The sequence below is a fragment of the Mesorhizobium sp. M4B.F.Ca.ET.214.01.1.1 genome (assembly GCF_004791545.1).
In the GTDB taxonomy this organism is placed as follows: Bacteria; Pseudomonadota; Alphaproteobacteria; order Rhizobiales; family Rhizobiaceae; genus Mesorhizobium; species Mesorhizobium abyssinicae.
The window spans coordinates 1-226,574 of sequence record NZ_SRUX01000003.1 but is presented as its reverse complement, the minus strand read 5'-3'; the positions used below and the strand labels follow the sequence as shown (position 1 = coordinate 226,574).

The window sequence follows — 226,574 nt, the reverse complement described above, 5'->3', positions numbered from 1 at the left end:
AAGCCATCGCCGTTTACGGCAAGGTCGGATACCGAGGTGGTGTATTGCAGCACGCCTTGCGAGCTGATGGCGGAGCGGATCGTCGTCGTGACGCCGCCCGAATTGTAGGCGCCGCCGGTGCCCGGCATGATCAGCGTCGAGAATTCGGCGGAGGAGCGCTTGTAGCCCGTGGTGTCGGAGTTGGCGATGTTGTCGGCGACCGTGGACAGGCGATTGGCCTGCGCGTTCATGCCGGAGACGCCGGTCCGCATCATTCCGTAGAGGCTCATCGAAACGTCTCCTCAATACCCACGACGGTGGGGCCCATGACAGTGGCCGCGAGCCTATGCCGCTTGTCTTGCGCGAGGCTGGCGCGGATTTCGGCCATCAGAACACCAGCCGGTAGCCGAGGAAGCGCTTGGAATCGATCGGATCATGGCCGAGCTTTTCGCGCAGCTTCTTGCGCAGCTTGCTGATGTGGCTTTCCACCACGTTCTCCTCGACCTCCTCGTCGAAGATGCCGTAGATGGCGTTGAAGACCTGGGTCTTGGTGACCCGTCGGCCGCGGTTGCTGGCCAGATATTCGAGGATGCGGCGCTCGCGGCGCGGCAGAGGCAGCGGCTCGCCGTCGATCTCGGGATCGCGGCCGTCCATGAAGATGCGCATCGAACCGACTTCGGTATAGGTCACGTCCTCATGCGCGCGGCGGCGGATGGCGGTGATGCGCGCCAGGATCTCGCGGATGTGAACCGGCTTGCGGATGACGTCGTCGACGCCGCTCTCGAACAGCCGCAGCGTGTTTTCCAGCGAGTGCTGTTCGCTGAGCGCGATGACCGGCGCGCCGGTGCGGTCGCGGATCTGGCGCGGCGAGATCGCGCCCTCGCGGCAGTCGCCGATGAGGAAGGCCCTGACAGAGCGCAGATCGGTGTCGGCCGCGGAGCTCACCCATTCGCCGAACTCGCTGGGCGCGAAGCCCGCGCTGGCCACTCCCTCGCGATCGAAAAGTGAGCTGTAGCCTTCAGTTACGAGCTCACGCTCGTCAACGATCACGATCATCGGCCCGCCCTCCGAATCATCTCATTTGCCCCGTGGAAGGAGGCGTAACCGGTGGCGAGAATCCTGAACAACCGTCATTTCTTGTAGCTATTTTCTTGGGAGTTTTTTGGGGACCCGAAAATAAGCGCAGTCGCATGGGGTGTACCGGAGTGCATTGGCGCGCGCCGCGCAGAACGATGCGGCAGGCGCCGGAGAGGCCGGAAAGCCCCTGTGCGCCTTGGAACATGGGTGCATCTATGGGTTGCAGAATGAGCGAGCGTTGGGCGTCCATTTGCCGAAGCCGGTAGCGACCATGTTGGCGATGACGCGACAGACATAGACCTTCTGCGCGGGGTCGTTGCCGGGGCCGGCATGATAGCGGGCCACCGCCATCGACCAGGTCATGTGACGGGCATGCAGGCTGACCAGGAAGCGCGCCGCGTAGTCGACATTCTGGCGCGGGTCGAGCATGTCTTCGACACTGCGAAAGTGCGACGCGTGGTAATGATGATTGATCTGCATGCAGCCAAGATCGATCAGCGTCTTGCCCTCGCGCCGGGCGCCCTCGAACGTCGCCAGGGCCTCGGCCCGGCTTCGCGGGAAGATTGCTTTTCCCTCTATATTCATGGCGTTAGGTTGAAGGCTGCCCTTCTTGCCGGTCTCCGTCAGGCCAACGGCATAGAGGATGCCGGCCGGCACGCCGTAGCGGTCGGCGGCGCGCAGGATCTCGGGTTCGCAAGGGTTGGTGGCGGCGCTCGCGGCGCTGATGGCGGCGCTAGATAAACATGCCGTCGCCAGTGCGCTCGCGAGCAGGCGAAGCAGCGCGGCCGCTGTCCGGTGTGTCATTGCTGTTGTTCCTTCCCGGCTGCTGACCGCCGGAGCCGGCATTGTTGCCGCTCGAGTTGCCGGGCTGAAAGGCGGATTGCTCGCGGCCTGGCGACATCGGCAGCGAGCTGTTGGCGTCGACGCGCGCGGCTGCTGGCGTTGCTATCGAAGGTTGCAGTACCGTGACCTTGTCGACGTCGAAGCCGAGCCCGCGCAGGGACTTGACGATCGCCTCGCTGTCGGCCGCGAGACGACGATGCGCGTCATGGGTTTCGGGCTTCAGCTCGATCGAAAGTTGCTCTCCGGAAAGCCGCAAGCTGGCCGTGACCATGCCAAGCTCGGCCGGGTGAAGCTCGATCTTCAATATATGTGTCGGAACGGCAACAGAACCGGGCGGTTGGGAACCCGCGGAGGGGGTCGAAAAGGCCTGCGGCAAGCCATTGTCCGACGCCAGCGCGTCGACCAGCGCCGGAGCCGTCTGGTTTAGCGGGTTCTGCGCCGGGGCCGGGAAGCTCTGCTCGGCGACGATGTCGATGCGCGCAGCCGACGACGCCTGTTTTCCTTGCTCCGACGGCGTCGCCGACCGTATTGCTTCAAGGGTTTTCGATGGCGATGCCGGTCGCTTAGCCGGCGCTGCCGATACGTCCGCAGGCGTCTGATCCTCAGGCGGCGCCGTGGCGCCGCCATCCCGGCGCGGCAGGTCCTTGAAGACGGCGCTGATGGCTTCCGGCTGCCGGAGCTTACCGGGAAAGGCCTCGGCGTTCGAGGCACGTTCGGACCGGGAGAAGGCACCGGCATCTTTGGAGTCGGGATCCGAGGTCTGATCGGGTTCTTTCAGGGTAGAAAGCAATCGCCGCGACGATTGCGGCTGGCCGTCCAGCGCCGGCTCCGGCCCGCTGGGCGCGGCATCGTCGCCGTCCGCTCTGGCCGATGGCTGGAAACGGCCGATGTCGCTCAACGCCATCAGCAATGGCAGGCTGTCCTTGAGCGGGCCGGCGTTCGCGGTCTGCGCGGCCGGGTCGGCATCCGCCGAGGCCTTGTCCGCATCGGTATCGGCCTCGTCCTTCACGGCCTTGCCGAGCGCTGACTTTGGCGCGGCGGCTCTGGCCGGAGCATCGCCTTCGGGCTGCGTCTTGCCGGGACTGGCCAGTGCGCGTCTGTTCCATCGCGCATCGGCGGATGCGGTTTCAGCCGGTTGCCCGTTTTCCTGCGCGGGCTGTTTTTCGGCGCCGCGCAGCAGATCGCCGAAGCTCGTGTCCTCGCCCTTCGCGGCCGGCGCGGCCGACCTGGACGCGGCGTGCGTGGGGACAAGTCCCGGGAGGGCCTGGCCGAGGCTGGTGGTCATTTCGGGGCGGCTCCAAGCAGTTGGTCGATCTTGTTGAGTTGGCGGCGCGTCTGCATCATCGCGGCGTCGGTGGCGTCGGACGGATCGGGACCGGGGGAAGGTTCCGGCGTCGATGCGGGCTGAACCGCCGCCGCCTCGGCCGATGCCGAAGCCACCGCCGGCGCATCGGTTGGAGCCGGAGCCTGCGCAGTCGGCGCGGCCACTGCCGGGATAGAAGCCGGCGCATCCGGGGATGGCGATGCCAGGGCTTGCCTCTCCGCCGGCTTCGCGACCGGGCCGGATGTCTCGACCGCCGGCTGCTCGGACATCGCGCCTTCGACCGGCGGCAGGTCGGCGTCTTCCTGTCTCTCAGCCGCCGCGATCTCGGCTGCGGGCTTCCCGGCTGCGGACTTCTCGGCGTCCGCGTCATGCTTTTCCACGGCGGGGACTGCCGGTCGCGCGACCACTTCGCCGGCGACGGCCTGCGCGGCATCGAGCAAGGCCCGGTCGCTTTCGGAGAGCTTGGCGCGGTCGATCTTCTCCAGCTTGGCGCGCACATCCTCGATGGTGCTCGACGTCACCGTCGACAGGCTGGAATAGAGCTGAGCGCGCGGGTCGTCCTCATTGCCGTTGCCGTCGCGGCCTTGCTCAGCCCTGGCCGAGGCGAAGCTGGAAAGCTCGGTCAGGCCGTCGATCGCCGCCCGGCGGGCGATGCGCAGATAGATCACCTTCTCGCGCTCGGGATCCATCATCGAGGTGATGTCGGCGAGCTTGTCGTGACTGATCGCCATGTGCAGCGAAATGACGCCGGAGACGAAGGAATCCGCGAATTGGCTGGCATAGGGCGAGTGGAGGTAGTTCGACACATATTGGGTGGAAGCCAGCGCGAAGCGGGCCGCGTCGCCTTGCTGCGCGGCGATGCCGACCGAGCGGCGAAGCGCTGCTTCCTCGACCAGCGTGCCTGGGCTGAGCAGCCGGGCGTCGTCGAGCAAAGCGAGGGCCGCGGCCGGCTGGTCGGTGGCGAGCAGCGAGCCCTTGACCAGCGCCAGGAAGGCGCCGAGGTCGGCGGGCAGCGCCATCGGGTCGATCGGCCTCAGCGTTTCGATCGCCTCGGCCGGGCGGCCGTTCAGGTAGCTGATGATGCCCTTGGCGACGGCCAGGCTCCGCGGGTCGGTCTCGGCGCGCGAGGCGGCTGCCTCGACGGTCACGGGATTGCCGCCGCTCATGCCGTAGACGAGCAGGGCGCGAAAGTTCCTCGGTTCCTTGAAATCCCCGGCATCGGCGGCGCGCAGGCGCGCATCGGTCATTTCGAGCAGCTTGGCCTGCATCGGCAGCGCCGCGTGGTCGCCGGCGGCGATGCGGTCCTGCACGAGCTGCAGCGAGCGCACCAGCTGATAGGGCTGCAGCGCCTCGTCGGCAAAGCTCGCCGACGGCGCTGCGGCGCTCAGCAGCAGGCCGACGGCGCGGCCGATGACGGTCGCAGCTTTCATCCGCCCGTCGCCATCAGAATCTCGATGCGCCGGTTGGCGGCCGCCAGCGGATCGGCAGGATCCTTCGGCTGCCGGTCGGCGAAGCCCGCGACCTCGGTGATGCGGCGCTCGTCGACGCCGCCGCGCACCAGCATGTAGTAGGCCGAATGGGCGCGCGCGGTGGACAGGCGCCAATTGTCGTAGGTGTCGCTTCGGAACGGCCGTGAATCAGTATGGCCGTTGATGCTGATCGTGCCCTTCTGGCTGTTGACGATATGGCCGATCTTCTCCATCGCCAGCACCAGCTCGCGGCGCGGCAAGGCCGAGCCGATCTCGAACATGCCGAAATCCAACTGGTCGGTGATCGAGATGACGACGCCCTTGTCGGTCGCCTCGACCGAGACGCCGTCATGCAGCTTGTCGCCCGGCTTGAAAGCTTCGGCCAGCTGCTGCTTGACCTCGGCCGCGGCCTTGACCGTGGCGGCGCTCGGCGCCTTTTCGCCGACATCGGGTTTTGCCGCCGCTTCGGCCTTCGCGGCTTCCGGCGTTGCGGTCTCGGCCTTCTCGCCGTTGGCGGTTTCGCTTGTCGCGGTTTCGCTTTTTGCAGCTTCGCGCTTGGCGGCCTCAGCCTTGGCGGCTTCGCCTTTTGCAGCCTCGCCCTTGGCGGCTTCGACTTTCGCGGTTTCGGCCTTTGCCGTCTCCGGCTTGGCATCCGCCTTGTCGGGCGCCGTCTTCGCCAGGGGCTCGAGCGGCGCGTCGATGACCGGCGGCGCCGGCGGCACGGCCTTGACCTTCGGCACCTGGGTCTCGGCGACTTTCTCGCCGGGCTTTGCCGGATCGCCCTCGATCTTGGCGCGCTCGGCGCTTTCCTCGGCGCCGGGCGCGGCCACCTGCTGCGACCAGAAATCCGGCGCGAAGGGATCGCGGTAGGACTCGCCGCCGGAGGCGCCGGTAGCCGGGCCGGCATTCTGCGCGCCGCCTTCGCCCTTTGCGCTGACATTCTGCATCACCCCGGTGTCGGTCGCGATCTCCGACAGCACCGCATAGGGATCGGCAAACAGATGCTCGTCGGAAAGGTCGGAGTTCTGCGAGGCTTCCTTGGTCTGCCTGCGGTCAGAGGAGCCGGCGCCGCCCTTGCCGTCCTCACCGGCCTTGCTGGCGCCGTCCTGCGGATTGTCGGCCGTCAGCCCGACCTTGCTCGGACCGTCGCCGAGATCCTCCAGGCCCTTGCGGCTGGAATTGCGATCGATCAGCTCGACCGGGTTGAAGTAGCTGGCGACGGCCGCCTTGGTCTGCTCGTTGGCGGCGTTGATCAGCCACATCACCAGGAAGAAGCACATCATGGCGGTCATGAAGTCGGCGAAGGCGATCTTCCAGACGCCGCCATGATGACCGTCGTCGTGGCCGTCATGGTTGCGCTTGACGATGATGATCTCGTGCCTGTCCTCTCCGGCGTCCACCGCGCTCATGACAGAACCTCGGACAGCGAGGCCGACCATTCGGCGATGCGCGTCTCGAACACCGCCTCGTCGATGACGACGGTGAGGTCGAGGCCCTGGGCCTCGACGAAGTCGAGCTGGGCGGCGCGCGGACCGAGCGAGGCCGCCAACGTTTCGAACAGCGACAGCGGGCCGCGCACGGCGATGCGCACCGCCTCGGAGTCGGCGATGGCCTCGCCGATCGTGCGCGCGAGCGCGTCCAGCGAGCGCTTCTGCAGGTCGTCGCTGACCATGCCGCCAATGATGCGGGCAAGGGTGGCGCCGACGAGGTCGGTCACGCGCAGCTCCATGGCATCGATGTGCCTGGCGACGGCCTGGCCGACATCGCCGCCGAAGCTTTCAAGGAAAGCTTTTGCCTCGTCGGCATTGGCCTGGCGCTCGGCGTCGAGCGCGGCCTGATGGGCGACCGCAAGGCGCGCCTCGAGCGCCGTTTCCGCATCGGCGACGGCTTCGGCGATCAAAGTGCCGATGTCGGCCTGCGGCGGTGCTTCGTCGGGCTTGCGTTCGGGCTCGGCGGCGGCCTGCGGCTGGCCGGCACGCGGGCTGCGCGTTCCGAAATCCGGGAGAAGGTCGAAGAGGGCGACTGAGGGCATGGTCTATCCGGCGACTTCCTGGGCGGCCCATTTGCGCAGGATTTGCGCGGTGCGTTCCTCGTTGAGGTCGACCATGCGGGCAAGCCGTTCCTGCGGCGCCGGCCGGATCTTCTGGCGAAGGTCGTCGAGCGGCGTGGAGCCGGGGCGCGCGCCCGGCAAGGCGCCGACGGGAGCGGCCGTCGCGTCGGAACCGATCGCCGCCACCGCGGGCTCGGGCGTCGGCAGCGAGCGCTGGACATCGTCGAAGCTCGGGCCGGCGATGGCCGGCTTGGCCGGAGCCGTCAGCGCCGCCGCCATCGGTCTCAGGCCGAAGAAGGCGACCAGGAACACCACGACGATGAAGGCGCCGGCATTGATCAACGTGCCGGTATAGGTCCCGATCGAGGCCAGGATGCCCGGCTGCTCGATCGGCTCGCCGTCGAGCCCGTCGATGAACTCGACCGCCGAGACGTCGATGACGTCGCCGCGCTTCTCGTCGAAGCCGGTGGCGGAGGCCACCATCTTCTGGATGTCGGCGACGCGCTTGGCGATCTGCTCCGGCGTGGCGTCCTTGCCGAGAATGGTGGCCAGGCGCTGCTGGTTGACGACCACGGCGACCGACATCTTGGTGACCGAATAGCCGTTGGAGACGGTAGCGATCTTCTTGGAGTTGATTTCGTAGTTGGTGATCTCCTCCTTGCGGTCGTTCTGCGAGGTGGATTGCGGTCCCTCGGTGCTGGCCGCCTGGGTCTCGGGCAGGTTCTGCTCGACGCTGGTCGGGGTCGAGGCCTGCTTCTGATTGCTGTTCTCGTTGGTGCGCACCGACTGCACGGAGCGCTCGACGCGGGACTCCGGATCGAAGATCGTCTCTTCGGTCTGGCGGGTATCGGTGTTGACGTCGGCCTTGACGCTGGCGCGGAAATTGTCGGGGCCGAGATAGGGGGTGAGCGCGCGGCGGATGTTGTCGCCGATCTGCGCCTCGACCGTCTGCTCGACGCCCAGCGTGCGGGCAGCGCTGGTGTTGGACGGGTCGTCGCCGGCGGCCAAAAGGTTGCCGTTGGAATCGAGCACCGTCACCTTGTCGGCCGCCAGGCCGGGGACGGCGGCGGCAACCAGGTGGCGGATCGACATGGCGCTCTTTTCGGCATCGATGCCGGCATAGCGGATGACCACCGAGGCCGAGGGCTGCTGCTCGTCGCGGCGGAAATTGGCACGCTCGGACATGACGATGTGGACGCGCGCCGCCTTGATGCCGGCGATCGACTGGATGGTGCGCGCGATCTCGCCCTCCAGCGCCCGCACCCTTGTGATCTGCTGCATGAAGGATGTCAGGCCGAGCGAGCCGACATTGTCGAACAGCTCGTAGCCGGCATTGGCGCTGGTCGGCAGGCCCTTCTCGGCGAGCATCATGCGAGCCTGCGCGGTGGTGCCGGCGGGCACCAGCACGGAGGTGCCGTCGGCGCCGACGTCGAAGCCGATGCCGGCCTCGCCCAGCACCAGGCCGATCTGGTTCACGTCGGAGCGCTCGAGCCCGACATAGAGCGTCTCGTAGGCGGGACGGTTGAGATAGATCGAGGCGACGCCGATGACGGTCATGACGAGCGCCGCGATGCCGCCCAGCATGACGAGGCGCTTGACGCCAAATGCCCTGAGATTCGAGATGATGCTCTGGATCTGTTCCGGCACGTTCCAACGGCTCCCAGCACGACTGTCCGTCGGAACACTAGACCGCGAAGCTTGTGCGAGGATGATAGGCGGAATGCAAAAGGCCGCGCTTGCGGCGCGGCCTTCGATGCAGTGGAAAGATCAGCCGGGATGTCAGCTCTTGAACAGGGCCAGGATCGACTGCGAGTTGCCGTTGGCGATCGACAGCGACTGGATGCCGAGCTGCTGCTGCACCTGCAGCGCCTGCAGGCGGGTCGATTCCTTGTTCATGTCGGCGTCGACCAGGGCGCCAACGCCCTTGTCGATCGAGTCCGAGAGGTTCGACAGGAAGCTCTTCTGGGTGTCGATGCGCGACTTGGCGGCACCGAGATAGGCCGCGCCCGTCGAGAGCTTGGCAAGCGCCGTTTCAACGCTGCCCAGCGCCGTGTCGATGGCGGTGTCGGTGACGGCAGCGGCGCTTGGGTCGAAGAAGGTCGTGGCGAGCAGGCCGCCGACGATGCCGCCCGTGCCGGCAATATCGAGAACCTGCGTGTCGGCGGCCGCGACATTGATGGTGTCGATGGCGACGGTGGTGCCGGTGCGGTTGTAGGAAGCAACGATCTGCAGGTCGGAGGCGACGAGGCCGTCGTTCTGCAGCAGGTTCGAGCCGGCATAGCTGGCATTGGTGACCGACGACTTGATCTGCTCCTGGATGGCCTTGATTTCGGTCGCGATCTTCTGCTGGTTATCCTGGCTGGCGCCGCGGGCGGTGACCAGCTTGGCCTTGATCGCGTCGACCTGGTCCTTGATGTCGGTGATGGCGGTGTAGGCGGTGTCGACCTTGCCGGCGCCGAGGCCGAGCGCGTCCTGCACCGCCGACAGCGCCTTGTTGTCGGAACGCATGCTGGTGGCGATCGACCAGTAGGCGGCGTTGTCGGAAGCGGTGGCGACGCGGTAGCCAGTCGAGATGCGGGCCTGCGTCGTTTCAAGCGCCTTGTTGGTGGCGTTGAGGCTCTGCAGCGCGGTCAGCGCCGCGGCGTTCGTCATGATACTTGCCAAGGTACACCCCTTCTCAAAGCAGGCATGCCTTACGCATGCCGGTCAACCCGTTTGGCGGGGGCGTCATGCCTGTCGACCAACTGGTCTGCCCGTCATAAGTGAATGGTTAACCATAACTAGCGCGACATCGTTAATGGCGCGTTAAAGCCATGCTTTGGCGAGGGAAAATGACAAGGGTTTCACAAATGAAAATCGGGCCGCGCTGATGGCGCGGCCCGATGCAGATGACTGGAGTTCAGGAGGCGATCAGCCGCGGAAGAGCGACAGGATCGACTGCGAATTGCCGTTGGCGATCGACAGCGCCTGGATGCCGAGCTGCTGCTGGACCTGGAGGGCCTGCAGGCGGGTCGATTCCTTGTTCATGTCGGCATCGACCAGCGAGCCGACGCCCTTGTCGATCGAGTCCGAGAGGTTCGACAGGAAGCTCTTCTGGGTGTCGATGCGCGACTTGGCGGCGCCGAGCGAAGCGGCACCGGTGGACAGCTTGCCAAGCGCCGTTTCAACGCTGCCGAGCGCGGTGTCGATGGCAGTGTCGGCGACAGCGGCAGAGCTCGGATCGAAGAAGGCCGTGGCGAGCAGGCCGCCGACGATGCCGCCCGTGCCGGCGACGTCGAGGACCTGCGTGTCGGCAGCCTTGACGTCGATGGTGTCGATGGTGACGGTCGCGCCGGTGCGGTTGTAGGAAGCGACGATCTTAAGGTCGGACGCGGCGAGGCCGTCGTTCTGCAGCAGGTTCGAGCCGGCGAAGTTGGCGTTGGTGACCGACGACTTGATCTGCGCCTGGATGGCGTTGATTTCGGTCGCGATCTTCTGCTGGTCTTCCTGGCTGGCGCCGCGGGCGGTGACCAGCTTGGACTTGATCAGGTCGACCTGGTCCTTGACGTCGTTGATGGCGGTATAGGCGGTGTCGACCTTGCCGGCGCCGAGGCCGAGCGAGTCCTGCACGGCCGAGAGCGCCTTGTTGTCCGACTTCATCGAGGTGGCGATCGACCAGTAGGCGGCGTTGTCGGAGGCGGTGGCGACGCGGTAACCAGTCGAAATACGCGACTGGGTGGTCTCGAGCTGCTTGTTGGTGTTGTTCAAGCTCTGCAGCGCGGTCAGCGCCGAGGAATTGGTCATGATACTGGACATGGCTACTCGTACCTTGATTTTACACGTGTTTTTTTGACATACCGGCTTTTCCGGTATGACGGTGCGGCATCATGCCAATGATCGTTGATTGAGATCACCCGCCATCTGGGGGGACTATGCTGGCAAGTCCCTACCAAAGGCCTAAACGCGACGGTTAACCGAAAATATATTGCAGGAAATCTCGGCCCGGCGGCGCGGCGGCGCGGCGAAGTCACGCAAGGCTGGCGATCAATATCGACAGGTCAGGTGAAGGACCGCACCAGGCTGCCGACAAGCAGGTTCCAGCCGTCGATCAGCACGAAGAACAGGATCTTGAACGGCAGCGACACCACGGTCGGCGGCAGCATCATCATGCCCATGGCCATGGTGATCGTGGCGACGATCAGGTCGATGACCAGGAACGGCAGCACGATCAGGAAGCCGATCTCGAAACCGCGCCGGATTTCGGAGATCATGAAGGCGGGCACCAGGATGCGCAGGTCGACGGTGTCGCGCGAGACGGTCTGGCCGCGTTCGCGGGCAAGGTCGGCGAAGAGGTCGAAATCCTTGTCGCGCACATTGTGCAACATGAAGGTGCGGAACGGGTCCGAGATCTTCTCGAACGCTTCCGCCTGCGTGATCTGGTTGTCCATCAGCGGCTTGACGCCGGTGTTCCAGGCCTGATCGAAGGTCGGCGCCATGACGTAGAAAGTCATGAACAGCGACAGCGAGATCAGGATCAGGTTGGCCGGCGTCGACTGCAGGCCGATGCCGGCGCGCAGGATCGAGAAGGCGATGACGAACCGGGTGAAGCTCGTCACCATGATCAAAAGCCCCGGCGCCACCGACAGCACGGTGAGCAGGCCGAACATCTGGATCAGATAGCCGACGGTCGTGCCGTCGGCCTTGCCGATGGCACCGAGATCCAGCTGCTGGGCCGCGGCGACGGAGGTGGCAAGGACCAGGAGCGTGGCGGCGAGAAGGTATTTTCTCATTCGAGCAGCAATGTCCTGATCAGAATCTGTTTGGCATGGCCGCCGCTGCGGATGGCGGCGCGGTCCTCGAGGTCGGCCTTCAGATGCTGGTAGCCGCTGGCGCCCTCGATCTGATGCATCTTCAGCGTGCGCACCAGCGCCAGCAGGTCCTGGTGGATCTGCTCGGTCATTTCCGCGGGTTGCGGCGTGTCGTAGAACACCGATGCCTCAAGCCTTATCCAGACCTCGGCCGGCGACGCCAGGTTTGTGGTTATCGGCGCTAGCTGGACAAGCGTCGGTCCTGCAACCTCCTTGCCGGGCTCGGCGGGCTTCTCGCTGCTGCCTTCGTTTTCCGGAGCGACCGGCACCGAGGCCGGGGCATCGGTGCCCTTCAGATAGCCGCCGGACAGCCAGCCCATGCCGACGGCGGCGACCGTCACCGCCAGGAGCATGGCGAATTGGACGACCAGCGATGGTCCCTTCTTCTGCTCGACTTGCTCGACATTGGCCATGGTGTGATTTTCCGAGCCAGTCCGTCCTAGAAGGGGAGAACCTGATCGAGGATCTGCTGGCCATAGGCCGGCTGCTGAACCTCGCTGACGCGGCCGCGGCCGCCATAGGAGATACGCGCCTCGGCGATGCGCTCGTAGGGGATGGTGTTCTCGGCGCCGATGTCGGACGGACGCACCATGCCGGCGATGGTCAGCACCCTGAGCTCGTAGTTGACGCGCACTTCCTGCGAGCCCCTGATCATCAGATTGCCGTTGGGCAGCACTTCGGTGACGACGGCGGCGACGTTGAGCTCGAGGTTTTCGGAACGCTTGATCTCGCCGTCGGCATTGGTTTCGGTGCTGGAGCTCAGGCCGGCATCGCCCTTGCCGCTGGTGCTGTTGCCCTCCCATCCGAGGGTGATGTCATAGCCGAGCTTGCGCGCCGCGGTGCGGCTCCTGTCGTTCTGGTTCTTGAAGTTGGCCTTGTCGTTGAGCTTGATGTTGACGGTCAGGATGTCGCCTTCGCGCAACGCCCTGGGGTCGGTGAACAGCCGGCTCTGGCGATCGTCCCACAGCGAGAATTTCTTGACCGGTGCTGCCGGCGGCTCGGGGTAGCTGTAGGGGGCGTTGACGCTGCCTGTGATGCCGGAGCCGACCGGAGACAGTGAAGGCTCCCTGCCGACCTCCTTGAGATCGGTGCCGCAGCCGGACAGCGCCGCGACCGCGACCAGGATGAGCATCTTGCACTTCATGACGGATCAACCCTTCGCGCCGCGCTGGCCATGATGCCGGTGAGCGCTGCCGCCGCCTTCTGGTCCATTTCGTTGAGGATGACGCCGGCCTTGCGCGAATCCAGCTTCATCAGGATGGCGGCGGCCAATTCGACATTGACCATCGCCAGGCGTTCGGCCGCGGCGTCGGGCTTCATGCCGGCATAAATCTTGACGACGCTGTCCTCGGCGCGCGCCAGGAACACTTCGCGCCGCTTCAGCCATTGCTCGTATTCGGCGCGTTTGTCCTCCAGCGCCTTCATGCGCTGGTCGATGCCGGCCTGCAGCTCCTTCAGCTCCTGCGCCTGCAAGGCATAGCGACGGTCGCGGGCGGCGTCGGCGATGTTGGAGCAGAAGCGCTGGATCTCGCTTTCGTCCGGCGCCTTCTCCCGCTTCAGCTGCTGCGGCGTCGCCGGCGCCTGCCCGCCGGGCAGCACCTGGCGCACCGCTTCCTCGGTGCGGGCCTGGCCGCCGGCGAGAAGCAGGATCACGGCAAGGGTCGAGGCGACCATCGCCGGCCTGGCGTTGCGGATGGGTTGGCGGGGAGCGATCATCGGCATGGCCTATTGGAGGACCAGATCGGCCTGCAGGGCGCCGGCCGATTTGATGCCCTGCAGGATGGCGATGATGCCGTCCGGCTTGACGCCGAGACGGTTGAGGCCGGAAACCAGCGTTTCGAGATTTGGTCCGTCGAGCACGGCGACGCGCGCGTCGGGCCGCGTGGCCTCGATGGCGGTGAAGGGCTCGACGGCGGTCACGCCCTTGGAAAAGGGCTCGGGCTGGACGACTTTCGGCGCCTCCGTGATGCGCACCGTGAGCGTGCCATGGCTGATCGCCACGCGCGCGATCTTGACGTTGTTGCCGATGACGATGGTGCCGGTGCGCTCGTCGATGACGACGCGGGCCGGCGTGTCCGATTCCACGACCAGATTCTCGATCTCGGCATAGAAGCGAGCCGCCGAGACGTTCTTCGGCCGCCTGATCTGGACGGTGCGGGCATCGCGCTCGGCCGCGACGCGCATGCCGAAACGCTGCGCGGTGTAATCGTTGATGGCATCGGCGATGCGAATGGCGGTCGAGAAGTCGGGGTTGCGCAATTGCAGCGTCAGCACGCCCTGATCGTCGAATTCGGCCGGCACCGCGCGCTCGACGATGGCACCGTTGGGGACGCGGCCCGCCGTCGGCACGCCTTGCGTCAATTGCTCGGCCTGGCCCTGGGCGGTGAAGCCGCCGACGATCACCGAGCCCTGGCCGACGGCATAGATTTCGCCATCGGCCGCCTTCAGCGGCGTCATCACCAGCGTGCCGCCGGCAAGCGAGGTGGCGTCGCCCATCGAGGAAACGTCGATGTCGATGCGGGCTCCCGACTGCACGAAGGGCGGCATGTTGGCGGTGACGATGACGGCTGCGACGTTCTTGGCGCGCGCGCTGCCGCCTTCGGTGGCGATGCCGAGATTCTCCAGCATGGCGCGGATCGACTGTTCGGTAAAAGGCGAATTGCGCAGGCTGTCGCCGGTTCCCGCCAGGCCGATGACCAGGCCGTAGCCGACGAGCTGGTTGTCGCGCGCGCTCTGCAGCTGGGCGATGTCCTTGATGCGCGCCGCGACCTGGCCGGGCGGCAGCGTGCTTGGCCCGGTCGAAACACGGAACATCCGCGTGGTGGTGGCGGGATCGTATTCCGGGTCGTTGAAGGCGCCGCCATTCTTCGCGGCAAGCTCGCGCTTCGCCTTCGGGGTCAGCCCGTCGGCCAGTGCCGGCTGCAGCCCAAGCGCAGCCGCCAGAAGCAAGGCAAGTCCGCGCATCATGAGGCGCCGACCATGATGGTGCCGTCGCCCATCACCGTGCCGGATATGATCTTGCCGCTGTCGACATTGCGGACCTTGACCAGGTCGCCGGCGGCGCCCGGCTGCAAGGTGACGCCGGAAGCCGAAATGGTCAGGGCGCCGGCGGTGAAATAGATCTGCACCGCCGCGCCCTGTTCGACCAGCCAGGCGTCGCGGATGGCGGCGGTCGGGATATAGCGGCCGGGCAGCAGCGTGCGCTTGGCAACCTTGCCCTGGAGTTCCTGCGCGAGGGTGGCGACGGCGTCGGGCTTGTGCTTGCCGGGAACGAGCGTCACCTGCTTCAGCGCGGCAAGCTCGATCGTCTCGCCAGGATAGATGACCCGGTTGGGGATCAGCACGACCTCGCCGCTCTGCCTGGCATTCTGGGCGGCGAGCTGATTGGCGCTCTGGTTGCCGGCCTGATTGTCGCCGGCGTCCTGGGCAAACGCCGGCACGCCGCCGGCCACCAGCGCGAAGGCCAGCGCGGCGCGGCGGAGCAGGGAGCGGTGGGCCGGCGCAATCATGATCCGCTACCTGATGTTCTTGGACACGACCGAGGCCATGTCGTCGGCGGCCTGGATGACCTTCGAGTTCATCTCATAGGCGCGCTGCGCCGAGATCAGTTCGGTGATCTCCTTGACGGGATCGACGTTGGACGATTCCAGATAGCCCTGTTCGATCGTGGCGAAGCCGGGGTCGCCGGGCACGCCGACATTGGCCGGGCCGGAAGCCGCCGTCTCCTGGAACAGGTTGTCGCCGAGCGGCGCCAGGCCCGCCTCGTTGGCGAAATTGGCGAGCTGCAGCTGGCCGAGAAGCTGGAGATCGGTCTGGCCTTCGATGCGGGCGAAGACCTGGCCGGTCTTGTTGACGATGACCTCGACCGCGTCCGTCGGCACGGTAATGGCAGGGACGACATTGGCGCCATCGACCGTCACCAGCTGCCCCGTGGCGTTGGTGTTGAAGGCGCCGGCGCGGCTGTAGAGCGTGCCGCCGTCGGCGCCTTCGATCTGGAACCAGCCCCGGCCGGTCAGCGCGAGGTCGAAGCTGTTGCCGGTGCTGGTCAGCTCGCCCTGGGTATGGACGTTGCGCACGGCCGTCGTCTTGACGCCGAGGCCGATCGAGACGCCTTCCGGCACCAGCGAGGTGTTGGAACGGTTGGGCACGCCCTGCGTGCGGTCGACCTGATAGAGCAGGTCGGAGAATTCGGCGCGGGCGCGCTTGTAGCCGGTGGTGTTGATGTTGGCGATGTTGTTGGCGATGACTTCCAGGTTGGTCTGCTGGGCGTTCATGCCGGTGGCGGCGATAGCGAGTGCTTTCATGACGCGGTCCTAGATACTCATGCGGCTGATTTCGAGGTAGGCGGAGACGACCTTGTCGCGGATGGCGATGGTCGTCTGCAGGGCCTGCTGGGCGCTCATCACCGCGTCGACCACCTGGCGTGTGTCGGCGTCGCCCCGCAGCGCCTGGATCGATACCTGTTCGGCATTCTGCAAGGTGTTGACGGTCTTCGACGCCGCCTGGCTCAGCGCCTCTGCGAAGGAGGTGCCGACGGTGTCGGTCGCGGCCTGCGGCGAAACGATGCCCTGCAAGGCGCCGGTCGCCGCGTCGGCGCCGTCGGTTGCCGGCTTGAGCTGGAGCGCGCCAATGTTGCCGATGCCGCTGATCATTGCTGGTTCCTCATCAGGTCGATGGTCATGGAAATCAGGTCGCGCGCCTGCTTGATGACCTGCAGATTGGCCTCATAGGAGCGGTTGGCCTCGGTCATGTCGGCCATTTCGATCAGCACGTTGACGTTGGGCATCTTGACGTAGCCCTTCTCGTCGGCGGCTTCGTTGCCGGGCTGGAACTCGATGGGAAAATCGGAGGGATCGCGCGCCACCGAGCTGACCTCCACGAGCTGGCCGCCGGTCGAGCGGTCGAGTTCGGAAGCGAAGCTGATGGTTTTGCGGCGATAGGGGTCTGCGCCCGGCGCCGTGCCGGTCGATTGCGCGTTGGCAAGGTTTTCCGACACCACGCGCAGGCGCTCGGACTGGGCGCCCAGGCCGGACGCGGCGACTTTGAGAGCTGCGGTCAGCGCGTCCATGGTCAGCTCTTCACCGCCATCATCATCATGGAGTGGAAGGCTTTGACGATCGCGGTGTTGAGCTCGAAGGAGCGGCGGACCTCACCGGCCTTCATCAACTCGTCTTCCACCACCACGCTGTTCTTCGACGGCATGATCGAGCCGGTGCTTTCCTCCGGCTTGATGCTGAAACCAGCATTCGTCGCCTCGCCGCCGAGATGCCCGGCCTGGGTGGCCTGCAGCGACACCGCGGTGCGGTCGAGGACCTTCTCGAACGGCTCGACATCGCCCGCCGTGTAGCCCGGCGTGTTGGCGTTGGCGATGTTGGACGCAATGGCCGACTGGCGCACGGCCAGCCACTGCGACTGCTTCGTGGCGAGATCGAAAAGGTTGACGGGCTCCATGGGAATCTCCGGACGGGGTTCCCAGAGACTAGGCCGCCAGTCTTGCGCGGACCTTGCGCGGGGCCGGCATGGCGCAGCGCCGCGCGACCGGCCCGCGCGCCGCTATCTGGAGAGGTCGATCACCTGGTCGGTGCTGGTGACCATGACCCATTTGCCGCCGCGTTGCTCAATCGACGAGACGATGCTGGAATCCGGCAGCTTTGAGCCGCGCTGGACGATCCACAGGCCGGCGTCGTCCTCGATCATGGCGCGGCCGTTGGCAACATGCACCATGCGGAACTTGGGATCGGCCGGAAAGGGCTGCTGGTCGACGCCCGGCGCCTCAGCGGGATCCTCGGGGTCCTGCAGCGTGCCGGTGGCGAACAGGTCGACATCGGGAACATCCTTGGCCGTCAGCGGCTGGCCGGGATTTTCCATTTGTGAGCCACCGCTGACGCGTCCGGCATTGCTGCCGCTGCCGCCGAACTTGATGGCCTGCACGCCGAACTGTTCCTGGTTGAAGAAGATGTACCAGGGAAACAGCGCGCAGATCAGGCCGAGCGTGACGCCGAGCGCCGCGACGACGAAATCGCTGCGCCGGTCGGGCTTCTTGCCCAGCCGCGGGAATTCCGCCTTCGGCGGCGTGGGCCATTCCGTGCGCGGGAACAGGTCATCGATCAGCGAATCGCGGCTGGCCTGTATCGTCTCGGCGGCCGCAACCTGGGCAGCCGCGGGCAAATCATCCCCGGCGGTCCTGGCAGGCCCGGCGGTCCTCGGAAGGGCGGGCTTCGCCGCCTTGGCCAGGACAGCCCCGGTCTTGGCCGCGACCTTGGCGGCCATGGCGCGCGCGGCCTTTGCTGTGGCGGATCGTGCTTCCTCGGCCAAGGCGTCTTCCTTGGCCCTGGCGTCGTCGATCATCTCGCGCAGCAGGCGCTCGGTATATTGGCGCTCACTCTCCTGCATCGCCATTCTGCTTTCCCTTCAGGTAGCGGGCGAGGTCGGCGAACGGATCGACGGACGCGCGGTCCTTCGGCGACTGCGTCAGCGCCTCGTAGATCAGCGGCACCTGGCGCACGGCGATGTCGAGCTCGGCGTCGGCGCCGCCCTGGTAGGCGCCGAGCAAGCGGATGTCGCGCGTGTCCTCGAAGCGCGAGATCATCGACTTCAGCCTGGTCACCAGCATCCGCTGCTCGGCGCTCCAGGCCTTGTCGGCCAGGCGCGAGATCGACGACAGCGGGTTGACCGGCGGATAGCGGCCCTGTTCGGCGATCGCGCGATCGAGCACGACATGGCCATCGAGGATGCCGCGCACGGAATCGGCGACCGGATCGTTGTGGTCGTCGCCGTCGACCAGCACCGAAATGATGGCCGTGATCGACCCCTTGCCTTTGACTCCGGGGCCCTCGGCGCCAGGTCCGGCGCGCTCGAGCAGCTTGGGCAGGTCGGTGAACACGGAAGCCGGATAGCCGCGCGCGACCGGCGGCTCGCCGGTTCCGGTCGCCACCTCGCGCAGCGCGTGGGCAAAGCGCGTGATCGAATCGAGCACCAGGAGCACGCGGTGGCCCTGGTCGCGGAAATGCTCGGCGACGCGCATGGCGGTGTCCGGCGCGCGCCGACGCATCATGGCGCTTTCGTCGCTGGTCGCAATCACGGCCACGGTCTTGGCCATGCTTTCGGCGCCGATCGTGTCCTCGAGGAACTCGCGCACCTCGCGGCCGCGCTCGCCGATCAGGGCGACGACGACCGTATCGAAGGCATCGGCGCCGGCCAGCATGGCGAGCAGCGTCGACTTGCCGACGCCGGAGCCGGCAAAGATGCCGAGACGCTGGCCGAAACAGAGCGGCGTGAAGATGTCGATGACCCTGACCCCGGTCATGAAGGCGGTGCCGACGCGCTGCCGCGCCATGGCGCCCGGGGTCGTGGCATCCTCGCCCGGCGTGGATGCGGGCCTGACCAGCGGCGGGCCGCCGTCGATGGCGCGTGTCAGCGCGTCGATGGCGCGCCCGCGCCACGAGGCATGCGGCGTCACGGCCAGCGGTCCGCGGCGAAACACGGCGTCGCCCATGCCGGCGTCGGCACTGCGCTCGAAGGGGGCCACAACCACCTCGTCGCGGCCGATCCTGACGATTTCGCCGCGACGCGTGCCGGCAAGGCCGCGCTGCTCGACGATATCGCCCAGCCTGGCGATGTCGGAAAGGCCGCGCACCTTGTAGTGGGTCGGCGAGATCTCGGCGACGCGACCGCCGCGCCGGAGAAGGGACTCGGCGCGGTCGAAGCGGCGCAGGACGCGTTCCAGGGCGGCAAGCCGGTCGGCAGGTGCTGCTTCCGGCTGCTTTTCCAGAGCGCGCAGCGAGGGTGGGCTGGTCGACATGCCTTTACTTGGAGCCGAGCGTCTTGATCGCGTCGTCGGTCGTCGAATCGGTCTGGCGCATCAGCGCCGCCGTGTTCTCGAAGGCGCGCTGGACCATGATCAGCCGGGTCATTTCCTGCACCGGATTGACGTTGGATTCCTCGAGGAAACCCTGCGCCACGCCGACGTCGGAGCGATCGGTCACAGGTTCAGGCGTCCGCGCGGGCACGATGCCGGAATTGCCGTAGCGGACGAAATTCTGCCCTGGGTCGAAATTGTAGAGGCCGATGGCGCCGACCAGCTGGTCGTTCTGCCTGAGCGAGCCGTCGGCGCCGGCCTTGGGCGGTCCGTTGCGAGGGTCGAGCTGGATCGGCGCGCCGCCGCCGTCGAGCACCGGATAGCCTTCGATCGACATAAGCTCGCCGTTCTCGTTCATCGAGAAGCGGCCGTCGCGGGTCATCACCGTGCCGCCCGGCGTCTCGATGGCGAACCAGGCATCGCCCTGGATGGCGAAGTCGAAAGGATTGCCGGTCTCGGTCATCGAGCCGTGCGCCGTCGAAAGATAGGTGTTGCCCGAGGAGGCGAAGGAGACCGACTTCGGCCCGGTGCCGGAGACGACATCCTCGAATTTCACGCCGGTGGCGCGAAAGCCGATGGTCGAGGCATTGGCGACATTGTCGGCGATGGTGTCGAGCCGGCGCTCGAGCGCGATCTGCGAGGAGAGGGCGACGTAAAGGCTGTCCTGCATGGTGTTCTCAGAATTTCAGTTTCTGCATGGCCATCATCAGATCGGTCGAGATGCCGACCGTGGTCGGCTGGGAAAAGAGCACGCTGACCGATGTCGTTGCCGTCGAGGTCGGGTTGTTGATCTCCCACAGGCTGGTGAAGCGGGTCAGGAACTTGTTCAGCTTGTCGGTGTCCTTGAAGTCGGCGATGTCGAGCTTCTGCTCGAACAGCTGCGCCTGCTTGTCGATGTCGGCCGAGGCGAAGGAATCGGGCAGGCCGAGGGCGGTGCGCACCACGCTGGCAAGCGCAGTGTCGGCCAGCACGTCGTACCAGTTGGTGATGTCGGGCGCCTTGCGCTGGAAGTAGAGCGCAAGCCGCACGCCTTGATTGGTCTCGCCGGCGTTCTCCTCCAGGGTCTGGCGCATGTATTTGTCGACCGCGCCTTGCTGGGCGGAGGGAAAGAGCGTGGCGGTCGAGCCGTAGGCGGCAAAGTTGAACGCCTTGACGAAGGCGGCATAGCGCTTGTCGCTCAACTTGTTGGCGAAGCTGTCCGAATCCGAGACGCCTTCCTTGAGCGCCTTGACCATGAAAGCCTTGGCATAGGCCATGTCGCCCAGGCCGTATGCCTTCATGGCATAGGTGAACAGGCGGGTGTCCTTGACGAAGTCGTCGATGGTTTTGATGTTGCCGATATTGGCGAGATAGTAGTCGGTATCGCGCTTGACGACGGGCTGCGCCTCAACCTGGTCGATCGCCTTGGGTATGTCCTTGGCGATAAGTTGGTAGCTCGTATAAGTGTTCAACACGCTGTGCGCCTCCGGCCGAAGCTATCCCAGGAAAATACAGTCACTTCCTTGCGCGAAGCTGAATCGGCCCCGCAACCCGCGATCCGGACCTCGCGGGGTTGAAGCCTCGTCGATTCAAGCCTCACACAAGGCACGGGGATTATCGGTTGGGACCTGCGGTGACATGCGGAAGGATCTTGCGTGGGCATTCTGATCGGACTGGTGGTGACGCTCGGCTGCGTCCTCGGCGGCTTCATGGCCATGGGCGGCCATCTGCACGTGCTGATGCAGCCCTGGGAAGCGGTGGTCATCTGCGGCGCGGCGCTCGGCACCTTCCTCGTCGCCAACCCGATGAAGACCGTCAAGGACACCGGCAAGGGCATTCTCGAAGCGTTTAAGCAGGCGGTGCCGAAGGAACGGGATTATCTGGAGACGCTCGGCGTGCTGCACAGCCTGATGCGCGAATTGCGCTCCAAGTCGCGCAGCGAGGTCGAGGCGCATATCGACAATCCGGAAGAGTCGGCGATCTTCCAGGCCTTCCCGACGGTACTGAAGAACCACGACCTGACGCATTTCATCTGCGACTACTGCCGCATCATCATCATCGGCAATGCGCGCTCGCATGAGATCGAGGCGCTGATGGACGAGGAGATCCAGACCATCAGGACCGACAAGTTGAAGGCCTACCACGCGATGGTGGCGGTGGGCGACGGCCTGCCGGCGCTCGGCATCGTCGCCGCGGTGCTCGGCGTGGTCAAGGCGATGGGCGCGCTCGACCAGTCACCGGAAATCCTCGGCGGCCTGATCGGCGCCGCACTCGTCGGCACCTTCCTCGGCATCTTCCTGTCCTATGCCGTCGTCGGCCCGGTCGCCACCAAGATCAAGACCGTGCGCGAGAAGAAGAACCGCCTCTACATCATCGTCAAGCAGACGCTGCTCGCCTACATGAACGGCGCGCTGCCGCAGGTCGCGATCGAATTCGGCCGCAAGACCATCTCGTCCTACGAGCGGCCGACCATCGATGCGGTCGAGCAAAGCACGATGAACACCGGCTCGGGCGAAAAGAAAGCGGCCTGAGCATGCGTGAAGACAGACAAGGCCGCTCGCCATCATGACCAGTCCGGGCAGTCCGTCGCAGACCCGTTCCCTGATCATCGAACGTCTCGTCGGCGACAGCGGCGAGGCCGATCATGTCATCGGCGCCGGCCGGGGGATGGCCGAACGCGCCGTGCCGCTGCTGCAGAAGAGCCTTATCGGCGAACTCGGCGCACCGGTCACCGTCGATCTGCGCGCGGTCGCGGTCAGCCGTGTTCCCGAGGCGCGCAGCGATGCCGGCGACACATTCGCCATGACCATCGTCGCCTCGCCGACCTCCTCCGATGCCATGACCCTGGTGCTCGACGCGCCGGGCATCGCGGTGATGGTTTGCGCGTTGTTCGGCGGCGACCCGGACGTGCCGGTCTCGCCGATCGAGCGCGAGCTGTCGCAGATCGAAACCGACGTGGCGACGACGGTGTTCCAGCTGGTCGCGCAGGCGCTCAATGGATCGGGCAAACGCTCGCTCGAATTGCGGCTGCCGGTGCAGAGGGCGATGTCCGGCATGGAGGCGAAGCGGCGCGTGCTGCGTGACGGGGCGTCGGTCCGCATGGTGTTCGGCATCTCGACGCCGACCGACAGCGGCACTGTCACGGTGATGATCCCGCAGCGCGTCCTGCTGGCTACTCGCGGCGGCGCTGCCGGCGCCCACGAGGACGATCACGCGGCCGGCTCCGACTGGCGCGCGCGCTTCTCCGAAGAAGTAATGCGCTCGGCGGTGATGCTGGAAGCGACGATGCCGCTTGCGCGGCTGACGCTCGGCGACCTCGCCAGCCTCGAAGTCGGGCAGATCATCGAATTCGAGGAGACGGCGCAATCGCAAGCGCGGCTCAGCGCGCGCGACAAGACGTTGTTCGTCTGCGATTTCGGCAAGCTCGGCCAGAACTACACCGTCCGCGTCCGGCAACCCTACGATGCCGGGCAGGATTTCATCGACGGGCTGATGCCGGGCTGACGCCGGGCTGGCCCGATTTTTTGGAGACGACGTATGGCAAAGACCAAGGTGGAAGCCGACCCCGACCAGCCGGACGAGCAACTCGACCGCGCCATCGAGGAACTGCGCGGCGTCCTCAAGGAAGAGGAGCGGCGGCCGGACGCGGCCCTGCGGGCGGCATCAGGCGCCAATTCCAGCATCATCATGGCCATTCCGGTCGACGTGCAGATCATCCTCGGCAGCACCGAGATGGCGGTGTCCGACCTGATGGCGCTGCAGAAGGGCTCGACGGTGGCGCTCAACCGGCGCATCGGCGAACCTGTCGACGTCGTGGTCAATGGCCGCAAGATCGCCCGCGGCGAGATCACCGTGCTTGAAAGCGATCCGTCGCGCTTCGGCATCAGGCTGACCGAAATCATCGCCGCCACCAAGAGCGCATAGGCAATGGCCGGCGCGCCCATCGATCGCCTGCAAGGACAGACAGCATGACGACGCTGACCACGCTGACGCGCCCGCAGAAGGCAGCCGCCATCCTGGTGGCGATGGGCAAGCCCTCGGCCAGCCGGCTCTTGAAATTTTTCAAGCAGGAGGAGCTGAAGGCACTGATCGAAGGGGCGCGCCTGCTGCGCACCATCCCGCAGAACGATCTCGAGCGCATCGTCGCCGAGTTCGAAGCCGAATTCACCGAGGGGGCGGGACTGCTCGATTCCGCTGACCGGATGGACACCATCCTCAACGAATCGCTGTCGCCCGAGGAAATGAGCGCCATCATGGGCGACAAGAGGTTCGAGGTGGCGCCCGAGGGGCCGCCGCCGATCTGGCCCGACCTCGAAAAGCTGGAGGCCGGCCGCCTCGGCGCCTTCCTGTCCGGCGAGCATCCGCAGACCTCGGCCTTGGTGCTGTCGAAACTTTCCTCGCAGACGGCGGCCAATGTGCTGCTGACGATGGAAAAGCCCATCCGCAGCCAGATCATCAAACGCATGGTCACATTGGCCGCGGTCCCTGACGCGGCGGCCAAGATCGTCGAAAGCCAATTGCGCAGCAGTCTGCTGTCACAGGCGGCGGCGAAGGACATCTCGGTCGGACAGGCGCGTGTCGCCAGCGTGCTCAACGAAATGGACAAGCCTCAGCTCGAAGAGGTGATGCACGACCTGGAGGAGGCCGGCACGCCTGATCTCGACGGCGTCAGGTCGCGGCTGTTCGCCTTCGACGATTTGCCGCTGCTGACCCAGAAGGCGCGGGTGCTGCTGTTCGACGGGCTGTCGACAGAACTGGTCACGCTGGCGCTGCGCGGCGCGCCGCCGGCGCTCACCGAATCGGTGCTGTCGGCGATCGGCGCAAGGTCGCGACGCATGATCGAATCCGAGCTCGGCCAGGGATCCGAAGGCGTCGCGCTGGCCGACATCCTGGGAGCCCGCAAGACGATCGCGGTGGCCACGATCCGGCTGTCGCGCGATGGGGCGTTCGAACTCCCCTCATCGGCACAGAGCGAAGCGGCATGATGGCGACGGCTCGGTTGACGCGCCATGGCTGAAGCGGTCGACAAGGACTCCAAAACCGAGGAAGCAACAGAAAAGAAGATCCGCGACACCGTCGAACAGGGCAAGCTGCCCCATTCGCGTGAAGCGGCGATCTTCACCTCCTTCGTCGCCATACTGGTGTTCACGGTGTTTTATGCCAAGGACGCCATCGTCGATCTCGGCATGTTCCTGTCGATGTTCCTGGAAAAGCCGGAAGCCTGGCCGATGGACACCGAAAACGACGTCATCGCGCTCTACCAGTCCGTCATTTTCGAGATCGGCCGCGCCGTCGTCAGCCTGCTGGTGCTGCTGGTGGTGGCCGGCGTCGGCGCGTCGGTGTGCCAGAACATGCCGCAATTCGTCGGCGACCGGATCAGGCCGCAGCTGTCGCGCATTTCCATCACCAAGGGCTGGAGCCGGATGTTCGGCGTGCAGGGCTTCGTCGAGTTCCTGAAATCACTGGGCAAGCTCGGCTTTGCCGTCGTCGTGCTTGGCTTCACGCTGTCAGAGGATCACCGCAGGCTGCTTGCCGGCATGATCACCAATCCGGTCGCCTTCGGCCTTGTCATCCGCAGCATCGCCGTCGACATACTGGTTGCGATCGTCTTCGTCATGGGGCTGATCGCGGCGGTCGACCTCGTCTGGTCCCGCTTCAACTGGCGGCGCGACCTGCGCATGAGCAAGCAGGAAGTCAAGGACGAGATGAAGCAGTCGGAAGGCGACCCGATCGTCAAGTCGCGGCTGCGGTCGCTGGCGCGCGACCGGGCGCGCCGCCGCATGATGACGGCGGTGCCGCGCGCCACCCTGATCATTGCCAATCCGACGCACTTTTCCATTGCGCTCAAATATGTCCGCGAGGAGGATTCCGCGCCCCTGGTGCTGGCCAAGGGTCAGGATCTGGTGGCGCTGAAGATCCGCGAGATCGCCAGGGAGCACAACATCCCGATCTTCGAAGACGTGGCGCTTGCGCGCTCCATGTACAAGCAAGTTTCGGTTGATAGCGTGATCCCGTCGCAATTCTATCAGGCCGTCGCCGAGCTGGTGCGGATCGTCTACTCGAAAAAGGCTGAGCGCAGACTGACCTCATGAACCGGCAAGCTTATGCAAAATCCCGCGAAATCATCGTCGCCAGCGCCATCGAGCAGGTGATCGCCGAACTCAGGCTGATCGATGTCGCCGACTATATCGCTTTCATACGGCTGGAGCATTTCGCTTGCCTGTCGGACCTGGTGGATTCGGCGGCCGAACTGTTCTTCATGCCGGGTACGCTCAGGCTCGGTCACGGCGGCGAAGCCCATGTCGACTGGAGCGGCAGCCCGCGCATCGTGCTCGACCTCGAGCTCAGGCCGCCCGGCGTCACCGTCTATTTCCAGCTGACGCTGAGCGAAGACAAGGACCATGTCGTGGTCAACTACGTCTCGTTCGAAAAGCCGGGCGAGAATCCGGAGCACAACACCGCTTTGCTGGAAGCGGTGATCGAGCAGGCCCGCATCCGCAGGACCGAGCCGCTCGCCTACTGAAAATCCGCCTTTGATGAAAGCAAGGCGCGGCGGTCGATCGACCACCGCGCCTGGCATGCCGTTGCCTCGAACCGGCGCGCGCTTTTGGCCCGGTCCGAGTGTAGAGAGTTCGCGGGTCGATCTATTCGATGAGGCCGAGCCGAAGCGCCTTGGCCACCGCCTGGTTGCGGTTGACGGCGTTGAGCTTCTGCGTCGACTGGGTCAGGTACTGGTTGGCGGTGTGCACCGACAATTTCAGCAGCTTGGCGATCTCCTCGCTGGTGTTGCCGTTGGCGGTCAGCTTCAGGCATTCGAGCTCGCGCTTGGAGATCGAGCGCATCCGGCTGGTGTCGGTCGGACGGATGCGGGCAACCGCGGCAAAGAGCGAGAAGCAGCGGGCGTGGATCTCGTAGAGCACGTCCTGCGGCAAGGCGATTTCCGATCCGAGGAAAATGACCAGGCCGCATTGGCCGCGGTCGGCATGGACGGGAAAGGCGATGCCGTTGGTGCCGGGCGCGAGCGGCGCGGTTCTTTCGGCCCAGGCAAGGTCCTGGAAGGCCTGCTGGGAGCTGGCGATGCCGTCGTCCGCCCACCAGCGCGGCGCCGTGGAGATGCGGGTGTGGCGCACCATTTCCTCGCCATTGGCGCCGGAGATGAATTTGGTGGCCACGGAGGTGCCGGGGTAGTCCGAATCGAAGCTTGGCACGAGGCGGGCCCGTTCCAGCGAAGGGCTGACGAAGAACAGGCCGAAAGCCCCGGCATTGATGTCGACGGCGATCCAGCGGCAGCGGCGCACGGCGTCCGGAATGGTGACGGCGTGGTGCGTTTCGGAGCCGAGCGAGAAGGCGCCGAAGGGGCTGCGCTGCTCGTTGAAGAGGGCCTCGGCTGCCTCCTTGACCTGTGCCTGTTTCAAATGATGCCGCTCCTGATCGCCGTCGCGATGGCCATCGCGCGGTTGCTGGCCGCGAATTTCTGGATCGCGTGGGTGATGTAGCTGTTGACGGTGTTCGACGAGACGCCGAGGATCAGCGCGACCTCGTCGGTGGTCTTGCCCTCCGACACCCAGAACAGGCATTCGCGCTCGCGGTCGGACAGCGGGTCCTGCATGGCAGCGGCGGCGATCAGCTGCGGGATGTTGGACAGCGCGTAGCAACACTTCAGCTGGGCCTTCATCAGCCCCGGCTGGTCGATCTTGCCGGCCTGGGCGGCCGAGAACAGCACGAACAGGCGCTGGCGGCCGACATTCAGCCGCAGCGAGTAGATTTCGGCATGGCCGAGCACATCGAGCAGGCGGGCCTCCTCGCCGCTCAGCAGCGCGCCGGCATCGGGCGCCTGGGCGGCCACCAGCGGCCTCGGGCGGTTGCCGGGCGACGCGGTCAGCGGTCCCTGGGCGAGGCCGGCTATCAGCCGTTTGCCGATGAGTTCGATGGCGTCGAATATCCAGTTGGAGGACACGATGCGGGCATCGCTGCGATCCTGGTCGTGGATGATGGCGACAAGCATGTAGCTGTCGGCGCCGATCTCGGCGGCAAGCTGCATGAAAAAGCTGGTGAGGTCGCCGCGAGACGCCAGGCGCGATGGTTCGGATTGGAGAAGCGCGGCGGGACTGCTCATCTTATGCTTTGGCCGGAATCGATCCATGTGCCCGGTGCTGGTGTCGCCAGCGGCCGAACCCGAAATACGCGTCACTGTCACGAAGACACACTCAAGGCGCGGTCAGCGCCCAACCAGGTCGGAATCCCTACAGGGAACGCGAAGCCGTCCGCGTCTGGTGCCGGCCGAGTGCCGGAACTTGAGACTTTGGGTGGTCGCCGCGCCCCCCGAGGACCGGCTGATTCGGGTCTAATCTACCCGTAGATGAATCCGACATCAAACGCGATTTGACAAAATCGAATCCGGTGGACTCGGATCGCGACTCAGGGGCCGTTTCGCGCTGCTTTCAACAGGTCTCTTCGATGGAAAAGCGAGGGCGGTGCCGGGCCGCCATATCGGGGCGCGGCCGATTCGGCTAGGATTCGTATGGCGGCAATGGATGGGCGTCCGTTGCCGGTGGTCTTGCGGGGGAAACGATGAGCGATTCATTCCAGGAAGTGACGTCCGTCTCGTGGTTCGGACGGATCAAGCGCGCGGTCGGCGGGGTGGTCTTCGGCCTGATCCTGATCGTGCTGATGGTGATCGGTCTGTTCTGGAACGAAGGCCGCGCGGTGCAGACGGCGCGCTCGCTGGCGGAAGGCGCCGGCGCCGTCGTCTCGGTCGGCGTCGACAGCGTCGACGCCGGCAATGACGGCAGGCTGGTGCATGTGACTGGACCGGTGACGGCCGATAACGGTCTTGCCGATCCGGATTTCGGCATTCAGGCCGAGGGGCTGCGCCTGTCGCGCAGCGTCGAGATGTACCAGTGGAAGGAAGACTCCAAGTCGGAGACGACGAAGAAGCTGGGCGGCGGCGAGGAGACGGTGACGACCTACAGCTATTCGAAGGTGTGGGACGACAGCCAGATCGACTCATCCGACTTCAAGAAGCCCGATGGCCACCAGAATCCGCCGATGGCGATCCACAGCAGGAGCTTCCAGATTGCGGAGGGCAAACTCGGCGCCTTCACGCTCGACAGGCCGGTGCTCGACCGCATCGGGGGCGACAAGGAATTTTCGCTCTCGTCCAGCCAGTCGGCTGCGATCGAGGCTGCCTATACCGGTGCAAAGCCGATCAACATCGTCGACGGCAGGATCTATCTCGGCGCCGATACGACGTCGCCGGCGCTGGGCGACTATCGCATCGACTACGAGCTGGCGCCGCTCGGCACCGTCAGCATCGTCGCGCGCCAGGGCGGCGACCGGTTCGAGCCCTACCAGACGGCGGCCGGCGATGCGTTGCTGATGGTGGATACGGACGACGTGCCGGCCGACAGGATGTTCGCCGAGGCGGTCAGCGCGAACACGCTGATAACCTGGCTGCTGCGCGCCGGCGGCCTGATCCTGCTGACGATAGGCTTTGCGCTGCTGCTCGGCCCGATCGGGGTGATCTTCGACGTCATACCCTTCCTCGGCAGCCTGGCTCGTTTGGGCACCGGCATCATCGCCTTCGTCCTGGCGATCCTGGTCGGGACGACGACGATCGCCATCGCCTGGTTCTGGTATCGGCCGGTGCTGGCGGCCGCCATCCTGGCCGCGGGCGTCATTGCTGCGGTGGCGGTGTACATGCTTGGCCGTTCCCGCAAACCGGCCGTGCCGTCCGCGGCGCCGAGCCCCGGCGCTGCCGCCTAGCGTAGAGTTCCAAAGGGCGGCTGCGGGCGCCCTTTGGCTTCCTACCTGTCCTCGAAGCTGGTCAGCACGCCGACGGCGTTGATGCCGATCTCTTCCACAGCATAGCCGCCTTCCATGACGAACAGCGTCGGCAGGCCGAGCCTGGCGATGCGGCGGCCGATCTTGGGATAGTCGGCGCTCTTCAGCTTGAACTGGCTGATCGGGTCCTTCTCGAACGTGTCGACGCCGAGCGACACCACGACGACATCGGGGGCGTAAGCGGCAAGCTTGGCGCAGGCATCCTCCAGGGAGGCGTTCCAGCCGTCCCAGTCGGTGCCGAACGGCATCGGGTAGTTGAGGTTGAAGCCTTCGCCTTCGCCGATCCCGTGCTCGTCGGCATGGCCGAGGAAGAACGGATATTCGGTCATCGGATCGCCGTGCAGGTTGATCACCTGGACGTCGCCGCGGCCGTAGAAGATCTCCTGCGTCCCGTTGCCGTGATGGTAGTCGACATCGAGGATCGAGACGCGCCTGGCGCCCTGGTCGAGGAACCACTGCGCGGCGACGGCGGCGTTGTTGATGAAGCAATAGCCGCCCATGAAGGCGGCGCCCGCATGATGGCCGGGCGGGCGGCAGAGCGCGAAGGCGGCCGGCTCGCCGGCCTTGACCAGTTCCGCCGCCGTCAGCGCCACTTCATAGGACGACTTGATCGCCGTCCAGGTGCCTTCGACGAAGGTGGCGCCGGCGTCGAAGGAATAATAGCCGAGCAGGCCGTCGATGCGCTGCGGCGGCATGTCGCCGCGCAAACCGCGCGTCGGCCAGGTGAACGCCATGGCCGAGCCCTTGTGCCCCTCAGCCGTCCATCGCGGCCAGACGGTCGGCAGGAAGTCGATGTAGTCGGCACTGTGCACGCGCTTGGCGGCGGCGAGATCATGCTCGACCGGCCCGATGATCGGCCCCAACTTCTCGCTCTCGACGCGCGCCCTGATGAATTCCGCCCGCGACGGCTTTTCGAAACCCGGCACGATCGCCGACGTGACCAGTTCCATCTGGCCTGCATGGCCGGCGTGAAGCGGCGAGTAGACAGTCTTCATGAAATTCCTCTCGAAGTGCGAAATCAGTCAAGATTGAGATAGGGGTTCACCAAGGCGAGCCACATCACTTCCACATCGTCCTCGATAAGGTCGTATGTCTTGCGATCCCTTTTCAGCCCCACAAGCCGGCATGCGTGCCCGACCTCCATCATCAGCAAGCCGAGGCGGCTCGCGACCTTGTCTTCAAGAGCCGGGTTCACATGCTGCAGCCATGCGGCGTAGAGGGCGACGATCTGGTCGTCATATTCGTTCTGGATCGGCCTCAGGTCGGCATTTCCCGATATGGCCTCGATCACCGGCATCAGGCTGGCGTTGTCGAGATAGAGCTTCGAGGTGTCGATGAAGAGCTTGCGCACTTCCTGGCGAAACTCTTCGCGGTTGGTGGGCGGGGCGACCTCGATGCGCCTTGCGATCACCTCCGGAAACGACGACAGCCAGCGCCGGGCGAGGTCGAGAAGAATGGCCTCCTTGTTTGGAAAATACTGGTAGACCGAACCGACCGACAGGCCGGCATGCTGGGCGATGGCGAGCGTCGTCGGCGCCTTGGTTCCTTGCTCCCGTGTCAAGGTCAGCGCCGCGTCGAGAATCCTGTCGACCACCTTGCTCGAACGTTGCTGGCGCGGCTGCTTGCGCGGTTCGAGCGCTATCCTGGTTTCGCGGCTGAGGCTGCGCTTCACGGCTCTAGGTCCCCGTTCCCCGCCCGGTCTCAAGACAGGCGCTGGGTGCTGTCCACAATTCATTCGAAATTCGGAGCGTTGACAAACGCGAATAATTAGTCGCATTCTTTATCCACGCTGTCTGCCGGGATAACAAGGGGAATTTCGAAGACAGCGCGCTGGCATCATTCTTGTCCCATGGCGCGCCGCTCCGGCGGAGTGGAACGCCGTTGGTCAAGGGTTGCCGGTCACGGCCAGTCGTCAAAAGCGCGGAGTCGCGATGTCTGTCACGGGTGCGGATCACAATGCGGATCTGATCGTCGTCAACGGTCGTGTGCTGACCATGGATGCCGACAATCCCGCCGCCGAAGCCATTGCCGTCAAGGACGGCGCCATCATCGCCATCGGCAGCCGTGCCTCGATAGAAGGCTACACGGGAGCAGCCACCAGGATCGTCGACGCCGGGGGCGGCTCGGTGATCCCCGGCTTCATCGAAGCCCACATGCATCTGTTTTCGGGCGCAGCCGAGCTTGCGCATCTGCAACTGTCGGGCGTCCACGGCTTCGAGGCGCTGCAAGCAGCGATCCGCGATTATGCATCGGCATGGCCCGACGCCAAGATGCTGGTCGCGCAAGGCGTCGACTATACCGTGCTTGGCGACGAGCGGGTGACGCGCCACCATCTCGACGCGATCCTGCCGGACCGGCCTTTCGTCATGGCCGCTCCCGACCACCACACGATGTGGGCCAACACCAAGGCGCTTGAACTGGCAGGCATCCTGCACGGACGCACGCTTGGTCCGGGCAACGAAATCGTCATGGGCGAGGATGGCCTGGCCGCGGGCGAGCTGCGCGAGGGCGAAGCGTTCGGTCCGGTGCTCGATCTTGCCGGCGAAGGCCGGGTGCGGCTCGGGTTGGCGACCGGCGGCGAGCCGGATCCGACGCCGACCGCTGCCGAGCGCGCCGCCGACCGCGACATCATGCGGCGTGGGCTCGCCTGGTGCGCGCGCCACGGCATCACCTCGATCCACAACATGGACGGCAATCTCTACCAACTCGAGCTGCTGGCCGAGATCGAGGCCGAGGAGGGCTTGCCCTGCCGCGCGCAGATACCGTTTCACTACAAGAATTTCATGACGCTCGACATGCTCGACAAGGCGTCCGTCATGGCCGAACGCTACAAGGGCGAGTGGTTGTCGTCGGGGATGGTGAAGGTCTTCTACGACGGTGTGCTCGATTCCTGGACGGCGGTGATGGTCGAGCCTTATGCCGACCGGCCGGACTGGGTGGGCGAGCCGCTGTTCACGCCGCCGCAGTTCGCCGAGCTTGCGGTCGTCGTCGACAAGCTCGGGCTGCAGATGGCGGTGCATTCGATCGGCGACGGGGCGGTGCGCGCCGTGCTCGACGGCTACGAGGCGGCCGCCAAGGCCAACGGCAAGCGCGACAGCCGGCATCGTGTCGAGCATATCGAGGTCATCACCGACGACGATGTGCCGCGCTTCGAAAAGCTTGGCGTCATCGCCTCCATGCAGCCGCCGCATCCACCCGGCGCGATGGATTTTCCGCTGGAACCGACGGTGTCGCGCATCGGGCAGGCCCGCTGGCCGCTAAGCTATGCATGGCGGACCCTGAAGAATGCCGGCGCGCGCGTCGTCTTCGCCTCCGACTGGCCGGTAGCGCCGATCGATCCGATCCTGGGCATCCAGGCGGCAGTGTTGCGCAAACCATGGGCAAGCACCGACCCCGATCAGAGATTCTCGCTGCACGAGGCGATTGCCGGCTATACGGTGGAAGGGGCCTATGCCGAGTTCATGGAGAACCGCAAGGGCCGCCTGAAGCCGGGCTATCTGGCCGACCTGGTGGTGCTCTCGGCCGATATCGAGGCGACCGCGCCGGAAGACCTGCACAAGGTGCGGCCGGTCACCACGGTTTGCGGCGGAAAGGTCACCTATCAAGCCTGACGGTGGCACGGGAATTGCTTTTTAGTCCAGTCCAAGCTCCGCAGTTGCCAAGCCGATTGGCTTATGGTGACAATCAAACAGGAACAAAACCTGCCGCCAAGAGCAGGCCATCTCAATGGGGTAATCGTGCCGGAACAACCGGATAAGAATGCGATCGAGGTTCGTGGCGTCCGCAAGGTATTTGGCAGCGGTGAAAACCAGGTTGCCGCTCTCGACACGGTTTCCGTGTCGATCCGCGAAAACGAGTTCTTCACGCTGCTGGGCCCTTCCGGCTGCGGCAAGACAACGCTTCTGAGGCTGATCGCCGGCTTCGACTTTCCAACCGCCGGCGAGATCCTGCTGTACGGCCAGGACATCGCGCCGCTGCCGCCGTTCAAGCGGCCGGTCAACACCGTGTTCCAGTCCTACGCGCTGTTTCCGCACATGACGGTGGCCGAGAACATCGGCTTCGGGCTGGAAATGCTCGGCAAGTCCAAGGCCGAGATCAAGGCGCGCGTCGGCGAGATGCTGAAGCTGGTCAAGATGGAGGCGCTTGCAGGCCGCCGCACCAGCCAGATCTCAGGCGGCCAGCAGCAGCGCGTGGCGCTCGCCCGGGCCCTGGCGCCGCAGCCGAAGGTGCTGCTGCTCGACGAGCCGCTGTCGGCGCTCGACTACAAGCTGCGCAAGGAGATGCAGATCGAGCTGAAGCGGCTGCAGCACGAGACCGGCATCACCTTCATCTTCGTCACCCACGACCAGGAAGAGGCGCTGACGATGTCGGACCGCATCGCGGTGATGTCGTCGGGCAAGATCCTGCAGGTCGGCACGCCCTGGGACATCTACGACAAGCCGGCGGAACGCTTCGTCGCCGACTTCATCGGCGAGACCAACTTCCTCACCGCCGCCATATCGGGCATGGGCGGCGGCAAGGCGCGGGCGACGCTCAAATCCGGCGCGACCATCGAGGCGACGGTGGCCGAAGGCTTCCAGCCGAAGGACAACGCCACCGTGGTGGTGCGGCCGGAGCATGCCAAGCTGACCAGCGGCAAGGGCGATCTGTCGGGCACGGTCGAGAACATCGTCTATTTCGGCACCGACACGCATATCCATGTCCAGCTGGACAGCGGCGAGGCCTTCACCGTGCGTCAGCAGAACACGCGCAGCGCCGGCTGCGGCTTCGAGCGCGGCGACAAGGTCGGCATCCAGATCGGCAACGACGCCGCGCAAGTGCTGAGGGACTGATGGCCACCGCGGAACAAGTCGCCAAGGAAGCGGAACGGCGCGACGTCCGCACGCGCTGGCTGCTGTCGGCGCCGGCGCTCATCATCATCTTTCTGGCGGCGACCGGCCCGCTGCTGATCGTGCTGGTCTATTCGCTGCTGACGCCCGGCGCGTACGGCGACGTGAAATGGCAATTCTCGCCGGAGGCCTGGCTGTCGGTGTTCATGGAGCGTGACATTTTCGACGACACGCTTTCGCTTGCCGCCGCTCACGTCACCATCTTCTGGCGCTCCATCAAGCTGGCGATCGTGACGACGATCGCCACCCTGGCGCTGGGTTTCCCGACCGCCTATTTCATGGCGACGCGCAGTGAAAAGACGCGCGACATCTGGCTGTTCCTGATCACCATACCGTTCTGGACGAACCTGCTCATCCGCACCTTCGCGGTGCTGCAGATCATCCGCAACGAGGGCATCATCAACACCATCCTGATCAAGCTCGGCATCGTCTCGGCGCCGGTCCAAATCCTGTTCACCGATACGGCGATCCTGATCGGCATGGCCTATGTCTACCTGCCGCTGATGGTGCTGCCGATCTATGCCAGCATGGAGAAGCTCGACTTCCGGCTGGTCGAGGCCGGCTACGATCTCTACGCCAGCCGGTTCCAGGTGCTGCGGCGCATCATCTTCCCGCTGGTCAGGCCGGGCGTCATCGCCGGCTCGATCCTGGTCTTCATTCCGGCGATCGGCGCCTATGTCACGCCCAGCGTGCTCGGCGGCGGCAAGAACATGATGCTGTCCAACCTGATCGAGCTGCAGTTCGGGCAGGGCCGCAACTGGCCGCTCGGCTCGGCGCTGTCGATCACGGTGATGATCATCGTTATGGTGGCGCTGCTGGCCTATGTGCGCAATGCCGGACGGGCGGAGGTGCGCCATGGCTAATTTCTCGATCAAGCACCAGCCGGGCTTCACCGCGATCGCGGCGACCTGCTTCGTCGTCCTCTATCTGCCGATCATCGTCCTGGTGTTCTACGCCTTCAACGCCGCGACATCGACCTCGGAATGGGGCGGCTTCTCGCTGAAATGGTTCCAGTCGGCATGGCAGAACACGCAGGTCATCGATGCCACCGTGCGATCGTTCCAGATCGGCTCGGTTGCCGCGGTGCTGGCGACCATCGCCGCAACCATGGCGGCGCTGGCGACGACCCGGACAGCGGCCTATCCCGGGCTGACCTTCAAATACGCGGCGATCAACCAGCCGCTAATGGTGCCGGAGATCGTCACCGGCGTGGCGCTGCTCATCTTCTTCTCGCGCATCAAGATTTTCACCGGCTATTCCGGCCTCGGCTATCTGATCGCCGCGCATACGGCGTTCTGCATCCCCTTCGCCTACCTGCCGATCCGGGCGCGGCTGGAGAACATGGACCTGACGCTGGAACGTGCCGCCGCCGATCTTTACGCGACGCCGTGGCGGACGTTCCGCCGCATCACGCTGCCGCTGCTGTGGCCCGGCATCCTGGCCGGGCTGATGCTGGCCTTCGTCATCTCGCTCGACGACGTCGTCATTACCGAGTTCGTCAAGTCGGGCGGCCAGGACACGCTGCCGACCTACATGCTCGGCCAGATCCGTCGGGGGATAACACCCGAGATAAACGCGATATCGACCGTATTCCTGCTCTTGTCGGTCGCCATCGTGACGTTGTTTTTCTTCATCAGCAGGAAACGCGATTAGACATCAGAAATGGGAGCACAACCATGAACTGGAAGATCACGGCGACCGCCATCGGGTTGGCGCTGCTCGCGTCGACAGGCGCGGCCTTCGCCGATGGCGAGTTGAACATCTACAATTGGGGCAACTATACCAGCCCCGACGTCATCAAGAAGTTCGAACAGAAATACAACGTCAAGGTGACGATCACCGACTACGATTCGAACGACACGGCGCTGGCCAAGGTGCGCCAGGGCGGCACCGGCTTCGACATCGCGGTGCCCTCGCAGACCTACGTTCCGATCTGGATCAAGGAAGGTCTTCTGCTCGAGACCGATCCTGGAAAGATGGAGAACTTCAAGAATGTGGCACCGGAATGGGCCAATCCCGATTTCGATCCAGGCCGCAAATACACTGTGCCATGGGCCTGGGGCACGATCGGTGTGGTCGTCAACACCGATGCCTACAAGGGGCCGGCCAACACTTGGGGGATCGTCTTCAATACGCCGGACGAATTGAAGGGCAAGGTCAACGTCGTCCCCGAGATGGGCGACGTCATGTTCGCGGCCACCAAATATGTCGGGGGCCAGCAGTGCACGGACGACAAGGCGGTGCTGAAGAAGGTGCGCGACCTGCTCGTTGCCGCCAAGCCCAACTGGATCGCCATGGAATACAACACCATCGAGAAGATGGGCGCCGGCGACTTCAAGGCGACCAGTGACTGGAACGGCTCGGCGCTGCGCCAGCGGCTGGCGAATCCCGCCATCCACTACAACTATCCGAAGGAAGGCTTTGGACTGTGGAGCGACAATGTCGCCGTTCTCAAGGAAGCGAAGAACGTCGAGAACGCCAAGCTGTTCCAGAACTTCATCATGGACCCGGAAAATGCCGCCGGGCTGTCGGCATTCCACCGCTACGCCAATGCCATCACCGGTTCGGACAAATACATGCCGGCCGACATGAAGGACGCGCCCGAAGTGGTCATTCCCGAGGCAGACAAGGCGCATGCCGAACTGCAGGTGATGTGCCCGCCCGAGGTCCAGGAACTCTACACCAAGATCTGGACCGAACTGCAGAAGTAGCCGCATAGCGACGGACCCGGCGGCAGGCGCCGCCGGGTCCGTTTTCATGTCGTCGGGACATTGATCATGGACTCCTACCGCAACTCTGATCCGCGGCCGCCGATCATGCAGGGCTCGCCGCCGAAGCTGGTCCCACCGAAGCTCGATTGGGACAGAGGGCCATGGAACCGCTGGGCATTCCAGAATATCCGTGAGGTCCTGCCGACCGTCGAGGTCTGGCGTGGCAATGGTCATCGCCGCCGTTTCGAGCGCGTCGAGGTCGATCTCGACGACCTGCCGGTGGTGGACAGCACGGGATCTGCGACGACGCTCGCCGGGCTGCTCGACGAGACTTACACGGACGGCTTTCTCGTGCTCAAGGACGGCAAGATAGCCTATGAGCGCTATTTCAACGGTATGGACGAGCGCTCGCTGCATCTGTCGCAGTCGATGGCGAAGTCGGTCACCGGCTCGGTGTTCGGCATCCTCGCCGGGCGCGGCCTGATCGATCCGGCAAAGCCGGTGACCAGCTACCTTCCGGAACTCGGCGAGACCGCCTGGGCAGGCGCCAGCGTGCAGCAGGTGCTCGATATGACGACGGGCGTACGCTTCTCCGAGGAGTACACCAACCCCTATTCGGAGATCGGCCAGGTCGACGTCGCCAGCGGCTGGAAACCGGTGCCGCCTAGCAGCGACCCCGCCTTCCAGTGGCCGGCGCACATGTTCGAGCTGATCCTGCGGCTGAAGGACAAGGTCCGGCCGCATGGCGAGGCGTTCGAATACCGCTCGATCGAGACCGACGTGCTCGCCTTCATCATGGAGCGGGTGACCGGCAAGCGCCTGGCGCAACTGGTTTCCGAGGAACTCTGGCAAAAGCTTGGCGCCGATGAGAGCGCCTGCTTCAGCGTCGACAGCGCCGGCTATGCGCTGGCCGAGGGCGGCTTCAATGCGACGCTGCGCGATTATGGCCGCTTCGGCCAGCTGATCCTCGACAATGGCGGTGGCGTGGTGCCGGCCGACTGGATCGAAGCGACACGCAATGGCAGGCACGGTCCCGGCTTCAATCCCAGCCTGCCGGAAGGTAGCTATCGCAACCAGTTCTGGATCGAGGATCCGCGCTCGCGCGCGCTGATGTGCCGGGGCGTGTTCGGGCAGCTGATCCATATCGGCTGGGACAACCGGATGGTCGTGGTGAAGCTGTCGACCTACCCGGATTTCGCCAACATTGCCTATTCGGTGGCGACGCTGAAGGCCGTGCACGCCATTGCCGCGGCGCTGGGCTGACCCACAACAAGCAGAAGAGATCGTCATGACCGGCAGGACCGCGTTCGAGACACAGTATGGCTTTGCCCGCAATGCGGTGCTGCTCTCCAACTGGCGCGAAAGCCCATTCAATCGCTGGTCGTTCCAGAATGTCGGCGAACTGGTGCCGAGCACGCCCTTCGCGGCGTCGGGCGGCGCAGAGGCGCCGGCGCAGGCGCTTGGCGGGCTGCTCGACGAAAAGGTCGCCCTGGCGGCCGAGCCGGAAACGGTCGCGGCTTTTCTCAAGCGCTCTGACACCGATGCGCTGACGGTCCTGAAGGGCGGCAGGCTGGTCGGCGACTGGTTCGCGCCGCATATGGAGTTCGGCGCGCGCCACATCATCTTCTCGATCAGCAAGTCCTTCACCGCCATCCTTGCCGGCATACTGGAAGGCGAGAGGGTATTCGACCCGGACGCGCCGGTCGTCAGCTATATCCCCGAAGCCGAGGGTTCGGCCTATGGCGATGCGAGCTGCCGGCATGTGCTCGACATGAGCGTCAGCCTCGATTTCGAGGAGGCCTATCTCGATCCCGAAAGCGCGTTTGCCCGCTACCGCCGCGCCACGCTGTGGAATCCGGGTGGCGGGTCCGAAAGCCTCAAGGCGTTCATCCTGACGTTGCAGCGTCTCGGCGAGCCGCACGGGCGCACCTATCGCTACCGCTCGCCCAATTCCGATCTGCTCGGCATGCTGCTGGAGCGGGCGTCCGGACATCGCATCGGCGATCTCCTGCGCGCGAAATTGTGGCAGCCGCTCGGCGCGATGGGCGAGGGTTCGATCGCCGTCGACATGGAAGGCACGGCGCGCACGGCCGGCGGCATTTCGGTGACGCCGCGCGACCTGGCGCGGGTCGGCGAGATGATGCGGCAGGGCGGCATGGCCAATGGCCGCCGCATCGTGCCGGATGCCTGGGTGCGCGACACGGTTTCAACCGGCGGCAGCTTCGAGGCCTGGCAGCGCGGCACGATGGCCTTTCTCTTTCCCAAGGGCCGCTACCGCAACAAATGGTATCAGACCGGCGCCGACAGCGGCGCCTTCTGCGGCATCGGCATCCACGGCCAATGGCTCTACGTCAACCCGAAGGCCGAAGTGGTGATCGCCAAGATGTCGTCGCAGCCGGAGCCGGTCGATGACCGGCTCGATGTCGAGCTGGTCGCCTTCTTCGAGGCGCTGAGCCGCATGGTCTGAGCCGCCTCGGCGGGGCGGTTTCGCAGCCGTTTTTCTGTGGAACCTCGCTACGGGGCCCGAACAGCGCGGTTGGCGAGGACGGCATCCAGGCCTATGGTCGCCGCTCTTTTCGACAGGGACCGGCATGGCATCCGACATCAAACGCATTGCAGCAATCATCGCGGCCGAGATCGGCGCGCGGCCCGAGCAGGCGGCGGCGGCGATCGGCCTCCTGGACGAGGGCGCGACGGTGCCCTTCGTGGCCCGCTACCGCAAGGAGGTCACCGGCGGGCTCGACGACACGCAATTGCGCGATTTGGCCGAGCGGCTCGCCTATCTGCGCGAGCTCGACGCGCGCCGCGAGACGATCCTCGGTTCCATCCGTGAGCAGGGCAAGCTGACCGAGGAATTGGAGGCCAAGATCATTGCTGCCGCCACCAAGGCCGAGCTGGAAGACATCTACCTGCCCTACAAGCCGAAGCGGCGCACCAAGGCGGAGATCGCCAGGGAACGTGGGCTCGGGCCGCTGGCCGAGGCGATCCTTGCCGACCGCGCGGCGGTGCCCGCCGATCTCGCGCTCGCCTACATCACCGAAGAAGTGGCAGACGCAAAGGCCGCGCTCGAGGGCGCGCGCGACATTCTGTCGGAACAGTTCGCCGAGAATGCCGATCTGGTCGGCAAGCTGCGCGCCTATATGAAGGAGCGTGCCTTCCTGCGCGCCAGGGTCGTCGATGGCAAGCAGGAGGCGGGCGCGAAATTCTCCGACTATTTCGACCATGTCGAACGCTGGGCGAACGCACCCAGCCACCGGGCGCTGGCCATGCTGCGCGGTCGCAACGAGGAGGTGCTGTCGCTCGACATCGAGGTCGATGCCGACGATCAATCGCCGGTGAAGCCGGTCGAGCGCATGATTGCCAATGCCTATGCGATCGGCGGCAGCTTGCCGGGCGACCGTTGGCTGATGGAGGTCGCCGGCTGGACCTGGCGCATCAAGCTGTCCTTGCATCTGACGCTCGACCTGATGCGCGACCTGCGCGAGCGGGCGGAGGAGGAGGCGATCCACGTCTTCGCGCGCAACTTGAAGGACCTGCTGCTCGCCGCGCCCGCCGGCTCGCGGCCGACGATGGGGCTCGATCCGGGCATCCGCACCGGCGTCAAGGTGGCGGTGGTCGATGGCACCGGCAAGCTGGTGGCGACGACGACGGTCTATCCGTTCCCGCCCAGGAACGACGTGCGCGGGGCGCAGGCCGAGCTCGCCGCGCTCATCCGCCAGCACAAGGTCGAGCTGATCTCGATCGGCAACGGCACCGGCAGCCGTGAGACCGAGAAACTGGTCGCTGACATGCTGTCGGACCTGCCAGCCGGTTCCGGCCCGAAGCCGCTCAAGGTGATCGTCAGCGAGGCGGGCGCTTCGGTCTATTCGGCCTCGGCGACGGCAGCGGCGGAATTCCCCGGCCTCGACGTGTCACTGCGCGGCGCCGTGTCGATCGCTCGCCGCTTGCAGGATCCGCTTGCCGAACTGGTCAAGATCGAGCCGAAGTCGATCGGCGTCGGCCAGTACCAGCACGATGTCGATCAGTACCGTCTTGGCCGTTCTCTGGAAGCAGTGGTCGAGGATGCTGTCAACGCCGTCGGCGTCGATCTCAACACGGCGTCGGCGCCGCTCTTGGCGCGGGTTTCGGGGCTTGGGCCGTCGCTTGCCGAAGCAATCGTTGCGCATCGCGATGCGACCGGGCCGTTTGCCAGCCGCAAGGACCTGCTCAAAGTGGCGCGGCTCGGACCGCGTGCCTTCGAACAGTCCGCCGGCTTTTTGCGCATTGCCAATGGCGCCGAGCCGCTCGATGCTTCCTCGGTGCATCCCGAAGCCTATGGCGTGGCGAAGAAGATCGTCGCCGCCTGCGGCCGCGACGTGCGCGCGTTGATGGGCGACAGTGCCGCGCTCAAGGCGCTCGATCCGCGTGTCTTCGTCGACGAGCGCTTCGGCCTGCCGACGGTGCGCGACATCCTGGCGGAGCTGGAAAAGCCCGGCCGCGATCCGCGTCCTGGTTTCAAGACGGCGACCTTTGCCGAGGGGGTTGACGACATCAAGGACCTGAAGCCGGGCATGCAGCTCGAAGGCACCGTCACCAATGTCGCTGCTTTCGGCGCCTTCGTCGACATCGGCGTGCATCAGGACGGGCTGGTCCACGTCTCGCAGCTGGCCGACCGCTTCATCAAGGATGCGCATGAGGTGGTGAAGGCGGGCGACGTGGTGAAGGTGCGCGTCGTCGACGTCGACATCAAGCGCAAGCGTATCGGCCTGTCGATGCGCAAGGATGGCGGCGAAGGTGGAGCGGCGCGCAGCGGCCAGCGTGACGATGGCGGCAAGCCGGCGCCGCGCTCGCCAGCACCGCAACGCCAGCCGGAGCGGCCATCTCAGGGTGCGTTCGGCGCGGCGCTCGCCGAGGCGATGAAGCGCAAGTAGTTACCAGGCCAGGAAAGCCGGCTCCTTTTCAACCTGGCCCAGCAGCCAGTCGCGAAAACTGGCAACCGGTGGATGGCCGCGCTTGTCGTGGGGCACGACCAGATAGTAGGCGCTGCGGCTCTGCATCGGCTGGCCGGGGGCCGGCAGCAACTGGCCGCGCTGCAGTTCTCCGGCAATCAGGATTTCCGGCAGCAGCGCCACGCCGAGCCCCGCCATGCAGGCCTGGGCGACTGTGCCGAACTGCTCGAACTGCATGCCCGGCCCAGTCGGTGCGCTGAGACCCTGCTCCTCGAACCATTCGCTCCAGGCGCCAGGACGCGTCGCCATGTGCAGCAGCGGCAGGCGGCTGATATCGGCCGGCGTGGCGACGTCGCGGCTGGCCAGGAATTCGGGCGAAACCACCGGCATCACGGTTTCGCGCATCAGCAGCGTGCAGTCGGCATCCGGCCAGTCGGGCATGCCGTGATGGATTGCGGCATCCAGCCTCTCGCGGGCGAAGTCGAAGCGGCCGATGCGGGTGGCGAAGTTGATGGTGATGTCGGGGTGGCGGGCGACGAAATCCGGGATCAGTGGCATCAGCCAGCGTGTGCCGAAGGTTGGCAGGATTGCCAGGTTCAGCGCGCCGCTATGTCGATTGCTCATCAATCCGAGAGCGGCGTCGCGCAATTGACCAAGTGCTGAGCGCACCGCTTCGGCATAGATATCGCCCGCCGTCGACAGCCGGACATTGCGGCTGTCGCGCTCGAACAGCCGGCGTCCGAACTGCTCTTCCAAGAGGCTGATTTGCCGGCTGACGGCGCCTTGCGTGAGGTCGAGTTCGCGGGCGGCGGCGGTGAACGAGCCTAGCCGCGCCACCGCCTCGAAGGCGGCGAGGGCGGCTGTGGTGGGCAGGAGGCGGCGCTGGACGTTCATAATCCATTACTAACGCTCATTGATCTGTGATGCAATTTTGTTTGATTTTTTCCGTGCGGAGGTCGATAAGCCGGGCAATTCAAGATTTTGCCGGGAGAGTGAGGCCATGGCCGCCGAGAAGAATTCCTTCGTCTGGAACGATCCCTTCCTGATCGAGGGCCAGCTTTCCGAGGATGAGCGCATGGTGCGCGACGGCGCGGCGGCCTTCGCGGCCGACAAGCTCGCGCCGCGCATCGAGGAGGCCTATCTCGACGAGCAGACCGATCCCTCGATCTTCCGTGAGATGGGCGAGGCGGGCCTGCTCGGCATCACCATTCCCGAGGAGTATGGCGGTCTCGGCGCCAATTACGTGACCTACGGCTTGGTGGCGCGCGAGGTGGAGCGCATCGATTCCGGCTACCGCTCGATGATGAGCGTGCAGTCGTCACTGGTGATGTATCCGATCCACGCCTATGGCTCGGAAGAACAGCGCAAGAAGTACCTGCCGAAACTGGCCTCCGGCGAATGGATCGGCTGCTTCGGCCTCACCGAACCGGATGCCGGCTCCGACCCCGGCGGCATGAAGACGCGCGCCGAGAAAACGGCGAACGGCTACAGGCTTTCCGGCTCCAAGATGTGGATCTCCAACGCCCCGATCGCCGATGTCTTCGTCGTCTGGGCGAAATCGGCGGCGCACGACAACCAGATCCGCGGCTTCGTGCTGGAAAAGGGCATGAAGGGCCTGTCGGCGCCGAAGATCGGCGGCAAGCTGTCGCTGCGCGCGTCGATCACCGGCGAGGTGGTGATGGAAGGCGTCGAGGTCGGCGAGGAGGCGCTGCTGCCCAATGTTTCTGGCCTGAAGGGGCCGTTCGGCTGTCTCAACCGGGCGCGCTACGGCATCTCCTGGGGCGCGATGGGCGCGGCCGAGGATTGCTGGCACCGGGCGCGGCAGTACGGCCTCGACCGCAAGCAGTTCGGCAAGCCGCTCGCCGGCACGCAGCTCTTCCAGAAGAAGCTCGCCGACATGCAGACCGAGATCGCGCTCGGCCTGCAGGGCTCATTGCGCGTCGGGCGGCTGATGGACGAGGGCAAGATGGCGCCGGAGATGATCTCGATCGTCAAGCGCAACAATTGCGGCAAGGCCCTCGACATCGCCCGCCAGGCCCGCGACATGCATGGCGGCAACGGCATCCAGATCGGCTACCACGTCATGCGCCATGCGCAGAACCTGGAGACGGTCAATACCTATGAGGGCACGCATGACGTGCATGCGCTGATCCTCGGACGGGCGCAGACAAGCATCCAGGCGTTTTTCTAAGGTGTGTCGATATTCAGGTGATGCCGGCCTGCAAACGCCGATTTCCTGCGCTTCCGGTGCTCGCGTACTTCAAGTACGCTCCGCTCCGGTTCTCGGAAGTCGCCATTTTCGGCTCGGCCTAACCTGAATCTCGACACACCTTAGCCGGCAACGCTGCTTAAATTAGGTGCAGCGCAACATCTCTGCTTGGAGAATGGCCTGCATTTGTGTCAGGGTTCGGCGAATTGAAACGCCGAACTCAGGGGCCCCATGGCAATTCTGGCAGCCGTCCACCACCTGACCCACTACAGATACGACCGTCCGGTGGTTCTCGGGCCCCAGGTCATCCGGCTGCAGCCGGCGCCGCATTCGCGCACCAAGGTGCTCAGCCACTCGCTGAAGGTCGAGCCGAAGAACCATTTCGTCAACCTGCAGCAGGACCCCTACGGCAACTTCCTTGCGCGCTTCGTCTTCCCGGAGCCGGTGACCGAACTCAAGATCGAGGTCGATCTCGTCGCCGACATGACGGTCTACAATCCATTCGATTTCTTCGTCGAGGAATCGGCCGAGACTTTCCCGTTCGAGTATCCGGAAGAGATCAGGGAAGACCTCGCCATCTACCGGACGCCGGAGCCGGCCGGACCGCTGCTCTCGGCTTTCCTGGAGACCATCGACCGCGGCTCCAGGAACACCGTCAATTTCCTCGTCGACATCAATGCGCGGCTGCAGCGCGAGATCGCCTATATCGTGCGCATGGAGACGGGCGTCTTCTCGCCGGAGGAGACGCTCGCCGCCGCCAAGGGGTCGTGCCGGGATTCGAGCTGGCTGCTGGTGCAGATCCTGCGCAATCTCGGCATCGCCGCGCGCTTCGTCTCCGGCTACCTGATCCAGCTCAAGCCCGATCTGGTCTCGCTCGACGGGCCACCCGGCACCGCGGTCGACTTCACCGACCTGCACGCCTGGTGCGAGGTCTATATTCCCGGCGCCGGCTGGATCGGTTTCGATCCGACCTCGGGCCTGCTCACCGGCGAAAGCCACGTGCCGCTCGCCGCCACCCCGCATTTCCGCAATGCCGCGCCGATTTCCGGCATGGCGAGCTTCGCCAATGTCGATTTCGGCTTCGACATGCGGGTCGACCGCATCGCCGAGCATCCGCGCATCACCAAGCCGTTCTCCGACGAAAGCTGGCAGGCGCTCGACGCGCTGGGAAACAAGGTGGACGCGGCGCTGAAGGAAGGCGACGTGCGGCTCACCATGGGCGGCGAGCCGACCTTCGTGTCGATCGACGATTTCGAATCCGCCGAGTGGAACACCGCCGCCGTAGGTCCGACCAAACGCGGCAAGGCGGACGAGTTGATCCGCCGCCTGCGCGAGCGTTTCGCTCCGGGCGGTTTTCTCCATTATGGCCAAGGCAAATGGTATCCGGGCGAGAGCCTGCCGCGCTGGACCTTCTCGCTGTATTGGCGCACCGATGGCCAGCCGGTGTGGAGCGACCCGTCGCTGATCGCGCGCGAAAAGAGCAGCGTCGCGGTGGGTCCCGAACAGGCGGAAAGCCTGCTGACGGCGATCGCCGGCGAGCTCGGCATCGACGAGGCGATGGTCAGCGAGGCCTATGAGGACCCGGCCGAGTGGCTGCTCAAGGAAGGCAAGCTGCCGGACAATGTCGATCCCTCCAATTCCAAGCTCGAGGATCCGGAAGAGCGCAGCCGCATGGCGCGCGTGTTCGAGCGCGGGCTGACCAAGCCGTCGGGTTATGTGCTGCCGGTCCAGCGCTGGAACAGCCAGGCTGCCGGCCAGCGCTGGCGCTCGGAGAAATGGAAGACCAGGCGCGGCCGGCTGTTCCTGGTTCCCGGCGATTCACCGGTCGGCTATCGGTTGCCGCTCGGCACTCTGCCCTATGTGCCGCCGGCGCAATTCCCCTACATTGTCCCGGTCGATCCGTCGCTGCCGCGCGGCCCGCTGCCGGCGCGCGAGGCCATCCTGCCGGGAGCCGCTCCGGCGGAGCTTGAAGGCGCCGACGAAATGGCGCGCCGCCAGCAGGCGGTGTCCTTCACCGCGGTAGCCGGCCAGCAGGACCGTGTCGAGCAGGAGATCACCGAGATCGGCGGTGCGGTGCGCACCGCGCTCACCGTCGAGCCGCGCGACGGCAGGCTTTGCGTGTTCATGCCGCCGGTCGAGGCGCTGGAAGACTATCTCGAACTGGTGGCGGCGGCCGAAAATGCGGCAAAGACCATCGGCCTGCCGGTGCATATCGAGGGCTACGGCCCGCCGCACGATCCGCGCCTTAACGTCATCCGCGTCGCGCCCGATCCCGGCGTCATCGAGGTCAATATCCATCCCGCCGCCAACTGGCAGGAATGCGTCGCGACGACGACGGCGATCTACGAGGAGGCGCGGCAGTCGCGGCTCGGCACCGACAAGTTCATGATCGACGGCCGCCACACAGGCACCGGCGGCGGCAACCATGTCGTGGTCGGCGGCGCCACGCCCAACGACAGTCCGTTCCTGCGCCGGCCGGATCTTTTGAAAAGCCTGGTCCTGCAATGGCAGCGGCACCCGTCGCTGTCCTATCTGTTCTCCGGCCTGTTCATCGGACCGACCAGCCAGGCGCCGCGCTTCGACGAGGCACGCCACGATTCGCTCTATGAGCTCGAGATCGCGATGGCGCAGGTGCCGCATCCGGACAAGGGCGAGGCGCCCTTGCCGTGGCTTGTCGACCGGCTGTTCCGCAACCTGCTCACCGACGTGACCGGCAACACCCACCGTTCGGAAATCTGCATCGACAAATTGTTCTCGCCCGACGGCCCCACCGGCCGGCTCGGCCTGGTCGAGTTCCGCGGCTTCGAGATGCCGCCCAATGCGCGCATGAGCCTGGCGCAGCAATTGCTCGTGCGCGCCATCATCGCCCGTGCATGGAAGAACCCGCTCGACGGCCGCTTCGTGCGCTGGGGCACCTCGCTGCATGACCGCTTCATGCTGCCGCACCATGTCTGGGCGGATTTCCTCGACGTGCTGGAGGACCTCAAGCTCAACGGCTTCGAATTCCGTCCCGAATGGTTCGCCGCGCAGCTCGAATTCCGTTTCCCTTATTGCGGCGAGGTCGAGCATGCGGGGGTCAAGCTGGAACTCAGGCAGGCGCTGGAGCCGTGGCATGTGATGGGCGAGCAGGGCGCGATCGGCGGCACCGTGCGCTTCGTCGATTCCTCCGTCGAGCGGCTGCAGGTGAAGACCGAGGGCCTCAATCCGGAGCGTCACGCCATCGTCTGCAACGGTCGCGTCGTGCCGATGAAGGTGACGGACAACCGCGAGGTCGCGGTCGCGGGCGTGCGCTTCAAGGCCTGGCAGCCGGCTTCCGGCCTGCATCCGGCGCTGCCGGTCAACACACCTCTGGTCTTCGACATCTACGACCGCTGGTCGGGCCGGGCGGTGGGCGGCTGCGTCTACCATGTCGCCCATCCCGGCGGGCGCAACTACGACACCTTTCCGGTCAATGGCAACGAGGCGGAGGCGCGGCGGCTTGCCCGCTTCGAGCCGCGCGGCCATACACCGTCCGGCTATGTGCTGCACAATGAAGAAGCCTCTGAAGATTTCCCGATGACCCTTGACCTCAGGCGGCCCCCGAGACTCTGATCGGCGATGGCGAAGGGGAATCAGAAGAAGATAGGCGGCAAGCCGCTGACGCACAGTCTGCTGGAGCACTACCAGCCGATCGACGGTGTCGTCGACGAGATGGTCGACGCCTCGGGCAATCCGCGCCCGGCCTGGCGCGCCTTCCTCGAGGCGCTGGAGGATCTCGGTCCTGAAAAGCTGGCCCGGCGCTTTGCCCGCGCCGACCAGTATCTGCGCGACGCCGGCGTCTACTACCGGGTCTACGACAAGGCCGGCGCCAATGAGCGCGAATGGCCGCTGGCGCATGTCCCGCTGCTGATCGAGGAACAGGAATGGGCGGCGATCAGCGCCGGCCTCGTGCAGCGAGCCGACCTGTTCGAGGAGACGCTGGCCGACATTTACGGACCGAACCGGCTGATCGAGAAGGGCATCCTGCCGGCCGGCCTGATCGCCGCCAGCCCAGAATATTTGCGGCCCGTCGTCGGCACGAAACCGGCCAGCGGCCATTTCCTCCACATGCTCGCCTTCGAGCTCGGCCGCGGGCCCGACGGCCGCTGGTGGGTGCTGGGCGACCGCACGCAGGCGCCGTCAGGCGCAGGCTTCGCCCTGGAGAACCGCGTCGCCACCACGCGCGCGCTGTCCGACATCTATGGCGAAATGCATGTGCATCGGCTGGCCGGCTTCTTCCGCCGCTTCCGCGACGCGCTGATCGGCATGGCCAACGACACTGGCGGCCGCGTCGCCATCCTGACGCCGGGGCCGCTCAACGAGACCTATTACGAGCACGCCTATATCGCGCGCTATCTCGGCATCATGCTGCTCGAAGGCGAGGACCTGACCGTCTCGGGCGGCAAGCTGATGGTGCGCACCGTTTCGGGGCTGAAGCCTGTCGGCGTGCTGTGGCGGCGGCTGGATGCCGCCTTCGCCGATCCGCTGGAGCTGAGGCCGGATTCGCAGATCGGCACGCCCGGCCTGGTCGAGGCTATCCGCCGGGGCACGGTCTCGGCCGTCAATGCGCTCGGCTCGGGGCTGATGGAAACGCGGGCGCTGCTTTCCTTCTTGCCGAGGATCTCGCGGGAATTGCGGGGCGAGGAATTGCTGTTGCCGAGCGTCGCCACCTGGTGGTGCGGGCAGGACAGCGAGCGCGAGCACGTGCTTGCCAACCTCGACCGCATGGTTGTCGGTCCGGCGCTGTCGACACGGCTTGCCTTCGAGGACGACGATGCGACCAGGCTCGGCTCGACGCTGTCCGATGCCGAACGGGCCGAACTGGTGGCGCGGATCAAGGACGGCGGCGGCGACTTCGTCGGCCAGGAAGCGGTGACGCTTTCGACCACGCCCGTCTATATCGGTGGCTGGCTGGAGCCGCGGCCGGCAAGCCTGCGCGTCTATCTGGCGCGCACGCCGGATGGCTGGACGGTGATGCCCGGCGGTTTTGCACGGGTCGGCTTCTCGCAAGACGCGACGGCCATCGCCATGCAGCGCGGCGGCCAAGCGGCGGATGTGTGGGTGGTCAGCGACCGGCCGGTGGAGCGCGAGACGCTGCTGCCGCAGGAGCACGACAGCTTCACCCGCTCGATGCCTGGCAGCCTGCCCAGCCGCGCCGCGGAGAACCTGACTTGGCTCGGCCGCTACATCGAGCGCTCGGAAGACACGGCGCGGGTGCTGCGCGCCTATCATGTGCGGCTGGCGGAGACCTCCGACCCCGAAACGCCGCTGCTCGCCGACATCAGGGACTATCTCGAACCGTTCGGCATCGACGTCGAAACGGCGATCCCGCTCGGGCTGATCAGCACGCTGGACAGCGCCGTCTATAGCGCCGGGCAGATCCGCGACCGTTTCTCGCCCGACGGCTGGCTGGCGCTGAAGGATCTGTCGAAGACCATCCATCAATTCGCCAAAACCGTCGCGCCGGGCGACGACGCGACGCGGGCGATGACGGTGATCCTGCGCAAGCTTGCCGGGTTCTCCGGCCTGCTGCATGAGAACATGTACCGCTTCACCGGCTGGCGCTTCCTCGAAATCGGCCGGCGGCTCGAGCGCGGCATCCAGATCGCCCGCATGCTCGCCCGGCTGACCAGGAAAGGCGCGCCGGACGGCGCGCTCGACATGATGCTGGAGATCGGCGACAGCGTCATGACCCATCGCCGGCAATATCCGGTGCAGGCCGGGCGGCGCACGGTGATCGATCTGCTGGCGCTCGACCCGCTCAACCCGCGCTCGATCCTGTTCCAGCTCGAACGATTGAAGGCGGAGATCGGCATGCTGCCTTCCGTTGGCGCCGAAGGACATATGTCGCCGGCGGCTAAGGAAATCCTGCAGCTCAACACGGCGATCGCCGTCATGGAGCCGTCGGACATGACGGCGCAAGTCATCGACGATCTCGCCAACGAGATCGGCGGCCTCTACAACAGCCTCGCCAAGGCCTATTTCGGATAGGGCATGCTCTACGACATCAGGCTTCATCTGAGCTACGACTATGACGCCGCGGCCGGTGGCGGCCGGCATCAGGTGCGCGTGCTGCCGCCGACGATCGCGGGCGTGCAGCGGGTGGTCGCCGCCTCGCTGTCCTTCACGCCAGCGCCGGGCGAGCGCTCTGATTTCACCGACTTCTTCGGCAACAACGTCACTTCGTTAGCCTTTCGCGACGCCCATGACGCGCTCGACATCAGGATGAGCGCGCGCGTGTCGGTTTCGCGCCCCGAGCCCGGGCTCGACGTTTCGCCCAACCTGCAGCGGCTGCGGGAGGAACTCGGCAGCGTGCGGTCGCTGGCGCCGGATTCGCCGCATCACTTCCTCGCCGCCAGCGATCATGCCGGCATCGATGCCGCGATCACCGCCTATGCGAAAGACAGCGTCGCAGGGTCGACGGTCGCCACGGTCATGGATCTGTGCAACCGCATCCAGCGCGACTTCACCTATGACGGCAAGGCAACCACCGTGCAGACCCGCGCCAGCGACGCTTTCGGCCTGAAACGCGGCGTCTGCCAGGATTTCTCGCACATCATGATCGCCGGCCTGCGCGGCCTCGGCATTCCCGCCGGCTATGTCAGCGGCTTCCTGCGCACCATACCGCCGAAGGGCAAGCCCCGGCTCGAGGGCGCCGATGCCATGCATGCCTGGGTCAAGGCGTGGTGCGGGCGCGACGCCGGCTGGCAGGAATTCGACCCGACGAACGGCATGCGGGCGAGCAATGACCACATCACCGTCGGCTACGGGCGCGACTATTCCGACGTGGCGCCGATCGTCGGCGTCCTGAAAACAACGGGCGGCCAGGCGGCCGAGCAAGCGGTCGACGTCATCCCGGTCATGCTCGAGAAGGTTTGAGATGCAAGCCTTTCCGGGGTTCCCGGGGCGTAAAGACTGCTTCTCAAATCCGGACGCTGCCGTTATCTTGCGCTTCGGGGCGGTAGGGCCGGATGCGCAACATGCACCGGCGGAGTTTCCATTTGAGAGCGGTCAGCGTCATCATTCCGGCACACAATGCGGCGGCGACCATAGCGAGGACGCTGGCATCGCTGCGTCCAGAGGCTGACGTCATCGGTGAAGTGCTGCTGGTCGATGATTCTTCGTCGGACGACACAGCAAGCGTTGCCGAGCATGCCGCTTCGCGGTGCGCGTTGCCGTTGCGCGTGATCCAGTCCAATTGCAGGGACGCGGGCGGAGCCCGCAATCTCGCTTTGGCGCAGGCGAACTACCCCTGGATCTACATGATCGATGCCGACGATCTGCATCTGGACGGCGGGCTGCGGTCATTGCTTTCCCGGACCGATATGCAGACGAGGGCCGATATGGTGGTCGGCGCCTTTCGCAGACGAACCGACGGCGTCGACCGGCAGATCAAGTTGCCTGTAGGTTATACGGCCGCCAGCACCGCCAATGCCTCGGCCTATATCCAGGGGCATGTACGCTCGATTGCCGTCGGAAGCGCGCTGGTGTCCCGGCGCGCGATCGATGAGACGCGATTCCCGACCGGGCTCGCCTATGACGAGGACACGTTGTTCTGGGCCAAGGTGCTCAGCACCGCCCGGCTTGCCGTCATCACGCAACCCGTCATGACCTATTTCGTTTCGGCGGAACGCTCCGACGATCGCTTCACCGTCAAGCCGGCGAAGCGCTTCCTCGAATGGCGGCAGGCGTTGCACGGGCTCGCCGATTGCGGGATCGCGAAGTCGGCGCTGAAGGTCAGGGAAGGCCTCGTCGCCCTGAAGATTGCGCGTGTCCACTATGCGCGCGGTGATCTGGATACGGCGGCCCGGTTCCTGGCCGTGGCCAGGGCGGCGCCGAAGGTGCCGTCGGACACCTGGCGTTGCATGCGCTACCAGTTCAAGCTTGCGGCGCGGCGCCGCTTTTCCGTGCCGCGCATCCAGTTGCAAAGCGCTTGATGGCCGGGAGACCGGAACTCGCAGTCGTGGTGATTGGTTTGCGGGCGCCCGCCGAACTGGTCGCCGCGGTGCGGTCGGTGCTCGATCAGAACATCCCGCTCGAGATCGTCATCGTGAATTCGGGCGGTGGCAATGCCCAGGCACTTGTCGACAATGCCGGTCTCAACGTGAGGGTCGTCGAGGTCGAGCAGCGACTGTTTGCCGGCGGCGCGCGAAATCTAGGCATCGCGGCGACGCAGGCCCCGTTCGTCGCCTTCCTCGCCGGTGATTGTCTGGCCTGCCCGCGCTGGGCTGAAGTGCGCCTGCACCATCACCGGCAAGGGGCCGCGACCGTGGCAAGCGCCATCCTCAACAGCCATCCGCGCAATCTGGTGGCGTGCGCGGCGCACCTCGTGACGTACATGCGGCGTTTGCCCGGCCTCCCCGCCGAGAAGGCACTGCGCTACGGCGTCTCCTTCGACCGAAAGCTGTTCGATCTGTACGGGCTGTTCGACGAGCGCATGGCGTTGGGGGAAGACACCGATTTCATGGCCAGGCTGCCCGAGGCGATGCAGCCGGTCTGGGATCCGCAGGTCCTCACCATCCATCGCAACGAGACAAGCCTGTTCCGCCTGCTTGCCGACCAGTACCGCCGCGGCCGCCGCCTTGGCGGCTATTTGAGGACCGTCGAAGGCGAGAAGCCCCTGAGGCCATTTCGAAGGATTTTCCGGGACCGCCGCAACGTGAGCAAGCTGGCCAAGGAAGGGCTGTCCGGAAGGGACAGGACTTTTGCGATGCTTTCGCTGCCAATCGTGTGGCTGGCGCTGTTCGCCAAATCGCTGGGGTCTGCCATCGGCGCCAGATATGGCGAGAAGGGCCGGCGCCAATGATCACGGTCGAGATAAGGCCGCCACGCCGACGGCGCGGTCGATGGTTCGGGTCGCGACGGAAGGTCGTCGCGGTGTTCAGCTATCGTTACGATGCGCATCTGGTGCCGGGCCTGATCGCGAACATCGACCCGATCGTTGACGGCTGGATTGCATATGACGATCGTGGTTCGGACGACATGTTCAGCAGCGAGCCGACGAGGCGGCGTGCCCTGCTGGCTGCGGCCCTCGAGGCCGGCGCCGATTGGATCCTGGCAATGGACCCCGACGAGAGGTTGGAAAACGCGGTCGCCGATCAAATTGGCCAACTGACCAGCCGGTCGCGGCGCATCGCCTGGGGATTCCGGACGCTGGAAATGTACACGCCGGACAGCTACCGCGTCGACGGGCCCTGGGGGCAGAAGATGCAGCACAGGCTGTTCAGCGCCTACCATCCGGATCGCTATCGGTCGACGGATTTGCATGGCGCCTGGTTCCCCGAAGACCTCCGCCTCAAACTCAGGGACAGCGGTCTCAACCTTTATCATCTGAAGATGATCGAGCCGAAGCGGCGCGCGGCACGGCGCGACCTCTACAATCATCTCGATCCGGATCGCAGGCTGCAGGACATCGGCTATGACTATCTGGCGGATGACTCCGGAGCGGTTTTCGAAACCATACCGCCCGGGCGAGGCTACTTTCCGGTCCATAGCGACGACGGCGGGCTGTGGATGGCGGATGTGTCGGATGTCCGGCCGGCGTGAACCCCAATGGCATCGCGGAACCAGCGGCCGGTTGCCGGCTTATCTACGGACCAGTTCCGTGGATCCGTCATGCTGCAACGACCGCAATCCGCCCCTGAACGCCCGGCAGGCGAGGACGAAACTCAAAAGAACGGCGCGCAGAAATCGGCCGAGCGTGCATCGCTCACCTATGTCAGCGATGCCGATCCCGGCATTCGTCGGCTGCGAAAGGGCAAGGGCTTCGTCTATCTCGGGCGCCATGGCCGCCCGGTCTCCACGGCGACGCTTGCGCGCATCCGGGCGCTCGCAATTCCACCGGCGTGGACCGACGTGTGGATTTCGCCCGATGCCTGCGGCCATATCCAGGCGACCGGTCGGGACCAGCGCGGACGCAAGCAATACCGCTACCATCCGCTGTGGGCGGCCGAGCGCGACGGCGCCAAATATTCGAGCCTGATCGCCTTTGCCAGAAGCCTGCCCGAACTGCGCCGCCGCATCGATGCCGATCTGCGCCGCCACGGCCTGCCGGCGGAGCGTGTCGTGGCGGCCACCGTCTGGCTGCTCGACAACACGATGATCCGCGTCGGCAATGCCGCCTACGCCCGCGACAACAAGAGTTTCGGGCTGACGACGTTGCGCGACCGCCATGTCGACATCGAGGGATCGAGCCTGCGGTTTGCCTTCAAGGGCAAGTCAGGCAAGGAATGGAAGCTGAAACTGGTCGACCGCCGGATCGCCAGGATCGTGCGCGGCGCGCAGGAGCTTCCGGGCCAGAAGCTGCTTCAGTATCTTGGCGAGGACGGCAACCGGCATCCTGTCGGCTCCGGCGACGTCAACGGCTACATCCGCGACGCGGCCGGCGCGGATTTCAGCTCGAAGCATTTCCGCACCTGGGGCGGCACCATCCACGCCGCATCGCTGTTTGCGCAAACCGGGCGTCCGGAAAGCCAGGCGCAGATGAAGCGGGTCATGAACGGCATCATCGACAGGGTCGCCGAGCGCCTCGGCAACACGCGCGCGGTCTGCCGCAAATGCTATATCCACCCGCTGGTCTTCGAAGCCTGGTCGGAGGGGCGGCTGCTTAGCGAGATGGCTGAGGCCAGCAAGCGAAAACGCCGGATACCCGGCCTCGACGAAGAGGAGACGCTTGTGCTGAGATGGCTTGAGGCGCGCTGCGCCTGACCGATGGCGCGGGGAGGGCAGCCAAGCCCGTGTGATCGCTCGGCAATTTTTTTATCGACGTTGTGTCGGGAAGGGCCCTACTGTCGCGTCCTTTGATACGGAAAGGACTTGCCATGCTCTATGCCATCCTCTGCTATGCCTCCGAAGACGTCGTCTGCTCTTGGAGCAAGGAACAGGACGACGAGGTGATGGCCAAGCTCCTCAACGTGCAGGAAAAATACGCCCAGGCCGGGCGGCTTGGGCCGGTCGCGCGCCTGCTGCCGACAACCGCGGCGACGACGCTGCGCAGGGTCAAGGGCGAGCCGGTCGTCATCGACGGCCCGTTCGCCGAGACCAAGGAACAGTTCCTCGGCTTCTACACGCTCGAATGCGCCGATCTCGACGAGGCCGTCGACTTCGCGCGCGAGCTTTCCGAGGTCAATCCGAGCGGCGGCTCCTACGAGATACGCCCGGTTTCCATCTTCAATCCCGCCAGAGTGCCCGCATGACCGAGCTTGCCTGGATAAGCACCGCGATCAGCACCGCCCGTCCGCAGGCGATGGGCGCGCTGCTGCGCTACTTCCGCGACCTCGACGCCGCGGAGGAGGCTTTCCAGGACGCATGCCTCAGGGCGCTGAAGAACTGGCCGAAAAACGGCCCGCCGCGCGATCCCGCCGCCTGGCTGATCTTCGTCGGCCGCAACAGCGGCATCGATGCAGTGCGCAAGCGGTCCAAGCAGGCGCCGCTGCCGGAAGAGGACCAGATCTCCGACCTGGAGGATGCCGAGAGCGATATCGCCGAGCGTCTCGACGGCGCCCACTACCGCGACGATATCCTGCGGCTCCTGTTCATCTGCTGCCACCCGGACCTGCCGGCGACGCAGCAGATCGCGGTGGCCTTGCGCATCGTATCCGGCCTTACCGTCAAACAGATCGCGCGCGCCTTCCTGGTCGGCGAAAGCGCCATGGAGCAGCGCATCACCCGCGCCAAGGCGCGCATCGCGGATGCCGGCGTGCCGTTCGAGACGCCGGGCGCCGTCGAGCGCTCGGAGCGGCTCGCAGCGGTGGCCGCGATGGTCTACCTGATCTTCAACGAGGGCTATTCGACCAACAGCGGCGAGGCGCCGGCGCGCGCGCCGCTCTGCGAGGAGGCGATCCGGCTGGCGCGGCTCCTGCTCAGGCTGTTCCAGACCGAGCCGGAGATCATGGGGCTGACGGCGCTGCTGCTGCTGCAGCATGCGCGAGCGCCGGCACGCTTCGACGCCAGTGGCGAGATCGTGCTGCTCGAGGACCAGGATCGGTCGCTCTGGAGCCGCAAGATGATCGACGAGGGCCTGGCGCTTGTCGACAAGGCGCTGCGCCACCAGCAGCCCGGCCCCTACCAGGTGCAAGCGGCGATCGCCGCGCTGCATGCACGGGCGGTGAAGCCCGAGGATACCGACTGGACCGAGATCGACCTGCTCTACAGCCTGCTCGAGCGCATGCAGCCGTCGCCGGTGGTGACGCTCAATCGCGCCGTCGCGGTGGCCAAGGTGCGCGGGCCCGAGGCGGCGCTCGCCATGATCGAGCCGCTTGCTGACAGGCTGTCCGGCTATTTCCACTTCTTTGGCCTCAAGGGCGGGCTGCTGATGCAGCTCGACCGCGGCGATGAGGCGCGCGTTGCCTTCGACCGGGCGATCGCGCTTGCCAACACCGCCGCCGAGGCGGCCCATATCCGCATGCATATCGACCGGCTGATGAAGGAAGGCGCCGAGCGGGCCGCGCAAAAGGCGCGCTGAGCTCTCGTCTCGAAAGTCTGGCCCAACCTTGGGCGCCGGGCTTAGACCATGCCGGGGTGGCGGTTTTTCCCCGAAACGAGTAATGCCACGCCATGAACGCGCTCCGACGTGCCCGACGGCACGGATAGGGTGGCGTATGGCTTTGTCCTGTTGCCTTGCGACGGGATCTGAAAGGGACAAAAATGACGATAGCGAAGGAAACGGCCGCACTTCTGGAGAAACTCGGCGTCGCCAAGGACGCACTCTCCGGCGGCGACCTGATCGTGCGCAGCCCGGTGACGGGAGAGCAGATCGCGGCGCTGACGACGATCTCGCCGGCGGATGCGGCCAGGACCATCGACGCCGCCCACAAGGCGTTCCAGGCCTGGCGGCTGGTGCCGGGACCGAAGCGCGGCGAGCTGGTGCGCCTGCTTGGCGAGGAACTGCGCGCACACAAGGCCGAGCTCGGCCGGCTGGTGTCGATCGAGGTCGGCAAGATCCCGTCCGAAGGCCTTGGTGAGGTGCAGGAGATGATCGACATCTGCGATTTCGCCGTCGGCCTCTCCAGGCAGTTGTACGGCCTGACCATCGCCACCGAACGCCCCGGCCACCGCATGATGGAGACCTGGCATCCGCTGGGCGTCGTCGGCGTCATCTCGGCGTTCAATTTTCCGGTCGCGGTATGGTCGTGGAATGCTGCCCTTGCGCTGGTGTGCGGCGACGCCGTGGTGTGGAAGCCGTCGGAAAAGACGCCGCTGACAGCGCTTGCCTGCGAGGCGATCTTCAAGCGCGCGGTCAAGCGCTTCGGCAGTGACGCGCCGGCAGGACTGGCGCCGGTGCTGATCGGCGACCGCGCCGTCGGCGAGATCCTGGTCGACCATCCGAAGGTGCCGCTGGTCTCGGCTACCGGCTCGACCCGCATGGGCAGGGATGTCGGTCCGCGGCTGGCCAAGCGCTTCGCGCGCGCGGTGCTGGAGCTCGGCGGCAACAATGCCGGCATCGTCTGCCCGACCGCCGATCTCGACATGGCGCTGCGCGCCATCGCCTTTGGCGCCATGGGCACGGCCGGCCAGCGCTGCACGACGCTGCGGCGCCTGTTCGTGCACGAAAGCGTCTACGACGCGCTGCTGCCGCGCCTCAAGAAGGCCTACCAGAGCGTCTCGGTCGGCAATCCGCTGGAGACGTCTTCGCTGGTCGGTCCGCTGATCGACAAGGCCGCCTTCGACAACATGCAGAAGGCGCTGCAGGAAGCCACCGCCCATGGCGGCAAGGTGACCGGCGGTTCGCGGGTCGAGAACGGCCATCCGGACGCCTACTACGTGCACCCTGCGCTGGTCGAAATGCCGAAGCAGGTCGCGCCGGTTACGGAGGAGACTTTCGCGCCGATCCTCTATGTAATGAAATACACCGATTTCGACGCCGTGCTCGACGAGCACAATGCGGTCGGCGCCGGCCTGTCGTCGTCGATCTTCACCCGCGACTTGCAGGAATCCGAGCGCTTCCTCGGCGTCGACGGCTCGGACTGCGGCATCGCCAATGTCAACATCGGCACCTCGGGCGCCGAGATCGGTGGCGCGTTCGGCGGCGAGAAGGAAACCGGCGGCGGCCGCGAGAGCGGCTCGGATGCCTGGAAGGCCTATATGCGGCGCGCCACCAACACGGTGAACTATTCCAAGGCGCTGCCGTTGGCCCAGGGCGTGTCCTTCGACATCGACTGAGGCCATCGCAACTCGATGGGTTGATGACCATGATTTGCGGCATCTCCCGTACGGGGATGCCGCAGCGATCAGCTGTCGGCTGCGTGCCGAAGGCCTCAGCGAATGCGGCGTCGATGATGGCCAGCTTCACGGCCTGGGCGGTCATGTACTCGTTGTAGAAATCGCGCGACACCCACATCACCGATTGGCCGCGTTGGCCAAGCCAGCCGATGCTGCCCATCTCCTCGGCGTCGCGCAGCTTGCGCGCAAGGTGGGTGCGCGAGAGCTTCAGCCATCCGACGAAGTCGCCGATCGAGACCACGACGGTCGGGATGCGGTCCTGGCCGGCATGATCGGGATCGATGCCCGAAATCAGCCAGTCCATGACGGCGCCGCCGTTGTTCAGCCAGGTGAACAGCGAAAAGGTCTGTTTGGGCTCGCGCACCGGGTGGGACGAAAGCAAGCCGTCGGCCACCAGCGGCTGCAGCCTGGCCAGCGCGTCGGATCGCGCAAGAAAGAGGGACAGCCGGTTCGCGCCGTCGAGACCGTCCAGCGTCTGCAAATGGGCAAGCATCCAGCCCAGCACCTCCTCCAGGCTCGACCGCGTCGGCTGCACGGGGCGAATGCGCGCGTCCTCGTCGGCCGGCACGACCTCGATGAAGTTGTAGTGAAGCATCTCCTTGATGAAGGCGTCGGCGGTGTTGCGGCTGGCCACCTGATGCTGACGGATGGCGTCGATGATACGGGCCGCCGTCGCTTCCTTCCGGTAGTCGCCGGGGTCGCGCCTGAAATGCAGGGCCAGGCCGATATGGGCCATCAGCCAGCGCTGCTGCGTGGCAAAGACGGACGAAAGGCGCGGGTTTGCCTGGTAGGCCTGGTTCATCGCAAGCGCCTGCATCCGCACGCAGCGGTGCAGCGCCGGATGGTCGGCAATCTCTTCGGCGTTCAGCGTCATCCCCCCAGACCCGCTTACGTCTCGACGACTATAGCCGATAGCAGTTTCAACCAGCCGCCGCCAGACGGTCGGCAGGGCATCACGCAGGTTGTGAAGAAGGCGGTTGCTCAGCCGCTATCCGGCGCTGGAAAACAGGCCTCGAAGGCCGCGTCGACAACGGCGAGCTTGGCCGCCTGGACGGCCATGTATTCGTGGTAGAATTCTTTCGAAACCCACATCAGGGAATGGCCGCGCTGGCCGGTCCAGCCGATGCTGCCGAGTTCCTCGGCGTCGTGCAGCTTGCGCGCGAGATGGGTGCGCGACAGCTTAAGCCATTTGGCAAACTCCGCGATTGAAACGATGCTGGTCGGGATGCGGTCCAACCCGGCATTCTGCGGATCGATGCCGGACATCAGCCAGTCCATGACGATGCCGCCATTGTTGAGCCAGATGAACAGGGAGAAGGTCTGCTCGGGCTCGCGTACCGGCGTCGAGGACAGCAGGCCGTCGGCGATCAGCGGCTGCAATCTGGCCAGCATTTCGGGCCGCTCCAGGAAGGTCGCCAGCCGGTTGCCGCCGTCAAGGCTGTCCAGCGTCCTCAGATGAGCGAGGACCCAGCCGGTGAATGTCTTGATGGTGGCCGCTGTCGGCTGCATAGGGTGAGCGCGCGCATCTCCGCTGGTCGGCAGATATTCTGCGATGTTGTAATGCAGCATCTCCTTGATGAAGGCTTCCGCCGTGTTGCGGCTGGCCACCGAATTCTGGCGTATGACCTTGAGGAAGCGCGCCAGGGTCAGCGCCGTGTGGTGGTCGTTCGGGTCGCGCCTGAAATGCAGCGCGAGGCCGACATGGCCCATCAGCCAGCGCTGCTGCGTGGCGAAGATCGCAGCCAGCCGCGGGCTCGTCTCAAAGATCTGGATAAGTGCCCGCGACTGTTCCTGGACACCGCGGTGTACAGCCGGATGGCCGGCAATATCTTCGGCTTTAAGCGCCATCCTGCTCCTGCTCCGATTCAGCCCTCCGAACCGTGAAAACAGGGCGCACATTTCCAGCCTTCATCGTTGGTGTCCAGTGGCGCGATCACCGTACCAAAGTAGGTCAGGTTGCATTCGGGCCAAGGCCGTTTTCCCCCGTTAACTCTTTGCAACCGTTCGCAAAAACCACTCCCAACAATAGTCAGGCCGACAGCCCCGGTTGCATTGATGCACGCAAAGGGCGGGCATAGGTTTCGCGCCATCCGGCCGGCGATGATTGTCAGGACTCGAGCGCCTGCCGCAGTGCCGGACCGCTCCTGACGCGCAGGTCGAGATCGGCCTCGATATGGTCGATGTGGTGCAGCATCAGCGCGCTGGCGCGTTCGGCGTTGCCGTTCTCCAGCGCCTGCAGGATCTGCAGATGCTCGTTGTGGCCGCAGCTCGAAATGCCGGAGCGGCCATAGAGCGCGATCACCAGAGAGGAGCGCGCGACCAGTTCTTCCATGAATCGCTGCAGGATGACGTTGCCGGCCACCGATGCCAGCAGCAGATGGAAATCGCCGGAAGCCTTGATCTCGGAGCGCCTCGCGCTCGGCCCGCGCTCGGCGATGAAGCGGCCCTCTTCTTCGAGCTGTGCCTTGAAGGCGGCAACGTCAGCCGGTGTGATGCGCCCGGCAGCGGCAATCGCGATGCCGGGCTCGATCAGCCGGCGCGAGGCAAAGACCTGGCGCGCCTCTTCCGGCGAGGGATTGGCGACGAAGGCGCCACGATTGCGCTCGGTGCGCACCAGGCCTTCGAAGGAAAGCATCTGCAGCGCCGCGCGCGCGACGGTACGGCTGACATCGAAAAGGGTGCCGACCTCGCCTTCCGACAGCTTTGTTCCGGGCGCCAGCCGGCGGTCGACGATGGCGTCGCGCAGCTGGTCGCGGATCGCCTGGGCGCGATCCTCGTTGGCATTGTCGACGGCAGGAAAGGTCTGGTCGGCGATGTTCATGGCGGTAAGGTCCCTCAGCACTTCTAGCCTGAATCGGGCCGCCTGCACGAGAGCCAAAGTGAACGCAATCGCAGAAAAGATTGCATACGATTTCTGCTTACATCGCCAACAATCGCCCATAATTTGTGCATCGCACAAGAATGCCGCTTTGTCAGGCGGTGAGCGCGGTCGCCGATTTTCTCGAGGATTCAACCGCTTGAGGGCAGCGGCGGGCAACTGGCACGCATGATGCTTTGGTTAATCCGAGCAAAGAGGAGCCCGGATGTCCAAAGCCGCCGAGATCGACATCGTGTCCGTTTCGAAAGTCTACGGCGCAACCACCGCTGTCGAGGACATCAGCCTCAAGATCCCGGCCGGCACCTATTGCTGCCTGCTCGGTCCGTCCGGCTGCGGCAAGACCTCGACGCTGCGCATGATCGCCGGGCACGAAAGCATCTCCAGCGGCGACGTCCGTCTCGGCAACGTTGTCGTTACCGACCTGCCGCCGGCCAGGCGCGGCACCGCCATGATGTTCCAGTCCTACGCGCTGTTTCCGCATCTCGACCTTGTCGACAACGTCGCCTTCAGCCTGAAGATGAAGGGCGTCGGCAAGGCGGAGCGCCACGCCAAGGCGCTCGACATGCTGAAGCTGATGCAGATGGACGGCTATGCCAGCCGCCGTCCGGCGCAGCTTTCGGGCGGGCAGCAGCAGCGTGTGGCGCTGGCGCGCGCGCTGATCACCGACCCCGAAGCGCTGCTGCTCGACGAGCCGCTTTCGGCGCTCGATCCATTCCTGAAGATCCGTATGCGGGCGGAGCTGAAGAAACTGCAGGCCTCGCTCGGCATCACCTTCGTCCACGTCACCCACAGCCAGGAGGAGGCGATGGCGCTGGCCGACCTGATCGTGGTGATGAACGATGGCCGCATCGAGCAGGCGGCGCCGCCGCGCACGGTGTTCGAACGGCCGGCGACCGCGTTCGTCGCCCGCTTCATGGGCGACCACAATGTCGTCTCCGGGCGTGTCAGCGGCGAGCGCGACGGCTTGGCGTTCTTCGATGTGCCGGGTGGCGCCTCACTGGCCGCGAGCGGGCAGGCCCGCGAACCCGGCGCGCCGATCGACATCGCCATCCGCACCGATCGTGTGCGCGTCGGCGAAGCGCCGGCGGCGGGGCTCGGCTTCAGCGGCATCGTTTCCAACATCGAATATCGCGGCGCGACCGTGAAGCTCTCGGTCAATGGCGCCGGCATCGAGGATTTCACCGTCATCCTCGATGACGAGAGCTTCTTCGCCAGGCCGGTCGCCGTCGGCGACGCGGTGCCGATCGCCTGGGATGTCGAGGACACGATAATCCTCGGCCGCCTCAATTCCTGAACCATCACAACCAAAAAGGGGAACTGACAATGACCAACACCACCGACAAGAAGACAGGCATTTCCCGCCGCTCGCTGCTCAAGACGGGTGCCGCGGCGGTCGGCCTTGCCGCCGGCTCAGGCATCATCACCGGCTTCCCGACGATCTGGGCGAAATCGAACATCACGCTGCGCCAGTTCGGCACCGGCGTGTCGAACCTCAATGCCATCGCCGAGAAGTGCAAGGCGGACCTCGGCATCACGCTGGAGATGACGGCGACCGATTCCGACGCCGCCGCGCAGCGCGCGGTGACGCAACCTGACAGCTACGACATCGCCGACATCGAATACTGGATCTGCAAGAAGGTGTTTCCCACCGGCGTGCTGCAGCCGATGGATGTCAGCAAGCTGAAATATTACGACGAACTGGTGCCGCTGTTCAAAACCGGCAAGCTGACGCCGGACAGCGTCATCGCCCAGGGTACCGCGCCGCACACGGTCGGCTATGTCGAGGCGCAGGACAGCAAGGTCTTCGCCAAGGCGCCGACCGACTGGTTCACCATGGTGCCGACGATCTACAATGCCGACACGCTGGGCATCCGTCCCGACCTCGTCGGCCGCGACATCACCACCTGGGCCGACATCATGGACCCGGCCTTTAAGGGCAAGACCGCGATCCTCAACATTCCGTCGATCGGCATCATGGACGCGGCGATGATCATGGAGGCCACCGGCAACATCAAATACGCCGACAAGGGCAACATGACCAAGGAGGAGATCGACAAGACGATCGACTTCCTGATCAAGGCCAAGCAGGCCGGGCAGTTCCGCGCCTTCTGGAAGTCTTTCGACGAGAGCGTCAATCTGATGGCGTCGGGCGAAGTGGTGATCCAGTCGATGTGGTCGCCGGCCGTGGCCGCGGTCCGCTCGAAGGGCATCGCCTGCCGGTTCCAGCCGCTCAAGGAAGGCTATCGCTCCTGGGGCGGCGGCCTCGGCCTTGCCGCGCATCTCAAGGGCGCCGAGCTCGACGCCGCCTACGAATACATCAACTGGTACACGTCCGGCTGGGTCGGCGGCTATCTCAACCGCCAGGGCTACTACTCGGCCAACATGGTGTCGGCCAAGAAGTTCATGTCCGAGGACGAGTGGGGCTACTGGATCGAAGGCAAGGCGGCCAAGGGCGATATCCTGTCGCCGGACGGCAAGGTCATGGAGAAGGCGGGCGCGGTGCGCGACGGCGGCTCGTTCGAACAGCGCATGGGCAAGGTCGCCTGCTGGAACTCGGTCATGGACGAGGACCGCTACATGGTGAAGCGCTGGAACGAGTTCATCGCGGCGTGATGCACTGATGGCGGATGACGGCGGCGACGCCGTCGTCATCCGCAAACACAACCACTCGTCGGATATCCAGCATGACAGTCGCGCTCGAACGCCCTGCAATGGCCGCGGCCAGGCCCGTAAGGCGCCGTCGTTTCTCGATTGGCGCCATCGCCCCCTATCTGCAGGCGACGCCGCTTGCCCTGATCCTCGGCGCGTTCCTGCTGCTGCCGATCCTGATGATCGTTGTCGTCAGCTTCTGGGACTACGATTTCGCGGCGATGTATCCGGATTTTCTGACCACCAATTATGCGGATGTGCTCGGTTCCTGGGTCACCTGGAAGACCTATCTCAACACGCTGAAATACGCGGCCATCGTCTGGGCGCTGACGCTCTTCATCGGCTTCTGGGTCGCCTATTTCCTAGCCTTCCACATCCGCACCACGGCCATGCAGATGGTGCTGTTCCTGGTCTGCACCGTGCCGTTCCTGACCTCCAACATCATCCGCATGATCTCGTGGATCCCGGTACTTGGCCGCAACGGGCTGGTCAACTCGACGCTGGTGCAGCTGGGGCTGGTGCCGAAGCCGGTCGAATGGCTGCTCTATTCCGAATTCGCCGTGGTGCTCGCCATGGTGCATCTCTACACGCTGTTCATGGTGACGCCGATCTTCAACACGCTGATGCGCATCGACCGCTCGCTGTTCGAGGCCGCGCGCGACGCCGGCGCCTCCGGCTGGCAAATTTTGTGGAACGTCGTCATCCCGCTGGCCAAGCCAGGCATGGCGATCGGCACCATCTTCGTCGTCACGCTGGTGATGGCCGACTTCTCCACCGTCCAGGTGATGTCGGGCGGGCAGAGCGCCTCGGTCGCGCTGATGATGAAGAACCAGATGTCGCTGCTGCAGTATCCGGCCGCCGCCGCCAACGCGGTGGTGCTTCTGGTGCTGGTGCTTTTGATGGTCGCCGGCATCCTGCGCATCGTCGACATCCGCAAGGAGCTCTGAGGCGATGCACCGCGAGAAGCGAACTCTCCAATTCTACCTGCTGGCGGCGTTCTTCGCCCTGTTCGTGCTGTTTCTCTACGGGCCGCTGTCGGCGATCCTGATCCTGTCCTTCCAGGGCGAGAATGGCGGGCTGACCTTCCCGCTCAACGGAGTCTCGCTGCACTGGTTCGCCAATCTGTTCGAGAAGCAGGCGGTAGGCGATTTCGGCGGCAGCTTCAGGCGCTCGCTGGCGCTCGGCCTGATGGTGATGGCGGTAACGGTCACGGTGTCGCTGCTCGCCGGGCTCGCCTTCCGTCGCAAGTTTCGCGGCGCCGCGGCCTTGTTCTATCTCGCCGTCGCCAGCTTGGTCGTGCCGTCGATCGTCATCAGCCTCGGCATCGGCGTCGTCTTCCAGCAGATCGGCTTTCGTCCCGCCTGGTACACGTCGGCTTTCGGCGCGCATCTGACCTGGACCTTGCCGTTCGGCGTGCTGATCATGTTCGCCGTCTTCAACCGCTTCTCGCCGGCCTATGAGGAAGCCGCGCGCGATCTCGGGGCGTCGTCCTGGCAGACCTTCGCGCATGTGGTGCTGCCGATGATCGCGCCCAGCCTGATCGGCGTCGGCCTGTTCGGCTTTACGCTTTCCTATGACGAGTTCGCCCGCACGCTGATGACGTCGGGCAGTTTCAACACGCTGCCGCTCGAGATCTACGGCATGACGACGAATGTAACGACGCCGGTGCTCTATGCGCTTGGCACGGTGACCACCGTGTTCTCTTCCCTGGTGATCCTGCTGACGCTCGGCGCGATCGTCTATGTCGGCCGCCGCCGGGCGCGAGCCTGAACGGAGCCAACGTGCAGATTCTTGTGGTGAACCCGAACACGACCGCCAGCATGACCGAAACCGTCGCGGCGGCCGCCCGCTCGGTTGCCAGCGTCTCGACGGAGATCTTCGCAGTCACCTCGTCGATGGGGCCGGTGTCGATCGAGGGCTACTACGACGAGGCACTTGCCGTGCCCGGCCTGCTGGTCGAGATCGCCGCCGGCGAGCGTGCCGGCGCGCAGGCGGCGATCATTGCCTGCTTCGACGACACCGGGTTGGACGCGGCGCGCGCCATGGCGGCCATCCCGGTCATCGGCATTTGCGAAGCGGCGCTCAGCGTCGCCTCCTTCATTGCCCAGCGCTTCAGCGTGGTGACCACCACCGAACGTTCGCGCGTGCCGGTCGAAGAGCTGGTGCGGCGCTACGGCATGGCCGCGCGGGCCCGCGTGCGCGCCGCCGACATTCCGGTCCTGGCGCTGGAGGACCCGTCGTCGGGCGCCATCGTCAAGCTGCGCGACGAGATCGCGCGCGCCATCGAGCAGGATCGCGCCGAGGCGATCGTGCTCGGCTGCGCCGGCATGGCCGATCTTGCCGCCGAACTGCAACGGGATTTCCGCCTGCCGGTCATCGACGGCGTCGGCGCTGCGGTGAAGCAGGCCGAGGCGCTGATTGCGCTTGGCCTGTCGACATCCAAACGCGGCGCCTATGCAAACCCGCTGGCAAAGCCCTATCGTGGCGTTCTGAAATCCTTCGCCCCGGGTGCCGTCGCCGCCGAGTGATACGATGCCGAGAACAATCCGCGTGCTCGCCTCGCAGGAGGTGGAAATGCTTGTCGACTGGGCCGCGGGCGAAGGCTGGAATCCGGGCTTTGGCGATGCCGCCGTGTTCCAGGCGGCCGACCCCGAAGGCTTCATCGGCGCCTTCGTCGACGGCCAGATGGTGGCCGGCATCTCGGCCGTCGCCTATGGCGACCGCTTCGGCTTCATCGGCCTCTATATCTGCCGACCCGACCGGCGCGGCGAGGGGCATGGCAAGGCGGTGTGGGACGCCGGCATGGCGCGGCTCGGCAATCGCACGATCGGCCTCGACGGTGTCGTCGAGCAGCAGCCCAATTATCGGCGCATGGGATTTCAGCCCGCCTACGAGACGCTCCGCTACAGCGGCCATGCCGCAGGTCTCGCCGGTAGCGGCGACATCCGGCCGCTGACGCCCGATCGGTTTGCCGACGTCCTCGCCTATGACCGCGGCTGTTTCCCGGCGCCACGGCCGGCTTTCCTCGAAGGATGGCTGCAGCCGCCGCGCGTTGCCTTGCTGGCCATGAAAGCCGGCCGGATTTGCGGCTATGGCGTGGCGCGGCAGTGTCGGGAAGGGTTCAAGGTCGGGCCGCTGTTCGCCGACGATACCGAGACCGCGCTGCGGCTGCTGGCCGCGCTGACCGACATGATGAGGGGCACGCTGCACATCGACGTGCCGGTGGCCAATGCGGATTTCACCGCAGCGCTTGGGGCCGCCGGCCTGTCGCCCGGCTTCAGCACGACCCGGATGTATCGGGGAGGCGTGCCGGCAAACGCGCAAGCCAGGGTGTTCGGCATGACCACGCTCGAGCTGGGCTGACGCGGAGCGGCCGCTATCGCCGCGCCGAGCGCCGCAGCGCCTGGGGCGGCTGGCCGAAGCCGCGCATGAAGGCGCGGCGCATGCGGCCGGGATCGCCGAAACCGGTGGCGGCGGCGATACGATCGAGAGAGGCGGAGCTGGTCTCCACCGCGGTTCGGGCGGTTTCCAGGCGCAGCCGCTCCACGGCCTTGGCAGGCGTGGTTCCCGTTTCTCCAGTGAAGGCACGGGCGAAGTGGCGCGGGCTCATGGCTGCGCGGTCGGCGAGAATCTCGACCGTCAGCGGCTCGGCGAGATGGTCCCGCATCCACTCAATCAAATCGGCGAAGCGGCCGGTGCGGCCGCCGAGCTCCACCAGCGAGGAAAACTGCGACTGGCCGGACCTGCGCTGGTGAACGACAAGCTGCTGCGCCGTGCGGCGCGCGACATCCTGGCCGAGATCGTCCTCGATGAGGGCGAGCGCGAGGTCGATGCCGGCGGAAATACCGGCCGAGGTCCAGACATCGCCATCGTGAACGAAGATGCGGTCCGCATCGACGCTGATCCTCGGATAGCGGCGAGCGAAATCGTCCGTGCTCGCCCAGTGCGTGGTGGCGCGGCGCCCGTCGAGCAGCCCGGCTTCCGCCAGCAGATAAGCGCCCGAGCAGACGCTGGCGATCCGCCGCGCGCGGCCGCGTTTCAGCCAGGCGGCGATCTGTTCGGCCGCCGCCAGCGAGCGCACGATCTCGCCGCCGGAAATGATGACCGTGTCGAAGCGCTCGTCGCGCAGAGGCTCGGTGGCGAGGCTGATGCCCGAGGAGCTTTCGATCGCACCGCCGCCTGGCGCCAGCATCGCCAGCTCATAGCTGCCGGGGCAAAAACGACCGGCGATCTCGAAGGCCGCCGTCGGGCCCGCGGCATCCAGCAGCTGGAAACCCGGATGGATAATGATCGCGACTGTCCGTTTCATGGCAGTTTTTGCACGATTTATGTCATTTCGGACAAAGCCTAGCGTCTTTACACTTCGGGTCAATCCTTCGACCTGATGGGAGTGAACTATGCGCTTGCGGACCATCTTGTGGAGCGGAGTCGCCGCCGTCCTGCTTGTCCTTGTGGCTGGGGCGGGATGGGTGCTGTCGCTGCCGCCGGCATCAGACGCCTTCGCCGCGCCGGCGATCGACAGGCAGGAGGCGGACGCCACGGTAGCGGCGCTGCGGCCGCGAAAGCGGCAGCGGCCGCTGGTCGCCATCATCGGCATCAACGACGCCACCGAAACCACCGACTATCTCATGCCCTACGGCATCCTGAGGCGCGCCGATGTCGCCGATGTGATGATGCTGGCGACACAGCCGGGGCCGGTGACGCTGTTCCCGGTGCTCAAGGTGGAACCGGATGCGACAGTGGCGGAGTTCGATGCGCGGCATCCGCAAGGCGCCGACTACGTCATCGTTCCGGCGATGAGCCGCGACGACGATCCTGCGGTGCTTGAATGGCTAAAGCGCCAGTCGGCCAAGGGCGCCATCGTCATTGGCATCTGCGCCGGCGCCAAGGTGGTCGGCGCCAGCGGGTTGCTCGACGGCAAGCGGGCGACCACGCACTGGTATTCGGTGGGCGAGCTTCGCGACCGGCATCCCTCGATCCACTATGTCGCCGACCGGCGCTTCGTGGTTGACCAGGATGTGGCGACAACGACGGGCATCACGGCGTCGATGCCGATGATGCTGACCCTGATCGAGGCGATAGCCGGCAGGCGGAAGGCCGAAGCCGTCGCGCACGAGCTTGGGCTCACCGGCTGGGATGCGCGCCATGCCAGCGGCGCCTTCAAGTTCACGCGTCCCTTCGCGCTGACGGCGATCAGCAACACGCTCGCATTCTGGGATCGCGAACAGCTAGGGCTGGAACTGACGCTGGGCATGGACGAGGTGTCGCTCGCCCTTGTCGCCGATGCATGGTCGCGCACCTACCGCTCGCGCGCCGTGACGATTTCCGCGACGACTGAAGCCGTCACGAGCCGCAACGGCATGCGCATCCTGCCCGACCAGGTCATCGCCAACTGGCCTTCGGAAGCGCGGATCGCCGGCTTCGAGCATCAGCCGCCGGCCGTGGCGCTGGACCAGGCGCTTCGAAACATCGCCGACCGCTATGGCACGGACACGACCGATTTTGTCGCCATGCAGCTCGAATACCCGAAGCAAAGCGCCGCGCAATAAGGCGCCTGCGCCGCGAGTGGGCCTGACTGCACTTCAGGCTGGCGAGCGGTGACTTCTCCGGCGAACGCACCGCGGCCAAGTGGCGATGGTTGTACAAGGTTGTATTTCAGGAATGACTACAGAAACGCCTGCCACGGCGCAGAGTTTGTTAATTTTTGCGAAGTAGCATAAGTACGAACGTGAAGCTATCCAGTTGGTTTGGTAGTACTCCCGAGTCGACGATGGCCGTTCCTGGCGCTCCTCCCTCCGATCTCAGCTGTCGACCAATTCGCGAAGACGATTGGGAAGGCGTGCTCGATTGCCTGCGCAGAGGCTTTCCGATGCGCCGCCGCAAATACTGGATGCATGCGCTGATCCGTCTGGCGGAGCGGCCCGCGATCGAGGGTTGTCCGCGATATGGCTTTGCGCTGGAAAGTTCCGGCCGGATCGTCGGGGTCGTGCTGACCCTCTATGCCCGTTACCCGGGGCGAGAGGGCGACGAAATCCGTTGCAATATCTCAAGTTGGTCCGTGGACAAGGCATTCCGTCCCTACGCCATGAAATTGATCTGGCCGGTGCTCAGGCGAAGGGATGTGACCTACACCAACATTTCGCCGGCACCCTCGACATTGAACGCCAACAAGGCGCTCGGCTTTCGCCTCTTCGCCAGCGGCCAGTTCGCGTTCCTGCCCGCCTTGAGTTCGGCGCAGCCGTCATGCCGGGTGCTCGAGGTCCGCTCCGATCTCGCCGAGATGGCGATGCTGTCGGACAGCGAGAGATCCATTCTCGAGGACCATGCCGCGCTGGGCTGCCTCTCCTTCATCTGTGTTCGCGACGGGGCGGCGTATCCGCTGGTGCTGATGCCGCGCCGCATCCTGCACGGCCTGATTCCGTGCGCCCAAATCGTCTATTGCCGTTCGCTTGCGGATTTGGGCCGCTGCGCCGGCGCCGTGGGACGCATTCTCCTGCGGCGCGGAATCCTGCTTTGCCTCGTCGATGCGAATGGGCCGATCGCAGGCCTGTTCGGCCGCTACTTCGCGAACAAGGGGCTGAAATATTTCAAAGGGCCGAAACCGCCTTCGCCCGGGGATCTGACATTCACCGAACTGGTGATATTCGGCCCTTAAGATCAGGTTTGCTGACTGGCCCTCGCCGTCGCTACCTCGCGCCAGTGCGTTCCGAGCGAGACACCGACGAGCAGCAGGCAGAAGCTGAGCGCGAGCGGCGAGTAGAACGCCTCTTCCTGCAGCACGGCATTGGCCGAGATGGTGACGATGCCGACAAAGGCAAACAGGAAATCCGGGTCGCCGGTGTCGATCAGCCGCCGCCGTGCCGCCACGGCGAGCGCTGCGAGGAAGCCGAAGAAGACGAAGCTGCCAATCCCCATCTGGTAGAGCATGACGCCGACCGCGCTTTCGACGGGGACGGACGCGACGCCCTCGGCCTGGGCGGTCGCCCAGCTGAGATTGAGGCTGGTGCTCGACAGATTGCCGCCGAATCCCAATCCTTGCCCAAGCGGGTTGGCCATGAAATCGCGCAGGCCGGCCATCAGGCCAAGCACGTGATAGTCGCCATGCGTGGCGCCATAGGCGATGGCGGCGGTCGTCCAGATCGCTGCCAGGGCCAGGACGGCGGCGAGCGTCAGGCGGGCGCGGGAAGGGCGGTAGATGATGCGCATGGCGAGCGCGATGAGCAAAAGGAACGTTGCGCCCTTGGAGCCGATGACCAGAAGCAGCGGCAGGGCGGCGATGGGCAGCAGCCAGCGGCCTCTGAACAGGAGCCAGGCCGAGATGATGCTGAGCGCGTAGGCGTAGCTGATCGAATGGAAATTCGGGCCGCCGATGCGGAAGACGCTTGGCAGGATGTCGTTGAAGAACGGCGTGTTGAAGAAGGTCGTCGTCATCACGTCCTGCAGGCCGCGGAAAACGAAGCCCGTTTCCTTGAGCGACTTCTCCCAGACGCCGGTCTCGATCTGCCGCGCGATGTTGCGCTGGATGTAAAGGTCGCCGTGGAACAGGCTGAGGAAATCCATCGTGAAGGTCAGCTCCACGTAGCCGTAGATGATGGCACCGGCACCGAGCCAGAACATGCTCTTGCGCAGGTCGACCGGATAGAGGCTGGCGGCAAGCACCGCGATGTGGAAGCAGGCGAGCGGCGTGATCGTGTTGCGGAAATAGACGACCGCATCCTTGGGCTGGCCGTGCACGATCCCCAGGGCAAGATAGAAACAGATCGTCCCGCACAGAACGATGCTCAGCAGCAGCCAGAAGCGCAATTCGGTTAGGGCGCGCACGCGCTGCTGGAACGACGCGGCAAGGAAGATGCAGAAGGCGGTCATCAGGATGACGAAGTTGGTGCCGCGCAGCGCGTCGAACGTGTCGTTGTCGGGGATGTAAGGGGTGTACCAGGTCACTATGAGGTTCTGGTAGAGGAAGGCGCAGATGATCAGGACCGGGACGCCCGCTGGGATGGCGTTGGCCACGATCAGCGTCAGCAGGAATGTCGCCGCGATGCCGAACGGTGTCCAGACGGCGAAGGCCGAGACCGTCAAGGCAACGACGGAGAGCGACACGATGACATGCAGCAGCGCGTCATCGCGCGACGCCTCCAGCCTCGACGCGTCCAGGCCGACCGGTGGATATGTCCCGGTGACGCTCATTGCCGGTCAGCCCTGACCGTCGCAGGCATCGGCGCCCGGATGTGCTGAGCCTTGTCCATGTCAGTCCTCGCCGTCGCCGCCGAGGAGGGCGGCGATCATCGAGCGGTCGAACCCTTCCGCGCTCTGCCTACTGGCGATGAAACCGAACCCCTGGTCGAGCTCCCAATGGGCCCAGCCGATCTGGTTGGCCTCGGCCGCCCTGCGCACGGCGCGAACCCAGCGCGCGCGGCTTTCGGCATCGACGCAGAAATTGAGCACGCCGAACTCGTTCAGCATGACCGGGCAGTGCTGGGCCGCCGACCAGTGCCCGAGCCCAGCGAAATCCGAGGCGATCCGCGCCTCGGTCCAGGGGCTCGACAGTTCCTGCTCCAGAAGGGAAGCAGCTTCTTCGTCGCCCGCCGCCTGGAGTTTGGAGACAAGCGCGCGGACCGGCGGCGAGTCCTTCGTCGCAGGAAAGGGCAGGTTGGCGAGACGGGCGAGCGGCGATCGATCCCAGGTCTCGCATTGATGCGTGAAAGCCATGGGCGCGTAGTAATGGATGGCAGCGATCTGCCTGTTATCGGCGAGCGGCGGGGTGTCGCCGATCTCCCAGATACCCTGGAAGCGCGCCGGTCCCCAGACCAGCGTGTGCAGCGGACATTTGGCGCGCACGGTCCTGGCAAGCTCATCGCGCAGCCCGAGCCAGTCGCTCCGCTCCATCGGCGGTTCGTTCAACAGCTCCGGATAGACCGAATCCTCCGGCAGGTCGGCAATGACGACGCGCAGCGCCGTCCAGGCTTGAACCACCTGCCTGGCGGCGGCTGTCGGATCGCGCTCGAACGCGGCGCGAAGATCACCCGAAGGGTGCATGTCCACCAGCACCGCGAAGCCGAGCCCGACAAGCTCGGCCACGCCACGCTGAATGCCGCGCAATGCCGCCCGGTTGCCGTCCGCGACGAGATCGCCGTTCACCGGCAAGCGGATCGTTTCGAACCCCGTTTGACGAAGCTTCTCCAGAACGGCCGGGGCAGGGGCGCTCCCGCCTTCTCGTTCGAACCATCCCGGAAGGTTGAAGCCATGCGAGGGAACGGCGCGCTTGTTCGCCGGCAGCGTGGCGGAGACGGAAAAAGGCAAGGCTGCAAGCAGGGCGCCGCCGGTCAGGGCAAGCGCTCGCCGCCGCGACAGCGCCGGCAATGCCTGCCCCAGCGCCCGCATGGATCAGGTCCTCGCGATAGCGCCGCGGCGCCAGTCGCCGGCCTTCGACGGGACGTCGTGCAGGGTCTTGCCGGGCTGGGCGCTGTCCTGCGCGATCACCAGCGTGGCGCTGCGTTCGACTTGGCCAGCGCCGAGATGCCGCTCGATCAGATCGGCGGCGTCGGATGCCCTTTCGGACCGGTTCAACGCGAACAGCGTGAGATCGGCCTTGGCAGAAAGCTCCGGGTCCCAACCTTCTTCGCCAAGCGATGGGGCGACCACGAGCACGAAATCGAAGGCGTTGCCGGCTTCGGCAAGAATGCTGCGCAAGCTGTTGCGATCGCGCGATTGCTGACCCTGCCCGGCCGCAACACCGGCTGCAACCGTGCGCAGGCCGCTGGCGCCGTCGATGAACAGGCCGGAGCCGTATCCTGAGCGATGCGGCAGGTCTCCGACTTCAACCACGAGCACATTCTGTTCGGCTCGCTGCAGGCCGATCCCGACCATCGCGCCGGCGAGCCGTGCCTCGGCGCTGCTTTGCATCGAAGACACCAGCAACACAAAGGGTTTGGGGTGGTCGCTCAGGCGCTCGAGGATCTGCCGCATCAGTCTCAGCACGGCCAGCGAAAGCGTTTCGTTGCCGGTCTCGAACAGCGACTTCCTCATCGCCTTGATGTTTGCAAGCGCCGCGCCCCCGGCGACCCCGGGCAAGCGGTATGCGCCGAAATCGGCCGGCACGGGCAGCGATCGGGGCTTGGCCCGCGGGCCATCCTTGGCTGGATCGACCGCCTGCGGAGCGTCCCGCCGTTGGCTCGACGGATCATCCTGCGGCCGGCCGACCGGGCCTAGCGTCAAAGCGAGGCCGCATCCGGCCATGAGGCCGAGAAAGACGCTCACCGGCAGCAGCAGGGCCGGCTTTGGCCAGGTCGGCTGCAGCGGCGGCGCGGCGGCGCTTATGGTGCGCGCCTCGGATGTCTGGACACCCTGCAGCTGTGATGTTTCCTGGGCGCGCTTGAGGAAGTCGTCGAGCACGGTGCGGGCGGCCTGGGCCCTGGAGTCCAGTTGCCGCAACTGCACCTGCGCCAGGCTGGAGTCCTGCGACTGCTGGCGCAGGGCTTCGAGCTTGTCCTGCAGCTTTGCGGCATTCTGGACGGCGAGATCGTAGTTGGCCTTCAGCTGCTGCCTGATGCGCATCGCCTCTCCGGCCATGAGCCGGTTGATGCGATCGAGTTCGGACCTCAGGCGTCCGATCGCCGGATGGCGCGGCCCGTACATGGTTTCGAGGTTGGCGAGCTCGGTGGCGCGCTGATTGTAATCGTCGCGCAGATTGGCGGCCGCGTTGGAGGAGAGTATCTCCGAGAGCTTGGCGAGGCCTGCCGCGGAAGTGCCCGCCGCCAGCGCCTGATTGTACCTGTCCTTCGCCTTGTCGGCGTCACCTTGCGCGGCGATCAGCTGCGTCGTCAGCTGGTCGAGCTGCGATTGCAGCGTGCCGCCGTCGGTCGGATCAACGATCCTGTGCTGCGATTTGAAGTCCTCGACGGCGCGCTCGGCGTCGCTGACGTCCTTCTGCAGGCCCTTGATCCTGTCGTTGAGAAGGGAGTTCACATCGTCATTGGCGGTTTCGCGCTCGCCGGCGAGGCTCGCCTTGTAGCGGTCGACGATGGCGTTGGCGAGGCGGGCCGCCTTCTCCGGCGACGGCGAGGTGAAGGAGACATTGATGACATAGGTCAGCCCCTCGCGCTCGACCGATACCGCCTTCTGGAAACGCTTGAATGCCGCATCCTGCGAGGAGGTCCCTCCGAACAGGGACATGAGGCGCGATATCGGCCCGCGGGACGAAAATTCGGGATCATTCTGGAGCTTCTGGCTGTCGAAGACGGTGCCCAGCAGGTCCTGCGATTCGATGACGAAGACCTGGCTCGCGATGGCGGCGCTGTCGGCCCCGATGCCCGGTAGGACGTTGTTGAAATTGGTCGCGCGCGCGTCGCGCGGATCGATCAGGATCGAGGCGGTCGCGGTGTAGCTGGGGCTCGTCACGGCAAGGTAGAGCAGCGCCAAAAGCAGAGCCGCGCCGGTGATGGCAAAGACCAGCAGGCGGCGCCCCCAAAGGATGGCCCACAACGGTCCGATATCGAACAATGGCGGAAGAGCGCGATCGTCGATCCTGGCTGGCTTCATTACCTTTCCCCTGCAGAGGCGCGGCGTCCCGACACCACTCTACACGGTCCAGTATTCAGGATTAACGTTAGCCTTTCGTTAAGGTTACCGAGGTGCTTACGCGATTCATTTCGCGCTAACGGTAACCATGAGCAGCGTTCGCGCTGGCGCGATTGCGGGCTTTTGCTCTATTCAGGGGGCAGGTTTCAGCGTCGGCTCGCCTGCCGCGGGGGTTAGGCAAGTTGATTGCTGCAGGGGCCGACGTTGAGTGAGAATCAAGCCGATCGCGACGCCGTGGCCGGGAGCGCCAGCCCCGCGGCCGGCATGCGCATGCCCATCGTGGCGCTCGCCAAGAGCGGCGCGGTGGCCGGCGTCATCAAGCTTGCCAGCGCCGGCCTGTCCTTCCTGATGTTCGTCGCCGTCGCGATGGTGATGGACGGACGGCAGTTCGGCCTCTACAGCGCGACCTATGCCGGCGCCAGCCTGGTGTCTTTCTTTGCCTCGGTCGGCCAGCAGAGCACCGTGCTCAGGTTCTGGCCGCAATATGCCGGGCTTGGCGATCTCAACTCCGCCCATGGCATGATGGCGCGCGCCATTCTGGTGGCGCTGGCGGGGCTCATAGGCTCCAGCCTGTTGATCCTGCTGGTCGGATTCCTGCCGTTCATCGGCAAGGGCACGCCGGAATGGTTCTCGCTGTGCCTGGCGGCCGCAGTGCTGTCCTTCTCGCTCGGCTGGTCGGAGTTCACGTCCGGCGCCTTCCGGGCCAAGAACGCGCTGATATCCGGCCTTTTGCCGCGCGATATCATCTGGCGCGCGGCGACGATCGGCATCCTTTTCGTCTGCCATTTCATGCGCGTGGAGATGAGCGCGGTCGAGGCGACCTGGCTGACCGCCCTGCTGCTCATCCTGTCGGTCGTTCCGCAGACAGTGCGACTGGTGCGCGACACGGCGCGCGCGGAACGCGGCCCGCTGAGCGAAGGGCAGAAGCAGGAATTCAAGACGGTGACGCTTGGCCTGTGGGGCGTCACCTCGCTGCCGCCGGCGCTCGGGCAGGTGAGCACCCTGCTTGTGGCCATGATCCTCGGACCCGAGGCCGCTGGCGCGATCTTCGTCGCCGACCGAACGACGCGTTTCGTGGCGCTTGCGCTCAACGGTATCAACCAGGCGCTTGCGCCGCAGATTTCCAGCGCCTTCTACAGCGGCGACAGGGCGCATGTTCAGCGCATCACCAGCCTCGCCGCGCTCGGCAGCTTCGCGATCGCGCTGTGCGTGCTCGCGGCATTCTGGATCCTGGGCGGCTTCATCCTGTCGATGTTCAATCCGGCCTACGCCACGCCGACCATGCGGGCGACGCTCGTCATCTTCGGCATCGGCGCGACGTTCGGCACGGCTTGTGGCCCGATCGAGGTGCTGCTGCAACTGACCGGCCTGCAGCATGCGCTGTTCAAGGTACTGGTCGTCGTCAACGCGCTCGGCCTCGGCGCCACCGCCGTGACGACCTACTTCTTCGGCCCCATCGGCGCGGCTGTCAGCATCGCCGGCACGGTCATCGCCTGGACCGCCATTGCCGTGTCGATCGCCAAGCGTAGAATAGGCATCGATCCATCGGTCTTCGGCTTCACTATGGGAAGGCCGGCGCTCGCCGCCCGCGTGGCGCTGAAGGGGCGTATGTGAGGATCATCCAGGTCCAGACCCAGGCCGAAGCGGCCGGCGCGCAACGCATTTCCGACATGGTGGGTGAAGGCTTGCGGGCTCGCGGGCACGATGTGCGCACCGTTTTCATGTACAGGAAGACGGACGCCTTCGATGGCGATCCGCACGCGGATTTCGTCCTTGCCGAACCCCCGAAAGGATTGCCGGGACAGGTCCGCGCGGCCATCGGCCTTGCTGCCTATCTGCGCGCGGCGCGGCCGGATGCGGTCATCTCCTACCAGCACTACGGCAACATCTTCGGCACGATCGGCGCCCGGCTGGCCGGTGTCCGGCACATCGTCGCCAACCAGAGCGGTGCGCCGCAGACCAAAGGGGTGATGGGCCTGCTCTCGCGGATCGACAGACTGATGGGGGTGCTCGGCCTCTACCAGGCGAATGTCGTCAACTCGGCCTGGACGCAAGCGCAGTTCGATCGCTATCCGCAAGCCTATCGGCGGCGGATCCGGCGCATCGATCACGGCGTTCCCGCACCAGCTGATGATTTCGACAAGGCGGCGGCACGCGCCGCCTTCGGCTTGCCCCGCGATGCCTGGCTCGCCGTCTCGTCCGGGCGCCTGACGCAGATGAAGAACCAGATCGCGCTGGTTGGGGTGCTCGAGCGGCTTCCCGATGTCCATGTGGCGCTTGCCGGCGTCGGACCGGAGCGGGACGCGCTCGTCGACTTTGCCGGAAGCAGGGGCCTGGCGGACCGGCTGCATCTGGTCGGCGAGGTTCCTACGGCGCGCATTTTCGAATTCCTCGCTGCGGGCGATGCCTATGCGTTTCCATCGACGACCGAGACCTTTGGCCTTGCCTGCGTCGAAGCGGCGATTTCCGGTCTGCCGGTGGTATCGAACGACCTTGAAGTGATGCGCGAGGTGCTGACGGCCGAGGACGGCGAAGCGGCGGCGATCTTCGTCAACGCCGATGCCGACGGCATGGCCGGGGGGCTTGCGGAGATGCTCGCCAGGCCGGAACTGATGGCCAGGCTCTCCGCGGCGGGACGGCGACTGAGGGACAAGTACTCGCCGGCGAGGATGTGCGCGGGCTACGAGGCGCTACTGCTTCCCTGAACGCTTTCGCGCCGCCGCGATCCCGTCGATCACTTCCAGCCGGCCCGCGCGGTTGAGGGTGTGGATCTTCGGGTATGGCCAATCGCCTTCCGGGTCTATCGGCCGAGGCTGCGAAAGCCGCACCGTCCGCCGGTCGAGGTCCAGCAATTCCGACAGGCCAAGCCCGCCGCCGTAGCCGAGCGTTCCGTCCTGAACCGGAAGCAGGATACGGCCCTCCCGGTTGCGAACGAAAGCTCCGCCTGGGCGTGCCATACGAAGGTCGATCAGGACAGGGTTCATGGGATGCGGGGTCCACGGGCCGGAGAGCGCCGGAGCGCTGAAAACCACCAGCGTGTCGGACGTGCTGCCGTAACCGTCGCGATCGGTCGCGAACAGCCAAAGTTGTCCGCCATGCTCGAGCAGCGTCGCGTCGGAGATCTCGCCTTCGACCAGCACCGTCTCGGCGGTCCAGCGTTCCGGGAAGCCCGTGGCGCGATAAAGGGTGAGCCTGCCGCCGGCGCTGGCCTCGGGAAGCATCCAGACCGCGCCGTCACGCTCGAACACCTGCGGGTAGGAGAGGTGGTGCGGCTCCTCCAGCACGACCCTCGGCGTTTCGGGTGTGCCGCTCGCATCGAACGGCACGACGGAGATGACGGCCTTGCCGGTCGCATGAGGGTAATCCTCGACAAAGAGGAATGACTGCCCTTGCCACTCGAACGGAAAAGGGTCGGCGTAGAAATGGTCGCCCGGATCCGGCAGGACCGACCAGCCGGTTCCGAGCCGGCCTGTGTCCGCCACGCCGGGCGCATCGGTGAAGCGGTAGCCGACGCGCCAATGCGCATGGCGATAACCGACGCGCCTTATGGCCTCCCGGCCGAGCCGCGGCAGCGCGGAGCCCAGATAGGCGGTGGCGAAGCCAAACGCCGTCGCGCCCTTTCGGCCCTGGGCGTCAGGCGTTCCTTCTGCCTGAAAAGGCCGGCCTTCGGCGAAGGCACGGGCGATCGAGACGACCAGCGTGACGGCGCGGACCAGCACATCCTCGGTGCCGAGCGCCGCCGATTCCCGCTTCTCCACCATCGGCCGAGCCCGGCCCACCACCATCTTTCCGTCGAGGACGGCCTCGATGACCGGCAGCCTGCCGGCCGCGACCGCCGTCGCCGCCGAGAGGTCGGAGGCCGACCCGTCAAACAGCAGGCCAATCGTCGGGACATCCGACGGCGCCGCGTTGCCGGCGAGGTCCAGTCTCAACGTTGCGGGCAGGCCGCCGGATCGTGCCTCGATCCTGTCCAGCGGAGCGCCGAGGCCGGGCCCTTTCCGTCGAAACAGGCGCTGCTCGAAGGCAAAGGCGAGCTTTGCCGCAGCCGGCCAGGCGGCCGCTTCGGCCTGATGCAGCACGGCCACGTCATGACCGTCGGCCCGAAGCCGCTCGATGACGAGCTCTTGCCATCGGCGAGGGGCAATTTGCGGAACAATCACGTCGATCGAGACCATGTCATTCCCGTTCGCGGTTGTATTGGTGCTCGGGCCGCAGACACTCGAAAAGAAATCACTTGGCCGAAAAAGCTTACCTTGCGGTTACACTTGAAATCCGAATGCGTGATTTGCGGAAAAATAAATCTCGACTGCCTCGGCCCGATCCTGCCGAGCGCCGAATGCATGACAGATTTGCAACCGGCGTCCCAACTCTTGCATATACCAAGTTTCTAACTTTCCTGCGATTTGCCTTGACGCGGAACGCAAGACGTCGTCGATAGATCGGGCCGCAGTCTGCCGGTTCGGATACATATGTTTGAAGTCACTGCCGAGGATTCCTTCGACTTCCGCTCGACGGAATATGCCGAGCTGTTCGCCAGCTCGGCGGCGACGGCCTTTCAGCACCCGATATGGCTGGCGCAGCTCTATGAGCGGATCGTCCGGCAAAGCTCCGCCACACCGCTGATCATCGTCGTGCGCAGCCGGCAGGGCGGCAAGCTCGCCATGGTCCTGCCGCTGGTCAGGCGCCGGTACACGCTGCTCAAAGTCGTGGAATTCGCCGACATGCGCGTTTCCGACTATGTGTCCCCGGTCACCGACGAGGAGACCTTGTCGCGCATCCTGGCGGACAGCCGCGTCGTCGCCTCGATCCGCAGGCTCCTGCGGCCCTATGATCTGCTGCGCATCGGCAAGCTGGCGGATCGCTCGCTCGCCATCGAGCGCCTGTTCGGCATTGAGAAGCGCGAAAGCATGGGCATGAGCGCCTATTCCAGCAAGCTGGAGCCGACATTTTCCGCCTGGCGCGAGCATCAGCTCGACCAGTCCTACCGCAAGGAACTCGACAAGAAATCCCGGCAGCTCGGCCGGTTGGGGGAGGCGCGCTTCAAGTGCGCCGAGAGCATCGACGCCATCCGTACCACATTCGACGCGCTCAAGGTCTATCGCGGCAAGCGCTTCGACGGCAGCAACGGCCCCGCCGACCTGCTGCAGCAGCCGTCCTATTTCGACTTCTATCTTGCCGTCGCGGCGGAAGGATGTGGCGGTTTCGCGCGCACCTACACGTTCTGGATGAACGACAGGGCGATCGCCGGCGCGCTTGGGCTTGCGCATAATGGCTCGCTTCTCGTCATCCTCGGCGGCTTCGACGAAGCCAGCTACAGGAAGCAGTCGATAGGCAGCCTGCTGTTCGAACAGATCGCGCGCGATTGCATCGAGCGCGGCGACCACTCCCTCGACTTCACCATCGGCGACGAGCCCTACAAGCGCATCTTCGGCGGCCGCCCGTCGCCGATGTGGCAGATCTTCCGGGCGGGAAGCCCGCTCGGCTACGCGGCGCATTTGACGGTGGAGAAACTGCCGGCGGCGAAGGCGCTGGCGCGGCGCGTGCTGCACGGCAAGAAGGCCGCGCCCGATCGCGCGATCGCGGCGCCGGTTCCCGTGGACGAGGAGTTCAGCCCTGAGGTTCGAAAAACCTGAAGCGCGTCGCGCCTGGTCGACCAGCGGTACAAACGAGATGGATGTTGGAGCGGCTTCCGCTGTGGAGATCAGCCGCTCTAGGTCGCCGCTTCGAGCCTCGGCCTCTTGAGGCCGCGCAGCCTTGCGGCGAAACCGGGGCTCAGCCTGTTGATCCCATGCATGATGCGGCGGCGGCTGAAGTGGAGATGCCGGCGCGCGCGCCAGCGCAGATCGTTCTCGATGGTCAGGCGGCGGCGGAAATCCGCCAGCTGCAATCCGTGCGCATCCATCGCCAGCTTGGCGGGATCGCCGTAGAAAGCCGCGATTTTCGCGGCCGCCATGCCGGGGGAGGCCAGCCATTGCGGCACATGCGCCTTGCACAGGCGCTCGACGTCGGTGAGCAGACGGCTGACGCCCGTTCCCGCGGCCGGACAGGATGTCTGATAGGCATCGCCGATCAGGACGACGCCGTCCTTCACGCAATTCTCGGCGACGGTGATGTCGGTCAGCCAACTCTCGACCTTATCCATCACCTCGAAATCGCCGAATGCCTTGACCAGCCCCGGCAGCGTGTCGATCAGCGTTTCCTTCGGCTGTTCGCGCAGCGCCTTCACCCAGGGGTCGCGATGATCCCTGAAGACAAACAGATTGGCGCGCGTGACGTCGGCGGCCGGGAACAGGTTGAGATAGTCGATGCCGTCCGAGGTCCGCTCGCCATAGTAGGTGAGCGCGGAATGCCGGAAGGCGCCCGCTCCCGCCGGGCGAAGGTTGAAGCCGAAGGTCAGCGACTGCCGCTGGTGGACGAACCTGCGTTCGATGCCGAGGTCGCGCTTCAGGATGTCGCCCATACCGGTGGCCAGCACGAGCAGCCTGGCGGTGACGTCGCCCTGGCCCAGGATCGACACGCGCTGGCGCTCGGCGCCTGCCTCCAGAGCGTTGACCCGGCCGGCGATGAAGCGGACGTTTTCGGGCAATGCCGCCCGCATGGCGTTGACAAGATCGTCGTAGAAGATGCCGTAGTGGCGCGCGTGCGTGCGGTCGAGAAGGCGCCCCTTGCGGATGTTGACGATCTCATCGAATGCGACGGCAGCGCCGGCGAGCCTGTCGAGCAAGCCGATCCGGCGCAACTTTTCGATCTGGTCGCCGGCGATCTTCTCGACGCGGAATTCCCGGGGGAAGACGGCATAGCGATCGATCAGCGTGACCTGATAGCCGGCGCGGCCGAGCACGTTGGCCGCAAGCGTGCCGGACAGCCCGCCGCCGACGATGACGATCTCCGTATCGATGCCCGCCGGCAGCGGAGGGCGGGACTGATCGGCGGTCATTTGGAATACCTCAAGATGGCGTAGATGGCCTGGGGGCTGGTTGTGAAATAGCGCCAGAAAAGCCGGCGCGGCTCCATCAGTACGCGCCACAGCCATTCGAAGCCGGCCTTCTGCACCCAGTGCGGCGCCCGCCGCACTTTGCCGGCAAGATGGTCGAAAAGCCCGCCCGACGTCTTGATGACGCCGACATTCGAAAGCCGCGAGGCAAAGTCGCGCACGAAGATCTGCTCGCGCGGAACGCCGAGGCCGAGCCACAATATGTCGGGCGCGAGCGCGTTGATCTCGTCGAGCTTCTTCTCAAGCGCTTCGCCGGCGAGGTAGCCGTGGCAATTGCCGACGATGCGCAGGCCGGGATATCTGGCCCTCATTCCGGCGACGGCGCTGCGGTTCTCGGCCTCCGTCGAGCCGAGCAGGTAGAATGTAGTGCCCTCGCGCTCGGCGAGCCTGGCCACATCGTGAAAAAGGTCGGTCGTGGCGACGCGTTCCGGCAATTGCACCCTGCACAACAGGCGCGAGGCGAAAACAAGCGGCTGACCGTCGGCGAAGATCTGGTCGGCTTCGCGAAAGAGTCCGGCGGTTTCCGCATTGACGCGCGTCTGGGCGATGACGTCCCCATTGGCAGAGGTGAAATAATAGGGGCGGCTGCCGGAAAGGTGTCCCCGCGCCGCCGCGACCATCAGATGGGCCGCGTCCTGCCTGTCGATCACAGTGATCGGCAGCCCGCCGATCAAAACGGTCGGAAAGGTCGAAAGGCCTTCCGGAAGGGATGCTGCTTCCCGCCGCGCGGCGGCCGCGCCACCCGCACCGGACGCAGACCCCTCAAAATCTCCCTGTGACTGTTCCATTGCCCTGCGCATTCGAGAAGTATTCCACCTTCGAATATTCTAGGTAAAACCCGCAGAAAGTTAAGCAATTCGTTAATCGTTAGTTAACTCGTCAATTTTTACTAAAACTATCTGCAACGACCGGATTCTTTGTTTCATCCAAGGCGTGTATCGAGGTGGTATGAAACTCGCCGCCGAGTCGATCTCCGGGAAGAGGTGGCGGTGCCCAAAGTCCTGCCGTTTTTCAGGAGTCCGGGCGGCCGATGGGACCACCCGTCACGGTCAGAAGGTCGGCGGGGTGTTGATCCAGAGCAGGACGGTTTCGCCGTCGTGGCGATTGCGCCAGGAGTGGTAGCGGCGGCTCTCGAAATACAAGGAATCGCCCGGGCCGAGATCGAAGAACTGGTCGGCATCGAGCACCAGTTCCAGGCGTCCGGACAGCACGTGCATGAATTCCTCGCCTTCGTGGCGGTAGGCGCCTTCGCTGGCGGCGCCCGGCGCCAGGACGAAACGGTGGCAGTCCATCATCGTGCGGCCCTCGGCGAGAAGCTGCACCGTCACGCCCGGCGTGGTTTCCGGCCATGTGCGCCAGGCGCCGGCGCGCACGAGCGCCGGCACGTCGTCCCGCTCCTCGCCGGAAAGGCGTGAAACGGTGGTGCCGTAATACTGCGCCAGGTCGTGCAGGGTCTTGAAGCTGACGCCCTGGGATGTCCGCTCCAGCGTGGAGAGCGTGGAGGCGGCAATGCCGATATCGGCGGCAATCTGGTCCAGCGTCTTGCCGGCGCCGTGGCGAAGGCTGCGGAGCCTGCGGCCGAGGTCGGACGCATCCGTGGCGTCGGGACTGTCGGACGGCGCCTCGCTTTCCAGCGCCTCGCGGATGGCCGCCGGGTTGAGGCCGCGCTCGGTCCGATACCAGGCGATCTTCTGCAGCCGCGCCACATCCTCGGCGCTGTATTGCCGGTGGCCGGTCTCCGACCGTCCCGGCACCACGAGCCCCTGGCTTTCCCAGAGGCGCAGCGTCGAGGCAGAGACGCCGGCCGATTTCGCCGCCTCCGCCACCTTGTAGCGTACCGGCGTGGCATTGCTCATGAGCCGAATATTCCCGGTTGGTTGTCTCTCAGCCCTGTTCAGGACCATCGCCGAAAACGGCGGCGGTTTGAAGCCGAAAACACCGCTTGCATTCTTGCAGAAAAAATGTAGGAAGTTTGTACATGCCTTGCAGAAATTATGCAAGATATCAAAATCCCACCCCAGAGCGCAGGAGCGCATGATGGCCGCGACCACCCTCACTGACCGCAAGAATGCAGCGATTTCCCGCGGCGTCGGCATGACCACGCAGATCTATGCCGAGCGTGCCGAGAACGCTGAAATCTGGGACAAGGAGGGCCGCCGCTACATCGATTTCGCCGCGGGCATCGCCGTGCTCAACACCGGCCATCGCCATCCGCGCGTGATCGCGGCGGTGAAGGATCAGCTCGATCATTTCACCCACACCTGCCACCAGGTCGTTCCCTATGAGAGCTATGTGCGCCTGGCCGAGCGGCTCAACGCGCTGACGCCGGGCGATTTCGCCAAGAAGACGATCTTCGTCACGACCGGCGCCGAAGCTGTCGAGAACGCCGTCAAGATCGCCCGCGCCGCGACCGGCCGCTCCGCTGTCATCGCCTTCGGCGGCGGCTTCCATGGCCGCACCTTCATGGGCATGGCGCTGACCGGCAAGGTCGTGCCCTACAAGGTCGGCTTCGGCGCGATGCCGGGCGATGTCTTCCACGTGCCGTTTCCGATCGATCTCCATGGCGTGACCTCCGAACAGTCGCTGGCGGCGCTGAAGAAGCTGTTTGCCGCCGATGTCGATCCGCAGCGCGTCGCCGCGATCATCATCGAGCCGGTGCAGGGCGAGGGTGGCTTCTATCCGGCGCCGGCGTCGCTGATGAAAGCGCTGCGCGAACTGTGCGACCAGCACGGCATCCTGCTGATTGCCGATGAGGTGCAGACTGGCTTTGCCCGCACCGGCAAGATGTTTGCGATGGATCATCATGCCGTGGCGCCCGACCTGGTGACGATGGCCAAGAGCCTCGCCGGCGGTTTCCCACTCGCCGCCGTCACCGGCCGAGCGGAAATCATGGACGCACCGGGACCGGGCGGGCTGGGCGGCACCTATGGCGGCAGCCCGATCGGCGTCGCGGCCGCCCATGCCGTGCTCGACGTCATCGAGGACGAGGATCTCTGCGGCCGCGCCAACCAGCTCGGCAACCGGCTCAAGCAGCGCCTGGAATCGCTGCGCGAGAAGGCGCCGCAGATCGTCGATATCCGCGGTCCGGGCTTCATGAACGCGGTCGAGTTCAACGACAGGACGACGAAGCTGCCGAGCGCCGAGTTCGCCAACAAGGTGCGGCTGATCGCGCTCGATAAGGGCCTGATCCTGCTGACCTGCGGCGTGCATGGCAACGTCATCCGCTTCCTCGCCCCGATCACCATCCAGGACAGCGTCTTCGGCGAGGCGCTCGACATTCTGGAGAGCGCGATCCTCGAAGCAAGCGCCGGCAACTAGCCGGAGCCCCCGTCCATTTTCCGGAGCAGATCACATGGCCTTCACGACCGCGTTGACCAAGCATGTTTCCTTCTCGTCGCGCTTCCTGCGCGACACCGGCTACATCGACGGCGTCTGGACCGCGGGAGACGCGAGCAGGACCTTCGACGTGCTGAACCCGGCAACCGGCGAAGTGCTGGCGTCACTGCCCGACATGGGTGCCGCCGAGACGCGGGATGCGATCACCGCCGCCCATGCCGCGCAGCCGGCCTGGGCGGCGCGGCCGGCCAAGGAGCGCGCCGCGATCCTGCGCAAATGGCACGAGCTGATGGTCGCCAACGCCGATGAGCTAGCGGCCATCCTGACCGCCGAAATGGGCAAGCCCTTCGCCGAGGCGCGCGGCGAGATCCTCTACGCCGCCGCCTATGTCGAGTGGTATGCCGAAGAAGCCAAGCGCATCTATGGCGAGACGATCCCGGCGCCGTCGAATGACAAGCGCATGATGGTCATCAAGCAGCCCGTCGGCGTCGTCGGCACGATCACGCCGTGGAACTTTCCCGCCGCGATGATCGCCCGCAAGGTCGCGCCGGCGCTCGCCGTCGGCTGCACGGTCGTCTCGAAGCCCGCCGAGCAGACGCCGCTTTCGGCGCTGGCGCTGGCCGTCCTTGCCGAGCAGGCCGGCGTGCCGGCGGGCGTCTTCAACGTCATCGTCGGCGAAGACGGTCCGGCCATCGGCAAGGAATTGTGCGGTAACGACAAGGTGCGCAAGATCAGCTTCACCGGCTCGACCGAGGTCGGCCGCATCCTGATGCGCCAGTGCGCCGACCAGATCAAGAAGGTCAGCCTCGAGCTCGGCGGCAATGCGCCGTTCATCGTCTTCGACGATGCCGATCTCGACGCCGCGGTCGAAGGCGCGCTCGCCTCCAAGTACCGCAATGCCGGCCAGACCTGCGTCTGCGCCAACCGCCTCTACGTCCAGTCCGGCGTCTATGACGCCTTCGCCGCCAGGCTCGCGGCAAAGGTGGCGGCGATGCCGGTCGGCGACGGCTTCGAGGCAGGCGTGATGGTCGGCCCGCTGATCGACGACAAGGGCTTGGCGAAGGTCGAGAGCCATGTCGAGGACGCGGTATCGAAGGGTGCCAAGGTGCTGACCGGCGGCAAGCGCATCAAAGGCGCCGGCACGTTCTTCTCGCCGACTGTGCTGACGGGCGTCACAAGCGGCATGCAGGTGGCGCGCGAGGAGACCTTCGGTCCGGTCGCGCCGCTCTTCCGTTTCGACACAGTCGAGGACGTGATCGCGCAGGCGAACGACACCGAATTCGGACTTGCGGCGTATTTCTTCGCAGGCGACCTGAAGAAGGTCTGGCGGGTGGCCGAGGCGCTGGAATACGGCATGGTCGGGATCAACACCGGCCTGATATCCAGCGAAGCGGCGCCGTTCGGCGGCATCAAGCAGTCCGGCCTCGGCCGCGAAGGCTCCCGCCACGGCGCGGACGACTATCTGGAAATCAAATATCTCTGCATCGGCAATCTGTAGGCAGCTACTCTCGACTCAAGCGGCAACATCTGGCCCGTTGCCGACATCAGCCCGGACAGGTGCCGGTTGCAGGGTCCGCAGGCAGGAAGAAGCTTCGCCGCTCGCAAGCGGTGAGCTCGCGAGGCACGGTGCGCCGGGCGAAGTCGATGAGGTCCTTGGGCGCCTGGAAGACACGAACGATAGGGACACTTTTTTCGCCGGCAACAATTGCGACGCGGGTGCCGTCGGAACTGAAAGCTGCGCGTGTAAAGCCCAGTAGAACGGTTGCTTCGTCGTGGCTGCCAAGGACGGCAATTTGGCGCCCCGATTGCGTCGCCCATAGCCGCACCGTGCGATCTTTCGAGGACGCGGTCACGACATACAAACCGTTGGGACTGAACTGGGCGCTGTCGACGGCGCCGCTGTGGCCCCTTAGAACGGCCCTTTCCAGTCCGCCAGCGACCCCCCAGATGCGGACGGTTCCATCGCGCGAGCCGGTCAGCAGCGACTGACCGTCGGGGCTGAAGGCGAGGACCGTTAGCGCGCCGGTGTGTCCCACTAGCGTTCCGACGTTTGCTCCGTCCGCGGTCGACCAAATGCGAGCCGTGTGGTCGAGTGAGCCTGTGGCGACGAGTTGACCGTCCGGGCTGAAGGCCGCTGCCGTGATGCGATCCTGATGCCCCACAAGAACCCTGAGCTCGGCTCCGCCCGTCGTCAGCAGGTGGCCCGCATTGTCTTCCCTGGCCGAGAGGATCAGATTTCCGTCGGGACTAAGAATGGCCTGCGGCAGATTGCTGCTTGTATTGATGACGGCCAGCTTAGTGCCGTTCGCCGCGTCCCACAGCTGCGCGGTGCCGTTCATCGATGCGCAGAGAAGCGATTTGCCATCGCGACCAAACTGGATCTGGATCAGGCCGCCATGTGATCGGAACTGGGCGGTCTCCGAACCCGTGGCCACATCCCAAATTCGGACCTGGCCCTCAAGCGATGCCGTCGCGACGCGCCTTCCATCTAGGCTGAACGTCGCGCTTTGAACGATCTCATGTGTATCGAGCCGGATTGTCTCGCGCCCGCTCACGACATCCCACAGGTGCGCCGCGCTGTCGCCGCCGCCGGTCAGCAGGTGGACATTGTCGGGACTGAAGACCGCGAAAGTCGGCCGGTATTCATGCGAGAGCGCGGTCGTGAGGGCGCCGTCGACATCCCACAGCCGAGCGGTGCCATCATGTGAAGCAGTGAGAAGAATGTTGCTGTCAACCGGGCTGAATTCCAGATGCTCGACCAAAGATTCATGGCCGGCGATCGTCGTCACCAACGAGGCGCGTTCAACGTCCCAGATGCGGATCGGCCCATTGACCGAGGCGGTCGCCAGGAAGCGGTCGTCCGGGGTGAAAGCACCGGTCATCTCCACATCACGTTCATCCGTGTCGATGTCTGCCTTCAATCCCGAAACCTCCTGGCCGAGCACATCATCCAGCGTTCCCAACACTCCATCCCAAATCCGGGCAGTGCCATCGAGGGATACAGTGGCGATTCGCTGACCCCCGTGACTGAAAATCACGCCGTTCAATTGCGTGTCGCTCTTGCTGCCGGCCAACTTTGCGATCTCCGTTCCTTTCGACACATCGAAAAGGCTGGAAGTGTCGCGGTGTGAATGCCAACCCCACGGGCCGGCCAGCATCCGGCTTCCGTCCGGGCTGAACGCCAGGCTGTAGGGCCAGGAGGTCACTCGGATTGACCGCGTCAGCGCGCCGTCTGCGCTATTCCAGATCGAAACAAAATGCCTGCCTGCCGTCGCGAAGCTGCGGCCGTCTGAACTGAAAGCAGCACGCGTATATGCGTCGCTCCTTACACCTAGGACTTTCTTTCCGGTCCGAGCATCCCAGAGCGTTGCATCGCTGTTCTCCCCCGCCGTCAGCACCCGGGTGCCATCCGGGCTGAAGATTGCCGTCGGATAGTTGCTTACAGGCCGCAGGATGAAGAGCTGTTCTCCCGATGTGGCCTCCCAAAGGCGTGCAGTGCCATCCCTCGCGGCCGTCAGGATACGGCTCCCATCCGGGCTGAATTCAGCCCTCTCCAGGGCCTCTTCATGTCCTTTTAGAACTGCGGTTTCGGCGCCGCTGGAGATGTCCCAGACGGCTGCAGTCTTGTCGTGGGATGCGGTGACGATGCGATCGCCGGCCGGATTGAATGCCGCATCCGTCACGCCGGCCCCATGCCGGAAGATTTTGATCTGTCGGTGCGCCAGCAGAGCCTTGTAGAGGGCTGTCTCAGCCTCGAAGAGATAGGGCCGCTTGGGCTGGTCTTTCGAGGACAGTGCTTCGAGCGCCAACAGGATCGCAGCCTCGGTGTTGCCTCTCGACGCGGACTGCTCCGAAAGAAACGAGAGCGAAAGAGACTGATTGCGCAGCGCCTGATCGCGTTGGCCCCTTGCCTCTTCCCGCGCTTTGAAGGCGACCAGCGCGCCTGCGCCCGCCATGAGAGCGAGCGCGATCGCCACGATCGCGGCATTGCGCGTCCGTCGGGCGAGCCGGTTTGCTGCGACAGCCGCGAGGCTCCGGCGCTCGGCCTCGCGCTCCAGGCGCTCGCGTTTTGCCTCTTCGGCGGCCTCGATCAGCGCCAGCTCCGCGTGCCGATCCTTCTCCTCTTTCTGCCGATGGGCACGCAAGGACGCCTCGATGTATTCGAGGACGGCATCGTCGACCTCCTCGCGTCTTGACAGCATTAGCTCTTCGCCCTCCGCGAGACGTTTGCCGGACGGAAGGAGAAGCTCTCGATTCCTGTTCTCCAGGTGCCAACGGTGAGCGTCGGCCCTGAGGCGGTCGCGTGTCTCGAGGAAGTTCCGGTTTGCGTTCACAATGTCACCGGCGCGCGGCCAACGGCTCAGCAGTGCTTCATGTGCTACGCGGACGACGACATGGCCTGCGGCGTCCTCATCGCTGACGAGAAGCCGTGCGTCGATCAGGGCCCTGACGAGGGCCGATCGCGCGGGAGTGCCTGCAACTTCGGTGAGCAGGGCAGGACGCGCCGTCACCGTTTCATCGCCCGGATTTGCCGTGGTGAGGGCGCCCAGCACCGCGGGCAAGGCCTCCTGGATCTTGGGCGCCAGCAGGTCTACGACTTCATCGGCGCGGCGCGCGATTGCGCCTTCGAGCCCGCCGAGCGCGCGATAATGCGCAAAGGTGAGGAGCCGGCGCTCGCGACCGGCCTCGTACAACGCGTCGAGCACAAACTCGAGAAGCGGCAATGATCCGGGATCGGCAGCGGCTGCCTCCTGCAGCACATCATCGAGCCGCCCCAACTCGGCATTCTGCTCGAAGCGGAGCCCGGCAACGCCCGCGGGCTCGCGGATGATCTGCGCGATCTCCGGGCCGGTCGGCGGCAGGAGTTCGTAGCTGGCGAGACCGTCCTTGAGCGCCGAGAAGCCCGGCACCTCGCCGCAGCGGTGAAAGAAGTCCGAACGGATCGCCGCGATCACCCAGACCAGTCCGCTCGCGGCCAGCACCGCCATGAACCGCACAAGGGCCTCGCGCGTCGCCGGTTGCTTCTGCGTGGTGAACAGCTCCTCGAGCTGATCGATGGCAACCAGCAATCTGATCTGCGAGCGGGCCGATCCGCCAGCCCTGCCAAGTGCCTGCCGGATCATCGCCAGCGCCCGATCCGGAGCGTTCCTGCAGAGCAGCGCCAGCTCCGCGGCTGTTACTTCGCGGGACAGTTCCGGCACAGCAGCTTCGCCAAGCAGTGCCGCAGCCAGCACAGCGAACGCATCCGGCCCTTCTGAGAGGCGGATCAGGCAGCGGCGCCACAGGGATATGCCCGCCACGGCCCCAGGCCGCGTCAAAGACGGCATCAGGCCGGCGCGCAGCAGGGAAGACTTGCCGCAACCGCTCATCCCGTAAATGAGCAGGAATGCCGTGCCGCTGGCTGCCTGCTGCTCCAATCTTGCGGTGCAGGCAGCAATCGCCCGCGCCCGGCCGAAGAACAGGTCGGCATCTTCGAATTCGAAGGCATCGAGGCCGCGAAATGGCGACTTGACCGGTTCCTCCGAAGCAAGGGGTACGCGGTAGATGCGCAAGGCGCGCGCGACACTCTTCAGCTTGTGCTCGCCGAGATCGACGAATTCCAGCGAGAGCCGGTCTTGCGCCTGGGCGTGGACCGCTTCGGTGACGCAAATCCCACCCGGTCGGGACAGAATTTGCAGATGCGCGGCGACATCGACGGCCTCGCCCGCGAGGTGGTCCCCCTCGGCGACGACATAACCCAGGTGGACGCCGATGCGGAAGCGCAGGCGCTTTGTCTCGGGAACTTCGCAGTCCCGCCTGTCGACCTCATGCTGGATCTCGCTCGCACACCGCATCGCCTCGACAGGGCCGGCAAACTCGGCGACCAGGCTCCCTTCGCCGTTCCAGAACGCGCGACCCGCATGTTGGACCAGCAGCCGATCGATGATCTGCCGGTACTCCCGGAGAGATGCGGCGGAAATCCACTTGACTGTCGGCCGGCTCTCGGAGGCCAATTCGGCTGCCAGGATGGTCGCCATCCTCGGTCCGGCATTTGCGGGAAGGACCAGCCTGTAGCCGCGCCTCGGCACTGTCTGCACGACGGTCTGCCGGCTGTCGTTGAGCGCCGCACGGATCTCGTGAATGCATTGCACCAGGCTGTCGTCGGTGACGGCTATCCCGTTCCAGACCGCCCTCATCAGGTCGTCTTTGGTGACGACGCGATCCGCGTTCGCCAGAAGGTGACGAAGCACCGCAAAGGTCTGCTGGCGAAGTGCGATGGTCCTGTTGGACTTGTCGCGCAAGGTCTCGCTGCTCACGTCGGCGGTAATGCCGTTGAGTACGAACGTCGTGGGCGGCGAGCTATCCAAGCCGGTTTCCTCACGCACGAAGCCGCAGTCCAATGCTTCGATATTAGCACGGACTGCGAAGCGTCATCACCATCCGACGGGCGCGGAGCGCAGATTTCGGCGAATGATCGGAAGCTGTTCGTGACGCGCAGGACGCCTCGGACCGACAATTGCATGTCAGCGAGAGGCTCGCCATGGACGACCTTGTGCGGATTGCTCGATGTGCGGGTGCAAGACCGGTGCTGCGGCTCACGGCCGTCTGCTTTCTGCTCTTCGCTATGGCGTCGCAGGCTCTCGCGACCGACCGTCCCGCTGACCACCTGGCCGAAGTCGATCTGCAATTGATCCTGGCCGTGGACGTTTCGCCCTCGATGAGCAACGTTGAGCAACGAGTGCAACGCGACGGCTACGTCAGCGCCTTCCGCCACGCAGACATCGCGACCGCCATCAAGTCGGGAGAGCGGGGCAGAATTGCAGTGCTTTATCTGGAGTGGGCAGGGCCAGACCAGCAAACAGTCATCATGCCGTGGACAATTGTTGAAGGCCGCGAGGACGCCCTGATCTTGGCAGACAGGCTCGCGGCGCTGCCGTTGACCGTAGGTCGCGGAACGTCGATCTCCGGCGCATTGTGGGCGGCGCATGATCTGTTCGCGAAGAGTGGCTTGCGAAGCCCGCGCAGGGTTGTTGACGTATCCGGCGATGGACCCAACAATGCCGGAGCGCCGCTTGATCCCATCCGGCAGGTCCTTCTGGCGGAAGGCGTGACGATCAACGGGTTGCCGATCGCACTGCCCCGCATCGGCTGGGCCGGCGGGTTTGCGATCTACGACCGTTCCTATCTGCAATCCTATTTCGAACGCTGCGTCATTGGCGGACCAGACGCATTTGCGATCGGCGTCACCGAGGCCGCCATGTTCGCTACCGCGGTCCGGCTAAAGCTGGTGCGTGAAATTTCCATGAACATGGGTCAGGTGATCCACGCCGCCTACACGACGCGTTCCGACCGCACAGCCGACTGCAACATGATCGCTCAGTCGCCGGGCCGGTAAGTTCGGCAATGGGGACCGCGATGCAGGGCAGCAACGGAAGGCGCAAAGTCTAGTGGTGATGCGCTAAGTATGTGCGTTACCTAGCATCGCCCGGAGGCCTGAGTCGTACTGGCGGAGACGTTCCTCGATCCATTGCGCCGTGCGGCCGTGGGCGTCCGAAAACAGCTCGGAATGCCGACTCCAATCCATGAAGGTGCTCGAGACCTGCGGACAGACCAAGACATCCTCGTCGCCGACGGCAATGTCCTGCGGCCCGTGTGCCAGCATACTCGCGGCAATAACCTGAAGCATGCTCGGAACCTGCGGCAGGCGGGCACGGCCGAAAGGGTTCAGCAGGGCGACCGCCAGTTCCGATCTTCCGGGGATGCGGTCATAGTCGACGTGGTATTTTTGCGGTCCATTGGACCCAAAGCTCACGATCACATTGGGGCCGGTCTTGAGTTCCCTCATCTGTTCCAGCGGCAAATTGTTCATGATGGCGCCGTCCACCAGCATATCGCCGTCAGCCGTAAAGAACGGCGGCAGGACACCCGGGAGCGAGCCGGATGCCCGAACGGCTTGCCAGAGTTTCCCACGACGGTGGACATGGGGCTGACGGCTGCTCAGATTGGTCGAAAGCGCAAAGAACGGAAGCCAAAGATCTTCGATCAGGACGTCGCCGTATTCTTCCCGAAGGGCTCGATCGAAGGCTTTGTGATCTAGAAGCGCGAAACGCGGCAAGGTGGGGCGCCGAAACGCCCTGCTCTTAACAAATACGTTGTGCGTGCCGCGGTCGATCTGCTCCGCGTCCAACCCTCTTGCGAAGCCGGCCATCATCGCGGCTCCGGAACTCGTCCCGCCGAGATAGTCGAAGCGCGCGCCCGCCTCGACGAAGGCCTTGTAGACGCCCAGATGGGCGCTGCCCAGGGACCCACCCCCCGCCGCCACGAAGCCACGGGCCTTGCAGGAAATAAATCGGACCAGGCGCTGGATATCAGACGCGTCCTCCAGCGCAACATGATGATGCTGGCCGACATGGGGACGCTCATCGAGCCACGCAGAGGTCCCGTAGACCGCAGCCGAGCGATTGTCGTGAATTAGGACAAGCCGACCGGTCGATGGTGGATGGACCGATAGCGCCAATTCCTCGGCCGTGTTCAAGCGAGGCGAGGAGGATGCGTTCGCTACAAGCAGGACGGTATCGGCCTGGCGAATGCAGACTCGTGTCCATTCATTAGGTTCTTCATCGGCGACGTAGACAACGAATTCAGCTTGCGCCTCGAGTTCGTTCAACCAGTTAAGGACCGGCTGGTCGTCGATCGGACGACCCGCGAACCTCGCGTGGACGTCATGCCGGGAAACGAACTGAGCGTGCGTGAGCGCACCGAACTCTTGCTGTAGGTGCCCGATGAAAACCGGTGAGATGCGGCTTCCGCCGGCTGCGATGATGGCAAGCGTTCGGATCTTGGCAGGTTTCTGACGTGACAAAATCGGAGATTGCGTGGCGAACCGGCGCGCCAGAGATGTTGTGACCGCCTCTCTCAGGTTCGGCAGAGCCTCGGCCGCCTTCTCGAAATGATTGCGACTGATTTCAAGGACGATCGAATCGCGCGCTGCAAGGACAGTGGCCGTACGGGGCAGGCCTGCAAAGAAACCAATTTCGCCGACCAGTTCGCCCTGTGCGATCTCGGCGACCGAGCCAATCCGATCTCCTTTGTGTACCGTAAAGCGACCGGACAGCACGACGAAGAACCTGTCCGATGGATCGCCTTCGCGAACCAGGACCTCACCGCGCCTTAGGACTAGACGGTCGGATTCGGCGGCCAAAGCCTCGAGCGCCAGCAACGACGCACGATCGAACATCAATGTCGCCGACAATAGTCTCGCGGCGAGAGAATCGACGGAGGACATTTGAGCCATCCCGAGGACGCATTCGCTCCGGCAATTGTATCCCGTGCCGCTCGTTTTTACAGCGTCGCAAGGCGCATTGGTTTCCGGTGGCGTCTGTGAGGCGCTCGATCCGCGGCAACTGGTGGGTAGCAGCGAGAGGCTTCGGAAGCCTAGGTGTTGTTAGCGGTGGTGGCGGAGGACCGTTCTCTCCGCTTCAACATTCGGCACCGGCCCATCTGTCGGTGGACTGGTAGCGGGAGAGCGCTACCGCTTTTCCCCCCACCTATCAGATCGACGGTTCCTGCTCCGTCGAATCAGACCGGCAGGCCAAGTTGCTTTCGAAGGCTTTTGTCGAACGCTGAGGCGGGAACGAAACGGCGCAGGAAGCTGACCTGGCGAGCCGTTTTTCCCGCCGTGTAGCGCCGCTTCGGGTCTGGGTCGGTCGCAGCCGCCAGAACTGTCTTGGCCACCACCTCGGGCGTATCACCCTTTTCCATCGCTTTCCGAACCGCCGCTTTCATGCCGGCCCGCGATGAGTTGTAGATATCGAGCAATTGATCCGGGGTGGCGAGGCTTTCTTCGAATGACGTGCGGGTATAGGCGGGCTCGACCAATGCCACTCGAATTCCGAACGGGCGCACTTCGTGGTCGAGCGATTCGGAGTAGCCCTCAATTGCGTGTTTGGTCGAGGCGTAAAGCGCGAAATAGGGAGCGGGGATGAACCCCTGCACCGAACTCACATTGACGATCCGGCCCTCGTTCTGACGTCGCATCGTCGGCAGGACTGCGTTTGTCATGCGGAAAACGCCAAAGACGTTCACGTCGAACAGCGCCTGAGCTTGAACAGTCGAGGATTCCTCGGCCGCGCCAAACAGGCCCATACCGGCATTGTTGACAAGCAGGTCGATGCGCCCGGTTTCGGCCAGCACATCGTCGACCAGCTGTGACACGGATGTGTCATCGGTCACGTCGCAGGTCAGCATCGTCACGCCGTCGCTTTTTCCAGCGATCGCGCGACGGCTGGTGCCGAACACACGAAAACCAGCGCTCTGCAGGGCATTGGCCGTTGCATGTCCGATGCCCGAGGATGCCCCTGTGACGATGGCAACGCCGGGATTGATCTTGTTCATGGAAATCACTTTCTTTGAGTTGGATTAGAGTGAGAAGAGGCAGAAAGACCGAAGCAAAGGCGTCGATCATCGAGGGCTTCGGCGGTCACGCCGGGCACCTTCCCAGCGCCGGAATAGAGCGCTGGCGTTGACCCCTCCGAAGCCAAAACCGTTGGAGATCGCGTACTCCATCTCCATTGACCTGGCCCGGTTCGCGACGAAGTCGATCCCTTCGCCCGCTGGATCAGGCGCGTTCAAATTGAGGGTGGGCGGTGCCACCTGATCCCTGAGCGCAAGGATCGTGAAGATCGCGCCAAGCCCGCCGGCGGCGCCGAGCAGGTGGCCTGTCGCCGACTTCGTTCCGCTGACGGCTATCCCGAAATCGTGCCCGAACACGCTCTTGATCGCTTCGATCTCACCAAGGTCGCCCACCGGCGTGGAGGTTGCATGGGCATTGAGATGACGGACCTCGCGCGCCGAAATCCCTGCCTGAGCGATTGCAATCTCCATAGCTCGGCGCGCGCCATCGCCGTCCTCGGGACCTGAAGTGACGTGATACGCATCCGCCGTCGTGCCGTAGCCGACGACCTCGGCGAGCGGTTCCGCGCCGCGCGCCAGTGCATGGCTCAACTCCTCGATGACCAGGATGCCAGCGCCTTCGCCCATGACGAAGCCGTCCCGTGACATGTCGAACGGACGAGAGGCCTGGTCGGGGCGATGATTGTAGGAGGTCGAAAGCGAGCGTGCCGCCGCAAAGCCGCCCAGACTGACCACGTTCATGCAAGCTTCGGTGCCACCGCACACGGCGACATCCGCGTCATCGGCCCGGATGAGGCGGGCGGCATCGCCGATTGCTTGGATACCTGCCGCACAGGCCGTCACAGGCGCGCCGAGCGCCCCCTTGAATCCGTAGCGAATCGAGATGTGGCCGGCCGCCATGTTGACCAGAAAGGATGGGACCGTGAATGGTGAAAGACGCCGTACTCCGCGCTGGTCGACTGTCCGCACCGCCTCCGTGATGGCCGGAAAACCTCCGACACCTGAAGCGATGATCGTTGCGGTGCGAACCCGATCGCTCTCCGAACTCGGCTCCCATCTCGCCTGGGCAAGCGCCTCTTCCGCCGCGGCCAACGCGAAAAGAATGAATCGGTCGATTCTGCGCTGGTCCTTCGGAGCCACGAAGGCATTGGCATCGAGGCCGGCCTCGGGATCGTCTTCCAGGGAGGGAACCACGCCGCCGACCTTTGCGGGCAACTCTCCCACGACCTCGTCCGCAAGCCTCGCGATGCCCGAGCGACCGCTCACGAGCCGCGTCCAGGTTGCCTCGACGTTTGCAGCAAGCGGCGTGACCGCTCCCATGCCTGTAACGACTATGCGTCGCATATACTCACCTATCAAATCGCTTGCGCCGCGAGGCTCTGCCCCACGCGCTGGCACAATCCTGACGGACGTTGGATTGCCGCTTACCCATCTGCCTAAAGAGGTGGATAGAAGCTGTGGCGCTGTGCATCCCGCTTGGAGAAACCACCGTCATAGGGGCGGCTCTTCCTGAGCATTGCTGGACGATGATCGCTGCAGCACGCTCTCGGCTGCGGCTTGCAGAAACTGCTTCGACAGTTGCTTGTCGTTGACGGCCCGTGAAAGGACGACCGCACCGACCATCGTCGAGAGGACGGCCATGGCCTTTCCATCGGGATCCTCGCCGTGGGCATCGCCAACCCATCCATCGAGCAGTTCGAGATATTCCCTGATCCCGGCTTCGAAGGATGCTTTTACGTCGCTGCCCTGCCTGGCTGCATCCGAGCCCAGCGCCACGACCGGGCAGCCGTCCATCCTTTCTTCGCGATGTCCGGCGCTGAGGTAGAACTCGATCACTGCACCAAGCGGGTCCTTGGGATTTTTCGCGGCCGCGTCCGACCATCGACGCGATGCGTGCTCCAGTGCCCGCCTGGACGCCAGCGCCTCCAAGTCCTCCTTTGATGCGAATTGCTTGTAAAAGGCGCCTTGGGTCAGCCCGGCGCCCTTCATCAGATCCTTAAGGCCGATGCCGTCAAAGCCATGCTTCCGGAAAAGGCGGCTTGCCACATCGATCACCGTCTCGCGGTTTTCCGCGGCCTGAGTGCGACTCACGCGCATCATCGATCTCCTTTTTTAGATTGCATTCGTAATCTATACCAGTTATAGAGTGTGAATGCAATCTATTTTGACGTGAGGCGATGGGCATGAAAAAGAGATCCCTAATTGTGCTGGGCAGTATCCTGATCGCAGGATCAGCGGCACTGGCATTCGTGACACTTTCTGACCGCACGCAGGCAGCCGCCGTCGCTGCCGACCCGAGGCAGGAACCTCCGATCGTCAGACTGGTGACGGGAGAGCAAGTCACCGGCTCTGCGCGCAGTTTTACCGGCATTGTCGCGGCGCGAGTGCAGAGCAACCTTGGTTTTCGCGTGCCCGGCAAGATTGTCCAGCGCCTCGTGGATGCTGGCGATCAGGTCAAGGCTGGACAGCCGCTCATGCGGATCGACGAGACCGATCTACAACTTGCGCTCACGGCAAAGCGCAACGCAGTCGCCGCGGCACACGCTGTCCTAATCCAGGCGGCAGCAGACGAGAAACGCTATGCGGCTTTGGTGAAAGACGGATTGGCTGCAACTCCGCAGCGATACGAACAGGCCAAGACCGCGCTGGATACCGCTACGGCCCAGCTCGCCGCCGCCGAAGCGGAAGCGAAGGTCGCGGAGAACGAAGCGACATACGCAGTCCTGGTGGCGGACGCCGATGGAACGGTGGTCGATACGCTCGGTGAGCCGGGTCAGGTCGTCTCCGCCGGCCAGACAGTGGTCCGGATCGCCCAGGCCGGCCCCCGCGAAGCGGTGGTATCACTTCCCGAAACGATCAGGCCGGCGATCGGCTCGGCGGCCGAGGCCAGCGTGTATGGTGGCGATGAGCACCGCCATGCGGCACATCTGCGACAATTATCCAACTCCGCCGATACCCAGACCCGCACCTATGAGGCCCGCTACGTGCTTGACGGTGAGGCTGCGGCGGCACCGCTTGGCGCGACGGTGACCATTCGGGTTGCAACCCAGGCGAGTCAGCCTGAGGTCCAGGTGCCGTTGGGAGCCGTGCTCGACGACGGCCGGAAGACTGGCGTTTGGGTCTTGGACAAGGGCACGTCGACCGTGCACTTTCAACCCGTCCAGCTTGTTCGTGTAGCCAGCGAAACCGCTGTGATCTCCGGACTAAGCTCCAGTGTTCCCATCGTGTCGCTCGGCGCTCATCTCCTGCAAGAGGGTGCTCGCGTGAGGACTGCCTCTGAAATCGGGAGCAACTGAGGATGACCCTCAATCTTTCAGCGCTCGCCGTTCGCGAACGGGCCGTCACTCTGTTCTTCATCCTCCTGCTGGTGGCTGCCGGCGCCTACGCCTTCCTTATGCTCGGCCGAGCGGAGGACCCCAACTTTACCATCAAGACCCTGACCGTCACGACGACATGGCCAGGCGCGACAGCGCGCGAGATGCAGGACCTCGTCGCCGAACCCTTGGAGAAGCGGCTTCAGGAGCTGACCTGGTACGACCGGGTGGAGACGACTACGCGGCCGGGCTATGCGTATATGACGGTCACGCTGAAGGACAGCACGCCGCCATCCGCCGTGCAGGAAGAGTTCTACCAGGCCCGCAAGAAGCTCGGGGATGAAGCCCGCAACCTGCCGCCCGGCGTCTACGGGCCCTTCATCAACGATGAGTACTCGGATGTCAGCTTCGCTCTTTATGCGCTCAAGGCCAAAGGCATGCCGATGCGTGAGCTGGCCAGGCAGGCCGAGGCGATCCGCCAGGACCTCTTGCACGTGCCCGGCGTCAAGAAGATCAACATCCTCGGTGAACGTCCCGAGCAGATTTTCGTCGAGTTCTCCTACGCCAGGCTGGCTACGCTCGGCGTGTCGGCCCAGGATATCATTGCCGCCTTGCAGCGGCAGAACACTGTCACCCCGGCGGGCTCGATCGACACTGACGGGCCGCAGGTCTTCATCAGGGTCAATGGCGCCTATGACAGTGTCCAGACGATCGCCGACACGCCGATCGTTGCCTCCGGGCGGACGCTCAAACTTTCCGACATCGCCGAGGTCCGCCGCGGCTATGAAGATCCTCCCACGTATCTCATCCGGCGCCAGGGTGAGCCCACGATCATGCTCGCGGCCGTTATGCAGGAGGGCTGGGATGGTCGCGCACTCGGCAAGGCGCTGGAGGACAGGACGGCGGCCATCGTACGGACATTGCCGCTCGGGATGACGCTCGACAAGGTGTCAGACCAAGCGGTCAACATTACCTCGGCCGTCGACGAGTTCATGATGAAGTTCGCGATGGCGCTGGGCGTCGTGCTGCTGATCAGCCTGCTGAGCATGGGCTGGCGGGTCGGCATCGTCGTGGCGGCCGCCGTCCCCCTGACGCTTGCCGCCGTGTTCCTCATTATGCTGGAGACGGGACGGTTCTTCGATCGCATCACGCTCGGCGCGCTCATCCTGGCGCTCGGTCTTCTCGTCGACGACGCCATCATCGCGATCGAGGTGATGGTGGTGAAGATGGAAGAGGGCATGGACCGTATCAAGGCGGCGGCCTATGCCTGGAGCCACACGGCGGCGCCGATGCTGTCGGGAACGCTGGTCACGATAGCCGGCTTCCTGCCGGTGGGCTTCGCTCGCTCGACGGCCGGCGAATACGCTGGCAACATCTTCTGGGTTGTGGGTTTCGCCCTCATCGTCTCCTGGATCGTCGCCGTGGTCTTCACGCCCTATCTCGGCGTCAAGATGCTGCCCGCCATCAAACCGATCGAAGGCGGTCACCACGCGATCTACGACACGCCTAACTATCGGCGCCTGAGGCGGCTCATCACTTTTGCCGTGCGCCACAAGTTCGTGACCTCCGGTATTGTCGGCATCGCTTTCACGCTCTCCGTTGTCGGCATGGGTGCCATCAAGCAGCAGTTCTTCCCCACATCCGACCGCCCGGAAGTGCTGGTGGAGGTTCGCCTGCCGGAAGGCACCAGCATCGAGACGACGACCGCCACGGTCGAGAAGCTCGAGCACTGGCTGGACGGACAGCCCGAAGCCAAGATCGTCACGAGCTATGTCGGTCAGGGCGCCCCGCGCTTCTTCTTCGCGATGGCGCCTGAGCTGCCCGATCCCGCCTTTGCCAAGATCGTCGTTCTGACCCCGAATGCCGAGGCGCGCGAGGAATTGAAGCACCGGCTTCGAGAGGCGGTGGCACAGGGCCTCGCGCCGGAAGCCAATGTGCGCGTCACGCAGCTCGTGTTCGGCCCCTACACGCCGTTCCCAGTCGAGTTCCGGGTCATGGGACCTGATCCTGCGCAACTCTACAGTATCTCCGAGAAGGCCCTCGGCATCATGCGGGGCGTCCCGGACGTGCGGCAGGCCAACCGCGACTGGGGCAATCGCACGCCCGTGCTTCGCTTCGTCCCGGACCAGGATAGATTGAGCCTCATCGGCCTGTCGCCGACCGAGGTGGCTCAGCAGCTGCAATTCCTCCTTACCGGCATCCCGGTCACGCAGGTCCGCGAGGACATCCGCAATGTCCCTATCGTGGCGCGCAGCGCCGGCGGCGAGCGGCTGGATCCGGCGCGCCTGGCGGATTTCTCATTGATGAGCCGCGACGGCCGGCAGATTCCGCTCGACCAGATCGGCCATTCCGAAATCCGTCCTGAAGAGCCGATCCTGAAGCGCCGCGACCGCACGCCCGTTATCACAATCCGCTCCGACATCAACGAAGCGACCCAGCCTCCGGAGGTCTCAAAACAGGTCGTGAAAGCCCTTCAGCCGCTGATCGCATCCCTTCCGGCTGGCTATAGCATCGAAATGGGCGGATCGATCGAGGAGGCTGAAAAAGCCAACACCGCGTTGGGCAAGATCTTCCCGGCCATGATCGCCGCCATGCTGATCGTCATCATGCTCCAAGTGCGATCCTTCTCGACGATGTTCATGGTCGTGCTAACGGGGCCGCTTGGCCTCGTCGGCGTCGTGCCGATGTTGCTCGTCTTCCACCAGCCCTTTGGCTTCAACGCCATTCTGGGCCTGATAGGATTGGCCGGCATCCTGATGCGCAACACGCTGATCCTGACCGAACAGATCAAGGAAAACCGCGCCGCAGGCCTCGACGCCTATCACGCCGTCATCGAGGCCACAGTGCAGCGCGCGCGGCCCGTGATCCTAACCGCGCTTGCCGCAGTGCTGGCCTTCATACCCCTCACGCACTCCGTCTTCTGGGGATCGATGGCCTATACGCTGATCGGGGGCACGGCGGTTGGCACGGTATTGATCCTACTCTTCCTTCCCGCGCTCTATACCGCGTGGTTCCGGATCAAGCCGACCGCGGACGAGAACCATGAGGCCGCCCCAACGCAAGAGCCAGAACCGCAACTGCGGCTGGCAATGGCCGCGGAATAGGACTCGTGCCGGATGAAATGGGGTCGAGGCCCGCCCAAAGGACTTGCCTTGCGGGCGGGACGATCGTGCCCGCTTCCAGATGCTCGACGGGCAAGTCTTGCAGATCCGATTGATCAGTCCCGGAGAGATCAATGAATCACCCGATCCGAGTGCGAACTGATCTCGACTCGGTGCGCGCGCGCATTCTTGAGGTAGCGGAGAAGCACTTTCGCCGCATCGGCTCCCATAGGACGTCGATGTACGACATCGCCTCAGACCTCGGCATGAGCCGGGCAAATGTCTACCGTTTCTTTCCCTCTAGGGATGCGATCAACGGGTTCATCTGCAAGCGGATCCTGGACGAGGCTGCCGATATCGCCTTTGCGATCGCACGTACGAACGCCACGGCGTCGGAAAAAATCAGTCGGCTTTTGATCGCAATTCACAATCATGGCAAGGCGACACTGATCGAGCAGAAGCACATGCACGACATGATTGTCGCGGTCATGCGGGAGGACCGGGAGATCGTCAAAGGTCATATTGAGTGGATGGTCACGATCTTCGAGGCGATCATCCGCGAGGGCATTGGAGCGGGCGAATTCAAGGTCAGCGACCCGGCAGAGGCGGCGCGCGCGGTCAAGACCGCGTTCATGCCGTTCTTCCATCCGGTTCTGATCGAGCACTGCGTCCAACACGGCGAAGACACCGAGGCGAGCTTGCGAGAGCAGATTGGCTTTATCCTGAAAGCACTTGCCAAGTCGGACTAAGCGGCATGCAGAAACAAACGTTAGGCAATGTGCGGCACCCAGGCGGACGCCTCAACCCTTGAAATCATTCAAGATTCTTGGACGGGGCGCCACCACAACTACCCGTTTTCGCTATGATTTCAATGGCTTATGATGATTTGGTAGCGGGAGAGGGACTTGAACCCCCGACCCCAGGATTATGATTCCCGTGCTCTAACCAACTGAGCTACCCCGCCAGGGCGGCGAAAAGCCCGAAATCCACCTAAATCTAAAGGCATGTCGGAGCGTTCACCAAGGTCGGCGCGGATATAAGGTTGCGAGGGCAAGCCTGTCAAGCTTCGATGCGGCCGCCCGCCCGGCTTATTTGCGCTGCAGCAAAAGCTTTGCCGGACAGGCATTTGATCTGGGGCGCGGGGTTGAGTTCGACGGGGCACGTCGCTATGTCTCGGCCACGAAATTCTAGAGTTTGAGCGAATGAAGCCGCGCATTGCAGTCCTCGGTTGCGGATACTGGGGCAGCAACCATATCCGCACTCTCAAGGCGCTCGGCGCCTTGCACGCGGTTTCGGACCTCAATCGCGCGCGCGCGGAAGGCTTTGCCAGCGAGCAGGACTGTCTGGCGATCGAACCTGAGCAGTTGTTCAAGCGCGACGACGTCGACGGCATCGTCATGGCGCTGCCGCCGCAGTTCCACGCCGACATGGCGGTGCGCGCCATCGAGGGCGGCAAGGACGTGCTGGTGGAGAAGCCGATCGCGCTGACGGTCGCCGACGCCGAGCGCTCGGTGCAGGCGGCAAGGGACCACGGCCGCGTCTTCATGGTCGGCCATGTGCTGCGCTTCCACCCCGCTTTCGAGACGCTCAAGGGCCTGATCGACAATGGCGAGCTCGGCGAGGTGCGCTACATCCATTCGCATCGCCTCGGCCTCGGCAAGTTCCACACCGAGAACGACGCGCTGTGGGACCTTGCGCCGCACGACCTGTCGATGATCCTGGCGATCACCGGCACCGAGCCGATCGAGGTGAGGGGCGAGGGCGCCGCGCTGCTCGACAATCTCAGCGACTTCGCGCATCTGCACATGCGCTTTCCCAACGGGCTGCGCGGCCATCTCTTCGCCTCGCGGCTCAATCCCTATCGCGAGCGGCGGCTGACGGTGGTCGGCACCAAAGCTATGGCGGTGTTCGACGATGTCGAGCCGTGGGAGCGCAAGCTCGCCGTGTACCGCCATGCGGTGTGGCAGGACAGCGGCCAGTGGGCCTTCACCGCCAACGAGCCGTCCTATGTGGCGGTCGGCGAAGGCATGCCGCTGACGCGCGAGCTGGCGCATTTCATGCGATGCATCGAAACGCGGGCCGAACCGCGCACCAGCGGCGAGGAAGCGATCAGGGTGCTGCGCATCCTGACTGCGGGCACCGTCACCCACTCCGGCCCTTCATCCTGAGCCCGGGCTAAAACGCCTTTGACGTCCGGAAATCGCGGCGAAGCGCGTCGCTATTCGGCGGGGATCTGCGCCGGGCGGGCGGCAAGCCGCGTCAGCATGGCCTCGGCCTCGGCGCCGCGCTCCGAGCGTTCGATGAAGCCGCCGCCGAACACGCGCGCCTCGTTGCCGTCGTCGGAATAGAGCACGCAGGCCTGGCCGGGCGCGATGCCCGACTCGCCGTCGACCAGTTCCACCGAGGTGACGCCGTCGCGGTGATGCAGCACCGCCGGACGCGGCGGGCGCGTCGAGCGGACCTTGGCGAACAGTTCCAGCCCGCCGGCCGGAACGTCGGCGAGCGGCCCGTCGCCAAGCCAGTTCATGTTGCGCAGATAGATCTTGTGCGTCTCCAGCGCCTCGCGCGGGCCGACGATGACGCGGGCACGGTCGGCGTCGAGATGGACGACATAGAGCGGCTCGCCGGAGGCGATGCCGATGCCGCGGCGCTGGCCGATCGTGTAGCGCAGGATGCCTTCATGGCGGCCGAGCACACGGCCGTCGATGTGGACGATGTCGCCGGGATTGGCGGCGGCAGGCTTCAGCTTGGCGATGATGTCTGAATATTTGCCCTGCGGCACGAAGCAGATGTCCTGGCTGTCCTGCTTGGCGGCGACCGTCAGTCCCATCTCCTCGGCGATGGCGCGAACCTGCGGCTTCGACAGGCCACCCAGCGGAAAGCGCAGATAGTCGATCTGCGCCTGCGTGGTGGCGAACAGGAAATAGCTCTGGTCGCGGTCGGCATCGACCGGGCGGTAGAGCGCGCGATGGGCGCCGTTGGCGCCGGAGCGGATGTAGTGGCCGGTGGCCAGAGCATCGGCGCCAAGGTCCTGCGCGGTCGCCAGGAGGTCGGCGAACTTCACCGTCTGGTTGCACGAAACGCAGGGAATCGGCGTCTCGCCCGCGACATAGGAATCGGCGAAGGGATCGATGACCGCCTTGCGGAAGCGCTCCTCATAGTCGAGCACATAATGCGGGATGCCGAGCGTCTCGGAGACACGGCGGGCATCGTCGATGTCCTGGCCGGCGCAGCACGAGCCGGCGCGATGCGTCGCCGCGCCATGGTCATAGAGCTGCAACGTGACGCCGACGACGTCATAGCCTTCGCGCTTCAGGATGCCGGCGACGACGGAGGAATCGACGCCGCCCGACATGGCGACGACGACGCGGGTGTTTTCGGGGCGTCCGGGAAGGTCGAGGCTGTTCATGGTTCTTTCGTTCTGCGTGGCGTCTGAATGCCAATGGCCGGAATATAGGTCAAGCACCCGCGTGGCGCCAGCGTCTCCCGGACGGGTCGATTTTTTGCCTGCAAAATCAATGCCCGGCGGCGCATCTCTCAAATGCCGAGGAAAACGCTAACGCGACGTTCACGATCCTTACCTAGTCATTAGGGTTCGCTTAGGCAATTTTTAAAGCTGTGGCGGTACTGTGGCGGGGATTGGGTCTTTGAGTTTTTTGTAGAGAGTACGATGACCGATCTGGTTAGACCGCGAGTCAAGTATGTTATCGGGCCTGACGGCAGCCCTCTTACGATTGCCGATCTGCCGCCGACCAATACGAGGCGCTGGGTTATCCGGCGCAAGGCGGAAGTTGTGGCCGCGGTGCGTGGCGGACTGCTCAGCCTCGAAGAGGCTTGCCAGCGCTACAAGCTCACCACCGAGGAATTCCTCTCCTGGCAAGCGTCGATCGACGAATACGGCCTTGCCGGGCTGCGCACGACGCGCATCCAGCAATACCGGCATTGAGGCCTCTCCAGGCTAAACGAAGGGCGCGGTAACCGCGCCCTTCGTGTTTTTGTCGGATCGTCCCGCGCTCAGACTGCCAGCACCACCTTGCCGATCGGCCTGGCGGCGAGGAAGGCATGGGCGTCGCCGGCTTGCGCCAGCGGAAAGCTTTCCGCCACATGCACGGCAAGCTTCTTCGCGTCGATCAGTTTGCCGAGTTCAATGAGACCGTCGCGATCCGGCACCACCGACATGCGCTCGACGCGGATGCCGCGGGCGCCGGCCGTTGCCCTGGTGGCGTCGTGAACGTTGAGCAGCGAAACCAGCACGCCGCCGTCACGCACGACTTTCAGCGACTGATCGGCATGATCGCCACCGATTGCGTCCAGCACCAGATCGACATCGCCGACCTTTTCGGTGAAATCGCCTGCGGTGTAGTCGACGACCTCGTCGGCGCCGATCGATCGCACGAAGTCGAGCTTGTCGGGACTGGCGGTGGCGATGACATGGGCGCCGAGCGCCTTGGCGATCTGCACCGCCAGATGGCCGACCCCGCCGGCCGCCGCGTGCACCAGCACGCGCTGACCCTTTCTCAGGCCGCCGTGGCGGACGAGGCCTTGCCAGGCCGTCAGGCCGGCCAGCGGCAGCGCCGCGGCGTGGATGTGATCGATGCTGTCGGGCTTTGGCGCAATCTCGTCGGCGGGGGCCACGGCGAGTTCGGCGTAGGCCGCCGCCTGCTTCGGAAAGTGCGGCATGCCGAACACCTGATCGCCAACCTTGAGGCCGCTCACATCGGGGCCAAGCGCCTCGATGGTTCCGGAAATGTCCCAGCCGAGGATGAAGGGCGGCTCGCCGAGCAGCGGGTAGTGGCCGCCGCGCACCGCGCCGTCGACAGGGTTGATGCCGGCCGCGCTGACGCGGACCAGCACTTCGCCGGCCTTCGGCGCCGGGTCCGGCCGGTCGGCGATGACAAGGACGTCGGGACCGCCGACGGTATTCTGGGTAACGGCACGCATGAGAGGCTCCTCGTATGTTGGTGTGCCGCTATCATTTGGATAGTAATATTCCCTTGTCCAGTATGTACCTTTTCTATATATAGGCACCTCATGGATAGCGATAACGACTCCCCTTTCGGCTATGACGCGTACCGGCGGACGTGCCCTTCGCACACCGTGCTCGAAATGCTGGCCAGCAAATGGGTCTACCTGACCGTCTGCGCGCTGCGCCGCGGGCGGATGCGCAATGGCGAGCTGGCCCGCAAGCTCGAAGGCATCACGCCGAAAATGCTGACGCAGACGCTGCGTGTGCTCGAGCGCGACGGGCTGGTGCGGCGGGAGATCTTTCCGGTGATCCCGCCAAGGGTCGAATATGAGCTGACCGATCTCGGCCGGAACCTGGCGGGACTGCTCAATCAGATACGGTCCTGGTCGGAAGAGCACGCGCCCGACATCAAGGCGGCCCGCACCCGGGCATCGATGGATCCTCAAGAGGATCATGCGACGCTGGGCTGAGCGGTCGCCAGGCTCCTGGCCGGCGGTTCGCCGGCTTGCATCGCGGAGGTAGCGCTCGGCGGCGGCTTTACCCGATCATTGCGCTGCGGCCGCCGAGTTCGGCGTCGCGAATCTTGGTGTCGCGCGATTCCAGCATCTCTGCCTTGGAAAGCTCCGCTTCAGCTTCGCCGAGTAATGATTCGGCAGCGCTTCGCTGTTGGGCGAGGTCGCTTTGCGAATTTCTAAGGTTGTCGCGGCGCAGGCGCGCCGCCTTGGCGAAGGTCGGATAGGCAAAATGGTTGATGTCGGTGATGCCGGCCTTCTTCTCCTCGGCGGCGATCTGCACCTCCAGTTCGACGGCCATGCGTTCGAACTCGGCGATCATCATGTCGAGCTGCAGCAGCTGCCGCCGCTTCTCATTCACCTGAAACTGTTTCAGCCGAACGAGGTTTTCACGTGACTTCATGATTCGGTACTCCCGGAAACGCACACCCGCACATATCGTCCAATCCGCCCGGAAAGGCCCAAGCGCTGCCCGTATCCCCTGGCTTTCCCCCCACTATGGGAAACAAACTCCTAAAGTTTTTTGCCGTTGGTAACCATTCGTTTACGGGCATTGTTAATCATACGGCCGAGGACTTAAGGCCGGGTAAAAATTCCGGCTTTCGACGGGAAGCCGACCAGCGAGTCCCTGGAGTCACTTAGGCTGACTTATTAATGTGGTGCATTAGCGGTTTTGGTCTGTGATTCATTATTAGATTCAAGAGGGTGTAGAAAGGGGTTAAAAAATCTGGTATCGTCCTCGGCACGAAATTAGGTTTTGTTAACCATTCAATGGCACCTTCTGTTCAGGCAATCACTGCTCCGGGTCCCGGACGGGTCGTGACATGGTCCGGCAGCAGAAAAGGGGAATGAAATGCGTGTTCTGCTGATAGAAGATGACAGTGCAACCGCACAAAGCATCGAATTGATGCTGAAATCGGAAAGCTTCAACGTCTATACGACCGATCTCGGCGAAGAAGGTGTCGACCTCGGCAAGCTCTACGACTACGATATCATCCTTCTCGATCTCAATCTCCCCGACATGTCGGGCTATGAAGTCTTGAGAACGCTTCGCCTGTCCAAGGTGAAGACGCCCATCCTGATCCTGTCCGGCATGGCCGGCATCGAGGACAAGGTGCGCGGCCTCGGCTTCGGCGCCGACGACTACATGACCAAGCCATTCCACAAGGACGAGCTGGTGGCGCGCATCCACGCCATCGTGCGGCGCTCCAAGGGCCATGCTCAGTCGGTCATCACCACCGGCGACCTGGTGGTCAACCTCGACGCCAAGACCGTCGAAGTCGGCGGCCAGCGCGTGCACCTGACCGGCAAGGAATACCAGATGCTGGAGCTGCTCTCGCTGCGCAAGGGCACCACGCTGACCAAGGAAATGTTCCTCAACCACCTCTATGGTGGCATGGACGAGCCGGAACTGAAGATCATCGACGTCTTCATCTGCAAGCTGCGCAAGAAGCTGGATGCGGCGTCGGGTGGTCAGAACTACATCGAGACGGTCTGGGGCCGCGGTTACGTGCTGCGCGAGCCGGAAGACATCCGCGTCAGCGCCTAACACGCCCTGTCGATTGTTTTTGAACACAAAAAACCCGGCTTCAGCCGGGTTTTTTGTTGCCGATCCGGGCCGGCCGTCAGGCGGCGATTTTCAGGACGCGAAAGCGTTCCAGCAATTGCGGCCGATTGAACGGCTTCAAGAGATAGCCCTGGGCGCCGGCCCGCTTTGCCCGCATGATCGAGGCGACATCGACTTCGACCAGCGAGATCAGGATCTGCGGCTTGACCGCGCTCTCCATGGCGCGAACCCGGCGAATGAAGTCGACCGCCTGCATGTCCGGCAGGCCGCCATCGACGACGATGACGTCAGGCATCTCGGCGGCGCACACCTCGACGGCATCAAGGCCGCTGGCGGCTTCGATCACGGTGAAGTCGGAGCCACCGAGGATGCGTTTTGCGACCTTCCTGATGACGCTCGAATCGTCGACGAACAGGCAGCGTTTCATTTCCGGGTCCTCTTTGCCATCTGGCGAACCGGCAACCTCTGGGCAACCGCAGCCACCATAGTTCAATCTGGTAAAGAAGCGGAAAAGCCGTTAGGTAAAGTTTTTGCAAAGATGCGCCTTGTTCGCCCCGTTCGTCGCGAACTCGGTTTTGGTCAGGCCAACAAAACTTGCTACGCCTGAAATGCGGGCCCAACCGCAAATATTATTTGAAATAGATACTTGATCTGTTCTTGCCGACAGAACAGGCCGCTCAAGCGGCCGACAGCACGATTTCCTCGGCCGTCGCGTGGATCGAAATCGTCATGCTGGCCTCGCGCGCCAAGAGCAGCGTGTAATAGGGCTGGACCGAATGGGCGTCGATCGGTTCCTCGGGCTTGTGGCCGGAATGCAGTTCGAGGAATTTCGGCGGCACGCGCAGCATCGGACCGGCGGCCGACAGCGCAAAACGCGGCTCGGTGTCGAGATTCTCCAGGGTGACGACAAGCTTGCCGCCGCGCGGAATGGCGGCGTTGGCGACGAGAATGAGGTTGAGCAGCAGCTTGACCTTGTTCTTGGGCAGCAGCGCGCGGGCCCCGTTCCACACCAGTTCCGGCTTCTCGTTCTTGAGGAAGGCGATGGCGACCGCCTCGGCGTCGCCGGTGTCGATCATCATGCCGGCCGAGCCGGCGGCGCCGAAGGCGATGCGGGCGAATTGCAGCCGGGCCGAGGCATTCCTGGCGCTCTGGCGGATCAGCTTCATGGCGTCTTCGTCGGCGCCGCCCTCGTCGAGCAATTCAAGGCCGTTGTTGATGGCGCCGACCGGCGAGATGATGTCGTGGCAGACCCGGCTGCAGAGCAGCGCGGCAAGGTCGGGTGCGGAAAGGGTGAAAAGCTCGGCCATAGGCGAAGTCCCTGCTAAAGTTATTCACGGCCGAGCGATCAGTCGTCGCGCCCCGCCCGCACGAATCACGCGCTCTCCCTGGGCACCCTGAATACACAGCGCCCGAGCGTGCAGCAACAAATCCAAAATTGTCGTCGGCGAAAATGGTGGATTCGCGCGGAAATGCCGGGCCCCGCGCAGCGTTTCGGGGCCAGAGCTGGGTTCCCCGGCCTTCGAACCGCCATCTTCATGTGAGAGCTTAATGGTTGAAAAAGGATTACGGCATAGTTTGCCAGTGATAGTCACCTCGAGCGGCCGCCAAGAGCCGTGGGGGGTGCGAGGCGTCGGCGAAAGTGCTCCCTGACGGAGATTGGAAGCATGTTTTCCCGATTCTACGACCGGAATCTTTTCCGTGTCATTTCCATGGCGATTGCCCTCATGGGCGCTCTCGTCTTCTCAACCTCCGCGCTGCGGGCACAGGAATATACCGCCCAGGAGATCATCGATTCCGGCCACAAGTTCTTCGGCGCGACCTCCGGCGGCCTGGCCACGGTCGTCGAGAAGATCTTCGCCTCCTACGGCCTGCCCAACGGCTACCTGCTCGGTGAGGAAGGGTCGGGCGCGCTGATCGGCGGCCTGACCTATGGCGAGGGCACCCTCTACACCAAGAATGCCGGCGACCATAAGGTGTTCTGGCAGGGTCCTTCGCTCGGCTGGGACTTCGGCGGCGAGGGATCGCGCGTCATGATGCTCGTCTATAACCTCGACGACATAGGCAATCTCTATAACCGGTTCGGCGGTGTCGCCGGCTCCGCCTATGTCGTTGCGGGCGTCGGCTTCAACGTGCTGCAGAACAACAGGGTGCTGCTCGTCCCGATCCGGACCGGCGTCGGCGCCAGGCTGGGCGTCAATCTCGGCTATCTGAAACTCACGCAGCGGCCGACCTGGAATCCGTTCTGACAAGGTCATGACGGTGCCAATCCAACATCAGAACTGCTTGTTGCAGGTCTTGCCGCGGCATGCTCTTGCCGCGGCACTGGATTTCCGTCATGCCAAGATGGCAAAGTCGAGCTTTGGCGGTAGCCGCCATCCATAGCGGATAGTCACCTTGGTCCAGTCGATCCTGTTCTTCGCCCTCGGCTTTCTTTGCGCAGCGTTTTTGGCATTGCTGATCGCTCCGGCCATCTGGCGCCGGGCCGTCGCGCTGACGCGCAGGCGGGTCGAGGCTTCGATGCCGCTGACGCTGGCCGAAATCCAGGCGAACAAGGATCAGGTCAGAGCCGAGTTCGCAATGTCGACGCGACGCCTGGAGATGAGCGTCAAGACCCTGCAGGAGAAAGCAGCCGAGCAGCTGGTCGAGATCGGGCGCGGCCACGAGGCGCTCAAGGGGTTGGCGGTCGAGCGGAAGGACAAGAACCAGGCGCTTTCCGACCTCGAGGTGAGGACCGGGGAACTGCACCAGCGCGAGGAGCAGTTGCACCAGCTGTCCGAGAAACTGGCGCATATGGAACGCATGCTGGAGAAGCGCGCGCTCGAGCTGGAAAAGCTGGAGCATATGTATGACGATGCCAGCTTCGCCTCGAGCAACCGCCAGATCGAGCTGGTGGCGCGCGAGTCCGAGCTGGACAAGCTCGCCAACGACATTGCCGTGCTGCGCGCCCAGCGCAAGGAAGCGGACAGGCGCAACCAGGAGATGACGGCCGAAAGCAAGGCCGCTCGCGAGGCGCTGAAGTCGGAGAAGAAGAGAACCGGCGAACTGGACAAGAGGGTCGAGCGCCTGCTCGCCACGCTTGCCGATCGCGAGGAGAAGCTCGACCGCCGTGAGAAGGAACTGGCGCGGCTTCGCGAGCGGGCGAAGGGCGAGACCACGGCGCCCGCTCCCGTGGCCCCGACGGCCGGCGTCAGCAGCAACGACATCGACAAGGCGATCGCCAGACTGGACGGCGAGCGCGAGCGACTGGAGGCGCGGCTGACGGCGCTGGCGCGCGAGAACAAGCGCCTCAAGACCGACCTTGCCGCCCACGAGACGTCGAGGTCCGGGGCCAGCAGCGATGCCCGTGGCGCAAGCGCTGCGCTGCGCGACCAGATGAACGAACTGGCGGCGGAAGTCGTCAGCCTGACGATGAAGCTGGACGGACCGGATTCGCCCATCGCCAAGGCGCTGGCCTCTCCGCCCCGCGAAGGGCGCCCGGCCAATGGAGAAGGCGTCACCAGCCTTGCCGATCGCGTGCGGGCGCTGCAAAAGGCGCATTCGCCGAACGGAAAGTAGCGCACGCCGCAACCTGCTTGCACTCAGGGCTGGGCATCACCATGTCCGATGCGATGATCCTCCGTGCGGTCGCCGCGATATTCCTGCTCGCTCTCTGGCTCTTTTGTCCGCTGCTTTCCGCGCTGTTGGATGTCGCGACGTCGCTGTGGGATATCACCGAAATAGCCCACGATGCGCGATCGAGGGCAACCGGCGCTCCAGTGCCGCGCGCAGACGACATGGAAGTCTTCAGGATCGAGGCCGCGCCAACTGAGATCGGCACGACACGCATCGTTCCGAAACCAGGTCAGCCTTCGACCACACTGTCCCTCATGGGCGACATTCGTCAGCCGCCGCGCGAAAAATGATGCAGCGCGATGGCCGAGGCGGCTGCGACGTTGAGGCTGTCGAAGCCTTGCGCCATGGCAATCCGCACCGTGCGCAAGCGGGAGAGCAGAGCCTCGGGCAGGCCTTCGCCTTCGGTGCCGAGATAGAGCGCCAGCCGGTCCGTCCTCTGCGCATCGCGAATGTCGGTCTCGCCGCGCGGCGACAGGGCGAACTGGCCAAAGCCCAGCCGGTCGAGCAGGGCGGTGATGTGGCCGGCGTCGCCGAAGGATGCGAAGGGGACCTTCAGCGCGGCGCCGACCGAGACGCGGATCGCCTTGCGGTACAGAGGATCGCAACAGGTCGCGTCCATCAAGACCGCATCGGCGCCGAAGGCGGCGGCGTTGCGGAAGATCGAGCCCATATTGTCGTGATTGGCGATGCCGACGAGGACGACGACCAGCGCGCCGGCGGGCAGGGTAGCCAGCAAACTCTCGGCGGGTTGTTCGGCGCCCCTGCTGCCGATCGCCAGAATGCCGCGATGCATGTGGAATCCGGCGATCCTGTCAATGATCTCGCCGCTGGCGACATAGACGGGGAGAGCAGGAGCAGCCTTGCGCAAGGTGCTCTCGAGACCAGCCAGCCGGTTTTCCAGGACCAGCACCGATTCGACGGCGAAGCGGCCCGCCGAGAAGAGCACGTCGAGCACCACCTTGCCTTCGGCGACGAAACGGCCGTGACGGCCAACGAGATCGCGCTCGCGGATATCGAGATAGGCAGCGACACGCGGGTCCCGCGGATCGTCGATGCGGATAATGTCCATGCGTGCCTCGACCGGCGAAAATTCGTCAGCGAGGTAAGGGGTGATCGGACGCGCCGGTCAAGCCCCGGCGCGACGCAGGCGATGGGCCATCCGCGATAGATCGCCGTCGCCGAAAATGCCGTCCAGCATGCGGAGCAACTCGCGCGCGGCTTCCGACTTGCAGGAATAGTAGATCATCTGCCGGTCGCGACGGGTCTCGACGAGGTCGAGTCCGCGCAGCTTCGCCAGATGCTGAGACAGGGCGGACTGGCTCAGCTGGACCTTTTCGGCGATGGCGCCGACCGACATTTCGCCGTCGACCAGATAGCTCATGATCAACAGCCGTTTCTCGTTGCCCATGAGCGTCAGAAACGTGGCTGCCGATTCGGCGTTTGCGATTAGCTTGCTCGAGATCATCGATGCCCCATGCTTTTCAGCTCATCCAGACGCTATGGGGGCAATAGCGTCTGATTCCATAAACTCACGTGTGGGTGCGCGCTCGTGAATCAGCGTCACACCAAAAGGGTAGAACATTTCTTCCAAATCTCAAGACTTGCTTTTGATTCTAGGCGATTAACTATCGCCCTTGTGAATAGCCGGCGGCGCGACCGGTCTTTGCCATGTCGACCAGCACCGTTCGCAGATCCCGCGCGGCCTTCAGCGGTTCAGGAAAGAACACCCGGCATAGGCTATCGCCAGCCGCAAGGTCCATGCCTTCGGCGTCGAAGCCGGTGGCGACCCAGCCGTCACCCTCGGCCCTGGCGAAATGAAGCGCATAGACGGCGATCGCGTCGAGATGGTCGGCATTCATGTGGTCGAGTGCCGATTGCTCGCCTGCGGCCAGGTCCTCGACAATCGGTCCGGCGATGATGAGGTCGGCACGATCGAGCAGATAGGCCTTGCCGAAGCCGCCATTGAGGCTGGCACGCTCGGGTTCGAGCCGGAAAATGGAGAAGTCGCCAAGCCCGGCGTAGAGCCTTGCCTTGGGATTGCGGTTGAGATAGCGCCGCTCGGCGCGCTGGTGCTCTTCCGCCCCATGCTCCAGCCGCCTCGCCCGGCAGACCAGCGTTATGCGCGGATGCGCCAGCGGATCGCCCTTGCCGGGTTCGCCGACCAGCAGCGAACAGCGCGGGTCGGCAAGCAGCGCGCCGGTATGCGCCGACAGCATCGAGACCAGGATCAGCGGCGCGCCGTCACTGTCGGTGGCAACGCCGACCCGGCTCGCCAGCGGCGCCCCGGTGCCGGGCTCGATCACCGCCAGCGCGCCGAAGCGAGCGCTACGGATCAGCGTCTTCGCCAGCCTCACCGCTTCGGCATCGGTCTCGCGGATGACGTCCTTTTTACGATCAACCAAGAGCGCTCACCGTTTAAGCTGATTTTTCTGCTCCGCTTATCATCCGATCACGCCGGATTTGACAAGGGCCGCAATCTCGCTTCCGGCGACGCCGAAACGCGCAAGAACCGTCTCCGGCTTGAGATCACGATCGGTCGGCGCGGCGCCGATCGTCGACGGCGCTTGCGAGAAGCGTGGCGCCGGAGCGGGGCGATCGAGGTCGCCCGATCTGACAAAGGCGCCACGGGCGCGATTGTGCGGATGGTCTCTGGCTTCCCGCAAGGACAGCACCGGCGCGACGCAGGCATCAGTCGCGGCGAAGACCGTCTCCCAGTCGTCGCGCGTCTTCTGCCTCATGCGCGCGGCGATTTCGGCGCGCATCGCCGGCCAAATGGCCCTGTCGTACTGGCCATGCGCGAAACGCTGGTCGAGCGGCAGCAGCCTGGCGAATTCGGCGAAGAAGCGGGGCTCGAGGCAGCCGACCGCGACATGGCGCGCGTCCGCCGTCTCGTAGGTGTCGTAGAAGGGCGCGCCGGAATCGAGCAGGTTGACGCCGCGTTCGTCCCTCCACAGGCCGGCGGCCATGAAGGCGTGCACCGGCGTTGCCAGCATGGAAGCGCCTTCGACCATGGCGGCGTCGATCACCTGGCCCTTGCCGGAACGCGAGCGCTGGAACAAGGCGGCGAGCACGCCGGCGATCAGCATCATGGCGCCGCCGCCATAATCGGCGACGAGGTTGAGCGGCGGGACCGGCGGGCTTGCCTGCCTGCCGATGGCGTGCAGCAGGCCGGAATAGGCCAGATAGGTGATGTCGTGGCCGGCGCGGTCCGAAAGCGGCCCGTCTTGACCGAAACCGGTCATGCGGCCGTAGATCAGCGCGGGATTGCGCGCCAGCGCCGCATCAGGTCCAAGGCCAAGCCGCTCCATGACGCCGGGCCGATAGCCCTCGATCAGCATGTCGGTCTTTGCGACAAGACCGAGCAGCAGTTCTCTGCCTTCGCCGCGCTTGAGATCGATGCGCAGGATGGAGCGGCCGTGGCGGTCGAGATCGTATTCGGCCGGCAGATCCAGCAAAGGCGGACTTGCGCCGATGCGCTCGATGCGCAGCACCTCGGCGCCCATTTCCGACAGTATCAGCCCCGCCAGCGGCACCGGACCGAGACCGGCCATCTCGATCACCGTCAGACCGGCCAGCGGACCGGTCTTTCCGGCAGCGGAAATGCCGGTGTCCATCGCGGCTATTTGGGGGCCATGCGGATGGCGCCGTCGAGGCGGATGGTTTCGCCGTTCAGCATCTGGTTCTCGACGATGTGCAGCGCAAGTGCTGCATATTCTGAAGGCTCGCCGAGGCGGGACGGGAACGGCACCGCCGCGCCCAGCGAATCCTGCACCTCCTGCGGCATGCCGGCCATCATCGGCGTCCGGAAGATGCCGGGCGCGATGGTGCAGACGCGGATGCCGGAACGGGCGAGATCGCGGGCGACCGGCAGCGTCATGCCGACCACGCCGCCCTTGGAGGCCGAATAGGCAGCCTGGCCGATCTGGCCGTCATAGGCGGCGACCGATGCCGTGTTGACGATGACGCCGCGCTCGCCGCCATCCAGCGCATCGAGCTTGGCGGCGCGGTCGGCAACGAGGCGGATCATGTTGAAGGTGCCGATCAGGTTGATCTCGATCACCTTGCGGTACTGGTCGAGCGGGTGCGGGCCGTCCTTGCCGATCGTCTTCACGCCGATGGCGATGCCGGCGCAATTGACGAGGATGCGCGGCTCGCCGAGTTTTTGCGACACGTCCGCGATCGCGGCGGCGGCGCTGTCGCCGCTGCTGACGTCGCACTGGACGGCGATGCCGCCAATATCGTCGGCGACCTTCCTGGCGCGGTCGATGCCGACATCGAGGATGGCGACGCTGGCGCCCTTGGCGGCGAGGGCACGCGCCGTCGCCTCGCCGAGGCCGGAGCCGCCGCCGGTGACGATCGCTATCTGGCCATTCGGGTTCATGCCGGCATCCTTCACGCTTTTCCGGTCATGCTACGAAGGACGCCGCGAAGGCGCAACGGCAGACGGGGTCAATCGAAGTTTCAATCGAGATCAATCGGCATGCGCCGTTTGACCCGGGGATCGATTGGCATGCGCCAATCGACCCGTGGATCAATCGTACCGATTGACCGGGATCAATCGTGCCGATTGACCCGTGGATCAGGCTATTGCCGGAATTTGTTCGGGCAAACGCGCCTGATCCGCATGGCCGACCTCGCCCGTCAGTTTGGCCACGGCGCCCGGCTTGATTTCGTGGTGAAGCAGCCTGTCGAGATCGACGGGGCGCGGCATGGAAATCTGACCGCGCGGGAAGCGTTTGAAGCCGAGCGGGCCATAATAGGGCTCGTCGCCGACCAGGATCACGGCCGGTGCGCCGGCCTTGGCGGCGGCTTCCAGCGCGATCGCCACAAGCCGGCGGCCGATGCCGAGATTCTTGAAGGCGGGGCGCACCGCAAGCGGTCCGAGCATCAGCGCGCGCCCGGCGCCGGCGGCGATACGCGTCATCCGCACCGAGGCGACGACGGTGTCGCCATCGACGGCGACGAAGGACATCGCGCGATCATGCCCTCCGGCCTCGCGGATCTTGTAGGCGGCAAGCACGAAACGGCCCGGCCCGAAGGCCTCGTCGTTAATGGCTTCGACCTCGGGGTCATGCGCCGGGGTTTCCGGCAGGTATTCGACGTCGGCAAGGCTCATGGTCTTCGCGTTCCGGTATGCGAGGAAAGGTTTGCTGCAAGCGGCAGCGTTCGCCAGTCAGCGCTTCATCAAGCGCGGGCGCCCTTTCGTCGTCGGTCGAACCGGATTGTGGCAAAGTCCAACATGCGGGTTTTCCGCTAGCATCAATTTCCGGCCGCTGCAATCCGCCGTTTTCGTTCGCCGATTCCGGCAAAGTGACGGTCTGTTCAGCAGATCGCGTCTTCGGGATCGCCGCCGTACGCCTACATGCACCTCAAGCGTCAAGGAGATTTGCATGGGATTGCTGGTCGAAGGCAGGTGGCAGGATCGCTGGTACGAGACGGCCGACAATGGCGGCAGGTTCGTGCGGGCGCAGTCGCAATGGCGCGACTGGGTCACGCCCGACGGCGCGCCGGCCGAAGGCCGTACGCGCGGCTTCAAGGCCGAGCCCGGCCGCTACCATCTTTATGTCTCGCTCGCCTGTCCGTGGGCGCACAGGACGCTGATCTTCCGCGCCCTGAAGGGCCTGGAAGACGCAATCTCGGTCTCCATCGTGCACCATTTCATGGGTGCGCACGGATGGACCTTCCTTGCCGAAGACGGCGCCACCGGCGACACGCTGCATGGTCTCGATTTCCTGCACCAGGTCTACAGCAAGGCCGATCCGGCCTATTCGGGCCGGGTGACGGTGCCGGTGCTGTGGGACAAAAAGGAAGAAACGATCGTCTCGAACGAATCTTCCGAGATCATCCGCATGCTCAATTCGGCTTTCGACGAATGGGCCGACAAGAGCGTCGATTTCTATCCCGAGGCGCTGCGCGGGGAGATCGACCGCGTCAACGCACTGGTCTACCCGGCCATCAACAACGGCGTCTATCGCGCCGGCTTCGCCACCACGCAGGCCGCCTATGAGGAGGCGTTCGAAGAGCTGTTTTCGGCCCTCGACAGCCTGGAGGGGAGGCTGTCAAAGCAGCGCTATCTCGTTGGCGGCCGCATCACCGAGGCGGACTGGCGGCTGTTCACCACGCTGGTGCGCTTCGATCCGGTCTATGTCGGGCACTTCAAGTGCAACCTGCGCCGCATCGCCGACTATCCGAACCTGTCGAACTATCTGCGCGACCTCTACCAGGTACCCGGCGTCTCGAAGACGGTCAATCTGCATCACATCAAGGCGCACTACTACGGCAGCCACAAGACGATCAACCCGACGGGCATCGTACCGGTCGGGCCGGAGCTCGGCTATGCCGCGCCGCATGACCGGGCGCGGTTCGGGAAGGCTGCCTAGAGTTACCAATAAGGCGAGATCTCGGCCTTCGCGAAAATCTCGGCGATCCGCCGCAGCGTTGCAGGCGTCGTCGCTTCCGGCAAACGGTCGAGCGGGAAGAAACCCGCCTCGGCGATTTCGTGGTCGGGCAGTTTCGGCGCGGTCTGTTTGAAGCTCTCGATCAGATAGAAGCCAACATGGTCGCGCTTGCTGGAGCGACGGTTGAAATGCACCGACTTCAGCACAGGCGCGGCCGTAATCGTGATGTTGCCCTCCTCGGCCAGCTCGCGCGCCAGGGCCTCCAGAAGCGTTTCGCCGACCTCGACGCCGCCGCCCGGCAGCTGCCAGCCGGGCACATAGGTGTGGCGGATCAGGAAGACGCTGTTCGAGGCGCGATCGTGGACCAGGCCGCGCACACCGAGCGTCATCGGCCGCCTGAGCAGGAACAACAGATGGAACAGTCTTGCCCTGAGGCCCGGCCAGCCGGTCTGACGCATGGCCTGTTCCGGATCGAGGGGTTCCGTCACCGGGAGAACCGCGAGCCGGCGCAAAACCATGAGTGGAAAGCAGGCAGCGGCTCGCTTATGAAGAAGCTATGTTCAGGCTCGCGCATATTTCCGATGTCCATCTGGGGCCGCTTCCCGGTGTAACCTATCGCGAACTCGCCTCCAAGCGCGTGGTCGGCTACGTCAACTGGCAGCGCAACCGCCGCCGCCACATGCATGACGCGGTGATCGACACGATCGTCGCCGACCTCAAGGCCAGCCAGCCGGACCACCTCGCCGTCACCGGCGACCTGGTCAACCTGGCGCTCGACGGCGAGATCGAGATGGCCAGGCACTGGCTGGAGACGCTGGGCTCGCCCGACGACGTTTCGGTCGTGCCCGGAAATCACGATGCCTACGTGCCGGGCGCCTTCGACAAGGTCTGCCGGTCATGGGCGGCGTGGATGAGCGGCGACGGCACCGGCGGGCCGGTCGACCGCAATGCCTTTCCCTATCTGCGCGTGCGTGGCAATGTCGCGCTGATCGGCGTTTCGACGGCGCGCGCCACCGCGCCGTTCATGGCCAATGGCTTCTTCAGGGCAGGCCAGGCGCGAAGGCTCGGCAAGATACTGGACGCAACGGCCGGCAGCGGCCTGTTTCGGGTGGTCATGATCCACCATCCGCCGGTGCGCGGCGCCGTTTCCCAATACAAGCGCCTGTTCGGCATAGAGCTCTTCCAGCGGACGGTAAATCGGCATGGCGCCGAGCTTGTCCTGCACGGCCATTCGCACGATCCGAGCCTGTTCTTCATCGGCACTCGCGGTGTCAGGATCCCGGTCGTCGGTGTCGCCGCGGCCGGGCAGGGGCTCGGCGGCAGGCACCCGGCGGCGCAGTACAATCTGGTCGACATCGAAGGCGAAAAGGGCGACTGGCAGGTCCGCCTGACCCGGCGCGGGCTGACTGGACCGGCAATGCCGCCGTCGGACCTGCAAGTGATCGAACTGGGAGCCGATGCCGAGGCATCGCGCCCATTGGTCAAAAGCTGATTTTCATCGCCGCGAGACGATCCCAGAACAGCACGAGCGATACGGCAAGCCCGACCAGTGCGCCGGCCGCAATCAGGCCGAGACCGGACAGGACAGCCGACCAGGCCCTGCCGCGCCGGGCCGCCCGCAAAGGCGGTTCGGCTTCCGTCACCAAGGCGCGCTGCAGCCTCGGGATGGCATGTTCGGCACCGCCTTCCATCATCCGCTGTCGCTCGACGACGCGCTCTGCCACATAGCGTGTCACCTGATCGGCGACGACCTTCATCTCGCTCGATTCAGCGAGGACCACGCGGCCGATGCGCGTGTCCCTGAGGAAGCGATAGGTGCGACGGTCGCGGCCCATGGCGACGTGGCTGACGGCATCGATCCACAAGCGCGGCTGCAGACCGGACGAGACCGCGAAGTCGAAATTGTCCATGTCGGTGGGCACCTCGGCAAAGACAGGGGCGAGCTCGGCGGCAAGCAGATCGAGCCGCATGCGGTGCGCATCGCGCATGTCGACGACGATATCGTCGCGATCGGCGAAAGCGTTCTTCACGTCGCGGATGGCGTCGGACAGCTTGTGCGACGCCTCGATCGGGGTGGTCTTCTCGCCTGCGTCCTTCATCGGCGGCTGCCTCGCGGTTGGTTAACAGGGGGTTAACACAGTCGCCGGCAAAATGCACTGCCGAGATGGCGGTTCAGCCCTGCCGCCCTTACGCCATGGCCGAGCGCCTGGGGCGCCGACTTGTGTTGCGACGCACGGCGGAAGCGACCAGATCGGATGCTTCCTCGACCAGCATATGGCCGGCTTCCAGCACATGATGCAGGTGAAAATGCGCCGGCAAGTCGTTGGCCTGGGCAACCGGCAGCATGGCGTCGTCCGTGCCCCAGACCACCATCACCGGCATGGCGAGCGTGCCCAACTGTTCGCGCGGAATGGCGCCTTGCCGATCGTCCCTGGTCATGACGGCGGCGATCTCGACAAGCTTCTGTACCTGACCGGGGCGTTCGCGCATCTCGGCAAGCGTATCCACGATGTCTTCCGGGGGCAGGTCCCCCGGTCCGGACATGGCGGCCAAACAGGTACGGACCTCATTTCTGCCGGCGGCAGCCGCATAGCGGCGCAACAGCGGCCCGTTGATCTCCGTGCCAAATCCACCCGGCGCCAGAAGCGTCAGCGAGGCTACCCTTTCGGGCTCGCTCAACGCCATCAGGGTCGCGACCGCGCCGCCCATCGAATGGCCGACGAGATGCACTTTCTTCCTTCCGCGTGTCGCCAGGTCGGCGAGAATGGCCTTGGCGGCGGAGCGCGCCGATGTGCCTGGGACACCGAGTGAAAGGCCGTGGCCGGGCAGGTCGTAGGCAAGCGTCCGCAGGCCGGGAGACAGCGTCGAGATCACCCGGCGCCAGACATCATGGCACCCGCCAAAGCCGTGCAGGAAAACGACAACCTTCGAGCCGGCGCCCCGTTCGGCGGCATAAACGGAAGAATCCATGAAAATATATGAGTTTGTCCAAGCCCAAGCGACCGAACGGCCGCCCGGTAGTCAAATTGTGGCTCGATTGCTCCTTGTCCAGAGCAACAGTCAGTAAATTTTCTGCGATCAGCCGCGCCGGTCTAATACAATTTAGCTGGGGTTACCAAGGCCTGCTGCCTGCAAAGCTTGGACCAACCTGTCGGTGAGATCGGCGGGGTATTTCCGGTCGACGAAGGTCGCGCGCGGATCGGCGGCGAATTTCGGGAATTTGGCGACGAGTTCGTCGACCAACTGGCCGGCCAACTGGTCGCGGCCGGCAAGCTTGGCGCCGATCAGGCGCGCGGCCAGATAATGCGACTTGGTTGCGGTCGTCCGCAACGATTCACTGGCGATGGCAGCCTGCCTCGTATCGCCCAGCATGAATGCGCCGACAAAAAGTCCGTAGTCCCACCATGTCGGATGGCCGCTGAAGGTCTCGACGGCGTGCGCCATGATAGGGGTGCCTTCGCTGTACCTGCCGGCGAAGACCAGGCCGTAGCCGTAGGCCGCGGCCATGCCGAGATCGTAAGGGTTCAGCTCGTGGGCCTTGCGCATCCAGCGTATTGCTTCATCCGTATTGCCGAGGCGCGAATTGAGATAGCCATAGGCGCGATGCGCATAGGGGCTGGTCGGGCCGATCTGCACGGCACGATGGGCAAACGACATCGCCTGCTCGATCGTGGCGCCGGAGGGATAGGCGTAGTGATCGGTGACGGCCTCGAGATGCAGGGAGGCAAGCTCTGAATAGACGAGTGACGATCGCGCACCCTGGCGGGCCAGATCCTCGAGGCAACGGTAGGCGGCCTCATGCGTCGTGGCGCTTTGGTCGAGATAGTATCTGTCGTTGAGCACCAGGCATTGCGTCAGGCCGGTGCCGAGACCGCCTTGATCGATATAGCCGTAGATGGGCCCGGAGGCAGGAATGGTCGAGGTCAGTATGTTGGCGACGCTGTCCTCGACGGCGTCCGGCGCATTGTCCTCGGCCGTCAGGTTGCGCGACAGAAGCACCCTGCCGGTGGCGACGTTCTGCAGTTCGATCGTTACGTCGCTCGGCGTGGGTCCAGGCACGATGTCGAATACGAAGCTGGTGGCGTCGGCGGCCGGATCGTGGGTGCCGTCGGCGTCGCGTCCGATGAAGTCTATGGTGTCGAAACCGGCAAGGCCGGAGCGCAGCGAAGCTGCGACGCGTGCAGCTTCCGGACTGCTCGCCTTCACGGCGATGTAGATCAAAGGCAGGTTCTCCGCCGGCGGCGAAGCGACGCTGCTGGTCGCCGTCGTCTCGACCGTCGAGGCGGTATCCCCGCCGCCAAGCAAGGCATCGCCGCCCTGGCGAAGGATGAGCACGCCCAGCATGGCGATGACGAGGGCGATCGCGCCCCAGAAAAAGCGCAGGTGGCGGGTGAGCGATGGAGCAGGCGCCGAAGCCGCGGGCGACATCAGCGGCGCGGCCTCGGCAAGACCCGGCCCTTCGGGCAATCCCGACGGGACGCTGGCCGGTGCCGCGCCCTCCGCCTGCCTTTGCTCGGCCGGCAGGCGAATGGCATTCAGCTCATAGGAGGGAACATAGCCGCCGCGCGGGATGGCGATACGCACCGGTTCGGCAATGCCTTCATTGGCGAAATAGTGCTGCAGAAGCTCGCGCAGCCTGCCCGCCTGCACGCGCACCACGGCATCGGTCGACGGATCGAAATCGCCGTCCCGGCCGAAAACATCCATGGCGATGGAGAAGCCCTTGAGTCGGTCGGCCTCGCCGGCCTGCTCGCGCTCGACCAGATAGCGCAGCAGCTTTCGGGCACGCTCCGAGCGTCCGAATGTTTCGCTGGCAAGCAGTCGCTCAAGTGTCTCGCGCACTGCGGGGGCGGCAGGCGTGGCATGCTGCAAGTGTCGAACCTCTCGAAGTCGGCACAGGTTAGGGCGCGATCATATAGTGATGGGACTGCCGCACAAGCATACTTGTATTATGCTATCGCGTAAGCCACCGGATAATTGCCCATGGTTAACGGGGCCGGTATCGCAATGCGTGCGGAGCGCCGCGGACGTGCGACGCTCCGGGTAGGCATTGATCAGCCCGCCTTGCGGCCGACGATGCGGTTGGCGGCCGAGACCACAGCCTCCAGCGAAGCGGCGACGATGTTGGTGTTGATGCCGGCGCCGAACAGCTTGCCGCCGGGGTGCTCCATCTCGACATAGGAGATGGCGGAGGCATTCGAGCCGCGCTGCAGCGAATGTTCGGAATAGTCGAGCACCGACATCTCGACGCCGACATGCCGCGACAGCGCATCGACGAAACCATCGATCGGGCCGGTGCCGGTGCCGGTGATGGTCACCTCCTTGCCCTTGTCGAGGATCACCGCCTCGATCACGCGCCGGCCCTTCACCTCGGTGTCGGGATAGGTTTGGTGGTCGATGAATTTCAGCCGGGCGCGGGGCTGGTCGACATAGGTATCGAGGAAGCGCTCATGGATGCGCTTGGCCGGCACTTCCTTGCCTTCGGCGTCGGTGATCGCCTGGATGGCCTGGCTGAACTCGATCTGCAGGTTGCGCGGCAGATTGAGGCCGTAGTCGGCCTGCAGCACATAGGCGATGCCTCCCTTGCCGGACTGCGAGTTGATGCGGATGATCGCCTCATAGGTGCGGCCGACATCGGCAGGGTCGATCGGCAGATAGGGCACTTCCCAGAGCGGCGTGTTGGCCTTCTTCAGCGCCTTCATGCCCTTGTTGATGGCGTCCTGGTGCGAGCCGGAGAAGGCGGTGTAGACCAGCTCGCCGACATATGGATGGCGCTCCGGGATTTTCAGCTGGTTCGAATATTCATAGACGTCCTTCATCCGGTTGATGTCGGAACAATCCAGCTCAGGATCGACGCCCTGCGTGTACATGTTGAGCGCCAGCGTGACGATGTCGACATTGCCGGTGCGCTCGCCATTGCCGAACAGCGTGCCCTCAACGCGGTCGGCGCCGGCCATCAGGCCGAGCTCGGTGGTGGCGATGCCGGTGCCGCGGTCGTTGTGCGGATGCAGCGAGACGATCAGGTTCTCGCGATTGTCGAGATTGCGGCACATCCACTCGATACGGTCGGCGTAGATGTTGGGCGTCGACATCTCGACCGTCGAAGGCAGATTGATGATCAGCTTGTTTTCAGCCGTCGGCTTCACGATCTCGGTTACCGCGTTGCAGATCTCCAGCGCGACTTCGAGCTCGGTGCCGGTGAAGCTCTCCGGCGAGTATTCAAAGCGATAGCCGCCGCCGGCCTTTGCCGCCATGTCGGTGATCATCTTGGCGGCGTCGGTGGCGATGCGCTTGATGCCGGCAACGTCCTTTTCGAAGACGACGCGGCGCTGCAATTCGCTGGTGGAGTTGTAGAAGTGCACGATCGGGTTGCTGGCATCCTTCAGCGCCTCGAAGGTGCGGGTGATCAGCTCCGGGCGGCATTGCACCAGCACCTGCAGCGAGACATCGGCCGGCACGTTGCCTTCCTCGATGCACCAGCGGGCGAAATCGAAATCGGTCTGCGAGGCCGAAGGGAAACCGATCTCGATCTCCTTGAAGCCCATGTCGAGCAGCAGCGCGAACATGCGCGCCTTGCGCTCATGGCCCATCGGGTCGATCAGCGCCTGGTTGCCGTCGCGCAGGTCGACCGAGCACCAGATCGGCGCCTTGTCGATGACCTTCGACGGCCAGGTGCGATCGGTGAGGCCGACGGTCGGGTAGGGCTGGTATTTGCGAGCGGCGTCCGTCATGCCCTGGGCTGACCGTGTCATGCCCTTCTCGGCATGGTCGGCCTGGATGTCTTCTCGTGCGTTCATCGTCATCTCTCCCGGCGGCTCGCGGATCCGCCTTCAGACGGATTGGTGCCGAGCGGCGCCTTTACCAAAGTTTCGTTCGCTTGATGTGACTTGCCAACTGGCCAAGGAGCGTGCGCGTAAGCGGCGATTTCGACCGCCGGGCGCTCCTTCAGCGAACCCGGCGATCGCCGATAAGGCCGAGAAGAAGCAGAGTGGAAGCAAGCGCGCGCACGGTCTCGCCGGCAAAGCCGGTCGGACGGGAAGCGACGGAGGAAGCGCGCGTGTTCATGGCGGTTCTCATACAGGAGCGGCATTCGAGAGGCAAGTGCCGGCGCGGGCAGGCTCTTCCCCACGTCCGGCAAATGCGCCAAACTCGCAGGACGAGGCAGCGACGCCGGGGGAGGCCCATCCATGAATTTTGTGTTCTTCTCGCCGCATTTTCCGGCCAATGGCGCCGACTTCTGCGATCGGCTGAAGAAGGCCGGCGCCACCGTGCTTGGCATCGGCGATGCGCCTTATGAGGCGCTGAGCGGAAAACTGAAGGCGGCGCTGTCGGAATATTACCGCGTCGCCGACATGGAGGACTACGAGCCGGTGTTCCGGGCAATGGGCCATTTCATCCACAAATGGGGGCGCATCGACCGTTTCGAGTCGCTCAACGAGCATTGGCTGGAGTTGGAAGCCAACATCCGGACCGACTTCAATATCTTCGGCACCAAGCTCGATTTCGTGAAGAACCTGAAGCGAAAGAGCCGCATGCGCGCCTTCTTCCGCAAGAGCGGCGTCGAGACCATTCCGCAGCGCAAATGCTCCGATCGGGCGGGCGCCATGACCTTCATCCGCCGCGTCGGCTATCCGGTGGTGGTGAAGCCTGATTCCGGCTCGGGCGCCTCGAACACGTTCAAGATTTCCAATGCGAAGGAGCTCGACCAGTTCTTCCGGGACAAACCGGAGGGCGTGACCTTCGTCATGGAGCAATTCATCGAGGGGCTGGTGGTGACGTTCGACGGTCTGGTCAACCGCGACGGCGAGGTGGTGCTGGCGGCCAGCCACCGCTACGACCAGAGCGTCATGGAGGTGGTCAACCGCGACCGCCACATGAGCTACACCTGCTTTCCCGAAATCAGCCCGGCGGTGGAAGAGGCGGGCCGCAAAATCCTCAAGGCGTTCGACGTCCGCGAGCGGTTCTTCCACATCGAGCTGTTCGAGACCAAGGACAAGCGCGTCATCGCGCTCGAGGTCAACATGCGCCCGCCGGGCGCCTGGATGACGGATGCCATCAACTACACGTTCGACGTCGACGTCTATGCGGCATGGGCCGACATGGTGGTCAAGGACGCCGCCGGCGGACCCTACGAAGGCAAGTATTTCACCGCCTACGCCAGCCGCAAACGCCACCTCCACTATTTGCACAGCCATGCGGACGTGCTAGCCGCCCATGGCGACAAGATCGTCCATCACCAGGCCATCGAAGAGGTTTTCAGCCGCGCCATGGGGAATTACGCCTACCAGATGCGTTCGAAGGACCAGACGGCGCTGCGCCAGGCGGTCGACTACATCCACGCGGAAAAGGCGTGAGCGATGGACGTGTCCTACCACAAGGGGTTTGCCAAAAATCTCGGCCGCGACATGGAGTACAAGCGATACGGCCACGCCGGCCGGCCGGTCGTGGTGTTCCCGACCTCGCAAGGGCGCTTCTACCAGTTCGAGGATTCCGGCGGGGTGGGGGCGCTGGCCGAGTTCATCGATACAGGCCGCATCCAGCTGTTCACGCTCGACGGCATCGATTCCGAATCCTTCTTCGACAAACATGGCGATCCTGCGCAGCGTATCGCGCGTCATGAAGCCTATTTCCGCTATGTGCGCGAGGAAGCACTGCCGGAACTGCAGTCGATTGCCGCCAAGGCCAATGGCGGGCGCAATCTGAAGCCGCTGTTCTCTGGCTGTTCGATGGGCGGCTATCATTCGTCGAACTTCGTCTTCCGCTTTCCGGAACTGGCCAGCGGCGTCATTGCGCTGTCCGGCGTCTATTCGACCCGCGATTTCTTCGGCCGGTCGCTCGAGGGCAGCATCTTCTTCAACTCGCCGCTCGACTATTTGCCGGGCATCGTGGACCAGAAGCTGCTCGGCCGGCTGCGGGCGCTGAGGCTGATCTTCTGCTGCGGGCAGGGCGCCTGGGAAGAGCGCATGCTGATCGAAACGCGCGAACTGGAACAGGTGCTGCGCGACAAGTCCATCCCCGCCTGGGTCGACTATTGGGGCGGCGATGTCAGCCATGACTGGCCATGGTGGCACAAGCAGCTGGTCTATTTCTTCGGCCGCTGGCTGGACGAGGACCTGATGAAGCGGCTGGATTGAACCGCAACCGACCCGGTCCGCGGTTTTGCGAAGCTTGCCGATGCCGGCGGCCCAAGGGCCTTTCCAGGCAGGTTCGGGCGCTTTGCCTTATTCCTTGATGCTTCTCGCCACCAGCCGCGCCACGCTCGGGCCGACGAGCAGCACGACGAGGAAGCGGGCCGACTGCAGCGCCATGACGAAGGAAATGTCGACGTTCTGCGCCGCGGCGGCGATGATGGCGACGCTGTCCATGCCGCCGGGGCTGGTCGCCAGATAGGCAGTGAGCGGATCGATGCCGAGCACGCGGCTGATGACGAATGCCATGCCGCCGCAAAAGGCGATCAGCGCCACGATCGAGCCGATGATCTGCGGCAATGCGCGGGTCGCGTCGCGCAGGATCGGCCGGGTGAAGTTCAGGCCGATCGACCAGCCGATCAGGGCGTAGCTGACGGCGAGCAGCCATTGCGGCAATTGCATCTCCACGCCGAAGCCGAGATGGACGATGGTGCCGAAGATGAAGGTGCCGAGGAAGAACGGCGACGGCAGCCGGCAAAGCCGACCGAGCAGGCCGCCGACAAGCGCGACAGCGAGCATCGCGGCAAAAGCCTTCCATTCGATCGGCGGGAACCAGACGATGGCCGGGGCTTCGATGCCCGATGTGTCGACCCACATGCGGGCGATCAGCGCCGCGGTCATCGAGACGAAGATGACGCGCAGATACTGCATGAAGGCGACGAGCCGCTGGTCGGCGCCGAAGGCGCCCGCCATCAGCACCATGGCCGTGGCCGCTCCCGGCGACGAGCCCCAGACGGCCGTGGTGCCGGGCAGTATGCGCCAGCGGCTGATCAGCCAGCCAAGCAGGCTGGAGGCGGCGACGGTCGCAATCACGGCGCCAAGGAAGAGCGGCCATTCCTTGTAGAAGACGGGGAAGATGTCGGCGGAGATCGAAGCGGCGACGAGGCAGCCGACGACGGCTTGCGCCGAGCCGAACAAGGGGCGAGGCACGCGCACCGTGGCGCCGTTGGTTCCGGCGAGGATCGCCGCCAGCATCGGTCCGATCAGCAGCGCCGCCGGCAGAGCAGCGACTTCCAGCGCGCCGGCGAACAGCAGCGAGAGCGCCAGCAGCACCAGCCACTGCCGGGGCGGACGGAGTCGCGCCATGCGTTCAACGGGCGGTTGTTCCGGCGAGGAGTCCATACCCGGCTCTTAGACCGGGCGGGGACAAATGCGAACCCATTTCCCGCGCAAAAGTCCTGATTTGCGTTGCTCCAGGGCGTCAGCCGGTGTTGCCGGCGGGCAAGCCGAAGCCGCCGACGGGATGGGTCTCCACCTGGAATTCAAAACCGGCGATGAAGGGCCGCGCCTTGGCGATCGCCGCCTGGACTTCCGGCAATTGCAAGGACGTCTTGTGGCTCGCCTGGTCGGTCCACACCTCGGTGACCCAGATCGCGTCGGCATCGGCGGGGTCGGTGGCGATGATGTAGCTCAGGCAACCGGGCAAGGCGCCGGTGCTTTCGCGCAGCACGTCCATGACCGCATCGCGCTGACCGCGCGCCGCCCGCATCTTGCCGATCAGTCCGTACATTTGCCCATGTCTCCTTACGGTTGCGCGACAAGAGTATGCAGTCGGCGCCTCACGGCATCAACTGGCCACCGTTCACCTCGATCACCTGGCCGGTGATATAGCCGCTCAACAGGTCGGACGACAGGAAGAGATAGGCGCCGACGCAATCCTCGGCGGTGCCGGCGCGCCCCTGCGGAATGGTGGCGACCATGCCCTTCATCTGTTGATCGGTCGAATAGCGTTCGTGGAAGGGCGTGGCGATGGTGCCCGGCGCCACGGCGTTGACGCGGATGCCGAAGCCGATCAGTTCCTTGGCCATGCCGCGGGTCACGTTGGAGACGAAGGCCTTGGCCGAGCCGTAGAGACCGGCACCACCGCCGGCGCCATTGCGGGCGGCGATCGAGGAGGTGTTGACGATGAAGCCACCCTGGCGCTTCAGCCAGGGTATCGCCTTGCGCGAGGCGGTGAGCACGGACCGCGCGTTGAGATCCATCACCGCGTCGTAATGCGCCTCGGTCTGCTCGGCATAGGCAATCCGGCCGAGCATGCCGCCGGCATTGTTGACCAGCCCGTCGAGGCGGCCGAAATGGCTGGCACTCTCCTCGACGACACGCTCGACATCGGCGGACACCGAGAAATCACCCTGGGTGAGGAAGACCTCGCCGCCGCGGTCGCGGATGATGCCGGCGAGCCTCTCGGCGGCCTCGCGGCTCGCATTGTAGTGGAGCGCGACGCGGCATTTCTGCTTCGCATAGGCCAGTGCAAGGGCGGCGCCGATGCCGGTCGAAGCCCCGGTGACCAGCACCGCTCTATCTGCGAGATCCGGGATGACAAGGGCAGAGCTAGCGGTCGCCGGCATTTCGATCCTCCGAATTTTCGCCCGTCCTTCGTAGGACCTCGCCGCCCCGGTATTCAAGCCCCCGGTCGTAACCCCGGGACTCTAGGGCCTGAGATAGACATAGCCCTGGCGCTGCAGTTCGGCGAGCTTGACGACGCCGCCCTTGTCGGCAACCTGGAAGCCGGCGAGCAGGTCGGCAAGCGTGATGTCCATGCCATGCATGGTGTTGCCGCAGGCTTGCGGAACCAGCCCCTGCTGGACCAGCCCGGCAAACCGGCTGGACGTGGCGCCGGATGCGGCCTTGGTCTTAAAGGCCGCAAGGGCCGGGCCATGCACGACAAGCACGATGTCGACATTGCCGCCGGTGCCTTCGTAGTGGTTCTTGATGTTGCCGAGGACGAAATTGGCCTTGTCGACGTCGCTGAGGTGATAGGCGACCTTCAGCCTTTCCTCCTCCGCGGCAGCCGCCTTGACCTGGCGCAGTCCGAAAAGGCCGGCGGCCCCGGCAAGACCGACACGGAAAATATCTCGGCGCAGCATCGCTCTTCCTCCACCAGCCGGGCACTATGGCCTTGCGTGGCCCCGGCCTCGCTAACCATTTGTTTCTACGCAATTCCCTATGGAAAACAGTTACACGCTTTTCCCGGAACTGCTCCTAGACTAGCATGAATCGCAGTCACGTCCTGTCGGTGGGAGGAGGGTCACATGACGTCGAGGATAGCGGTGGGCGCGGCGCTTGGCGCTGCATTGTTCGTTGTCGGCGCGGCTCTTGCCGACGACACTCCCAAGCTGACGGAACTCAGCCCCAACGGCGCCGATGCCTGTTTCGGACGCGTCTACGACGCGGCGCACCTCAAGGCGCATCCAAAGCAGAAGGTGGCGCGCATCTTCTTTTACTATGGCCACGATCCGGTCAGCCGGCCGAACGAGGAGCCGAGCACGTTTGGCGGCGCCGCCTATGATGGCTTTCTCACCACCACGGTGCGCGGCACCAAGAAGCCGGAATGGGCAGCTGGCTGGTGCAATCGTCAATCCGAGGACGGCAAGAGCGGCCCGATCCATTGCGGCATGGAATGCGACCGCACGCTCGCTTCACTCAAGGTCGACGACAAAGGCCGGCTGATCGTCTCCAACGTACAGCCCGATGTCTATCTGGACGCCGGCGCGGAGGAGGAACTCGGCACGGCGCAGTACAACAAGCAGGCGCTGGGCAGCGAGGACGACAATTTCCGCCTCGACCCGATGCCGGCCGCGACCTGCAAGGCGGAATTCGCGCGCATCGATCCGATCGATCCGGCGCTCGGGGCGCCATTGCGGGAGCGGCTGAAGCCCGACCAGGCGTTCTGCTATGGCCGCGATTACGATGCCGCGCATCTGAAGTCGCACCCCGACCAGGTGACGCAGTCGATCCGGGTTTTCCGCGGGCCGGTCGAACTCGCCTCCTACGCTTCAGGCGGCGATGTGGCCAACTGGCCGGACGGCGCCGACATCGCCGTTTCGGTGACGACCAGGCTGAAGTCGGGCAAGGTCACGCAGACCTATTCCTGCCGGGGCGAGGCCGACCAGTGGCGCTGCGCGGCAAGCTCGAAGATGAGCGATTTTGCCTGCGACGTCTCGCAGAAGGAGATTTTCCTCAAGCGCGGCGCCAACGGCACGATGATGCTGGCCAACCCCAACAGCGCGCTTGCCATCGTCGATCTCTGCTCGAAGGCGGCGGATGGCAAGACGAAGTCCGACGACAAGGTCTATCGGCTGAACCCAATGCCGCAGTCGGCCTGCGCACCGTAAGGTCTGTCGTTTCAGGTGATGCCGGCCTGCGAACGGCAACTTCCTGCGCTTCCGGTGCTCACGTACTTCAAGTACGCTCCGCTCCGGTTCTCGCATCAACAGACCTTGCTCGAGATCAAGCGAACGGCACCGCCGTCGTGCCCTTGGGCAGCTTCGCCTCATCGTCCGGCTCGACATGGATGGTGACGCGGACCGAGGGGATTTCGGCCTTCAGCGCGTCCTCGATGCGGTCGCAGATGACATGGCTGTCGCCCACCGTCATACCGGCGTCGACGACCATGTGAAATTCGATGAAGGTGGCGCGGCCGGCGATGCGCGTCTTGAGGTCGTGCACCTCAAGCGCGCCCTTCGAATTGGCCGAGATGATGTCGCGGATGCGCATATGCTCCTGCGTATCCACCGCGCGGTCCATGAGGCCGCTCAGCGATTCTCCGGTAAGCTTCCAGCCCTGGTAGAGGATGTTCAGCGCCACGAGCAGCGCAAGCAGCGGGTCGAGGATCCGCCAGCCGGTCATCACCGCGGCAACAAGGCCGACGATGACGCCGACCGAAGTCAGCACGTCGGTCATGATATGCTGACCGTCGGCGACCAATGCCGGCGATCGTTCGGCGCGGCCGTTGCGGATCAGCACCAAGGCCCAGGCGGCGTTGACCACAGCGGCGCCGCCGTTGATCATCAAGCCCTCCCAGGGCTGTTCGATCAATGCCGGGTTCTGCAGCGACTGCCACACCTTGGCTATGATCAGCATCGCCGCCACGACGATCAGCACGCCCTCGAGCACCGCCGAAAAATATTCAGCCTTGTGATGACCGAAAGGATGGTCGCTGTCGGCTGGTTTGTGGCTGATGCGGATGGCCCAGAGAGCGGCGGTCGCCGTGATGACGTTGACGATCGATTCCAGCGCGTCGGAATAGAGGGCGACGGAGCCGGTCATCTGCCAGGCGACAAACTTCAGCCCCATCACCAGGAAGGCGATGACGATCGACCAGAAGGCAAGGCTGGCAACCTTGCGCTTGGCTGCGGCTTTTGCCGCGGCCGCCGCCATGTCTTCCGTTGCGGCCATCGCTGCTAGGCTGCCTTTTCCTTGGCCTTGCGCGGCAGATGCGCAACGATGTTCTCGATGATGCGCATGCCGGCATTGTGGCCGAGCGTCATGATCGATTCCGGATGGAACTGCACGGCGGCGATCGGCTCCTTGCGGTGCTCGAAGGCCATGATGACGCCATCCTCGGTCTCGGCGGTGACCAGGAAATCGTCGGGCAGGCGCACCGGATCGGCGAAGATCGAGTGGTAGCGGCCGACGGTCACTTCCTTGGGCAGGCCGGAGAAGATGATGCCCGGCTTGGAGACGCGGATGCGCGACGGCTTGCCGTGCATCGGAATGTGCAACTGCCTGAGTTCGCCGCCATAGGCCTCGGCCAGCGCCTGCAGTCCGAGGCAGACGCCGAAGATCGGCAGGTCGCGGGCGCGCGCCTTCTTGATCGTGGCGGCACAGTCGAAATCCTTCGGCGTGCCGGGTCCGGGCGACAGCACGACGAGGTCGGGCTTCAGCCGTTCGAAAACCTCTTCCGGCACCGGCGTGCGCACGGTGGAGACATTGGCGCCGGTCTGGCGGAAGTAGTTGGCGAGCGTATGGACGAAGGAGTCCTCGTGGTCGACCAGCAGGATGTTGACGCCGTCGCCGACGTGCGCGGTGGCGCGTTCGGCACCGGCCGCATTGCCGGTCTTGGCGTCGCGGATGGCGGAGAGCATGGCGGATGCCTTCAGTTCGGTTTCGGCTTCTTCTTCCTCGGGAATGCTGTCGAAGAGCAGCGTGGCGCCGGCGCGCACCTCGGCGATGCCGTCCTTGATGCGGATGGTGCGCAGCGTCAGCCCGGTGTTCATGTCGCCGTTGAAGTTGACCATGCCGATCGCCCCGCCATACCAGGCGCGCGGGCTCTTCTCGTTCTGTTCGATGAAGCGCATGGCCCAGAGTTTCGGCGCGCCGGTGACGGTGACCGCCCAGGCGTGCGACAGGAAGGCGTCGAAGGCATCCATGCCCTCGCGCAGCCGCCCCTCGATATGGTCGACGGTGTGGATCAGGCGCGAATACATCTCGATCTGGCGGCGGCCGATGACACGCACCGAGCCCGGATCGCAGACGCGAGATTTGTCGTTGCGGTCGACGTCCGAGCACATGGTGAGCTCGGACTCGTCCTTCTTGGAGTTGAGCAGCTTCAGGATCTGCTCGGAGTCCGAAATGGCGTCGTCGCCGCGCTTGATCGTGCCCGAGATCGGGCAGGTCTCGACGCGGCGGCCATTGACGCGCACGAACATCTCCGGCGAGGCGCCGATCAGATATTCGCCCTCGCCGAGATTGATGAAGAAGGAATAGGGCGACGGGTTGATCGATTTCAGCTTACGGGAGATCTCGGAAGGCTCGGTCTCGCAGCGCTCGTAGAACATCTGGCCGGGCACCACCTCGAACAGATCGCCGCGCTTGAAGCTCTCCATCGCCCTCCGCACCAAATTGGCGTATTCGCCGGGCTCGTGATCGCCGCGCGGCGGGATGCGGTCGGCGGTCCTGAACGGCTCGACGGCGGCGTCGCGGTCCAGGCCTTCGGTCGAAAATCCCTCGCCGGAATAGTCGTAGCGGTCGGTCCAGGCCTTGGTCGAATAATGGTCGACGACCAGGATCTCATCGGGCAGGAACAGCACCAGGTCGCGCTGGCTGTCCTTGCGCTCGAGCTTGTAGTCGACCGGGTCGAACTGGAAGGCGAGGTCGTAGCCGAAGGCGCCATAAAGCCCGAGATTGGCGTCTTCCTCGGTCTTGAACAGGGCGGTGATGGCGCGCAGCACCGTGAACACCGAAGGCACGCGGCTGCGCTCTTCCTCGGTGAAGACACGGCCGGGCTTTGCCACATCGAGGCGAATGAGCTTCCTCGTGGACTCGGCGATCGTTACCTCGCTTAATCCGGCGAGCGTCTTGCCGATCACCGGCAGCAGCGCCTCGCCACGGCCGTTCAGCGCCTCGATGCGCATGGCGCGGCCGCGCGCCGAGATCACCAGCGGCGGGTCGATGATGGCGGTGTCCCAGCGCGTGTAGCGGCCCGGATATTCGTAATTCGAGGAGAACACCGCGCCGCGCCGCGAATTGAGGCCATCGACATAGGCGTCGATCGCCCCGTCATAGGGCCGGTCGTGGCGCTCGCGCGTTATCGTCACGCCGCCGGCGGTGACGAAGCGCTCGGCCCCGTTGTCCAGAACTTTTGTCGTCATTGCCGTCTCCATCAGCGTTTTGGGCAACGGACCCGGGAATGGCTTAAAAAACAAATGGCCGCCCGGACATTCCGTTGCGGCCACCCTCTCTATTCACGCGCACGCGTTCGAACAGGCCGCTGTCAGCGAGCCCACCACCAAACAGTCTTATTCGAGCGCATGTTCATGGGATTCCCATAGCGGCGAATGGACGGCCGCGCAACTGGATTCCACGAAGCTGGTAAAGGGCCTGCCTCTCTCAGTCCTCCAGCGTTCCCGACCTTGCGTCGTCGCTCCTTTTGTCGCCGACCAGCTTCAGAAGGTCTTCGCCGGCGCGGATGATGCGCCGCGAACGCCTGGTCAGGATAAGGCCGGCCTGGGGCGCGAACACTTCCATGCTGCCGCCCGTTTCGCCCGGGGCGTGGACGATTTTGGCGAGCCGCGCTCCCTTGGCGACGCGGTCGCCGGGCTTCACGTCATAGACGACCGCGCCACCCTTCGGCGCCGGCATCATGTCGATGTTTTCCAGCGGCGCCACGGTGCCGGTGAAGGCGCCGGGCGTGGCCAAGGCGGGATCGGCGACAACGCCGCGCGCGACCAGCAGCCGATAGAGCCCCTCGGCATCGGAAGCGGCCAATTCGCCGTCTACGTCGAGTATGCCGCGATACTCGACCGTGGTGGCGACCCGCCGGTCAAAACGCGCGACTTCGGCAGGAACGTTCTGATAGGGCATGATCGAGGCGCCCTCGAAGGTGCCGTCAGTGTCCTCGTTCCACAACAGCACCGCATCGACGCCCATGGCCGCCGCGCAATCGGCCATCGCCGGCCACAGGCTGGTGTGGATGTAGAGGTAAGGCAGGCCCTCGTCGTCGCAATGCAGGTCGAGCACGATGTCGTGGCCGAGCGAGAGTTGCAGCAGTCGCGACTTCAGTCGCTGGTCGGGTGTGGCAAGAGTCGTATCGGGCAAAAGCGCGGTGTCGGGGGCGGCAAGCAGCGGGAAGCCGCGGTTGAAATTGGTGCGCGTGCCAAGATGGAAGCGGCCCTGATGCTCGCCGAAATGGTACTGGGCGCGGCCGATCGGGTTGGCCCAAGGCACGATGGTGATGGCGCCCATGATGCGGCCCTCGGCTTCGGCCCTGGCGAGCATCGGCATCAGCGCGTCGATGGCGACCACGCCCGGCAGCTCGCCGGCGTGGAGTGCCGCCTGCAGATAGGCCGAAGGCGCCGCCTTGTCCGTTCCCTCGAAGCGGAGGACCGGGAATTCGTAGGAAACACCCTCGCTGTCGCCGGCTATGCGTTCGATCGATCTGTGCATGGAGGCCTCCGGGAAAGAGGCGAACCCATGCACTTTTGCGATTGCGCTGTCGATTGGTCCAGGCCGAGGCGCTATGGGCGCAAACCACGCCGATGGCGACACTAGGCCAGCGGCTTCAGCTCCTGGGCTATGGTCGGCAGAAGCTCGGAGACGTTGGGGTGGATGTGCATGGCACGCGCCAGCGTCGATATCGGCGCCTTGGCATACATCAGGTCGAGCACCGAGTGGATCACCTCGTCGCCGCCCGGACCAAGCACCGAGCAGCCGAGGATCTCGCCGGTGTCGGCGTCGGCCAGGATCTTCATGAAGCCCTGCGTCTCGCCCTTTTCGACGGCGCGGCCGACGCGGGTCATCGGCCGCTGGCCGACCAGCGCGCGGCGGCCGGATTTCCTCACCGCGGCCTCGGTCATACCGCAGCGGCCGAGCGGCGGATCGATGTAGAGCGCATAGGCCTCGATGCGGTCGCTGACCTTGCGCGGATCGTTGTCGAGCAGGTTGGCGGCGACGATCTCGAAGTCGTTGTAGGAGGTGTGGGTGAAGGCGCCCTTGCCGTTGCAGTCGCCCATCGCCCAGATGCCGGGCACGGTGGTGCGCAACTGGTCGTCGACGACGACGAAGCCGCGCCTGTCGACCTCGACGCCGGCCTTGTCGAGACCGAGATCGTCGGTGTTGGGGTTGCGGCCGAGCGCCAGCAGCACATGCGAACCGACGGCGGGCGGCTTGCCGGCGGCGAAGGTGACGGCGACATCGCTGCCCTGCTTGGCAAAACTGATGTCGTCGGCGCCGAGATGCACCGTGATGCCTTCGTTCTGGAGGATCGACAGGATGGCGGCCGAGACGTCCTCGTCCTCGCGGCCGGTCAGCCGCGGGCTCTTTTCGATCACCGTCACCTCGGAGCCGAAGCGGCGGAACATCTGCGCGAATTCGAGCGAGATGTAGCTGCCGCCGACGACGACGAGGTGGCGGGGCAGCACGTCGAGATCCATCATCGAGGAATTGGTGAGGTAAGGCACCTCCTCGACGCCGGGCAGGTCGGGAACGGCGGCGCGGCCGCCGGTGTTGAGGAAGATCTTCGGCGCGGTCAGCAGCTCGTCGCCGACGCGCACGGTGTTGGCGGACTCGAAACGCGCATGGCCGCGGTAGAGCGTGCATTTCTCCATGCCCGCGATCCAGGTTTCCAGTCCCGTGCGGGAAGCGCCCGACACCTTGTCCTTGCGCGCCTTGATCGCTTTGTAGTCGACGCCCACCGGGCCGGATAAGGTCACGCCATAGTCGGCGGCGCGGCGGGCGAGATGGGCGGCGTAGGCGCTCGCCACCATCGTCTTGGTCGGGATGCAGCCGGTGTTGACGCAGGTGCCGCCGACGAGCTTGCGCTCGACCAGCGCCACGCTCATGCCGGCCGCGTTCAGCCGGCCGGCGAGCGGCGTGCCGGCCTGGCCGGCGCCGATGATGATGGCGTCGAAGGTTTTTGCCGTCATGCCACGGCCGCCACGATCAGCAGGCCGCCGATGATCGCGACGGCGTCCTCGATGAAGGCGGCGGGCGGGTCCTTGCCGAAAGCAGCCGCCAGCCGGCCGCGGAACTCGGCGCCGCCGAGCGTGCCGATCACGGCGCCGATGGCGCCGGCGATCAGGCCGCCGATGGTGGCGCCGCCGGTCGCGCCGAGCACGGCGCCGCAAAAGGCGCCGATGATGACGCGGGCGCCGAACTGCTGCGGCACCTTGCGGCTCGGCGTCGACGGCAGCTGGTCGGTGACCAGCTCGGCGACCCCGAGGATGGTGGAGATGCCGACGGCGATCCAGTGCCCCATGAAACTCGCCCAGGTGCCGGCGACCGGCAGCCAACCGAGCCAGGCGCCCCAGGCGGTGACGGCAAGTGCCGTTCCGGCGCGGAGCCCGGCAACGACCCCGATCAGCAATGCAAGCAGATAGAGCATGATTGACCCCCTCGATGTCAGGACCTCGCAGTCCGGCGCGAGCAAGCTAGCATAGGCCGGACATTTGGCCAGCAGGCTTTCGCCCAGCAAAGGATTGTGCTTTGGCAGTAATTCGATGGAGACGCGGCCATGACGACAAGTGAGCGCATGAAGATGGCGGCGGGCGAGTGGTACACTTGCCTCGATCAGGAACTGGAAGCGCTGCGCGTCGCCGCGCGCGATGCGGTGTTCGAGCACAACGGCCTGCCGCCCCGGCAGCGCGGCGACATCGGCCCGGCCTTGCGGTCATTGTTGGGAAGCACGGGCGAGGGGGCGCGCATCGAGGGGCAGTTCCACTGCGCCTACGGGTTCAACCTCTTTCTAGGCGATGGTGTCTTCCTCAATGCCGGCTGCACAGTCCTCGATACGGCGCCGGTACGCATCGGCAAGCGGACGCTGCTTGGGCCCAACGTGCAGATCTACTGCGCCGAGCATCACCGGGAGGCTGCAGGAAGGCAGGCGGGCCTGGAGATCGCCAAACCGGTGACGATCGGCGCCGATGCCTGGATCGGCGGCAGCGCCATCATCCTCGGCGGCGTCACGATCGGCGATGGTGCCATCGTCGGCGCTGGCGCCGTGGTTACCCGCGACGTCGCAGCGAACACCACGGTGGTCGGCAATCCGGCGCGTCCGGTCAGGCAGCGTTGAGCGGCTTGCCGGTTCGGGTCAAAGCACTGCGGCGTGTGTCGGCCTTTTGGCGCCGGCACTCCTGGAGAACTCGCGCCGATATTGCATCGGCGAGGTCTTGAGCCGCGCGGAAAAATGCTGGCGCAGCGAGGTGGCGCTGCCGAAGCCGGCTTCGAAGGCCACCGTATCCATCGATTTCTCCGTCGCCTCCAGCAGCCTCTGCGCCAGCGCGATCCGCTGGTCGGCCAGCCAGTCGCCGAAGCTGGTGCCGATCGACTTCTGGAAGCGGCGCGTGAAGGTGCGGCGGGTGAGGCCGGCCGCCTCGGCGACGCTGTCGAGGCTGTGCGCCTCGCCGAGCGTCGCCCGCACCTTGTCGAGGGCCTGCGCGAACCGGTCGGCGGTCGGGGTCGGCGCCAGCGGGCGCTCGATGAATTGCGCCTGGCCGCCTTGCCGGTGTGGTGACAGCACGACATGCCGGGCAAGCCGCAACGCCACTTCCGCGCCGTAGCGGGCGCGCACGATATGCAGACAGCAGTCGAGCCCGGCGGCGACGCCGGCCGAGGTTACGATGTCGCCATCGTCGACGTAGAGCACGTCGGCGTCGACGGCGATGTCGGGATGGAGCGCCTGCAGCCTGTCGGTATAGGCCCAGTGCGTCGCCGCCTTGCGTCCGCCGAGCAGTCCCGCGGCGGCGATTGCGAACGTGCCGAGGCACAGCCCCACGATCAGCGCGCCGCGCCGGTGGGCGCGGCCGAGCGCCTCGGCTAGCACCGCCGGAAGCGGGTCTTCGAGATCCTTCCAGCTTGGAATGATGACGATGTCGGCATCGTCGAGTGCCGCAAGCCCATGCGGGACGGCGATGGTCAGCCCGGCGTCGGTGTGGATCGGTCCCTCCTCCATAGCGCAGACGCGGAAATCGAAGCGCGGCAGGCCGAGCCTAGTGCGGTCCGTGCCGAACACCAGGCAAGGCACGGAGAGGTGGAAGGGGCTGATGCCGTCGAAGGCGATGACGGTGACGATCGGGTCGGCCATGGGAGCTCCGGGAGAAACAGGCAAGATTGTCCCAATTCTTTCGCATGATGTCAATCGGGGCACTTTTGCCGCGTTGGCGCCGGGCCTAGCTTCTGCCCATCAACCCGGTCGAAAGGAGATCGCCATGTCCGCACCAGCCAATGCCGCCCAGCCGCGCCGCGCCCTCGTCGTCGTCGACGTCCAGAACGACTATGATGGCGGCAACCTCGCCATCCAGCATCCGCCGTTCCGCGACAGCGTCGTCAATGTGGCGCGCGCCATGGACGCGGCGGCGGAAGCCGGCGTCAAGGTAGTGGTCATCAAGCAGATGGCGCCGGAGACCTCGCCGATCTTCGCCAAGGGCAGTCATGGCGGCGAGCTGCATCCCGAGATCGCCGGGCGAAGTCGCGACCATTATGTCGAGAAGACGCTGCCCTCAGCCTTCACCGGCACCGATCTCGAGGCGTGGCTGCGCGCCAATGCCATCGATACGATCGCGGTCGTCGGCTACATGACGCACAATTGCGACCTGTCGACCATCATCCATGCCGTGCATATGGGCTTTGCGGTCGAGTTCCTGTCCGACGCCAGCGGCTCGGTGCCATACGCCAACAGCGCCGGCTATGCCTCGGCCGAGGACATCCACCGCGTGGTCACCATCATCCTGCAGTCGCGTTTCGCGGCGGTGCTCAAGACCGCCGAGTGGGTCGACTGCCTGAAGACCGGCGCCTTGCCGGAGCGCGACACGATCTTTGCCTCCAACCAGCGCGCGCTGGCGCGCAATGCAGCGTAGCCGCGCTCAAATCCGCAAATGAAAAGGGCGCCGCGAAAGCGGCGCCCTTTGTTTTCGCAGCCGAAAGGAAGCCTAGAACAGGCCTTCGATCTGGCCGACCTCGTTGAGGAAGATCTTTTCGGAGGAGGGCGCCTTGGGCAGGCCGGGCATGGTCATGACCTCGCCGCAGATGATGACGACGAAGCCGGCGCCGGCCGAGAGCCGGACCTCGCGCACCGGCACGGTGTGGCCGGTCGGCGCACCGCGCAGGTTCGGATCGGTCGAGAACGAATACTGGGTCTTGGCCATGCAGACCGGCAGGTTGCCGTAGCCGGCCTGCTCCCAGGCGTGCAGCTGGTCGCGGATCGACTTGTCGGCGATCGCCTCGTCGCCGCGGTAGATGCGCTTGACGATGGTGTTGACCTTCTCGAACAGCGGCATCTCGTCGGGATAGAGCGGCGAGAACTGCGAGGCGCCGGATTCGGCGATCTCGACGACTTTCTTCGCCAGATCCTCGATGCCGGCGGAGCCTTGCGCCCAGTGCTTGCACAGGATCGCCTCGGCGCCCTGCGCCTTGACGAAGTCCTTCATCGCCTGGATTTCGGTCTCGGTGTCGGTGGTGAAGTGGTTGATCGCCACCACCGCCGGCACGCCGAACTGCTTCACGTTCTCGATGTGGCGGCCGAGGTTGAGACAGCCCTTCTTGACCGCCTCGATGTTCTCCTTGCCGAGGTCTTCCTTCTTGACGCCGCCATTCATCTTCATGGCGCGCACGGTGGCGACGATGACTGCGGCCGCCGGCTTGAGGCCGGCCTTGCGGCACTTGATGTCGAAGAATTTCTCGGCACCGAGGTCGGCGCCGAAGCCGGCTTCAGTGACGACATAGTCGGCGAGCTTCAGCGCCGTCGTCGTGGCGACGACCGAGTTGCAGCCATGGGCGATGTTGGCGAACGGACCGCCATGGACGAAGGCCGGGTTGTTCTCGAGCGTCTGCACCAGGTTGGGCTGCATGGCGTCCTTCAACAGCACCGCCATGGCGCCGTCGGCCTTGAGGTCGCGGGCATAGACCGGCGACTTGTCGCGGCGGTAGGCGACGATGATGTCGCCGAGGCGCTTCTCGAGGTCCTTGAGGTCGGTGGCAAGGCACAGGATCGCCATCACTTCCGAGGCGACGGTGATGTCGAAGCCGCCTTCGCGCGGATAGCCGTTGGCGACGCCGCCGAGCGAGCAGATGATCTCGCGCAGCGCCCGGTCGTTCATGTCCATGACGCGGCGCCAGGCCACGCGGCGGGTGTCGATGCCGAGTTCGTTGCCCCAGTAGATGTGGTTGTCGATCAGCGCCGAAAGCAGATTGTGCGCCGTGGTGATGGCGTGGAAGTCGCCGGTGAAGTGGAGGTTCATGTCCTCCATCGGCACGACCTGCGCGTAGCCGCCGCCGGCGGCACCGCCCTTGACGCCGAAGTTCGGGCCGAGCGAGGCTTCGCGGATGCAGACGATGGCCTTCTTGCCGATGCGGTTGAGACCGTCGCCGAGACCGACCGTCGTCGTCGTCTTGCCTTCGCCGGCAGGCGTCGGGTTGATGGCGGTGACGAGGATCAGCTTGCCGTCCTTGTTGCCTTTCACCGACTTGATGAACTCGGCCGAGACCTTGGCCTTGTCATGGCCGTAGGGCAGGAGATGCTCGGTCGGAATGCCGATCTTGGCGCCGATCTCCTGGATCTGTTTCTTCCTGGCGGCGCGCGCGATCTCGATGTCGGACTTCACTTCGGCCATGACGGCTTTCCTCTGGATTGGTCGGTGGAGGGGACGGGTTTGATGATCTGTGCATGTTCGAGACGCCGTGCGGGCGTGAGGGCATGTTCTAACCCTGTCGCTGCCGCGGCGTCAACTTTCATGCAACTATGTTTCCTGCGAAGAAAGAGTGTTCCTGCTGCCGGGCCGCTTTGGGTCGGCTGTCTCGAGCCCGGTCGTTGCGCCGTATAGAAGCCAGAGCGGATGCCGCGCCGCCGTCTCAAAACAGCCGCGCAATGCACCGAATGCGACAGGGGCGACGGCGCAAATCCGCAAGCGCCCTTGGCGGAGGGATGCGGCTACTGCGTCAGCACGTTGCTGATCTCGACCATGTTGGAGCGCACCCTCAGCACGTAGAAACCCATCGTGGTCAGGTGGGTCGGCAGCAGCCAGCCGTCCTCGCGGCCGTTGGCGATGATGAAGGGCTGGATGCGCAGCGCCGAGACGAATTGCGAATCCATCGTGTCCCACAGGTTCTGCAGGTGCTTTTCCTTGATGACGTCCTCGAAGTCGGCCTGGGCGGCCTTCATCAGGCCGTAATAGCCATAGAGCTGGCCGTAGGCGAACCAGAAGCGGTCGTCGGCGCGGAAATCGAACCAGCCGTCATTGTGGTTCTCGGCGCGCTCCTTGAGGATTGCCGAGGTCGAGCCGATGTCGGACGAGATGCGGTCGATATATTGCTTGAGATTGTCGGCGCGGGCGTCGAACGTCGCCTGGCAGCTGGCCAGCCTTGCGTTGAAGGAGCGCAGCTTGCGCACGGCGTCGCGATAGTAGCTCGGGGTCGGCGTCTTCGGACCGAACGGATTGAGGCCGAAATACCAGGTTTCCTCGTCGAACTGCAGATTGCCGCGCGCATCCTGGAGATCGGCGTCGATCTGCGAGGTCGTGCGCACGCGGCCGAGATTGTCGGCAAGCTCCGTCGCCGTGCGCCGAACCGCCTGGTTGATGCCGCGCTGGAAGGAAGCCTTGTTGTCCATCCACGGCGTATGATCCCAGTCGATGCCGAACAGGCCGAGCTTGTAGAGGATCATCGACGAGATCCAGGCATTCTGGTTGACGTTGAAGTCGGTCAGATCGGCCGCCACCTGGGCGATCGCCGAGTTGCCGCAGGTCTTGGCCGTATCGGTGCCCGCGCCGGCCGAGACCTGCTCGCCGGCCGACACGTTGCGCTTCTCGAACGTGTAGGTGTCGGGATAGTTCGGGTTGAAATTGTTCCACCACTGGGTGGCGTAGAAGAAATTGGCGTAGAGGCCGATGAGCACCAGCAAGGCCAGGCCAACCACCGCCTTCAGGATCCAGCCGCGCTGCCCATACCAGCGGCCGGCCCACATGAACGGCCACAGGACGACGCCGACGAGAAGACCGATGCCGCGGCCGATCCACTGGAAGATCTGGGTGAAGAAACTCACAATCGGGTCAAGCATGGCTCTCGTCACCCCTCAATCAGTCAAGCCGTAAAGGCGCGTGCGGAACGCCGCCTTGTCTTTCAAATATGTGGTTTTCAGAACGTCCACAACATGCGAGCGCCAGGCGTCGCTGAAGCCGTCATAGTCCCTGTAGAAGCCGGGCTTGTTGAAGACGTAGCGCGAGACGAAGTCCTGCGGCACGAAGTCGGAGATCAGCTGGTTGGTCAGCCAGGCATCGGGATGGTCGGGCTTGGCGCGGATCACCAGGAAGCGCTGCTGCGGGAACACTTCCTCGATCTTGAGATGGCCATACTGGGCGATCTCGCGCTTGGCGGCGTTGAGGAAGGGGAAATTGCCGTCCCTGGTGATCAGGTCGGTATGGCCATGGATCCAGGTCTGCAGCCAGACCTTGTCGACGTCGGTCAGATTGCGGTTCGGCTCGGTGTCGCGGATCAGCGCCCGCACCACCATTTCGGCGCGATGCTCGAGATAGCCGGAGGCTTCGATCCAGGAGGCGCGCGGCAGCTCTATGCGGCCGGTCGCGGCGAGGAATTTGAACACCTTGTCGGCGTCCTTGATCGACAGATAGCTCACCTGCCACGGCCGCGAGCGGCGGAAACCGGGCGCGGCCGGATCGCTGATGACGGTGGTCATGTCGGGATCGACGAAGACGTAGAGGCCGCCGAAATGGCTGGTCCAGTAGGCGTTGTGGCGGAAGATCACCTGGTCGGGCACCAGCGCGTTCTCGCGGATGTCGCCGCAGACCTTGGCCAACTCGACCATGCGCTCCAGCATGGCGTTGTAGCGCCAGGCGTCGGGCTCCTGCTTCAACCTGTCGACCAGCTTGCCGAGCTCGGCGGCCTTGCCGAGCACATCCTCTGCCGACAGCACCCTGAACTCGACCTGATTGATCGACAGCAGGTCCTCGATGTCGTCCACCTTGGGCACCGAGTCCTCGATCTCGCCGTAGATGACGTCCTTGATGGTCAGCGCGTCGATGGCGCGCTGGTTCTTGGACATGAACTCGAACATCAGCTGCGAGGTGTTTGAGAAGGCGGTGTGGACCACCGGCAGGTCGATCTGCGACGGCGTCAGGATGATGAAGCGGCGGTTGACCTCGTTGGGATCGAGATAGTCGTAGTCGCCGCATTCGTCGGCGACCTCGGGCGAGAAGCCGGTGCGGTCGATCTGGAAGCTGTTCAGCCTGGTGGGATTGAGGCCAAAGGCGACGAGCGCCTTGTTGTAGCGCTGGATGAGATGCGGCTCGTCGACGGTCAGCAGCCTGCCGTAGATCAGCTCATTGTCGCGCAGAAGGTCGGGTTTCTTGGCGGGGTGGGTCATTTATGCCTTCTCCCCGTTCACGGGGAGAAGGTGCCCGAAGGGCGGATGAGGGGCGGCGCAGGCGCTCATCATCTTTGCTCCGACGTGGTGACCGGCAGAAATCTCACATCGACACCAATCATTTTGCGATCCAGCCGGCCATCAAGGGCTGCGATGATCGTATCAAGTACACTCGCGCGGCTGTTCAAGACATCCGCGTGCCAAACCCTCAATACCGACCAACCATTTTCATTCATCGTTTCATCTCTGTATCGATCCCGAGACCGACCCGCGTGCTGGCTGCCGTCGACTTCCACGACCAGATTAGCTTCACGACAGGCGAAGTCTGCGAAAAAGGGCCCAATCGGTAGTTGGCGAACAAACTTGTGGCCGTTCAATCGCCGTCCGCGCAGTTCATGCCACAGTCTTTCCTCGGCATCGTTTTCAACCTTCCGATAGCTCACGGGCTCTCGTGACCTTCGGCTCATTTCCTCCACGCATGGCGCTGCCCCTCATCCGCCCTTCGGGCACCTTCTCCCCGTGAACGGGGAGAAGGAAGATCATGCATTCCATAGCCCCTTCTTCTTCATCTCCTCGATTTCGCGCACGGCGCGGTCGCGCAGCCTGGTGTCGCGGATCATCTTGGTCACGGCGGCGTCGTCGGACTTGTCGGAATAGCGGAATTCCGAGTCGGCGTAGCGGTTGATCTCCTGCATGACCATGTCCATCGAGAACGGTCCGCGCAGTTCCTCGATCATCGCCTTCTTGTCGTCGTAGCTCTTGTGCATGAAGGCTTCCGGCTTCTCGAACCACTCGTCGGGCAGCTCGATGTCCATGGCGCGCATCTTGATGGCGTCGGTGACGTTCTTGATGGCGCGGCCGGTGAAGCGCGGCTCGGCATCCTTGATCATGTGCAGGTAGGTGCCGATATCGGTCATCGACTTGGGCGCGCCGTTGTCCTTCATATAGCGCTCGTAGACCTTGATCAGCCCGTCTTCCTGCGGCTTTTCATGCTCCTCGTAGGCTTCCGCCACGGCGCGCTGGATTTCCTGAGCGGCATAGAGCTTGTGGTCGCCGAGCGGGATCTTGTGGTTCTTGCCGGCGAGCAGGACGAAGATGTCGATATAGTCGTCGCGGGTCTGCGGCCCGTCGACCAGCCAGCGGGCGCCGGCGCGCTGGCGCAGCGCGTCGTCGACATTCTCGGGATAGTTTGAAAACATGCCGAAGGCGCAGTTGCCGCGCACCACCGTGCCGGCGCCGGCAAAGGCGTCCATCAGGACGCCGGTGATCTCCTGCTGGCCGGCCGAGGCGCGATCGTCGGAGCGCCGTGCCGCCACCTGGTCGATGTCGTCGATAGTGCCGAAGCCGATGACGCGCGGATTGAGCACGTTGTTGATGAACTGGCGGCAGTTCTGGCCGGACTTGCCCTGGTAGGACGAAATCTGGTCGACCCCGAAATTCTCGTATGCGAAGGGATAGCCGGCGACCTGGCAGTAGTCGTTGACGAGGCCGGCGATCATCTGGATCAGCGTCGTCTTGCCGGTGCCCGGCGCGCCATCGCCGATGAAGGTGAACAGGAAGCCGCCGAGCTCGACGAACGGGTTCAGCTCGCGCTCGAAATCATAGGCCATCAGCATCTTGGCGAGCTTGACCGACTGGTATTTGGCGATGTGGTTGCCGACGACCTCTTCCGGCTTCTTGAAGGTCATCACCAGCGGCTTCGAGCGCTTGCCGGGCGCGACGTCGAAGCCGTCGAGCGTGAAATCGTCGACATCGATGCGGATATGGGCATTCTCGAATGGCCCGATGCCGTCGAAGCGGCCTTTTCGCGCCAGCAGCCCGTCGATGGCGACGCGGGCGAAGGCGCGCGCGCGCGTCATCAGGTCCGCATCGTCCTTCGACCCGGCAATTGCCTTGTCGAGGCCGGCGATGATCGACTTCACCGCGTCCTGCTGGGTGTCGAACAGGAAGTCGGGCTCGGCGATGTCGTTGGGCGCCTCGCCGTCGCTGTCGATCAGCTGGAAGAGGTACGAGGCGAGGCTGAAGGCGGAGATGTAGGCCGAGGCCGACAGAAGCTTCTTGAAGGTCGCCGCCTCGTCGCCCTCGAGCGGCGCGCGGGCGTTTTTGGCCTGCAGGCTTTCCAGGTCGGAGCCCTCGGCGAAGACATCGGAAATGGCGAGCGCGATCGCCAGGCCGCGTCGGGCGCGGTACAGGAGCGTGTGCTGCGGAATGGTCAGCAGCTGGTCGTCGGGATGGACGGCGGCGACCGTCTTCGACAGCTCGACCTCGCGCGTACGGCGCACCGAACCGACCGAGACGGTCGAGACGAAGCGGCGATTGGTGCCGGCTAGCGCCGTGCCGGATTCGCGCGCCGGATCCTCCAGCACGGCAATGCGGGTGATGAAACTCTGCGCCGTGGCGCGGTGCTTTTCGATCGCGGCTTCCGAAATCGTGGTCAGGCCGGTGTCCATGAAGGGTGCTCCGTGGTGTGACGGTCAGACGTCTGAGATGACCTGTCCATTGGACAGGATGTGGACCTTGTAGCCGGAAAAGATCTTCTGCGCCTCGCCGGCGGCATAGAGCGCCTGATAGGCCTCGTGCGGGATCAGCGCATGGTTCTCGTAGCTCGACACGCCCTGGCGCGCGGCCTCCAGATCGTCGGTGTTGATGAAGAATTCCTGCGTCGTCTTCTCGCTCGAAAACAGGCCCTTGCGGCCGGGTTTCTCGGATTTGGAAAAGACCTCCTGGATGGTCCAGGTGAGCAGCCATGCGTTTTCCGGCTTGCGCACCTTGGCCAGAACCTCGGTCACTGTCGAATTGTTGTCGGTGATGCCCGCCGAATAGAAGGGGCCGAGCACGACGCGGCGGAGCTGCTTTGGGTGCAGCGGCTCGAAATCCTTGTCGAGATTGACCGCGATCGTTGCCGGGGACAGCGTGTAGGCGGAATTCTTCTCGGTGAAATCGTCGAAGCGATGGGCAAGCTCGGGGTTGAGCAGGCCGTCGACCGGCAGCGGGATGTAGACCCTCTCATTGAGCTTGCCGTTGCTGTCGACGAGCTGGCGCACCATGCTTTCGGAAGAGTCCTCGACCGTCACCATATAGATCAGCGGCAGGTTGGCGCTGCCGTCGAAGCAGGCCCAGTGCACAAGGTAATAGGGTCGAAAGGTCTTCGGATTGACCGAGACTTTCGCCGTCTGCGCCAGCGTGAACGGGCCGAAGGTCTGCTCGCTCCTGACGTCCTCCAGGTAGAGCCGCTCGGCCATCGACTTCTGCAGCGCCTCGGGAAACTCCTTGTGGCGCAGGATGAAGTCGGCCATCTCCTCGCGCAGCTCGCCGGCCTGCGGGATGTTGGCCAGCCGGCTCTCCGCCTGACGACGGTCGTTCTCCAGTTCTAGCAGGTTCTGGAACACCGGATAGCCGCTGTCGGCGCGCGAGATGCGGAACGTCTCCATGAAGCCGAGGCGGTTGCGCCAGCAGGAAAACGACTTGTCCAGCCGCGCAATGTATTCGGCGACGATCTTGGCGACGATGCCGTGCCGGTAGAGCGGCGAGCGATCGTCGCGCATGAACACTTCCAGCCCGCTCAGCGCCGCCGTGATGGCGGAAAAATAGCGCGCCGCCGCTTCATTTTCGGGAGTCATGGGTCTGCCTTGGAGACGAACGCCAGCCGCCAATCACTGCTGCACGTAGTTGGCGGAATTGTGCTTCTTCATCACCTCGTCGAAGCGGCGGGCGAAGGCATCGTCGGCCAGCTTCTTGCGGCGCTGGATGTCGGCCGAGGCCACCATGTTCTTCTCGTGCATTTCGAGCAGGTCGCCGATGTGCTTCTGCGAGGCGGCGCCGATGCCGGCCATGGTCTCCTCCGCGGTGTTGTCGACCTGGCTGCCCAGCGTGTTGATCTTGTGAGCGACATCCTGCTGCGCGGCGGTCTTCAGCGAATCCTCCAGCGCCTTGTACAGGACGATGCGCTGCTCGGTGTCGATGGTCAGCTTGTTGATCAGCGTCGACTGCGCGGCGATCTGGTTGTTGAGCGAATCGACGAAGGTCTGGAACATCGAGGTGTAGCGCTCGAGCGTCTGGCTCTCGGCCAGCAATTCCTGCTCCTTGGCCTGCTTCTCGTTGTATTCCGTGGCCATTTTCGAGCGCTCGCCCTCGAGCTGCGTGCGCTCCTTCTGGCTGGTCGAGGCGGCGATCTTGTTCTCGATGTCGAGCAGCATCGGGTTGAGCTCCTCGATGCGCTTCTGCACCGCCTCGAGGTTGGACATCGTCGTCTTGCGGCGCTCGATGACCTGCGACAGGCTGCTTTCCGAGGTCTTGTAGCGCTGGTCGAGCACTTCCTTCTGCGCTTTCAGGATGCCGACGATGGTATCGGACTTAGCCAGCAGCTCCTGCAGGTTGCCGGCCAGCGACATGTTGCGCACGCGATCGGTGCGCATGCGCTGCTTGCGCTGCGCCGAGAAGACGCCGACGAAGTTTTCCCAGCCGGTGTAGTTCTTCATGCTCTCGAATTCGGCGCCGAAGACGTTGGTCGCGTCTTCGAGGCCGATGATCAGGTCGGCGATGTTGCCTTCCATGATCTTCTGCTGTTTCAGCACATCCTCGATGCGGGCGTTCTCGATGTCGAAATTGGCATCGCCGATCTTCTTGTCGGCCCGGGCGAGCGTGTCGAGCACGGTGCCGGACTGCTCGATCTTCGAGCGCATGTCCTGGACGACCTGCTTGGTCTTGGCAATTTCGGCATCGAAATTCTGCAATGTCGCCATAGGGGCCTCCCGCATCGGCATCGGTTTCGTGTCGGCGCGAATATATGTGGAGCATCCGGGGATTGAAAGACGCAAGACAAGAGGTGCTGCGAAAACAAAAGGTTTCGTTTCTCCCTTGAAAGACAAACGAACCATGCGCATGGCGCGACTAGCCGTCCGCCGGCGCATTTCTTTTGCAATTCGACTGTCGCGCCGCCGGGCCGCGGGCGATGCATTTCGCTTCCCGCCGGCGCATCGTCTGGATATTCGGCAAACAATTTGCCGGTGAACCGGCGCCTGCCGGGCAAATCGCAGCCGCGGCAGCTCAGGGCTTGGGGTCGGCCTTTAGATAGGCAATGACATTGGCAATGTCGGCGTCGTTCGTCAGTCCGCTGAAGGCCATTTTGTTGCCGGGGACCTTCAGCTTGGGCGCGCGCAGGTAGAAGGACAGGTTCGCCTCGTCCCAGACCAGGCCGGCGGCGCCGGCGTCCTTCATGGCTTGCGAATAGTTGAAATTCTGGGCCGTGCCGGCGGTGCGGCCGACGACGCCCAGAAGGTGCGGTCCGACCTTGTCGTGATCGGTCGTCGCGTCATGGCAGGCCATGCAGCGGTTGAAGACCTTCTTGCCAAGGGCCGCGTCGCCATCGGCATGGGCGGCGGCGATGCCGAGGAAGAAAAGGATAGCGGCGGACGAAAGGGCTCGAAGCATGGCGGGACTCCTGGCTGAGGGCACCTGGATAGGGCCCATGCCTTAACAAACGCCGCACATGATGGCGGGATTGCGGAGGGATCCTTCATCCGGGCGCGCCCGGCGGCGACGCGGTCCGCGTCCGCGTCAGGCCCTGGTGAAGCCGATGAAATCGTCGGGCGCGGCGCGGCCCATCTCCTCTTCCCAGTGGCGCCGGCAAAGCGAGACATAGACGTCCTTGCCGATCGCCACCTGCTCGCCCTGTCTCGCCACTTTGCCGTCGGGACCCAGCCGCACGACCATCGTCGCCTTGCGGCCGCAGCGGCAGATGGTGCGCACCTCGCGCAGATCGTCGGCAATCGCCAGCAGGGCGCGCGAGCCGGAAAACAGCTTGCCCTGGAAATCGGTACGCAGGCCGTAGCACATGACCGGTATGTTCAGCCGGTCGGCGATCCGGGCCAGTTGCCAGACCTGCTCCTCCTCGAGGAACTGCGCCTCGTCGACGAAAATGCAGTGCACCGTGGTGTGTTCGTGGTGCTCGGCGACCCGGGCGTAGAGGTCATCGCCGTCGCGGAACATCTCGGCCTCTGCCTCGAGGCCAATGCGCGACGAGATCTGCCCGCTGTCGCCCTTGCGGTAATGGCCGGCGACGAACAGCATCGTGGTCATGCCGCGCTCACGATAATTGTAGGACGCCTGCAGCAGCATCGTCGTCTTGCCGGCATTCATCGTCGCGTAGTTGAAGTAAAGCTTGGCCATGCCGCCCTTGAGGTGTGTCGAGTTTCAGGTGATGCCGGCCTGCAAACGGCGGCTTTCTGCGCTTCCGGTGCTCACGGACCCTGACCTGAATCTCGGCACACCTTATGCCGAGTTGCGGCGGGGCGGGGAGGGGGCGTCGGCGCATTCCCCTGAAAAAGCTGCCGGCCATCAAAAAAGCGGCAGCCGTGTCGCTGATCGGCCAGTGCGCGCCGTTGATCGTGATTGTCTTAGTGCTTGAAACCGCTCCAGAATGGTGTTTGGCTGACGAAACAAGGCGGGGACACAAACCGTAACTTCGCCGCGCCAAAAAGAATCGCAATGGGAGAATATCTATGTCGCGTATGAATTCCTTCGTCGCCGGGCTCGGCCTGGCGGCCTTCCTGTCCACCAGCGCTGCTTTCGCCGGCGACCCCGAAAGCTGCAAGGCGGTGCGCCTCTCCGATGTCGGCTGGACCGACATCCAGGCCACGACCGGCGTCGCCTCGGTGCTGCTCACCGCGCTCGGCTACGAGCCGCAGGTGATCCAGCTGTCGGTCCCGGTCACCATGGCCTCGCTGAAGAACAAGGACCTCGACGTCTTCCTAGGCAACTGGATGCCGTCGATGACCAACGACATCAAGGACTACACCGCCGACGGCTCGGTCGAGACGATCAGCACCAACCTGACCGGTGCCGGCTACGGCATCGTCGTGCCGACCTATGTGGCGGACGCCGGCGTCAAGACGCTGACCGACCTCGGCAAGTTCAAGGACAAGTTCAACGGCAAGATCTATGGCATCGAGGCCGGCAATGACGGCAACCGCATCATCCTCGATATGATCAAGAACCCGAAGGACAATCTCGAAGGCTTCGAACTGGTCGAATCCTCGGAGGCCGGCATGCTGACGCAGGCCGAGCAGTCGATGAAGAGCAATGAGTGGATCGCTTTCCTCGGCTGGACACCGCATCCGGTGATGGGCGCCATGAAGATCACTTATCTCGACGGCATGGGCGACAGCGGCTTCGGCGCCGCCACCGTCTTCACCAACGTGCGCAAGGGCTACACCACCGAATGCCCGAATGCCGGCAAGTTCATCGCCAATCTGAAGTTCAACCTGGACATGGAAGGCGAGATGATGGACGCCATCCTCAAGGGCGGCGATGCCAACACGGTCGCGACCGACTGGCTGAAGAAGCATCCGGACGCGGTCGCGCCCTGGATCGCCGGCGTCACCACCTTCGACGGCGGCGATGCCGCCGCGGCAGTCAAGACCGCGCTCGGAGGCTGAGCCGACCATGAATCCGGCATGACCGGAGCAAGGGCAGCCACCATGGAAAAGGCTGCCCTTTTTCATATCCTGTGACAAGATGACTGTCCGGCAAGGACGGCGCAGCCAGAGAGGGGCAAGATGGATCCGATTTCGAAATTCCTGGTCGCCTACAAGATCCCCATAGGACCCTGGGGGAAGGCCTTCTTCGGCTTTCTCACCGACAATTTCGACACCATCTTCAGGGCCTTCTCCAACGGCCTCAATTTCCTGCTCGACGGGCTGGTCGACATCCTGCTGGTGGTGCCGCCGGTGCTGCTGGCGGCGGTCATTGCCGTCATCGCCTGGTTCCTGCAGCGCTCGCGGCCGCTGGCCATCGCCGTCTTCATCGGCCTCATCTTCATCATCAACCAGAACCTGTGGAAGCAGACGGTGCAGACGCTGGTGCTGGTGGTTGCGGCCGCCGCCATGGCCATGGCCATCGGCGTGCCGCTCGGCATCTGGGCTGCGCACAAGCCGAAGGTCTACCGCATCATGCTGCCGGTGCTGGACCTGATGCAGACGCTGCCGACCTTCGTCTACCTGATCCCTGTGCTGACCCTGTTCGGACTCGGCAATGCGCCAGGCCTCATCGTCACAATTATCTTCGTCATCCCGACCGCGGTGCGGCTCACCCATCTCGGCGTCGTCTCGGTGCCAAAGGCGATCATCGAGGCCGGCGAGGCGTTCGGCGCCACCAAGAGCCAGCTTCTGTGGAAGGTCGAGCTGCCCTCGGCATTGCCCACCATCATGGCGGGGCTGACGCAGTCGATCATGCTGTCGCTGTCCATGGTTGTGTTCGCCGCGCTGATCGGCGCCGGCGGCCTCGGCACGGAAATCAACCGTGCGCTCGGCTCGCGCCGCATCGATCTCGGGCTTGAAGCCGGCCTCGCCATCGTCGTGCTGGCCATCGTGCTCGACCGGATGACGCGTATCGGCGTTGGAGGCAAGAAATGACCGTCGCCGTTGATTTCAAGGATGTCGACATCGTCTTCGGCGCCGATCAGGCCGGTTCACTGGCGTTGATCGACAGCGGCGCGAGCCGCGCGGAGATCCTCGAGAAGACCGGCAACGTGCTGGGCTGCGCGGGCGCCAGCCTGACCGTGCACGAGGGCGAGATTTCCGTGCTGATGGGCCTGTCGGGCTCCGGCAAGTCGACCCTGCTCAGAGCCGTCAACCGGCTCAACGTAGTCTCGCGCGGCCAGGTTCTGGTCAAGGACGGCGACCGCACGGTCGATGTCGTCACCTGCGACGAGGCGACACTCAGGCGCCTGCGCCAGAAGCAAGTGGCGATGGTGTTCCAGCAATTCGGCCTCTTGCCCTGGCGCACGGTGGAAGAGAATGTCGGCTTCGGCCTCGAGCTTGCCGGCGTGCCGGAAGCCGAACGCAAGGCGCGCGTGAAGAAGCAGCTCGAGCTCGTCCATCTCGACCAGTGGTCGAAGAAATACGCGCATGAGCTCTCCGGCGGCATGCAGCAGCGCGTCGGCCTGGCGCGGGCCTTCGCCACCGAGGCACCGATCCTGTTGATGGACGAGCCGTTCTCGGCGCTCGATCCGCTGATCCGCACCAAGCTGCAGGACGAATTGCTGCAACTGCAGGCGGAGCTGAAGAAGACCATTATCTTCGTCAGCCACGACCTTGAGGAGGCGCTGAAGATCGGCAGCCACATCACCATCATGGAAGGCGGGCGCATCGTGCAGACCGGCGCGCCGGAAGACATCGTGCTCAGGCCTGCCAACGACTATGTCCGCGACTTCATCGCCAACGTGAATCCGCTGTCGGTGCTGACCGCCTGGAACGTCATGCGCGACCGCCGCGACCTCGACCACGGCGAGGACGGCTGGGTGTGGCTCGACCGGCGCAAGACGACGCGCTTCAAGATCGACGATCACGGGCTGGTGTCGGCCGCCGAGCGCGACGGCAAGCCTGCGGTGTGGGTCTCCTGTGCCGACGTCGAGCGGCAGCTGGAGGAGACGTCGCAGGTGTTCTGGGCGACGCCTGGCACGTCGCTGAAGACGGTGATGCTGGCCATGCACCGCTCGCAAACGGCGCCGGTGGCGCTGTTCGACGAGCAGTCGCGCTTCGTCGGCGCGATCGGCATCCGCGACGTGCTGAGCGCCGTGCTGCGGCGATAGCCGCGGGTTCGAGATTGCAGGCGCGACCCAACTTGCGAGGCCGCACCTTGGTACGGCTGGCAGGCACCGCCACCGTGCCCTAGTATGATCCCTGCGGCGGCGGATCGCGCCGCGGACGGGAGGTGCAGGGATGATTTTCCGACAGCTCTTCGATTCCGTATCGGGGACCTACTCCTACCTGCTGGCCAGTCGCCGGGGCGGCGAGGCGCTGATCATCGATCCGGTGCTGGAGAAGGTCGAGCGCTATCTGCAGCTCGTCAACGAGCTCGACCTCAAGCTGGTCAAGGCGGTGGACACGCATCTGCACGCCGATCACATCACCGGCCTCGGCGCGCTGCGCGACCGGACGCATTGCGTCACGGTGATGGGCGAGCAGACCAAGGCCGACGTGGTGTCGATGCGGCTCGCCGACGGCGACAAGCTGGCCATCGAGGGACTGGCGCTCGACGTCATCTATACGCCCGGGCATACCGACGATTCCTACAGCTTCATCCTGCCGGACCGGGTGTTCACCGGTGACACGCTGCTGATCCGCGGCACCGGCCGCACCGACTTCCAGAACGGCGATCCGCGCCAGCAGTACGAATCGATCTTCGGCCGCCTGCTCAAGCTTCCCGACGAGACACTGATCTTCCCGGCGCATGACTACAAGGGCGAGACGGTCTCGACCATCGCCGAGGAGAAAGCCTTCAACCCGCGCCTGCAGGTGAAGTCGGTGGACGAGTATGTCGAGATCATGAACAACCTCAAGCTCGCCAACCCGAAGATGATGGACGTCGCCGTGCCGGCCAACATGAAGGTCGGGCTGCATCAGGACGAGATCGCCGGGCGCGGCTGGTCTGTCACGGCGGACGAGGCGCTGGCGATTGTCGGCAGGCCGGACGTGGCTTTGATCGATCTGCGCGAGAGCGCCGAGCGGGAGCGGCGTGGCGTCATCCCGGGCGCCATCCATCTGCCCTATCCCAGGCTGCAGGAGAACATCGCCCCTGGCGGCATGCTGCACGAGTTGGCCCGATCGACCAGCAAGCAGCTTTTGTTCTACTGCGCCTTCGGCGAACGCTCGGCGATGGCGGTGCAGGCGGCGCAGGACGTAGGCATCGCCAGCGCCCGTCATATCCAGGGCGGCATCGACGCGTGGAGGAAGGCGGGCGGGCCGCTGCTGCGGTAGGGCCGCGCGGGCCGGATTTCAAAAGATCAATTCAGCCCGATGCGCCTGGCGCCCTGCCGGAACATGGCTTCGGCGTCCCGGTCGAAACGGAAGGTGGCGATGAAGTCGTCGGCACGATAGTCCGGCAGGGTCTTGCGGATGGCGGCGGCGAAAGTGCGCGCCTCGTCCTGCCGGCCGGCCAGCGCCAGGCAATGCGCGGCGATCGCCAGGATGATGATGTGGGCATTGGGGCGGGCAGCCGCCTTCAACGCCCATTCCGAGGCCTCGGCGAACTCACCAAGGCGGGCATGGGCCATGGCGCGGGCGCCCATCATGCCGAACAGCAGCGGGTCGAAGGGGCTGAGATGGCGCGAATGATCGGACGAGCCGATCGCTGAGCGCGGATCACCCGACTGGGAGTGCACGAAGGACAGCGCGTAGTGGCCGAGCGCGAAATTCGGGCTGAGGTCGACGGCCCGCTCCAGCTCGAGCAGCGAGCCGTCGCGCTCGCCGCGCAGCCACAGCGCGCGGCCCATGGCCCAATGCGCCGCCGGATTGTGTTCGTCGACCAGAAGACTTTGTCCAGCGGTTTCGAAGGCAAGCGCAGCTTCGTGGTCGCGGTCGCCCCAGCGCTGGAAGGCGTTCTGCCAGTGGGTGAAGGAGAGGCCGGCATAGGCGCGGGCGAAGGTCGGGTCCTGCTTCAGCGCCATGTCGAAGAACTGGTGGGCCAGCTCGTTTTCGGTCCGGGTGAAGCGGTACATGTGCCAGAGACCGCGATGGTAGGCCTCCCAGGCGTTGAGCGAATTGGGCGCCTTCAGCATCGCGCGGTTGCGCTCGACAGTGGTGACCTCCGCCGCGATGGAGGACACGATGCTGTTGCCGATATCGTCCAGCACGACAAAGATATCGTCCGGCCGGTGCTCGAACGTCTCGGCCCAGACAATGCGTGCGGTGCGCACCTCGACCAGTTCGACGGCGACGATCACCCTGCCCGACAGGCTGCGGACGGAGCCGGTCGCGACGTAGTCGACATTCAGCCTGCGCCCTGCATCCTCGGGCGAGATGTCCTTTTCCGCCAGCGCAAAGACCGAGCCGCGGGCGATGACGAAGAAATCCCTGAGCTTGGCCAGGCGGGTGATGATGTCATGGGTCAAGCCGTCGGCCAGCCCACCACGAAAATCCGCGGTGCCGGCGTGCTCGACGAACGGCATGACTGCGAGCGAGGCGCGGCGTGTCGCCGATGTCTCGGGCTCGGCCGGAGCGACCGGTGCCTGGGGCACTGCAAACGCCGGCACGGATCGCACGGGTGGCGTCGCGTTGGACTGACGGGATCTTATTTCTTGCCATGCCTCGCGCAGGGGGGCGAAATCCAGCTCCTCCGAATCGAAGAGCCGCGCGGCGGCAGCCAGATGCTCCTCGCACGCGCCGATCTGGCCACGCCGCGCATTGTTTTCCAGCAGCGCAAGATGAGCGCGGCTGTCGAAAGGGGCGAGTTCCAGCCATTTGTCGATGGAGGCGCCTGCCTCGTCGGATTCGGCCGGAAGCAGCCCGATCAGATGCTCCAGTATGGCGACATGGCATGACCTGAAACGACGGCGCTGCGCCGTCAGCCAGCTGTTGAAATGCGGGCTGCGGTCGAGTTCCAGCCCGTCGAGGAAATCGCCGGTGAAAAGGTGGGAAAGCGTCCTCAGCCGCTCGAGGCCAAGGCTCTCGATGCCTTCGGCGACCGCGGCAGCGGCTTCCACGGCATCGATGCCAAGTCCGGCAAGACGAAGCGCGACGGTGTCGCCTTCGGTCTCGATCCGGCGCCGGCCCGGCTCGTCGAGCGCGCCGCGCAGCTTGCTGAGGCACCAGCGTAGCTCGCCGCGCGGATCGTTCGGCACATCCCACAAAAGCTCGCACAGGCGGCTGCGTCCGACCGGGTGCGGCGCAAGCGCCAGATAGGCAAGCAATGCACGCAGCTTGCGCGACGCCGGCAGCGCCACCGGCATGTCGTCGCGCGAAATCGCCAGCTGTCCGAGCAGCCGCACGGAAAGGCCGGGGGCAGTGCTTTTCAGGCTCGCTCGGGCGGATTCCACGTGCGTTTCCACGCTCGCTCCCACGCTGACCAGTTGCTCCATGTTCTATCACCAAACCCGACAAGGCGCACCGGCAGCGGACATTCCGGCCGGATGCAGCCGTTGCCGAAATGAAGGCACGTCGAGCAACCTAACGCGGCAAGGTCTCGAAACCTCGCCGCCAAGCCCTCCGGTTTGTAACCGGATCGTGAGGACCAAGAGGAGACCAGACATGTTGCAGCAGTTGAAGATCAGAACCACGGCCGGGCGCGGCCGGTTGTTCGACAGCATTCTCGACACGGTCGGCGATACGCCGGTCATCCGCATCAACAATCTCGGCCCGGGCCATGCGACGATCTATGCGAAGGCCGAATTCTTCAATCCGGCCGCATCGGTCAAGGACCGCCTGGCGCTCAACATCATCGAGGAAGGCGAGCGCAGCGGCGCGCTGAAGCCGGGCCAGACCGTGGTCGAGGCGACCAGCGGCAACACCGGCATCGGGCTCGCCATGGTCTGCGCGCAAAAGGGCTACCCGCTGGTGGTGACGATGGCCGACAGCTTTTCCGTCGAACGCCGCAAGCTGATGCGCATGCTGGGCGCCAAGGTGGTGCTGACGCCGCGCGCCCAGAAGGGCTTTGGCATGTACAAGAAGGCGGCCGAGCTGGCCGAGGCCAATGGCTGGTTCCTCGCCCGCCAGTTCGAGACCGAAGCCAACGCCGCCATCCACGAGGCGACCACGGCGCGCGAGATCATCAACGACTTCGCGGGCTCGCGGCTCGACTATCTGGTGACCGGCTACGGCACCGGCGGCACGGTGACCGGCGTCGGCCGGGTGCTCCGCCGGGAGCGGCCGGATGTCAAAATAGTGCTCGCCGAGCCTGCCAACGCCCAGCTGGTCGGCAGCGGCAAGGCGCAGCAGCGCGGCGCCGGCGGGGCGCCGGATGCCAGCCATCCGGCCTTTGAGCCGCATCCGATCCAGGGCTGGACGCCGGACTTCATCCCGAATGTGCTGCAGGAAGCGATCGACAAGCGCTTCTATGACCAGGTGGTGCCGATCCCCGGTCCGGAAGGCATCAAATGGGCGAAGGCGCTGGCGCAGCAGGAGGGCATCTTCACCGGCATTTCCGGAGGCGCCACCTTTGCCGTGGCGCGCCAGATCGCGGGCACTGCTGCCGCCGGCTCGGTGATCCTGTGCATGCTGCCCGACACCGGCGAGCGCTATATGTCGACGCCGCTGTTCGACGGCATCGAGACCGAGATGGATGCCGAGGAGATGGCGCTCTCGCGTTCGACGCCAAGCTGCCAGTTCGACGCCTGACGACAGACTCGTGGCGCCGCCGCCCTCGATGGCGGCGCCACAAGATGTGAGAGAGGGGCAAATGGACAGTTTGGGGGAAGCGTCAACAAGCATGGCCGCGGACGAGACTCTCGATCCGCCGGACTGGGCCGATGTGAAGGCCCTTTCGCACCGCATCATGGACGATGCCATGGGCTATCTGCGTGATGTCCGCGAGCGCCCGGTATGGCAGGAGATGCCGGCCGAGGTGCGGACCTTCTTCACGGCGCCCTTGCCGCGCACGCCATCGCCGCTTGCCGACGTCTATGGCGATGTCGCCCGCAACGTCATGGCCTATCCGATGGGCAACATCCATCCGCGGTTCTGGGCCTGGTACATGGGGTCCAGCAACTTCACCGGCGCGCTCGGCGATTTCCTGGCGGCGATCCAGGGCTCCAATCTCGGCGGCGGCAACCATGCCGCCGGGCTGATGGACAGCCAGGTGGTCGACTGGTGCAAGGAGATGGTGGGCTTTCCGGCCTCGGCCAGCGGCACGCTTGTCAGCGGCGGCTCGATGGCCAACATCATCGGGCTCACCGTGGCGCGCAACATCAAGGCCGGCATCGACGTGCGCGAGCATGGCGTTGCCGCCATTCCGATGCCGCTGCGCTTCTACGCCTCGGACCAGGTCCATTCCTGCCATCGCAAGGCGATGGAAGCACTCGGCCTCGGCAATCACGCGCTGCGCCGCATCCCGACGGATGCCGGGCTGCGCATCGATCTCGCGGCGCTGCGTGCGGCGATATCCGAGGATCGCGCCGCCGGCTTCAAGCCGGCCTGCGTCATCGGCACGGCCGGCACCGTCAACACCGGCGCGATCGACGATCTGCGGGCGTTGGCGGTGCTGGCGGCGGAAGAGGACCTCTGGTTCCATGTCGATGGCTGCATCGGCGCTTTGATCGCGATCGCGCCGGGGAACGCATCGCTGGTCGCCGGGATCGAGCAGGCGCATTCGATCGCGCTCGATCCGCACAAATGGCTGCATGCGCCATTCGAGGCCGGTTGCGCGCTGGTTCGCGATGCCGTGGCGCACCGCGGCACTTTCGCGGTCACGCCGGAATATCTGGAATCGGCGCCGCGCGGCCTCGCCTCCGGGCAATGGCTGCATGACTACGGCCTGCAGACGTCACGCGGCTTTCGCGCGCTCAAGGTGTGGATGGCGCTGAAGGAGCATGGCGTCGAGAAGTTCGGCCGCCTGATCGACCAGAACATCGCCCAAGGCCGCTATCTGGCCGGCCTCATCGCGGCCGAGCCGGCGCTCGAACTGACGGCGCCTGTCACCATCAACATCGTCTGTTTCCGCCATCGGGGAGGCGGCCTGTCCGGCGAGCAGCTGAAGGCGCTCAACACCGAGATCATGCTGCGGCTGCAGGAAGAGGGCATCGCCGCCCTCTCCGACACTACGGTGCATGGGCAGCACTGCCTGAGAGTGGCGATCACCAACCACCGGACGCGACGCGAGGACCTCGAACTGCTGGTCGCGGAAACCTTGCGTATCGGCGCGGAACTTGCGGCGCGGATGTCGCCGGCGGGAGAGCAAACATGCCCTTGATAGACTATGTGGAAGAAGGCTCGGGGCCGCCGGTGCTGTTCGTTCCGGGGTCGTTCAGCACCCATGCGGCCTGGCGGCCGATGCAGAAATGGCTTGCGCCCGGCTATCGCATGATCGGCACCAGTCTCTGCGGCTACGGGGCGACGGCGGAGACCCGCAGGCGCGATGATTTCGGCATGCGGCACGAGCTTCGCATCATCGAGCATGCGGCACGCCGCGCCGGCGAACCCGTGCATCTGGTCGGGCATTCCTTCGGCGGTACGGTCGCCCTTGCCGCTGCCCTGGCAAACTCCGTCGAGGTGGCGAGCCTGACGCTGTTCGAGGCAAATCCGCTGGCCCTCCTTGCTCGGCCGCCGAGGCGGAATATCCATCAAGAAGTTCTGGAACTCAGCCGCGAATTTAGCGCCGCCGTCGATGCCGGCGAAGCCGATGCGGCGGCCATGATCATCGACTTCTGGGGCAGTCCGGGAACATTTGCGGCGATGCCCGAGGCCGTCCGCGACTACTGCCGCAAGACTGCGGCGACCAATGCGATCGACTGGCTGACGGACTTCGGGTTCGAGGCTGGGGTCGAGGACTACCGCCGCCCGGACATTCCGGTTCTCCTCGTCAGGGGCGAGTTCGCCAATCCGGCGATGGTGGCCATGACCGACGTGCTGGCACGGGCTTTGCCGAATGCGCGTCGCGCGGTCGTCGACGGCGCCGGCCACTTCCTCATTGCGACCCATGCGCAAAAATGCGCCGCGCTGCTGACGCGATTCCTGACGGTTGCGGACGCGGCGCTGCCGGAGCTCGCGATGGTGGTTTAGCGGCTGAGGCAGGTCGCCGGATTGAAAGGAGCACTCATTCGGGCAAGCCGGCCAGCCGCAGCGCTTCGACATATCTGGCGAAATAGTCCGGCTTGATCAGCCCCACCCTGTATTTGAGGTTGGAAAGCGTCAGTTCGGGATCGAGCCGCAGCGAGCGCGCGATATGCTTGCTCGCGGCATCCAACCTGCCGGCCATTGCATTGCTGGCGGCCGCGACGCGCAGGCCGGTGAGATAGTATGGCTGCGCGCGGGAAGCCGCCTCGGCAATTGGCCACGCATCATCGTGGCGGCCGGCCACGAAATGCGCGAAAGCGGTGAATGACTGCATGAAAAAGGTCAGCGGATCGAGCGGGCTTAGCCGCCTTGCCCGCGACAGGTGCTCGATGGCGATGTCCGGGTCGTCGTGGCAGGCCTTGAGGCAGCCGCTGGCGCTCCAGGCGGCGGCGCAGTTCGGATTCAGCACGAGCGCGCGGTCGGCCAGTGCCGAACCGGCCTCGTAGTCGCCCATGACATAGCCCAGCGCCAGACCACTGAAGGCCAGCGCCACCGCGTCGTCGTGGCCGGCGATGGCGACGTTGCCGACCAGCCGCGAGACCTCGGTGGTCTCCTTCTGCCGGTCTGTCATCCAGCCATTCGCCATCCGCCAGAAATAGCACCAGGCGGCAGCGCCTTGCGCGGCGGCAAAATCGGGGTCGAGCTGGATAGCCTTGTAGAACTGCGGCAGTGCCTCTTCCAGCCCCTCCCTCGTCCAGCGGTAAAGGCTCGCCATGCCGCGCAGATAGTGGTCGTAGGCGTCGAGACTCTCGGTGGGCTTGCGTTTGGCGCGCGCTATCTCGGCCTGCTCGAGCCTGGGCGAAATCGCGCCGATGACGCTGGATGCGACGAGGTCCTGCAGTTCGAACACCTCCGCGATGTCGCCTTCGAAGCGATCAGCCCAGAGAGTCACCCCCGCCGTCGCTTCGATGAGCTGGCCCGCCACGCGCAGCCGGCTGCCGGCCCTGCGGACGCTGCCCTCCAGCACGTAGCGCACACCGAGTTCCCGTGCCACGCGCGTGACGTCGACCGCCTGGCCCTTGTAGGCAAAGGCGGAATTCCGCGCGATCACGAACAGCCAGTTCACATGCGACAGCGCCGTCGTGATCTCCTCGACGACGCCGTCGGTGAAATATTCCTGCTCGGCGTCGCCGCTCATATTCTGGAACGGCAGAACAGCAATCGACGGCTTTTCCGGCACTGAAACGGCAGGGCGCGGCGGCTCCGCCTTCGCTTCCGGGCGGGACGGTTCGACCTCAGGCGGTCCGCCCTCGGCCATCGGTTCCGTCAGATGCCCCGGCGCTTCGATGCGTTCGAGCAGTGCCCGCGTCGCCTCTTCGGGCTCGACTCCGAGCTCGCGCTTCAGGGCTTCCTTGCAGGCCAGGAACTGGCGGAAGGCATCGTTGGTCTTGCCGCGGCTTCGGAAGATCCGGATCAGGGCGCGGTGGGCCTGCTCGGCGCATGGGTCGAGAGCCACCAGCCGCTCGGCCAGTCTTTCACACGCCTGTTCCTGGTGCGAACCCAATTCCGGCAAGAGGCTCAGTCGCTCGACCAGGTCCAGCGCCTTGCGAGTGTAGGTCGCCCGAAACGGCGCAAGCCATTCGTCGATCTCGTGTGGGAATGCCAGCCCGTCGAGCAGGTCGCCCCGGTAGAAGTCGGCCGCTGCCGCGAGGCTTGCACCATCATCGGCCTGGCACTTCTGGTCAAAAATCCAGATGTCGGCTTCATCGGCATTCGCCGCCAGCCAGATGGTGTCGGCATTGCCTTCGATGCGAATGGTCTCGTCGCCTGTGGACGGAAACAGCCGCCTGATGTCGACCAGGGCCTGGCGCAGGCTGTTTCGCGCCTGCTGCTCGCCGCTGCCAGCCCACAGCATCGCCGCCACCCTCTCGCGGCGAAGGCCCTTGGGGCCAGCCAAAACGAGCGCGGCAAAGAGCAACGCCGTCTTGCGCGTCGCGAAATGCAAAGGTTGCCCGCCTGCGGAGGCAACCTCGATGTCGCCAAGCAATCGGATATGCACCCCGACCCCCGAGAAACAGCCTCAGATAGAATATCACGTCCCGTCGCCGACTTAACGACGATTTAGCGCTGCTGTTCGCGGTTTTTCCCCGCGTTTTCACGCCTGCATGAACATCGGCAAAGCGCGCCGGTGGGACATTGCCCTCGTGAGTTCGAAAGAGGGAGAATTGCAATGACCTACATCAGCCTCAGCAGCTTCCGGCCGACCTCCCGTTTTGCCGGCACTCTCGCTGCCCATGTCGCGACCGCCTTCGCCGGGCTTCGGCGCTGGTATCAGGATGCCATGCAGCGCAGGGCTCTGGCCGGACTGTCGATATCTGACCTGAAGGACTTCGGCTATCCCGTCGATGAAGCTCCCGCCGATGTCGCGGCCCGCGGCCGCATCGCCGGGCGCAGTCCTCTGCGGTGATCCTTGCCGACGCGCACTGCCTGAATTGCCCTGCAGGCGCTTCTCATCCCTTGCCGGCAGCCAGCGGCGCGCCGGGCAGGTAAAGCATGATCGGCCGGATTTCGTAGACCGCGCTCGGATTGACGCGCTTGAGGTCGCGCGCCGTGGCAATCGCCTCGTCCTGGTCGGCGCAGTCGAGGACATAGAGGCCCAGCAACTGTTCCTTGGTCTCGGCAAAGGGTCCGTCGATCACCATGCCGTCGCCTGGGCCGCGCAGCGTGACGGCTTTCGCCGTCTCGCCCAGCCTCGCCGCCGGCCCAAGCTTGCCTGCGCGGGTCAGCCTGTCGTTGACCTCGAGCAGGTCGACCATCAGCGCGGCATCCTCCTCGGGCGTCCAGGACTGGACGGTTTGTTCGACGTGGTAGGCCAGGATGGCGTAGAACATGGGTGCGATTTTCCTCAAGCCGGAGCGGGCCGCACTATCCCAAGGATGGCATGGCTGATCCAGTCCCCACGGCAAGCGGCCCTCCGCCTCCTGACTCAAGCTGCCAGCGGCAGGCGCAGCTCCGTCAGCAGGCCGCCGCCAGGGTTGTTGGAGAGGCTGATTTCGCCGCCGGCGGCGCGCGCGATGTTGCGGGCAATGGTCAGGCCAAGGCCAAGGCCGCCGGTCTGGCGGTTGCGCGACTGCTCGATGCGGACGAACGAGCCGAACACCGCGTCGAGCTGGGCCTGGGGGATGCCCGGACCTTCGTCGCGGATCGCCAGCGTGACCGTGTGTTCTGACCGCTCCAGGCTGAGATGCGCCTTCTTGCCATAGGTCACGGCGTTTTGGACAAGGTTGGTGACGCAGCGTTTCAGCGCCACCGGCCGGGCGATGCAGATCAGGCCGCGCGGCCGGGTGCCGTCATGGTCGAACGAAACCTCCTCGAAACCGTCGGCGATCGATTCCACCAGCGACCAGAAATCGATGCGTTCGGCCTTTTCCTCGGTCACCTCGAACTTGGCGAAGTCGATGACGGAGCTGGCGATGCTCTCGATGTCGGCGAGGTCATGGGCGAGCGCTTCGCGCGCCGGCGATTTGCGCAGCAATTCCAGGCGCAGCCGCATCCTGGTCAGCGGCGTGCGCAGATCGTGGGCAAGGGCCGCCGCAAGGTGCTCGCGGTCCTCGACATAGGCGCGCAGCCTGACCTGCATGGCATTGACCGCCTTGGCGGCGGCGCGGATCTCGCGGCTGCCGGTCTCGGCGATCGGCGGGAACTTCAGGTCGTTGCCGATCCGGTTCACGGCGGTTTCCATCATCCGGTAGGGCGCGGTCAGCCGGCGCAACGACCAGATCGACATCACCACCACCAGCCCGGCGATCAGCGAATAAAGCGGCAGGCTGTCGAAACTCAGGATCGGCCCCACCGGGGTGATCGGCTCGGTGAAGTTCAGCCATTGGCCATCGGCAAAGCGCAGCGAGGCCGTCAGCTTGTCGCTCTGGGCGAAATCCGCCGCCAGCACCAGGAGGTCGCGCTCGACCTGGCCGACATCCTTGTTGGGAATGACGCCGCCGGGAGCATCGGCCTCCTGCGTTGCAGGATCGCGCCGCACGCGCGCGTCGGTGATGCCGAATTTCGACAGACGGCCAACGAGGATGTCCTCCAGTTCGGCAAGCTCGTCGTCGCCGGCAATCGAGGAGGAGACGGCGGGCGTATCGGAAACGGTCAGCGCATAGGTGGCGTTGAACAGGCCTGACGCCGTCGCCTTGCGCTCCTCCGGCGTCGCATCATGCATCAGCTGCACCAGCGAGAAGGCGCGGTCGTTCAGCCGGTAGAGATCGACCACGTCGTTGGCGGCGGCGCGGTCGCGCGAGACGATGTAGAGCGTCGCGACCTGGCTGATCAGCAGGCCGGCAATGACGATGAGCAGCACCCAGACGGGCAGGGTCTGCGGCAGGAAGCGTCTCATTCGGTGGTCGTCTCGGGCAAGAACTGGTAGCCGCCGCTGCGCACGGTGAGGATCAGCTTCGGCGTCTTGGGGTCGTCCTCCATCTTGCGCCGCAGCCGGCTGACCAGGATGTCGACGCTGCGGTCGAAACTGTAGCCGGTGTCGCCGCCGGACAGCTCGATCAGCTGGTCGCGGGTCAGCACACGCTGGGCGCTTTTGACGAAGGTCTGCAGGAGGTTGAATTCGGCCATGGTCAGCTCGACCCTGACATCGCCGGCCGCCGTCAGCCGGCGGCGCGAGCAGTCCATCGTCCAGCCGGCGAAATGGTAGATCTGCTTGGCGGCCGGCCGGCGCGGCTCGGCGGCGCCGTTGCGTCTCAGCACGGCGCGGATGCGGGCCAGCAGCTCGCGCGGATCGAAGGGTTTCGGCACATAGTCGTCGGCGCCCATCTCCAGCCCGACGACCCGGTCGGTGGTCTCGGTGACGGCCGTCAGCATGATGATCGGGGTGGTGTAGTTGGCGCGGAGCTCGCGGCAGAGCTCCAGCCCGCTCTTTCCCGGCAGCATCACGTCAAGCACGATGAGGTCGACCTGCGCGCGCCGCAGGATCGCCTCCATCTCGGTGCCGTCGGCGGCAACCGTGGTGCGCAGCCCGCGCTTCTGGAAGAACTCCTGAAGCAGGTCGCGTATGCCCTTGTCGTCGTCGACGATCAGTATGTGTGCGTCGGATTTCACGGGAACCCTGTCATTCTGGTGGCTGTGGTCGTTCTGATATCACCCACACGATAGAATTCCGGCCATATCTTGGCCAGTGGCGACGATGCTTCGCGAGGCTGGATTCACCAGAAACAATCCAGAAACAAAATTCTACAGTCGGGAAAAACTCCTGAAAAATTTCAAGGGCATAACTGGTGTCGTGGCGGTCAGGTCATCGGCTGCGACGCTAGTCTCCGGAGTAACGGACAAGACCAATGCAGAGGTTCACGATCAGCTTGATGGGTGCGTTGCTCAGCATTTCGCTCGTCACGGCAGCGGTCGCGGCCTCCAACGCAAAGGTGACGCCGATCACCCGGGCCGAGCGCTGCAGCGATCTCAACCGCCAGGTTGACGAAGCCCTCGAAACCCACGCCGCGGCAACGCAGGTCACCGCGGCGAAGGCACTTCAGAGAAAGGGAAACCGGTTCTGCGCCAACAAGAAGCAGGCACAGGGAATCCGGATGCTCGCGAACGCTTTGAAGCTGCTTGGAGTGACACCGATCGACCCGGTTCAGTGACGCTCAAACCCCGACCCGCACAAGAAAAGGAAATGAAGCCATGAAAAAGTCCCTCCTCTCCGCCCTCGGCCTCGGCATTGCTCTCGCTTTCTCGATGCCGGCTCTCGGCAATGCGGCCGCGACCACGACCGCTGCTCCGGCTGCTTCGACGACGACCGCTCCGGCGACCGCCGCGCCGGCCAAGGCTGCTCCGAAGAAGGTTGCCGCCAAGAAGGTCTGCAAGGTGACCAAGACGCACAAGTGCCCGGTCAAGAAGGCCAAGAAGGCTCCGGCGAAGAAGTCCTGATCCGCAAGCCTGTTCTTGCAATCGAGGCCGCTTCAGCCGCACATCGGCTGGGGCGGCCTTGGCTCGACTGGTGCCGACCTCCGAACTGAGGCGCCAACCGGGTCACGCTGAAACCGGTCCCACGGCCGGCGATCCTTAACCCGGTCGCAATGCCGATCCTGTAGGACAATCCGCATGAAGAAGCGGTTTTCGTCCCTTATGCGTTCGATGGCGCTTGGCGGCCTGGTCGTCACAGGTCTGGCCAAGATGCTGATCCTTTTGACCGCCAGTCCCGTGCCTGACCCTGCCAGCGGACGGACCGAGCCTTCGCTGTTCGCGCCCAGGATCTCAACCAACTGGGACTACATCACCCCGCTGCAGACCTGGCTGCTGATCGTGCTGATGGCCACGACCCTGATCGCCTTCGCGGCCTGGGCGCTCACGGCCTTGATGGAACGCAGGGCGGACGGGCCGCCCATCGACCGCATCGCCGGCCGCCACGGCCGTTGAACGGCAGACGATAGATCCCACATAGATTCGTGAACGGCCGCGCCGTCGGCGGAAATGGACGGTCGCGGTCGCGCATGACAAAATGTGAGCCTTCCTTGCCGTCGCCGGGTTCCGATGCCTGAAACCGTCACCAAGCCACGCACCAGGACGAAGCCGCAGACCGAGCGGCCGAAACTTTACAAGGTCATCCTGATCAACGACGACTTCACGCCGCGCGAATTCGTGGTGACCGTTCTGAAGGCCGAGTTCAGGCTGAGCGAGGACCAGGCGCAGCGGGTGATGATCACCGCGCACCGGCGCGGCGTCTGCGTCGTCGCCGTCTTCACCAAGGATATCGCAGAAACCAAGGCGACGCGGGCGACGGACGCCGGCAAGGCCAAGGGTTATCCGCTGCTGTTCACCACGGAACCGGAGGAGTAGGGTCGCGACAGCCTTTTTCTCCCCGTCACTATACGGGGAGAAATGTCCGGCAGGACAATGAGGGGCGGCGCTGGCGCTAGAAGAGTTTCCCCTGGATAATCCGTGACGATCGCCAATCACTTCAGTTGGCGCCGCCCCTCATCCGCCCTTCGGGCACCTTCTCCCCGTGAACGGGGCGAAGGGAAGGAGGCGCTACCGGCCTTCGCGGTACCACATCGAGCCCATTGCCAGAAGCAGCAGGCCGAGGCCGAGGAAGCCGCCGAACAGCGGCACGCGCGAGACGGCCTTGAGCAGGCTGTCGTCGGTTGTGCGCAGGCCGATCCAGTCGGCGCCGGATGCCACACCGGAAGAGCGGACCGGAACGATCGAAGGCAGCGTCACGCCGTCGGTGATGCCGCCGAGCGCGGAGGTGGCGGCCAGCCGGCGCACGCTGCCACCGGTCGCCTCGACCGGCGCCTTCAGCCGGTCTTCGGTCGAGATGACATCGGTGAACTCCGGCGCGTTGATCGGGCCGACATGGGCCAGCGCGGTGAGGTCGCCATTGCCGACCTGGTAGAGGCCGATCTCCTTGGTCTCGACGCTGCCGAGGAAGATGCCGGGTTCGGACTTCTCGAGCCTGACGATCAGCGCCTTGCCGGACGGCGTGATGACTTGCGCGGGACCAGGGTCGTCGCTCATCGTCTGGCGGCGGATCTCCAGCACCATGCCGCGTCCGTCGGCAGTCAGCCGCTCCTCTTCGAGCTCCGGCTCCTTCATCAGCCAGTGGGCGATGCGGCGGTAGAGCTGGACATGCGGGCCGCCGCCTTCGAAGCCGCGCGCCCACAGCCAGCCCTGATCGGACAAGAGCATGCCGACGCGGCCTTCGCCCTTGCGGTCGAGCAGGAGCAGCGGCAAATTGTCGGCGCCCTTCATCACCACTTCGCCTTCGGGGTTCTTGACACCGATGGTGCGGAACCAGCGGCTCCAGTGCGGCGGTTCGGTGTTGGAGCCGTCGAGGCCACGCGTCACCGGATGGCGCTGGCCGAGGTCGGTGAGGCGTGGGTAAAAGGCCTTGTCGACGACCTCGCCGCTCGGCATCGCCGGCAGTGCCGACATCAGCGGCGTGCGGGCGATCGAGCTCTCGCCGGCATATTCGGGACCGGCGGCGATCAGCAGCGCGCCGCCCTTTTCGACATATTCGGAGATGTAGTCGTAATAGAGGATCGGCAGCACGTCGCGGTGCTGGTAGCGGTCGAAGATGATCAGGTCGAAATCCTTGATCTTCTCGACGAACAATTCGCGCGTCGGAAAGGCGATCAGCGACAGCTCGTTGATCGGCGTGCCGTCCTGCTTTTCCGGCGGCCGCAAAATGGTGAAGTGGACGAGGTCTACCGAGGCGTCTGACTTCAAAAGGTTGCGCCAGGTGCGCTCGCCCGCATGCGGCTCGCCCGAGACGAGCAGCACGCGCAGATTCTCACGGATGCCGTCGACCAGGGCGATGGCGCGGTTGTTGGCATCGGTCAGCTCGCCCGGCTCGTGATCGATGGCGAGCTCGATGATGTTGCGGCCGGCGTTGGGAACGGTGACCTGCAGCGGCATCGTCTGGCCGATCGTGGCGCGCTCGACCGAGACCTGCTCGCCATTGATCGAGACGCGGACATCGACCTGACCGGCCTGATCGCCGGTGGCGATGACCCGGTAGGTCATATCGAGCGGCTTGCCGACGAGGCCGAAGCGCGGCGCGTTCTCGAACCGGATGCGGCGGTCCTTCTCGTGGTCGTTGCCGGTGATCAGCGCGTGCAGCGGCGCATTGAAATCGGGCGCGCCGGCAGGTGCGTCGTGCACCTCGCCGTCGGTGATCATGATTGCGCCGCCGATGCGCGACGGCGGCACGTCGCGGAAGGCGCCTTCCAGCGCGCTGAACAGCCTGGTGTCGGTGCGTTCCTCGGCGGCATCGGACTTGCCGGCCTCGATGACGCGCACGTCGAACTGCTTGAAGCGGGCAAGCCGCTGCTGCAGCCCGGCGAGCGCTTCGTCGGTCTGCCTGGTACGCTCGCCGATGTCCTGGCTCTGGCTGCGATCGACGACGACGGCGACGACGCTCTTCAACGCGTCGCGCTCCTCGTCGAGGAACACCGGGTTGAGCAGCGCGGCGCCGAGCGCCAGCAAGGCTGTGAAGCGCAGCACCGAGCCGCGCTGGCGGAACCACAGGCCGACCAGCGCCAGCAACGCCAGCGGCGCCAGCACGGCGGCAAGCCAGGGCCAGGACAGAAGCGGTTCGAAGGAGATCGACCAGTTCATCGCTTACTGCCCCAGCCGTTCGAGCAGGACAGGTACATGCACCTGATCGGATTTGTAGTTGCCGGTCAGCATGTACATCATGATGTTGACGCCGGCGCGCAGCGCATAGATCCGCTGCATCGGGTCCGCCGGCACGGTCGGCAGCAACGGGTCGCCATTCTCGTCCACCGCCCAGGCGCCGGCGAAATCATTGGCGGTGATCAGGATCGGCGAAACGCCGTCGCCGACGCGCACCGGACGGTTCTCGGCGTTGCTGGCGTCGAGCGAGGCCTCGACCCAGAGCGGGCTGCCGTTGAACCGCCCGGGAAACTCCGGAAGGATGAAGAAGGATTTGGTCAGCACGTGGTCCGAAGGCACCGGCTCCAGCGGCGGCACGTTGAGATTGCCGAGGATGTCGCGCAGCCGTTCCGTTGCCGGGCTGGTCGAGTTCGCGCCGATGCCGTTGGCGAACTGGTCGCGGGTATCGAACAGCACCGTGCCGCCCTGCTGCATATAGGCGTCGATGCGGGCGATCGAGGTTTCGCTCGGCATCGGGGCGGTGGGGTCGATCGGCCAGTAGATCAGCGGGTAGAAGGACAATTCATCCTTGGCGATGTCGACGCCGGCCGGATCACCGGGCTCCAGCGCGGTCTTCTCGATCAGGAAGCGGGTCAGGCCTTCCAGTCCGGCGCGGCTGATTGAATCGACGCCGGGCTCGCCGGTCAGCACATAGGCGATGCGGGTCTTCGAGATGTCCTCGATCGCCTGCGTGTCGCCCGGCTTCGCGTCATCGGCGCGGGCGAGGTCGGCATGGCCGACAAGCGCGCCAAGCGCGATCAGCAGGGCAGCCGCGGTGGTCGCTGCGGCGCGCCGGGGTCGGCGCGAGAGCAGGCCGCCCATCCAGAACACCGCCAGCGTGTCGAGCACCATCAGTACCAGCGCCGCCGCGACCAGCGAGCCCTTCAGATTGCGCGATTCGTCGAAGGCGTACTGGATGCTGGTCACTGGCAGCGAAAGGTTGGGCCGGGCCAGCGGCGCGAAGGTGCTCGCGGCGTCGAGCAGATTGTGGGCGAACACACCGGTCTCTGAGCCGTAGAGGCCCGGCGGGTTTTCGATCGTCACCGGCAGCGGACCGGCGCCCGGCACCAGCGGCCTTGCGTCCGGCGTCGGCGGCACCAGCGTGCCGTCGGCGGCGATCATGCGGTAGGGCGCCAGCGAGGTGGCGGCGGCTTCGGCATTGGCGACGGCGGCTCCCTGGTTGCGCGACAATTGCACGATGCGCCTCAGCATCTCGACGAAGCTGCCGGAGATCGGCAGGTTCGACCATGTCGCCTCGGGCGTGACGTGGAACAGCACCAGCGTGCCCTTTCCCTTCTTCAGCCCGGTGACCAGCGGCGTGCCGTCGGCCAGCGTCGCCCAGGTGCGCTCGACGATGTCGGGCGTCGGCTCGGCCAGCACCTGCCGGGTGACGGTGACCTCGGCCGGCGGGGCAAGATCGGCGAAGGGCCCGGTCTTCGGGAATTCGGTGACCGGCTGCGGCGTCGTCCAGGACAGCGCGCCGCCCAGCGCGCGCTCGCCGCTGCGCAGCCTGACCGGCAGGAGGTCGTCGTCATTGCCGGCGGCGGCCAGCCGCGAGCCGGCAAAGCGGACCAGCGTGCCGCCCTTGTCGACCCAGTCGGCGAGCTTTGGCCGCACCTGCTCGGGGATGGTGCCGACATCGGCCATGACAATCATCGCCGGCTTCTGATCGAGCAATTGCGGGATGGCGTCGGCAAGGTCGACGCTCGACGGCTCGACCAGATCGGCGAAGGGCTGCAGCGCGCGGCGGATATAGTAGAGCGGCGACAAGAGCGGCTGCGCCTGGTCGGCCTCGGACTGCGACAACAGCCCGACGCGGCGGCGTTTGGAGCTCTCGTCGAGCACGCGCACGGCGCCGGCCTGATGCTCACCGTCGAGCGCGATCGAGGCAAAGTCGTTGCGCAGTTCGAACGGCACCGCCATCGTGCCGGTGGCCGTGGTTTCGCCGGGCGAGAAGGTCAGCGTCGCATCGGCGATGCGGCGGCCCTTGTCGTCGAAGGCGCCGGCGATGACCTGGGCGGGCGCCGGATCGCCGGGCGGACGGATCGCGGTCAATGCAAAGCCATCGACCTGGTTGTCGGCAGCGGTCAGGCCGGCCAGCGTTATCCGGTCGGACGTGGCCCAGACCAGCCGCGCCGCATTCTTCGACAGGAGCGTGTCGAAGGCGGCTTCGTCGCCTTGCGCGGCGAGCCCGTCGGCGAGCACGGCGACGCTTGCGCCGGGATGGCTCTCCAGGCTTGCCGCGACGCGGGCATAGACGGCGGGGCGGTCGGTCGGGATCGGCCGCGGCTTGGCGGCGCGCAGCCTGTCGAGCGCCGTCGCGGCATCGAAGGGGCCGATCTCGGCGTTGGGCTTTTCGGCGGTGAAGGCGATGATGACGGGCACGCCGTTCGAGCCGGCGTCGGCGATCAGCCTTTCGGCCGTGGCGACGCGCTTGCCCCAGTCGGCGGCACTTGCCCAGTCATTGTCGATGACCAATGCCAGGGCCGAGCCTTCGGCCGGCAGTTTTTCACGCGGATTGAAGACCGGTTCGGCAAGTGCGACGACGATCAGGGCGGCCATCAGCAACCTCAGCAGCGTCAGCCACCATGGGCTTTGCTGCGGCGTCTCCTCGCGCTTCAGGACGCGGGCCAGGATCTTCAGCGGCGGAAACACTTCCATCTGTGGCTTCGGCGGGGTGAGCCGCAACAGCCACCAGATCACCGGCAGCGCCAGCAGGCCCCACAGCACCATGGGCGCACCGAAGGAAAGCGGCAGCCAGCTCATGCGCCGATCTTTCCGGCAGGACCGGCGGTCAACCCGGTATGACCTGTGGTCAACCCGGTATGACCTATGGTCAACCCTGAATGACTGCCTTCGGCGGTCAAAGCCATGTGGATGCGCACCAGCGCTTCGGAGGCGAGGCGGTCGGTATGGTTGACGGTGAAGCTCCAGCCCAGCCGCTTGCACCAGCCGGCCAGTTCCTGGCGGCGGGCGCCGTAGAGCAGGCGGTATTCGTCGCCGAGCATCTCGGCGCGGCCGGCGGTCAGCTTGTCGCCGGTTTCGGGATCGGTGAACTCGGTGCGGCCGGCATAGGGAAAGGTTTCCTCGGCCGGGTCGGCGACCTCGATCAGATGGGCGCGCACGCCGTGGCGGGCGAGCACGTCGAGCCAGGCCATGGTCTCTTCGACCGGGTCGAGGAAGTCGCTGACGAGGACGACGTCGGAAAAGCGGCGGATGCCGGAAAGATCGGGCTTTGCCGGCAGCGCGCCGGCATGGCCGAGCTGGGCCGCGATGCGCTCGGCGCCGTTGCGGGCCGTGAACGGGTCGGTGAGGCCCGGCCAGGCGATGCGCTCGCCGCTGCGCGACAGCAGCTCGGCCATGGCCAGCGCCAGGACGAGCGCGCGCGATTCCTTGGAAACGCCGGCGCCGGCCGATTTGTAGAGCATCGAAGGAGAGGGGTCGGCCCACAGCCACACCGTATGAGCGGCCTCCCATTCGCGGTCGCGCACATAGGTGTGATCGTCGCGGGCCGAGCGGCGCCAGTCGATGCGCGAGGAATCGCCTTCGACATAGGGCCGGAACTGCCAGAAATTCTCGCCTATGCCGCGCTTGCGGCGGCCATGCCAGCCGGCGATCACGGTGTTGACGATGCGGCGCGCCTCGACCAGCAGGTCCGGCACCAGCGAGGCCCGCAACCGGCCACGGGCGAGCGCGTCACGCGTCGCAACCGGTGCCTGGACCTCGCCTATTCGTGCCATCAGATGCCTTTTGCCAGTTTCGCCACCACGTCGCGCACCGAGGTGCCTTCGGCGCGGGCGGCGAAAGTCAGCGCCATGCGATGCTGCAGCACCGGCTCGGCCAGGGCACGGATGTCGTCAACCGACGGCGCCAGCCTCCCATCATACAGCGCCCGCGCTCGCGCGCACAGTGTCAGCGCCTGGCTGGCGCGCGGCCCGGGACCCCAGGCGACGAGCTTGTCGGTTTCGGCGTGCCCCTGGCCGGGGCGGGCCGAACGCACCAGCTTGAGGATCGCGTCGACCACGCTTTCCGGCACCGGCATGCGGCGGATCAGCGTCTGGATCTCCTTCAGCCGGGCCGGCTGCAGCACATTCTGCGCCTTGGCGTCCTCGACGCCGGTGGTCTCCAGCAGGATGCGCCGTTCGGCTTCGATTTCCGGATAGAGGATGTCGACCTGCATCAGGAAGCGGTCGAGCTGCGCCTCCGGGAGCGGATAGGTGCCTTCCTGCTCCAGCGGGTTCTGCGTCGCCAGCACATGGAAGGGCGAGGGCAGGTCGTGGCGCGCCCCGGCGATGGTGACGTGGTATTCCTGCATCGCCTGCAGCAGCGCCGACTGGGTGCGCGGCGAGGCGCGGTTGATCTCGTCGGCCATCAGCAATTGCGCGAAGATCGGCCCGGAGATGAAGCGGAAGGAGCGCTTGCCGAACTCGTCCTGCTCCATCACCTCGGAGCCCAGAATATCGGACGGCATCAGGTCGGGGGTGAACTGGATGCGGCGGGAATCGAGACCGAGCACGACGCCCAGCGTCTCGACCAGCTTGGTCTTGGCGAGGCCCGGCACGCCGACCAGCAGCGCATGGCCACCGGCAAGCAGCGCCACCAGCGTGCGCTCGACGACGGCATCCTGGCCGAAGATGACACGGCCGACGCCGTCGCGGACTTTCGAGATGTCCGCCAGTGCCTTTTCGGCCTCGGCAATCATGTCCTTTTCGCTGATCGGGCTTTCCTTGATCATCACGCTCATGCCGTTTCGATCCTTGTGCTGGAAATACCGGCTTGCACTGTCTGTGCCGCAGAATGCCGCGATTCGGCCTCGCCTGGCGCCTGCATTTGAACTTAAATCACAGACTTAGGCTGACAAGCGGAACAACAGTGACTATTTCGTGACCATGACGGAGCTCACAGAACATCGTGAACAGAGCCTCACCAGCGCCACCGAGGCGCGCGGGCTGGAGGCGCTGATCTCGCGCGCGACCCGCGCCGGCAAGGGGCCGGCGCCGGTGGAGCGCTGGAATCCGGACTTCTGCGGCGACCTCGACATGGAGATCAGGGCCGACGGCACCTGGTTCTATCTGGGCACGCCGATCGGGCGCATGCCGCTGGTGCAGCTTTTCTCCACCGTGCTGCGCAAGGACGCGGACGGTAAGACCTATCTGGTGACCCCGGTGGAGAGGGTGGGGATACGCGTCGTCGACGCCCCCTTTGTCGCGGTCGAGATGGATGTGTCCGGCGCCGGCGACGACCAGGTCATCACCTTCCGCACCAATGTCGGCGATGTCGTCGAGGCCGGGCCGGGCCACGCCCTGCGCTTCGTCGACGAGGAGGCGACCGGCGGGCTGAAACCCTATGTGCTGGTGCGCGGCCGGTTGGAGGCGCTGGTGGCGCGGCCGGTGATGTACGAGCTGGTCGAGCATGGCGAGGAGATCGACATCGACGGCAGGACGATGTTTGCCGTGCGCTCCAGGGGCGAGGTCTATCCGATCATGCCCGCCGAGAAGCTGAAACGGCTGAGCGCGTGATGGACCAGGTGACGCCGGCGCCGTTCTCGACCGTGGATTTTCGCCAGCGCGTCGCCGCCCAGGCAGACGCCCATGCCGGCGACGACTATGGCGATCATCGCTTCAATCCCGGCCATCCCAGGCTGAAGCACGTAAAGCCGCTGCGCGACGCCGCCGTGCTGATCCCGGTGGTCGACCATGGCGCTGATGCGACGATGCTTTTGACAAAGCGCGCCGAGAAGCTGCGCAGCCATTCCGGCCAGGTGGCCTTTCCGGGCGGCACGATCGACCCGACCGATCCCAGCCCGGAAGCGGCGGCGTTGCGCGAAACTTTTGAGGAAATCGGCCTCGAGCGCGATCATGTCGAGATCATCGGCCGCATGCCCGACTATGTTTCCGGCAGCGGCTACCGCATCGCGCCGGTGTTGGCGGTGGTTCGGCCAGGCTTCTCCTTGACGCTCAACGCCGACGAGGTCGACGCCGCCTTCGAGGTGCCGCTGCGGTTCCTGATGGACCCGGCCAACCACGCCAGGGACAGCCGCATGTGGGACGACCTCGAATGGTTCTTCTATGACATGCCCTATGGCGGCCAGCGCATCTGGGGCGTCACCGCCGGCATCATCCGCACCCTCTACGAAAGGCTCTATGCTTGAGTGCTCCCGTATCGCTCGCCGGCAGGGCGGACTGGCTGAACGAGAAGCACCTGCAGCGTCTGCTGGCAGCGCTTTCGGACGGCGATGAGCAGGCGCGCGTCGCGGGCGGCGCCGTCCGCAACACGCTGCTCGGCCAGCCGGTCGCCGATATCGACGTCGCAACCACGACGCTGCCGCAGGAAACCCTCCGCCGCGCCGAGGCGGCCGGCTTCAAGACGGTGCCGACCGGTATCGAGCATGGCACCGTCACGGCGATCGCCGGCGGCAAGACCTATGAGGTCACCACGCTGCGCGCCGATATCGAGACCGATGGGCGGCGGGCAAAGGTGTCGTTCGGGCGCGACTGGAAGCTCGACGCCGAGCGGCGCGATTTCACCATCAACGCGCTCTATGCCGAAGCTGACGGAAACGTCGTCGACCTGGTCGGCGGCATCGCCGACATCGCGGCGCGCCGGCTGCGCTTCATCGGCGATGCGGAAGCGCGCATCCGCGAGGATTACCTGCGCATCCTGCGGTTTTTCCGTTTCTTCGCCTGGTATGGCGACGGACGACCCGACGCCGAAGGGTTGAAGGCCTGCGCGCGGCTGAAGGACGGGCTCGGCCAGCTCTCGGCGGAGCGCATCTGGTCCGAACTGAAGAAGCTCCTGTCGGCGCCGGATCCGTCACGCGCGCTTTTGTGGATGCGTCAGGCCGGCGTGCTTACCAGCGTTCTGCCGGAAAGCGAGAAATGGGGCATCGACGCCATCCATGGGCTGATCCGGACCGAGAAGGACCTGGGCTGGGCGGCCGATCCGCTGCTGAGGCTGGAAGCCATGGTGCCGCCCGATGCCGCGCGGATGAAGACGCTTGCCGAGAGGCTGAAATTTTCCGCCGCCGAGGCGGGGCGGCTGAGGCACTGGGCGCTGGCGGCGGCGATCGAGCCGAGGACGAGCGAAGGCGAACTGGCCAAGAAACTCTATCTCGGCGATCGAAACGGCATCGCCGACCGGCTGCGGCTTTCGCTGGCTTCCGCGCGGGCACGGGCCGCCGAGGACAATCAGGCGCTGATCGATGCTGGCGGCTTCTCGCGCCTGCTTGCCTTCGCGTTGAAATGGGAGAAGCCGGTATTCCCGATCAAGGGCGCCGATCTCGCCGAGCTTGGCGCGGCGCCCGGCCCCAGGCTCGGCGCGATCCTGAAAAGTCTCGAGAAGGAATGGATCGCGTCCGGTTTCACCCTTGACCGCGGCGCGCTCATCGAGCGCGCCGTAAAAGCGCTTGAAGCTTAGAGCAATTCCAGGAAAAGTGTGTAACGGTTTTCCGTCCGGAATTGCGTAAAAACAAATAGTTAGAGCGGTTCGGCGATTCCATGAAACGCTGAACCGCTCTAGATCGCAACTTACCTGATCGAAGCGGGAGCCAGTGCGCGTGAAAGGCTGGCTTCGCCCTTGCCGTAGACGGAGGCGTTGTAGTTGAGCAGCGTGTCGGTACGAGCCGTGTTCAGCAACTGGTTGGTGATCTGTGTCGGCGTTGCCGTGGTGAATTTGCTGCCAACGATCGCCGCGTAGCCGGAAATGATCGGCGCCGCGAAGGAGGTGCCGTAAAGGCCGGTCTTGCTGCCGGTGACACCCACGACAAGGAAATGGCTCTGCACGAGCGGGTTGGAGCCGGCGTAGTTGGAGTAGGAGGCAAGCTGGGCCTTGCTGGTCGTCGTGCCGTTGGTGGAGAGCGCGCCGACGAAGATCGCCGAGGCTTTGCCGACCAGCGCGAGGTTGAGGTAATCCTGCTGGCCGTTCTTGATGCCGCCGACGGCGACCGCATCGTTGCCGGCGGCCTTCGAGACGACGGCCGACCCCTTGGTGGCATAAGAGATGATCGAGGCTTCCTCCGGCGCCCAGCCGATCTGGCTGGTGCTGTAACCCGCCCTGGCGTACATGCCGTAGCTCAGATTGAGCACGTTCAGGCCCGCCGCCAGCGCAACCGACGAGCCCGTCGAGAAGTCCTTCGACCGGATGGCTGCCAGGGGCGCAACCATGCTGGCTTCCTGGCGGGTCCATTCGCCGTGCCGCTGGTTTTGCGTGCCGAGGCCGAAATTGCCGGAGAAGCGCGACGTGCTGCTGAAATCGTCGACGATGGTGATGGTGACGCCACTGCCCTTGTAGCCGGCTGCCCATGCGGCGCCGACCTCGGGGCTCATCCAGCTCTGCACCGTCGCTTGCGTCGTCGGCGTGGCCGGGATCGTGGCGCTCACGCAAATCGACCCTGCGCCGTGGCAGAGCGCGGCGGTCTGGTCGGCGTCGAGAGCTTCCTGCGCCGACGCGATCGGCGCCGAGAAGATGGCAAGCGCGGCGGCGAGACCGAATTTCCAGTGGTTGGCTGACATGCTCTTACTCCAGTCGAACAGGAACCAGGACGGACGAATGTGAACTTCGAGGCGGGTCAACCTGCTCATGTCAGCCTCCAAGGTCAGAAAGTAACACGGTAATTCAGCCAGAGACGCATGGTCTCCGGTTTAGCGTTAACCAGATATTTCAGGGTTTGCTCAGGTGCCATCTCGGTGGCCGCGAGCCGGCAGTTGACGCTGTAGGTGCCCAGGTCCCCATAGTCGGCCACGCACGGCTTTTCGGTGAGGTTGCCGCCGATCGTCGAGGTCAGCGAGAAGGACAGGGTGCTGCTCGCACTCGGGTGCATCTGAGTGAGGAAGCCGAGCTTGAAGCTGGGCTCGATGCTGTACTTCTCGGCGCTTTCTCCGGTGCCGAAACCCCACAGGATGCCGGTGTCTTCAGTCAGCTGGGTGAGAAAGTCGACGTGGAGGTCGACCCAGGTGGCGTGATACCACCGGTTGAACGATACCCACGATCCGCTCTGCAACTCATAGCCGCCGTCGCCGAGGCCTCTGGCCCGGTCACTGAGCTGTGAGCCCTGGTGCATGTCGACAAGCGACGTCGTCATCTCCTGCCCGGCCGCCGGAGGCGCGCCAAGGAAGGCGGACAGCAGCAGCGCTGTCCAACGGAAACTGCCTCGATTGCCGGACCTTTCGCGCATGCGCGAAAACACCTCGCCCCACCGTTTCCGGATCAGCGCCTGGTGGCGACGGGCTTCTCTGGCTGCCCCTGTTTCCGGATTATCTCCCCGATGGTGGCACGCCTACCGTTACCGCCTGGTTATCCAAGCAGGTGCGAATATAAGTATTTGATTGAAAATATTTGCGCTCTCGGCAGCCGTGGCCGACAGGCGGAGCGGGATGCTGGCGGGTTCGGCACCCCGCTGCCGCTGAATGATTGCGCAAGTTCCGTGATCCGATCCGGCCGGAAGCCGTTACGCCGCGTCACGCACCTTCTGGATACGCGAGCGGATCGCCTCGATCATCGTCTCGCGAATGGTTGTTTCGCCATGCGTCTCACGCATATGCTCGACGGCACGGCGCATCACCTCGGCCTCTTCTTCGGCGCGTGTATGCCACTCACAGCCGGGCACGAGCGATCCGCAGTGGAATTCCTTCATCGGATTTTCCTTTCCTCCTTGGAGCGCCGACGGACGTCCGCACTCTCGATGCGTGCACGATCCTTTATCGAAAACCGAGAAGCTTCCGGGTCGCGCACTGGCGAGCAACCATAACACGGTTCGATGGCTTTGGTTGCCGCCAGAGCCGAAAAAGGCGGAGCATCGCTGCTCCGCCTTCTTACGCTATCTCGGAGCAAGACCGGACATAACCCTGTCTTGCTCCTGCGAGCAGGCCGTCACTTCATGATCTTGACTGCCTCGGCAATCTTGTTCTTGCCGCTCATGTCCCAGGAAACGCGGACCTTCTCGCCAGCCTGCAGGCCAGGATCCTTGAAGGCCTTGGACAGCGTAAAGGTGGATCCATCATCCAGAACGAGGCTCATGGCCGTTCCATCGAAGCTCTTCACTGTGCCCGTGGTGTGCTTGACCGCCGCGAACGCGGCGCCACCAGAGGCGAGAAGAGCAGCGGTTGCTGCCGTCACAATAAGCTTGCGCATGGCATGTTCTCCTGGAAAATGCGGGCACCCCGGAGCGAGATGAAATCTCGCTCCGGGGAAGGCACCTCACTCAATCTGGGCCGTCCGGTCACGTCGGGTCGCGGCTCACGGGAGAGAAGAGCCGCCGGCGTTTCCCGGCCCGGAAACGACAAATAGCCCTGATTTTTCAAATGCCTATTAGACGAAAAAGATAATCCGGTCGCCACATTGCGCGCCCAGATTCGGCGAATGGGACGCCATTGCGGCTCACGTCCCGCTCACCGATATTTTACGGCCATCTTACCTCAGGCGGCAGGCTGGAGAGGATCGAGACGACATTGCCCCCGGTCTTCAGCCCGAAGATGGTGCCGCGATCGTGAAGCAAGTTGAATTCGGCGTAGCGGCCGCGCCGGACGAGCTGTTCGTCACGGTCGCCGTCGGTCCAGTTGTCGTTGAAATTGGACCGGACCAGGTGCCCGTAGACGACGAGAAAAGAGCGGCCGACATCCTGGACGAAGTTGAAATCGGCGTCCCAGCCGCCCGCGTCCTCGCCAGAATGCAGCCAGTCGAAGAAGATGCCGCCGATGCCGCGTGGCTCGCTGCGGTGCGGCAGGTAGAAATACTCGTCGCACCAGTCCTTGAATTTGGCGTAGTCGGCGACGCCGGCGTTCTTCTCGCAGGCAAACCGCATGGCGCGGTGGAAGGAGAGCGTATCGGGATCGTCCTGGACGCGGCGTCGGTCGAGCACCGGCGTCAGGTCGGCGCCGCCGCCGAACCACTGGCGCGAGGTGACGACCATGCGCGTGTTCATGTGCACGGTTGGCACGTTGGGGTTCCACGGATGCGCGATCAGCGAGATGCCGCTTGCCCAGAAGCGCGGATCCTCCTCGGCGCCCGGCATCTGCTTCCTGAATTCGGGCGAGAACTCGCCATAGACGGTCGAGGTGTGGACGCCGACCTTCTCGAAGACACGGCCGTGCATCATCGACATGGTGCCGCCGCCGCCCTTGCCTTCGTCTCGCTGCCAGGGCGTCTTCTCGAAGCGGCCGGGCGACCACGAGGCCAGAGGCCCCTCCAGATCCTGCTCGATCTGCTCGAAGGCGGCGCAGATGCGCTCGCGCAATGCTTCGAACCACAGGCGCGCCTTCACCTTCTTCTCTTCGATGTCGGCCGGCAGGCCCACCGGTATTTCAGGTCGTTCCAAAATCAGGTCTCCAGTCGCGGACGATAAAGGACTCGTCTTTTCCGGGCGCGATCCCTAATCTCTTAGGGGCAAGGGTCAAGTCCCGTCTGACCACGGTGCAAGGAGTTCCTTCGTGCGCACCCCGGCAAGACCGCCGCTGGATGGCTTGAAGAAGAGGCTCGACCGTTCGCGCGCCGAGCGCGAGCGCATGCCGCGCGACGGCTTCCTGCGCGAGACCTTCGTCCTGCCGCGCTCGGACGCCCGCCTCAAGGCCAAGGAATGGTTCGAGCGCTTTCCCAAGCAGGCCTACTGGACCGAGATCGAAAGCTGGTTCGAACGGCCGGGCGACGTCATCGAATTCACGATAAGGCGGCTGCCGGCGGCGGATTGAGCGGCGTCACAACGAGAACAGATCGCGCAATTTCGGCGAATCCAGAATCAGGTTTTCGCCAAGCAGTTTGCCGAATTTTTCCGGGCCCATTTTCCGCGCCTCATCGAAACTCAAGGAGGTATAGAGCGTTGGTGTGCCGCCGGAATCGATCCGATAGATCGCGATCAACTGTGTCTCTTCCTCAGCTTGAACTAGATGTCCCAGCACAGCGGATTCCTTCCGTACCTGTCATTAATTCGCATCGCTTCCGCTCAGGAGGCTATCAGGCGCCTCGCGCCAGTGCCCTCTCGCGCCAGCCGGTCTTCCTTGTTCCTGAGCGGGCATTTGTCGATCGACATGCAGCCGCAGCCGATGCAGTCGCTCAGGCCGTCGCGCAGCTTCTTCAACTGGGCGATCTTGTGGTCGAGCCCGTCGCGCCAAGCCGTTGAAAGCAGATTCCAATCCTCGCGCGTCGGGGTGCGGCCCCCGGGCAGGGATTGAAGCGCCGCGGCGATCTCGGAGAGCGAGATGCCGACCTCCTGGGCGACCCGGATGATCGCCACGCGCCGCAGCACGTCGCGGCTGTAGCGCCGCTGGTTGCCGGCCGTGCGGTGGCTGCGGATCAGCCCGCGCGTCTCGTAGAAGTGCAGCGCCGATACGGCGACGCCGCTGCGCATGGCCACCTGGCCGACCGTCAATTCCGTTGCTGGAGCCATCTGCTACTTTCCGCTTGACCTCAAGTTAAGTTGAGCTTGTAGCGAAGAAATCCTGATCGGGCAAATGCAGGAGAAGGCGATGTGCGCCTGGACGAGACTGACTGGAGAAACCACGGCCCTCGGTGACGGCAGGGACGGCGGATCGCGGATCCTATGCGAGCTGGCGGATCGCTTCGCCAGCGACCATGGCGACGGACAGCGCGACATTGATGCTGCGCGCGCCCGGCCGCATCGGGATGGTCAGGCGCGCATCCGCAGCGTCATGGACCGGATCCGGCACGCCTGCGGATTCGCGACCGAAAAGCAGAATGTCTCCATCGGCAAAGGCAAAGTCCGTATAGGCGGCAGCGGCTTTGGTGGTGAGCAGCACCAGCCGACGCGCGTCGCCCGCGCGCCATTGCGCGAAGGCGTTCCAGTCGACATGCCGGGTCAGATCGGCCATTTCGAGGTAGTCCATGCCGGCCCGTTTCAGCGCCCGGTCGGAGAGCGGGAAGCCGGCCGGCTCGATGATGTCGACGCCAAGGCCGAGACAGGCGGCGAAGCGCAGGATCGTTCCGGTGTTGCCGGCGATGTCAGGCTGGTAGAGCGCGATGCGGAGACGGTCGTTCATTTCCGCGTCTTTCTAATAAGTGGCAGATCGGCCACAGAGATTTCCAGGTTTCGCAGATTGCTGGACTGGCGGGTGGTCATTTTCTGCGAAGTCGAGTATACGCCTCTCATTGTCAACCCGAACCGATGGAGGGGGAATTCATGATGACCATGCACAACCAGCGCCCCTCCTGGCGCCTTATGCGCTCCGCGGCGGTTTCGGTACGACGATTCTCCTGACTCTCTAAGACTTGATCGCACCGATTCCCGCCGAACCCAGTTTTCGGTTCTCGAAGGAATCCTGCGATGTTCTTCAAACGCCCAAAGGGGCCCGACGCCCCACCTGACCGTGTCCTGACTGACGCCTGCCGTCATGTCCGGACCGACGCTGCGCGCACCGAAGTACTCGGCCGCTTCGGCCGAATGCCGGAAGTCGATGTTGCGTCACCCTTTTTATCGCATTTGCACATGGAGGATGGACCGATGTTCGATCCCTACAATATACCCGGCTCCAGAAGCCTGCACGAGCGCAGGATGGCGACCTGGGCGCTGCTGGTCGGCGAGACCTACTCGTCGGCAGTCCACGCCGAGACGCGCCGGCGTCCGCATCGCGGCATGCTGCCGGACGTCGACTTCTCGCGCGCCGTGCCTGACCACAGCCGGCCTTCGCTGGTGCGCCGCATCATCAGGCTGATCCGGCCCGGCGCGAAAGGCCGGGCAGGCGCCAGTTTTTCGCCCGGAAACTCCGGGGCGTCAGGATCGTCGGCTGAGCCTGTCGGCGAAAAGCCCGCGACACCCTATATTGCGCGAAGCAGGGCCGGCGATGCAGATGATTCTGCATCGCCGGCCCGCGGCGCTGCGCGGTCGAGCAAGCTTGTCCATCAATCCCGCGCCGCGTGAGCGCATAGACAGTCGAGTGCCTGCAATGTTCCGCTGGTTTGAAAACAAGCTCGATCCGTTCCCGGCCGCGGAGCCGGTCGAACCGCCGAAGACGCTGGTCGCCTTCTGCGTGCATTACACGCGCGGCGCCTGGCCCTACATCATCCTCGACGCGCTCCTGGTGACGGCGATTGCCGTCGCCGAAGTGTGGATGTTCGGCTTTATGGGCCGCATCGTCGACTGGCTCTCGGGGCAGAATCGCGAGACTTTCCTGCAGACCGAGAGCTGGAAGCTCGCTGGCATGGCTTTCGTCGTGCTGTTCGCGCTGCCGGGCACCGTGTGGTTCCACTCGCTTCTCAACCAGCAGACGCTGATGGGCAACTACCCCATGCGCATCCGCTGGCAGGTGCATCGCTACCTCTTGAAGCAGTCGATGGCCTTCTATCAGGACGAGTTCGCCGGCCGCATCGCCACCAAGCTGATGCAGACGGCGCTCGCCGTGCGCGAATGCGTCATCAAGCTCATCGACGTGCTCAACTACGTCATCGTCTACTTCCTCGGCATGCTGTTCATCGTCGGTTCGGCCGACTGGCGCCTGGCGGCGCCGCTCGCGATCTGGCTGGTCGGCTATATCGGGCTGCTACGCTACTTCATTCCGCGGCTCGGCAAAGTCGGCGAGGAGCAGGCCAATGCGCGCTCGACCATGACCGGCCGCGTCGTCGACAGCTACAGCAACATCCAGACGGTCAAGCTGTTTTCCCATGCGCGCCGCGAGGCCAGCTTCGCGAAGGAGGGCATGTCAGGCTTCCTCGAGACGGTCTACCGCTCGATGCGGCTGGTGACGGTGCTCTACGGCCTGCTCTATATCCTCAACGCGCTGCTGCTGTTTTCCGTCACCGCGCTGTCGCTGTGGCTGTGGCTCGGCCAGGCGGTGACGATCGGCGCCGTCGCCGTGGTCATCGGCCTGGTGCTCAGGATGTGGGGCATGTCGCAGTGGATCATGTGGGAGATGTCCGGCCTGTTCGAGAACATCGGCACGGTGCAGGACGGGATCCAATCGATCTCGCTGCCGCGCCTGGTCGAGGACCGGCCCGGCGCAAAGGACATCGCCGTCACACGCGGCGAAATCCGCTTCGACGACATCCGCTTCCACTACGGCAAGCAGAAGGGCGTCATCGAGAACCTGTCGCTGACGGTGAAGCCGGGCGAGAAGGTCGGCATCGTCGGCCGCTCAGGCGCCGGCAAGTCGACGCTGGTCAATCTGCTGCTGCGCTTTTACGACCTCGAAGCCGGCCAGATCCTGATCGACGGCCAGGAGATCGCGTCGGTGAGGCAGGACTCGCTGCGTGCGCAGATCGGCATGGTGACGCAGGACACCTCGCTGCTGCACCGCTCGGTGCGCGAGAACATCCTCTATGGCCGGCCGGATGCCACCGATGAGATGCTGCTCGAGGCGGCGGGGCGGGCAGAGGCGCTGGATTTCATAGGCGGGCTGATCGACGCCAACGGCCGCACCGGGTTCGATGCCCATGTCGGCGACCGCGGCGTCAAACTGTCGGGCGGACAGCGGCAGCGCATCGCCATTGCCCGCGTCATGCTGAAGGACGCGCCGATCCTCATCCTCGACGAGGCGACGTCGGCGCTCGATTCCGAGGCCGAGGCGGCGATCCAGGAGAACCTCTACAGGCTGATGCAGGGCAAGACCGTCATCGCCATCGCGCATCGGCTGTCGACCATCGCCGCGATGGACAGGCTCGTCGTCATGGATAAAGGCCGCGTCATCGAGCAAGGTTCGCATGACGACCTCGTCGGCAAGGGCGGACTCTATGCGCAGCTCTGGCAACGCCAGTCGGGCGGCTTCTTGCTCGACGAGGCGCCGGCCGAGGCCGCCAACGACATCGGGGCCAAGGGTCAAGCTGCAGAATGATGGCCACCGCATGATGACAGCCGTCTATCGCTGGTTCGAGCGTTGGGTCTATCCGTTCCGCGAGCCGGCGAACCTTCGGCCACCGACCGGTGTCGGCGGCTTCCTCTGGCACTATGTCGGACAGGCGAAGCTCGCCTTCTTCACAATGCTGGTCATTGGCGGCATTGCACCGCTGGTCGAGGCCGGGCTGTTCTATTTCGTCGGGCGGCTGGTCGACATCCTCGACCAGCTGCCCGGCGAGCGCAGTTGGCATGCGCTGTGGATCGCCGCCGGTCCCGAGCTCCTGTTCATGGGCGCGGTGGTGCTGATCATCCGCACGCTGGTCGTCGGGCTCTCGGCACTGGTCGACGAGCAGACGATCACGCCCGGCTTCTACAATCTGGTGCGCTGGCAGGCGCATCGCCATGTCTCGCGCCAGTCCTACGCCTTCTTCCAGAACGACTTCGCCGGCCGCATCGCCACCAAGGTCTGGCAGGCGGGGCAGGCCACCGGCGACCTGATGGAGAGCTTCATCGAGGTCATCTGGTTCATGATCGTCTATACGGTGACGACGCTGGCGCTGGTCGCCGGCCTCGATCTCAGGCTGGCGGTGCTTGTGGTGCTCTGGATCGCCGCCTTCGGCTTTCTGGCCAAGCGCTATCTGCCGGCGATCCGCAGGCACGCCGAGGCGACCGCCGAGGCCGGCTCGATGATCAATGGCCGAATCGTCGATTCCTACTCCAACGTGCAGACGCTGAAGCTGTTTTCGGCCGATGGCGACGATCGCTACATCCGGAGCGGTTTCGACATCTATCTGGACGCCCTGCGCCCGTTCACCCGCCGGCTGACCGGCGTGCGCATGGCGCTGACGACGCTGTCGGGCGTCATGATCACCGCCATCGCCAGCTTTGCCATCTATCTATGGCTCGAAGGCTCGATCACCGTCGGCGCCGTTGCCTTCACGCTTTCGCTCGTCCTGCGGCTCAACATGCTGCTCGGCCGGGTGATGATGCAGCTCAACGGCATCCTGAGGAACCTCGGCGTGCTGGAGAACTCCAAGGCGTTGATCTCGCAGCCGCTCGGCCTCACCGACGCGCCGGACGCCAAGGAATTGATCGTGGCCGGCGGCCGCATCGATGTGAAGAACGTGACTTTCCATTACGGCAAGGGGGCGGGCGTGCTCGACGGCATCGACCTCGTCGTCAGGCCCGGCGAGAAGGTCGGGCTGGTCGGCCCATCGGGAGCCGGCAAGACGACGCTGGCCAATCTGATCCTGCGCCTCTACGACCTCGAGGGCGGCAAGATCCTGATCGACGGCCAGGATATCGCGCAGGTGACGCAGAATTCGCTGCGCGCCAATATCGGCGTGGTCAGCCAGGACACGGCCCTGTTCCACCGCTCGCTGCGCGACAACATCAAGCTCGGCATGCCGGGCGCGACCGAGACGCAAGTGATCGCGGCGGCGCGGAGGGCCGAGGCACACGAGTTCATCATGGGCCTGCGCGACAACCGCGAGCGCAGCGGCTACGAAGCCTATGTCGGCGAACGCGGCGTGAAGCTGTCTGGCGGCCAGCGCCAGCGTGTGGCAATCGCTCGCGTCTTCCTCAAGGATGCGCCGATCCTGATCCTCGACGAGGCGACCTCGGCGCTCGATTCCGACATCGAGGCGGCGATCCAGGAGAATCTGACGCGGCTGATGGAGAACAAGACCGTGATTGCCATCGCGCACCGGCTGTCGACGATCGCGGCACTCGACCGGCTGGTGGTGCTCGACGGCGGGCGGATCATCGAACAGGGCACGCATGACGAGCTGGTGGCGCTGGACGGGCTTTACGCGCGGCTGTGGAAGCGGCAGTCGGGCGGCTTCCTGTTCAACGAGGAAAGCGTGCTGGAAGAGACGCGGCCGGCGGAGTAGGAAGAGCAATGTCGGTTCGCATGCCCTCCAATTTCGGACGCGCGGGCGCGCAGGAGAGCGCACTCGACCTGCTCGGCCACGAGATCCTCGCCGAAAAGGCGGCGGCTCTCGGCCGCGCCGGCCAGCGCGTCGAGGCGACGTTGGCCAGACTGCGCGAGAACGGCGACGACGAGGAGCGGCGGCCGCGACTGCTCAAGGACGCCGCCGAGGCCGTGCATGCCTATTTCATCCAGCGCGAGCTCTGCGGGTTGCGCAAGCACGATGCGGTGATCCGCGAATACGACATACCGAGGGCAGTCCTGGTCAGGCTCGGCGCGAAATAGGCGCTGCCTTCGGGTCTCTTGCCGTACCGGGGATCTACTCCAGCCACTCGGTGACGAAGCTGCCGTTCTCGTGAATATCGATGGTCTCCAGCGGGCCGGGGCCGAGATTGGTGAATTTGTGCGCCGTGTTGGGCGGCACGATCACGATCTGGCCGGCGAATGCCTCGATCTCCCGGTCGCCGACCGTGAACAGGCCGCTGCCCTGGCGGACGATGAAGATCTCCGCGTAGGGATGCCGGTGCAGGCGCGGACCGCCGCCGGTTCCGGGCAGATAATTGAAGATCAGGCAGGAGTTGGAGCCCCAGGCGCCGCATTCGAGCTCGCCTTGCCAACGGTCGGGCATCCTGGCCCATTTGTCGCGGTCGATGACGTGCGCCATGAGGGCAGAATAGACCGAGCCGGCGCCGACTGTCGAGGCAAAGGCGTGGCAATGATCGCCGTTGTTTTTGCGGTCGTTTCGGGCTGTTTGGCGACCCTTCGGCGCAGCGCCGTCCGGCATCGGATTTTACCCCCGCGACAATCTGACCTTGTGCCTTCACCCGACTGGACAAAAACGGGCTTCACGCATAAACCGAACTCCAAATGCCGGAGGAATTCGCTAGCCTGTTCGCCATGCGCTGTCGGGCCGGCGCGATTGAGCGGGGACAAGGCTCGGCCGCCGGCACGGAAGAGGCGAAAGGATCAGGCACCCGTGAGCGCAACCGATACCCACGATCCCAACCGTCGTGATTTCCTTTATGTCGCCACCGGCACGGCCGCCGTGGTCGGCGCGGGGGCCGTCGCATGGCCGTTCATCGACCAGATGCGCCCCGACGCCTCGACGCTGGCGCTGGCCTCGGTCGAAGTGGACGTCTCGTCGCTGACGCCGGGAACGTCGCTGATCGTGAAGTGGCGCGGCAAGCCGGTCGTGGTGCGCAATCGCACCGAGAAGGAGATGAAGGACGGCGAGGCCGTCAATCTCGCCGACCTCAAGGACCCGATCGCCCGCAACGCCAATTTGCCGGCCGACGCTCCGGCGACCGACGCCAACCGCACGACGCCCGGCAAGGAAGCCTGGATGGTCATGGTCCAGGTCTGCACCCACCTCGGCTGCATCCCGCTTGGCCAGGAAGGCGATTTCGGCGGCTGGTTCTGCCCGTGCCACGGCTCGGTGTACGACACCGCCGGCCGCATCCGCAAAGGCCCGGCGCCCGAGAACATGGCGGTGCCGGTATTCAAGTTCATTTCCGATACCAAGATCCTTATCGGTTGAGGCAGGGGATATTTCGATGAGCGAGGGACACTCGACCTATACGCCCAAGACCGGTCTCGGACGCTGGTTCGACGCCCGCATGCCGCTGCCCAGGCTGGTCTATGATAGCTTCGTCGCCTATCCGGTGCCGCGCAACCTCAACTACATGTGGACGTTCGGCGGCATCCTGTCGATCATGCTGGCGTCGCAGATCCTGACCGGCATCGTGCTGGCCATGCACTACACGTCGGACACCACGCTGGCCTTCGATTCGGTCGAGAAGATCATGCGCGACGTGAATTCGGGCTGGCTGCTGCGCTATCTCCATTCCAACGGCGCCTCGTTCTTCTTCGTCGCCGTCTACATCCACATTTTCCGCGGCCTCTATTACGGCTCCTACAAGGCGCCGCGCGAGCTGCTGTGGATCCTCGGCTGCATCATCTACCTGCTGATGATGGCGACCGGCTTCATGGGCTATGTGCTGCCCTGGGGACAGATGAGCTTCTGGGGCGCCACCGTCATCACCGGCTTCTTCAGCGCCATTCCGTTGGTCGGCAACTGGATCCAGGAACTGCTGCTCGGCGGCTTTGCCGTCGACAACCCGACGCTGAACCGCTTCTTCGCGCTGCATTACCTGTTGCCGTTCATGATCGCCGGCGTCGTCGTGCTGCATATCTGGGCGCTGCATGTCGTCGGGCAGTCGAACCCGACCGGCATCGAGGTCAAGTCGAAGACCGATACCGTTGCCTTCACGCCTTACGCCACCATCAAGGACGCGTTCGGCATGATCGTGTTCCTGTTCGTCTTCGCCTATTTCGTCTTCTACCTGCCGAACTTCCTTGGCCACCCGGACAACTACACGGTCGCCAACCCGCTGAAGACGCCTGCCCATATCGTGCCGGAATGGTACTTCCTGCCGTTCTACGCGATCCTGCGCGCCATCACCTTCAACATCGGGCCGATCAACTCCAAGCTCGGCGGCGTGCTGTGCATGTTCGGCGCCATCGCCATGCTGTTCCTGGTGCCGTGGCTCGACACGTCCAAGGTGCGCTCGGCGGTCTACCGCCCCTGGTACAAGCTGTTCTTCTGGCTGTTCGTGGCCGACGCCATCCTGCTCGGATGGCTGGGCTCGCAGCCGGCCGAAGGCAGCTATGTGTTCATGGCGCAGATGGCGACACTGTTCTACTTCGCCTTCTTCCTGGTCGCGCTGCCGGTGCTCGGGCTGATCGAGACGCCGCGCAGGCTGCCGAATTCGATCACCGAGGCGGTGCTGGAAAAGAACAAGGGCGGCGGCGGACATCCGGCCGGCGCGAACGCCGCGCCGGAAACCAAGGGCTGAGAATCTAAGGGGATTTGGGTATGAAAAAGATTCTCACCTCGCTGGCTCTGCTTGGCCTGGTGGCCGCGGGCACCTGGATGACAGGTGCAGGCGCCATCGCCGAAGAGGCACATAACGCGGCGGCACCGACGCATTTCCCCATCGACGAGCCGAAGGAAATGAGCTGGAGCTTCGCCGGACCGTTCGGCACCTATGACAAGGCCCAGCTGCAGCGCGGCCTGAAGGTCTACAAGGAAGTCTGCTCGGCCTGCCATTCGATGAACCTGGTTGCCTTCCGCACGCTGGAAGGGCTCGGCTATTCGGACGGGCAGGTGAAGGCGCTGGCCGCCGAATACACGATCCACGACGGCCCGAACGATGCCGGCGACATGTTCGACCGCCCGGGCAAGCCGTCCGATCACTTCCCGGCGCCGTTCGCGAACGAGCAGGCCGCCGCATCGGCCAATGGCGGCGCCGCACCGCCCGACATGTCGCTGCTCGCCAAGGCGCGCGGCGTCGAGCGCGGCTTCCCGCGCTTCGTCTTCGACATCTTCACCCAGTACGCCCAGGGCGGCCCCGACTACATCCACTCGCTGCTGACCGGCTACGACCAGACGCCGCCGGCCGGCATGGTGATCCCCGAGGGCACGCACTACAACCCGTACTTCCTGTCCGGCGTGTCGCTGAAGATGCCGAAGCCGCTCTCCGACGGCCAGGTGACCTATGACGACGGTTCGCCGCAGACGGTGGACCAGTATTCCCGCGACGTCTCGGCCTTCCTGATGTGGGCCGCCGAGCCGCATCTGGAGGACCGCAAGAAGACCGGCTTCCGCGTGCTGGTGTTCCTGCTCCTGTTCGGCGCGCTGGTCTATCTCACCAAGCGCAAGGTGTGGGCCGACGTCGCCCACTGAGCGGCTGCGACCGGAAAAATGCGAGGGCGCCGATGGGCGCCCTTTTCTTTTGGGCCGCTAGCCGGCAAAACTGTACGGCAACGGATCAACCGCCCATGAAATCCTCTCTCGAAGAAACGCTGCTCGCGGCCATCCGCACCATTCCGGACTATCCGAAGCCGGGCATCTTGTTCCGCGATATCACCACCCTGCTCGGCAATGCGCGTGCTTTCCGCCGCGCCATCGACGAGCTGGTACATCCCTATGTCGGGCTGAAGGTCGACAAGATCGCCGGCATCGAGGCGCGCGGCTTCATCCTCGGCGGCGCCGTCGCGCACCAGCTCTCGGCCGGCTTCGTGCCGATCCGCAAGAAGGGCAAGCTGCCCTATGAGACGGTGCGCGTCGCCTACAGCCTGGAATACGGGCTGGACGAGATGGAGATGCACAAGGACGGCGTTTCGCCCGGTGAGAAAGTGATCCTGGTCGACGACCTGATCGCCACCGGCGGCACGGCGGAGGCGGCGGTCAAGCTGTTGCGCCAGATCGGTGCCGACATCGTCGCCGCCTGCTTCGTCATCGACCTGCCGGATCTCGGCGGGCGCCAGAAGCTCGAAGCGCTCGGCGTGCCGGTGCGGACGCTGATCGGCTTCGAGGGGCATTGAGCGCCTTATCCCTCGCCCCGTTTACGGGGAGAGGGACGCGGAGCGAGCAACGCGAGCGGAGCCAGGGTGAGGGGTAAGCGCGGCCGTCGAGTTTCAGACACTTGCGCCGGTGCCGCCCCTCATCCGCCCTTCGGGCACCTTCTCCCCGTGAACGGGGAGAAGGAAGAGGCTACTCCACCTTCACCAGCACCGCGCTGTCGAACTCGATGACCTTGTCGCCGGTCGAATCGAAGGCTTCGCAGCGCAGCGTGAGCAGGTTCCAGCCGGGGCGCGCGGCAAGCGGGCGGTGGGCGAGCGCGGTGCGCGTGAAGGTCACGGTCTCGCCGGCATAGACCGGCTTCAGCCATTTCAGGTTGCGGAAACCGGGCGAGGGGCCGAATTCGGGCTGCGGGCCTGGGCCGGTCCAGCGCACCCCCTCGGTCTCCATGCGCTTTTCGAGATTGTACTTCATCCAGGTGGCGGCGGTGTGCCAGCCGGAGGCGCACAAGCCACCGAGCACGCTCTTCTTCGCAGCCTCCTCATCGACATGAAAGACCTGGGGGTCGTATTTGCGGGCGAAGGCCTTGATCTCGTCGGGCTCGAATTTGTGCGCGCCCAGCGTGACGGTGTGGCCGATCAGGAAGAACTCGTCGAGGGTCACGCCGCGGCCTCCCGGGTCAGGAACATGCCGGTGTTCTCGAGCTCGAAGACGCTCTCGCCGCGCTGGTTGAACAGTTCGCTGCGCATGGTGACGAGGCCGAGCTGAGGCCGCGATTTGGACTGGCGCTTGGCAAGCACGGTCACCGTCCCGCTGAGCGTATCGCCGGCGAGCACCGGCTTCTTCCATTTGACGTGTTCGATGCCGGGCGATCCCTGCGAAGTCGAGTCGAGCAGGAAGGCATCGCACAGCATGCGCATGAACATCGCGCAGGTGTGCCAGCCCGAAGCCGACAGGCCGCCGAGGATGCTGGCCTTGCCGGCCGCCTTGTCGAGGTGCATCGGCTGGGCGTCGAACTCGCTGGCGAACGCGATGATCTCGGCGGCGTATACGTGCTTCACACCGAGGTCGAGCGAGGCGCCCTCGACGAAATCCTCATAGGCCCAGGTCTTTGCGGTCATGGTCCGGATCCGGTTGACGAACGCGCGATCCCGTTAGGATCGGCACCCCGGATGCCGGCCAACAGGCGTTTGGTCAAGTCATTTCTGGTGAGCCAGCCGCGCGTAGCCCAGACCGTCAGGTGTTGAACTTGAACAGCATGACGTCGCCGTCCTGGACGACATATTCCTTGCCTTCATCGCGGGCCTTGCCGGCCTCCTTGGCCGCAACTTCGCCGCCGAGGGTGACGAAGTCGTTGAAGGCGATGGTCTGGGCGCGGATAAAGCCGCGCTCGAAATCGGTATGGATGACGCCGGCCGCCTGAGGGGCCTTGTCGCCCTTGTGAATGGTCCAGGCGCGCGTCTCCTTCGGCCCGGCGGTGAAATAGGTGATGAGATGCAACAGGTCGTAGCCGGCGCGGATCACCTTGTTGAGACCCGGCTCGTCGAGCCCGAGAGAGGCAAGGAACTCCATCTCCTCCTCGTCGGAAAGCTGGGCAACCTCGGCTTCGATCGCCGCCGAGATGACGACAGTGCCGGCGCCCTGCGCGGCGGCCATCTTTTCCACGGCCCTGGAGTGCTCGTTGCCGGTCGCGGCATCGGCTTCCGCGACGTTGCAGACGTAGAGAACCGGGTGTGAGGTGAGCAGGTTCAGCCCCTGCAGGATGCGCAGATCCTCCGCCGCTATGCCCTTCAACAGGATGCGGGTCGGCTTGCCGGCCTGCAGCAGTTCGAGCGCCGCCTCCATCATCGGCAGCACGGTCATCGCTTCCTTGTCCTTGCCGGCGGCGCGCTTGCGGAACTGGACCATGCGGCGCTCGAGGCTTTCGAGGTCGGCGAGCATCAGCTCGGTCTCGACCGTCTCGGCATCGGCGACGGGGTCGATGCGGCCCTCGACATGGGTGATGTCATCGTCCTCGAAGCAGCGCAACACATGGACGATGGCGTCGACCTCGCGGATGTTGGCGAGGAACTGGTTGCCCAGCCCTTCGCCTTTGGAGGCGCCGCGCACCAGGCCGGCGATGTCGACGAAGGAGATGCGTGTCGGGATGATCTCCTTCGACTTGGCGATCGAGGCGATCTTCTGCAGGCGGGAGTCCGGCACCGCGACCTCGCCGGTGTTGGGCTCGATGGTGCAGAACGGATAGTTGGCGGCCTGCGCCGCCGCCGTCCTGGTCAGCGCGTTGAAGAGCGTCGACTTGCCGACATTAGGCAAGCCGACGATGCCGCATTTGAAACCCATTTTGTCCGGTCCTATCGGGAAATCGAAATTTGATCAGGGCTATGGGCGAAAGGGGTGACGAACGTCAAGCCCTCGGCCGCCATCCCCGGCGACGTTCAGCCCTTGCCGCCGAACAGCTTCTTCAGCATGGCGGCCATCGGGCCGGTTTCGGGCAGCTTTGCCGGCGCCTGCTGCGGCCGTGCCTGGCGAATGTGGCTCTGCGCCTTCGCCGCCTTGGGCGGCGGGCGGTCGTCGTCGCCGGTTGGCGTCAGTTTTTCACGCAGGGCGAGCGTGATGCGGTTCATGAAGGAATTGTCGTCGCCCTTGGCCAGCAGGCCGGCGTCCTCGGCGATGGTGTCGAGCAGAACCTCGAGCCATTCGCGGTCCGCCTTGGCGAAGTCGCCAAGCACGTGGCCGTGCACCATTTCCTTGACGCCCGGATGGCCGACGCCGACACGCACGCGGCGATAGGCCTTGCCGATATGGTCGTCCAGCGAGCGAATGCCGTTGTGGCCGCCGGAGCCGCCACCGACCTTGACCCGAACCTTGCCGGCGGCAAGGTCGATCTCGTCATAGAAAACGGTGAGCGCGGCAGGCTCGAGCTTGTAGAAGCGCAGCGCCTCGCCGACCGCCTGGCCGGACAGGTTCATGAAGGTCTGCGGCTTGACCAGGAGGATCTTTTCGCCGGCGAGCGTACCTTCGGCGATCAGGCCCTGGAATTTCTTCGACCAGGGCGAAAAAGAATGGCGGCGGGCGATCGCGTCCACCGCCATGAAACCGACATTGTGCCGGTTGTTGGCATATTTCGCGCCCGGATTGCCGAGGCCTGCGAACACAAGCATCGTCGTCTCCGGGCGGGAAAATTACTTCTCTTCGGCGGCCGGAGCCGCTTCGGGCGCTGCCGCCTCGACCGTCTCTTCGACCTCGGGCTTCATCGCCGACGAGCCGGCAATGGTGGCGATGGTGAAGTCGCGGTCGGCGATGACCGGCTTGACGCCGGCCGGGAGCGTAACCGCCGAGATGTGGATCGAGTCGCCGATATCCGTGCCGGCGAGATCGACGGTGATGAACTCCGGGATCGCGTTGGCCGGGCAGTGGAACTCGACCTCGTGACGCACGATGTTGAGCACGCCGCCGCGCTTGATGCCGGGCGACTTGTCCTCATTGATGAAGTGGACAGGCACGTCGACATTGACCTCGGTGTCCTTGCCGATGCGCAGGAAGTCGACATGGACCGGGAAATCCTTGACCGGGTCGAGCTGGAAGTCCTTGGGCAGAACCTGGATCTTGCTGCCGCCGACATCGATCGTGGCGACCGTGGTCAGGAACCCGCCGCCGTGGATCTTGTAGTAGACGTCCTTGTAGTTGAGGGCGATCGCCAGGGGAGGCTGCTTGTCGCCGTAAATCACTGCAGGCACTTTACCTTTACGGCGAACTGCACGGGCGGACCCCTTACCGACCTGTTCGCGCGCTTCGGCCTTGAGCTCGTAAGTATCGTGGCTCATGGCATTTCCTTTCGCGTGTTGTGGAGCGTTTGCGGCAGGCAATATGCCCAGCCGAAACGTCGAAAGCCGCCAGGCCTGGATGTCCGAACGCCGGTGGCCGCCAGAAGCGGACCTTTGTTCGGGGATCACAAGGGAAGGCAGCCTTCCGCCGCGTTGCCTCCAAGGGTGTCTACGCGGGTGGCGGCTCTATAGCGGAAGGCGGGCGCAGGCGCAAGCGGTTGGTCTGGAAGGCTTTCGCGACGTTTCCAATGTCGAAAGCACACAGTCAAGATTCCCCGTCCGTCCGGATGTAGGATCGGGCAGGCTTCAATCGTCCTGCGGCAGTTGTCTCAACCAACCCGCGAGCATTCGATATGAAACTCCTGTTCAGCCGCAATCCCAATCCTCGCCTCGGAGTCGCGACGGCGCGCCATCTCAAAGCGGACGTTACGTTCGAATTCGCCTCACCCATGGCATCGGGGCAGGCCGAGCGCTATCGCGTGCTCAACCCAAATCTGACCTTGCCGATACTGGTCGGCTCCGGATGGAGCCTGTGGGAGGCCGACGCCATCGCCTGTCGGCTCTCCCGCGAGGTGGGCTCGAATTTTTGGCGCGGCGGGGACGATGAGCCGGACATGATCCGCTGGATAAGCTGGGGCAAGGAGAATTTCGCCAGAGGCTGCGACATGGTGCATTTCGAGCGCGGCACCAAGCAGCGCTGGGGGCTGGGTCCTATCGACCAGGCCCTGGTCGAGGAAGGGTTCAGGGTTTTCCACGCGGCTGCCGCCATCCTCGCCCCGGTGCTCGCGCAAAGGGAGTGGCTGGTCGGAAATTCCGTCTCGTACGCCGACTTTCGCATGGCGACGTTTCTGCCCTTCAACGATGCTGCCGGGCTGCCGCTCGACGACTATCCGTCGATACGCCGCTGGTATGACCAACTCGAGGCGATCGATGCATGGCGCGACCCTTTCGCGGGTCTCGAGGCGCCGCCATTGCCGCGCGTGAAGAGTTACATTTCCAACGGTCGGCCCGGAACAGCGGTCTGATCGGCAGCGAGCGCCTCGCGCAAGGCCCAGACCTTTTGGGTGAGGGAATCGATCTCGGCCAATGTCATCCCGGAGCGCTCGATGAGCGTTTCACCCAGACAGTTGCATTGCGTGAGCAGCGCCCGGCCGGCCACGGTGAGATCAACCTGCACCTGGCGCTCGTCGGCATGGCTGCGCTGGCGGCTCACAAGACCGGCCTGCTCCATGCGCTTGACCAGAGGCGTGACGGTGCTCGATTCCAGCGCCAGCCTGCGCGCGATCGCGCCGACCGACATGCCATCCGCCTCTCCCAGCGCGTTGAGCACGAGATATTGCGGGTAGGTGATCCCCATCTCGTCGAGCATGGGCTTGTAGGTGCGGTTGATCGCCATGCTCGTGGCGTAGAGGGCGAAACAGAGCTGATTGTCCAACGGGAGAGGCACGGCGAATTCCCTTTGCCGACTGAGCATTTTGCAATGTTTACCACGGAAAATGATATCGCGATACATATTTCTTGTGGACAGGGGTTTCGATCTGCGCTAACGATATCGTTGTCGCGATATTGATTATCGCGAAAATAATCAATGGAGATTGAGATGACCAAGCCGGGCAGCAGCACGATCACCACCAAGGACGGAACCGAGATTTTCTACAAGGACTGGGGAGCTGGCCAGCCTATCGTCTTCCATCACGGCTGGCCGTTGAGCAGCGACGACTGGGACGCCCAGATGCTGTTCTTCCTGTCGAAGGGCTATCGCGTCATCGCTCATGACCGGCGCGGCCATGGCCGTTCCACCCAGACGGATACCGGCAACGAGATGGACACCTACGCCGCCGATGTCGCCGAACTCGCTGCGCATCTCGACCTCAAGAACGCCATCCATGTCGGTCATTCCACCGGCGGCGGCGAGGTGGCCCGCTACGTTGCCAAGTACGGCGCTGGCGGCCGCGTCGCCAAGGCGGTGCTGATCGGCGCGGTGCCGCCGATCATGCTCAAGACCGCGGCCAATCCCGGCGGCCTGCCGATCGAGGTGTTCGACGGCTTCCGCTCCGCCCAGGCCGCCAACCGCGCCCAGTTCTTCCGCGATGTTCCGGCCGGCCCGTTCTACGGCTTCAACCGTCCCGGCGCCGAAGTCTCGCAAGGCGTCATCGACAATTGGTGGCGCCAGGGCATGATGGGCGGCACCAAGGCGCACTACGACTGCATCAAGGCATTCTCGGAAACCGACTTCACCGAGGACCTTAGGGCAATCGACGTGCCGGTGCTGGTGATGCATGGCGACGACGACCAGATCGTGCCGATCGCGGACTCCGCGCTGCTCGCCATCAAGCTGCTCAAGAAGGGTGAGCTCAAGGTCTACAAGGGTCTTCCGCATGGCATGGCCACGACCCATGCCGACATCATCAACGCCGACCTTCTGGCCTTCTTCAAGGCGTAAGGCCTTTCGGAACATAACAAAAGACACCCGCCATCTGGCGGGTGTTCTTGGGTCAGGCCGTGCCGATATCAGGCGATGCTCAAGCCGCCGTCGATCAGAATTTCCGCACCGACGATGAACGGGCATTCGTCCGAAGCGAGAAAAACCACTGCGTTGGCAATTTCCTCGGCGGTCCCGAAACGACCGGCAGGCACCAGGCCGACCACTGCCTCGGCGCGCGCCTTCGCCGCTTCGGCATCCAGCCCGAGCTTGTCGTTGAGCGGCGTGTCGATCGGACCCGGGCTGATCACATTGGCGCGGATGCCGCGCCCTATCAGTTCGCCGGAGAGCGTTCTGGCGAGCGAGATCATGCCGGCCTTGGCGAGCGAATAGACGTGTGTCCCGGCCATTCCCATATGCGCGTTGACCGAGCCGCTGAGGATGATCGAGGATGGGTTCGAAAGCAGCGGCACCAGGGCCTTGATCAGGAAATACGGGCCTTTGAGGTCGATATCGATGCTCCTGTCGAACGCCGCCTCGGTCCAGTCATCGAGCGGGCGCAGGTCGGCGATGCCGGCGTTGAGGAAGACGGCGTCGAGCCTGCCGAAGGTTTCTCCGATCTGTCGCGCGATATCGTTCTGCGTCGTAACATCGCCGGCGTCGGCGGCGATGACAAACGTATCGCCGCCAAGAATCTTGCGGACCTCCTCGAGACGGCCCGTGTTGGTGCCAGTGATGGCGACACGAGCGCCTTCCTCAATGAAGCGCCGCGCCGTCGCCAGACCGATGCCGCTGGTGCCGCCGGTAATCAGCGCGACCTTGTCTTTAAGTCTGGACACTACAGATTGCCTCATCTCGCTCGTAGCGCAGCGCACCGATCGGGCGCTGAGCCCGGCACTTCAGGTCAAGTTGAAGGCGTTCGCGCTACGTCTCGTGATGTCGCGCACACGTTTCAAACACTAACAGGCTTTCGCCTGGCGTGTGGGAGAGAATCCATGAGCGCGTGGCAACTGCCACGAGCTCACGTCGAGTCCCGAAGATCGGCGGTTCCTTAACGGGTCACCGCTTCCGCCTTCCGCGCTTCCTTCATGTTCGGCAAGAACACCGTCAGCAGGCCGAGCAGCGGCAAATACGAGCAGACCTGGTAGACGAAGTCGATGCCCTTCATGTCGGCCAGGACGCCGAGCACGGCGGCGGCGATGCCGCCCATGCCGAAGGCGAAGCCGAAGAAGATGCCGGCAATCATGCCGACGCGACCAGGCACCAGTTCCTGCGCGAAGACGACGATGTTGGAGAAGGCTGACGACAGGATGAGCCCGATCAGCACCGTCAGCACCATCGTCCATTCGAGGTTGGCGTAGGGGAGCGCCAGCGTGAACGGCAGCACGCCGACGATCGAGAACCAGATCATCGCCTTCTGGCCATAGCGGTCGCCGAACGGGCCGCCGAGCAGGATGCCCAGCGCCGAGGCGCCGAGGAACAGGAACAGCATGACTTGGCTCATCTGCACCGAAACGCCGAACTTATGGATGGCGTAGAAGGTGTAGTAGCTAGAGATCGAGGCGATGTAGGCGTTCTTGGTCAGCACCAGCAGCGTCAGCACCGCCAGTGCCCACATGACCTTGCGGCGCGGGAAGGGCGAGACGAAGCTGGCCTGCTTGCGGCTGGCGAGCGAGGCGCGCAGCCGGCTGTACCAGCCGCCGACCTGCCACAGGACGACAATGCCGATCAGCGAACCGACGGCGAACCAGGAGATGCTGGTCTGGCCGAAGGGCACGACGATAAAGGCAGCGAGCAGCGGCCCCATCGCCTGGCCGAAATTGCCGCCGACCTGGAACAGCGACTGGGCAAGACCGTAGCGGCCGCCCGACGCGAAGCGGGCGATGCGCGAAGATTCCGGATGGAAGATCGCCGAGCCGATGCCGATCAGCGAGGCGCCGATCAGCAGCAGCCAGTAGTGGCCGGCATGTGCGAGCACGACCAGCCCGATCAGCGAGGAGGCCATGCCCCAAGGCAGCGAATAGGGCATCGGCCGCTTGTCGGTGATAGCGCCGATCAGCGGCTGCAGCAGCGACGCCGTCACCTGGAATGTGAAGGTCAAAAGCCCGATCTGCCAGAAATCGAGACCGTAATTGTCTTTCAGAAGCGGATAAATGGCCGACAGCAGCGACTGCATGATGTCGTTGACGCAGTGGCAGAAGCTCACCGCAAGAATGACGGTGAAGGCCGTCGCTTGCGCCGAAGTGTGGCTGGCCGGCGCCGGAGTGGCGACGGCGGTGGCTGTGGTGTCGGTCAAGGCATGCTCCGTGGACTTCTAGGCAACGATCCGCAGGCAGCCTTATAGGATGGTTGCAAAGCGACTTCTTTCGTGGTTTGGTCCAATAGTTTCGCAAGTGGGCCATCGCCAATGCCGCATGGCAGGGAAGTCTTCAAGGGCGATGCCGCCGAACTCGGCCGGCTGCACCAGAGCCGCTGGCAGTGGCTGGAGGAGGCTGTCGGCCCAGCGGTGGCGCTGCCGACCGAATATCCCGACGGCTATCACGTGCCACTGCATCGCCACAGCCGCAGCCAGTTGCTGCATGCGCTGGTCGGCGTCGTGCTGGTGACGACGAAACACGGGCGCTGGATGGTGCCGCCCGACCACGCCATGTGGATCCCCGCCGGGATCGAGCATTCCGTCGAAATGCTGGGCGATGTCTCGATGCGTTCGGTCTATGTGATGCCGAACGCGATTGCCGGCCTGCCGGAGGGACTGCGCGTCGTCGGCATCACCGAGCTGATGCACAGCCTGATCGTGGAATCGGAAAAGCTGCCGCAGGGCGCGGAGCTCGAAGGGCGCGGCGGGCTGATCATGGGGCTTCTGCTGCATGAGATCCCGAACCTGCCGGAGCGGCCGCTCGGCCTGCCGTTCCCGTCGGATCCGAAACTGGCGGCGCTTTGCCGGCGCTTCGTCGCCGAACCCTCGCCGCATGCGACGATCGACGAATGGGCCGACGCCGCCGGCATGAGCCGCCGTACCTTCACCCGCGCCTTCCATCGCCAGACCGGGCTGTCGCTGTCGACATGGCGCCAGCAGGCGTGCCTGTTCGCGGCGCTGCCCAGGCTTGCCGACGGCGAGCCGATCACCAGGGTAGCGCTCGACCTCGGCTATGACAGCGTGCCGGCCTTCATCACCATGTTCAAGCGCATGCTGGGCGCCTCGCCGCGCGGCTATATGCGCGGCGCGCGCGATGCCGGGGAGGGCGTGCGGCGGCTGAGCGGCCCGGCCAGACCGGAAAACGCAATGGTCTAGTCGAACAGGGGTCTAGTCGAACAGGCTCGACACCGATTCCTCGGTCGCGGTGCGCGAGATCGCCTCGCCCATCAGGTCGGCGATCGAGATGACGCGGATGTTGGGCGCGTCGAGCACGCCCTGGGTCGGCTGGATGGAATCGGTGATCACCAGTTCCTGCAGCTTCGAGCCGCTGATGCGGGCGACCGCGCCGCCCGAGAGCACGCCATGGGTGATGTAGGCGGTGACGCTGGTGGCGCCGTTGGCCAGCAGCGCGTCGGCCGCGTTGCACAGCGTGCCGCCGGAATCGACGATGTCGTCGATCAGCAGGCAATCCTTGCCGGCGACAGCGCCGATGATGTTCATCACTTCCGATTCGCCCGGACGTTCGCGGCGCTTGTCGACGATGGCGAGTTGCGCATCGAAGCGCTTGGCCAGCGCCCGCGCCCGCACCACGCCGCCAATGTCGGGAGAGACGACGACGACGTTGGCGAGCTGCTTGTATTTCGCCTTAACGTCGCGGGCCATCACCGGCACCGAGAAGAGGTTGTCGGTCGGGATATCGAAGAAGCCCTGGATCTGGCCGGCATGGAGATCGAGCGTCAGCACGCGGTCGACGCCGGCGCGCGTGATCATGTTGGCGACCAGCTTGGCCGAGATCGGCGTGCGGCCGGAAGCGCGCCGATCCTGTCTGGCATAGCCGAAATAGGGGATGACCGCCGTGATGCGCTTCGCCGAGGAGCGCATGAAGGCGTCGATCATGATGAGCAGTTCCATCAGATGATCGTTGGTCGGAAAGGAGGTGGACTGCAGGATGAAGACATCCTCGCCGCGCACGTTCTCCTGGATCTCGACGAAGATCTCCTGATCGGCGAAGCGCCGGACGCTGGCCTTCCCCAGCGGGATGTTCAGATAGCGAGCGACCGCCTCGGCCAGCACCCTGTTGGAATTGCCCGCGAAAAGCTTCATGCACCGTTCCTGGTGAAGGATGGAGAGACCGGACAGACTCTCATGAGCCTTTGATGCGGGCTTTTAGCGGCCCGCGCCGGTATTGCAAGCCTCGTGATCGGGATTCCGTCGGCCAAGGTCAAAAACGTCGCAGGCGATGAAAGCCGGCAACAGCTTAGCCGGCCTGTCCGCCGAGCCAGGCGGCGAACTGGTCGATCGTCTGGTCGGCGATGCCTTGCATGGTCGCCGGCGCGACCGCCGTCCAGCCGTCGCCGCCCTTGACCGAAGGCGCCTTCTGCTGGCCGTTGATGCGGTGCAGCCGGTTGCCCGAGGGATCGTAAATGTCCCAGACGTAGATCACGGTGGTGTCGCTGCCTTCCGAGATCGCCGAGAAATATCCCTTCAGCACATGCGTGGCGGTCTGGTCGGTGCTGCCGGCAAGCGTGATGCCGCGCTGCCTGGCGCGCGTCTGCAGCTCGGCCGTCAGCGGTGCCGCGGATTCCACCGAGGCGCCGACGATCGGCGCCACCTGCAGCCTTGTCCTGGCGAGGGCGGCGGTGCTCTGGCCCGGTGAAGCGGGAGCCGGCGACGAAACAGCCGGGGCAGTCGTCGACGGCGCTGGAACGGTCGTGGTTGCCGTATTGCTCTGAGTGGCAGGCAGGGTCTGCGCCGAGGCCGCCGGCGGCGTGATGGCCGAGGGTTCCAGAACGTCCTTGGCATTGGTGCAGGCGGCCAACGCCAACGCGGCAAGCAATGACACGGTCGTCACCTGCGATCGTCTCATCTGCCTGAAAACTCCCTGGCGAAGAACGCCCCTCGCGAACCTGCCATTATGGATTCACTGTACGATCAAGTCGAGATCATGGCGGGACAGCGGCCTCGGCTGCGATTCGGTGGTCAGGTAGGTGCGGCCCAGGGTCATCGCAGTCTCGGTTTCGGAGTCCATAATGATCATGTGGGCGAACAGCGTCATGTTGGGCGCGATCGGCTCGGGATTGCCCTGATAGAACATCGGCATGTCCATCCAGGATGGGGTGAAGCGGGCCCCAACCGAATAGCCGCATGCGTTCAGCCGGTGCTTGGTCAGATTGTGGGCTTCGAGCGTGCGGGCGTGCGCGTCGAAGACGTCGCCGAAGGTGTTGCCCGGCGTCATCGCCTTCTCCACCGCCAGAAGCGCGGCGCGGGCGGCATCGAACAGCTCCTGATGGCGCTTCGAAACCTTGCCGGTCAGCACCGTGCGCATCATCGGCGCGTGATAGTGGTGGAAGACGCCGGCCCATTCGAGCGTCAGCTGGTCGCTCTTGGTCAGCTTGCGGCGACCGGCCTTGTAGCGGCAAAGCAGCGCGTCGGCGCCGGAGCCGATGATGAACTCATTGGCCGGGTAGTCGCCGCCGCCGGCAAAGACCGCGCCCTGCATGGCGGCGAGGATCAGCGCTTCGTCGCCGCCCTGCTTGATCAGCGGCAGGGCCGCGTCGAGCGCGTCGTCGGAGAGGCTGGCGGCCTTTTCGGCCTTGGCGATCTCGGCCGGGCTCTTGAACAGGCGCAGCCGGCCGACGATGCCGGAGGCATCGGCGATCTGGCCGAAGGTCTGCAACTGCTCGTCGAGGCGGCGGCCGTTGTACGCCGTCAGGCCGTGAGTGTCGTATTCGACGCCGATGCGGGCGCCGAGCAGGTCGAGTTCGTTGAGCAGGTTGCGCAGGTCGATCGCCGGATTGGCGCCGTCGCGGTCGGTCCACAGAACGATGTTGTCGATGATCGAGGTCTGGCGCGCCTGCCTGAGATCGGCGGAGCGGGTCAGCAGCACCATCGAGCCGTCGGCCTTCACCACAAGGCACTGGAAGAAGCAGAAGCCGAACGTGTCGTAGCCGGTCAGCCAGTACATGCTCTCCTGTGCGAACAGGAGCACGGCGTCGAGCTTCTTCTCCGTCATCTCGATGATCAGCCGGTCGCGCCGCGCGTCGAATTCCGATCGTTCGAAGTGCAACGCCATTATTCTTTCTCCAAAACAATTGCCGAAACCTGGCGCCCGTAATCCGCTTCCTTGCGATGGGTGGTGCGCCGGTAGGAATAGAAAAGGTCTTCTTCAGTGTAAGTGCAGCGGCCGAGTCCCTCGGCGGTGACCCCCGCCTTTCTCAGCCGGTCGACCGTATAGAGGTTGAGGTCGAACATGGCGTGGCCGGGCTTTGCCGAAGGCGCGAAATAACCGACATTGCCGGCATCGGCGTCGACGAAACGAGCGACGAATTCCGGGCCGACCTCGTAATTCTCCGGCCCGATCGACGGTCCGAGAACCGCCACGATCCGCTCGCGGCGGGCGCCGAGGCTTTCCATCGCCGCAACGGTGTTTTCAAGCACGCCGGCGAAGGCGCCTTTCCAGCCGGCATGCGCGGCGCCAACGACGCGCGCCTCGGCGTCGGCGAACAGTACCGGCCCGCAATCGGCCGTCGAGGCGCCGACGGCAATGCCCGGCCGGTCGGTGACGATGGCGTCGGCCTGGGGGCGCGGGCCGGCAAAGGGTTCCCTGGCGATGACGACATCGGGCGAATGGACCTGATGAGCGGTCAGCAAATGGCTGGCCGGCACGCCCATCCAGTCGGCGACGCGGCGGCGGTTCTCGGCAACGCGCTCCTGGTCGTCATTCGAGCCGGTGCCGATATTGAGGCCGCGATAGATGCCGGCGGAGACCCCGCCAACGCGGGTGAAATAGCCGTGGCGGATGCCGTGCGTCCTGGCGGCGTCGAGCAGCGGCGAGCGAACAGGATCCGGTTTGGTCTGATCAAGCATGGATGGGTTTGTTGTCCGCGCCGAGGATTTCGTCAAGGCGAAGTTCGGAACGAGGCTCGAACAGGCGGCGTGCGTCCGATGCCGATCGGGCCTCGTCGGCGGATCAGGACGTGCCCACTTTTGGCTGGATTTTCAATACCTTGAAGAGCTCGCCCATCGCATCCGGTCCGGCCAAACGCTCGACCGCATCGGAAATGGCCTGCCGCACGCTGTCGTCGGCCTTGGCGCCAAGCTGGCCGGCGCGCGCGAGCAGGCCCAGGCCGAGCAGAAAGTCGCCTTGCGTCGTCATCTGGACATCGAGCCCGTGGGCCCGGACCACGGCGGCGAGGGCGGCGAAATCGACATGCGCGGTCAGATCGGCCTCGCCGGGATTGGCCAGCACTTTGTCGTGATCGTGCTTGCGCAAGGCCTGCAGCGTGTCGCCGATGCCGGGCTGAAGATGGCCGTAGTCGATGAACAGGCCGGCGCCGCCATGTCGGGCTATCCGTTCGGCAATGGCCGCCATCAGCGCGGCGCGGGCAGGCGCCACTTCGACCACAGCCCCTTCCGGGGCGTCGGCGGCGCCCGCTGGCAGCAGGGAGGGATCGACCGAGCCGGCGCCGGCGAAGAAGCGCAGGCCATCCTCGTCGTCGAGGCCGACCATGCGTTCACGCCAGCCGGAGCTGGTCCGAACGAACTGGCGGATGGGCACGGCGTCGAACAGTTCGTTGCCGACGATGAAGAGCGGCTTTTTCGGCAGCGTCTCGATGGTTTGGTGCCAGTCAAGTCTCACCGGCTGGCCGGCGAGCGTCTCCTTCTGGACTTCGGTCAGGCGCGGGCTGGTCTCGATCATGGCGAACGAGACGCCGGCGGCGAAGGCGGGATCGAGCCGCAGGACGGCGCGCAGCATGTCCTTCGTCAGCGTGCCGCGGCCGGGGCCGATCTCGGCGATGGTTGCGGGCAGCGGCCGGCCAGAAGCCTGCCAGGCCTGGTAGAGCCAGACGGCGACCAGCTCGCCGAACATCTGGCTGATCTCCGGCGCGGTGACGAAATCGCCCGCCGCGCCGAAAGGCTCGCGGGTGGTGTAATAGCCGTCCTCGGGATCGAACAGGCAAAGCGCCATGTATTCACTGACCGGGATCGGCCCCACCGCACCGATGAGATCGATGATGCGGGTCTTCAGCCGCGTCATGCCGGTTGCGTCTGCGTCACCGGCCTGGCCGTGGCCATCGCCCAGATGCCGGCCAGCACCATGGGCGTCGACAGGATCATGCCCATGGTCAGCCAGTTGGTGCCGAGCAGGTAGCCGAGCTGCTGGTCCGGTTCGCGGAAGAATTCGACAAAGATGCGCGACAGGCCGTAGCCGCAGATGAAGGCGCCGCCGACGAAGCGGGGCGTCTTCAGCTTCAGCCTGGAATGGGTGAGGAAGCGCAGCACGAGGAACAGCACCAGGCCTTCGAGGAGGGCTTCGTAAAGCTGGCTCGGATGGCGCGAGAACGGACCGCCATTGGGGAACTCCACCGCCCATGGCACGTCGGTCGGCCGCCCCCAGAGCTCGGAATTGATGAAGTTGGCGACGCGCACAAGGCCAAGCCCGACCGGCACGCCCGCTGACACCACGTCGAACAGCGTCCATGTGCGGATGCCGCGCTTGAAGGAGAACAGCGTCATGGCGAGGATGACGCCCAGCAGGCCGCCATGGAACGACATGCCGCCCTGCCAGACGGCGACGATGTCGAGTGGATGCGCGATGTAGCGCGCCAGGTCGTAGAACAGCACATAGCCGGCGCGCCCGCCGACCACGACGCCGATCGCTGCCCAGACAATGAAGTCGTCGAGATCCTCCGGTTTCATCGGCAAGGCGCCGTCCGGCCACAGCCTGGCATTGGTGACGAGGCGCTTGGCGTACCACCAGGCAAAGAGGATGCCGACGATGTAGCCGACGCCGTACCAGTGCACCGCCAGCGGGCCGATCTGGACGATGACCGGGTCGATGTTGGGGAAGGGCAGGGAGGCCAGCGGCAACAGGAAATATTCGCTCAACAGGGTCTCCCGGGTGCGTTCTGGTTTCGGGCGCGGACGATGCGGCAGGGTTTTGGCAGGGTCAAGGCAAGGTGGTGGTTGCCTTGGCCGCCGCAGATGGCGGGGTCAATCCTGAGGCTTGCCGCCGACCATCCGCCTTAGAGCGTCATTGATCCTGTCCTGCCAGCCGGGACCGTCTTCCTGGAAGTGGTCCAGCACGGCACGATCGATTCTGATCGAAACAAGCTCTCTGACGTTCGGCGCGGCTGAGGGTTCGCGAATTGGGATCGCCGGTTTCTTGGTCGGCTTGAAGGCGGCCTCCGCGGCTGCCATCGGATTTGTCGGTCGGCGCGGGGGCGTTGTCATTGGTTGACCCTGACTGAGAGCGACTCGTGCTTGACGCAGGTCGACTTGAAAGCACTACAATAGGCCACGAGGCGCCATCACGTACAGGCTCGGCCGGCGAGGTGCGATGCCGCAGCCGCCGCAACGTTCTTGCATTCCGCGCCGCGCGCCACTACGTCAAATCGAGCAAGCGAGGATTTGCCATGTCGACCGGACCGAACCGCATTCTCGATGAATTCGCCAAGCTGATGACGGATGCCGCCGGCGCCGCGCAAGGCGTGCGGCGCGAAGTGGAGACGGCCTTCAAGGGCCAGGCCGAGCGCATCCTGAATACCATGGACGTGGTGCAGCGCGAGGAGTTCGAGGCCGCACGCGAGATGGCGGTGAAAGCCCGTGAAGACAACGTCCTGCTCGCCGCCCGCATCGAGGCGCTCGAGGCGAAGCTTGCCGAACTCACCGGGCAGGCCGCACCAGCGGCGGCGACGAAGGCCAAAACGAAAAAATAATCGTTAAACTTTTCCACAAAGCACAATCCGAAAAAGCGCTTTGCCGTGAATCGCTTACCGGCATTGCATGAATCATCGTGACAGCGCCTTTCCACATGCGAATGACGCACTGCGAAAAATTGGGCTGGTCACGCGACTCCCGATCAATAGACTGAATTTGTTGCATGATTCGAAGCAGGGTCATGCGCCGGGCGGTGGGGTCCGGTCTGGGGTCTTTGCGTTTGACGAAGTTCCTGGCCGTCCGAGTTCTAGACAAGATTGTTCGTCGTGTGTGCCCCGCGGAGCGTGTGGCGCTCCCCTGAACACAGGAAGCATCCATGGAACTTCTCGAACTCGAATTCTCCCGCGAAATCCACCCGGTGGATGTCATCGAGCAGGTGGCCCACAACAATGACTGGTCGTTCGAGCGTGCCGGCGACGATGAGATTTCGATTTCGGTGGCGGGCAGTTGGACCGACTATCATGTCTCCTTCTCCTGGATGGAGGATTTCGAGGCGCTGCATCTGGCCTGCGCCTTCGACATCAAGGTGCCCGAGACGCGCGCGCTGGAGGTGATGCGGCTCTTGTCGCTGATCAACGAACAGATGCTGTTCGGCCATTTCGACCTGTGGGAGCAGGAAGGCGCGATCATGTTCCGCCAGTCGCTACTGCTTGCCGGCGGGGTCGAGCCGTCGAGCCAGCAGGTCGAGGTGCTGCTGTCGTCGGCTCTCGAGGCCTGCGAATGCTATTTCCAGGCCTTCCAGTTCGTCGTCTGGTCGGGGACCTCGGCCAAGGACGCGCTTGCCGGCGTGCTGTTCGAGACCTACGGCACCGCCTGAGCCGGATCAGGATCCAAGATGAGTGCGAGTGGCGCGCGCAAGCCCGAGATCAGTTTCGCCGATTTCGACCGAGTCGACATTCGCGCCGGCACCATCATCGAGGCCGAGCCTTTCCCCGAGGCGCGCAAGCCGGCATTCAAGCTGAAGATCGATTTCGGCCCTGCGATCGGGGTGAAGAAATCATCGGCGCAGATCACCAAATACTATGCGCCGGAGACGCTTGTCGGCCGGCAGGTGTTCGCCGTGGTCAATTTCCCGCCGCGCCAGATCGGAAAGTTCATGTCGGAGGTGCTGACGCTCGGCTTTCCCGACGAAGAGGGCGCCGTGGTGCTCGGCGCCATTGAGCGCAAGGTGCCGGACGGCGGACGGCTATTCTGAGATCTAGCGAGCAGGCTGCAGTCAATCCACACAGCGCCGCCAGGGAGCCCCGGCGAGCGCCATCACGGTGCTGCGGCCGGCCGGACTGAAGCGTTCGCTTTTGGCCGAAACGCGCCGAGAATGGTCCCTACTGTTGCGGCTGAAAGCACGAGATGGAGGCCGTCGAACGGCCAGGCCAGTCCGAAATGCATCAGCATACGGTTCAGCAAGGAAGGCGACGCGCCGTCCGCGGGAATCAGGATCAAGCCTACGGCGAGGCCCAGCCCATATTTGAGTATGGCAACCATTGCGAAAACGATGAACATTATGGCGACGAAACGCAGACGATTGCCGTCGAGCGCACGCCAGCACCCGACTGGATCAAACGAGCCCGTCCAGAGAAAATCGCCGACAAGGAGATATTCCCAAGCAAGTATGAAGCCGCCCACAAGCATGTTGAAGATTCCCCTCGCCATCGCCCAGGAAGCGACGTCCTCGGGGCTGAGCGGCAGGTCATGTGTGGCCAGTAGGCCGGCAACAAACAGTCTGTGCTCGCCGGCGACCGCAAAGCCGCAGAGAAGCTGGACGGCCGCGAGAAGCAACGCAGCCAGAAGAATCCGTTGGCCGAGCTCAAAGCGCACGCCCGGGATAGCGAAGCGTTTGACTCGGTCAATGCCGCGTCGAACAACGATATGGCCGCGCTCGGGCGCGTTTGCCATGCGATCCAGGACGAATGCAAAGACCATCGCCGAGAACGGCGCGGCAACAATCGCGGAAAGCCATGTCCCGTGGGCAAAGCCTTGCGATAGGAGCCAGGCAGGCACCTGCTCCGGATCGGCAAAGAGAATAAGGACAAGCGCCGCCAGACAGAGCGTCATCAGAAAGCAGGGAAACCAGGCGGCCAGGAAGAGTGGCCAGGCATTCGCCCGGCAATAGCCTAACACCCTCGCAACGGTCTTGCCGACGCGCAGGAGGCGACGTTTGGGCGATACGGCAGGCAATTCGTCCAGCGTTGAAATCGGCGTCGCTCCCGCAGCGAACTACACATGCAGAATAATGCACTGCGATCAACTGTCGCGCAAGGTCTCGAAAGGAACACGCTCGCGGGATTTAAGCTCGCCGGCGCTCGGTCTCTCGGCGCATCTCAAAAACTTCACGCGGAAGACTTTGGCGAATTGTCGATGTTCGGGATCTTCTGCGAGAAATGCACGAGAGGGCGGGATTGAAGAGGCCACACAACTGCCAACGGTCAGGCCGCCAGCTTGCGCGTCGTTCCCAGCGCTTCCTCGACCGTGTCGAGGAACATTTCCGCGCAAGCCGTCCAGCTGTAGCGCATGGCGCGCTGGCGCGCCTCGTTGCGGTCGACGTGGAGCGCGGCAAGGGCGGCCTCACGCAAATCTTCGGAGACCGCGCCGCCGACGCCGTCGCCGACAATGTCGATCGGTCCGGTGACCGGATAGGCGGCGACCGGCGTACCGCTGGCCAGCGCCTCGATGATGACGTTGCCGAAGGTGTCGGTGCGGCTGGGGAAGACGAAGACGTCGGCCGAGGCATAGATCTCGGCCAGTTCGTCATTCGGGCGATGGCCAAGGAAATGGGCGTTGGGATAGCGTGCCTTGAGCTTCGCCAGCTCCGGCCCTTCGCCGACGACGACCTTGCTGCCAGGCAAATCGAGGTCGAGGAAGGCGCCCAGGTTCTTCTCGATCGCGACGCGGCCGACGCAGAGGAAGACCGGACCGGGAAATCCCATGTCCTTGCGCTTGTCCGGCCGGAAATGGTCGGTATCGACGCCGCGCGTCCAGGGCTTCAGCTTGTTGAAGCCGCGCGCGGCAAGATCGTCCGCCAGCGACTGGGTGGCGACCAGCGTGCCCTGACCGGAATTGTGGAAATCGCGCAGCCAGCGATAGGCCCAGCTCTCGGGCACCGGCAGCCGGGCGCTCAGATATTCGGGAGAGCGGGTGTGGTAGCTGGTGGTGAAGGGACGGCCGGCATTGCGGCAATAGCGCCTGGCCATGATGCCCAGCGGACCTTCGGTGACGATATGGATGTGGTCGGCCTTGCGCCGATCGATCAGGCGCGCGACGTGGCCGGGCGTAGTCAGCGCGAGGCGGATGTCGGGATAGGTCGGCAGCGGCAAGGTGCGGAAGATGTTCGGGGTCAGGAAATCCAGTTCGACGTCGAAGGATTTCAGCGTTTCGGTGAGCCGCTCCAGCGTATGGACGACGCCGTTGACTTGCGGACGCCAGGCGTCGGTGACCATCAGGATACGCATGGCGATCCCGATGCGCATGGCGGCCCTTTGCTGGAAAGGTCGTCTTTTGCCTTGATACGATGCCGGAACGGAGACCAGGCGGCAGCCCGCGCTTCGCTCCAGCGCACCCTTGAAGGCGCGGGCTCGAACCGGGGCGGCAGGGCCGAATCAACTAAAGTCACACGTTTCATGCGCGCTCTTCACCATGGTTTCATGACGAGCGGATGAAGCCGGCAATTCTTGCTTGGAAACCCCGGGCTAGGCCGGAACCTTGATTACCGCGCGCAGGCCGCCAAGCGGGCTGTCTTCCAGCATGATGTCGCCGCCATGACTGCGGGCGATATCGCGGGCGATGGAGAGGCCAAGGCCGGTCCCGCTGGCGTCGAGATTGCGCGCCTCGTCGAGCCGCAGGAAGGGCTTGAACACTTCCTCGCGCTTTTCGCGCGGAATGCCCGGCCCGTTGTCATCGACGGTGACTTGAAGCGAACCGCCTCTGTGATCGGCGTTGATCTCCACGGTCCTCGCATAGCGGAAGGCGTTGCCGATGACGTTGGACAAGAGCCGGGCGAAGGCGTTCGGACGCACATGCACGTGCGGATCGCCGACAAGCGTGGTCGACAGCTTGCATTTGCGCAGCGCCGCCTCCTCGCCGAGTTTCTGGAAATAGGCGTCGAGGTCGAAACGGCCGGGGTCCTCCGATGCCTCGCCGCGGGCGAAGGCGAGATAGCCCTCGAGCATCGACTGCATGTCGTCGATGTCCTGGTCGAGCGCCGCCTTGGTCTCGGCCTTGCCGGGCGCCAGCGCCAGCTGCAGCTTGAAGCGGGTGAGGATGGTCCTGAGGTCATGACTGACGCCGGTCAGCATGGCGGTGCGCTGCTCGATCTGGCGTTCGATGCGCTCGCGCATCTGGATGAAGGCAAAGCCGGCGCGGCGAACCTCCTCGGCGCCGCGCGGGCGGAAATCCCGCGGCATCGGCCGTCCTTTGCCGAAGCTCTCGGCGGCCTCGGCAAGCGTCAGGATCGGCCGGATCTGGTTGCGCAGGAAAGGAATGGCGATCATCAGCAGCACCAGCGAGGTGCCGACCATCCAGATCAGGAAGATGTGGGTGTTGGAGGCATAGGCCTGGCTGCGGCGCACGAAGACGCGCAGCACCTTGCCTTCGAGCTGGACGCGGACCTCGACGATGTTGGAATTGCCGACGGTGTCGATCCAGAACGGCCGGTTGATCTGGCGGGTGATCTCGGCCGAGAGGATCTCGTCGAGGATCGAGAAGAACGGTTTCGGTCCGGGCGGCGGCAGCGGATCGGGCGGCAAAAGGTCGACCTTGAGCTGCATGCGATCCTGGGCGATGCGGATGATGTTGGCGTAGTCGGCATCGTGCGGATAGGTTTCCATCATGTCGATGATGGCGGCGATGTCGCGCACGGTCGCCTGTGACAGGCGCTGCGTCACGGTCTGCCAGTGGCGTTCCATGAAGACGAAGGCGACGACCGACTGCAGCAGGATCATTGGAGCGATGACGATGATCAGGGAGCGGGCGTAGAGCCGCTTCGGCATGTATAGCGCGACCAGGCGCCAGAACCGGTTCCAGGCGCGCGACATGGCTTTCAGCACTCGCATCGCGCGATCGCTCAAGCCGTCATTTCCCGGCCTTTCCAGTTGCGTGGTCGCCATCCGCCCTTCCGCTCGTCAACGGCCGTTCAGCAAAGGGCCTTACAGATAATCTATTCCACGCTGAGCCGATACCCAATACCGCGCACCGTCTGCAGCCAGACCGGGTTGGACGGGTCGCGCTCGATCTTGCGGCGCAGCCGGTTGATCTGGACATCGATGGTGCGCTCGCCGACGTCCGACTCGTCGCCGACCAGTTCATGGCGCGGTATCGTCTCGCCGGCGCGCGCGGCAAAGATCGCCAGGATCTCCTGCTCGCGGTCGGTCAGCTTCAGCGCCTCGCCGCCACGCTTCAGCTCGCGCCTGGCGATCTGGAAGGTGTAGGGGCCGAACACCAGCTGCTCGACCTTGGGCGTCGCCACCGGGCCGCCGCGGCGCAGGATGTTGTTGATGCGCAGGATCAGCTCGCGCGGGTCGAACGGCTTCGGCAGATAGTCGTCCGCGCCGGCCTCCAATCCGGTGATGCGGCTGTCGGTTTCGGACAGCGCGGTCAGCATCAGGATCGGCACGTTCTTTTCGGCCCTGAGCGCCTTGGTGAGGTCGACGCCGGTTTCGCCCGGCATCATCACGTCGAGCACGAGCAGGTCGAAATCGAGGCCGGCGAGCTTGCGCCGGGCCTCGCCAGAATTGCCGGCGACGGTGACGCGGAAGCCGTTTTCGGACAGGTACTGCTTGAGCAGGTTGCGGATACGGGTGTCGTCATCGACGACAAGCAGATGCGGCGCGTCATCGTCCGGCACTGTCGGATGATCAACCCTCTCAATGGTCTCCATGGCTCTTCCCCGATATTTTCGCAGGCACAATGTCGATCTGCGCTCTTAGTTCCGGATTGACCATCGCTTCCAGGAAACGTTCGATCGAGGCGCGGTCGGCGGCACCGGAATCCTCCAATGCAGCATGGATGCGGCGTGACTGTGGCCGCGCCAGCGCCAGGGCCAGGGCGCGGCCCTTGGCGGTCGGGTAAAGTTCGCGCTGGCGGCGGTCGCGCGGTCCTTGCAACTGGACGATATGGTCGGTGTCGATGAGCTGCTTGAGCACGCGCGCCAGGCTCTGCTTGGTGATCTTGAGCACGTCGAGCAATTCGGCGACGGTCAGGCCAGGCCTGCGGTTGACGAAATGCAGGACACGGTGATGGGCGCGGCCGAAGCCGTAGTCGGCCAGAATCTGGTCCGGATCGGAAGTGAAGTCGCGATAGGCAAAGAAAAGCAGCTCGATGATGGCGAAGTCGATGCCGTCCTCGTCGGTGATCGCCGTCCTGATCGGTTTGCCGGCGGCATTGCTCTGATCCGTCATCTTGTCTCCATGCGAAGGGGAATTATGTCAGTACTATTGACGTAATTTCCCGGCAATGGTAATTTTTGACAAGCTTTTCGGCGGATTGCGAACGAAAAGGCAAGGGGGAGCCGTTTTTCCGGAACTTCCTGAGTTTGCCATACCTTTGATATCCGCCTACGCTTTCGGACCCCGGCCGCGTGCCGCGGCCGACACGAAACACACGATACAACGATGTGCGGGCTTTCGCCCGCGGGAGGTTTCCATGGCATCCGTTCCTTTCGACCAACTGGACGGCTTCATCTGGATGAACGGCGAGTTCGTCGCGTGGGCCGACGCCAAGATTCATGTGCTGACCCATGGCCTGCACTATGCCAGCGCCGTCTTCGAGGGCGAGCGCGCCTATGGCGGCGAGATCTTCAAGCTCACCGAGCATACCGAGCGCCTGCATGAATCGGCGCGCCTGCTCGGCTTCAAGATCCCCTACACGGTCGCCGAACTCGACGACGCCTGCCGCACGCTGTTGAAGAAGCAGGGCTTCCAGGACGCCTATGTGCGCCCGATCGCCTGGCGCGGCAGCGAGCAGATGGGCGTTTCGGCGCAGAACAACCGCATCAACTGCGCCATCGCCATCTGGCAGTGGCCGAGCTATTTCGACCCGGCGCAGAAACTGAAGGGCATTCGCCTCGACCTCGCCGAATGGCGCCGGCCCGATCCGCGCACCGCGCCGTCGAAGTCGAAGGCCGCCGGCCTCTACATGATCTGCACGCTGTCCAAGCATGCCGCCGAGGCCAAGGGCTATGCCGACGCCATGATGCTGGACTGGCGCGGCCAGGTCGCCGAGGCGACCGGCGCCAACATCTTCTTCGTCAAGGACGGCAAGATCCATACGCCGAAGCCCGACTGCTTCCTCGACGGCATTACCCGTCGCACCGTGATCGGGCTGGCCAAGGAACGCGGCCTGGAGGTGATCGAGCGCGCAATCATGCCGGAAGAACTCGAGGGCTTCGAGCAGTGCTTCCTCACCGGCACGGCAGCCGAAGTGACGCCGGTTTCGGAGATCGGTCCATACCGATTCGAGGTTGGCGAGATCGCCAAGTCGCTGATGAATGACTATTCTGCTGCAGTGCAACCAAAGCATGCGATCGCCGCAGAATAGCGATAAGTCACAGCTTTTTTGTCTTACAGGGGCGGTTTTCAGGCCGCCCCTTTTATTTAAGCCCCAGTGCATTTGACTTTCGGCCAATTCAGCGTCTCATGATGACGTCGGCCCGAGGAGGCTGGCAGTCATGGAGGGACTGTTAACATGGATACGAACACGCTCGTTGCGATCGTTGTTCAGGTGATTACGGGTATCATTGGTGGTCAGGCAGTGGGCGCGGCGCTGAAGCAAGCGGCGCTGGGTCAGCTTCCCAAAATCCTGGGCGGTGCCATCGGTGGCGTCGGCGGCGCGGCGATCCTCGGCAGCCTGCTCGGCGGTGGCACGATCGATCCGGCGGCGGCTGCCGCGGCGGCAGGCGGATTGGGCAGCGCGTTGAACATTCCAAACATCGTTGGCGGCGCGGGCGGCGGCGCCATCCTGACCGGCATCATCGGCGCGGTCCTGAATGCGATGAAGAAATAGGCCTGCCAGGTTCGGGCTTTTCGCATGGGCGGCTTCGGCCGCCCATTTGTTTTCGGCTCATCGAGATCGTCACTGCCGGTGGACGCCGTTCGCATGTGTCTCTACATCGGGGCAGACACAGCGAAAGGACAATCATGGGTCAGCTCAACGCCGGCATCGTGCCGGTCACGCCCTTCCAGCAGAACTGCACGATCCTCTTCGACATGGACGACAGACAGGGAGTCGTGGTCGACCCCGGCGGCGATGTCGACAAGGTGCTGGCGGTGCTGAAGGACAATGACATCAGGGCTGGCGCTATCTGGATCACCCATGGCCATGTCGACCATGCCGGAGGCGCGATGGAACTGAAGGAGGCGCTCGGCGTCGATATCATTGGCCCGCACGAGGCCGACAGGCCGCTGCTCGCCAACCTCGAAAACCAGGCCAAGCGCTTCGGCATCACCGACGCGGTGCGCAACTGCGTGCCGGACCGCTTCCTCGCCGAGGGCGAGGCGGTCTCGTTCGGGGAGCATGTCTTCGAGGTCCTGCATTGCCCTGGCCATGCGCCGGGCCACGTCGTCTACTTCAACCGCGCGGCCAAGTTCGCCCATGTCGGCGACGTGCTGTTTCGCGGCTCGATCGGGCGCACCGACCTGCCCGGCGGCGACCACGCCGCGCTGATTGCTTCGATCAAGGACAAGCTTCTGCCGCTCGGCGACGACATCGGCTTCATCTGCGGCCACGGCCCCGGCGGCCGCTTCGGCGAGGAGCGCCGCACCAATCCGTTCCTGACCTGAATCTCAACACCCCCTGGGTGAGCGCCTAAAGGACCCCAAACAAAAAAGCGCTGGCCTTGCGGTCAGCGCTTTCCTGTTTGGGGCAGGGAAGCCTCAGTTGGCGACGCAGAAGTGCTGCTCGCCATCATTGCCGGTGAAGGTACCGGTGCGGGAATTGAAGGTGCGATAGCGGTCCGAGCAGTATTCGTACCAGGCACGGGTCCACGGTTCCGCATAGCGGTCGGCATAGACGACGCGCGGCTGCGCATAATAGCGGCGAACCGGAGCCGGCCGCACATAGCGGTAGTCATAGTCGTCGTAGCCCGGCTCGTAATAGCTGTTGTAGCGAGGCTGCGGGTTGCTCAACGCGCCGGCGATCAGGGCGCCGGCAGCAAGGCCGACAACGCCGGCGGCGAGGGCGTCGTTGTGGTTGTGATGGTGACGGCGCCAGCGCCAGTCATCGGCATTGGCCGCCGGCAAGGTGGCCAATATGGTCGCGGCGATGCCGGTGGACAGAATGGCGGTCTTGAGAATTCGATTCATTTCGGTCTCCTTCGCGCCGGCCCGTGTACTTTCGGGGGGATGCGGACCGGCTTTAGCAAAGGTTAATAAGAGACCGTGGCTGAACGGAGGCTGAACGAAATCCGGCCTGACATTTCGATTGCTTGCGCAAAACCATAGACCCGGCGAGAGCGGACCCGCCTCATCAGTCTCCGCCAGGTCTGTCCTGAACCGGCTCAGCCGATCGACAGGTTGACGGCCTTCGGACCCTTGCCGCGCTTGTCCGGCTCGGTGTCGAATGTCACTTTCTGCCCATCCTCAAGACCGGGAAGACCCGACGCCTGCACGGCCGAAATATGGACGAAGACATCCTTCGCGCCATCGTCCGGCGTGATGAAGCCGAAGCCTTTGGCATGATTGAAGAACTTGACGGTGCCGGTCTGCGGCATGGGAAGCTCCTTATGATCCCATAAAGTCCAGTTTCGGGCCGGCAAATGCCCGAGTGGAAATTTGTCCTTTATTTTAGCGCTATCGGCAAGAGAAAGTTTTTGCCCCGCCCGGCAGGCATTTTGGCAGCGCTTTGCGTCCGCCGCGCTTCGCGTGCCGTGATCCAAATTGTCGTTTTGGTGCACGCCGTTAGCCGAATGCCCGGTACCGTTCGGCGAGCCTTCCACCGGGCATGGAAAAGGCGCGACGGTGACCGTCGCGCCTTCGAGAATTCAGCCCGGCTCGGAAGCCGGTTCACGACCTTGCAGCGCGCCATCGCTCCTCCGCGCGGGCGATGCCCCAGATCGATCGATCAGGCAGCGCGGAGATTGACCGCCTTCGGACCCTTGCCCATGCGGTCGGGCTCGACGTCGAAGGTGACCTTCTGGCCGTCGACCAGGGTGCGCAGGCCCGAAGCCTCGATCGCCGAGATATGGACGAACACATCCTTGGCGCCGCCGTCAGGCGTGATGAAGCCGAAGCCTTTGGTGGCGTTGAAAAACTTTACGGTGCCGGTCTGGGCCATTGGGGGAAACTCCTCTCACCCGTGTCAGTCATATGGTTTGCCCGCCGCTGGCGCCTTGGGCATGTCCCGGTGGTTGCTTCGGCAGTCATGCATTGGCGCATGGTCAAACCCCCCGCCGAAAAACGGGGCCGTCAGAGATTCACAGTATCGGGGAAAGGTCGTCCAAAACGTTCCGCTCTCCGGGTCGCAAATGCCCGAACACGGAATTTATCGCACGGAAACGTGATGGTTGCAAGACAGCGCCGCGGGTGGGCCCGATGGGCGCCCCCGACGCAGCGCTTCGATAGACCCGGCCCCATGCCCCGGTCATCGGCCAGAGCCCGGCCACGCATGGGCCAGCGGCCCCTCGCGGGTGGCCGGACGGCGCCAGCGGCGGCGCCATTTCGTCCGCAAACGGGGGTTGCATTTGTCAGAGGAATGGCGAGGATCGGCAGGCGTGTTTTGCGCCGGAGCGGGGGTCATTGCACTTTGGTTTGCGCATGCTCTTCGGACCCATGCGCCGGGAGGTATTCATGAGATTTATTGCGACGCTTTTCTCGCGACAGGGCTTTGCTCTCCTGTTCCTGTCGGCACTTCTAGCAGCCTGCACGGTGGTGGTTGACGAAGGTCCTGGACCGCGCCCGCCAAGGCCGGAGCCGCAATTCTGCACCAGGGAGTATGAGCCGGTCTGCGCCCGCCGCGGCGGCGACCGCCAGACCTTCGCCAATGCCTGCCTTGCCGACCGGGCCGGGTATCGCATCGTGCGCGATGGCCCATGCCGCGACGGCGGTGGGGGCGGCGGTGGCGACGAGCCGACCTTCTGCACCCGCGAATACGCTCCGGTCTGCGCCCGCCGCGGCGGGCAATTGCGCACCTTCCCGAATGGATGCGAGGCCCGCGCCGCGGACTATCGCATCATCGGTGACGGCCCGTGCTGAGCAAGCAAGGCCTCGTCGTCGCGAGCGGCGAGGCCTTGCGGCGGCAGATCCCATCTCCTTTTGCCGAGGAGATGGCCATCTCCATCTGCGACCGGCGAAGCCGTTGCGTCTTGAAACTGCCGGCCGCATGGCTTAGGTCCGGCAAGCGGACAAACACGGCAGGTTTCCCATCACCAGAGATCCAAGACGAGGCGCGGGTTCCGGCCCTGGCGGGCAGACGCTGGGGCTCGATCAGCGCGTGCAGCAGGCGCTGCAACTGCATCAGGCCGGCCGTCGGCAAGAGGCGGAGATTCTCTACCGCCAGGTGCTGGCGCAAAAGGCGAACCATGCCGCGGCCGCGCATTTCCTCGGGCTTCTGCTGCACCAGACCGGGCGCGGCGAAGAGGGGCTGGCGCTGATCGAGCAGTCGGTGCGCCTGCAGCCCGGCAATCCCGATTTCCTCAACAATCTGGGTACCGTGCTGCGCGACCTCGGCCGCGTCGCGGCTGCGGTCGATTGGTTCCGCAAGGCGGTGACGTTGCGGCCGGACCAGCTGGCGGTGCGCGACAATCTCGGCTCGGCGCTGAAGCAACTCGGCCAGTTCGAGGGCGCCGAAGACATCTATCGCGGCACGATCGGCCGCAATCCGTTCCATGTGCGCGCCCGCATCGGGCTGGCCGAGACGCTGCAGGAGGCGGGGCGGCTGGACGAGGCGATCGCGGTGTTCCGCGAGGCGCTGGCGATCCGGCCGAAGGACGCCGACCTGCTGTACGGACTGGGCGTCGGCATGATGGAGAAGGGCAAGCTGGACGAGGCGGCCGACCTCGCCCGGCAGGCGCTGGCGATCGCTCCCGCCATGGCAAGGGCATGGCTGCTGCTGACGCAGGTCAAGCGCCAGACCGAGCGCGACGCCGAACTCGTCGGCATGGAGGCGCAACACGCCAAGGCGCCGCAGGGAAGCCTGGCGCGCATGCAGCTTTCCTTCGGCCTCGGCAAGGCCAATGACGACCTTAAGGATTATCCCCGCGCCTTCGACTATTTCGCCGAGGGCAATGCCATCCGCCGCACCGGCATCGACTACGATCCGGCGAGGACGCGCGATGAATTCGAGGCGATGAAGGCGACGTTCGATAGGGCGTTCTACGAAAAGCACAAGCCAAGTTCGATCGCCGACGACACCCCGATCTTCGTCGTCGGTATGCCGCGTTCCGGCACCACGCTGGTCGAGCAGATCATCGCCAGCCATCCGCAGGTCTATGGCGCGGGCGAGCTCAGCATCCTGAAGACGGCGGTCGGCAAGCAGTTTCCGCTCACCATGAAGGGCGGCTTTCCGCAAGGCATCGCCGACATGCCCGACAAGGCCTTCGGCGAAGCGGGCGAGGCCTATCTCGATATGCTGCATGCCCGCTATCCGGGCTTCCGCCATGTCACCGACAAGATGCCCGGCAACTTCCTGCTGGTCGGCTTCATCCATCTGATGCTGCCGCAGGCGAAGATCATCCATTGCGCGCGCGATGCGGCGGCCACCTGCCTGTCGATCTACAAGGTGCATTTCCGCGGCGACAGCCACCGTTACGGCTACGATCTCGGTGAGCTCGCCGACTTCCACAATCTCTATGCCGACATCATGGCGCATTGGCGCAACGTGCTGCCCGGCGTCGTTCACGATGTGCGCTACGAGGATTTCGTTGCCGACCAGGAAGGGCAGACGCGGGCGCTGATGGCGCATCTCGGCCTGCCCTGGGACGACAAGGTGCTGTCCTTCCACGAGACCGACCGTCCCGTGCGCACGGCCTCGGCCGCCCAGGTGCGCCAGCCGATGTACCAGGGCTCGGTCGACCTTTGGAAGCGTTATGGGGACAGGCTGAAGCCGCTGCTGGACAAGCTTGGCTGATATTGAGGTGAGGCCGGCCTGCGAACGGCGGCTCCCTGCGCTTCCGGTGCTCACGTACGTTAAGTACGCTCCGCTCCGGTTCTCGGGAACCGCCATTCTCGACTCGGCCTGACCTCAATCTCAACCCAGCTTGGGGCCGAGCTCCTCAAAGCTCGATGAACGTCTGGAAGCCGCCAAAGATCATGCGCTTCCCGTCGAACGGCATTGTCGGCCAATCGGCCTTCAGCCGCTCGTCGACCATTATCTTCGCCATCACTTCGTCGCGCCGTGTTCGCGACTCGTAGACAACCCATGCAAAGACGACGACCTCGTCGTCCTTGGCCTGCACGGCGCGCGGGAACGAGGTGAGCTCGCCATAGGGCACGTCGTCGCCGATGCATTCGACATAGGAAAGCGCGCCGTACTCCATCCAGATGGTGCCTGCTTGCCCAGCCATCTTCTTATAGGCGTCGAGATTTGCCTTGGGGACGGCGAGAACGAAACCATCGACATAGGACATCGTGTTTCTCCTATGCCTTCTTGACAGGCGCGTTCATCGCCCATTCGACACCGAACGGATCGCGCATGTTGCCCCACTGGTCGCCCCAGAACATCACCTGCAGCGGCATGACGACCTCGCAGCCGGCGTCGACGGCGCGCTTCCACCAGGCCTCGATGTCGTCGCTGCCGAGATGGAGCTGCATCGTGTAGCCCTGCGGCTTCACGGGCGACATGCCGTGCTCGGGATAGAAGTCGGAGATCATCAGCGTCGAGCCGTTGATGTGGAGATGGATGTGCATGGTGCGGCCCTGCTCATCCGGCGGATAGAAGAATACCTGCTCGGCGCCGAAGGCCTTCTTGTAGAATTCGGCGGCCTTGAAGGCGCCGTCGAGCTGCAGATAGGGGGTCAATCCACCGAGCACTTTGGCGGCCGGCTGAACGGGGGTCTGGTCGGTCATTTTCTGCTCCTCTTTGCGTTTTGGTCTGACCTTGCGAACCACAGGACGAACGAGACGGCCGCGATCCTACACGGGCCTCGGATTCTTTTCGAACCGCCGAAACCGCGCCGGGCTGGTCGCCTGTCAAATCACCCTGGCCGAGCAGGTTACCGCGCCGGCGCGAGGGCTGTACTGCACGTCGAAGATTTCCGGAACGCCGATGTCCTTGCGCAGTTCGGCAGGGAGCGAAAGCAGGATACGCTCGCTGCGGTAGCGGGCGCGCGTCGCCGCGTACCGGGTTGCGATGCGACCGATGGATGACAGGACCGACATGATGAATTCTCCCTGGTTGATGCCGGCATCATCGTGTCGGCATCCCAAGGACGTGGCGCGTCCCGGCTATCCGACAGATCGCCGGGATTTTTTCGACCGGAGATTTTTCAGTTACCCCACTCGGCCACCGCGCGGAAGAAATCCTCGGGGTCGTCGACCTCGGTCAGGCGGCGTTTCTCGATCAGCCAGAAGCGGTTGCCGACGGCGCGGATGAAGGCGCGGTCGTGCGAGGCGAGAACGCAGCTCGCCTGCTGCGCCAGCAGTTCCGCCTCCAGCGCTTCCTGGCCGTCGATGTCGAGATGGTTGGTCGGCTCGTCGAGCAGGTAGAAATTGGGATTGGCAAGCCTGAGCGCCAGCATCACCAGCCGGGCCTTCTGACCGCCCGACAAAAGCCCGATCCGGCGCGCCTGCATGTCGATGGCAACGCCGGCGCCGGCGAGCAGCGAGCGGGCGCGTTGTTCGCCAATGTCGAATCTGCGTGTCCACCATCGCCAGCGGCGTGTCGCCGCCGCTCATGCCCGACAGAGCCTGATCGCTGTAGCCGAGCATCGTCGACGGCGTCACCTTCACGTTCCGTACGCTTTCCGGCTCGGCGACGGCGTTGCGGAGCAGGGTGACGAAGCGCGACTTGCCGACCCCGTTGCGGCCGAGCAGCACGATGCGGTCGCCCTGGCAGATGTGGCGCTTGCCGGTCCGGAACAGCAGCGTGCCGTCAGGTGTTTCCACTGCCGCGTCGTCGAGCGTGATCATGACCTTGGCGTGGGTGCCGCTGTTGGCGAGCCTGATGGCGCCTGCCGAACGCTCGCGGTGCGCCGGCATGGCCGCGTCTTCCAGCTTCTCCGCCCGCTGGTTGAGCTGCTTGGTCTTGACGGTCAGCAGGTCGCTGCCCGAATTGATGCCGATGTTGTTGAGCTTGGCCGCCTGGCGGCGGAGTTGCTGGGCGACCTTCATGTCGCGCTCGAACTTGCGCGCCGTCGAGGCATCGACGTCATCGAGCGCCTCGCGCGCCCGCGAATAGGGAAGCGAGAACACCGGCGACTGCTCCGGGCGCAGGAACAGCGTGCGGTTGGTGGTGGCGTCGAGGAAAGCGCGATCGTGGCTGGCGATGATGACCGGCACCTCGCGCGGCAGCGCGTTCAGCCAGTTTTCCAGCTGGCCGATTTTCGCCAGGTCGAGATGGTTGGTCGGCTCGTCGAGCAGCAGCACATCGGGTTCGGCGACCCATGCGCGGGCGATCAGCGCCAATCGCTGCCAGCCGCCGCTCAAAGCGCGCATCGCCCTTTCGCGCATCGGCTCCGGCACGTCGAGGGAGTCGAGAACTACATCGACCCGCCACAGCTCACTATCGGCCTGGTCGGGCGGCAAGGCATCGGCCACCACTTGATGGAAGGTCCGATCGAGAAGCGCGTCGGGGACTGATTGCTCGACATGGCCGACGCGCAGGCCGCGCGACCGGGTGATGTCGCCGCTGGTGGCTTCCAACTCGCCGGTCAGGCATTTGAGCAAGGTGGATTTGCCGCGGCCGTTGGCGGCGACGATGCCGAGCCGGTCGCCGGCGGCGATGGTGAGGTCGAGATTGGAAAACAGCGGCGCACTCATGGTGACGCCGAGGGATTTGAGGCTGATCAGGGCCATAACGATTTCTCTGGTCTTGCCGGGAACCGGCTGATGCACCTTGACGGTGCGCTGGCTGATCAACGGATCAGCTTAGCGGCACCACGAAAGGGCAGACCAAAAATCGAAACGGGAAAACCCGGACCGTCCGGTCAGCCCTGCAAGCAAGCTCGCAGGGCGGAAATCGGGCCACGCTGACGATGGTGATCGATAAACACGCAGCCCTCCTTTCTGGACGTTCGAGTAGGGAGATTGGGTACACCGGAGGAGGGGCGGATGGCAAGGGGCCAGGCGGGGAAGGACTCCCCTTCTCCCCCTGTGGGAGAAGGTGTCGCCGAAGGCGACGGATGAGGGGTGCTCCAGAAAACACCAACCTCTCACCCCGCTGGAACACCCCTTGTGTGTCTGGAATCGTGCATTGTTGAGGGGTGCCACGGACCAGGTGCTTGCCTGATCCGTGGCGGCGGTCGAGAGCCCGTCACCCCTCAGGTAGCCTAAACCGTGGATGAGC

At 64.8% G+C, this 226,574-nt stretch carries 213 protein-coding genes, 1 tRNA gene and 4 pseudogenes (1 of these 218 running past the window's edge); 92 read left to right on the top strand and 126 right to left on the bottom strand.

The genetic code is table 11. From position 1 onward, the window contains the following. The 24 genes from EN857_RS07490 to EN857_RS07375 all read right to left on the bottom strand — a co-directional run. On the bottom strand, nt 1-269 hold the start of the coding sequence (locus tag EN857_RS07490; protein WP_127310926.1) for a flagellar hook protein FlgE. Its footprint begins 985 nt before the window's first position; 269 of the gene's 1,254 nt are visible here — the first part of the coding sequence; its start codon is at nt 267-269; its stop codon lies beyond the left edge, outside the window. A gap of 97 nt (nt 270-366) precedes the next feature. Beyond that, nucleotides 367-1,035 carry a response regulator transcription factor gene (locus EN857_RS07485; protein WP_126058474.1) on the bottom strand — a complete coding sequence of 223 codons (669 nt, stop codon included), beginning with the start codon at nt 1,033-1,035 and terminating at the stop codon, nt 367-369. A gap of 234 nt (nt 1,036-1,269) precedes the next feature. Next, the gene (locus tag EN857_RS07480) at nt 1,270-1,860 is read right to left on the bottom strand and encodes a lytic transglycosylase domain-containing protein (RefSeq protein ID WP_245493343.1); all 591 of its coding nucleotides are present in this window, start codon (nt 1,858-1,860) and stop codon (nt 1,270-1,272) included. Then, on the bottom strand, nt 1,790-3,184 hold the full coding sequence (locus EN857_RS07475; RefSeq protein WP_128346277.1) for a flagellar hook-length control protein FliK: 1,395 nt from the start codon (nt 3,182-3,184) through the stop codon (nt 1,790-1,792). Before EN857_RS07475 ends, EN857_RS07480 begins: the two co-directional genes overlap by 71 nt. Continuing rightward, nucleotides 3,181-4,653, bottom strand: a complete 1,473-nt coding sequence (locus EN857_RS07470) for a chemotaxis protein MotC (RefSeq protein WP_127393419.1) — start codon at nt 4,651-4,653, stop codon at nt 3,181-3,183. The genes EN857_RS07475 and EN857_RS07470 overlap by 4 nt, the downstream gene beginning before the upstream one ends. After that, a complete protein-coding gene (locus EN857_RS07465) occupies nt 4,650-6,101 on the bottom strand; it encodes a MotB family protein (RefSeq protein ID WP_127393420.1) in 1,452 nt (483 codons plus the stop codon). Before EN857_RS07465 ends, EN857_RS07470 begins: the two co-directional genes overlap by 4 nt. Then, nucleotides 6,098-6,724, bottom strand: a complete 627-nt coding sequence (locus EN857_RS07460) for a hypothetical protein (RefSeq protein ID WP_135858260.1) — start codon at nt 6,722-6,724, stop codon at nt 6,098-6,100. The genes EN857_RS07465 and EN857_RS07460 overlap by 4 nt, the downstream gene beginning before the upstream one ends. A gap of 3 nt (nt 6,725-6,727) precedes the next feature. Then, the gene (gene fliF, locus EN857_RS07455) at nt 6,728-8,389 is read right to left on the bottom strand and encodes a flagellar basal-body MS-ring/collar protein FliF (protein WP_127393422.1); all 1,662 of its coding nucleotides are present in this window, start codon (nt 8,387-8,389) and stop codon (nt 6,728-6,730) included. Between the two features lie 132 nt (nt 8,390-8,521). Next, entirely contained in the window at nt 8,522-9,406 is an 885-nt protein-coding gene (locus EN857_RS07450) for a flagellin (RefSeq protein WP_126058480.1), read from the bottom strand. A 246-nt stretch (nt 9,407-9,652) separates the two neighbouring features. Continuing rightward, nucleotides 9,653-10,537 (bottom strand): flagellin, encoded by an 885-nt coding sequence (locus EN857_RS07445; protein WP_127285014.1) that lies wholly within the window; start codon nt 10,535-10,537, stop codon nt 9,653-9,655. Between the two features lie 242 nt (nt 10,538-10,779). Further along, nucleotides 10,780-11,511: a flagellar type III secretion system pore protein FliP gene (gene fliP / locus EN857_RS07440; protein ID WP_126058482.1), complete on the bottom strand. Its 732-nt coding sequence runs from the start codon at nt 11,509-11,511 to the stop codon at nt 10,780-10,782. After that, nucleotides 11,508-12,002: a flagellar basal body-associated FliL family protein gene (locus EN857_RS07435; RefSeq protein ID WP_127393890.1), complete on the bottom strand. Its 495-nt coding sequence runs from the start codon at nt 12,000-12,002 to the stop codon at nt 11,508-11,510. Before EN857_RS07435 ends, fliP begins: the two co-directional genes overlap by 4 nt. A 26-nt stretch (nt 12,003-12,028) precedes the next feature. Beyond that, nucleotides 12,029-12,733, bottom strand: a complete 705-nt coding sequence (gene flgH / locus EN857_RS07430; protein ID WP_127393891.1) for a flagellar basal body L-ring protein FlgH — start codon at nt 12,731-12,733, stop codon at nt 12,029-12,031. Then, nucleotides 12,730-13,311 carry a MotE family protein gene (locus tag EN857_RS07425; protein WP_127393892.1) on the bottom strand — a complete coding sequence of 194 codons (582 nt, stop codon included), beginning with the start codon at nt 13,309-13,311 and terminating at the stop codon, nt 12,730-12,732. Before EN857_RS07425 ends, flgH begins: the two co-directional genes overlap by 4 nt. Before the next feature lie 3 nt (nt 13,312-13,314). Beyond that, a complete protein-coding gene (locus tag EN857_RS07420) occupies nt 13,315-14,556 on the bottom strand; it encodes a flagellar basal body P-ring protein FlgI (RefSeq protein WP_135858258.1) in 1,242 nt (413 codons plus the stop codon). Continuing rightward, entirely contained in the window at nt 14,553-15,098 is a 546-nt protein-coding gene (gene flgA, locus EN857_RS07415; RefSeq protein WP_127393849.1) for a flagellar basal body P-ring formation chaperone FlgA, read from the bottom strand. Before flgA ends, EN857_RS07420 begins: the two co-directional genes overlap by 4 nt. A 6-nt stretch (nt 15,099-15,104) precedes the next feature. Further along, nucleotides 15,105-15,893, bottom strand: a complete 789-nt coding sequence (gene flgG, locus EN857_RS07410) for a flagellar basal-body rod protein FlgG (RefSeq protein ID WP_127311692.1) — start codon at nt 15,891-15,893, stop codon at nt 15,105-15,107. A 9-nt stretch (nt 15,894-15,902) separates the two neighbouring features. Then, the gene (locus EN857_RS07405; RefSeq protein ID WP_127285021.1) at nt 15,903-16,241 is read right to left on the bottom strand and encodes a flagellar hook-basal body complex protein FliE; all 339 of its coding nucleotides are present in this window, start codon (nt 16,239-16,241) and stop codon (nt 15,903-15,905) included. Next, nucleotides 16,238-16,657: a flagellar basal body rod protein FlgC gene (gene flgC, locus EN857_RS07400; protein ID WP_127311691.1), complete on the bottom strand. Its 420-nt coding sequence runs from the start codon at nt 16,655-16,657 to the stop codon at nt 16,238-16,240. Before flgC ends, EN857_RS07405 begins: the two co-directional genes overlap by 4 nt. A gap of 2 nt (nt 16,658-16,659) precedes the next feature. After that, the gene (gene flgB / locus EN857_RS07395; protein WP_127311690.1) at nt 16,660-17,040 is read right to left on the bottom strand and encodes a flagellar basal body rod protein FlgB; all 381 of its coding nucleotides are present in this window, start codon (nt 17,038-17,040) and stop codon (nt 16,660-16,662) included. Nucleotides 17,041-17,142: 102 nt separating this feature from the next. Continuing rightward, nucleotides 17,143-17,988: a hypothetical protein gene (locus tag EN857_RS07390; protein ID WP_127393850.1), complete on the bottom strand. Its 846-nt coding sequence runs from the start codon at nt 17,986-17,988 to the stop codon at nt 17,143-17,145. After that, complete coding sequence (gene fliI / locus EN857_RS07385; RefSeq protein WP_128346518.1) at nt 17,969-19,390, bottom strand: flagellar protein export ATPase FliI; 1,422 nt, start codon at nt 19,388-19,390, stop codon at nt 17,969-17,971. Before fliI ends, EN857_RS07390 begins: the two co-directional genes overlap by 20 nt. 4 nt (nt 19,391-19,394) lie before the next feature. Further along, entirely contained in the window at nt 19,395-20,117 is a 723-nt protein-coding gene (gene flgF / locus EN857_RS07380; RefSeq protein ID WP_127283906.1) for a flagellar basal-body rod protein FlgF, read from the bottom strand. A 7-nt stretch (nt 20,118-20,124) separates the two neighbouring features. Beyond that, entirely contained in the window at nt 20,125-20,901 is a 777-nt protein-coding gene (locus tag EN857_RS07375; RefSeq protein WP_187331326.1) for a DUF1217 domain-containing protein, read from the bottom strand. A 180-nt stretch (nt 20,902-21,081) separates the two neighbouring features. On the opposite strand from EN857_RS07375, the gene motA reads away from it, so the two are divergent. The 6 genes from motA to EN857_RS07345 are packed head-to-tail and all read left to right on the top strand — an operon-like array spanning nt 21,082 to nt 25,949. Continuing rightward, complete coding sequence (gene motA / locus EN857_RS07370) at nt 21,082-21,957, top strand: flagellar motor stator protein MotA (protein WP_127393963.1); 876 nt, start codon at nt 21,082-21,084, stop codon at nt 21,955-21,957. A 34-nt stretch (nt 21,958-21,991) separates the two neighbouring features. Further along, nucleotides 21,992-22,930 carry a FliM/FliN family flagellar motor switch protein gene (locus EN857_RS07365; RefSeq protein ID WP_128345993.1) on the top strand — a complete coding sequence of 313 codons (939 nt, stop codon included), beginning with the start codon at nt 21,992-21,994 and terminating at the stop codon, nt 22,928-22,930. A 33-nt stretch (nt 22,931-22,963) separates the two neighbouring features. Further along, on the top strand, nt 22,964-23,350 hold the full coding sequence (gene fliN, locus EN857_RS07360; protein WP_127283902.1) for a flagellar motor switch protein FliN: 387 nt from the start codon (nt 22,964-22,966) through the stop codon (nt 23,348-23,350). Nucleotides 23,351-23,394: 44 nt separating this feature from the next. Further along, the gene (locus EN857_RS07355; RefSeq protein ID WP_127392608.1) at nt 23,395-24,411 is read left to right on the top strand and encodes a flagellar motor switch protein FliG; all 1,017 of its coding nucleotides are present in this window, start codon (nt 23,395-23,397) and stop codon (nt 24,409-24,411) included. Between the two features lie 24 nt (nt 24,412-24,435). Further along, nucleotides 24,436-25,518 carry a flagellar biosynthesis protein FlhB gene (gene flhB, locus EN857_RS07350; RefSeq protein ID WP_135858255.1) on the top strand — a complete coding sequence of 361 codons (1,083 nt, stop codon included), beginning with the start codon at nt 24,436-24,438 and terminating at the stop codon, nt 25,516-25,518. Beyond that, a complete protein-coding gene (locus tag EN857_RS07345) occupies nt 25,515-25,949 on the top strand; it encodes a hypothetical protein (protein WP_127283899.1) in 435 nt (144 codons plus the stop codon). The genes flhB and EN857_RS07345 overlap by 4 nt, the downstream gene beginning before the upstream one ends. A 121-nt stretch (nt 25,950-26,070) precedes the next feature. Here EN857_RS07345 and EN857_RS07340 read toward each other — a convergent pair whose 3' ends face one another. After that, nucleotides 26,071-26,841, bottom strand: a complete 771-nt coding sequence (locus tag EN857_RS07340; RefSeq protein WP_128274216.1) for a helix-turn-helix transcriptional regulator — start codon at nt 26,839-26,841, stop codon at nt 26,071-26,073. After that, nucleotides 26,838-27,542, bottom strand: coding sequence for a helix-turn-helix transcriptional regulator (locus EN857_RS07335; protein ID WP_127392611.1), 705 nt, complete (start codon nt 27,540-27,542; stop codon nt 26,838-26,840). The genes EN857_RS07340 and EN857_RS07335 overlap by 4 nt, the downstream gene beginning before the upstream one ends. Before the next feature lie 455 nt (nt 27,543-27,997). On the opposite strand from EN857_RS07335, the gene EN857_RS07330 reads away from it, so the two are divergent. Next, nucleotides 27,998-29,191 (top strand): TMEM43 family protein, encoded by a 1,194-nt coding sequence (locus EN857_RS07330; protein WP_127392612.1) that lies wholly within the window; start codon nt 27,998-28,000, stop codon nt 29,189-29,191. Between the two features lie 41 nt (nt 29,192-29,232). On the opposite strand, the gene EN857_RS07325 is transcribed toward EN857_RS07330, so the two are convergent. Together EN857_RS07325 and EN857_RS07320 are read right to left on the bottom strand one after the other, a co-directional pair. Beyond that, the gene (locus EN857_RS07325) at nt 29,233-30,264 is read right to left on the bottom strand and encodes a histone deacetylase family protein (RefSeq protein WP_127392613.1); all 1,032 of its coding nucleotides are present in this window, start codon (nt 30,262-30,264) and stop codon (nt 29,233-29,235) included. Between the two features lie 23 nt (nt 30,265-30,287). Further along, a complete protein-coding gene (locus EN857_RS07320; RefSeq protein ID WP_127392614.1) occupies nt 30,288-30,941 on the bottom strand; it encodes a TetR/AcrR family transcriptional regulator in 654 nt (217 codons plus the stop codon). 259 nt (nt 30,942-31,200) lie between these two features. Here EN857_RS07320 and EN857_RS07315 point away from each other — a divergent pair, with 259 nt between their 5' ends. The 8 genes from EN857_RS07315 (at nt 31,201) to EN857_RS07280 (ending at nt 41,779) form a co-directional block, all read left to right on the top strand. Continuing rightward, on the top strand, nt 31,201-32,880 hold the full coding sequence (locus EN857_RS07315; protein ID WP_127392615.1) for an amidohydrolase: 1,680 nt from the start codon (nt 31,201-31,203) through the stop codon (nt 32,878-32,880). Between the two features lie 126 nt (nt 32,881-33,006). After that, nucleotides 33,007-34,101, top strand: a complete 1,095-nt coding sequence (locus tag EN857_RS07310; protein ID WP_128345992.1) for an ABC transporter ATP-binding protein — start codon at nt 33,007-33,009, stop codon at nt 34,099-34,101. Next, nucleotides 34,101-35,021, top strand: coding sequence for an ABC transporter permease (locus tag EN857_RS07305; protein ID WP_127283891.1), 921 nt, complete (start codon nt 34,101-34,103; stop codon nt 35,019-35,021). Before EN857_RS07310 ends, EN857_RS07305 begins: the two co-directional genes overlap by 1 nt. Then, nucleotides 35,014-35,811 carry an ABC transporter permease gene (locus EN857_RS07300; protein WP_127283890.1) on the top strand — a complete coding sequence of 266 codons (798 nt, stop codon included), beginning with the start codon at nt 35,014-35,016 and terminating at the stop codon, nt 35,809-35,811. The genes EN857_RS07305 and EN857_RS07300 overlap by 8 nt, the downstream gene beginning before the upstream one ends. A gap of 23 nt (nt 35,812-35,834) precedes the next feature. Beyond that, on the top strand, nt 35,835-36,869 hold the full coding sequence (locus EN857_RS07295) for an extracellular solute-binding protein (RefSeq protein ID WP_127283889.1): 1,035 nt from the start codon (nt 35,835-35,837) through the stop codon (nt 36,867-36,869). Between the two features lie 66 nt (nt 36,870-36,935). Next, a complete protein-coding gene (locus EN857_RS07290) occupies nt 36,936-38,132 on the top strand; it encodes a serine hydrolase (protein ID WP_127391474.1) in 1,197 nt (398 codons plus the stop codon). A gap of 25 nt (nt 38,133-38,157) precedes the next feature. Beyond that, nucleotides 38,158-39,336 carry a serine hydrolase gene (locus EN857_RS07285; protein WP_127391475.1) on the top strand — a complete coding sequence of 393 codons (1,179 nt, stop codon included), beginning with the start codon at nt 38,158-38,160 and terminating at the stop codon, nt 39,334-39,336. A 124-nt stretch (nt 39,337-39,460) separates the two neighbouring features. Then, nucleotides 39,461-41,779, top strand: a complete 2,319-nt coding sequence (locus EN857_RS07280) for a Tex family protein (RefSeq protein WP_128345991.1) — start codon at nt 39,461-39,463, stop codon at nt 41,777-41,779. Here the strand turns inward: EN857_RS07280 and EN857_RS07275 are convergent, their stop codons facing one another. Then, entirely contained in the window at nt 41,780-42,691 is a 912-nt protein-coding gene (locus tag EN857_RS07275) for a LysR family transcriptional regulator (RefSeq protein WP_127391477.1), read from the bottom strand. Nucleotides 42,692-42,797: 106 nt separating this feature from the next. Here EN857_RS07275 and EN857_RS07270 point away from each other — a divergent pair, with 106 nt between their 5' ends. The 11 genes from EN857_RS07270 to EN857_RS07220 all read left to right on the top strand — a co-directional run bounded on the left by EN857_RS07270 (nt 42,798) and on the right by EN857_RS07220 (nt 58,184). Continuing rightward, on the top strand, nt 42,798-43,988 hold the full coding sequence (locus tag EN857_RS07270; protein WP_127391478.1) for an acyl-CoA dehydrogenase: 1,191 nt from the start codon (nt 42,798-42,800) through the stop codon (nt 43,986-43,988). Between the two features lie 249 nt (nt 43,989-44,237). After that, nucleotides 44,238-47,597: a transglutaminase family protein gene (locus EN857_RS07265; RefSeq protein WP_127391479.1), complete on the top strand. Its 3,360-nt coding sequence runs from the start codon at nt 44,238-44,240 to the stop codon at nt 47,595-47,597. Nucleotides 47,598-47,603: 6 nt separating this feature from the next. Beyond that, on the top strand, nt 47,604-50,015 hold the full coding sequence (locus EN857_RS07260; RefSeq protein ID WP_127391480.1) for a circularly permuted type 2 ATP-grasp protein: 2,412 nt from the start codon (nt 47,604-47,606) through the stop codon (nt 50,013-50,015). Between the two features lie 3 nt (nt 50,016-50,018). After that, nucleotides 50,019-50,903, top strand: a complete 885-nt coding sequence (locus tag EN857_RS07255) for a transglutaminase family protein (RefSeq protein ID WP_127391481.1) — start codon at nt 50,019-50,021, stop codon at nt 50,901-50,903. 122 nt (nt 50,904-51,025) lie between these two features. Continuing rightward, nucleotides 51,026-51,961: a glycosyltransferase family 2 protein gene (locus tag EN857_RS07250; protein ID WP_127286414.1), complete on the top strand. Its 936-nt coding sequence runs from the start codon at nt 51,026-51,028 to the stop codon at nt 51,959-51,961. Beyond that, the gene (locus tag EN857_RS07245) at nt 51,961-52,830 is read left to right on the top strand and encodes a glycosyltransferase family A protein (protein ID WP_127286415.1); all 870 of its coding nucleotides are present in this window, start codon (nt 51,961-51,963) and stop codon (nt 52,828-52,830) included. The genes EN857_RS07250 and EN857_RS07245 overlap by 1 nt, the downstream gene beginning before the upstream one ends. Before the next feature lie 71 nt (nt 52,831-52,901). After that, on the top strand, nt 52,902-53,570 hold the full coding sequence (locus tag EN857_RS07240) for a hypothetical protein (protein ID WP_135858253.1): 669 nt from the start codon (nt 52,902-52,904) through the stop codon (nt 53,568-53,570). A gap of 69 nt (nt 53,571-53,639) precedes the next feature. Next, complete coding sequence (locus tag EN857_RS07235; protein ID WP_128345990.1) at nt 53,640-54,731, top strand: DNA topoisomerase IB; 1,092 nt, start codon at nt 53,640-53,642, stop codon at nt 54,729-54,731. 113 nt (nt 54,732-54,844) lie between these two features. Then, nucleotides 54,845-55,219: a YciI family protein gene (locus EN857_RS07230; protein WP_127284727.1), complete on the top strand. Its 375-nt coding sequence runs from the start codon at nt 54,845-54,847 to the stop codon at nt 55,217-55,219. Then, nucleotides 55,216-56,487, top strand: a complete 1,272-nt coding sequence (locus EN857_RS07225) for an RNA polymerase sigma factor (protein ID WP_127284726.1) — start codon at nt 55,216-55,218, stop codon at nt 56,485-56,487. Before EN857_RS07230 ends, EN857_RS07225 begins: the two co-directional genes overlap by 4 nt. A gap of 182 nt (nt 56,488-56,669) precedes the next feature. Further along, on the top strand, nt 56,670-58,184 hold the full coding sequence (locus EN857_RS07220) for an aldehyde dehydrogenase family protein (protein WP_127392994.1): 1,515 nt from the start codon (nt 56,670-56,672) through the stop codon (nt 58,182-58,184). A gap of 97 nt (nt 58,185-58,281) precedes the next feature. Here the strand turns inward: EN857_RS07220 and EN857_RS07215 are convergent. The 3 genes and pseudogenes from EN857_RS07215 to EN857_RS07205 all read right to left on the bottom strand — a co-directional run. Beyond that, nucleotides 58,282-59,118 (bottom strand): annotated as a pseudogene (locus EN857_RS07215) (hypothetical protein); the annotation flags it as partial. A 107-nt stretch (nt 59,119-59,225) separates the two neighbouring features. Continuing rightward, a complete protein-coding gene (locus tag EN857_RS07210) occupies nt 59,226-60,092 on the bottom strand; it encodes a hypothetical protein (protein ID WP_187331327.1) in 867 nt (288 codons plus the stop codon). Nucleotides 60,093-60,351: 259 nt separating this feature from the next. Further along, nucleotides 60,352-61,065, bottom strand: a complete 714-nt coding sequence (locus EN857_RS07205) for a GntR family transcriptional regulator (RefSeq protein ID WP_127284722.1) — start codon at nt 61,063-61,065, stop codon at nt 60,352-60,354. A 262-nt stretch (nt 61,066-61,327) separates the two neighbouring features. Between EN857_RS07205 and EN857_RS07200 the strand changes: the two genes are divergently transcribed. The 6 genes and pseudogenes from EN857_RS07200 to EN857_RS07175 all read left to right on the top strand — a co-directional run bounded on the left by EN857_RS07200 (nt 61,328) and on the right by EN857_RS07175 (nt 67,134). Continuing rightward, nucleotides 61,328-62,416, top strand: a complete 1,089-nt coding sequence (locus tag EN857_RS07200; RefSeq protein ID WP_128345989.1) for an ABC transporter ATP-binding protein — start codon at nt 61,328-61,330, stop codon at nt 62,414-62,416. A gap of 29 nt (nt 62,417-62,445) precedes the next feature. Beyond that, entirely contained in the window at nt 62,446-63,735 is a 1,290-nt protein-coding gene (locus EN857_RS07195; RefSeq protein WP_127393693.1) for a PotD/PotF family extracellular solute-binding protein, read from the top strand. A gap of 143 nt (nt 63,736-63,878) precedes the next feature. After that, nucleotides 63,879-64,718 (top strand): annotated as a pseudogene (locus EN857_RS07190) (ABC transporter permease); the annotation flags it as partial. 4 nt (nt 64,719-64,722) lie between these two features. Then, complete coding sequence (locus EN857_RS07185; protein WP_127393691.1) at nt 64,723-65,541, top strand: ABC transporter permease; 819 nt, start codon at nt 64,723-64,725, stop codon at nt 65,539-65,541. An 11-nt stretch (nt 65,542-65,552) separates the two neighbouring features. After that, nucleotides 65,553-66,299: an aspartate/glutamate racemase family protein gene (locus EN857_RS07180; RefSeq protein WP_127393690.1), complete on the top strand. Its 747-nt coding sequence runs from the start codon at nt 65,553-65,555 to the stop codon at nt 66,297-66,299. A gap of 4 nt (nt 66,300-66,303) precedes the next feature. Then, nucleotides 66,304-67,134 (top strand): GNAT family N-acetyltransferase, encoded by an 831-nt coding sequence (locus tag EN857_RS07175; RefSeq protein WP_128345988.1) that lies wholly within the window; start codon nt 66,304-66,306, stop codon nt 67,132-67,134. Nucleotides 67,135-67,147: 13 nt separating this feature from the next. Here the strand turns inward: EN857_RS07175 and EN857_RS07170 are convergent, their stop codons facing one another. Then, complete coding sequence (locus EN857_RS07170; protein WP_127392763.1) at nt 67,148-68,080, bottom strand: GlxA family transcriptional regulator; 933 nt, start codon at nt 68,078-68,080, stop codon at nt 67,148-67,150. A gap of 88 nt (nt 68,081-68,168) precedes the next feature. Here EN857_RS07170 and EN857_RS07165 point away from each other — a divergent pair, with 88 nt between their 5' ends. Both EN857_RS07165 and EN857_RS07160 read left to right on the top strand, forming a co-directional pair. After that, nucleotides 68,169-69,320 (top strand): DJ-1/PfpI family protein, encoded by a 1,152-nt coding sequence (locus tag EN857_RS07165; RefSeq protein WP_127392764.1) that lies wholly within the window; start codon nt 68,169-68,171, stop codon nt 69,318-69,320. A gap of 221 nt (nt 69,321-69,541) precedes the next feature. Continuing rightward, nucleotides 69,542-70,426, top strand: coding sequence for a hypothetical protein (locus EN857_RS07160; RefSeq protein ID WP_245493241.1), 885 nt, complete (start codon nt 69,542-69,544; stop codon nt 70,424-70,426). A 2-nt stretch (nt 70,427-70,428) separates the two neighbouring features. On the opposite strand, the gene EN857_RS07155 is transcribed toward EN857_RS07160, so the two are convergent. Genes EN857_RS07155 through EN857_RS07145 form a run of 3 tightly spaced genes read right to left on the bottom strand, consistent with a single transcriptional unit; the run spans nt 70,429 to nt 75,309 of the window. Further along, a complete protein-coding gene (locus EN857_RS07155; RefSeq protein WP_127392766.1) occupies nt 70,429-71,958 on the bottom strand; it encodes a hypothetical protein in 1,530 nt (509 codons plus the stop codon). Nucleotides 71,959-72,018: 60 nt separating this feature from the next. After that, entirely contained in the window at nt 72,019-73,152 is a 1,134-nt protein-coding gene (locus EN857_RS07150) for a cellulase family glycosylhydrolase (RefSeq protein ID WP_135858251.1), read from the bottom strand. A gap of 3 nt (nt 73,153-73,155) precedes the next feature. Continuing rightward, nucleotides 73,156-75,309, bottom strand: a complete 2,154-nt coding sequence (locus EN857_RS07145) for a GumC family protein (RefSeq protein ID WP_127392768.1) — start codon at nt 75,307-75,309, stop codon at nt 73,156-73,158. 243 nt (nt 75,310-75,552) lie between these two features. On the opposite strand from EN857_RS07145, the gene EN857_RS07140 reads away from it, so the two are divergent. Together EN857_RS07140 and EN857_RS07135 are read left to right on the top strand one after the other, a co-directional pair. After that, the gene (locus EN857_RS07140; RefSeq protein WP_127285317.1) at nt 75,553-76,962 is read left to right on the top strand and encodes a lipopolysaccharide biosynthesis protein; all 1,410 of its coding nucleotides are present in this window, start codon (nt 75,553-75,555) and stop codon (nt 76,960-76,962) included. Next, entirely contained in the window at nt 76,959-78,053 is a 1,095-nt protein-coding gene (locus EN857_RS07135) for a glycosyltransferase family 4 protein (RefSeq protein ID WP_127285318.1), read from the top strand. The genes EN857_RS07140 and EN857_RS07135 overlap by 4 nt, the downstream gene beginning before the upstream one ends. Here EN857_RS07135 and EN857_RS07130 read toward each other — a convergent pair. Beyond that, nucleotides 78,039-79,523 carry a hypothetical protein gene (locus EN857_RS07130; RefSeq protein WP_127393561.1) on the bottom strand — a complete coding sequence of 495 codons (1,485 nt, stop codon included), beginning with the start codon at nt 79,521-79,523 and terminating at the stop codon, nt 78,039-78,041. The genes EN857_RS07135 and EN857_RS07130 overlap by 15 nt on opposite strands. A gap of 294 nt (nt 79,524-79,817) precedes the next feature. On the opposite strand from EN857_RS07130, the gene EN857_RS07125 reads away from it, so the two are divergent. After that, on the top strand, nt 79,818-80,981 hold the full coding sequence (locus EN857_RS07125) for a GNAT family N-acetyltransferase (protein WP_245493240.1): 1,164 nt from the start codon (nt 79,818-79,820) through the stop codon (nt 80,979-80,981). Nucleotides 80,982-81,058: 77 nt separating this feature from the next. Here EN857_RS07125 and EN857_RS07120 read toward each other — a convergent pair whose 3' ends face one another. The 3 genes from EN857_RS07120 to EN857_RS07110 all read right to left on the bottom strand — a co-directional run bounded on the left by EN857_RS07120 (nt 81,059) and on the right by EN857_RS07110 (nt 84,198). Then, nucleotides 81,059-82,285 carry an NAD(P)/FAD-dependent oxidoreductase gene (locus EN857_RS07120; RefSeq protein WP_127393560.1) on the bottom strand — a complete coding sequence of 409 codons (1,227 nt, stop codon included), beginning with the start codon at nt 82,283-82,285 and terminating at the stop codon, nt 81,059-81,061. Then, complete coding sequence (locus tag EN857_RS07115; RefSeq protein ID WP_245511277.1) at nt 82,282-82,992, bottom strand: WecB/TagA/CpsF family glycosyltransferase; 711 nt, start codon at nt 82,990-82,992, stop codon at nt 82,282-82,284. The genes EN857_RS07120 and EN857_RS07115 overlap by 4 nt, the downstream gene beginning before the upstream one ends. Nucleotides 82,993-83,391: 399 nt before the next feature. Continuing rightward, complete coding sequence (locus EN857_RS07110; RefSeq protein ID WP_127308869.1) at nt 83,392-84,198, bottom strand: MerR family transcriptional regulator; 807 nt, start codon at nt 84,196-84,198, stop codon at nt 83,392-83,394. A 181-nt stretch (nt 84,199-84,379) separates the two neighbouring features. On the opposite strand from EN857_RS07110, the gene EN857_RS07105 reads away from it, so the two are divergent. Both EN857_RS07105 and EN857_RS07100 read left to right on the top strand, forming a co-directional pair. After that, nucleotides 84,380-85,660, top strand: a complete 1,281-nt coding sequence (locus EN857_RS07105) for a 4-aminobutyrate--2-oxoglutarate transaminase (protein ID WP_127308877.1) — start codon at nt 84,380-84,382, stop codon at nt 85,658-85,660. 34 nt (nt 85,661-85,694) lie between these two features. Beyond that, complete coding sequence (locus tag EN857_RS07100) at nt 85,695-87,176, top strand: NAD-dependent succinate-semialdehyde dehydrogenase (protein ID WP_135858249.1); 1,482 nt, start codon at nt 85,695-85,697, stop codon at nt 87,174-87,176. 46 nt (nt 87,177-87,222) lie between these two features. Here EN857_RS07100 and EN857_RS07095 read toward each other — a convergent pair whose 3' ends face one another. Next, nucleotides 87,223-92,043, bottom strand: a complete 4,821-nt coding sequence (locus tag EN857_RS07095; protein ID WP_127391243.1) for a winged helix-turn-helix domain-containing protein — start codon at nt 92,041-92,043, stop codon at nt 87,223-87,225. Between the two features lie 155 nt (nt 92,044-92,198). Between EN857_RS07095 and EN857_RS07090 the strand changes: the two genes are divergently transcribed. Continuing rightward, entirely contained in the window at nt 92,199-93,053 is an 855-nt protein-coding gene (locus EN857_RS07090) for a DUF1194 domain-containing protein (protein WP_127308872.1), read from the top strand. A 63-nt stretch (nt 93,054-93,116) separates the two neighbouring features. Here EN857_RS07090 and EN857_RS07085 read toward each other — a convergent pair whose 3' ends face one another. The 4 genes from EN857_RS07085 to EN857_RS07070 all read right to left on the bottom strand — a co-directional run bounded on the left by EN857_RS07085 (nt 93,117) and on the right by EN857_RS07070 (nt 98,167). Beyond that, nucleotides 93,117-94,943, bottom strand: a complete 1,827-nt coding sequence (locus EN857_RS07085; RefSeq protein ID WP_189521637.1) for a patatin-like phospholipase family protein — start codon at nt 94,941-94,943, stop codon at nt 93,117-93,119. Between the two features lie 293 nt (nt 94,944-95,236). Beyond that, nucleotides 95,237-96,052, bottom strand: a complete 816-nt coding sequence (locus tag EN857_RS07080) for an oxidoreductase (RefSeq protein ID WP_127391246.1) — start codon at nt 96,050-96,052, stop codon at nt 95,237-95,239. A 66-nt stretch (nt 96,053-96,118) separates the two neighbouring features. Next, on the bottom strand, nt 96,119-97,414 hold the full coding sequence (gene fabF, locus EN857_RS07075; RefSeq protein ID WP_127391247.1) for a beta-ketoacyl-ACP synthase II: 1,296 nt from the start codon (nt 97,412-97,414) through the stop codon (nt 96,119-96,121). 147 nt (nt 97,415-97,561) lie between these two features. Then, nucleotides 97,562-98,167, bottom strand: coding sequence for a TetR/AcrR family transcriptional regulator (locus EN857_RS07070; protein WP_127391253.1), 606 nt, complete (start codon nt 98,165-98,167; stop codon nt 97,562-97,564). A gap of 86 nt (nt 98,168-98,253) precedes the next feature. On the opposite strand from EN857_RS07070, the gene EN857_RS07065 reads away from it, so the two are divergent. From EN857_RS07065 to EN857_RS07055, 3 genes are all read left to right on the top strand, one after another. Further along, nucleotides 98,254-99,366, top strand: coding sequence for an efflux RND transporter periplasmic adaptor subunit (locus tag EN857_RS07065; RefSeq protein ID WP_127391248.1), 1,113 nt, complete (start codon nt 98,254-98,256; stop codon nt 99,364-99,366). A 2-nt stretch (nt 99,367-99,368) separates the two neighbouring features. After that, a complete protein-coding gene (locus tag EN857_RS07060) occupies nt 99,369-102,488 on the top strand; it encodes an efflux RND transporter permease subunit (protein WP_127391249.1) in 3,120 nt (1,039 codons plus the stop codon). A gap of 131 nt (nt 102,489-102,619) precedes the next feature. Then, complete coding sequence (locus EN857_RS07055) at nt 102,620-103,234, top strand: TetR family transcriptional regulator (RefSeq protein WP_127391250.1); 615 nt, start codon at nt 102,620-102,622, stop codon at nt 103,232-103,234. A 138-nt stretch (nt 103,235-103,372) separates the two neighbouring features. On the opposite strand, the gene EN857_RS07050 is transcribed toward EN857_RS07055, so the two are convergent. Continuing rightward, nucleotides 103,373-103,449: transfer RNA gene (locus EN857_RS07050), tRNA-Met, on the bottom strand. Nucleotides 103,450-103,687: 238 nt separating this feature from the next. Between EN857_RS07050 and EN857_RS07045 the strand changes: the two genes are divergently transcribed. Beyond that, nucleotides 103,688-104,653 (top strand): Gfo/Idh/MocA family oxidoreductase, encoded by a 966-nt coding sequence (locus EN857_RS07045; protein ID WP_127391251.1) that lies wholly within the window; start codon nt 103,688-103,690, stop codon nt 104,651-104,653. A gap of 50 nt (nt 104,654-104,703) precedes the next feature. On the opposite strand, the gene mnmA is transcribed toward EN857_RS07045, so the two are convergent. Next, nucleotides 104,704-105,894 (bottom strand): tRNA 2-thiouridine(34) synthase MnmA, encoded by a 1,191-nt coding sequence (gene mnmA / locus EN857_RS07040; RefSeq protein ID WP_127391252.1) that lies wholly within the window; start codon nt 105,892-105,894, stop codon nt 104,704-104,706. A gap of 261 nt (nt 105,895-106,155) precedes the next feature. Here mnmA and EN857_RS07035 point away from each other — a divergent pair, with 261 nt between their 5' ends. After that, complete coding sequence (locus EN857_RS07035) at nt 106,156-106,431, top strand: DUF1153 domain-containing protein (RefSeq protein ID WP_006203587.1); 276 nt, start codon at nt 106,156-106,158, stop codon at nt 106,429-106,431. A gap of 68 nt (nt 106,432-106,499) precedes the next feature. Here EN857_RS07035 and EN857_RS07030 read toward each other — a convergent pair whose 3' ends face one another. Continuing rightward, a complete protein-coding gene (locus EN857_RS07030) occupies nt 106,500-107,426 on the bottom strand; it encodes an NADP-dependent oxidoreductase (protein WP_127282274.1) in 927 nt (308 codons plus the stop codon). A gap of 90 nt (nt 107,427-107,516) precedes the next feature. Here EN857_RS07030 and EN857_RS07025 point away from each other — a divergent pair, with 90 nt between their 5' ends. After that, nucleotides 107,517-107,921 (top strand): helix-turn-helix domain-containing protein, encoded by a 405-nt coding sequence (locus EN857_RS07025; protein WP_127393955.1) that lies wholly within the window; start codon nt 107,517-107,519, stop codon nt 107,919-107,921. A 67-nt stretch (nt 107,922-107,988) separates the two neighbouring features. Here the strand turns inward: EN857_RS07025 and EN857_RS07020 are convergent, their stop codons facing one another. Then, nucleotides 107,989-108,366, bottom strand: coding sequence for a flagellar export protein FliJ (locus EN857_RS07020; RefSeq protein WP_127282272.1), 378 nt, complete (start codon nt 108,364-108,366; stop codon nt 107,989-107,991). Nucleotides 108,367-108,816: 450 nt separating this feature from the next. On the opposite strand from EN857_RS07020, the gene ctrA reads away from it, so the two are divergent. Then, nucleotides 108,817-109,512, top strand: a complete 696-nt coding sequence (gene ctrA, locus EN857_RS07015; RefSeq protein WP_006203583.1) for a cell cycle two-component system response regulator CtrA — start codon at nt 108,817-108,819, stop codon at nt 109,510-109,512. A gap of 76 nt (nt 109,513-109,588) precedes the next feature. On the opposite strand, the gene EN857_RS07010 is transcribed toward ctrA, so the two are convergent. Both EN857_RS07010 and EN857_RS07005 read right to left on the bottom strand, forming a co-directional pair. Then, nucleotides 109,589-109,957 carry a response regulator gene (locus tag EN857_RS07010; protein WP_127282271.1) on the bottom strand — a complete coding sequence of 123 codons (369 nt, stop codon included), beginning with the start codon at nt 109,955-109,957 and terminating at the stop codon, nt 109,589-109,591. 250 nt (nt 109,958-110,207) lie between these two features. Continuing rightward, complete coding sequence (locus tag EN857_RS07005; protein WP_128346108.1) at nt 110,208-110,837, bottom strand: histidine phosphotransferase family protein; 630 nt, start codon at nt 110,835-110,837, stop codon at nt 110,208-110,210. A 402-nt stretch (nt 110,838-111,239) separates the two neighbouring features. Between EN857_RS07005 and EN857_RS07000 the strand changes: the two genes are divergently transcribed. From EN857_RS07000 to EN857_RS06990, 3 genes are all read left to right on the top strand, one after another. After that, the gene (locus tag EN857_RS07000) at nt 111,240-111,776 is read left to right on the top strand and encodes an EipA family protein (protein ID WP_245478323.1); all 537 of its coding nucleotides are present in this window, start codon (nt 111,240-111,242) and stop codon (nt 111,774-111,776) included. A gap of 148 nt (nt 111,777-111,924) precedes the next feature. Next, nucleotides 111,925-113,085 carry a hypothetical protein gene (locus EN857_RS06995; RefSeq protein WP_128346109.1) on the top strand — a complete coding sequence of 387 codons (1,161 nt, stop codon included), beginning with the start codon at nt 111,925-111,927 and terminating at the stop codon, nt 113,083-113,085. Nucleotides 113,086-113,126: 41 nt separating this feature from the next. Continuing rightward, complete coding sequence (locus EN857_RS06990; RefSeq protein WP_127394235.1) at nt 113,127-113,432, top strand: hypothetical protein; 306 nt, start codon at nt 113,127-113,129, stop codon at nt 113,430-113,432. Here the strand turns inward: EN857_RS06990 and EN857_RS06985 are convergent. From EN857_RS06985 to EN857_RS06960, 6 genes are all read right to left on the bottom strand, one after another. Then, a complete protein-coding gene (locus EN857_RS06985) occupies nt 113,411-114,211 on the bottom strand; it encodes an RNA methyltransferase (protein WP_127310666.1) in 801 nt (266 codons plus the stop codon). The two genes, EN857_RS06990 and EN857_RS06985, sit on opposite strands and share 22 nt — an antisense overlap. Nucleotides 114,212-114,268: 57 nt before the next feature. Next, nucleotides 114,269-114,607, bottom strand: a complete 339-nt coding sequence (locus EN857_RS06980; protein WP_127282265.1) for a metalloregulator ArsR/SmtB family transcription factor — start codon at nt 114,605-114,607, stop codon at nt 114,269-114,271. A 160-nt stretch (nt 114,608-114,767) separates the two neighbouring features. Beyond that, entirely contained in the window at nt 114,768-115,544 is a 777-nt protein-coding gene (locus EN857_RS06975; RefSeq protein WP_128346110.1) for a HugZ family protein, read from the bottom strand. A 39-nt stretch (nt 115,545-115,583) separates the two neighbouring features. Next, nucleotides 115,584-116,756, bottom strand: coding sequence for a CaiB/BaiF CoA-transferase family protein (locus EN857_RS06970; protein WP_127393570.1), 1,173 nt, complete (start codon nt 116,754-116,756; stop codon nt 115,584-115,586). A gap of 5 nt (nt 116,757-116,761) precedes the next feature. Further along, on the bottom strand, nt 116,762-117,523 hold the full coding sequence (locus EN857_RS06965; protein WP_127393571.1) for a 3-hydroxyacyl-CoA dehydrogenase: 762 nt from the start codon (nt 117,521-117,523) through the stop codon (nt 116,762-116,764). A gap of 198 nt (nt 117,524-117,721) precedes the next feature. Continuing rightward, nucleotides 117,722-118,258: an N-acetyltransferase gene (locus tag EN857_RS06960; protein WP_127393572.1), complete on the bottom strand. Its 537-nt coding sequence runs from the start codon at nt 118,256-118,258 to the stop codon at nt 117,722-117,724. 274 nt (nt 118,259-118,532) lie between these two features. Here EN857_RS06960 and EN857_RS06955 point away from each other — a divergent pair, with 274 nt between their 5' ends. After that, nucleotides 118,533-119,522: a glutathione S-transferase family protein gene (locus EN857_RS06955; RefSeq protein WP_127393573.1), complete on the top strand. Its 990-nt coding sequence runs from the start codon at nt 118,533-118,535 to the stop codon at nt 119,520-119,522. Nucleotides 119,523-119,524: 2 nt separating this feature from the next. Here the strand turns inward: EN857_RS06955 and EN857_RS06950 are convergent, their stop codons facing one another. Next, nucleotides 119,525-119,998 carry an NUDIX domain-containing protein gene (locus tag EN857_RS06950; protein WP_187331329.1) on the bottom strand — a complete coding sequence of 158 codons (474 nt, stop codon included), beginning with the start codon at nt 119,996-119,998 and terminating at the stop codon, nt 119,525-119,527. A 98-nt stretch (nt 119,999-120,096) separates the two neighbouring features. Here EN857_RS06950 and EN857_RS06945 point away from each other — a divergent pair, with 98 nt between their 5' ends. Further along, nucleotides 120,097-121,032, top strand: coding sequence for a metallophosphoesterase (locus tag EN857_RS06945; RefSeq protein WP_128346111.1), 936 nt, complete (start codon nt 120,097-120,099; stop codon nt 121,030-121,032). On the opposite strand, the gene EN857_RS06940 is transcribed toward EN857_RS06945, so the two are convergent. From EN857_RS06940 to leuA, 4 genes are all read right to left on the bottom strand, one after another. After that, on the bottom strand, nt 121,022-121,639 hold the full coding sequence (locus EN857_RS06940) for a hypothetical protein (protein ID WP_127282257.1): 618 nt from the start codon (nt 121,637-121,639) through the stop codon (nt 121,022-121,024). The genes EN857_RS06945 and EN857_RS06940 overlap by 11 nt on opposite strands. Before the next feature lie 88 nt (nt 121,640-121,727). Beyond that, a complete protein-coding gene (locus tag EN857_RS06935; RefSeq protein ID WP_127391188.1) occupies nt 121,728-122,510 on the bottom strand; it encodes an alpha/beta fold hydrolase in 783 nt (260 codons plus the stop codon). Between the two features lie 132 nt (nt 122,511-122,642). Beyond that, nucleotides 122,643-124,412: a hypothetical protein gene (locus EN857_RS06930; protein WP_135858244.1), complete on the bottom strand. Its 1,770-nt coding sequence runs from the start codon at nt 124,410-124,412 to the stop codon at nt 122,643-122,645. Between the two features lie 182 nt (nt 124,413-124,594). Then, a complete protein-coding gene (gene leuA, locus EN857_RS06925; protein WP_187331335.1) occupies nt 124,595-126,271 on the bottom strand; it encodes a 2-isopropylmalate synthase in 1,677 nt (558 codons plus the stop codon). A gap of 456 nt (nt 126,272-126,727) precedes the next feature. Between leuA and EN857_RS06915 the strand changes: the two genes are divergently transcribed. Together EN857_RS06915 and EN857_RS06910 are read left to right on the top strand one after the other, a co-directional pair. Next, nucleotides 126,728-127,894 carry an ATP-grasp domain-containing protein gene (locus tag EN857_RS06915; protein ID WP_127391191.1) on the top strand — a complete coding sequence of 389 codons (1,167 nt, stop codon included), beginning with the start codon at nt 126,728-126,730 and terminating at the stop codon, nt 127,892-127,894. 3 nt (nt 127,895-127,897) lie between these two features. Continuing rightward, a complete protein-coding gene (locus EN857_RS06910; RefSeq protein ID WP_127391192.1) occupies nt 127,898-128,674 on the top strand; it encodes an alpha/beta hydrolase-fold protein in 777 nt (258 codons plus the stop codon). Nucleotides 128,675-128,761: 87 nt separating this feature from the next. Here the strand turns inward: EN857_RS06910 and EN857_RS06905 are convergent, their stop codons facing one another. The 4 genes from EN857_RS06905 to EN857_RS06890 form a co-directional block, all read right to left on the bottom strand. Next, the gene (locus tag EN857_RS06905; protein ID WP_127391193.1) at nt 128,762-129,850 is read right to left on the bottom strand and encodes an AbrB family transcriptional regulator; all 1,089 of its coding nucleotides are present in this window, start codon (nt 129,848-129,850) and stop codon (nt 128,762-128,764) included. Nucleotides 129,851-129,929: 79 nt separating this feature from the next. Continuing rightward, nucleotides 129,930-130,238 carry a putative quinol monooxygenase gene (locus EN857_RS06900; protein ID WP_127282250.1) on the bottom strand — a complete coding sequence of 103 codons (309 nt, stop codon included), beginning with the start codon at nt 130,236-130,238 and terminating at the stop codon, nt 129,930-129,932. A gap of 49 nt (nt 130,239-130,287) precedes the next feature. Next, the gene (locus EN857_RS06895) at nt 130,288-131,076 is read right to left on the bottom strand and encodes an SDR family oxidoreductase (protein WP_127391194.1); all 789 of its coding nucleotides are present in this window, start codon (nt 131,074-131,076) and stop codon (nt 130,288-130,290) included. An 81-nt stretch (nt 131,077-131,157) separates the two neighbouring features. Next, complete coding sequence (locus EN857_RS06890) at nt 131,158-131,595, bottom strand: DsrE family protein (protein WP_127391195.1); 438 nt, start codon at nt 131,593-131,595, stop codon at nt 131,158-131,160. A gap of 165 nt (nt 131,596-131,760) precedes the next feature. On the opposite strand from EN857_RS06890, the gene EN857_RS06885 reads away from it, so the two are divergent. Next, nucleotides 131,761-132,843, top strand: coding sequence for a hypothetical protein (locus EN857_RS06885; RefSeq protein ID WP_127391196.1), 1,083 nt, complete (start codon nt 131,761-131,763; stop codon nt 132,841-132,843). A 115-nt stretch (nt 132,844-132,958) separates the two neighbouring features. Here EN857_RS06885 and EN857_RS06880 read toward each other — a convergent pair whose 3' ends face one another. From EN857_RS06880 to EN857_RS06860, 5 genes are all read right to left on the bottom strand, one after another. Next, on the bottom strand, nt 132,959-133,906 hold the full coding sequence (locus EN857_RS06880) for a cation diffusion facilitator family transporter (protein ID WP_127282246.1): 948 nt from the start codon (nt 133,904-133,906) through the stop codon (nt 132,959-132,961). 5 nt (nt 133,907-133,911) lie between these two features. Beyond that, nucleotides 133,912-136,101 (bottom strand): anthranilate synthase, encoded by a 2,190-nt coding sequence (locus EN857_RS06875; RefSeq protein WP_127391197.1) that lies wholly within the window; start codon nt 136,099-136,101, stop codon nt 133,912-133,914. 238 nt (nt 136,102-136,339) lie between these two features. Next, nucleotides 136,340-137,395, bottom strand: a complete 1,056-nt coding sequence (locus EN857_RS06870; RefSeq protein WP_127391198.1) for a succinylglutamate desuccinylase/aspartoacylase family protein — start codon at nt 137,393-137,395, stop codon at nt 136,340-136,342. Nucleotides 137,396-137,496: 101 nt separating this feature from the next. Then, entirely contained in the window at nt 137,497-138,873 is a 1,377-nt protein-coding gene (locus EN857_RS06865; protein ID WP_127391199.1) for an FAD-containing oxidoreductase, read from the bottom strand. Then, nucleotides 138,870-139,331 (bottom strand): DUF4126 domain-containing protein, encoded by a 462-nt coding sequence (locus EN857_RS06860; protein WP_127391200.1) that lies wholly within the window; start codon nt 139,329-139,331, stop codon nt 138,870-138,872. The genes EN857_RS06865 and EN857_RS06860 overlap by 4 nt, the downstream gene beginning before the upstream one ends. A 129-nt stretch (nt 139,332-139,460) precedes the next feature. On the opposite strand from EN857_RS06860, the gene EN857_RS06855 reads away from it, so the two are divergent. Then, nucleotides 139,461-140,018 (top strand): sugar O-acetyltransferase, encoded by a 558-nt coding sequence (locus tag EN857_RS06855; RefSeq protein WP_127391201.1) that lies wholly within the window; start codon nt 139,461-139,463, stop codon nt 140,016-140,018. 18 nt (nt 140,019-140,036) lie between these two features. On the opposite strand, the gene EN857_RS06850 is transcribed toward EN857_RS06855, so the two are convergent. Then, nucleotides 140,037-141,029, bottom strand: coding sequence for a helix-turn-helix domain-containing protein (locus EN857_RS06850; protein WP_127391202.1), 993 nt, complete (start codon nt 141,027-141,029; stop codon nt 140,037-140,039). Nucleotides 141,030-141,153: 124 nt separating this feature from the next. Here EN857_RS06850 and EN857_RS06845 point away from each other — a divergent pair, with 124 nt between their 5' ends. Further along, nucleotides 141,154-141,801, top strand: coding sequence for a cysteine hydrolase family protein (locus EN857_RS06845; RefSeq protein WP_127391203.1), 648 nt, complete (start codon nt 141,154-141,156; stop codon nt 141,799-141,801). Between the two features lie 72 nt (nt 141,802-141,873). On the opposite strand, the gene EN857_RS06840 is transcribed toward EN857_RS06845, so the two are convergent. The 9 genes and pseudogenes from EN857_RS06840 to EN857_RS06800 form a co-directional block, all read right to left on the bottom strand. Further along, nucleotides 141,874-143,553, bottom strand: coding sequence for a formate--tetrahydrofolate ligase (locus EN857_RS06840; RefSeq protein ID WP_127391204.1), 1,680 nt, complete (start codon nt 143,551-143,553; stop codon nt 141,874-141,876). A gap of 317 nt (nt 143,554-143,870) precedes the next feature. Next, nucleotides 143,871-144,995 (bottom strand): DUF2333 family protein, encoded by a 1,125-nt coding sequence (locus EN857_RS06835; RefSeq protein ID WP_127285352.1) that lies wholly within the window; start codon nt 144,993-144,995, stop codon nt 143,871-143,873. Nucleotides 144,996-145,010: 15 nt separating this feature from the next. Beyond that, entirely contained in the window at nt 145,011-146,318 is a 1,308-nt protein-coding gene (locus tag EN857_RS06830; RefSeq protein WP_128346253.1) for a DUF6638 family protein, read from the bottom strand. Nucleotides 146,319-146,386: 68 nt separating this feature from the next. Next, nucleotides 146,387-146,798 (bottom strand): annotated as a pseudogene (locus EN857_RS06825) (DUF559 domain-containing protein). A 59-nt stretch (nt 146,799-146,857) separates the two neighbouring features. Beyond that, the gene (locus tag EN857_RS06820) at nt 146,858-148,768 is read right to left on the bottom strand and encodes an ATP-binding protein (protein ID WP_127392671.1); all 1,911 of its coding nucleotides are present in this window, start codon (nt 148,766-148,768) and stop codon (nt 146,858-146,860) included. A 24-nt stretch (nt 148,769-148,792) separates the two neighbouring features. Further along, nucleotides 148,793-149,938: a hypothetical protein gene (locus EN857_RS06815; RefSeq protein ID WP_135858238.1), complete on the bottom strand. Its 1,146-nt coding sequence runs from the start codon at nt 149,936-149,938 to the stop codon at nt 148,793-148,795. A gap of 33 nt (nt 149,939-149,971) precedes the next feature. Next, on the bottom strand, nt 149,972-151,060 hold the full coding sequence (locus tag EN857_RS06810) for a hypothetical protein (protein WP_127392670.1): 1,089 nt from the start codon (nt 151,058-151,060) through the stop codon (nt 149,972-149,974). 304 nt (nt 151,061-151,364) lie between these two features. Next, nucleotides 151,365-151,748: a cytochrome c family protein gene (locus tag EN857_RS06805; RefSeq protein WP_135858236.1), complete on the bottom strand. Its 384-nt coding sequence runs from the start codon at nt 151,746-151,748 to the stop codon at nt 151,365-151,367. Between the two features lie 126 nt (nt 151,749-151,874). After that, nucleotides 151,875-152,486: a thymidine kinase gene (locus EN857_RS06800; RefSeq protein ID WP_135858234.1), complete on the bottom strand. Its 612-nt coding sequence runs from the start codon at nt 152,484-152,486 to the stop codon at nt 151,875-151,877. Between the two features lie 332 nt (nt 152,487-152,818). On the opposite strand from EN857_RS06800, the gene EN857_RS06790 reads away from it, so the two are divergent. From EN857_RS06790 to EN857_RS06775, 4 genes are all read left to right on the top strand, one after another. Next, on the top strand, nt 152,819-153,754 hold the full coding sequence (locus EN857_RS06790) for a choline ABC transporter substrate-binding protein (RefSeq protein ID WP_127286369.1): 936 nt from the start codon (nt 152,819-152,821) through the stop codon (nt 153,752-153,754). A gap of 120 nt (nt 153,755-153,874) precedes the next feature. Further along, nucleotides 153,875-154,729: a choline ABC transporter permease subunit gene (choW, locus tag EN857_RS06785; RefSeq protein WP_135858231.1), complete on the top strand. Its 855-nt coding sequence runs from the start codon at nt 153,875-153,877 to the stop codon at nt 154,727-154,729. Next, nucleotides 154,726-155,907, top strand: a complete 1,182-nt coding sequence (choV, locus tag EN857_RS06780; RefSeq protein ID WP_135858229.1) for a choline ABC transporter ATP-binding protein — start codon at nt 154,726-154,728, stop codon at nt 155,905-155,907. The genes choW and choV overlap by 4 nt, the downstream gene beginning before the upstream one ends. Nucleotides 155,908-156,037: 130 nt before the next feature. Continuing rightward, entirely contained in the window at nt 156,038-157,075 is a 1,038-nt protein-coding gene (locus tag EN857_RS06775; protein WP_135858227.1) for an MBL fold metallo-hydrolase, read from the top strand. Between the two features lie 26 nt (nt 157,076-157,101). On the opposite strand, the gene EN857_RS06770 is transcribed toward EN857_RS06775, so the two are convergent. Next, complete coding sequence (locus EN857_RS06770) at nt 157,102-159,174, bottom strand: transcriptional regulator (RefSeq protein ID WP_245511276.1); 2,073 nt, start codon at nt 159,172-159,174, stop codon at nt 157,102-157,104. Between the two features lie 169 nt (nt 159,175-159,343). On the opposite strand from EN857_RS06770, the gene EN857_RS06765 reads away from it, so the two are divergent. The 3 genes from EN857_RS06765 (at nt 159,344) to EN857_RS06755 (ending at nt 162,808) form a co-directional block, all read left to right on the top strand. Then, nucleotides 159,344-160,429, top strand: coding sequence for a pyridoxal-phosphate dependent enzyme (locus tag EN857_RS06765; protein ID WP_128346308.1), 1,086 nt, complete (start codon nt 159,344-159,346; stop codon nt 160,427-160,429). 61 nt (nt 160,430-160,490) lie between these two features. Continuing rightward, entirely contained in the window at nt 160,491-161,999 is a 1,509-nt protein-coding gene (locus EN857_RS06760; protein ID WP_127393126.1) for an aspartate aminotransferase family protein, read from the top strand. Then, nucleotides 161,990-162,808 carry an alpha/beta hydrolase gene (locus EN857_RS06755; protein WP_127393127.1) on the top strand — a complete coding sequence of 273 codons (819 nt, stop codon included), beginning with the start codon at nt 161,990-161,992 and terminating at the stop codon, nt 162,806-162,808. The genes EN857_RS06760 and EN857_RS06755 overlap by 10 nt, the downstream gene beginning before the upstream one ends. Before the next feature lie 34 nt (nt 162,809-162,842). Here EN857_RS06755 and EN857_RS06750 read toward each other — a convergent pair whose 3' ends face one another. Next, nucleotides 162,843-164,807 carry a BTAD domain-containing putative transcriptional regulator gene (locus tag EN857_RS06750; protein ID WP_245493354.1) on the bottom strand — a complete coding sequence of 655 codons (1,965 nt, stop codon included), beginning with the start codon at nt 164,805-164,807 and terminating at the stop codon, nt 162,843-162,845. Between the two features lie 225 nt (nt 164,808-165,032). On the opposite strand from EN857_RS06750, the gene EN857_RS06745 reads away from it, so the two are divergent. After that, on the top strand, nt 165,033-165,269 hold the full coding sequence (locus EN857_RS06745; protein WP_127285662.1) for a hypothetical protein: 237 nt from the start codon (nt 165,033-165,035) through the stop codon (nt 165,267-165,269). A gap of 43 nt (nt 165,270-165,312) precedes the next feature. Here the strand turns inward: EN857_RS06745 and EN857_RS06740 are convergent, their stop codons facing one another. The 3 genes from EN857_RS06740 to EN857_RS06730 all read right to left on the bottom strand — a co-directional run bounded on the left by EN857_RS06740 (nt 165,313) and on the right by EN857_RS06730 (nt 167,911). Beyond that, nucleotides 165,313-165,693, bottom strand: coding sequence for a YciI family protein (locus tag EN857_RS06740; protein ID WP_127285663.1), 381 nt, complete (start codon nt 165,691-165,693; stop codon nt 165,313-165,315). Nucleotides 165,694-165,788: 95 nt separating this feature from the next. Further along, entirely contained in the window at nt 165,789-167,198 is a 1,410-nt protein-coding gene (locus EN857_RS06735) for an ATP-binding protein (RefSeq protein ID WP_127393697.1), read from the bottom strand. Beyond that, complete coding sequence (locus EN857_RS06730; protein ID WP_127393696.1) at nt 167,195-167,911, bottom strand: response regulator transcription factor; 717 nt, start codon at nt 167,909-167,911, stop codon at nt 167,195-167,197. The genes EN857_RS06735 and EN857_RS06730 overlap by 4 nt, the downstream gene beginning before the upstream one ends. 236 nt (nt 167,912-168,147) lie before the next feature. On the opposite strand from EN857_RS06730, the gene EN857_RS06725 reads away from it, so the two are divergent. The 4 genes from EN857_RS06725 to clpS all read left to right on the top strand — a co-directional run bounded on the left by EN857_RS06725 (nt 168,148) and on the right by clpS (nt 169,645). Next, nucleotides 168,148-168,450, top strand: a complete 303-nt coding sequence (locus EN857_RS06725; protein WP_127285666.1) for a hypothetical protein — start codon at nt 168,148-168,150, stop codon at nt 168,448-168,450. Between the two features lie 40 nt (nt 168,451-168,490). Further along, nucleotides 168,491-168,736, top strand: coding sequence for a hypothetical protein (locus tag EN857_RS06720; protein WP_127285667.1), 246 nt, complete (start codon nt 168,491-168,493; stop codon nt 168,734-168,736). 174 nt (nt 168,737-168,910) lie between these two features. Further along, on the top strand, nt 168,911-169,225 hold the full coding sequence (locus EN857_RS06715; protein ID WP_127393695.1) for a hypothetical protein: 315 nt from the start codon (nt 168,911-168,913) through the stop codon (nt 169,223-169,225). Nucleotides 169,226-169,339: 114 nt separating this feature from the next. Beyond that, nucleotides 169,340-169,645, top strand: coding sequence for an ATP-dependent Clp protease adapter ClpS (gene clpS / locus EN857_RS06710; RefSeq protein ID WP_127285669.1), 306 nt, complete (start codon nt 169,340-169,342; stop codon nt 169,643-169,645). Between the two features lie 192 nt (nt 169,646-169,837). Here the strand turns inward: clpS and EN857_RS06705 are convergent, their stop codons facing one another. From EN857_RS06705 to EN857_RS06690, 4 genes are read right to left on the bottom strand one after another with little or no spacing between them, the layout of a single operon-like run. Further along, nucleotides 169,838-171,925, bottom strand: coding sequence for a hypothetical protein (locus EN857_RS06705; protein WP_135858224.1), 2,088 nt, complete (start codon nt 171,923-171,925; stop codon nt 169,838-169,840). A 3-nt stretch (nt 171,926-171,928) separates the two neighbouring features. Beyond that, on the bottom strand, nt 171,929-174,748 hold the full coding sequence (locus EN857_RS06700; RefSeq protein ID WP_127393702.1) for a DUF4159 domain-containing protein: 2,820 nt from the start codon (nt 174,746-174,748) through the stop codon (nt 171,929-171,931). Beyond that, complete coding sequence (locus tag EN857_RS06695) at nt 174,745-175,722, bottom strand: DUF58 domain-containing protein (RefSeq protein WP_128346843.1); 978 nt, start codon at nt 175,720-175,722, stop codon at nt 174,745-174,747. Before EN857_RS06695 ends, EN857_RS06700 begins: the two co-directional genes overlap by 4 nt. Continuing rightward, nucleotides 175,722-176,726 (bottom strand): MoxR family ATPase, encoded by a 1,005-nt coding sequence (locus EN857_RS06690; RefSeq protein WP_127282803.1) that lies wholly within the window; start codon nt 176,724-176,726, stop codon nt 175,722-175,724. The genes EN857_RS06695 and EN857_RS06690 overlap by 1 nt, the downstream gene beginning before the upstream one ends. A gap of 145 nt (nt 176,727-176,871) precedes the next feature. On the opposite strand from EN857_RS06690, the gene EN857_RS06685 reads away from it, so the two are divergent. From EN857_RS06685 to EN857_RS06675, 3 genes are read left to right on the top strand one after another with little or no spacing between them, the layout of a single operon-like run. Continuing rightward, nucleotides 176,872-177,501, top strand: a complete 630-nt coding sequence (locus EN857_RS06685) for a DUF1285 domain-containing protein (RefSeq protein ID WP_127393653.1) — start codon at nt 176,872-176,874, stop codon at nt 177,499-177,501. After that, nucleotides 177,501-178,133 carry a CoA pyrophosphatase gene (locus EN857_RS06680; RefSeq protein ID WP_127393654.1) on the top strand — a complete coding sequence of 211 codons (633 nt, stop codon included), beginning with the start codon at nt 177,501-177,503 and terminating at the stop codon, nt 178,131-178,133. The genes EN857_RS06685 and EN857_RS06680 overlap by 1 nt, the downstream gene beginning before the upstream one ends. Further along, nucleotides 178,130-179,398: a CCA tRNA nucleotidyltransferase gene (locus EN857_RS06675; protein WP_127393655.1), complete on the top strand. Its 1,269-nt coding sequence runs from the start codon at nt 178,130-178,132 to the stop codon at nt 179,396-179,398. The genes EN857_RS06680 and EN857_RS06675 overlap by 4 nt, the downstream gene beginning before the upstream one ends. Nucleotides 179,399-179,508: 110 nt before the next feature. Here EN857_RS06675 and EN857_RS06670 read toward each other — a convergent pair whose 3' ends face one another. The 5 genes from EN857_RS06670 to hemF all read right to left on the bottom strand — a co-directional run bounded on the left by EN857_RS06670 (nt 179,509) and on the right by hemF (nt 183,293). Further along, on the bottom strand, nt 179,509-180,561 hold the full coding sequence (locus tag EN857_RS06670; RefSeq protein ID WP_245511275.1) for a S8 family serine peptidase: 1,053 nt from the start codon (nt 180,559-180,561) through the stop codon (nt 179,509-179,511). Between the two features lie 14 nt (nt 180,562-180,575). Next, entirely contained in the window at nt 180,576-181,154 is a 579-nt protein-coding gene (locus EN857_RS06665; RefSeq protein ID WP_127392126.1) for a hypothetical protein, read from the bottom strand. A gap of 273 nt (nt 181,155-181,427) precedes the next feature. Beyond that, nucleotides 181,428-181,613 carry a DUF1059 domain-containing protein gene (locus EN857_RS06660; protein ID WP_126058661.1) on the bottom strand — a complete coding sequence of 62 codons (186 nt, stop codon included), beginning with the start codon at nt 181,611-181,613 and terminating at the stop codon, nt 181,428-181,430. 236 nt (nt 181,614-181,849) lie between these two features. Beyond that, nucleotides 181,850-182,110: a DUF1344 domain-containing protein gene (locus EN857_RS06655; RefSeq protein ID WP_127392127.1), complete on the bottom strand. Its 261-nt coding sequence runs from the start codon at nt 182,108-182,110 to the stop codon at nt 181,850-181,852. Nucleotides 182,111-182,378: 268 nt separating this feature from the next. Next, nucleotides 182,379-183,293, bottom strand: coding sequence for an oxygen-dependent coproporphyrinogen oxidase (gene hemF, locus EN857_RS06650; RefSeq protein ID WP_127392128.1), 915 nt, complete (start codon nt 183,291-183,293; stop codon nt 182,379-182,381). Between the two features lie 112 nt (nt 183,294-183,405). Between hemF and EN857_RS06645 the strand changes: the two genes are divergently transcribed. Further along, nucleotides 183,406-183,663, top strand: a complete 258-nt coding sequence (locus EN857_RS06645) for a hypothetical protein (protein WP_006202578.1) — start codon at nt 183,406-183,408, stop codon at nt 183,661-183,663. Nucleotides 183,664-183,669: 6 nt separating this feature from the next. On the opposite strand, the gene EN857_RS34640 is transcribed toward EN857_RS06645, so the two are convergent. The 3 genes from EN857_RS34640 to EN857_RS06635 all read right to left on the bottom strand — a co-directional run bounded on the left by EN857_RS34640 (nt 183,670) and on the right by EN857_RS06635 (nt 184,968). Continuing rightward, complete coding sequence (locus EN857_RS34640; protein WP_187331331.1) at nt 183,670-183,831, bottom strand: hypothetical protein; 162 nt, start codon at nt 183,829-183,831, stop codon at nt 183,670-183,672. A gap of 83 nt (nt 183,832-183,914) precedes the next feature. Next, complete coding sequence (gene soxR / locus EN857_RS06640) at nt 183,915-184,358, bottom strand: redox-sensitive transcriptional activator SoxR (RefSeq protein ID WP_135858221.1); 444 nt, start codon at nt 184,356-184,358, stop codon at nt 183,915-183,917. 151 nt (nt 184,359-184,509) lie between these two features. After that, nucleotides 184,510-184,968, bottom strand: a complete 459-nt coding sequence (locus tag EN857_RS06635; protein ID WP_128346271.1) for a tRNA (cytidine(34)-2'-O)-methyltransferase — start codon at nt 184,966-184,968, stop codon at nt 184,510-184,512. A gap of 461 nt (nt 184,969-185,429) precedes the next feature. On the opposite strand from EN857_RS06635, the gene EN857_RS06630 reads away from it, so the two are divergent. The 4 genes from EN857_RS06630 to EN857_RS06615 are packed head-to-tail and all read left to right on the top strand — an operon-like array spanning nt 185,430 to nt 189,969. Then, entirely contained in the window at nt 185,430-185,846 is a 417-nt protein-coding gene (locus EN857_RS06630; RefSeq protein ID WP_245493342.1) for a hypothetical protein, read from the top strand. 25 nt (nt 185,847-185,871) lie between these two features. Next, nucleotides 185,872-187,752, top strand: a complete 1,881-nt coding sequence (locus tag EN857_RS06625; RefSeq protein WP_127392132.1) for an ABC transporter ATP-binding protein — start codon at nt 185,872-185,874, stop codon at nt 187,750-187,752. Between the two features lie 10 nt (nt 187,753-187,762). Beyond that, entirely contained in the window at nt 187,763-189,646 is a 1,884-nt protein-coding gene (locus EN857_RS06620; protein ID WP_127392133.1) for an ABC transporter ATP-binding protein, read from the top strand. Nucleotides 189,647-189,654: 8 nt separating this feature from the next. Then, nucleotides 189,655-189,969 (top strand): DUF6665 family protein, encoded by a 315-nt coding sequence (locus EN857_RS06615; protein ID WP_127392134.1) that lies wholly within the window; start codon nt 189,655-189,657, stop codon nt 189,967-189,969. Between the two features lie 34 nt (nt 189,970-190,003). On the opposite strand, the gene EN857_RS06610 is transcribed toward EN857_RS06615, so the two are convergent. Then, nucleotides 190,004-190,348, bottom strand: coding sequence for a cupin domain-containing protein (locus tag EN857_RS06610; protein ID WP_127282833.1), 345 nt, complete (start codon nt 190,346-190,348; stop codon nt 190,004-190,006). A 312-nt stretch (nt 190,349-190,660) separates the two neighbouring features. Here EN857_RS06610 and petA point away from each other — a divergent pair, with 312 nt between their 5' ends. The 4 genes from petA (at nt 190,661) to EN857_RS06590 (ending at nt 194,070) form a co-directional block, all read left to right on the top strand. After that, nucleotides 190,661-191,221, top strand: a complete 561-nt coding sequence (petA, locus tag EN857_RS06605) for a ubiquinol-cytochrome c reductase iron-sulfur subunit (protein ID WP_127282815.1) — start codon at nt 190,661-190,663, stop codon at nt 191,219-191,221. A 16-nt stretch (nt 191,222-191,237) separates the two neighbouring features. After that, nucleotides 191,238-192,539: a cytochrome b N-terminal domain-containing protein gene (locus EN857_RS06600; RefSeq protein ID WP_127282816.1), complete on the top strand. Its 1,302-nt coding sequence runs from the start codon at nt 191,238-191,240 to the stop codon at nt 192,537-192,539. 20 nt (nt 192,540-192,559) lie between these two features. Further along, the gene (locus EN857_RS06595; RefSeq protein WP_127392135.1) at nt 192,560-193,429 is read left to right on the top strand and encodes a cytochrome c1; all 870 of its coding nucleotides are present in this window, start codon (nt 192,560-192,562) and stop codon (nt 193,427-193,429) included. Between the two features lie 95 nt (nt 193,430-193,524). Next, a complete protein-coding gene (locus EN857_RS06590; protein ID WP_127392136.1) occupies nt 193,525-194,070 on the top strand; it encodes an adenine phosphoribosyltransferase in 546 nt (181 codons plus the stop codon). Nucleotides 194,071-194,239: 169 nt separating this feature from the next. On the opposite strand, the gene EN857_RS06585 is transcribed toward EN857_RS06590, so the two are convergent. The 5 genes from EN857_RS06585 to EN857_RS06565 all read right to left on the bottom strand — a co-directional run bounded on the left by EN857_RS06585 (nt 194,240) and on the right by EN857_RS06565 (nt 197,871). After that, on the bottom strand, nt 194,240-194,710 hold the full coding sequence (locus EN857_RS06585) for a MaoC family dehydratase (protein ID WP_127392505.1): 471 nt from the start codon (nt 194,708-194,710) through the stop codon (nt 194,240-194,242). After that, nucleotides 194,707-195,168 (bottom strand): MaoC family dehydratase, encoded by a 462-nt coding sequence (locus tag EN857_RS06580; protein ID WP_127392504.1) that lies wholly within the window; start codon nt 195,166-195,168, stop codon nt 194,707-194,709. The genes EN857_RS06585 and EN857_RS06580 overlap by 4 nt, the downstream gene beginning before the upstream one ends. 115 nt (nt 195,169-195,283) lie before the next feature. Then, nucleotides 195,284-196,387: a redox-regulated ATPase YchF gene (ychF, locus tag EN857_RS06575; RefSeq protein WP_127392503.1), complete on the bottom strand. Its 1,104-nt coding sequence runs from the start codon at nt 196,385-196,387 to the stop codon at nt 195,284-195,286. A 95-nt stretch (nt 196,388-196,482) separates the two neighbouring features. Continuing rightward, nucleotides 196,483-197,208 (bottom strand): aminoacyl-tRNA hydrolase, encoded by a 726-nt coding sequence (pth, locus tag EN857_RS06570; RefSeq protein WP_127392502.1) that lies wholly within the window; start codon nt 197,206-197,208, stop codon nt 196,483-196,485. Nucleotides 197,209-197,229: 21 nt separating this feature from the next. Beyond that, nucleotides 197,230-197,871, bottom strand: a complete 642-nt coding sequence (locus EN857_RS06565; protein ID WP_135858219.1) for a 50S ribosomal protein L25/general stress protein Ctc — start codon at nt 197,869-197,871, stop codon at nt 197,230-197,232. Nucleotides 197,872-198,224: 353 nt separating this feature from the next. Between EN857_RS06565 and EN857_RS06560 the strand changes: the two genes are divergently transcribed. Beyond that, complete coding sequence (locus EN857_RS06560; RefSeq protein WP_127282824.1) at nt 198,225-198,896, top strand: glutathione S-transferase family protein; 672 nt, start codon at nt 198,225-198,227, stop codon at nt 198,894-198,896. Here the strand turns inward: EN857_RS06560 and EN857_RS06555 are convergent. Further along, nucleotides 198,860-199,318: a MarR family transcriptional regulator gene (locus tag EN857_RS06555; RefSeq protein WP_126059384.1), complete on the bottom strand. Its 459-nt coding sequence runs from the start codon at nt 199,316-199,318 to the stop codon at nt 198,860-198,862. The genes EN857_RS06560 and EN857_RS06555 overlap by 37 nt on opposite strands. Before the next feature lie 153 nt (nt 199,319-199,471). Between EN857_RS06555 and EN857_RS06550 the strand changes: the two genes are divergently transcribed. Then, nucleotides 199,472-200,314, top strand: coding sequence for an alpha/beta hydrolase (locus EN857_RS06550; protein WP_127392501.1), 843 nt, complete (start codon nt 199,472-199,474; stop codon nt 200,312-200,314). A 68-nt stretch (nt 200,315-200,382) separates the two neighbouring features. Here EN857_RS06550 and EN857_RS06545 read toward each other — a convergent pair whose 3' ends face one another. After that, a complete protein-coding gene (locus EN857_RS06545) occupies nt 200,383-201,132 on the bottom strand; it encodes an SDR family oxidoreductase (protein ID WP_135858217.1) in 750 nt (249 codons plus the stop codon). 212 nt (nt 201,133-201,344) lie between these two features. Further along, a complete protein-coding gene (locus tag EN857_RS06540; RefSeq protein WP_127392499.1) occupies nt 201,345-202,589 on the bottom strand; it encodes an MFS transporter in 1,245 nt (414 codons plus the stop codon). Nucleotides 202,590-202,700: 111 nt separating this feature from the next. Between EN857_RS06540 and EN857_RS06535 the strand changes: the two genes are divergently transcribed. Then, nucleotides 202,701-203,585: a helix-turn-helix transcriptional regulator gene (locus tag EN857_RS06535; RefSeq protein ID WP_127392498.1), complete on the top strand. Its 885-nt coding sequence runs from the start codon at nt 202,701-202,703 to the stop codon at nt 203,583-203,585. A gap of 12 nt (nt 203,586-203,597) precedes the next feature. Here EN857_RS06535 and EN857_RS06530 read toward each other — a convergent pair whose 3' ends face one another. The 7 genes from EN857_RS06530 to EN857_RS06500 form a co-directional block, all read right to left on the bottom strand. Beyond that, nucleotides 203,598-204,533: a ribose-phosphate pyrophosphokinase gene (locus tag EN857_RS06530; RefSeq protein WP_006202540.1), complete on the bottom strand. Its 936-nt coding sequence runs from the start codon at nt 204,531-204,533 to the stop codon at nt 203,598-203,600. Nucleotides 204,534-204,687: 154 nt separating this feature from the next. Beyond that, nucleotides 204,688-205,296 (bottom strand): hypothetical protein, encoded by a 609-nt coding sequence (locus tag EN857_RS06525; RefSeq protein ID WP_127282828.1) that lies wholly within the window; start codon nt 205,294-205,296, stop codon nt 204,688-204,690. A gap of 54 nt (nt 205,297-205,350) precedes the next feature. After that, nucleotides 205,351-206,502 (bottom strand): Xaa-Pro peptidase family protein, encoded by a 1,152-nt coding sequence (locus EN857_RS06520; protein ID WP_128273768.1) that lies wholly within the window; start codon nt 206,500-206,502, stop codon nt 205,351-205,353. Continuing rightward, a complete protein-coding gene (gene pgeF / locus EN857_RS06515) occupies nt 206,502-207,296 on the bottom strand; it encodes a peptidoglycan editing factor PgeF (RefSeq protein ID WP_127392948.1) in 795 nt (264 codons plus the stop codon). The genes EN857_RS06520 and pgeF overlap by 1 nt, the downstream gene beginning before the upstream one ends. 103 nt (nt 207,297-207,399) lie before the next feature. Then, nucleotides 207,400-208,467 carry a class I SAM-dependent methyltransferase gene (locus EN857_RS06510; RefSeq protein WP_127392947.1) on the bottom strand — a complete coding sequence of 356 codons (1,068 nt, stop codon included), beginning with the start codon at nt 208,465-208,467 and terminating at the stop codon, nt 207,400-207,402. Continuing rightward, entirely contained in the window at nt 208,464-209,318 is an 855-nt protein-coding gene (gene lgt / locus EN857_RS06505; protein WP_127392946.1) for a prolipoprotein diacylglyceryl transferase, read from the bottom strand. Before lgt ends, EN857_RS06510 begins: the two co-directional genes overlap by 4 nt. 105 nt (nt 209,319-209,423) lie before the next feature. After that, nucleotides 209,424-209,663 (bottom strand): BrnA antitoxin family protein, encoded by a 240-nt coding sequence (locus EN857_RS06500; RefSeq protein ID WP_127392945.1) that lies wholly within the window; start codon nt 209,661-209,663, stop codon nt 209,424-209,426. Between the two features lie 182 nt (nt 209,664-209,845). On the opposite strand from EN857_RS06500, the gene EN857_RS06495 reads away from it, so the two are divergent. The 3 genes from EN857_RS06495 (at nt 209,846) to EN857_RS06485 (ending at nt 211,344) form a co-directional block, all read left to right on the top strand. Next, the gene (locus tag EN857_RS06495) at nt 209,846-210,148 is read left to right on the top strand and encodes an accessory factor UbiK family protein (protein WP_127285884.1); all 303 of its coding nucleotides are present in this window, start codon (nt 209,846-209,848) and stop codon (nt 210,146-210,148) included. Nucleotides 210,149-210,465: 317 nt separating this feature from the next. Beyond that, nucleotides 210,466-210,966 (top strand): YbjN domain-containing protein, encoded by a 501-nt coding sequence (locus EN857_RS06490; protein ID WP_127285885.1) that lies wholly within the window; start codon nt 210,466-210,468, stop codon nt 210,964-210,966. Between the two features lie 18 nt (nt 210,967-210,984). Further along, complete coding sequence (locus EN857_RS06485) at nt 210,985-211,344, top strand: tRNA-binding protein (RefSeq protein ID WP_127285886.1); 360 nt, start codon at nt 210,985-210,987, stop codon at nt 211,342-211,344. Between the two features lie 62 nt (nt 211,345-211,406). On the opposite strand, the gene EN857_RS06480 is transcribed toward EN857_RS06485, so the two are convergent. The 5 genes from EN857_RS06480 to EN857_RS06460 all read right to left on the bottom strand — a co-directional run bounded on the left by EN857_RS06480 (nt 211,407) and on the right by EN857_RS06460 (nt 216,538). Then, nucleotides 211,407-212,324 (bottom strand): hypothetical protein, encoded by a 918-nt coding sequence (locus EN857_RS06480; RefSeq protein WP_245493364.1) that lies wholly within the window; start codon nt 212,322-212,324, stop codon nt 211,407-211,409. Between the two features lie 248 nt (nt 212,325-212,572). Continuing rightward, on the bottom strand, nt 212,573-213,595 hold the full coding sequence (locus EN857_RS06475; RefSeq protein WP_135858335.1) for a glycosyltransferase family 1 protein: 1,023 nt from the start codon (nt 213,593-213,595) through the stop codon (nt 212,573-212,575). 237 nt (nt 213,596-213,832) lie between these two features. Then, nucleotides 213,833-215,248: an ATP-binding protein gene (locus EN857_RS06470; protein WP_127285887.1), complete on the bottom strand. Its 1,416-nt coding sequence runs from the start codon at nt 215,246-215,248 to the stop codon at nt 213,833-213,835. 50 nt (nt 215,249-215,298) lie between these two features. Next, on the bottom strand, nt 215,299-216,018 hold the full coding sequence (locus EN857_RS06465; RefSeq protein ID WP_127393548.1) for a response regulator transcription factor: 720 nt from the start codon (nt 216,016-216,018) through the stop codon (nt 215,299-215,301). Beyond that, nucleotides 216,005-216,538: a MarR family transcriptional regulator gene (locus tag EN857_RS06460; protein WP_127285888.1), complete on the bottom strand. Its 534-nt coding sequence runs from the start codon at nt 216,536-216,538 to the stop codon at nt 216,005-216,007. The genes EN857_RS06465 and EN857_RS06460 overlap by 14 nt, the downstream gene beginning before the upstream one ends. 244 nt (nt 216,539-216,782) lie before the next feature. Here EN857_RS06460 and EN857_RS06455 point away from each other — a divergent pair, with 244 nt between their 5' ends. From EN857_RS06455 to EN857_RS06445, 3 genes are all read left to right on the top strand, one after another. Further along, nucleotides 216,783-217,676, top strand: coding sequence for a branched-chain amino acid aminotransferase (locus tag EN857_RS06455; RefSeq protein WP_127285889.1), 894 nt, complete (start codon nt 216,783-216,785; stop codon nt 217,674-217,676). Between the two features lie 147 nt (nt 217,677-217,823). Further along, nucleotides 217,824-218,141 carry a hypothetical protein gene (locus EN857_RS06450; protein ID WP_127285890.1) on the top strand — a complete coding sequence of 106 codons (318 nt, stop codon included), beginning with the start codon at nt 217,824-217,826 and terminating at the stop codon, nt 218,139-218,141. A 134-nt stretch (nt 218,142-218,275) separates the two neighbouring features. Further along, complete coding sequence (locus tag EN857_RS06445) at nt 218,276-218,917, top strand: MBL fold metallo-hydrolase (protein ID WP_127393549.1); 642 nt, start codon at nt 218,276-218,278, stop codon at nt 218,915-218,917. Nucleotides 218,918-219,010: 93 nt separating this feature from the next. On the opposite strand, the gene EN857_RS06440 is transcribed toward EN857_RS06445, so the two are convergent. From EN857_RS06440 to EN857_RS06430, 3 genes are all read right to left on the bottom strand, one after another. Next, on the bottom strand, nt 219,011-219,439 hold the full coding sequence (locus tag EN857_RS06440) for a BA14K family protein (protein ID WP_127286567.1): 429 nt from the start codon (nt 219,437-219,439) through the stop codon (nt 219,011-219,013). A 194-nt stretch (nt 219,440-219,633) separates the two neighbouring features. Further along, complete coding sequence (locus EN857_RS06435) at nt 219,634-219,846, bottom strand: cold-shock protein (protein WP_006202521.1); 213 nt, start codon at nt 219,844-219,846, stop codon at nt 219,634-219,636. A gap of 350 nt (nt 219,847-220,196) precedes the next feature. Beyond that, complete coding sequence (locus tag EN857_RS06430) at nt 220,197-220,409, bottom strand: cold-shock protein (protein WP_006202520.1); 213 nt, start codon at nt 220,407-220,409, stop codon at nt 220,197-220,199. A gap of 512 nt (nt 220,410-220,921) precedes the next feature. Here EN857_RS06430 and EN857_RS06425 point away from each other — a divergent pair. Both EN857_RS06425 and EN857_RS06420 read left to right on the top strand, forming a co-directional pair. Next, nucleotides 220,922-221,326 carry a Kazal-type serine protease inhibitor gene (locus EN857_RS06425; RefSeq protein ID WP_128346362.1) on the top strand — a complete coding sequence of 135 codons (405 nt, stop codon included), beginning with the start codon at nt 220,922-220,924 and terminating at the stop codon, nt 221,324-221,326. Nucleotides 221,327-221,564: 238 nt separating this feature from the next. After that, entirely contained in the window at nt 221,565-223,199 is a 1,635-nt protein-coding gene (locus EN857_RS06420; RefSeq protein WP_127309562.1) for a sulfotransferase, read from the top strand. A 145-nt stretch (nt 223,200-223,344) separates the two neighbouring features. Here the strand turns inward: EN857_RS06420 and EN857_RS06415 are convergent, their stop codons facing one another. From EN857_RS06415 to EN857_RS06400, 4 genes and pseudogenes are all read right to left on the bottom strand, one after another. Continuing rightward, entirely contained in the window at nt 223,345-223,698 is a 354-nt protein-coding gene (locus EN857_RS06415; RefSeq protein WP_127393677.1) for a DUF1428 family protein, read from the bottom strand. A 10-nt stretch (nt 223,699-223,708) separates the two neighbouring features. Next, a complete protein-coding gene (locus tag EN857_RS06410; protein WP_127286563.1) occupies nt 223,709-224,137 on the bottom strand; it encodes a glyoxalase/bleomycin resistance/extradiol dioxygenase family protein in 429 nt (142 codons plus the stop codon). A 123-nt stretch (nt 224,138-224,260) separates the two neighbouring features. Then, nucleotides 224,261-224,449, bottom strand: coding sequence for a hypothetical protein (locus tag EN857_RS06405; RefSeq protein ID WP_127393678.1), 189 nt, complete (start codon nt 224,447-224,449; stop codon nt 224,261-224,263). Between the two features lie 107 nt (nt 224,450-224,556). Continuing rightward, nucleotides 224,557-226,084 (bottom strand): annotated as a pseudogene (locus tag EN857_RS06400) (ABC-F family ATP-binding cassette domain-containing protein). Nucleotides 226,085-226,574 lie beyond the last annotated feature (490 nt).

Coding starts and splice junctions, on each gene's coding strand:
- EN857_RS07485 (WP_126058474.1), bottom strand. CDS start 1,035: ATGATCGTGATCGTTGACGAGCGTGAGCTCGTAACTGAAGGCTACAGC.
- EN857_RS07480 (WP_245493343.1), bottom strand. CDS start 1,860: ATGACACACCGGACAGCGGCCGCGCTGCTTCGCCTGCTCGCGAGCGCA.
- EN857_RS07475 (WP_128346277.1), bottom strand. CDS start 3,184: ATGACCACCAGCCTCGGCCAGGCCCTCCCGGGACTTGTCCCCACGCAC.
- EN857_RS07470 (WP_127393419.1), bottom strand. CDS start 4,653: ATGAAAGCTGCGACCGTCATCGGCCGCGCCGTCGGCCTGCTGCTGAGC.
- EN857_RS07465 (WP_127393420.1), bottom strand. CDS start 6,101: ATGAGCGCGGTGGACGCCGGAGAGGACAGGCACGAGATCATCATCGTC.
- EN857_RS07460 (WP_135858260.1), bottom strand. CDS start 6,724: ATGCCCTCAGTCGCCCTCTTCGACCTTCTCCCGGATTTCGGAACGCGC.
- EN857_RS07445 (WP_127285014.1), bottom strand. CDS start 10,537: ATGTCCAGTATCATGACCAATTCCTCGGCGCTGACCGCGCTGCAGAGC.
- fliP (WP_126058482.1), bottom strand. CDS start 11,511: ATGAGAAAATACCTTCTCGCCGCCACGCTCCTGGTCCTTGCCACCTCC.
- EN857_RS07435 (WP_127393890.1), bottom strand. CDS start 12,002: ATGGCCAATGTCGAGCAAGTCGAGCAGAAGAAGGGACCATCGCTGGTC.
- flgH (WP_127393891.1), bottom strand. CDS start 12,733: ATGAAGTGCAAGATGCTCATCCTGGTCGCGGTCGCGGCGCTGTCCGGC.
- EN857_RS07425 (WP_127393892.1), bottom strand. CDS start 13,311: ATGCCGATGATCGCTCCCCGCCAACCCATCCGCAACGCCAGGCCGGCG.
- EN857_RS07420 (WP_135858258.1), bottom strand. CDS start 14,556: ATGATGCGCGGACTTGCCTTGCTTCTGGCGGCTGCGCTTGGGCTGCAG.
- flgA (WP_127393849.1), bottom strand. CDS start 15,098: ATGATTGCGCCGGCCCACCGCTCCCTGCTCCGCCGCGCCGCGCTGGCC.
- flgG (WP_127311692.1), bottom strand. CDS start 15,893: ATGAAAGCACTCGCTATCGCCGCCACCGGCATGAACGCCCAGCAGACC.
- EN857_RS07405 (WP_127285021.1), bottom strand. CDS start 16,241: ATGATCAGCGGCATCGGCAACATTGGCGCGCTCCAGCTCAAGCCGGCA.
- flgC (WP_127311691.1), bottom strand. CDS start 16,657: ATGGACGCGCTGACCGCAGCTCTCAAAGTCGCCGCGTCCGGCCTGGGC.
- flgB (WP_127311690.1), bottom strand. CDS start 17,040: ATGGAGCCCGTCAACCTTTTCGATCTCGCCACGAAGCAGTCGCAGTGG.
- EN857_RS07390 (WP_127393850.1), bottom strand. CDS start 17,988: ATGGCGATGCAGGAGAGTGAGCGCCAATATACCGAGCGCCTGCTGCGC.
- fliI (WP_128346518.1), bottom strand. CDS start 19,390: ATGTCGACCAGCCCACCCTCGCTGCGCGCTCTGGAAAAGCAGCCGGAA.
- flgF (WP_127283906.1), bottom strand. CDS start 20,117: ATGCAGGACAGCCTTTACGTCGCCCTCTCCTCGCAGATCGCGCTCGAG.
- EN857_RS07365 (WP_128345993.1), top strand. CDS start 21,992: ATGACCAGTCCGGGCAGTCCGTCGCAGACCCGTTCCCTGATCATCGAA.
- fliN (WP_127283902.1), top strand. CDS start 22,964: ATGGCAAAGACCAAGGTGGAAGCCGACCCCGACCAGCCGGACGAGCAA.
- EN857_RS07355 (WP_127392608.1), top strand. CDS start 23,395: ATGACGACGCTGACCACGCTGACGCGCCCGCAGAAGGCAGCCGCCATC.
- flhB (WP_135858255.1), top strand. CDS start 24,436: ATGGCTGAAGCGGTCGACAAGGACTCCAAAACCGAGGAAGCAACAGAA.
- EN857_RS07345 (WP_127283899.1), top strand. CDS start 25,515: ATGAACCGGCAAGCTTATGCAAAATCCCGCGAAATCATCGTCGCCAGC.
- EN857_RS07335 (WP_127392611.1), bottom strand. CDS start 27,542: ATGAGCAGTCCCGCCGCGCTTCTCCAATCCGAACCATCGCGCCTGGCG.
- EN857_RS07330 (WP_127392612.1), top strand. CDS start 27,998: ATGAGCGATTCATTCCAGGAAGTGACGTCCGTCTCGTGGTTCGGACGG.
- EN857_RS07325 (WP_127392613.1), bottom strand. CDS start 30,264: ATGAAGACTGTCTACTCGCCGCTTCACGCCGGCCATGCAGGCCAGATG.
- EN857_RS07315 (WP_127392615.1), top strand. CDS start 31,201: ATGTCTGTCACGGGTGCGGATCACAATGCGGATCTGATCGTCGTCAAC.
- EN857_RS07305 (WP_127283891.1), top strand. CDS start 34,101: ATGGCCACCGCGGAACAAGTCGCCAAGGAAGCGGAACGGCGCGACGTC.
- EN857_RS07300 (WP_127283890.1), top strand. CDS start 35,014: ATGGCTAATTTCTCGATCAAGCACCAGCCGGGCTTCACCGCGATCGCG.
- EN857_RS07295 (WP_127283889.1), top strand. CDS start 35,835: ATGAACTGGAAGATCACGGCGACCGCCATCGGGTTGGCGCTGCTCGCG.
- EN857_RS07290 (WP_127391474.1), top strand. CDS start 36,936: ATGGACTCCTACCGCAACTCTGATCCGCGGCCGCCGATCATGCAGGGC.
- EN857_RS07285 (WP_127391475.1), top strand. CDS start 38,158: ATGACCGGCAGGACCGCGTTCGAGACACAGTATGGCTTTGCCCGCAAT.
- EN857_RS07280 (WP_128345991.1), top strand. CDS start 39,461: ATGGCATCCGACATCAAACGCATTGCAGCAATCATCGCGGCCGAGATC.
- EN857_RS07275 (WP_127391477.1), bottom strand. CDS start 42,691: ATGAACGTCCAGCGCCGCCTCCTGCCCACCACAGCCGCCCTCGCCGCC.
- EN857_RS07270 (WP_127391478.1), top strand. CDS start 42,798: ATGGCCGCCGAGAAGAATTCCTTCGTCTGGAACGATCCCTTCCTGATC.
- EN857_RS07265 (WP_127391479.1), top strand. CDS start 44,238: ATGGCAATTCTGGCAGCCGTCCACCACCTGACCCACTACAGATACGAC.
- EN857_RS07260 (WP_127391480.1), top strand. CDS start 47,604: ATGGCGAAGGGGAATCAGAAGAAGATAGGCGGCAAGCCGCTGACGCAC.
- EN857_RS07255 (WP_127391481.1), top strand. CDS start 50,019: ATGCTCTACGACATCAGGCTTCATCTGAGCTACGACTATGACGCCGCG.
- EN857_RS07245 (WP_127286415.1), top strand. CDS start 51,961: ATGGCCGGGAGACCGGAACTCGCAGTCGTGGTGATTGGTTTGCGGGCG.
- EN857_RS07235 (WP_128345990.1), top strand. CDS start 53,640: ATGCTGCAACGACCGCAATCCGCCCCTGAACGCCCGGCAGGCGAGGAC.
- EN857_RS07230 (WP_127284727.1), top strand. CDS start 54,845: ATGCTCTATGCCATCCTCTGCTATGCCTCCGAAGACGTCGTCTGCTCT.
- EN857_RS07225 (WP_127284726.1), top strand. CDS start 55,216: ATGACCGAGCTTGCCTGGATAAGCACCGCGATCAGCACCGCCCGTCCG.
- EN857_RS07220 (WP_127392994.1), top strand. CDS start 56,670: ATGACGATAGCGAAGGAAACGGCCGCACTTCTGGAGAAACTCGGCGTC.
- EN857_RS07210 (WP_187331327.1), bottom strand. CDS start 60,092: ATGGCGCTTAAAGCCGAAGATATTGCCGGCCATCCGGCTGTACACCGC.
- EN857_RS07205 (WP_127284722.1), bottom strand. CDS start 61,065: ATGAACATCGCCGACCAGACCTTTCCTGCCGTCGACAATGCCAACGAG.
- EN857_RS07200 (WP_128345989.1), top strand. CDS start 61,328: ATGTCCAAAGCCGCCGAGATCGACATCGTGTCCGTTTCGAAAGTCTAC.
- EN857_RS07195 (WP_127393693.1), top strand. CDS start 62,446: ATGACCAACACCACCGACAAGAAGACAGGCATTTCCCGCCGCTCGCTG.
- EN857_RS07185 (WP_127393691.1), top strand. CDS start 64,723: ATGCACCGCGAGAAGCGAACTCTCCAATTCTACCTGCTGGCGGCGTTC.
- EN857_RS07175 (WP_128345988.1), top strand. CDS start 66,304: ATGCCGAGAACAATCCGCGTGCTCGCCTCGCAGGAGGTGGAAATGCTT.
- EN857_RS07170 (WP_127392763.1), bottom strand. CDS start 68,080: ATGAAACGGACAGTCGCGATCATTATCCATCCGGGTTTCCAGCTGCTG.
- EN857_RS07165 (WP_127392764.1), top strand. CDS start 68,169: ATGCGCTTGCGGACCATCTTGTGGAGCGGAGTCGCCGCCGTCCTGCTT.
- EN857_RS07160 (WP_245493241.1), top strand. CDS start 69,542: ATGGCCGTTCCTGGCGCTCCTCCCTCCGATCTCAGCTGTCGACCAATT.
- EN857_RS07155 (WP_127392766.1), bottom strand. CDS start 71,958: ATGAGCGTCACCGGGACATATCCACCGGTCGGCCTGGACGCGTCGAGG.
- EN857_RS07150 (WP_135858251.1), bottom strand. CDS start 73,152: ATGCGGGCGCTGGGGCAGGCATTGCCGGCGCTGTCGCGGCGGCGAGCG.
- EN857_RS07145 (WP_127392768.1), bottom strand. CDS start 75,309: ATGAAGCCAGCCAGGATCGACGATCGCGCTCTTCCGCCATTGTTCGAT.
- EN857_RS07130 (WP_127393561.1), bottom strand. CDS start 79,523: ATGGTCTCGATCGACGTGATTGTTCCGCAAATTGCCCCTCGCCGATGG.
- EN857_RS07125 (WP_245493240.1), top strand. CDS start 79,818: ATGTTTGAAGTCACTGCCGAGGATTCCTTCGACTTCCGCTCGACGGAA.
- EN857_RS07120 (WP_127393560.1), bottom strand. CDS start 82,285: ATGACCGCCGATCAGTCCCGCCCTCCGCTGCCGGCGGGCATCGATACG.
- EN857_RS07110 (WP_127308869.1), bottom strand. CDS start 84,198: ATGAGCAATGCCACGCCGGTACGCTACAAGGTGGCGGAGGCGGCGAAA.
- EN857_RS07105 (WP_127308877.1), top strand. CDS start 84,380: ATGGCCGCGACCACCCTCACTGACCGCAAGAATGCAGCGATTTCCCGC.
- EN857_RS07100 (WP_135858249.1), top strand. CDS start 85,695: ATGGCCTTCACGACCGCGTTGACCAAGCATGTTTCCTTCTCGTCGCGC.
- EN857_RS07090 (WP_127308872.1), top strand. CDS start 92,199: ATGGACGACCTTGTGCGGATTGCTCGATGTGCGGGTGCAAGACCGGTG.
- EN857_RS07085 (WP_189521637.1), bottom strand. CDS start 94,943: ATGTCCTCCGTCGATTCTCTCGCCGCGAGACTATTGTCGGCGACATTG.
- EN857_RS07080 (WP_127391246.1), bottom strand. CDS start 96,052: ATGAACAAGATCAATCCCGGCGTTGCCATCGTCACAGGGGCATCCTCG.
- fabF (WP_127391247.1), bottom strand. CDS start 97,414: ATGCGACGCATAGTCGTTACAGGCATGGGAGCGGTCACGCCGCTTGCT.
- EN857_RS07070 (WP_127391253.1), bottom strand. CDS start 98,167: ATGCGCGTGAGTCGCACTCAGGCCGCGGAAAACCGCGAGACGGTGATC.
- EN857_RS07065 (WP_127391248.1), top strand. CDS start 98,254: ATGAAAAAGAGATCCCTAATTGTGCTGGGCAGTATCCTGATCGCAGGA.
- EN857_RS07060 (WP_127391249.1), top strand. CDS start 99,369: ATGACCCTCAATCTTTCAGCGCTCGCCGTTCGCGAACGGGCCGTCACT.
- EN857_RS07055 (WP_127391250.1), top strand. CDS start 102,620: ATGAATCACCCGATCCGAGTGCGAACTGATCTCGACTCGGTGCGCGCG.
- EN857_RS07045 (WP_127391251.1), top strand. CDS start 103,688: ATGAAGCCGCGCATTGCAGTCCTCGGTTGCGGATACTGGGGCAGCAAC.
- mnmA (WP_127391252.1), bottom strand. CDS start 105,894: ATGAACAGCCTCGACCTTCCCGGACGCCCCGAAAACACCCGCGTCGTC.
- EN857_RS07035 (WP_006203587.1), top strand. CDS start 106,156: ATGACCGATCTGGTTAGACCGCGAGTCAAGTATGTTATCGGGCCTGAC.
- EN857_RS07030 (WP_127282274.1), bottom strand. CDS start 107,426: ATGCGTGCCGTTACCCAGAATACCGTCGGCGGTCCCGACGTCCTTGTC.
- EN857_RS07025 (WP_127393955.1), top strand. CDS start 107,517: ATGGATAGCGATAACGACTCCCCTTTCGGCTATGACGCGTACCGGCGG.
- EN857_RS07020 (WP_127282272.1), bottom strand. CDS start 108,366: ATGAAGTCACGTGAAAACCTCGTTCGGCTGAAACAGTTTCAGGTGAAT.
- ctrA (WP_006203583.1), top strand. CDS start 108,817: ATGCGTGTTCTGCTGATAGAAGATGACAGTGCAACCGCACAAAGCATC.
- EN857_RS07010 (WP_127282271.1), bottom strand. CDS start 109,957: ATGAAACGCTGCCTGTTCGTCGACGATTCGAGCGTCATCAGGAAGGTC.
- EN857_RS07005 (WP_128346108.1), bottom strand. CDS start 110,837: ATGGCCGAGCTTTTCACCCTTTCCGCACCCGACCTTGCCGCGCTGCTC.
- EN857_RS07000 (WP_245478323.1), top strand. CDS start 111,240: ATGGCGATTGCCCTCATGGGCGCTCTCGTCTTCTCAACCTCCGCGCTG.
- EN857_RS06990 (WP_127394235.1), top strand. CDS start 113,127: ATGTCCGATGCGATGATCCTCCGTGCGGTCGCCGCGATATTCCTGCTC.
- EN857_RS06985 (WP_127310666.1), bottom strand. CDS start 114,211: ATGGACATTATCCGCATCGACGATCCGCGGGACCCGCGTGTCGCTGCC.
- EN857_RS06980 (WP_127282265.1), bottom strand. CDS start 114,607: ATGATCTCGAGCAAGCTAATCGCAAACGCCGAATCGGCAGCCACGTTT.
- EN857_RS06970 (WP_127393570.1), bottom strand. CDS start 116,756: ATGGACACCGGCATTTCCGCTGCCGGAAAGACCGGTCCGCTGGCCGGT.
- EN857_RS06965 (WP_127393571.1), bottom strand. CDS start 117,523: ATGAACCCGAATGGCCAGATAGCGATCGTCACCGGCGGCGGCTCCGGC.
- EN857_RS06960 (WP_127393572.1), bottom strand. CDS start 118,258: ATGAGCCTTGCCGACGTCGAATACCTGCCGGAAACCCCGGCGCATGAC.
- EN857_RS06955 (WP_127393573.1), top strand. CDS start 118,533: ATGGGATTGCTGGTCGAAGGCAGGTGGCAGGATCGCTGGTACGAGACG.
- EN857_RS06950 (WP_187331329.1), bottom strand. CDS start 119,998: ATGCGTCAGACCGGCTGGCCGGGCCTCAGGGCAAGACTGTTCCATCTG.
- EN857_RS06945 (WP_128346111.1), top strand. CDS start 120,097: ATGTTCAGGCTCGCGCATATTTCCGATGTCCATCTGGGGCCGCTTCCC.
- EN857_RS06940 (WP_127282257.1), bottom strand. CDS start 121,639: ATGAAGGACGCAGGCGAGAAGACCACCCCGATCGAGGCGTCGCACAAG.
- EN857_RS06935 (WP_127391188.1), bottom strand. CDS start 122,510: ATGGATTCTTCCGTTTATGCCGCCGAACGGGGCGCCGGCTCGAAGGTT.
- leuA (WP_187331335.1), bottom strand. CDS start 126,271: ATGACGGACGCCGCTCGCAAATACCAGCCCTACCCGACCGTCGGCCTC.
- EN857_RS06915 (WP_127391191.1), top strand. CDS start 126,728: ATGAATTTTGTGTTCTTCTCGCCGCATTTTCCGGCCAATGGCGCCGAC.
- EN857_RS06910 (WP_127391192.1), top strand. CDS start 127,898: ATGGACGTGTCCTACCACAAGGGGTTTGCCAAAAATCTCGGCCGCGAC.
- EN857_RS06905 (WP_127391193.1), bottom strand. CDS start 129,850: ATGGACTCCTCGCCGGAACAACCGCCCGTTGAACGCATGGCGCGACTC.
- EN857_RS06900 (WP_127282250.1), bottom strand. CDS start 130,238: ATGTACGGACTGATCGGCAAGATGCGGGCGGCGCGCGGTCAGCGCGAT.
- EN857_RS06895 (WP_127391194.1), bottom strand. CDS start 131,076: ATGCCGGCGACCGCTAGCTCTGCCCTTGTCATCCCGGATCTCGCAGAT.
- EN857_RS06890 (WP_127391195.1), bottom strand. CDS start 131,595: ATGCTGCGCCGAGATATTTTCCGTGTCGGTCTTGCCGGGGCCGCCGGC.
- EN857_RS06885 (WP_127391196.1), top strand. CDS start 131,761: ATGACGTCGAGGATAGCGGTGGGCGCGGCGCTTGGCGCTGCATTGTTC.
- EN857_RS06880 (WP_127282246.1), bottom strand. CDS start 133,906: ATGGCCGCAACGGAAGACATGGCGGCGGCCGCGGCAAAAGCCGCAGCC.
- EN857_RS06875 (WP_127391197.1), bottom strand. CDS start 136,101: ATGACGACAAAAGTTCTGGACAACGGGGCCGAGCGCTTCGTCACCGCC.
- EN857_RS06870 (WP_127391198.1), bottom strand. CDS start 137,395: ATGCACAGATCGATCGAACGCATAGCCGGCGACAGCGAGGGTGTTTCC.
- EN857_RS06865 (WP_127391199.1), bottom strand. CDS start 138,873: ATGACGGCAAAAACCTTCGACGCCATCATCATCGGCGCCGGCCAGGCC.
- EN857_RS06860 (WP_127391200.1), bottom strand. CDS start 139,331: ATGCTCTATCTGCTTGCATTGCTGATCGGGGTCGTTGCCGGGCTCCGC.
- EN857_RS06855 (WP_127391201.1), top strand. CDS start 139,461: ATGACGACAAGTGAGCGCATGAAGATGGCGGCGGGCGAGTGGTACACT.
- EN857_RS06850 (WP_127391202.1), bottom strand. CDS start 141,029: ATGGCCGACCCGATCGTCACCGTCATCGCCTTCGACGGCATCAGCCCC.
- EN857_RS06845 (WP_127391203.1), top strand. CDS start 141,154: ATGTCCGCACCAGCCAATGCCGCCCAGCCGCGCCGCGCCCTCGTCGTC.
- EN857_RS06840 (WP_127391204.1), bottom strand. CDS start 143,553: ATGGCCGAAGTGAAGTCCGACATCGAGATCGCGCGCGCCGCCAGGAAG.
- EN857_RS06835 (WP_127285352.1), bottom strand. CDS start 144,995: ATGCTTGACCCGATTGTGAGTTTCTTCACCCAGATCTTCCAGTGGATC.
- EN857_RS06830 (WP_128346253.1), bottom strand. CDS start 146,318: ATGACCCACCCCGCCAAGAAACCCGACCTTCTGCGCGACAATGAGCTG.
- EN857_RS06820 (WP_127392671.1), bottom strand. CDS start 148,768: ATGGACACCGGCCTGACCACGATTTCGGAAGCCGCGATCGAAAAGCAC.
- EN857_RS06815 (WP_135858238.1), bottom strand. CDS start 149,938: ATGACTCCCGAAAATGAAGCGGCGGCGCGCTATTTTTCCGCCATCACG.
- EN857_RS06810 (WP_127392670.1), bottom strand. CDS start 151,060: ATGGCGACATTGCAGAATTTCGATGCCGAAATTGCCAAGACCAAGCAG.
- EN857_RS06805 (WP_135858236.1), bottom strand. CDS start 151,748: ATGCTTCGAGCCCTTTCGTCCGCCGCTATCCTTTTCTTCCTCGGCATC.
- EN857_RS06800 (WP_135858234.1), bottom strand. CDS start 152,486: ATGGCCAAGCTTTACTTCAACTACGCGACGATGAATGCCGGCAAGACG.
- EN857_RS06790 (WP_127286369.1), top strand. CDS start 152,819: ATGTCGCGTATGAATTCCTTCGTCGCCGGGCTCGGCCTGGCGGCCTTC.
- choW (WP_135858231.1), top strand. CDS start 153,875: ATGGATCCGATTTCGAAATTCCTGGTCGCCTACAAGATCCCCATAGGA.
- choV (WP_135858229.1), top strand. CDS start 154,726: ATGACCGTCGCCGTTGATTTCAAGGATGTCGACATCGTCTTCGGCGCC.
- EN857_RS06775 (WP_135858227.1), top strand. CDS start 156,038: ATGATTTTCCGACAGCTCTTCGATTCCGTATCGGGGACCTACTCCTAC.
- EN857_RS06770 (WP_245511276.1), bottom strand. CDS start 159,174: ATGGAGCAACTGGTCAGCGTGGGAGCGAGCGTGGAAACGCACGTGGAA.
- EN857_RS06765 (WP_128346308.1), top strand. CDS start 159,344: ATGTTGCAGCAGTTGAAGATCAGAACCACGGCCGGGCGCGGCCGGTTG.
- EN857_RS06760 (WP_127393126.1), top strand. CDS start 160,491: ATGGACAGTTTGGGGGAAGCGTCAACAAGCATGGCCGCGGACGAGACT.
- EN857_RS06755 (WP_127393127.1), top strand. CDS start 161,990: ATGCCCTTGATAGACTATGTGGAAGAAGGCTCGGGGCCGCCGGTGCTG.
- EN857_RS06745 (WP_127285662.1), top strand. CDS start 165,033: ATGACCTACATCAGCCTCAGCAGCTTCCGGCCGACCTCCCGTTTTGCC.
- EN857_RS06740 (WP_127285663.1), bottom strand. CDS start 165,693: ATGTTCTACGCCATCCTGGCCTACCACGTCGAACAAACCGTCCAGTCC.
- EN857_RS06735 (WP_127393697.1), bottom strand. CDS start 167,198: ATGAGACGCTTCCTGCCGCAGACCCTGCCCGTCTGGGTGCTGCTCATC.
- EN857_RS06725 (WP_127285666.1), top strand. CDS start 168,148: ATGCAGAGGTTCACGATCAGCTTGATGGGTGCGTTGCTCAGCATTTCG.
- EN857_RS06720 (WP_127285667.1), top strand. CDS start 168,491: ATGAAAAAGTCCCTCCTCTCCGCCCTCGGCCTCGGCATTGCTCTCGCT.
- EN857_RS06715 (WP_127393695.1), top strand. CDS start 168,911: ATGAAGAAGCGGTTTTCGTCCCTTATGCGTTCGATGGCGCTTGGCGGC.
- clpS (WP_127285669.1), top strand. CDS start 169,340: ATGCCTGAAACCGTCACCAAGCCACGCACCAGGACGAAGCCGCAGACC.
- EN857_RS06705 (WP_135858224.1), bottom strand. CDS start 171,925: ATGAACTGGTCGATCTCCTTCGAACCGCTTCTGTCCTGGCCCTGGCTT.
- EN857_RS06700 (WP_127393702.1), bottom strand. CDS start 174,748: ATGAGCTGGCTGCCGCTTTCCTTCGGTGCGCCCATGGTGCTGTGGGGC.
- EN857_RS06695 (WP_128346843.1), bottom strand. CDS start 175,722: ATGGCACGAATAGGCGAGGTCCAGGCACCGGTTGCGACGCGTGACGCG.
- EN857_RS06690 (WP_127282803.1), bottom strand. CDS start 176,726: ATGAGCGTGATGATCAAGGAAAGCCCGATCAGCGAAAAGGACATGATT.
- EN857_RS06685 (WP_127393653.1), top strand. CDS start 176,872: ATGACGGAGCTCACAGAACATCGTGAACAGAGCCTCACCAGCGCCACC.
- EN857_RS06680 (WP_127393654.1), top strand. CDS start 177,501: ATGGACCAGGTGACGCCGGCGCCGTTCTCGACCGTGGATTTTCGCCAG.
- EN857_RS06670 (WP_245511275.1), bottom strand. CDS start 180,561: ATGAGCAGGTTGACCCGCCTCGAAGTTCACATTCGTCCGTCCTGGTTC.
- EN857_RS06665 (WP_127392126.1), bottom strand. CDS start 181,154: ATGCGCGAAAGGTCCGGCAATCGAGGCAGTTTCCGTTGGACAGCGCTG.
- EN857_RS06660 (WP_126058661.1), bottom strand. CDS start 181,613: ATGAAGGAATTCCACTGCGGATCGCTCGTGCCCGGCTGTGAGTGGCAT.
- EN857_RS06655 (WP_127392127.1), bottom strand. CDS start 182,110: ATGCGCAAGCTTATTGTGACGGCAGCAACCGCTGCTCTTCTCGCCTCT.
- soxR (WP_135858221.1), bottom strand. CDS start 184,358: ATGGCTCCAGCAACGGAATTGACGGTCGGCCAGGTGGCCATGCGCAGC.
- EN857_RS06635 (WP_128346271.1), bottom strand. CDS start 184,968: ATGAACGACCGTCTCCGCATCGCGCTCTACCAGCCTGACATCGCCGGC.
- EN857_RS06630 (WP_245493342.1), top strand. CDS start 185,430: ATGTTCGATCCCTACAATATACCCGGCTCCAGAAGCCTGCACGAGCGC.
- EN857_RS06625 (WP_127392132.1), top strand. CDS start 185,872: ATGTTCCGCTGGTTTGAAAACAAGCTCGATCCGTTCCCGGCCGCGGAG.
- EN857_RS06620 (WP_127392133.1), top strand. CDS start 187,763: ATGATGACAGCCGTCTATCGCTGGTTCGAGCGTTGGGTCTATCCGTTC.
- EN857_RS06615 (WP_127392134.1), top strand. CDS start 189,655: ATGTCGGTTCGCATGCCCTCCAATTTCGGACGCGCGGGCGCGCAGGAG.
- EN857_RS06610 (WP_127282833.1), bottom strand. CDS start 190,348: ATGGCGCACGTCATCGACCGCGACAAATGGGCCAGGATGCCCGACCGT.
- EN857_RS06600 (WP_127282816.1), top strand. CDS start 191,238: ATGAGCGAGGGACACTCGACCTATACGCCCAAGACCGGTCTCGGACGC.
- EN857_RS06595 (WP_127392135.1), top strand. CDS start 192,560: ATGAAAAAGATTCTCACCTCGCTGGCTCTGCTTGGCCTGGTGGCCGCG.
- EN857_RS06590 (WP_127392136.1), top strand. CDS start 193,525: ATGAAATCCTCTCTCGAAGAAACGCTGCTCGCGGCCATCCGCACCATT.
- EN857_RS06580 (WP_127392504.1), bottom strand. CDS start 195,168: ATGACCGCAAAGACCTGGGCCTATGAGGATTTCGTCGAGGGCGCCTCG.
- ychF (WP_127392503.1), bottom strand. CDS start 196,387: ATGGGTTTCAAATGCGGCATCGTCGGCTTGCCTAATGTCGGCAAGTCG.
- pth (WP_127392502.1), bottom strand. CDS start 197,208: ATGCTTGTGTTCGCAGGCCTCGGCAATCCGGGCGCGAAATATGCCAAC.
- EN857_RS06565 (WP_135858219.1), bottom strand. CDS start 197,871: ATGAGCCACGATACTTACGAGCTCAAGGCCGAAGCGCGCGAACAGGTC.
- EN857_RS06560 (WP_127282824.1), top strand. CDS start 198,225: ATGAAACTCCTGTTCAGCCGCAATCCCAATCCTCGCCTCGGAGTCGCG.
- EN857_RS06550 (WP_127392501.1), top strand. CDS start 199,472: ATGACCAAGCCGGGCAGCAGCACGATCACCACCAAGGACGGAACCGAG.
- EN857_RS06535 (WP_127392498.1), top strand. CDS start 202,701: ATGCCGCATGGCAGGGAAGTCTTCAAGGGCGATGCCGCCGAACTCGGC.
- EN857_RS06530 (WP_006202540.1), bottom strand. CDS start 204,533: ATGAAGCTTTTCGCGGGCAATTCCAACAGGGTGCTGGCCGAGGCGGTC.
- EN857_RS06525 (WP_127282828.1), bottom strand. CDS start 205,296: ATGAGACGATCGCAGGTGACGACCGTGTCATTGCTTGCCGCGTTGGCG.
- EN857_RS06520 (WP_128273768.1), bottom strand. CDS start 206,502: ATGGCGTTGCACTTCGAACGATCGGAATTCGACGCGCGGCGCGACCGG.
- pgeF (WP_127392948.1), bottom strand. CDS start 207,296: ATGCTTGATCAGACCAAACCGGATCCTGTTCGCTCGCCGCTGCTCGAC.
- EN857_RS06510 (WP_127392947.1), bottom strand. CDS start 208,467: ATGACGCGGCTGAAGACCCGCATCATCGATCTCATCGGTGCGGTGGGG.
- EN857_RS06500 (WP_127392945.1), bottom strand. CDS start 209,663: ATGACAACGCCCCCGCGCCGACCGACAAATCCGATGGCAGCCGCGGAG.
- EN857_RS06495 (WP_127285884.1), top strand. CDS start 209,846: ATGTCGACCGGACCGAACCGCATTCTCGATGAATTCGCCAAGCTGATG.
- EN857_RS06490 (WP_127285885.1), top strand. CDS start 210,466: ATGGAACTTCTCGAACTCGAATTCTCCCGCGAAATCCACCCGGTGGAT.
- EN857_RS06485 (WP_127285886.1), top strand. CDS start 210,985: ATGAGTGCGAGTGGCGCGCGCAAGCCCGAGATCAGTTTCGCCGATTTC.
- EN857_RS06475 (WP_135858335.1), bottom strand. CDS start 213,595: ATGCGTATCCTGATGGTCACCGACGCCTGGCGTCCGCAAGTCAACGGC.
- EN857_RS06470 (WP_127285887.1), bottom strand. CDS start 215,248: ATGGCGACCACGCAACTGGAAAGGCCGGGAAATGACGGCTTGAGCGAT.
- EN857_RS06465 (WP_127393548.1), bottom strand. CDS start 216,018: ATGGAGACCATTGAGAGGGTTGATCATCCGACAGTGCCGGACGATGAC.
- EN857_RS06460 (WP_127285888.1), bottom strand. CDS start 216,538: ATGACGGATCAGAGCAATGCCGCCGGCAAACCGATCAGGACGGCGATC.
- EN857_RS06455 (WP_127285889.1), top strand. CDS start 216,783: ATGGCATCCGTTCCTTTCGACCAACTGGACGGCTTCATCTGGATGAAC.
- EN857_RS06450 (WP_127285890.1), top strand. CDS start 217,824: ATGGATACGAACACGCTCGTTGCGATCGTTGTTCAGGTGATTACGGGT.
- EN857_RS06445 (WP_127393549.1), top strand. CDS start 218,276: ATGGGTCAGCTCAACGCCGGCATCGTGCCGGTCACGCCCTTCCAGCAG.
- EN857_RS06440 (WP_127286567.1), bottom strand. CDS start 219,439: ATGAATCGAATTCTCAAGACCGCCATTCTGTCCACCGGCATCGCCGCG.
- EN857_RS06435 (WP_006202521.1), bottom strand. CDS start 219,846: ATGCCGCAGACCGGCACCGTCAAGTTCTTCAATCATGCCAAAGGCTTC.
- EN857_RS06430 (WP_006202520.1), bottom strand. CDS start 220,409: ATGGCCCAGACCGGCACCGTAAAGTTTTTCAACGCCACCAAAGGCTTC.
- EN857_RS06425 (WP_128346362.1), top strand. CDS start 220,922: ATGAGATTTATTGCGACGCTTTTCTCGCGACAGGGCTTTGCTCTCCTG.
- EN857_RS06415 (WP_127393677.1), bottom strand. CDS start 223,698: ATGTCCTATGTCGATGGTTTCGTTCTCGCCGTCCCCAAGGCAAATCTC.
- EN857_RS06410 (WP_127286563.1), bottom strand. CDS start 224,137: ATGACCGACCAGACCCCCGTTCAGCCGGCCGCCAAAGTGCTCGGTGGA.
- EN857_RS06405 (WP_127393678.1), bottom strand. CDS start 224,449: ATGTCGGTCCTGTCATCCATCGGTCGCATCGCAACCCGGTACGCGGCG.